This window comes from Pseudomonas parasichuanensis (assembly GCF_021601385.1).
In the GTDB taxonomy this organism is placed as follows: Bacteria; Pseudomonadota; Gammaproteobacteria; order Pseudomonadales; family Pseudomonadaceae; genus Aquipseudomonas; species Aquipseudomonas parasichuanensis.
Window position 1 is genome coordinate 1 of record NZ_BQHO01000006.1, and the last position, 221,076, is coordinate 221,076.

Annotated in this window: 187 protein-coding genes, 2 tRNA genes, 4 pseudogenes and 2 riboswitches; of the genes and pseudogenes, 89 read left to right on the forward strand and 104 right to left on the reverse strand. The window is 64.7% G+C overall.

Translation table 11 applies throughout. From position 1 onward, the window contains the following. The 4 genes and pseudogenes from L6D77_RS06780 to cycA form a co-directional block, all read left to right on the forward strand. A pseudogene (locus tag L6D77_RS06780) lies at positions 1 to 91 on the forward strand (DUF2946 domain-containing protein); the annotation flags it as partial. 67 nt (positions 92 to 158) lie between these two features. Continuing rightward, positions 159 to 2,225 (forward strand): TonB-dependent copper receptor, encoded by a 2,067-nt coding sequence (locus tag L6D77_RS06785; protein WP_232884679.1) that lies wholly within the window; start codon positions 159 to 161, stop codon positions 2,223 to 2,225. A 58-nt stretch (positions 2,226 to 2,283) separates the two neighbouring features. Further along, complete coding sequence (locus tag L6D77_RS06790) at positions 2,284 to 3,651, forward strand: PepSY-associated TM helix domain-containing protein (RefSeq protein WP_232884680.1); 1,368 nt, start codon at positions 2,284 to 2,286, stop codon at positions 3,649 to 3,651. Positions 3,652 to 3,884: 233 nt separating this feature from the next. Then, positions 3,885 to 5,300, forward strand: a complete 1,416-nt coding sequence (gene cycA / locus L6D77_RS06795) for a D-serine/D-alanine/glycine transporter (protein ID WP_232884681.1) — start codon at positions 3,885 to 3,887, stop codon at positions 5,298 to 5,300. A gap of 386 nt (positions 5,301 to 5,686) precedes the next feature. On the opposite strand, the gene L6D77_RS06800 is transcribed toward cycA, so the two are convergent. After that, on the reverse strand, positions 5,687 to 5,986 hold the full coding sequence (locus L6D77_RS06800; RefSeq protein WP_232882479.1) for a hypothetical protein: 300 nt from the start codon (positions 5,984 to 5,986) through the stop codon (positions 5,687 to 5,689). Positions 5,987 to 6,505: 519 nt separating this feature from the next. Here L6D77_RS06800 and L6D77_RS06805 point away from each other — a divergent pair. From L6D77_RS06805 to L6D77_RS06840, 8 genes are all read left to right on the forward strand, one after another. Next, positions 6,506 to 13,426, forward strand: a complete 6,921-nt coding sequence (locus L6D77_RS06805) for a Tc toxin subunit A-related protein (protein ID WP_232882480.1) — start codon at positions 6,506 to 6,508, stop codon at positions 13,424 to 13,426. 247 nt (positions 13,427 to 13,673) lie between these two features. Next, entirely contained in the window at positions 13,674 to 14,939 is a 1,266-nt protein-coding gene (gene urtA / locus L6D77_RS06810; protein ID WP_153785548.1) for an urea ABC transporter substrate-binding protein, read from the forward strand. Between the two features lie 140 nt (positions 14,940 to 15,079). After that, entirely contained in the window at positions 15,080 to 16,567 is a 1,488-nt protein-coding gene (gene urtB, locus L6D77_RS06815; RefSeq protein ID WP_232882481.1) for an urea ABC transporter permease subunit UrtB, read from the forward strand. Continuing rightward, the gene (gene urtC / locus L6D77_RS06820) at positions 16,567 to 17,646 is read left to right on the forward strand and encodes an urea ABC transporter permease subunit UrtC (RefSeq protein ID WP_232882482.1); all 1,080 of its coding nucleotides are present in this window, start codon (positions 16,567 to 16,569) and stop codon (positions 17,644 to 17,646) included. Before urtB ends, urtC begins: the two co-directional genes overlap by 1 nt. Continuing rightward, on the forward strand, positions 17,643 to 18,500 hold the full coding sequence (gene urtD / locus L6D77_RS06825; RefSeq protein WP_232882483.1) for an urea ABC transporter ATP-binding protein UrtD: 858 nt from the start codon (positions 17,643 to 17,645) through the stop codon (positions 18,498 to 18,500). Before urtC ends, urtD begins: the two co-directional genes overlap by 4 nt. A 134-nt stretch (positions 18,501 to 18,634) precedes the next feature. Further along, on the forward strand, positions 18,635 to 19,333 hold the full coding sequence (gene urtE, locus L6D77_RS06830) for an urea ABC transporter ATP-binding subunit UrtE (protein ID WP_232882484.1): 699 nt from the start codon (positions 18,635 to 18,637) through the stop codon (positions 19,331 to 19,333). Positions 19,334 to 19,364: 31 nt separating this feature from the next. After that, entirely contained in the window at positions 19,365 to 19,889 is a 525-nt protein-coding gene (locus L6D77_RS06835; RefSeq protein ID WP_232882485.1) for a GNAT family N-acetyltransferase, read from the forward strand. 5 nt (positions 19,890 to 19,894) lie between these two features. After that, on the forward strand, positions 19,895 to 20,425 hold the full coding sequence (locus L6D77_RS06840) for a GNAT family N-acetyltransferase (RefSeq protein ID WP_232882486.1): 531 nt from the start codon (positions 19,895 to 19,897) through the stop codon (positions 20,423 to 20,425). Between the two features lie 132 nt (positions 20,426 to 20,557). On the opposite strand, the gene L6D77_RS06845 is transcribed toward L6D77_RS06840, so the two are convergent. Continuing rightward, positions 20,558 to 20,863 carry a chaperone modulator CbpM gene (locus L6D77_RS06845; RefSeq protein WP_110992969.1) on the reverse strand — a complete coding sequence of 102 codons (306 nt, stop codon included), beginning with the start codon at positions 20,861 to 20,863 and terminating at the stop codon, positions 20,558 to 20,560. Between the two features lie 2 nt (positions 20,864 to 20,865). After that, a complete protein-coding gene (gene cbpA / locus L6D77_RS06850) occupies positions 20,866 to 21,825 on the reverse strand; it encodes a curved DNA-binding protein (RefSeq protein WP_153785555.1) in 960 nt (319 codons plus the stop codon). Positions 21,826 to 21,989: 164 nt separating this feature from the next. On the opposite strand from cbpA, the gene L6D77_RS06855 reads away from it, so the two are divergent. Continuing rightward, positions 21,990 to 23,261 carry an Hsp70 family protein gene (locus L6D77_RS06855; protein WP_232882487.1) on the forward strand — a complete coding sequence of 424 codons (1,272 nt, stop codon included), beginning with the start codon at positions 21,990 to 21,992 and terminating at the stop codon, positions 23,259 to 23,261. A gap of 74 nt (positions 23,262 to 23,335) precedes the next feature. On the opposite strand, the gene L6D77_RS06860 is transcribed toward L6D77_RS06855, so the two are convergent. The 3 genes from L6D77_RS06860 to L6D77_RS06870 all read right to left on the reverse strand — a co-directional run bounded on the left by L6D77_RS06860 (position 23,336) and on the right by L6D77_RS06870 (position 25,550). Further along, complete coding sequence (locus tag L6D77_RS06860; RefSeq protein WP_125465731.1) at positions 23,336 to 24,343, reverse strand: AI-2E family transporter; 1,008 nt, start codon at positions 24,341 to 24,343, stop codon at positions 23,336 to 23,338. 70 nt (positions 24,344 to 24,413) lie between these two features. Beyond that, positions 24,414 to 24,698: a PsiF family protein gene (locus tag L6D77_RS06865; RefSeq protein WP_232882488.1), complete on the reverse strand. Its 285-nt coding sequence runs from the start codon at positions 24,696 to 24,698 to the stop codon at positions 24,414 to 24,416. Between the two features lie 63 nt (positions 24,699 to 24,761). Then, positions 24,762 to 25,550, reverse strand: a complete 789-nt coding sequence (locus L6D77_RS06870; RefSeq protein ID WP_232882489.1) for an AraC family transcriptional regulator — start codon at positions 25,548 to 25,550, stop codon at positions 24,762 to 24,764. Positions 25,551 to 25,754: 204 nt separating this feature from the next. On the opposite strand from L6D77_RS06870, the gene L6D77_RS06875 reads away from it, so the two are divergent. Beyond that, on the forward strand, positions 25,755 to 26,627 hold the full coding sequence (locus L6D77_RS06875) for a DMT family transporter (protein WP_232882490.1): 873 nt from the start codon (positions 25,755 to 25,757) through the stop codon (positions 26,625 to 26,627). 123 nt (positions 26,628 to 26,750) lie between these two features. Here L6D77_RS06875 and L6D77_RS06880 read toward each other — a convergent pair whose 3' ends face one another. Continuing rightward, positions 26,751 to 27,641, reverse strand: a complete 891-nt coding sequence (locus tag L6D77_RS06880) for an esterase/lipase family protein (protein WP_232882491.1) — start codon at positions 27,639 to 27,641, stop codon at positions 26,751 to 26,753. A gap of 123 nt (positions 27,642 to 27,764) precedes the next feature. Here L6D77_RS06880 and osmE point away from each other — a divergent pair, with 123 nt between their 5' ends. Together osmE and L6D77_RS06890 are read left to right on the forward strand one after the other, a co-directional pair. Next, entirely contained in the window at positions 27,765 to 28,106 is a 342-nt protein-coding gene (osmE, locus tag L6D77_RS06885) for an osmotically-inducible lipoprotein OsmE (protein ID WP_232882492.1), read from the forward strand. A gap of 27 nt (positions 28,107 to 28,133) precedes the next feature. Further along, positions 28,134 to 28,661, forward strand: a complete 528-nt coding sequence (locus L6D77_RS06890) for a ferritin-like domain-containing protein (protein WP_232882493.1) — start codon at positions 28,134 to 28,136, stop codon at positions 28,659 to 28,661. A gap of 114 nt (positions 28,662 to 28,775) precedes the next feature. Here L6D77_RS06890 and L6D77_RS06895 read toward each other — a convergent pair whose 3' ends face one another. After that, a complete protein-coding gene (locus L6D77_RS06895) occupies positions 28,776 to 30,842 on the reverse strand; it encodes an AsmA family protein (RefSeq protein WP_232882494.1) in 2,067 nt (688 codons plus the stop codon). 339 nt (positions 30,843 to 31,181) lie between these two features. Here L6D77_RS06895 and L6D77_RS06900 point away from each other — a divergent pair, with 339 nt between their 5' ends. From L6D77_RS06900 to L6D77_RS06910, 3 genes are all read left to right on the forward strand, one after another. Beyond that, entirely contained in the window at positions 31,182 to 31,637 is a 456-nt protein-coding gene (locus L6D77_RS06900; RefSeq protein ID WP_232882495.1) for a phage infection protein, read from the forward strand. A gap of 122 nt (positions 31,638 to 31,759) precedes the next feature. Next, positions 31,760 to 32,392 (forward strand): TetR family transcriptional regulator, encoded by a 633-nt coding sequence (locus L6D77_RS06905; protein WP_232882496.1) that lies wholly within the window; start codon positions 31,760 to 31,762, stop codon positions 32,390 to 32,392. 166 nt (positions 32,393 to 32,558) lie between these two features. Further along, positions 32,559 to 33,647, forward strand: coding sequence for an AGE family epimerase/isomerase (locus L6D77_RS06910; RefSeq protein ID WP_232882497.1), 1,089 nt, complete (start codon positions 32,559 to 32,561; stop codon positions 33,645 to 33,647). A gap of 59 nt (positions 33,648 to 33,706) precedes the next feature. Here L6D77_RS06910 and L6D77_RS06915 read toward each other — a convergent pair whose 3' ends face one another. From L6D77_RS06915 to L6D77_RS06940, 6 genes are all read right to left on the reverse strand, one after another. Then, complete coding sequence (locus tag L6D77_RS06915) at positions 33,707 to 34,474, reverse strand: SDR family oxidoreductase (RefSeq protein WP_232882498.1); 768 nt, start codon at positions 34,472 to 34,474, stop codon at positions 33,707 to 33,709. Between the two features lie 615 nt (positions 34,475 to 35,089). Then, on the reverse strand, positions 35,090 to 35,806 hold the full coding sequence (locus L6D77_RS06920) for an ABC transporter ATP-binding protein (protein ID WP_232882499.1): 717 nt from the start codon (positions 35,804 to 35,806) through the stop codon (positions 35,090 to 35,092). Next, on the reverse strand, positions 35,803 to 36,678 hold the full coding sequence (locus L6D77_RS06925; RefSeq protein WP_232882500.1) for an ABC transporter ATP-binding protein: 876 nt from the start codon (positions 36,676 to 36,678) through the stop codon (positions 35,803 to 35,805). Before L6D77_RS06925 ends, L6D77_RS06920 begins: the two co-directional genes overlap by 4 nt. After that, positions 36,675 to 37,976 (reverse strand): high-affinity branched-chain amino acid ABC transporter permease LivM, encoded by a 1,302-nt coding sequence (livM, locus tag L6D77_RS06930; protein WP_232882501.1) that lies wholly within the window; start codon positions 37,974 to 37,976, stop codon positions 36,675 to 36,677. The genes L6D77_RS06925 and livM overlap by 4 nt, the downstream gene beginning before the upstream one ends. Before the next feature lie 2 nt (positions 37,977 to 37,978). Beyond that, complete coding sequence (locus tag L6D77_RS06935; RefSeq protein WP_110992987.1) at positions 37,979 to 38,893, reverse strand: ABC transporter permease subunit; 915 nt, start codon at positions 38,891 to 38,893, stop codon at positions 37,979 to 37,981. Positions 38,894 to 39,045: 152 nt separating this feature from the next. Further along, positions 39,046 to 40,182 carry a branched-chain amino acid ABC transporter substrate-binding protein gene (locus L6D77_RS06940; RefSeq protein WP_110992988.1) on the reverse strand — a complete coding sequence of 379 codons (1,137 nt, stop codon included), beginning with the start codon at positions 40,180 to 40,182 and terminating at the stop codon, positions 39,046 to 39,048. 467 nt (positions 40,183 to 40,649) lie between these two features. Here L6D77_RS06940 and pncB point away from each other — a divergent pair, with 467 nt between their 5' ends. Both pncB and nadE read left to right on the forward strand, forming a co-directional pair. Continuing rightward, entirely contained in the window at positions 40,650 to 41,855 is a 1,206-nt protein-coding gene (gene pncB / locus L6D77_RS06945) for a nicotinate phosphoribosyltransferase (protein WP_232882502.1), read from the forward strand. Between the two features lie 3 nt (positions 41,856 to 41,858). Continuing rightward, a complete protein-coding gene (gene nadE / locus L6D77_RS06950; RefSeq protein ID WP_232882503.1) occupies positions 41,859 to 42,686 on the forward strand; it encodes an ammonia-dependent NAD(+) synthetase in 828 nt (275 codons plus the stop codon). Between the two features lie 127 nt (positions 42,687 to 42,813). Here the strand turns inward: nadE and azu are convergent, their stop codons facing one another. Then, positions 42,814 to 43,263 (reverse strand): azurin, encoded by a 450-nt coding sequence (azu, locus tag L6D77_RS06955; protein WP_110992991.1) that lies wholly within the window; start codon positions 43,261 to 43,263, stop codon positions 42,814 to 42,816. A gap of 344 nt (positions 43,264 to 43,607) precedes the next feature. On the opposite strand from azu, the gene L6D77_RS06960 reads away from it, so the two are divergent. Further along, a complete protein-coding gene (locus L6D77_RS06960; RefSeq protein ID WP_232882504.1) occupies positions 43,608 to 44,195 on the forward strand; it encodes an LOG family protein in 588 nt (195 codons plus the stop codon). Positions 44,196 to 44,316: 121 nt separating this feature from the next. On the opposite strand, the gene L6D77_RS06965 is transcribed toward L6D77_RS06960, so the two are convergent. Beyond that, the gene (locus tag L6D77_RS06965; protein ID WP_232882505.1) at positions 44,317 to 46,617 is read right to left on the reverse strand and encodes a YgiQ family radical SAM protein; all 2,301 of its coding nucleotides are present in this window, start codon (positions 46,615 to 46,617) and stop codon (positions 44,317 to 44,319) included. Positions 46,618 to 46,883: 266 nt separating this feature from the next. Here L6D77_RS06965 and L6D77_RS06970 point away from each other — a divergent pair, with 266 nt between their 5' ends. Further along, entirely contained in the window at positions 46,884 to 48,461 is a 1,578-nt protein-coding gene (locus L6D77_RS06970) for an ATP-binding cassette domain-containing protein (RefSeq protein ID WP_232882619.1), read from the forward strand. 91 nt (positions 48,462 to 48,552) lie between these two features. On the opposite strand, the gene dnaB is transcribed toward L6D77_RS06970, so the two are convergent. From dnaB to rnr, 7 genes are all read right to left on the reverse strand, one after another. Next, complete coding sequence (gene dnaB, locus L6D77_RS06975) at positions 48,553 to 49,950, reverse strand: replicative DNA helicase (RefSeq protein WP_232882506.1); 1,398 nt, start codon at positions 49,948 to 49,950, stop codon at positions 48,553 to 48,555. A 112-nt stretch (positions 49,951 to 50,062) separates the two neighbouring features. Continuing rightward, positions 50,063 to 50,509 (reverse strand): 50S ribosomal protein L9, encoded by a 447-nt coding sequence (gene rplI / locus L6D77_RS06980; RefSeq protein WP_011535934.1) that lies wholly within the window; start codon positions 50,507 to 50,509, stop codon positions 50,063 to 50,065. Between the two features lie 20 nt (positions 50,510 to 50,529). Then, positions 50,530 to 51,396, reverse strand: coding sequence for a hypothetical protein (locus L6D77_RS06985; RefSeq protein ID WP_232882507.1), 867 nt, complete (start codon positions 51,394 to 51,396; stop codon positions 50,530 to 50,532). A gap of 35 nt (positions 51,397 to 51,431) precedes the next feature. Then, positions 51,432 to 51,662 (reverse strand): 30S ribosomal protein S18, encoded by a 231-nt coding sequence (rpsR, locus tag L6D77_RS06990; protein ID WP_003249563.1) that lies wholly within the window; start codon positions 51,660 to 51,662, stop codon positions 51,432 to 51,434. Between the two features lie 28 nt (positions 51,663 to 51,690). Further along, positions 51,691 to 52,116, reverse strand: coding sequence for a 30S ribosomal protein S6 (gene rpsF, locus L6D77_RS06995; RefSeq protein ID WP_110996123.1), 426 nt, complete (start codon positions 52,114 to 52,116; stop codon positions 51,691 to 51,693). A gap of 241 nt (positions 52,117 to 52,357) precedes the next feature. Continuing rightward, positions 52,358 to 53,104, reverse strand: coding sequence for a 23S rRNA (guanosine(2251)-2'-O)-methyltransferase RlmB (rlmB, locus tag L6D77_RS07000; protein WP_232882508.1), 747 nt, complete (start codon positions 53,102 to 53,104; stop codon positions 52,358 to 52,360). After that, a complete protein-coding gene (rnr, locus tag L6D77_RS07005) occupies positions 53,101 to 55,677 on the reverse strand; it encodes a ribonuclease R (protein ID WP_232882509.1) in 2,577 nt (858 codons plus the stop codon). Before rnr ends, rlmB begins: the two co-directional genes overlap by 4 nt. A 271-nt stretch (positions 55,678 to 55,948) precedes the next feature. Between rnr and L6D77_RS07010 the strand changes: the two genes are divergently transcribed. The 4 genes from L6D77_RS07010 to L6D77_RS07025 all read left to right on the forward strand — a co-directional run bounded on the left by L6D77_RS07010 (position 55,949) and on the right by L6D77_RS07025 (position 58,987). Next, positions 55,949 to 56,035: transfer RNA gene (locus L6D77_RS07010), tRNA-Leu, on the forward strand. 86 nt (positions 56,036 to 56,121) lie between these two features. Continuing rightward, positions 56,122 to 56,208 (forward strand) — tRNA-Leu (locus tag L6D77_RS07015). Between the two features lie 200 nt (positions 56,209 to 56,408). Continuing rightward, positions 56,409 to 57,422, forward strand: a complete 1,014-nt coding sequence (locus L6D77_RS07020) for an extracellular solute-binding protein (RefSeq protein ID WP_232882510.1) — start codon at positions 56,409 to 56,411, stop codon at positions 57,420 to 57,422. Then, the gene (locus L6D77_RS07025) at positions 57,422 to 58,987 is read left to right on the forward strand and encodes an ABC transporter permease (protein WP_232882511.1); all 1,566 of its coding nucleotides are present in this window, start codon (positions 57,422 to 57,424) and stop codon (positions 58,985 to 58,987) included. The genes L6D77_RS07020 and L6D77_RS07025 overlap by 1 nt, the downstream gene beginning before the upstream one ends. A gap of 169 nt (positions 58,988 to 59,156) precedes the next feature. On the opposite strand, the gene L6D77_RS27485 is transcribed toward L6D77_RS07025, so the two are convergent. The 13 genes and pseudogenes from L6D77_RS27485 to L6D77_RS07085 all read right to left on the reverse strand — a co-directional run bounded on the left by L6D77_RS27485 (position 59,157) and on the right by L6D77_RS07085 (position 73,576). Further along, positions 59,157 to 60,041: a methyl-accepting chemotaxis protein gene (locus L6D77_RS27485; protein WP_373870576.1), complete on the reverse strand. Its 885-nt coding sequence runs from the start codon at positions 60,039 to 60,041 to the stop codon at positions 59,157 to 59,159. 21 nt (positions 60,042 to 60,062) lie between these two features. Beyond that, positions 60,063 to 60,755, reverse strand: a pseudogene (locus tag L6D77_RS27490) (methyl-accepting chemotaxis protein); the annotation flags it as partial. Positions 60,756 to 61,294: 539 nt separating this feature from the next. After that, positions 61,295 to 62,587: an adenylosuccinate synthase gene (locus L6D77_RS07035; RefSeq protein ID WP_016712316.1), complete on the reverse strand. Its 1,293-nt coding sequence runs from the start codon at positions 62,585 to 62,587 to the stop codon at positions 61,295 to 61,297. Between the two features lie 56 nt (positions 62,588 to 62,643). Beyond that, on the reverse strand, positions 62,644 to 63,831 hold the full coding sequence (locus tag L6D77_RS07040; RefSeq protein ID WP_110996129.1) for an ATP phosphoribosyltransferase regulatory subunit: 1,188 nt from the start codon (positions 63,829 to 63,831) through the stop codon (positions 62,644 to 62,646). Between the two features lie 279 nt (positions 63,832 to 64,110). Further along, complete coding sequence (gene hflC / locus L6D77_RS07045; RefSeq protein WP_194790226.1) at positions 64,111 to 64,980, reverse strand: protease modulator HflC; 870 nt, start codon at positions 64,978 to 64,980, stop codon at positions 64,111 to 64,113. Beyond that, positions 64,980 to 66,164 (reverse strand): FtsH protease activity modulator HflK, encoded by a 1,185-nt coding sequence (hflK, locus tag L6D77_RS07050; protein WP_232882513.1) that lies wholly within the window; start codon positions 66,162 to 66,164, stop codon positions 64,980 to 64,982. Before hflK ends, hflC begins: the two co-directional genes overlap by 1 nt. Before the next feature lie 96 nt (positions 66,165 to 66,260). Continuing rightward, positions 66,261 to 67,562 carry a ribosome rescue GTPase HflX gene (gene hflX / locus L6D77_RS07055; RefSeq protein ID WP_110996132.1) on the reverse strand — a complete coding sequence of 434 codons (1,302 nt, stop codon included), beginning with the start codon at positions 67,560 to 67,562 and terminating at the stop codon, positions 66,261 to 66,263. An 18-nt stretch (positions 67,563 to 67,580) separates the two neighbouring features. After that, positions 67,581 to 67,841, reverse strand: coding sequence for an RNA chaperone Hfq (gene hfq / locus L6D77_RS07060; RefSeq protein ID WP_110996133.1), 261 nt, complete (start codon positions 67,839 to 67,841; stop codon positions 67,581 to 67,583). A 93-nt stretch (positions 67,842 to 67,934) separates the two neighbouring features. After that, positions 67,935 to 68,909, reverse strand: coding sequence for a tRNA (adenosine(37)-N6)-dimethylallyltransferase MiaA (gene miaA, locus L6D77_RS07065; protein ID WP_232882514.1), 975 nt, complete (start codon positions 68,907 to 68,909; stop codon positions 67,935 to 67,937). A gap of 1 nt (position 68,910) precedes the next feature. Beyond that, positions 68,911 to 70,812 (reverse strand): DNA mismatch repair endonuclease MutL, encoded by a 1,902-nt coding sequence (gene mutL, locus L6D77_RS07070; protein ID WP_232882515.1) that lies wholly within the window; start codon positions 70,810 to 70,812, stop codon positions 68,911 to 68,913. After that, on the reverse strand, positions 70,809 to 72,242 hold the full coding sequence (locus L6D77_RS07075; protein WP_232882516.1) for an N-acetylmuramoyl-L-alanine amidase: 1,434 nt from the start codon (positions 72,240 to 72,242) through the stop codon (positions 70,809 to 70,811). Before L6D77_RS07075 ends, mutL begins: the two co-directional genes overlap by 4 nt. 12 nt (positions 72,243 to 72,254) lie before the next feature. Further along, positions 72,255 to 72,719, reverse strand: coding sequence for a tRNA (adenosine(37)-N6)-threonylcarbamoyltransferase complex ATPase subunit type 1 TsaE (tsaE, locus tag L6D77_RS07080; protein WP_373870577.1), 465 nt, complete (start codon positions 72,717 to 72,719; stop codon positions 72,255 to 72,257). Next, on the reverse strand, positions 72,716 to 73,576 hold the full coding sequence (locus L6D77_RS07085) for an NAD(P)H-hydrate dehydratase (RefSeq protein WP_232882518.1): 861 nt from the start codon (positions 73,574 to 73,576) through the stop codon (positions 72,716 to 72,718). Before L6D77_RS07085 ends, tsaE begins: the two co-directional genes overlap by 4 nt. Before the next feature lie 65 nt (positions 73,577 to 73,641). Between L6D77_RS07085 and queG the strand changes: the two genes are divergently transcribed. After that, positions 73,642 to 74,709 carry a tRNA epoxyqueuosine(34) reductase QueG gene (gene queG, locus L6D77_RS07090; RefSeq protein ID WP_232882519.1) on the forward strand — a complete coding sequence of 356 codons (1,068 nt, stop codon included), beginning with the start codon at positions 73,642 to 73,644 and terminating at the stop codon, positions 74,707 to 74,709. Positions 74,710 to 74,775: 66 nt separating this feature from the next. Here the strand turns inward: queG and L6D77_RS07095 are convergent, their stop codons facing one another. Both L6D77_RS07095 and orn read right to left on the reverse strand, forming a co-directional pair. Next, entirely contained in the window at positions 74,776 to 75,387 is a 612-nt protein-coding gene (locus L6D77_RS07095) for a trimeric intracellular cation channel family protein (RefSeq protein WP_110996140.1), read from the reverse strand. A 92-nt stretch (positions 75,388 to 75,479) separates the two neighbouring features. Continuing rightward, positions 75,480 to 76,022 (reverse strand): oligoribonuclease, encoded by a 543-nt coding sequence (orn, locus tag L6D77_RS07100; RefSeq protein ID WP_232882520.1) that lies wholly within the window; start codon positions 76,020 to 76,022, stop codon positions 75,480 to 75,482. Positions 76,023 to 76,130: 108 nt separating this feature from the next. Here orn and rsgA point away from each other — a divergent pair, with 108 nt between their 5' ends. Next, positions 76,131 to 77,162, forward strand: a complete 1,032-nt coding sequence (gene rsgA, locus L6D77_RS07105; protein WP_232882521.1) for a small ribosomal subunit biogenesis GTPase RsgA — start codon at positions 76,131 to 76,133, stop codon at positions 77,160 to 77,162. Between the two features lie 287 nt (positions 77,163 to 77,449). Here rsgA and motB read toward each other — a convergent pair whose 3' ends face one another. Next, positions 77,450 to 78,460, reverse strand: a complete 1,011-nt coding sequence (gene motB / locus L6D77_RS07110; protein WP_232882522.1) for a flagellar motor protein MotB — start codon at positions 78,458 to 78,460, stop codon at positions 77,450 to 77,452. 3 nt (positions 78,461 to 78,463) lie between these two features. Next, a complete protein-coding gene (gene motA, locus L6D77_RS07115; RefSeq protein WP_110996144.1) occupies positions 78,464 to 79,315 on the reverse strand; it encodes a flagellar motor stator protein MotA in 852 nt (283 codons plus the stop codon). A gap of 130 nt (positions 79,316 to 79,445) precedes the next feature. Between motA and L6D77_RS07120 the strand changes: the two genes are divergently transcribed. Genes L6D77_RS07120 through asd form a run of 3 tightly spaced genes read left to right on the forward strand, consistent with a single transcriptional unit; the run spans position 79,446 to position 82,708 of the window. After that, positions 79,446 to 80,981, forward strand: a complete 1,536-nt coding sequence (locus L6D77_RS07120) for an HDOD domain-containing protein (protein WP_232882523.1) — start codon at positions 79,446 to 79,448, stop codon at positions 80,979 to 80,981. 44 nt (positions 80,982 to 81,025) lie between these two features. After that, positions 81,026 to 81,835, forward strand: coding sequence for a rhodanese-like domain-containing protein (locus L6D77_RS07125; RefSeq protein ID WP_232882524.1), 810 nt, complete (start codon positions 81,026 to 81,028; stop codon positions 81,833 to 81,835). A 9-nt stretch (positions 81,836 to 81,844) separates the two neighbouring features. Beyond that, positions 81,845 to 82,708 carry an archaetidylserine decarboxylase gene (asd, locus tag L6D77_RS07130; protein WP_232882525.1) on the forward strand — a complete coding sequence of 288 codons (864 nt, stop codon included), beginning with the start codon at positions 81,845 to 81,847 and terminating at the stop codon, positions 82,706 to 82,708. Positions 82,709 to 82,770: 62 nt separating this feature from the next. Here asd and L6D77_RS07135 read toward each other — a convergent pair whose 3' ends face one another. Further along, positions 82,771 to 84,216: a histidine kinase gene (locus tag L6D77_RS07135; RefSeq protein WP_232882526.1), complete on the reverse strand. Its 1,446-nt coding sequence runs from the start codon at positions 84,214 to 84,216 to the stop codon at positions 82,771 to 82,773. Positions 84,217 to 84,351: 135 nt separating this feature from the next. Here L6D77_RS07135 and serB point away from each other — a divergent pair, with 135 nt between their 5' ends. Then, positions 84,352 to 85,566 (forward strand): phosphoserine phosphatase SerB, encoded by a 1,215-nt coding sequence (serB, locus tag L6D77_RS07140; protein ID WP_232882527.1) that lies wholly within the window; start codon positions 84,352 to 84,354, stop codon positions 85,564 to 85,566. Positions 85,567 to 85,656: 90 nt separating this feature from the next. On the opposite strand, the gene L6D77_RS07145 is transcribed toward serB, so the two are convergent. From L6D77_RS07145 to L6D77_RS07185, 9 genes are all read right to left on the reverse strand, one after another. After that, positions 85,657 to 86,367: a PqiC family protein gene (locus tag L6D77_RS07145; protein ID WP_232882528.1), complete on the reverse strand. Its 711-nt coding sequence runs from the start codon at positions 86,365 to 86,367 to the stop codon at positions 85,657 to 85,659. A 175-nt stretch (positions 86,368 to 86,542) separates the two neighbouring features. After that, positions 86,543 to 88,801 (reverse strand): DNA topoisomerase IV subunit A, encoded by a 2,259-nt coding sequence (parC, locus tag L6D77_RS07150; protein WP_232882529.1) that lies wholly within the window; start codon positions 88,799 to 88,801, stop codon positions 86,543 to 86,545. Positions 88,802 to 88,811: 10 nt separating this feature from the next. Then, a complete protein-coding gene (locus L6D77_RS07155) occupies positions 88,812 to 89,330 on the reverse strand; it encodes a retropepsin-like aspartic protease family protein (RefSeq protein WP_110996464.1) in 519 nt (172 codons plus the stop codon). Continuing rightward, the gene (locus tag L6D77_RS07160) at positions 89,327 to 90,313 is read right to left on the reverse strand and encodes an esterase-like activity of phytase family protein (protein WP_232882530.1); all 987 of its coding nucleotides are present in this window, start codon (positions 90,311 to 90,313) and stop codon (positions 89,327 to 89,329) included. The genes L6D77_RS07155 and L6D77_RS07160 overlap by 4 nt, the downstream gene beginning before the upstream one ends. Further along, on the reverse strand, positions 90,310 to 92,214 hold the full coding sequence (gene parE / locus L6D77_RS07165) for a DNA topoisomerase IV subunit B (RefSeq protein WP_232882531.1): 1,905 nt from the start codon (positions 92,212 to 92,214) through the stop codon (positions 90,310 to 90,312). The genes L6D77_RS07160 and parE overlap by 4 nt, the downstream gene beginning before the upstream one ends. A gap of 35 nt (positions 92,215 to 92,249) precedes the next feature. After that, complete coding sequence (locus L6D77_RS07170) at positions 92,250 to 92,858, reverse strand: YqiA/YcfP family alpha/beta fold hydrolase (RefSeq protein ID WP_232882532.1); 609 nt, start codon at positions 92,856 to 92,858, stop codon at positions 92,250 to 92,252. 248 nt (positions 92,859 to 93,106) lie between these two features. Then, a complete protein-coding gene (cpdA, locus tag L6D77_RS07175) occupies positions 93,107 to 93,910 on the reverse strand; it encodes a 3',5'-cyclic-AMP phosphodiesterase (protein ID WP_232882533.1) in 804 nt (267 codons plus the stop codon). An 85-nt stretch (positions 93,911 to 93,995) separates the two neighbouring features. Next, positions 93,996 to 94,448 (reverse strand): DUF1249 domain-containing protein, encoded by a 453-nt coding sequence (locus L6D77_RS07180; RefSeq protein ID WP_232882534.1) that lies wholly within the window; start codon positions 94,446 to 94,448, stop codon positions 93,996 to 93,998. Next, positions 94,439 to 95,056: an NUDIX domain-containing protein gene (locus L6D77_RS07185; protein WP_232882535.1), complete on the reverse strand. Its 618-nt coding sequence runs from the start codon at positions 95,054 to 95,056 to the stop codon at positions 94,439 to 94,441. The genes L6D77_RS07180 and L6D77_RS07185 overlap by 10 nt, the downstream gene beginning before the upstream one ends. A gap of 185 nt (positions 95,057 to 95,241) precedes the next feature. On the opposite strand from L6D77_RS07185, the gene L6D77_RS07190 reads away from it, so the two are divergent. Further along, positions 95,242 to 95,988 carry an RsiV family protein gene (locus tag L6D77_RS07190; protein ID WP_232882536.1) on the forward strand — a complete coding sequence of 249 codons (747 nt, stop codon included), beginning with the start codon at positions 95,242 to 95,244 and terminating at the stop codon, positions 95,986 to 95,988. Here the strand turns inward: L6D77_RS07190 and cytX are convergent. After that, positions 95,957 to 97,240: a putative hydroxymethylpyrimidine transporter CytX gene (gene cytX / locus L6D77_RS07195; protein ID WP_232882537.1), complete on the reverse strand. Its 1,284-nt coding sequence runs from the start codon at positions 97,238 to 97,240 to the stop codon at positions 95,957 to 95,959. The two genes, L6D77_RS07190 and cytX, sit on opposite strands and share 32 nt — an antisense overlap. Positions 97,241 to 97,406: 166 nt before the next feature. Beyond that, entirely contained in the window at positions 97,407 to 99,287 is a 1,881-nt protein-coding gene (gene thiC, locus L6D77_RS07200; RefSeq protein ID WP_232882538.1) for a phosphomethylpyrimidine synthase ThiC, read from the reverse strand. Between the two features lie 157 nt (positions 99,288 to 99,444). Next, a riboswitch (TPP riboswitch) is annotated at positions 99,445 to 99,551 on the reverse strand. 160 nt (positions 99,552 to 99,711) lie between these two features. On the opposite strand from thiC, the pseudogene L6D77_RS07205 reads away from it, so the two are divergent. Next, a pseudogene (locus tag L6D77_RS07205) lies at positions 99,712 to 101,124 on the forward strand (TolC family outer membrane protein); the annotation flags it as partial. Positions 101,125 to 101,139: 15 nt separating this feature from the next. On the opposite strand, the gene waaA reads toward L6D77_RS07205, so the two are convergent. Beyond that, complete coding sequence (waaA, locus tag L6D77_RS07210; RefSeq protein WP_232882540.1) at positions 101,140 to 102,411, reverse strand: lipid IV(A) 3-deoxy-D-manno-octulosonic acid transferase; 1,272 nt, start codon at positions 102,409 to 102,411, stop codon at positions 101,140 to 101,142. An 11-nt stretch (positions 102,412 to 102,422) separates the two neighbouring features. Continuing rightward, on the reverse strand, positions 102,423 to 103,313 hold the full coding sequence (locus L6D77_RS07215) for a LysR family transcriptional regulator (protein WP_232882541.1): 891 nt from the start codon (positions 103,311 to 103,313) through the stop codon (positions 102,423 to 102,425). Between the two features lie 90 nt (positions 103,314 to 103,403). Between L6D77_RS07215 and L6D77_RS07220 the strand changes: the two genes are divergently transcribed. The 4 genes from L6D77_RS07220 to L6D77_RS07235 all read left to right on the forward strand — a co-directional run bounded on the left by L6D77_RS07220 (position 103,404) and on the right by L6D77_RS07235 (position 106,793). Further along, positions 103,404 to 103,736: a DMT family transporter gene (locus L6D77_RS07220; protein WP_011535981.1), complete on the forward strand. Its 333-nt coding sequence runs from the start codon at positions 103,404 to 103,406 to the stop codon at positions 103,734 to 103,736. A gap of 69 nt (positions 103,737 to 103,805) precedes the next feature. Next, positions 103,806 to 104,981 (forward strand): NAD(P)/FAD-dependent oxidoreductase, encoded by a 1,176-nt coding sequence (locus L6D77_RS07225; RefSeq protein ID WP_232882542.1) that lies wholly within the window; start codon positions 103,806 to 103,808, stop codon positions 104,979 to 104,981. Beyond that, complete coding sequence (locus L6D77_RS07230; RefSeq protein WP_232882543.1) at positions 104,978 to 105,790, forward strand: aldo/keto reductase; 813 nt, start codon at positions 104,978 to 104,980, stop codon at positions 105,788 to 105,790. Before L6D77_RS07225 ends, L6D77_RS07230 begins: the two co-directional genes overlap by 4 nt. A 37-nt stretch (positions 105,791 to 105,827) precedes the next feature. Continuing rightward, a complete protein-coding gene (locus L6D77_RS07235) occupies positions 105,828 to 106,793 on the forward strand; it encodes a metal ABC transporter ATPase (RefSeq protein WP_232882544.1) in 966 nt (321 codons plus the stop codon). Positions 106,794 to 106,903: 110 nt separating this feature from the next. On the opposite strand, the gene hldE is transcribed toward L6D77_RS07235, so the two are convergent. The 3 genes from hldE to L6D77_RS07250 form a co-directional block, all read right to left on the reverse strand. After that, positions 106,904 to 108,325: a bifunctional D-glycero-beta-D-manno-heptose-7-phosphate kinase/D-glycero-beta-D-manno-heptose 1-phosphate adenylyltransferase HldE gene (gene hldE / locus L6D77_RS07240; RefSeq protein WP_232882545.1), complete on the reverse strand. Its 1,422-nt coding sequence runs from the start codon at positions 108,323 to 108,325 to the stop codon at positions 106,904 to 106,906. A 129-nt stretch (positions 108,326 to 108,454) separates the two neighbouring features. Beyond that, complete coding sequence (gene msbA / locus L6D77_RS07245; RefSeq protein WP_232882546.1) at positions 108,455 to 110,263, reverse strand: lipid A export permease/ATP-binding protein MsbA; 1,809 nt, start codon at positions 110,261 to 110,263, stop codon at positions 108,455 to 108,457. Positions 110,264 to 110,278: 15 nt separating this feature from the next. Next, positions 110,279 to 111,454, reverse strand: a complete 1,176-nt coding sequence (locus tag L6D77_RS07250; RefSeq protein WP_232882547.1) for an O-antigen ligase family protein — start codon at positions 111,452 to 111,454, stop codon at positions 110,279 to 110,281. A 106-nt stretch (positions 111,455 to 111,560) separates the two neighbouring features. Between L6D77_RS07250 and L6D77_RS07255 the strand changes: the two genes are divergently transcribed. Beyond that, positions 111,561 to 112,166, forward strand: coding sequence for a BUD32 family EKC/KEOPS complex subunit (locus L6D77_RS07255; RefSeq protein ID WP_232882548.1), 606 nt, complete (start codon positions 111,561 to 111,563; stop codon positions 112,164 to 112,166). A gap of 3 nt (positions 112,167 to 112,169) precedes the next feature. On the opposite strand, the gene L6D77_RS07260 is transcribed toward L6D77_RS07255, so the two are convergent. The 8 genes from L6D77_RS07260 to putP form a co-directional block, all read right to left on the reverse strand. Beyond that, a complete protein-coding gene (locus L6D77_RS07260; protein ID WP_232882549.1) occupies positions 112,170 to 113,258 on the reverse strand; it encodes a glycosyltransferase in 1,089 nt (362 codons plus the stop codon). A 48-nt stretch (positions 113,259 to 113,306) separates the two neighbouring features. Next, on the reverse strand, positions 113,307 to 114,260 hold the full coding sequence (locus L6D77_RS07265; protein ID WP_232882550.1) for a glycosyltransferase family protein: 954 nt from the start codon (positions 114,258 to 114,260) through the stop codon (positions 113,307 to 113,309). Between the two features lie 47 nt (positions 114,261 to 114,307). After that, the gene (locus L6D77_RS07270) at positions 114,308 to 115,711 is read right to left on the reverse strand and encodes a PIG-L family deacetylase (protein WP_232882551.1); all 1,404 of its coding nucleotides are present in this window, start codon (positions 115,709 to 115,711) and stop codon (positions 114,308 to 114,310) included. Further along, complete coding sequence (locus L6D77_RS07275) at positions 115,708 to 116,604, reverse strand: antimicrobial resistance protein Mig-14 (protein ID WP_232882552.1); 897 nt, start codon at positions 116,602 to 116,604, stop codon at positions 115,708 to 115,710. The genes L6D77_RS07270 and L6D77_RS07275 overlap by 4 nt, the downstream gene beginning before the upstream one ends. Then, complete coding sequence (locus L6D77_RS07280) at positions 116,604 to 117,734, reverse strand: glycosyltransferase (protein WP_232882553.1); 1,131 nt, start codon at positions 117,732 to 117,734, stop codon at positions 116,604 to 116,606. Before L6D77_RS07280 ends, L6D77_RS07275 begins: the two co-directional genes overlap by 1 nt. Next, positions 117,718 to 119,475: a carbamoyltransferase family protein gene (locus tag L6D77_RS07285; RefSeq protein WP_232882554.1), complete on the reverse strand. Its 1,758-nt coding sequence runs from the start codon at positions 119,473 to 119,475 to the stop codon at positions 117,718 to 117,720. Before L6D77_RS07285 ends, L6D77_RS07280 begins: the two co-directional genes overlap by 17 nt. Positions 119,476 to 119,712: 237 nt before the next feature. Further along, on the reverse strand, positions 119,713 to 120,549 hold the full coding sequence (locus tag L6D77_RS07290) for a 23S rRNA (adenine(2030)-N(6))-methyltransferase RlmJ (protein ID WP_232882555.1): 837 nt from the start codon (positions 120,547 to 120,549) through the stop codon (positions 119,713 to 119,715). Positions 120,550 to 120,716: 167 nt separating this feature from the next. Continuing rightward, the gene (gene putP / locus L6D77_RS07295) at positions 120,717 to 122,192 is read right to left on the reverse strand and encodes a sodium/proline symporter PutP (RefSeq protein ID WP_232882556.1); all 1,476 of its coding nucleotides are present in this window, start codon (positions 122,190 to 122,192) and stop codon (positions 120,717 to 120,719) included. Between the two features lie 361 nt (positions 122,193 to 122,553). On the opposite strand from putP, the gene putA reads away from it, so the two are divergent. Further along, complete coding sequence (gene putA, locus L6D77_RS07300; RefSeq protein ID WP_232882557.1) at positions 122,554 to 126,507, forward strand: trifunctional transcriptional regulator/proline dehydrogenase/L-glutamate gamma-semialdehyde dehydrogenase; 3,954 nt, start codon at positions 122,554 to 122,556, stop codon at positions 126,505 to 126,507. A gap of 60 nt (positions 126,508 to 126,567) precedes the next feature. On the opposite strand, the gene L6D77_RS07305 is transcribed toward putA, so the two are convergent. From L6D77_RS07305 to L6D77_RS07320, 4 genes are all read right to left on the reverse strand, one after another. Next, positions 126,568 to 126,876: a Txe/YoeB family addiction module toxin gene (locus tag L6D77_RS07305; protein WP_232882558.1), complete on the reverse strand. Its 309-nt coding sequence runs from the start codon at positions 126,874 to 126,876 to the stop codon at positions 126,568 to 126,570. Continuing rightward, positions 126,842 to 127,126 (reverse strand): type II toxin-antitoxin system Phd/YefM family antitoxin, encoded by a 285-nt coding sequence (locus L6D77_RS07310; protein ID WP_232882559.1) that lies wholly within the window; start codon positions 127,124 to 127,126, stop codon positions 126,842 to 126,844. The genes L6D77_RS07305 and L6D77_RS07310 overlap by 35 nt, the downstream gene beginning before the upstream one ends. A gap of 331 nt (positions 127,127 to 127,457) precedes the next feature. Further along, positions 127,458 to 127,727, reverse strand: a complete 270-nt coding sequence (locus L6D77_RS07315) for a DUF3077 domain-containing protein (RefSeq protein ID WP_232882560.1) — start codon at positions 127,725 to 127,727, stop codon at positions 127,458 to 127,460. Positions 127,728 to 127,870: 143 nt separating this feature from the next. Beyond that, the gene (locus L6D77_RS07320; RefSeq protein ID WP_232882561.1) at positions 127,871 to 128,113 is read right to left on the reverse strand and encodes a hypothetical protein; all 243 of its coding nucleotides are present in this window, start codon (positions 128,111 to 128,113) and stop codon (positions 127,871 to 127,873) included. Between the two features lie 601 nt (positions 128,114 to 128,714). Here L6D77_RS07320 and L6D77_RS07325 point away from each other — a divergent pair. The 8 genes from L6D77_RS07325 (at position 128,715) to yccS (ending at position 140,817) form a co-directional block, all read left to right on the forward strand. Then, the gene (locus L6D77_RS07325) at positions 128,715 to 129,317 is read left to right on the forward strand and encodes a hypothetical protein (protein ID WP_232882562.1); all 603 of its coding nucleotides are present in this window, start codon (positions 128,715 to 128,717) and stop codon (positions 129,315 to 129,317) included. A gap of 191 nt (positions 129,318 to 129,508) precedes the next feature. After that, the gene (locus L6D77_RS07330) at positions 129,509 to 131,305 is read left to right on the forward strand and encodes an acyl-CoA dehydrogenase (RefSeq protein WP_232882563.1); all 1,797 of its coding nucleotides are present in this window, start codon (positions 129,509 to 129,511) and stop codon (positions 131,303 to 131,305) included. Between the two features lie 30 nt (positions 131,306 to 131,335). Continuing rightward, positions 131,336 to 132,778, forward strand: a complete 1,443-nt coding sequence (locus L6D77_RS07335) for a TldD/PmbA family protein (RefSeq protein ID WP_232882564.1) — start codon at positions 131,336 to 131,338, stop codon at positions 132,776 to 132,778. Then, positions 132,778 to 134,106 (forward strand): TldD/PmbA family protein, encoded by a 1,329-nt coding sequence (locus tag L6D77_RS07340; protein ID WP_232882565.1) that lies wholly within the window; start codon positions 132,778 to 132,780, stop codon positions 134,104 to 134,106. The genes L6D77_RS07335 and L6D77_RS07340 overlap by 1 nt, the downstream gene beginning before the upstream one ends. A 123-nt stretch (positions 134,107 to 134,229) precedes the next feature. Further along, positions 134,230 to 135,657 (forward strand): multidrug transporter subunit MdtD, encoded by a 1,428-nt coding sequence (gene mdtD / locus L6D77_RS07345; protein WP_232882566.1) that lies wholly within the window; start codon positions 134,230 to 134,232, stop codon positions 135,655 to 135,657. 112 nt (positions 135,658 to 135,769) lie between these two features. Beyond that, entirely contained in the window at positions 135,770 to 137,107 is a 1,338-nt protein-coding gene (gene dbpA / locus L6D77_RS07350) for an ATP-dependent RNA helicase DbpA (protein WP_232882620.1), read from the forward strand. A gap of 131 nt (positions 137,108 to 137,238) precedes the next feature. Further along, the gene (locus L6D77_RS07355) at positions 137,239 to 138,420 is read left to right on the forward strand and encodes a BaiN/RdsA family NAD(P)/FAD-dependent oxidoreductase (RefSeq protein ID WP_232882567.1); all 1,182 of its coding nucleotides are present in this window, start codon (positions 137,239 to 137,241) and stop codon (positions 138,418 to 138,420) included. A 213-nt stretch (positions 138,421 to 138,633) separates the two neighbouring features. Continuing rightward, positions 138,634 to 140,817, forward strand: coding sequence for a YccS family putative transporter (gene yccS, locus L6D77_RS07360; RefSeq protein WP_232882568.1), 2,184 nt, complete (start codon positions 138,634 to 138,636; stop codon positions 140,815 to 140,817). Between the two features lie 125 nt (positions 140,818 to 140,942). Here the strand turns inward: yccS and L6D77_RS07365 are convergent, their stop codons facing one another. Next, entirely contained in the window at positions 140,943 to 141,680 is a 738-nt protein-coding gene (locus L6D77_RS07365; RefSeq protein WP_232882569.1) for a substrate-binding periplasmic protein, read from the reverse strand. 225 nt (positions 141,681 to 141,905) lie between these two features. Between L6D77_RS07365 and L6D77_RS07370 the strand changes: the two genes are divergently transcribed. Then, complete coding sequence (locus L6D77_RS07370; RefSeq protein WP_232882570.1) at positions 141,906 to 142,358, forward strand: GNAT family N-acetyltransferase; 453 nt, start codon at positions 141,906 to 141,908, stop codon at positions 142,356 to 142,358. A 265-nt stretch (positions 142,359 to 142,623) separates the two neighbouring features. Here L6D77_RS07370 and L6D77_RS07375 read toward each other — a convergent pair whose 3' ends face one another. The 9 genes from L6D77_RS07375 to tkt form a co-directional block, all read right to left on the reverse strand. After that, on the reverse strand, positions 142,624 to 142,926 hold the full coding sequence (locus L6D77_RS07375) for a winged helix-turn-helix domain-containing protein (RefSeq protein ID WP_110994181.1): 303 nt from the start codon (positions 142,924 to 142,926) through the stop codon (positions 142,624 to 142,626). Between the two features lie 14 nt (positions 142,927 to 142,940). Then, positions 142,941 to 143,441, reverse strand: a complete 501-nt coding sequence (locus tag L6D77_RS07380) for a M48 metallopeptidase family protein (protein ID WP_232882571.1) — start codon at positions 143,439 to 143,441, stop codon at positions 142,941 to 142,943. A 39-nt stretch (positions 143,442 to 143,480) separates the two neighbouring features. Next, the gene (locus L6D77_RS07385; RefSeq protein ID WP_232882572.1) at positions 143,481 to 145,598 is read right to left on the reverse strand and encodes a putative bifunctional diguanylate cyclase/phosphodiesterase; all 2,118 of its coding nucleotides are present in this window, start codon (positions 145,596 to 145,598) and stop codon (positions 143,481 to 143,483) included. Positions 145,599 to 145,831: 233 nt separating this feature from the next. Next, the gene (gene fba / locus L6D77_RS07390) at positions 145,832 to 146,896 is read right to left on the reverse strand and encodes a class II fructose-bisphosphate aldolase (RefSeq protein ID WP_008093958.1); all 1,065 of its coding nucleotides are present in this window, start codon (positions 146,894 to 146,896) and stop codon (positions 145,832 to 145,834) included. Positions 146,897 to 146,996: 100 nt separating this feature from the next. Beyond that, positions 146,997 to 147,326 (reverse strand): MliC family protein, encoded by a 330-nt coding sequence (locus L6D77_RS07395; RefSeq protein WP_232882573.1) that lies wholly within the window; start codon positions 147,324 to 147,326, stop codon positions 146,997 to 146,999. A gap of 79 nt (positions 147,327 to 147,405) precedes the next feature. Then, entirely contained in the window at positions 147,406 to 147,624 is a 219-nt protein-coding gene (locus L6D77_RS07400; protein ID WP_232882574.1) for a hypothetical protein, read from the reverse strand. Positions 147,625 to 147,656: 32 nt separating this feature from the next. Beyond that, positions 147,657 to 148,820, reverse strand: coding sequence for a phosphoglycerate kinase (locus L6D77_RS07405; protein WP_232882575.1), 1,164 nt, complete (start codon positions 148,818 to 148,820; stop codon positions 147,657 to 147,659). Positions 148,821 to 148,832: 12 nt separating this feature from the next. Next, positions 148,833 to 149,894, reverse strand: a complete 1,062-nt coding sequence (gene epd, locus L6D77_RS07410; protein WP_232882576.1) for an erythrose-4-phosphate dehydrogenase — start codon at positions 149,892 to 149,894, stop codon at positions 148,833 to 148,835. Positions 149,895 to 150,043: 149 nt separating this feature from the next. Further along, positions 150,044 to 152,041 (reverse strand): transketolase, encoded by a 1,998-nt coding sequence (gene tkt, locus L6D77_RS07415; protein WP_232882577.1) that lies wholly within the window; start codon positions 152,039 to 152,041, stop codon positions 150,044 to 150,046. Between the two features lie 249 nt (positions 152,042 to 152,290). Here tkt and L6D77_RS07420 point away from each other — a divergent pair, with 249 nt between their 5' ends. The 4 genes from L6D77_RS07420 to L6D77_RS07435 all read left to right on the forward strand — a co-directional run bounded on the left by L6D77_RS07420 (position 152,291) and on the right by L6D77_RS07435 (position 156,763). After that, complete coding sequence (locus L6D77_RS07420; protein WP_232882578.1) at positions 152,291 to 153,289, forward strand: metalloregulator ArsR/SmtB family transcription factor; 999 nt, start codon at positions 152,291 to 152,293, stop codon at positions 153,287 to 153,289. Between the two features lie 12 nt (positions 153,290 to 153,301). Beyond that, positions 153,302 to 154,492 carry a methionine adenosyltransferase gene (metK, locus tag L6D77_RS07425; protein ID WP_110994171.1) on the forward strand — a complete coding sequence of 397 codons (1,191 nt, stop codon included), beginning with the start codon at positions 153,302 to 153,304 and terminating at the stop codon, positions 154,490 to 154,492. A 145-nt stretch (positions 154,493 to 154,637) separates the two neighbouring features. Next, positions 154,638 to 156,308: an NAD-dependent DNA ligase LigB gene (gene ligB, locus L6D77_RS07430; RefSeq protein ID WP_232882579.1), complete on the forward strand. Its 1,671-nt coding sequence runs from the start codon at positions 154,638 to 154,640 to the stop codon at positions 156,306 to 156,308. Positions 156,309 to 156,367: 59 nt separating this feature from the next. Further along, the gene (locus L6D77_RS07435; RefSeq protein WP_232882580.1) at positions 156,368 to 156,763 is read left to right on the forward strand and encodes a DUF1090 domain-containing protein; all 396 of its coding nucleotides are present in this window, start codon (positions 156,368 to 156,370) and stop codon (positions 156,761 to 156,763) included. 104 nt (positions 156,764 to 156,867) lie between these two features. Here the strand turns inward: L6D77_RS07435 and L6D77_RS07440 are convergent, their stop codons facing one another. Then, a complete protein-coding gene (locus L6D77_RS07440) occupies positions 156,868 to 157,314 on the reverse strand; it encodes a c-type cytochrome (protein WP_232882581.1) in 447 nt (148 codons plus the stop codon). A gap of 119 nt (positions 157,315 to 157,433) precedes the next feature. Here L6D77_RS07440 and mltA point away from each other — a divergent pair, with 119 nt between their 5' ends. Next, on the forward strand, positions 157,434 to 158,585 hold the full coding sequence (mltA, locus tag L6D77_RS07445; RefSeq protein WP_232882582.1) for a murein transglycosylase A: 1,152 nt from the start codon (positions 157,434 to 157,436) through the stop codon (positions 158,583 to 158,585). 141 nt (positions 158,586 to 158,726) lie between these two features. Here the strand turns inward: mltA and L6D77_RS07450 are convergent, their stop codons facing one another. Both L6D77_RS07450 and L6D77_RS07455 read right to left on the reverse strand, forming a co-directional pair. Further along, the gene (locus L6D77_RS07450) at positions 158,727 to 159,113 is read right to left on the reverse strand and encodes an MAPEG family protein (protein WP_125860750.1); all 387 of its coding nucleotides are present in this window, start codon (positions 159,111 to 159,113) and stop codon (positions 158,727 to 158,729) included. A 30-nt stretch (positions 159,114 to 159,143) separates the two neighbouring features. Further along, entirely contained in the window at positions 159,144 to 159,977 is an 834-nt protein-coding gene (locus tag L6D77_RS07455) for a DMT family transporter (protein WP_232882583.1), read from the reverse strand. 303 nt (positions 159,978 to 160,280) lie between these two features. Between L6D77_RS07455 and L6D77_RS07460 the strand changes: the two genes are divergently transcribed. Continuing rightward, positions 160,281 to 161,516, forward strand: coding sequence for a cation:proton antiporter (locus L6D77_RS07460; protein ID WP_232882584.1), 1,236 nt, complete (start codon positions 160,281 to 160,283; stop codon positions 161,514 to 161,516). A 133-nt stretch (positions 161,517 to 161,649) separates the two neighbouring features. Here the strand turns inward: L6D77_RS07460 and L6D77_RS07465 are convergent, their stop codons facing one another. After that, positions 161,650 to 162,051 (reverse strand): acyl-CoA thioesterase, encoded by a 402-nt coding sequence (locus L6D77_RS07465; protein ID WP_139673986.1) that lies wholly within the window; start codon positions 162,049 to 162,051, stop codon positions 161,650 to 161,652. A gap of 180 nt (positions 162,052 to 162,231) precedes the next feature. Next, positions 162,232 to 162,327, forward strand: a riboswitch (S-adenosyl-L-homocysteine riboswitch). A gap of 21 nt (positions 162,328 to 162,348) precedes the next feature. Here L6D77_RS07465 and ahcY point away from each other — a divergent pair. From ahcY to L6D77_RS07490, 5 genes are all read left to right on the forward strand, one after another. Next, complete coding sequence (ahcY, locus tag L6D77_RS07470) at positions 162,349 to 163,758, forward strand: adenosylhomocysteinase (protein WP_232882585.1); 1,410 nt, start codon at positions 162,349 to 162,351, stop codon at positions 163,756 to 163,758. Between the two features lie 141 nt (positions 163,759 to 163,899). Continuing rightward, entirely contained in the window at positions 163,900 to 164,745 is an 846-nt protein-coding gene (metF, locus tag L6D77_RS07475; RefSeq protein ID WP_110994161.1) for a methylenetetrahydrofolate reductase [NAD(P)H], read from the forward strand. A gap of 78 nt (positions 164,746 to 164,823) precedes the next feature. Then, positions 164,824 to 165,900, forward strand: coding sequence for a hypothetical protein (locus tag L6D77_RS07480; RefSeq protein WP_232882586.1), 1,077 nt, complete (start codon positions 164,824 to 164,826; stop codon positions 165,898 to 165,900). A 37-nt stretch (positions 165,901 to 165,937) separates the two neighbouring features. Then, positions 165,938 to 166,738 carry a substrate-binding periplasmic protein gene (locus L6D77_RS07485; RefSeq protein ID WP_309295650.1) on the forward strand — a complete coding sequence of 267 codons (801 nt, stop codon included), beginning with the start codon at positions 165,938 to 165,940 and terminating at the stop codon, positions 166,736 to 166,738. A 222-nt stretch (positions 166,739 to 166,960) separates the two neighbouring features. Beyond that, positions 166,961 to 168,871, forward strand: a complete 1,911-nt coding sequence (locus L6D77_RS07490; protein ID WP_232882587.1) for an RNA helicase RhlE2 — start codon at positions 166,961 to 166,963, stop codon at positions 168,869 to 168,871. Between the two features lie 118 nt (positions 168,872 to 168,989). Here L6D77_RS07490 and L6D77_RS07495 read toward each other — a convergent pair whose 3' ends face one another. The 3 genes from L6D77_RS07495 to L6D77_RS07505 all read right to left on the reverse strand — a co-directional run bounded on the left by L6D77_RS07495 (position 168,990) and on the right by L6D77_RS07505 (position 172,307). After that, a complete protein-coding gene (locus L6D77_RS07495; RefSeq protein ID WP_232882588.1) occupies positions 168,990 to 169,568 on the reverse strand; it encodes a YceI family protein in 579 nt (192 codons plus the stop codon). Between the two features lie 34 nt (positions 169,569 to 169,602). Next, entirely contained in the window at positions 169,603 to 170,154 is a 552-nt protein-coding gene (locus L6D77_RS07500) for a cytochrome b (protein WP_232882589.1), read from the reverse strand. Between the two features lie 293 nt (positions 170,155 to 170,447). After that, positions 170,448 to 172,307 (reverse strand): flavin monoamine oxidase family protein, encoded by a 1,860-nt coding sequence (locus L6D77_RS07505; RefSeq protein WP_232882590.1) that lies wholly within the window; start codon positions 172,305 to 172,307, stop codon positions 170,448 to 170,450. A 238-nt stretch (positions 172,308 to 172,545) separates the two neighbouring features. Here L6D77_RS07505 and L6D77_RS07510 point away from each other — a divergent pair, with 238 nt between their 5' ends. Together L6D77_RS07510 and L6D77_RS07515 are read left to right on the forward strand one after the other, a co-directional pair. Then, on the forward strand, positions 172,546 to 173,952 hold the full coding sequence (locus tag L6D77_RS07510) for an adenosylmethionine--8-amino-7-oxononanoate transaminase (RefSeq protein ID WP_232882591.1): 1,407 nt from the start codon (positions 172,546 to 172,548) through the stop codon (positions 173,950 to 173,952). Positions 173,953 to 174,125: 173 nt separating this feature from the next. Beyond that, on the forward strand, positions 174,126 to 174,845 hold the full coding sequence (locus L6D77_RS07515; RefSeq protein WP_232882592.1) for a 16S rRNA (uracil(1498)-N(3))-methyltransferase: 720 nt from the start codon (positions 174,126 to 174,128) through the stop codon (positions 174,843 to 174,845). Here L6D77_RS07515 and trhA read toward each other — a convergent pair. From trhA to pilG, 7 genes are all read right to left on the reverse strand, one after another. Beyond that, positions 174,842 to 175,459: a PAQR family membrane homeostasis protein TrhA gene (gene trhA / locus L6D77_RS07520; protein WP_232882593.1), complete on the reverse strand. Its 618-nt coding sequence runs from the start codon at positions 175,457 to 175,459 to the stop codon at positions 174,842 to 174,844. The two genes, L6D77_RS07515 and trhA, sit on opposite strands and share 4 nt — an antisense overlap. Positions 175,460 to 175,662: 203 nt before the next feature. Further along, positions 175,663 to 176,121, reverse strand: coding sequence for a chemotaxis protein CheW (locus L6D77_RS07525; RefSeq protein WP_232882594.1), 459 nt, complete (start codon positions 176,119 to 176,121; stop codon positions 175,663 to 175,665). Further along, complete coding sequence (locus L6D77_RS07530; RefSeq protein WP_232882595.1) at positions 176,114 to 181,396, reverse strand: hybrid sensor histidine kinase/response regulator; 5,283 nt, start codon at positions 181,394 to 181,396, stop codon at positions 176,114 to 176,116. Before L6D77_RS07530 ends, L6D77_RS07525 begins: the two co-directional genes overlap by 8 nt. 11 nt (positions 181,397 to 181,407) lie before the next feature. Beyond that, entirely contained in the window at positions 181,408 to 183,432 is a 2,025-nt protein-coding gene (locus tag L6D77_RS07535) for a methyl-accepting chemotaxis protein (RefSeq protein ID WP_373870578.1), read from the reverse strand. 48 nt (positions 183,433 to 183,480) lie between these two features. Further along, complete coding sequence (locus L6D77_RS07540; RefSeq protein WP_232882597.1) at positions 183,481 to 184,035, reverse strand: chemotaxis protein CheW; 555 nt, start codon at positions 184,033 to 184,035, stop codon at positions 183,481 to 183,483. Continuing rightward, a complete protein-coding gene (gene pilH, locus L6D77_RS07545; RefSeq protein ID WP_110994150.1) occupies positions 184,032 to 184,397 on the reverse strand; it encodes a twitching motility response regulator PilH in 366 nt (121 codons plus the stop codon). Before pilH ends, L6D77_RS07540 begins: the two co-directional genes overlap by 4 nt. A 49-nt stretch (positions 184,398 to 184,446) precedes the next feature. After that, on the reverse strand, positions 184,447 to 184,848 hold the full coding sequence (pilG, locus tag L6D77_RS07550; RefSeq protein WP_232882598.1) for a twitching motility response regulator PilG: 402 nt from the start codon (positions 184,846 to 184,848) through the stop codon (positions 184,447 to 184,449). Positions 184,849 to 185,030: 182 nt separating this feature from the next. Here pilG and gshB point away from each other — a divergent pair, with 182 nt between their 5' ends. The 14 genes from gshB to L6D77_RS07620 all read left to right on the forward strand — a co-directional run bounded on the left by gshB (position 185,031) and on the right by L6D77_RS07620 (position 199,023). Next, entirely contained in the window at positions 185,031 to 185,984 is a 954-nt protein-coding gene (gshB, locus tag L6D77_RS07555) for a glutathione synthase (protein WP_125465835.1), read from the forward strand. Between the two features lie 102 nt (positions 185,985 to 186,086). Beyond that, positions 186,087 to 186,986: an energy transducer TonB gene (locus L6D77_RS07560; protein WP_232882599.1), complete on the forward strand. Its 900-nt coding sequence runs from the start codon at positions 186,087 to 186,089 to the stop codon at positions 186,984 to 186,986. 175 nt (positions 186,987 to 187,161) lie between these two features. Next, positions 187,162 to 187,731 carry a YqgE/AlgH family protein gene (locus L6D77_RS07565; RefSeq protein ID WP_110994145.1) on the forward strand — a complete coding sequence of 190 codons (570 nt, stop codon included), beginning with the start codon at positions 187,162 to 187,164 and terminating at the stop codon, positions 187,729 to 187,731. After that, positions 187,731 to 188,156: a Holliday junction resolvase RuvX gene (gene ruvX, locus L6D77_RS07570; RefSeq protein ID WP_232882600.1), complete on the forward strand. Its 426-nt coding sequence runs from the start codon at positions 187,731 to 187,733 to the stop codon at positions 188,154 to 188,156. Before L6D77_RS07565 ends, ruvX begins: the two co-directional genes overlap by 1 nt. 51 nt (positions 188,157 to 188,207) lie before the next feature. Then, on the forward strand, positions 188,208 to 188,726 hold the full coding sequence (gene pyrR / locus L6D77_RS07575; protein ID WP_232882601.1) for a bifunctional pyr operon transcriptional regulator/uracil phosphoribosyltransferase PyrR: 519 nt from the start codon (positions 188,208 to 188,210) through the stop codon (positions 188,724 to 188,726). A 12-nt stretch (positions 188,727 to 188,738) separates the two neighbouring features. Next, on the forward strand, positions 188,739 to 189,743 hold the full coding sequence (locus L6D77_RS07580; RefSeq protein WP_153788390.1) for an aspartate carbamoyltransferase catalytic subunit: 1,005 nt from the start codon (positions 188,739 to 188,741) through the stop codon (positions 189,741 to 189,743). After that, positions 189,740 to 191,011 carry a dihydroorotase gene (locus L6D77_RS07585; protein ID WP_232882602.1) on the forward strand — a complete coding sequence of 424 codons (1,272 nt, stop codon included), beginning with the start codon at positions 189,740 to 189,742 and terminating at the stop codon, positions 191,009 to 191,011. Before L6D77_RS07580 ends, L6D77_RS07585 begins: the two co-directional genes overlap by 4 nt. Before the next feature lie 243 nt (positions 191,012 to 191,254). Then, entirely contained in the window at positions 191,255 to 191,785 is a 531-nt protein-coding gene (gene hslV, locus L6D77_RS07590; RefSeq protein WP_011536056.1) for an ATP-dependent protease subunit HslV, read from the forward strand. Positions 191,786 to 191,858: 73 nt separating this feature from the next. After that, positions 191,859 to 193,202: an ATP-dependent protease ATPase subunit HslU gene (hslU, locus tag L6D77_RS07595; protein ID WP_232882603.1), complete on the forward strand. Its 1,344-nt coding sequence runs from the start codon at positions 191,859 to 191,861 to the stop codon at positions 193,200 to 193,202. Between the two features lie 145 nt (positions 193,203 to 193,347). After that, positions 193,348 to 193,725: a gamma-butyrobetaine hydroxylase family protein gene (locus L6D77_RS07600; protein WP_186656421.1), complete on the forward strand. Its 378-nt coding sequence runs from the start codon at positions 193,348 to 193,350 to the stop codon at positions 193,723 to 193,725. A 336-nt stretch (positions 193,726 to 194,061) separates the two neighbouring features. Beyond that, positions 194,062 to 195,741 carry a class II poly(R)-hydroxyalkanoic acid synthase gene (phaC, locus tag L6D77_RS07605; protein WP_232882604.1) on the forward strand — a complete coding sequence of 560 codons (1,680 nt, stop codon included), beginning with the start codon at positions 194,062 to 194,064 and terminating at the stop codon, positions 195,739 to 195,741. Positions 195,742 to 195,805: 64 nt separating this feature from the next. Then, the gene (gene phaZ / locus L6D77_RS07610; protein WP_125465843.1) at positions 195,806 to 196,657 is read left to right on the forward strand and encodes a poly(3-hydroxyalkanoate) depolymerase; all 852 of its coding nucleotides are present in this window, start codon (positions 195,806 to 195,808) and stop codon (positions 196,655 to 196,657) included. Between the two features lie 64 nt (positions 196,658 to 196,721). Continuing rightward, positions 196,722 to 198,404: a class II poly(R)-hydroxyalkanoic acid synthase gene (gene phaC / locus L6D77_RS07615; protein WP_232882605.1), complete on the forward strand. Its 1,683-nt coding sequence runs from the start codon at positions 196,722 to 196,724 to the stop codon at positions 198,402 to 198,404. A gap of 4 nt (positions 198,405 to 198,408) precedes the next feature. Then, complete coding sequence (locus tag L6D77_RS07620) at positions 198,409 to 199,023, forward strand: TetR/AcrR family transcriptional regulator (protein WP_232882606.1); 615 nt, start codon at positions 198,409 to 198,411, stop codon at positions 199,021 to 199,023. Between the two features lie 183 nt (positions 199,024 to 199,206). Here L6D77_RS07620 and L6D77_RS07625 read toward each other — a convergent pair whose 3' ends face one another. The 3 genes from L6D77_RS07625 to L6D77_RS07635 form a co-directional block, all read right to left on the reverse strand. Continuing rightward, the gene (locus L6D77_RS07625) at positions 199,207 to 199,938 is read right to left on the reverse strand and encodes a phasin family protein (protein WP_232882607.1); all 732 of its coding nucleotides are present in this window, start codon (positions 199,936 to 199,938) and stop codon (positions 199,207 to 199,209) included. A 10-nt stretch (positions 199,939 to 199,948) separates the two neighbouring features. Then, positions 199,949 to 200,365: a phasin family protein gene (locus L6D77_RS07630; protein WP_232882608.1), complete on the reverse strand. Its 417-nt coding sequence runs from the start codon at positions 200,363 to 200,365 to the stop codon at positions 199,949 to 199,951. A 104-nt stretch (positions 200,366 to 200,469) separates the two neighbouring features. Beyond that, positions 200,470 to 200,745, reverse strand: coding sequence for a polyhydroxyalkanoic acid system family protein (locus L6D77_RS07635; protein WP_232882609.1), 276 nt, complete (start codon positions 200,743 to 200,745; stop codon positions 200,470 to 200,472). 125 nt (positions 200,746 to 200,870) lie between these two features. Between L6D77_RS07635 and ubiE the strand changes: the two genes are divergently transcribed. The 12 genes and pseudogenes from ubiE to L6D77_RS07690 all read left to right on the forward strand — a co-directional run bounded on the left by ubiE (position 200,871) and on the right by L6D77_RS07690 (position 211,108). Continuing rightward, the gene (gene ubiE, locus L6D77_RS07640) at positions 200,871 to 201,641 is read left to right on the forward strand and encodes a bifunctional demethylmenaquinone methyltransferase/2-methoxy-6-polyprenyl-1,4-benzoquinol methylase UbiE (RefSeq protein WP_232882610.1); all 771 of its coding nucleotides are present in this window, start codon (positions 200,871 to 200,873) and stop codon (positions 201,639 to 201,641) included. Further along, the gene (locus tag L6D77_RS07645; RefSeq protein ID WP_232882611.1) at positions 201,641 to 202,264 is read left to right on the forward strand and encodes a ubiquinone biosynthesis accessory factor UbiJ; all 624 of its coding nucleotides are present in this window, start codon (positions 201,641 to 201,643) and stop codon (positions 202,262 to 202,264) included. The genes ubiE and L6D77_RS07645 overlap by 1 nt, the downstream gene beginning before the upstream one ends. Continuing rightward, on the forward strand, positions 202,261 to 203,874 hold the full coding sequence (gene ubiB / locus L6D77_RS07650) for a ubiquinone biosynthesis regulatory protein kinase UbiB (RefSeq protein ID WP_110994130.1): 1,614 nt from the start codon (positions 202,261 to 202,263) through the stop codon (positions 203,872 to 203,874). The genes L6D77_RS07645 and ubiB overlap by 4 nt, the downstream gene beginning before the upstream one ends. 73 nt (positions 203,875 to 203,947) lie before the next feature. Further along, positions 203,948 to 204,340, forward strand: a complete 393-nt coding sequence (gene hisI, locus L6D77_RS07655) for a phosphoribosyl-AMP cyclohydrolase (protein WP_110994129.1) — start codon at positions 203,948 to 203,950, stop codon at positions 204,338 to 204,340. A gap of 2 nt (positions 204,341 to 204,342) precedes the next feature. Then, positions 204,343 to 204,678 (forward strand): phosphoribosyl-ATP diphosphatase, encoded by a 336-nt coding sequence (locus tag L6D77_RS07660; RefSeq protein ID WP_050707262.1) that lies wholly within the window; start codon positions 204,343 to 204,345, stop codon positions 204,676 to 204,678. Between the two features lie 173 nt (positions 204,679 to 204,851). Then, positions 204,852 to 205,124: a twin-arginine translocase TatA/TatE family subunit gene (locus tag L6D77_RS07665; protein ID WP_028688374.1), complete on the forward strand. Its 273-nt coding sequence runs from the start codon at positions 204,852 to 204,854 to the stop codon at positions 205,122 to 205,124. Between the two features lie 3 nt (positions 205,125 to 205,127). After that, positions 205,128 to 205,505 (forward strand): Sec-independent protein translocase protein TatB, encoded by a 378-nt coding sequence (gene tatB / locus L6D77_RS07670; protein WP_232882612.1) that lies wholly within the window; start codon positions 205,128 to 205,130, stop codon positions 205,503 to 205,505. Then, complete coding sequence (tatC, locus tag L6D77_RS07675) at positions 205,502 to 206,293, forward strand: twin-arginine translocase subunit TatC (protein ID WP_153787262.1); 792 nt, start codon at positions 205,502 to 205,504, stop codon at positions 206,291 to 206,293. The genes tatB and tatC overlap by 4 nt, the downstream gene beginning before the upstream one ends. Further along, positions 206,290 to 206,997, forward strand: a complete 708-nt coding sequence (locus L6D77_RS07680) for a 16S rRNA (uracil(1498)-N(3))-methyltransferase (RefSeq protein ID WP_232882613.1) — start codon at positions 206,290 to 206,292, stop codon at positions 206,995 to 206,997. Before tatC ends, L6D77_RS07680 begins: the two co-directional genes overlap by 4 nt. A gap of 210 nt (positions 206,998 to 207,207) precedes the next feature. Next, positions 207,208 to 208,158, forward strand: a pseudogene (locus L6D77_RS27660) (methyl-accepting chemotaxis protein); the annotation flags it as partial. Positions 208,159 to 208,299: 141 nt separating this feature from the next. Beyond that, a complete protein-coding gene (locus L6D77_RS27665) occupies positions 208,300 to 209,013 on the forward strand; it encodes a methyl-accepting chemotaxis protein (RefSeq protein WP_445009158.1) in 714 nt (237 codons plus the stop codon). A gap of 142 nt (positions 209,014 to 209,155) precedes the next feature. Beyond that, entirely contained in the window at positions 209,156 to 211,108 is a 1,953-nt protein-coding gene (locus L6D77_RS07690) for a methyl-accepting chemotaxis protein (RefSeq protein ID WP_232882615.1), read from the forward strand. A gap of 175 nt (positions 211,109 to 211,283) precedes the next feature. Here L6D77_RS07690 and L6D77_RS07695 read toward each other — a convergent pair whose 3' ends face one another. From L6D77_RS07695 to L6D77_RS07730, 8 genes are all read right to left on the reverse strand, one after another. Then, positions 211,284 to 212,018: an amino acid ABC transporter ATP-binding protein gene (locus L6D77_RS07695; protein WP_232882622.1), complete on the reverse strand. Its 735-nt coding sequence runs from the start codon at positions 212,016 to 212,018 to the stop codon at positions 211,284 to 211,286. Further along, positions 212,011 to 212,973, reverse strand: coding sequence for an amino acid ABC transporter permease (locus tag L6D77_RS07700; protein WP_194789841.1), 963 nt, complete (start codon positions 212,971 to 212,973; stop codon positions 212,011 to 212,013). Before L6D77_RS07700 ends, L6D77_RS07695 begins: the two co-directional genes overlap by 8 nt. A 225-nt stretch (positions 212,974 to 213,198) precedes the next feature. Continuing rightward, positions 213,199 to 213,996: a transporter substrate-binding domain-containing protein gene (locus L6D77_RS07705; protein WP_167409836.1), complete on the reverse strand. Its 798-nt coding sequence runs from the start codon at positions 213,994 to 213,996 to the stop codon at positions 213,199 to 213,201. Positions 213,997 to 214,259: 263 nt separating this feature from the next. After that, the gene (gene mdoH, locus L6D77_RS07710) at positions 214,260 to 216,827 is read right to left on the reverse strand and encodes a glucans biosynthesis glucosyltransferase MdoH (protein WP_232882616.1); all 2,568 of its coding nucleotides are present in this window, start codon (positions 216,825 to 216,827) and stop codon (positions 214,260 to 214,262) included. Then, entirely contained in the window at positions 216,820 to 218,499 is a 1,680-nt protein-coding gene (locus L6D77_RS07715; protein ID WP_232882623.1) for a glucan biosynthesis protein G, read from the reverse strand. The genes mdoH and L6D77_RS07715 overlap by 8 nt, the downstream gene beginning before the upstream one ends. A gap of 320 nt (positions 218,500 to 218,819) precedes the next feature. Then, positions 218,820 to 219,257: a D-aminoacyl-tRNA deacylase gene (gene dtd / locus L6D77_RS07720; RefSeq protein WP_232882617.1), complete on the reverse strand. Its 438-nt coding sequence runs from the start codon at positions 219,255 to 219,257 to the stop codon at positions 218,820 to 218,822. Beyond that, entirely contained in the window at positions 219,254 to 220,225 is a 972-nt protein-coding gene (gene pip / locus L6D77_RS07725; protein WP_232882618.1) for a prolyl aminopeptidase, read from the reverse strand. The genes dtd and pip overlap by 4 nt, the downstream gene beginning before the upstream one ends. Positions 220,226 to 220,723: 498 nt before the next feature. Continuing rightward, positions 220,724 to 221,076: transposase (locus L6D77_RS07730; protein ID WP_236170032.1), on the reverse strand; the 353-nt coding region annotated here is incomplete at its 5' end.

The following is a 221,076-nucleotide window of genomic DNA, read 5'->3' on the forward strand; positions in this document are numbered from 1 at the left end:
CCTCCCCGTCGCCACGCGCCAGGGCCATGCCCGGCAGGCTGTATTCCCCGGCGCGCGCAGCCGCGCGCCACCCAACTCGATCGTCGCCTGAACCCACTTCTTAACGCCCGAAGCCAGGAGGCTTCGCGCTGACTCACGACTGATCGACTGGAATCACTATGTCCGGCTGTACCCCTGTTTTTGCCCTTTCCCTGCGCGGGACCGTCGCCCTGCTGTGCGGCTCGCTGCTGGCACCGCTGGCCGTGGCCGCCGAAACCGGCCACGAAGGCCACACCCACGACGCTGCCGAGCTGAGCCCGACGGTGATCACCGCCATCGCCCCCAGCTCGCCACTGACCGTGGTCACCAACCCCAAGGACCCACGCCAGCCGGTGCCGGCCAGCGACGGCGCCGACTACCTCAAGACCATCCCCGGGTTCTCGGCCATCCGCTCTGGCGGCACCAACGGTGACCCGGTGCTGCGCGGCATGTTCGGCTCGCGCCTGAACATCCTCACCAACGGCGGCATGATGCTCGGCGCCTGCCCCAACCGCATGGACGCCCCCACCTCGTACATTTCGCCGGAAACCTATGACCGCCTGACCGTGATCAAAGGCCCGCAAAGCGTGATCTGGGGCCCGGGCGGCTCGGCCGGGACCATCCTGTTCGACCGTGAACCGGAAAAATTCGGCGAGCTCGGCAGCCGCGTCAACGCCAGCCTCTTGGCCGGCTCCAACGGCCGCTTCGACAAGGTGCTCGACGCCGCCGCCGGCAACCGCCTGGGCTACGTGCGCTTCGTCGGCAACCAGTCGCGTTCGGACGACTATGACGACGGCAACGGCGACACCGTGCCGTCGCGCTGGGACAAGTGGAACGGTGACGTCGCCCTGGGCTGGACCCCGGACGCCGACACCCTGCTCGAACTCACCGCCGGCAAGGGCGACGGCGAGGCCCGCTATGCCGGGCGCGGCATGGACGGTTCACAGTTCAAGCGCGAAAGCCTGGGCCTGCGCTTCGAAAAATCCAACCTCGGCGAGGTGCTCGACAAGGTCGAGGCCCAGGTCTACTACAACTACGCCGACCACGTGATGGACAACTACAGCCTGCGCACGCCGTCGGGCACCGGCATGATGGGCATGCCCATGGTCAGCAACGTCGACCGCCGCACCCTGGGCGCACGCATCAAGGCCACCTGGCGCTGGGCCGACGTGCAACTGATCAGCGGCCTCGACGCGCAAACCAACGAACACCGCAAGCGTGGCGGCATGGGCATCAACGCCCACACCGGCCAGCCCTGGACCAAGGACGCCGACTTCCACAACTATGGCGCCTTCGGCGAACTGACCTGGTACGCCACCGGCGAAGACCGGTTGATCACCGGTGCCCGCCTGGACCGCGCCTCGGCCCGCGACTTCCGCAAGGGCAGCCCGACCCAGGGCGACACCCGCGCCGACACCCTGCCCAGCGGCTTCGTGCGCTACGAGCGCGACCTGGCAGCGATCCCCGCCACCACCTACATCGGCCTCGGCCATGCCCAGCGCTTCCCCGACTACTGGGAGCTGTTCTCGCCCAGCCGCGCCCCGGCCGGCGCGCCCAACGCCTTCGACGGCATCAAGCCGGAGAAGACCACCCAGCTCGACTTCGGCATCCAGTACCGCACCGAGCGCCTGGAGGCCTGGGCCTCGGGCTATGTCGGGCAGGTGCGCGACTACATCCTGTTCGACTACCGCCCGAACATGATGGGCATGCTCAGCTCCCAGGCGCAGAACATCGACGCCCGCATCATGGGCGGCGAACTGGGTGCGGCCTACAAGCTCACCGAAAACTGGAAGGCCGACGCCACCCTGGCCTACGCCTGGGGCAAGAACAGCAGCGACGGCAAGGCACTGCCACAGATGCCACCACTGGAAAGCCGCCTGGGCCTGACCTACAGCCGCGACGCCTGGAGCGTCGGCACGCTGTGGCGGCTGGTGGCCGAACAGAACCGCATCGCCCAGAACCAGGGCAACGTGGTCGGCAAGGACTACGAGAAGAGCGCTGGCTTCGGCGTGTTCTCGCTCAATGGCGCCTACAAGGTGAACCACAACCTCAAGCTCAGCGCGGGCGTCGACAACCTGTTCGACAAGGCCTACGCAGAACACCTGAACCTGGCCGGGAACGCCGGGTTCGGCTACCCGGCGGCAGACCCGCAGCCGGTGAACGAGCCAGGCAGGACCTTCTGGACCAAGGTCGACTTCAGCTTCTGATAACAACAAACGGGCGCGGGGCCTGACCGCGCCCAACTCAGGTCTACGGGAGGCTCCCATGAGCAAACCAAACGTATCGTTCTACAACCTGGCCTGGCGCTGGCATTTCTATGCCGGGCTGTTCGTCGCGCCGTTCATGATCCTGCTGGCGATCACCGGGATCATCTACCTGTTCAAGCCTCAGCTCGACCCGCTGATGTACCGCGACCTGATGGTGGTCAAGGCCGGCCACCACCGGCAGGACGCCGACACCCTGCTGGCCAACGTGCGCCAGGCTTATCCACAGGGGCACGTGGGCCAGTACCTGCCGCCGCTGGACGCCGAGCGCAGCGCGCAGTTCGTGGTGCATGACGGCGGGCGCGAGCTCAATGTGTTCGTCGACCCGTACAGCGGCAAGGTGCTGGGCGAGCAGGACGGCAAGCAGAACCTGCAAGCCATCGCCCGCGCCCTGCATGGCGAGCTGATGGTCGGCACGGTTGGCGACCGGCTGGTGGAATTGGCCGCAGGCTGGGGCATCGTGCTGGTCGTCTCCGGTCTGTATCTGTGGTGGCCACGCGGGCGCAACAGCGCTGGCGTTTTGTGGCCGCGCTTGAGCGCCCGTGGCCGGGTGCTGTGGCGCGACCTGCACGCGGTCACCGGGTTCTGGGGCTCGGCCCTGTTGCTGCTGATGCTGATCAGCGGCATGACCTGGACCGGCCTGTGGGGCAAGCAGTACGCCGACCTGTGGAACCGCTTCCCGGCGGCCATGTGGAACGACGTGCCGAAATCGGACAAACAGGCCGGTGAGCTGAACGACGCCCACCGCCAGACCGTGCCCTGGGCGCTGGAGAACACGCCGATGCCGGTGTCCGGCGCGCATGCCGAGCACGCCGGCCATCACATGGCCGACCAGGCGCCTGCCGCGCCACAGGTCAGCCTGCAGCAGGTCGAGAACGTCGCCACCCTGCGCCAGGTCGCGCCGGGCTACAGCATCACCTTGCCGTCCAGCGCCGACGGTGTGTTCACCATCGCGGTGTTCGCCGACGACCCGCGCAACGACGCCACCCTGCATGTGGACCAGTACACCGGCAAGGTGCTGGCCGACGTGCGCTGGCAGGACTACAGCCCGGTGGCCCGCGCCACCGAGCTTGGCGTGATGCTGCATGAAGGCAAGATGTTCGGGCCGCTGAACCAGATCGTCATCCTGCTGGTGTGCCTGATGATCCTGCTGGGCTCGGTGAGCGGGCTGGTGATGTGGTGGAAGCGCAAGCCCGCGAGCGGCCTGGGCGTGCCGCCGCTGCGCCATGACCTGCCGCGCTGGAAGACCGCCGTGGCGGTGATGCTGGTGTTGGGCGTGGCGTTCCCACTGGTGGGGGTGTCGATGGTGGTGATGTGGGTGGTGGATAGCCTGGTGGTGCGCCAGCGCAGGGTCGTGGCTCAGGCCTGATTCCGCGCCGGCCTCTTCGCGGGCAAGCCCGCTCCCACAGGATTCGCGTCGCCTGTGGGAGCGGGCTTGCCCGCGAAGAGGCCGGCACATACAACCATTGATGCCCGTCATGTCGAGCACCACGCTGCACCGCCAAGATCGTGTCGATCTGCCACGCCCGCGATCGGAACGCGACGTGATAGCCTGTTCGGCTTTCGCTCACAAAAAGACTGACCCTCAATGGAATGCAGCCTATGACCCGGACCTCCCAGACACCCGCTGAAGACCAGCACCTGCAACGCAACCTGACCAACCGCCACATCCAGCTCATCGCCATTGGCGGCGCCATCGGCACCGGCCTGTTCATGGGCTCGGGCAAGACCATCAGCCTGGCCGGCCCGTCGATCATCTTCGTCTACATGATCATCGGCTTCATGCTGTTCTTCGTCATGCGCGCCATGGGCGAGCTGCTGCTGTCGAACCTCAACTACAAGTCGTTCATCGACTTCTCCGCCGACCTGCTCGGCCCCTGGGCCGGCTACTTCACCGGCTGGACCTACTGGTTCTGCTGGGTGGTCACCGGCATCGCCGACGTGGTGGCGATCGCCGCCTATACCCAGTTCTGGTTCCCCGACATGCCCCAGTGGATCCCCGCACTGAGCTGCGTGGCGCTGCTGCTGTCGCTGAACCTGGTGACCGTGAAACTGTTCGGCGAGATGGAATTCTGGTTCGCCCTGATCAAGATCGTCGCCATCCTCGGCCTGGTGGTCACCGGCCTGTACATGGTCATCACCGGCTTCCAGTCGCCGGGCGGCGACACCGCGAGCCTGGCCAACCTGTGGAACGACGGCGGCATGTTCCCTCATGGCTTGATGGGCTTTTTCGCCGGCTTCCAGATTGCCGTGTTCGCCTTCGTCGGTATCGAACTGGTGGGCACCACTGCCGCTGAAGCCAAGAACCCCGAGCGCACCCTGCCCCGGGCGATCAACTCGATCCCGATCCGCATCATCGTGTTCTACGTGCTGGCGCTGGTGGCGATCATGGCCGTGACCCCATGGCGCGACGTGGTGCCGGGCAAGAGCCCGTTCGTCGAGCTGTTCATGCTGGCCGGCCTGCCGGCGGCGGCGAGCATCATCAACTTCGTGGTGCTCACCTCGGCGGCCTCGTCGGCCAACAGCGGGGTGTTCTCCACCAGCCGCATGCTGTTCGGCCTGGCCCAGGAAGGCGATGCGCCCAAGGCCTTCGAGAAACTGTCGCGCCGCGCGGTACCGGCCAACGGCCTGTACTTCTCCTGCGCCTGCCTGCTGCTGGGCGCGGTGCTGATCTACCTGGTGCCCGACGTGGTCGAGGCGTTCACCCTGGTGACCACGGTGTCGGCGGTGCTGTTCATGTTCGTCTGGACGCTGATTTTGCTGTCGTACCTGAGCTACCGCAAACACCGCGCGGCGCTGCATGAAGCGTCGAGCTACAAGATGCCCGGCGGGCGCTTCATGTGCTACGTGTGCCTGGTGTTCTTCGCCGGCATCCTGGTGCTGCTGAGCCTGCGTGACGACACCCGCCAGGCGCTGGTGGTGACGCCGATCTGGTTTGTGCTGTTGGCGGTGACTTATCAGTTTGTGCGTAGCAAGCGCCAGCCGCGGGCGGTGGTGCGTGACGCTCGGAGCAACTGATTCTGAGCCTTGCCCTTGAGGGTGGGGCTTTTGATCGCGTGCTGGCGGGCAGGTGCCTGACGATAGCTTTGCAGCGCCCTCAAGATCGAGCGCCGCCCGCGCGGCGCATCGCTGGCAAGCCAGCTCCCACATCTGTTTCGGGCCAATTATGTCTGTGAGGGTACCGCTGCCCGCCTTGGTGCATGCCTCAAGTCTTGTGAGGGGCCGGCAGCGCCCGCCTCGATACCGCGTCATGCCAACAAGGCGGACAGTGGAGATGGACCAGGAGTAACTGGCCCGAAACAGATGTGGGAGCTGGCTTGCCAGCGATGCGCCGCGCGGGCGGCGCTCGATTTCATAGGCGCTGCAACTCTCCCGTCGAGCAGCTCGAAAAGCTGCCCCTGTGCTCAGCCTTGCTCCAACCCTTCAAGCACAGCCTCAGCCAACGCCAACCCCTTCTCCAATGAATTCTCGGTAGCCGTCAGCAAACTGCGCAACGGCTCATCCGCCTTTTCCAACGCCGCGGCATTGGTCTCATACGCCGCCTTCAACGCCGCCACCGCGCACACCAGCGCATCCTCGCTATCGACACCGGCATGCACCGAAAGCATCGGGGCATGGGCGTGATTGCAGGTGCCGAACTGTGAACAGCCGGTAACGGGGCGGGGTTTGCAAAGGGCGGGACTGACTTGCGATTCCAAGTTCATGGGTGCACCTCTCGGCTTCGGGCATTGATGAGAGGTGCGCCAGCGACAGGCGCGAACGGGGGATCTGGAACGATCTTCTTGAGCATGGTGCATCTCCTTGCAGCTCTTCTGAAGTGATTCTCCGAGCCCATACGCCAGGATGGGTGGACGGAGCCGTGCGGGTTGGCGTGCCGGACAGAAGAGAACCGGTGAGCCCGAAGGCTCCCACACACGGCTCCGCCCATAACGGGTGCAGCCATGCAGAACACAGCGTTGGTCACGCGAATGCTCTTTCTCTTCTGTATCCGGGACGCCAATCCCGAACCGCAGAAACTACTGCGGTGCGGCACGGTACTCAAGTATCAATGATGTGTCAAAATGTTCGACCGCGCTGCACCCCTTGCCGCACCTGGCCTGCAGCTCCCAAGCAGGTGCCGGCCTGGCATTTTTGTCAGTTGTAGCGCCCCCCGCCCCGCCGTCAAATGCTTCCAGACCGCCACGTCATGCCAATGACGCCTACTCGTCTGGGAGCACATTCGTATGAGCGAACAATCCGCCAACGCCCACACCTACGCCAAACTGTTCCCGGAGCAGCTGGCCAACCCCTGTGACCCCGACGCGCCCGAGTCGAACACCGGGCCGATCGCCTACCTGCATGCCTTGTACCAACAGGCGCTCGAACTGGAGCAGACCAGCACCTCCAGCGCCCGCCAGCTACTGGCACAACGCCGCCCGGACATAGGCGAACTGCTGCTCGACCCCGCGCAGCTGGAGCATCCGGTCAGCGCATTGTCCTTGGCCATCCGCAGCCTCGCGCATAATGCCCAGGCACGCGCAGGCGCCACGGCATATCTGCCCGAGGTACTGGCGAACGCCGGGCAGCATGTCGACCTGCCGTATCACCATGCCCACGAACAGATCAAGGCGCTGCTCAGGTACAGGAAGATCCCGCACTTCGAACTGCTGCAACAGGCGACCTACAGCTACGCCAGTTTCTGTTACCAGAGCCTGCGAACCGATGAGCTGCGTCAAGTAATGCGCAACGCCAGCGGCTTCAGCCCGGCGCTGCAGGCACTGCTGCTGGAGGAAAAAGCACTGCGCCAAACCGGCGACCACTGGCGCAGATGGTATGGCATGGACGACCTCGATGCCAAAAGCGCAAGTGCCGCGCTCGTGGATGTCGAAACCTTCTGCCAGCGGACCGGCCTGAGCTTTGAACAGGTGCTGGAGATGCTTGCAGTGGCGGGCGTCGACGACGATGCGAAGGCCGCTAACACCCTCGTGCATGAGTCCCGCGCCTACCGCCCTGCAAAACAACCGAACGTCAGCAATTTCCACAACGGTGCGGCGTACATCAATGCGCGGAGAAAGACACGCCTGACGATCAAGGATGCAATGACCGGGGCTGGTATCAAGGCGCAGTTCGACTGGATCGATTACGACTGTTTGTCGCGCATGTACCAGATGATCCACCTGCAACGGGAACTTGGGTTGCCCTTCAGCCAGGTGGACCACTTGCTGATGTCGATCCTGAGTGCCATGGGACAAGTCAGGCAGTTCAAGGACTGGTACCTGACGCCCGCCGTCCTGCGCGCCCTGGGTGTGTTTCGCTACCTGAACGACGCCTATGGGATCAGCGCCGAACAGTTCAGCGCCTTGGTGTGCGAAGTCTGCCCGTATGGCATTGGCGATCAGGTCGCCATGCTGGACCGGGTACTGGATGGCCCTGGTGCCGGCCGGCCCGACACCCTCGACACGTTGATACTCGATGGCCGAGCGTTCGACCCGGCCGATGGCGCCGACGGCCAGTTCAAGGTACTACCGACGTTTGCAAAGGCCGTGGGCGCGGACGAGCAGACAACCTTGGCGTATCTGGCACATGCCAAGCAGGCGCTGGGGGCAAATGCTCTCACAGTGTCGCTGCCGCTGCTGTCCTCGTTGTATCGCCAGAGCCGTCTGCATCGGCTGTTCAAACGCTCCCCACAGGAAGCCAGCGCCTTGGCCGCATTGCTGGCCACCACGGGCTGCGACGTGATGGCCCGGCTGGCCGGAATACCCGTGATCGACGATAACGCAGCGACGGATGTACTGGATACCTTGGTCGCCTTGAGCAACCTCGACCAATGGCTGCGCCAGCAGCGCATCGCACCGAGCGTGTTGCTGGAAGCGCTGGCACCCATCCCGACTACGGCAGTAGACCTGGACCGCAAGCTGCTGGGCACCCTCAAAGAACGTTATGGCGCCATCGAGGAAGTGCTGTTGCACTGGAGCACGCCTACCCGGCAACAGGAACTGGTTGCTCAACTGCTGGTAAGTGTCTTTGCCGCTCACCCAAAGAACCCTGGGCTCACCATACAGCATGCCCTGCCGCTATTGCGTTGGTCCGACACCTCGGCAAAGAAGGTTCTGGAGGCCGCCCGCACACTCACCCATGTGAGCAGCACGCCCGAAGAAAAGCGCACCGCGAGCCAACTGTGGTTCAAGTTGGAACGCCGTTGTGCGTTGAGCACACTGTTGCGCCTGAGCCCTGGCGCAATCCAGGCACTCTGTGACCATCCGGAATGGTTCGACCTGGAGCAGCCCACCCTCGAAGGCGTGAACCTGGACCTGTGCTATCAGCTCAGCCGCTTCGGCGAGTGGGTTGAGTGGTGCAGAGCAAAAGGCGCCGATGAACCCGATGCCATCGACTTTCTGACAAGGCATCGCCCCAGCACAGGGCAGACGAAAGTGGCAGAAGCGGCAAAAGCACTAGCGGCTTTGATTGGCTGGGACGAAAACGAAGTCTTGGATGCCTGCCCCTGCGTCCCGGCCGAACAATTGGTCGAGGATAACAGGCCGACATTTGATGACTTTCTTGGCACATTAACTGAAGATGAATTTGCAAAGTACAGTACGTATGATATCGGCACCTTTCTTAAGTACGTCATTATTCATCCAGCTGGCGTCATCACTTACTCTGACAAATTACTTTCTCTCCTTCGCGACAAATTAATCGATTTCACACGCCAACACCCCGGACCTTTATTGCTCACCCAAGATCAATACGAGAAAGCCTTTCTCCCCGCACAATGGGAAGAACGACGTAAGGCATACCCTAATTATGGCTATTTCCCACTTACCCTTGAAGCGCTGGCTGAGCGCCCTCATACGGTCAAGCGCGAGGTCGGCATCTCTTGCGTACCGTCCACGATTAGCGACATCGACTTCATCCTGCGCCTGAAAACACTCTGCACCCGAACCGGCCTGACATGCTCATCATTACTGGGCCTAACCGAACTGGACGAAACAGCCCCCTACCTTGAATACGAAAGTATCAGCCAACTGCTGCAGGCCGGCGCCGATGACGGCTTGCGCGAATGTGTCGACACGACGACCCGCGAACACTGGCGCGATGCCCTGGCCGGCTACCTCCTTGCATACTGGCCCACCTCCCCTTCCGCCACCGAGGCCACGTTCAGTTCCGTGGACGACCTGTCGAGCTATTGCCTGTGCGATATCCGCGTCAGCAGCGCGGTCAGCACCACCCTGCTCAACCAGGCCATCGGCAGCCTGCAGCATTACCTTTCACGATTGTATGCACACCTGGAGCCCGGATATGGCCAAACCTCGCCGTCAGGTGACAGCCAGATGCAGTGGCAAGGCAAGCTTGGGCTATACGGCACCTGGAAGCGCGACAGGGAACAGCGCAACCACCCCGCCAACCTCATCTACTACGCCAACCGGACCAACAAGAGCATGGCGTTTCAAGAGCTCGAAGTTGAACTCAACCAGGGCAGGATGGACACCACATTGCTGCAAACGGCCATTTTCAACTACCTGGCCAAGTTCGAGCGGGTCAGCAACCTACAAGTGATCTGTGGCTACCTGGATGGCCTTGACCCCGAGCGCGACACCTATCATCTGGTCGCCAAAACCAACACCACGCCCTACGAATACTACTGGCGCACCCTCGACATGAGTATGCGTGACGATCAGGAACGGCTGAGCCCCCTGGCGTGGAGCGAATGGCAGAAAATCGGGCTGGCGGCAACGGACGAAATCGCACAAAACGCAGACAACGCCGACGCCGTACGCCCGGTGGTCATTGCCGGGCGCCGCTACATCTTCTGGGTGGAGCGCAGCAGCACGGACTTGCCGGACGGCAAGAGTGCCAACAAGACCTTGGACAAAAAACGCAAAATCTCCGTGAACTATGCGTTTCAGCAAAGCGATGGCGCATGGAGCACGGGCAATGAACTAATGCGTCTTGACGGTTTCGACGAGAAAGGCAATTGGGCCCCTGATAACTATGCGAAAGGCATGGATTTCAAGCCCGGTCTGATTGTGGCAGTCAACGTTGAAAGTGATCGTGAACACGACCCTTGGTTGGTTGCATTCCTATACGACACCGGCAAGTCAGCAGAATCGGATCTAAAAAGGGACAAAGACTTCTACGTTGAGGCTCGCGACCTACTTTTGGTAGAAAAAAAACCAATCAGCGAAGCTTACTCGAATGCAATTATTACGAGCCTGCTAGGGGACCGCAAAAGTAAACTCATTCTTCAGCGCCCCTATAGCGGCAGCCCCTTACAATTGGACTGCGAGGAATACCCTGCCACAGAAATCAAAAACGCAAACAACACTTTTGAAATAAAGCTTGCCTCCCAGACCGACACTAAAATAATAGCGACATACAAATACAGAAACACAGACCAAGGGGACTTCGCACCCATAGAACCCGCAGTGATAAGCATACGCAAAAGTGAAAACAACGAAACAACCGACAATGACATTACTTACACCCTACTAGACGAAGACAACAAAAAAAACATAATCTTTTCATTCGACCTCACCCCAGACACTCGCTACAAAATTACTCTTCTCATTAACGCTCTTAATCAAGATAGCAAGTTCCACGCATGCACGTATATCGTATCTGTTAAAACATCCAAATTCGATGTGCCTTGGAGTGCGTCCCTAGCCAACAACATTGCTCAGGCCCAATACCTGGATCTGACAAAAGCAACGAGCCCCTTAGCCACTCTGAAGACCGATAAAATCCGCCTTAATACCCTGTTCGGCAAAAACCTGGTCGCCCGCGCCAGCCAAGGTGTAGATCGGGTGCTGGCCTGGGATACCCAGATACTTCAAGAACCTGACTTGGACAATGCAGAGAACACGGTCGAGATGGACTTCCATGGCGCCAACGCCCTCTACTTTCGCGAACTGTTCCTGCACGTGCCGGCGATGATTGCCATGCGCCTGACCGAGCAACAACAATTCGAAGAGGCGGAAGACTGGTACCTGCGTTACTTGTTCAACCCCTACCGAACCGAACCCGACGAAGCGGGGCGCCCTGCACCATGGTGCACCCGCCCCCTCTCGCAGGTGGGCACCTTGAGCTCGATATTGCGCAAGGATGTAGACCCCATCAGCCGCGTCTTCGTGCTTGCCCGGCATTACCAGCAAGCCATCTACCTCGCCTTCCTGGAAAACTGGCTCGCCCAGGGCGACCACTACTACCGCCAGCTCACCCTCAGTGCGCTCAACCAAGCCTGGTTGTGCTACCAGCAAGCGCTCAAGCTGCTCGGCCCGTTACCCGAGGGACACAACGCATCACGCTGGGCTGCCACCACCTTGGGCGCACTCGGCTCGGGCGCGTTCCGCAGGCCCATCAACCGCCGGGTACTCGACCTGAACAAGACACTCCAGAGTCGGCTATACAACCTGCGCCATGGGCTCACCCTGGATGGCAAGCTCCTACCGCCCCTGGACTGGAGCAACGAAAACCGGGAGGCGTTCGGCAATTCACTGGGCGGTGTGAGCAACCTGCCCATCCCTTACCGCGATGGCCAACTGGCGATTCCTCACTACCGTTTCCGCCAGTTGCTGCCCATCGCCAAGGCCGCTGCCCAGCAACTGTCCGACTTCGGGCGGCACTACATGAAGCTGATGGAGGATGAGTTCAACACCAGCTTTTCAGTGCAGCAAAAGGCGCAGGAAATCACGATGGTCGACTTCGCCATCCGTATCCAGAAAGAAGCCATCAGCGGCGTCCAGGCCAAGAAGAAAGTGCTGCTGCTCAGCCGAAACAAGGCCGCCGCACAAAACGAATACCTCAGCCACCTCATCGATGTCGGTCGCTCGCCTGAAGAGGAAGCCGCCACAGGATTCACCTGGCTGGCAAACAGTGCCTTGCTGATGAGCATACCGTTCGAGCTCGCATCGGGCGCAACGAAGGCCGCCGTTCCCACCATTTACGGCATGGCCGTGGGCGGTAACGATGTGTCGGCCCCTATGGCCAGAACCGCCCAGGCGCTCCATGCCTCGGCTGACGTTTCGACCATGATCGCCGGTGAGCTTCTGACCCAGGCCGCCTACAACCGCCGCGCCGCCGAATGGGCATTCGACAAGCGCCAGGTCGAATGGGACCTCAGGATCCTCGACCAACAGATCGACGAAACCAATATCGAACTCAATGCCAGCACCATTGCCCTGGCCCAAGTCGAACAGGACCGAGTCAACCTGAAAGAAGACTATCTGGCCATGACCACCGGCTTCACCATCATCCCCATCTACAACTGGCTGGTGGCCCGTCAGGAGCATCTATACGGTGCGGCCTACGATGCCGTCCGTTCGTTGTGCCTGGCGGTGGAAGCCGCGTGGCGCTACGAGATTGGCGACTATCGGCGCCCCAGTTTCATCGACACCACTGCATGGCGCGAGAACTACAAAGGCATGCTGGTGGGCGAGTCCCTGCTGGTGAACCTACAGCAGATGGAGAATGAATACCTGCTGAACAACGAACGCCGGCTAACCATCAGGAAATCGTTCAGCCTGAAGGATAGGCTGGGCGAACCGGCTTGGGACGCAGTGTTCAGGAAGCCGACCTCTCCCGCTGCACCACTGAGCTACCGTTTTGCGTTGTCCGCAAGCGATTTCGACAGGAGCTACCCGGGCCACTACCTGCGCCAGATCAAGCACGTGTCGGTGACCCTCGTGCTCAAGGGCGATGCAAGCCTGGACGAACTCTGCGCCACCCTGAGCCAGACAGGCAGTACGACCTTGCTCGAAGCCGATCAGGACGCCGCCAGCTCGCTATATCCCGCCTTGGCCGACTTATCGCCAGACGACCAGAAAAAACTCGATGAAGCAGGCAAGGACCCCAGGCGCGTACTGCGCAACCCGAGCGTGAACCAGCAGATCGCCCTGTCATCGACGCTCGCCGAAGATGGCTTGGGGTATGACCCCGGCACCTGGGTCTACGAGCTGATGTTCCACGACGGCCGTTACCTGCCATTCGAAGGCACGGGCGCCATTTCGCAATGGACGCTGGAGATTCTAGGTAGCGAGCAACTGCTTGCGGACCCTTCAGTGATCGCCGATATCCGGTTGAACCTGGTCTATACGGCCAAGGCGGGCGATGACGATTTCAGGGCGCATGCCAGCAAACTGTGCAAGCAAATGCCCTGCAAGCAGTAGCAGCGCCGCAACCCACAGGTACAGCACAGCCCTGGTAATCCGTGCTGCACCTGTGGAAGCGGTTCAAAGCAACGCCGAACCATCGCGACCCCAATGTTGTGCATGCAAAACGCCCAGGCACCAACTTGGCCCGTCGCAACGCGCAATAACCTCGCATAACCCTTCTACTGCGCCCCTCCCAGCCCCTCGGCATATCCCTTGCAATCTCCGACCTGCCAGCACCACAACCTCACATCGGAGTGACCAAATGAAGCGACGCAGTCTGATCAAGGCCTTCACCCTCAGTGCATCGATCGCGGCAATGGGCCTGAGCTGGAGCATCCAGGCCGCCGAGACCATCAAGGTCGGCATCCTGCATTCGCTGTCGGGCACCATGGCGATTTCCGAGACCTCGCTCAAGGACATGGCGCTGATGACCATCGACGAGATCAACGCCAAGGGCGGGGTCAACGGCAAGCAGCTCGAAGCCGTGGTGGTGGACCCGGCGTCCAACTGGCCGCTGTTCGCCGAGAAGAGCCGCCAGCTGCTCACCCAGGACAAGGTGGCGGTGGTGTTCGGCTGCTGGACCTCGGTGTCGCGCAAGTCGGTGCTGCCGGTGTTCGAGGAGCTCAACGGCCTGCTGTTCTACCCGGTGCAGTACGAGGGTGAAGAGATGTCGCCGAACGTGTTCTACACCGGCGCTGCCCCCAACCAGCAGGCGATCCCGGCGGTGGAATACCTGATGAGCGAAGACGGCGGCGGCGCCAAGCGCTTCTTCCTGCTGGGCACCGACTACGTGTACCCGCGCACCACCAACAAGATCCTGCGCGCCTACCTGCACAGCAAGGGCGTGGCCGACAAGGATATCGAAGAGGTGTACACGCCGTTTGGCCACGCCGATTACCAGACCATCGTCGCCAACATCAAGAAGTTCTCCGCCGGCGGCAAGACGGCGGTCATTTCCACGGTCAACGGCGACTCCAACGTGCCGTTCTACAAGGAGCTGGCCAACCAGGGCCTGAAAGCTACCGAGGTGCCGGTGGTGGCGTTCTCGGTGGGTGAAGAAGAGTTGCGCGGCATCGACACCAAGCCATTGGTGGGCCACCTGGCGGCGTGGAACTACTTCGAGTCGGTGGATAACCCGGTCAACCAGAAGTTCGTCGCCGACTGGAAGGCCTACGCCAAGGCCAAGAACCTGCCGGGCGCCGACAAGGCGGTGACCAACGACCCGATGGAGGCCACCTACGTGGGCATCCACATGTGGGCGCAGGCCGCCGAAAAGGCCAAGTCCACGGATGTGGACAAGGTGCGCGAGGCGCTGGCCGGGCAGAGCTTCAAGGCGCCGTCCGGGTTCACCCTGACCATGGACAAGACCAACCACCACCTGCACAAGCCGGTGATGATCGGCGAGATCCAGGATGACGGGCAGTTCAGCGTGGTGTGGCAGACCGAACAACCGTTGCGGGCACAGCCTTGGAGCCCGTTCATTCCGGGCAATGACAAGCGGCCTGACTATGCGGTGAAAGGGAACTGAGTGCATTGGGGCCGCTTTGCGGCCCTTTCGCCGGCAAGCCGGCTCCCACAGGGATCGCGCCAGCCCTGAGAACAGCACTGAACCTGTGGGAGCTGGCTTGCCAGCGATGAATCCACCGCCGATTTTCCAGGACTGCCCTTATGCTCAGATTCCTGCTCACCCTCCTGCTGCTGTTGCCCCTGGCCACCCAAGCCAGCGAGGGCGAATTCTTCCTCAGCGCCAAGCCCGCCGAGCAAGCCAACCTGCTCGAAACCTGGGCCGCCCAACCCGATGCCGCGCGCCTGCCTTTGCTGGAAAACCTGCGCCAAGGCCGTATCGCCGAAGGCGACACCCGCAAGCTGCGCCTGAACAACCGCCTGCGCGGGCTGATCGACAACACCCTGGCCAGCCACCAGCTACTCAGCGACCAGGCCAACGTTCGCCTGGCCGCCGCCCAGCAACTGCAAAAATCCGCGCAACCGGCGCAGATGGCCTTCCTGGACCGCCGCTTCGCCGCCGAGCCGGACGCCGCCGTACAGGCCGCCCTGGGCCTGGCCCTGGCCAACCTGCAACTGGGCGCCAGCGAACCCGCCGTGCGCCTGGCCGCCGTACGCCTGCTCGGCGAAACCGGCGACCCGCTGGCCCGTACCCGCCTCGAAGCGCTGCTGCAACCGGGCGCCGAAACCGATGCCGCCGTGCGTACCGCCGCCGAAACAAGCCTGGCCCAGGTGCAACGCAAATTGCTGGTGGGCGAGCTGCTGGGCCAGGCCTTCAGCGGCCTGTCCCTGGGCTCGATCCTCTTGCTGGCGGCCCTGGGCCTGGCGATAACCTTCGGCCTGCTGGGGGTGATCAACATGGCCCATGGCGAGATGCTGATGCTCGGCGCCTACAGCACCTACATGGTCCAGGTGCTGGTGCAGCGCTACGCACCAGGGGCCATCGAGTTCTACCCGCTGATCGCCCTGCCGGTGGCCTTCGCCGTCAGCGCCGGGGTGGGCATGGCCCTGGAGCGCACGGTGATCCGCCACCTCTACGGTCGCCCGCTGGAAACCCTGCTGGCCACCTGGGGCATCAGCCTGATCCTGATCCAGGCCGTGCGCCTGCTGTTCGGCGCGCAGAACGTCGAGGTGAGCAACCCGGCCTGGCTGTCCGGCGGCATCCAGCTGCTGCCCAACCTGGTGCTGCCGTACAACCGCATCGTCATCATCGTGTTCGCCCTGGCCGTGGTGCTGCTCACCTGGCTGCTGCTCAACCGCACGCGGCTGGGCCTGAACGTGCGCGCGGTCACCCAGAACCGCAACATGGCGGCCTGCTGCGGGGTGTCCACCGGGCGCGTCGACATGCTCGCCTTCGGCCTGGGCTCCGGCATTGCCGGGCTGGGTGGCGTGGCCCTGAGCCAGGTCGGCAACGTGGGGCCGGACCTTGGCCAGAGCTACATCATCGACTCGTTCCTGGTGGTGGTGCTCGGCGGTGTCGGGCAACTGGCCGGCAGCCTCTGGGCGGCCTTTGGCCTGGGTATCGCCAACAAGCTGCTGGAGCCGCAGATCGGTGCGGTGCTCGGCAAGATCCTCATCCTTGCGCTGATCATTCTGTTCATCCAGAAGCGCCCGCAAGGCCTGTTCGCCCTCAAGGGACGGGTAATCGACTGATGAACCAGCCACTGCTTGTCACTGCCGCACAAAAGGCCGGGCCGCGTGTTTCGCTGGCCCTCGGCGCCGCCGGGGTGCTGGTGCTGCTGGCCCTGCCGCTGCTGTCACTGCTGCCCGATGGGCACGCGCTGCAGGTTTCGGCCTACACCCTGACCCTGGTGGGCAAGATCCTCTGCTACGCCATCGTCGCCCTGGCGCTGGACCTGGTGTGGGGCTACGCCGGGCTGCTGTCGCTGGGCCACGGGTTGTTCTTCGCCCTGGGCGGCTACGCCATGGGCATGTACCTGATGCGCCAGGCGGCCGGCGACGGCCTGCCGGGGTTCATGGCCTTCCTGTCGTGGAGCGAGTTGCCCTGGTACTGGGCCGGCACCCAGCATTTCGCCTGGGCGCTGTGCCTGGTGGTGCTGGCGCCGGGGCTGCTGGCGATGGTGTTCGGCTGGTTCGCCTTCCGCTCGCGGATCAAGGGCGTGTACTTCTCGATCATGACCCAGGCATTGACCTTCGCCGGCATGCTGCTGTTCTTTCGCAACGAGACCGGCTTTGGTGGCAACAACGGCTTCACCAACTTCCGCACCATCGTCGGCTTTGACGTGACTGCGCCCGGTACGCGGGCGGTGCTGTTCCTGGTCACCGTGCTGTTGCTGCTGGCCAGCCTGTACCTGTGCTGGCGGCTCACCCGCAGCAAGTTCGGCCGCCTGCTCACCGCCGTGCGCGATGCCGAGAACCGCCTGATGTTCTGCGGCTACGACCCGCGTGGCTTCAAGCTGCTGGTGTGGGTGCTCAGCGCCGTGCTGTGCGGCCTGGCCGGGGCGCTGTATGTGCCGCAGGTAGGCATCATCAACCCCAGCGAGATGTCGCCGACCAACTCCATCGAAGCCGCCGTGTGGGTGGCGCTGGGCGGGCGCGGCACGCTGATCGGGCCGCTGCTCGGCGCAGGCCTGGTCAATGGCATGAAAAGCTGGTTCACCGTGGCGTTCCCCGAGTACTGGCTGTTCTTCCTCGGCGCGCTGTTCATCGTCGTCACCCTGTACCTGCCCAAGGGCGTGGTCGGGCTTGTGAAGAAAAGGAGCCAGCCATGAGAGGCGTGCCCCCGGTGCATCCGGAATTCATGCTGGAACCGGTGTTCGACCAACTGGGCGCCGGCCGTGACGCCATCGGCCTTGGCCAGCCGCGCAAGCCCGGGCTCGACACCCGCCATGGCACGGTGCTGAGCCTTGAGGACATCAGCGTCAGCTTCGACGGCTTCAAGGCGCTCAACGGGCTGAACCTGTACATCGGCGTGGGCGAGCTGCGCTGCATCATCGGCCCCAACGGCGCCGGCAAGACCACGATGATGGACGTGATCACCGGCAAGACCCGCCCCGACAGCGGCAGCGCCTACTTCGGCGACACCCTCGATTTGACCCGCATGAGCGAGTACCAGATCGCCCAGGCCGGGATCGGCCGCAAGTTCCAGAAGCCCACGGTGTTCGAGGCGCTGACGGTGTTCGAGAACCTGGAGCTGGCCTTGAAGGCCGACAAGTCGGTGTGGGCCAGCCTGGCCGCGCGCCTGAGTGGCGAGCAGCGCCAGCGCATTGATGAGGTGCTGACCACCTTGCGCCTGCTGCCACTGGCCCAGCGCCCGGCGGGGCTGCTGTCCCATGGGCAGAAGCAGTTCCTGGAGATCGGCATGCTGCTGGTGCAGGAGCCGCAGTTGTTGCTGCTGGACGAACCGGTGGCGGGGATGACCGATGCCGAGACCGAGTTCACCGCCGAGCTGTTCCGCTCGCTGGCTGGCACCCATTCGTTGATGGTGGTGGAGCATGACATGGGGTTCGTGGGCAGCATTGCCGACCATGTGACGGTGCTGCACCAGGGCAGTGTGCTGGCGCAAGGGTCGCTGGCGCAGGTGCAGGCGGATGAGCGGGTGGTTGAGGTGTATCTGGGCCGCTGAATTCTGGGTGGCTGTACCGGCCTCATCGCCGGCAAGCCGGCTCCCACAGGGGCTGCGGTTGCACAAATCCTGTGGGAGCCGGCTTGCCGGCGATGAGGCCCGAACACACAAAGCCGATTCGACAAGGACAACACATGCTCAAGATCGACACCCTGCACCAGTACTACGGCGGCAGCCACATCCTGCGCGGCCTGTCCTTCGAGGCCAAGGTCGGCGAAGTCACCTGCCTGCTCGGGCGCAACGGCGTGGGCAAGACCACCCTGCTGCGCTGCCTGATGGGCCTGCTGCCGGCCCGCGAGGGCCGCGTGGAATGGGAAGGCAAGCCGATCACCACCCTCAAGCCGCAGCAACGGGTACAGGCCGGCATCGCCTACGTGCCCCAGGGCCGCGAGGTCTTCCCGCGCCTGACGGTGGAGGAGAACCTGCTGATGGGCCTGTCGCGCTTCCCGGCCCGCGAGGCACGGGAGGTTCCAGCGTTCATCTACGAACTGTTCCCGGTGCTGGAGCAGATGAAACAACGCCGTGGCGGCGACCTGTCCGGCGGCCAGCAGCAACAATTGGCCATCGGCCGTGCCCTGGCCAGCCGCCCGCGCCTGCTGATCCTCGACGAGCCGACCGAAGGCATCCAGCCCTCGGTGATCAAGGAGATCGGCGCGGTGATCCGCCAGCTCGCCGACCGTGGCGACATGGCTATCCTGCTGGTCGAGCAGTTCTATGACTTCGCCGAGGAACTGGCCGACCAGTACCTGGTGATGGCCCGTGGCGAGATCGTCCAGCGCGGGCGCGGCGAAAACATGCAGGCCGAGGGTGTACGTGGCCTGGTTACCATTTAATCTGCATGCACTTCCCTTGCGAGATGCCGTCATGAGTCACCCGCTGCGCGATGCCCTGGTAGAAGACCTGCCTGGCATCCTCGACATCTACAACGACGCCGTGCGCAACACCACGGCGATCTGGAACGAAACCCCGGTCGACCTGGCCAACCGCCAGGCCTGGTTCGAGGCCCGCGCGCAGCAGGGTTATCCGATCCTGGTGGCGACGGATGAAACCGGGGTACTGGGCTATGCCTCGTTCGGCGACTGGCGGCCGTTCGAAGGCTTCCGGCATACCGTCGAGCACTCGGTGTACATCCGTGGCGACCAGCGCGGCAAAGGCCTGGGGCCGATCCTGATGGCGGCACTGATCGAACGTGCGCGCATTTGCGACAAACATGTGATGGTCGCGGCCATCGAAAGCGGCAATGCCGCGTCGATCCGCCTGCACGAACGCCTGGGCTTCGCCACCACCGGGCAGATGGCCCAGGTGGGCGTGAAGTTCGGCCGTTGGCTGGACCTGACCTTCATGCAGCTGAATCTGGACGAGAACGCCCTTCCCCCCTCAAGGAGCTGAACCCCATGAACGCCGCCCACTTGCAACGCGTCACCCACGAAGGCCTGGCCTATTACCGCGAGGGCCTGGTGGCCCTGCTGCTGGATGCGGTGCGACAGGGGGCGTCGGTGGGGTTTCTCGGCGATATCGACGAACAGCAGGCCAATGTCTATTTCGATGAGGTGAGGGCGCGCCTGGCCAGTGGTGAGCAGCTGTTGTGGGTGATTGCCCAGGGCCACGAGGTGCTGGCCAGTGTGCAGCTGGGGTTGTGCCTGAAGCCCAACGGGCTGAACCGGGCCGAGGTGCAGAAGCTGCTGGTGCACAGCGATGCGCGGCGGCGTGGGCTGGGGCAGCAGTTGATGAATGCGCTGGAGGCCGATGCCCGGCGGATCAGGCGGGGGATGCTGTATCTGGATACCGAGGCCGGCTCCGGGGCGGAGGCGTTCTATCGGGCGCTGGGGTACAGCAAGGCGGGGGAGATTCCGGACTATGCCTGTGGGCCGGACGGGGTGTATCGGGCGACGGCGTTGTATTTCAAGGTGCTTGAAAAGGCCTGAGAATCTGGGGGCGCTTTGCGCCCCTTTCGCGACACAAGGCCGCTCCCACAGGAGATCGCGTTCCCCTTGTAGGAGCGGCCTTGTGCCGCGAGAGGGCTGCGCAGCAGCCCCGGTATCTGCAGGAAAAGGCGATCACATCTGGGTAAACCTGCCCAACCGCTGGCGCAACATGCTGTTCTCGCTGCGCAACTGCTGCACTTCCTCCAGCAACTCCAGCGCCAGCGCCACCCCTTCCCACTCCAGCTCAAGCTCCTGATGCAGCTTCACCGCGCGCTTCAAGGTCACCGGCGCACGGTCATCGAACAGCCATTCGTCGGGCGTTCGCCCCGACGGTTCAACAATGCCGTGCTCGACGATCTCGATCACCCAGTCGGCCGTGACATCGGCTTCCTGGCACAGGGTACGCATGTCCAGTTGAACGATCAGGGTGCTGCTCATGGTCACTTACTCCATTGAGTCCTCGGGTTGAACGCAGCCTTCTCGGAGAGCTGGGTCCACAACTCGCGTGCAGCGGCGTCGGACTGGGCCGGCATTACCACCTTGAGCTGGGCATAGAGGTCGCCGCGCTCGCCCTGCTTGTTCAACAGGCCCATGCCCTTGACCCGCAGGCGCTGGCCGCTCTGGCTGTCGGGGCGGATGGTCAGGTTGATCTTGCCGGTCAGGGTCGGCACCGCCACCTTGGCCCCCAGCGCGGCCTCCCACGGGGCCAGCGGCACGGTGATGATCAGGTCATGGCCTTCGACATCGAACAGCGGGTGCGGTGCCATGCGCAGGGTCAGGAACAGATCGCCATTGGCGCCTCCGCCCACACCCGGGGCGCCCTGGCCCTTGAGGCGGATGCGCTCGCCGTCGGTCACCCCGGCGGGAATCTTCACGTTCAGGGTCTTGGTGGTGAACCCGGTGCGCTGCCCGGCGCCGTTGGTCTGCGGCACCTGGAAGCTGATCTGCTTGGATTCGTTGTTCAGGGTCTCTTCAAGGAAGACCGCCAGTTCCAGTTCCACGTCCTGCCCTCGTCTGCCGGTACTGCGCTGTTGCCGGCCGCCACCACCGAAGGGGTTGCCACCCCGGGCGCCGAAGATCGAACTGAAGAAGTCGGAGAAGTCGCCGCCCTCGAAGCCGCCACCGCCATTGCCGCCACGGCTCTGCCAGCCGGGCGGGGCCTGGAACGGCCGGCCGTGCTGGCCACCGTACTTGCGAATTTCGTCGAACTCGGCGCGCTTGTCCTTGTCGCCAAGCACTTCGTAGGCCTCGTTGGCCTCCTTGAATTTGTCCTCGGCGTCACGCTCCTTGCTGACGTCGGGGTGATACTTGCGCGCGAGCTTGCGGTACGCGGCCTTGATCGCCTTCTCGTCCGCGCTCGGTTCGACGCCGAGTATCTTGTAATAGTCTTTGAAGTCCATCTGTGGATCACCAATGTGAAAGTGCAGGTTGCAACTGAAGATAGGGGCCAAGCATAGCCTTTCAAGGTGCGCTTGGCTTTGCCTCACGGCAGACGACCGGTCTTGATTCTGTAGCCAACTGGCATACACTGCGCGGCCGTTTTGCCTCCGGAAGCTTTCCTCTCATGTCTGACGTATCCCCGGCCCGCGCCCTCGGCATCGATTTTGGCACCTCCAACTCCACGGTCGGCTGGCACCGCCCGGGCGTCGAGTCGCTGATCGCCCTGGAAGACGGCAAGATCACCCTGCCGTCGGTGGTCTTCTTCAACATCGAGGAACGTCGCCCGGTGTACGGTCGCCTGGCCCTGCACGAGTACCTGGAAGGCTACGAAGGCCGCCTGATGCGCTCGCTCAAGAGCCTGCTGGGCTCCAAGCTGATCAAGCACGACACCAGCGTGCTGGGCAGCGCCCTGCCGTTCAAGGACCTGCTGGGCATGTTCATCGGCGAGCTGAAAAAGCGTGGCGAAGCCGCCGCTGGCCGTGAATTCGACCAGGTGGTGCTGGGCCGCCCGGTGTTCTTCGTCGATGAAGACCCGGCCGCCGACCAGGAGGCCGAGGACACCCTGGCCGAGGTGGCGCGCAAGATCGGTTTCAAGGACGTGTCGTTCCAGTACGAGCCGATCGCCGCGGCGTTCGACTACGAGTCGGGCATCAGCCGTGAAGAGCTGGTGCTGATCGTCGATATCGGCGGCGGTACCTCGGACTTTACCCTGATCCGCCTGTCGCCCGAGCGTCACTTGGTGGACGAGCGCCAGGACGACATCCTCGCCACTGGCGGCGTGCACATCGGCGGTACCGACTTCGACAAGCAGTTGAGCCTGCAGGGCGTCATGCCGCTGTTCGGTTACGGCAGCCGGATGAAGAGCGGTGCGCTGATGCCCACCAGCTACCACCTCAACCTGGCCACCTGGCACACCATCAACGCCCTGTACTCGCAGAAGTCGCAGCTGGCGCTGGGCAACATGCGCTACGACATCGAGGACACCCTGGGCATCGACCGGCTGTTCAAGCTGATCGAAGAGCGCGCCGGGCACTGGCTGGCGATGGAAGTGGAGGCCAGCAAGATCGAGCTGACCGACCGTGACAGCCGCAGCGTCGACTTTGGCCGTATCGAGCCGGGGTTGTCGGCCGAGCTGACCCGTGCGCTGTTCGAGGACGCCATCGACGGGTTGCTGGAGCGGGTGCGTGGCAGCGTGACCGAGCTGCTGGCCAGGGCGGGTGTGAGCGAGAGCCAGGTGGACACGGTGTTCTTCACCGGCGGTTCCAGCGGCATCCCGGCGCTGCGCAACAGCGTGGCGGCGATGCTGCCCAAGGCGCGGCATGTGGAAGGCAATATCTTCGGCAGCATTGGTAGCGGGCTGGCGATTGAGGCGCGCAAGCGGTACGGCGTCGCCTGATCAGGCTCTAGAACCTGCACCGGCCTCTTCGCGGGCAAGCCCGCGAAGAGGCCGGTGCAGGCTGAAACCCACTTTCAGACCAACTCCATCCGTTTCAACTCACTCTTCAGGTACGCGTAGTAGATCGGCCCCGCCACCACCCCCGGCAGCCCGAACGCCGCCTCGAACACCAGCATCGCCAGCAACAGCTCCCAGGCCTTGGCACTGATCTGCCCGCCGACGATCCGTGCGTTGAGGAAGTACTCGACCTTGTGGATCACGATCAGATAGCCCAGCGCCGCCGCCGCCACCCAGATCGACAGCGACATCCCGACGATGGTGATCAGGGTGTTGGACATCAGGTTGCCGATCACTGGCAACAACCCAAGCAGGAAAGTCAGCACGATCAGCGTCTTGGTCAGCGGCAGGTGCACGCCAAACAGCGGCAGCACCACGGCCAGGAAGATGCCGGTGAACGCGGTGTTGAGCAGCGAGATCTTGATCTGCGCGAAGACGATGTTGCGAAACGCCTGTACCAGCAGGCTCAGGCGCTCGAACAGCGCCGCAGCCAGGGGCTTGCGCCGGGAAATGTCGGGGATGCGCTGCAGGGCGACGATGGCGCCGAGGATCATGCCGATCAGCAGCGTCACGAACATGTGCGCCATGCCCTTGCCCACCAGCTGCAGGTCGCTCAGGTGGCTCTTGATCCAGTCACCGATGGCCACCTTGAACTCGGCGGCACTGGCCGGCAGGTAGGCTTCGATGAACGGTGGCAACTGCCCACGGGCGCGCTCGACCAGGGCCATGAACTTGTCCAGCGAGGCACCGGGGTTCTCGGCTTCATGCAACAGGAAACTGAAGGCGCCGGCGAACAGCAGGGTCAGGGTGCTCACCACCAGAGTGCCCAGCAGGGCCACCGCCAGCCAGCGCGCGCGCTGCCCGGCGATCAGCGGTTGCAGGCGTGGGGTGAGCATGTTGACCAGCTCGAACACCAAGAGGCCGGCCAGCAGGCTGGGGAGCAACTTCAGGGGCAGTGCCAGCAACAGGCCGGCAATGACGATGACCAGGCTGGCAAGGGAGATCTGGCGGGGGGTGAAGGTCATACAGCCTCGACGGCAGACAGCGGAAAGTCCCGCAGTCTGCCAGCCTTCAAAGCACAGGCATAGGCGCAGGTCATTTCTTCTTCAGGCAGTCGCTCATGAAGGCTTTGCGCTCATCGCCCTTGAGTGCCTTGGCGCCCGCGTCAGCGTTGCAGGTCTTCATCTTGTCCTGCTGGGTCTGCGGCACATCCTTTTTCAGGCAGGTGCTCATGAACGCCTTGCGTTCATCGCCCTTGAGCGCCTTGGTGGTGGCGTCGGCGTTGCAGGTCTTCATCTTTTCCTGTTGCGCGGTGGCGGCGAATCCTTGCCCTGCGATCAACATGCCCAGCACCAGCAGTGGCACATTCAGCAACTTCATGGAGTGGTCTCCTTGGCGGCGCGCCCGATGCGCGCGTGTCGAGCTGAGTGTAGACAAGAATTCTTACACCTCTGCCCGGGCCCGCCGCCGGTACTGCTCCGGCGTGCAGCTGGCCTGGCGCTGGAACATGGCGATGAAGGCCGAGCCGCTGCTGTAGCCGAGGTCGAAGGCGATGGCCTGGATCGGCGTACCAGCCTCCAGTGCCTCGATAGCCCGCAGAAAACGCAGGCGCAGGCGCCACTCGCCAAAGCTCATGCCCAGCTCGCGCAAAAAATGCCGGGCCAGGGTGCGTTCGCTGACATGCACCTGCGCAGCCCAGTCGGCCAGTGGGCGGTTGTCGCCGGGCTCGGCCTGCAGCCCGGCGAGCACCTGGCCCAGGCTGTCGCTGTGGGCGAACGGCAGGTAGCAGGTTTGCCTCGGTGCCTGGTGCAACTGGTCGAGCAGGACCTGTACCAGGCGCTGGTCGCAGGCGTCCTGGGCCACCTTGAGGTCGCGCCGGGCGAAGTCGCCGAGGATCGCCTTGAGGATGTCGCTGACCACCAGGCTGCAGGGCTGGCCTGGCAGCTCGGCACACAGGCTGCGGTCCAGATACACCGAGCGGTAGACGATGGCCTGGGGGTTGTAACAGCCGTGCTCGGTGCCCGGCGGCACCCACACGGCGTAGTGGGGGGGCGAGATGAAGCGCTGGCCTTCGACATCCAGGTGCATCACGCCGTGGGAGGCGTAGTTGAGCTGGCCCCAGGGGTGGCGATGGGGTGCGCTCTGGCTGTCGGCGCCAAATTCGTCGTAGCGGAAATAGACCGGGGCCGGGAGCTGGTCGAATTGCGGGAGGGTGAGGTACTGGCGGGGCATGTTGGCTGCTTCGCGGGGCGGGTTGTCTGGATGGGAGTATAGGATTTCAAACAGACAATTGATAATGCCGGGCTATCGGGGCCTGCGTCGCAGGCCTTCGCGGGTAAACCCGCTCCCACAAGGATCACGCCAAACCTGTGGGAGCGGGCTTGCCCGCGAAGGGCCGCGCAGCGGCCCCAATCTGCCACTGCGAGTACCCGCTACATGAATTACCTCTTCCCCCTCACCGCCATCCTCATCTGGGCCGGCAACACCGTGGTCACCAAGCTGTCCGCCGGCGCCATCTTCCCGGCCGAGATCGGCTTCTACCGCTGGCTGCTGGCCGGCCTGCTGTTCACCCCGTTCCTGCTGCCCCAGGTGTGGCGCAACCGCGCGGCGATCCGCCCGCACCTGGGCAAGGTCTTCGTGCTGGGCGTGCTGGGCATGGCCATCTACCAGAGCCTGGCCTACTTCGCCGCCGGCATCACCAGCGCCACCAACATGGGCATCATCCTCTCGCTGATGCCGCTGATGTCGCTGGCCCTGTCCATCGCCTGGCTGGGCCAGCGGTTGAGCTACGGCGCGTTGCTCGGCGCGCTGGTGTCGTTCTTCGGCGTGCTCGAGGTGGTCTCGGCGGGCCAGCCTTCGGCGCTGCTGCACCAGGGCCTGAACAGCGGCGACCTGATGATGCTGGTGGCCACCTTCGCCTATGCGCTGTACAGCTTCCTGCTGAAGAAATGGCAACTGCGCCTGCCGCCGATGCAGCTGCTGTACCTGCAAATACTGGTGGCGATCCTGGTGTTGCTGCCGCTGTTCCTGCTGTCGCCCAAGACGGGGCTGAACGGCCACAACATTGGCCTGGTGGTGTATGCCTGCGTGCTGGCCTCGATGGTTGCGCCACGGGTGTGGATGCAGGCGGTGCACCGGCTTGGGCCGAGCCGGACCACGCTGTTTTTCAACTTGCTGCCGGTGGTGACGGCGGTGATTGCTGCTGTGGTGCTGGATGAGCAGCTGGCGAGCTATCACCTGGTTGGCGGGCTGTTGACCTTGGCTGGCGTGTTGCTGGCCGAGCGCTGGACGACGCCGGTGCGTCGGTAGCGTACCCTGTGGGAGCCGGCTTGCCGGCGATGCAGGCGCCGCAGTGTCGGGCACCGGCTTCGCCGGTGATCGCCGGCAAGCCGGCTCCCACAGGATGAAAGACTTCGTTGTCAGAGATTCCCGCTACAACCCTGCAGCCTTCAGCCGCGTCGCATGCTCGGTAAACAGCCGCACCGGCTCGGCGCCCTTGCCCACCGCACCAAGCGACTGGTTGACGATGTCCAGGTGGTCGAGCGGGTAGTCGTCGCCGATCACCTGGCCCAGGTGCGAACTGAAGCGCCCGACCATGCCATCGCACTGGCCTTTCTCCCTGACGAAACTGCGGGCGAACAGGCGGCAGAAGCGGTTGCTGCCATCAAAACGGTTGCGCCCCTGGTCGGTGAGCCCGGGCTGCAAGGTGCCGGACCAGGAGTAGTAGCGCACCCCGTTCACCTCACCCGGCCCCTCCCCGCCCCAGACCTCGGGCAGCCCCTGTGGATAAGCCTGGTTGAACAACGCCACCCCGGCGCTGGTCAACGACTGGTGCGAAGCATGCACATCGATCGGTAGCGGGTCGCGGCGCCAGCCGGTCTCCAGCCACACCAGCAACACCGCCAGGCCATGCAGCACAGCCTTGAGAATACGCCCTTGGGGTGAGTCGCCCGGTGCCGTGCGCTCCAGGTGGTCGGCCAGCTCCGAGCCATGGTTGGGCCCGGCCACCGAGGTCACCGAGGCTACCCGGTCAGGGCGTTTCGCCGCCGCATAGCGGGCACTCAGCGAACCCTGGCTGTGGCCGATCAGGTTGACCTTTTCGGCCCCCGTGCGCAGGCAGATGTCTTCGATGATGGCCAGCAGCTGCTCGCCGCGCACCTCGCTGCCATGCAAGGGCGAGACCTGCACCGGGAACACCTGCGCACCGCCCCGGCGCAGCGCCGGGACGATGCCGAACCAGTAGGGATAGATAAGCAATCGCACGAACCCGAGCATGCCCGGCACCAGCACCAGTGGATAGCGTGTAGCCAACGCCTGCGTCATTGCCCCAGCCCCTTTCCATGGACACCGGCCCACACTACAGCGCTGCCGAAGCCCTGTGCAATCGAACTCCTGGCGCGCCGTGCGGTTCCAAGCAGAACAGACCCTTGAGCAAGGAGCGGGACCATGTACAAGCAGACCCTGGCCATTCTTCTGGCAAGCGCCACCCTCGCCGCCTGCAGCAGCCGCCCGGAAAACCCGGTGGACTACGTGACCTACCGCGACCAGCCGCTGGTCAAGCAGGTGGAGAACGGCATGACCATGCAGAAGGTCATCGCCATCGGTGGCAACCCGTCGAATGTCATCGACTTGCCCCATGGTGGCACCTGCAATGACTACATCCTCAACCGCGACGGCCACCAGCAGCCCTACTACGTGCGCTTTGACGCCACCGGGCACGTCGACGCCAAGGGCTTCAAGACCTGCAAGCAACGCCAGCAAGACAGCGACGCCGCCCACGGCGCATGACCACCCCTGATGCTTTCGGAGATGAACATGAGCGTTGAACTGACCGATGTGAAAACCCTGCGCGAACGTGCGCGCAAGCATGCCGAGAACGGCGCGGTGACCGAGGGTTACCACGCCGACCGCGAGAAAATCCTGCGCCTGCTCAATGAGTCGCTGGCTACCGAGCTGGTGTGCGTGCTGCGTTACAAGCGCCACTACTTCATGGCCAGCGGTATCAAGGCCAGTGTCGCTGCCACAGAGTTTCTTGAACATGCCAACCAGGAGGCGCAGCACGCCGACAAGCTGGCCGAGCGTATCGTGCAACTGGGCGGCGAGCCGGACTTCAACCCGGACCACCTGAGCAAGCATTCACATGCCCAGTACGTGGAGGGCAAGAACCTGAAGGAGATGGTGCTGGAGGACCTGGTGGCCGAGCGCATCGCCATCGACAGCTACCGCGAGATCATCCAGTTCATCGGTGACAGCGACCCGACCACGCGGCGGATCTTCGAGGACATCCTGGCCCAGGAAGAAGAGCACGCGGACGATATGTCGGATCTGTTGCAGGGGTTGTGAATATTGGGGGCGCTGTGCGCCCCTTTCGCTGGCAAGCCAGCTCCCACAGAGATCACGCTGTACCTGTGGGAGCCGGCTTGCCGGCGAAAGGGCCGCGAAGCGGCCCCATTCACCTCATTTCTTGGCCTTCACCGCCGCCGGCGCCTTGCCGGCTTTCATTTGCTGCAACAGCGGCGTGCACTGGTTCGGCGCATCACCACTGCTCGGCGCGATCAGTGCCAACAGCCCCGCCGCCGGCCCCACGACCACCCCCAATGCCACCATCCCCGCGCCACGCAGCGCCAGCGGCACCGCCTGCACACCGGCATTGGGCTTGGCGAACGGCCCACGTACATACAGCGGTGAGCGCAGCGAGAACAGCCGCACACCCTTGGATTCCGGGGTGATCTTCAGGTCCAACTGCTCGCTGGCGAAGTTGGCCGTACCATTGATGTAGATGATCGCGTTCTCGGTATCGAAGACGAACAAACGAGTGGTGGCCAGGCCGTCCTTGATGCCCACGTCGGCCGCCGCACAATTGATCTTCACGTCCTCGTCGCCGAACAGCTTTCCGACCACATAGTTGCCGACGTTGAGCCCGGCGATCTCCATCAGGCTGCGGCTGATGGCGCCATCGTTGATCAGCAGGCGCAGGTCACCGTTGGAGGTGCCGAGCAAGGCCGCCACCGAGTTGCCGCGGCCGCGCAGGTCGGCATCGCCATTGAGTTCACCAAAGCTGGTCTGCATCGGCGCGAAGCTGGGGAACAGCTGCTTGAGCTTGAAACCCTGGGCGGTGAGCCTGGCACGGCCCTGCAGCGGCGAGGTGCGCCCGTCCAGGCTGATGTTGGAATCGAGGTTGCCGCCGGCCACGCCGAAGCGCAGCGGTTCCAGGCGCAACAGGCCATCGTCGAGGATCACATGGGCGGCCAGGTCGTTGAACGGCAGTTGCTCGCTGTGGACGATGCGCTTGCCGGCGAACGTGACGTCGGCGTCCATGGCCCGCCAGCGCTCGGTGCGGAACTCTTCCACCGGCAGCACCTTGCCCGCCGGTTGCTTGCTGGCACCGCCACGGGCTTTCTGCTGGCTGTTGGAGTCGGCGCCAATCAGCGGCGCAAGGTCCTTGAACAGCAGCTGGTTCGACACCAGGTTGCCGGACAGCTTTGGCCGGGGCTGGCTGGCGACGAAGGCCAGGTCGCCATGGATATCACTGGCGCCGATCTTGCCGTTGAAGCCTTCGTAGCGGAACTGCGCGCCGTCCGCGGCATGCAGGTTGGCGTTGAGGTGGCCGTCGGTTTCATAGGCCGGGGTGTCGGGCAAGGTCACGCCGGTGAGCGGGTAGAGGTTGCCCAGGCTGCTGCCGGACAGCTTCAGGCGTAGGTCGAGGGCACCCAGGTTGCGCGGGTCGGTCAGGGTACCGGCCAGCGCCACCTGGGTATCGCCAATGCGGGCATCGGCCTGCAGCGGGAACGGCTGGCTGGCATCCTGCAGCGCCAGCAGGCCGCCGATCTTGCCGGTAGCCGCCACTGCCTGGCCTTTGTAGCGGCCCAGGGCCTTGAGGCCGAAGGCGTAGGCCTGGGCGTTGCCGGCCTTGTCGGCGCGGGCCTTGCCGACGATGTCGCTGAACGGGATCGGTTTGCCCAGCGGGTCGATCTGCACCTTCAGGCTGGTCTTGAGGGTCTGGTCGTCGAAGCTGACATTGCCCTGATCGAAACCAATGGCGCCGATATCCAACACCCATTTCGACGGTGGCTCGTTCTCGTCCTTGGGCCCGAAGTCGAAGGTCCAGTTGGCGCGGCCGTCGGCCAGCCGGGTGAGGCTGGCGCTGGGCTTGACCAGGTCGATGCGCGGAATGCTGATGCGCTGGACGATCAACGGCAGCGGCGCCAGGCGGAACTCGACCCGCTCGAGGCCGACCATGCGTGGTTCCTTCAGCCAGTCCGGGTTACCCAGCGTGAGGTCTTCGGCGGTGAAGTGCGGCCATGGCACGAAAGCACGCCAGCCGCCTTCTTCAGGCGCGGTGCGCCAGTGCACGGCCAGGTTGCCGTTGATCGCGAAGGGCCGATGCAGGGCTTCGGACACTTTCTCGTTGAGCAGCGGCTTGACGCGGTTCCAGTCGAAAGTGGCAATCACCACCACCAGGATCGCCAGCAGCGTGGCCAGGGTGGCGATGGTCCAGACAAGGATTCTGGCGGGGCGCGTCATTGCGGGGTTCTCCTGGCTGCCGGGCACGAGGCGGGCATAACGATGGCACTTAGAATGTCGGACTGACGAAAACCCTCAGGGTTTAGTCCGGGTTGCCATGATAGCGAAGTTTTCCTGGCGCCTTTCTGCGCTATTGGTCGGCCGCGCGCCGTGGTGTTACTGCGAAATCGGTAGCGCACTATGTCGTAGTAACCGCTACAACCCTTGATCCAGAGCCGTCGCACCTGAGTATCAATAGCGTCGATTGTTACCATTACCCTGATGAACTTCTCTCTGGCGTTACGCGGCGTAGCATTGCCTCCGTAGCCACTTTCCAGCCCCCGAGAGGAGCACCGAATCATGAAACGCCATCTGCTGCTGAGCCTGACCCTGTCCGTACTTGCCGCCAACGCTTTCGCCCTGCCTGCTGAAGACCAGCACCTGAGCGCCGAATCGCGCTCCAGCGCAGCCACCGTTGCCCAGCCGCTGAACAGCCTGGCTGAAGGTGGCGCCGAACGCCTGCAGGAACGTGCCGGTCGCGTCGCTGAAGGTGGCTCGGATCGCCTGATCGAACGTAACAACCGCGTTGCCGAAGGTGGTTCGGACCGCGTGATCGAACGTAACAACCGCGTTGCCGAAGGTGGTTCGGACCGCGTGATCGAACGCAACAACCGCGTCGCCGAAGGTGGTTCGGACCGCGTGATCGAACGCAACAACCGCGTCGCCGAAGGTGGCTCGGACCGTCTGCTCGAACGCAACAACCGCGTCGCCGAAGGTGGCTCGGACCGTCTGGTCGAACTCAGCCGTGTGAGCTGATCGCCATGGCCGAAAACCATAAACCGCCCCGCTGCATCTGCTCCCCACCTAGCCCGGTCCATTGACCGGGCTTTGTTTTTTTATCCAGAATGGCCAGCCTCACAGTCACAGAATCCTGCCCCATGCTGCCGCGTGCCGAACAAAAGCTACAAACCCGCCAAGCCTTGCTGGACGCCACCTGCCAGCTCATGGAGAGCGGCCGTGGCTTTGGCAGCATCAGCCTGCGCGAAGTGGCCAAGGCCGCCGGCATCGTGCCCACTGGCTTCTACCGCCACTTCCCCGACATGGACACCCTGGGCCTGGCGCTGGTCGCCGAGATCGACACCACCTTCCGCCAGACCATCCGCCTGGTGCGGCACAACGAATTCGAGCTGGGTGGCATCACCGACGCCTCGGTGCGCATCTTCCTCGACGTGGTCAACGCCCACCGCGCCCAGTTCCTGTTCCTTGCCCGCGAGCAGTACGGCGGTTCGCAAGTGGTGCGCCAGGCCATCGCCCGCCTGCGCCAGGACATCAGCAGCGACCTGGCCACCGACCTTGCGCGCATGCCGCGTTGGCAGCACCTGGACGGCGCCGCCCTGGCGGTAATGGCCGACCTGGTGGTCAAGACCGTGTTCGCCACCCTGCCGGAGCTGATCGACAGCCCTGAGCCGGGTAACCCACAGGCGATGACGGCGCAGGAGAAGATCACTCAGCAGTTGCGCTTTATCTTCGTCGGTGCGCGGCATTGGCAGGGGTTGGGGAACCCGGGCTGAATGCTTGCCTGTGCCGGCCCCATCGCCGGCAAGCCGGCTCCCACAGGGCTGGCGTCGGCCACGATACCTGTGGGAGCTGGCTTGCCAGCGATGAGGCCATCACAGGCAACCCAGCTCAGCACATCTGCTACTATTGCGCCCTGCCCGACCGTCCATGAGCGCCAGCATGTCCGACCCCCGCCCTGCTTTGACCCATTTCCAACAGCACTTCGCCGAACGCATCGTGCCGCTGTGGCAAGGTCCGGGCTGGAACGCCGAGATGGCCCTGCCCTACGAGGCGCTGGACGCCGAGCACCGCCCATTGCCGGTTCAGCGCTACCGCGCCATGGCCTGCGCGCGCCAGCTGTACCTGTTCAGCAGCCGCATCGAGCAACCGGGCGCGGCCGAACGCGCAGCGGCGCTGTTCCGCTCGCTGCAAAAGCATTTCCATGACCCCGAACACGGCGGCTGGTTCTACAGCATCGATGCCCAAGGCAAACCACTGGATCGGCGCAAGGACCTCTACACCCACGCCTTCATCGTCTTCGCCTGTGCCCATTACTGGGGCAAGGTGGGTGAAGGGTTGGTGCAAGCCACGCTCAATGGCGCCCTGGAAGTGGTTACCGAGCAGTTTGCCCGTGACGATGGCCTGTACGAGGCCAGCCTGGCTGAAGATTGGTCTGACGTGGGCAGCGGCCCACTGCAAAATCCACAGATGCACCTGGCCGAAGCCTTCCTGCAAGTGCTGGCCGTGCGTAAGGATGAACAGGTACAGCAAGCGTTGCTGCAACTGTGCGATGCCCTGCAGGCGCAGTTCGTCGAACCGCAACAAGGCCTGATGCTGGAGAAACCGCGCGGGGCTGTGGATAACTGGTTCGAACCCGGCCACCAATTCGAATGGTTCTACCTGCTCGACAGCTCGCCACTGCTGCGCGGCACGCCGCTGCATGCCTCCATCAGCCGAGCATTCGGCTACGCCGAACAGTGCGGGGTGAAGGATTGCGCGGTGCTGGCGATGCTGGACGTGAACGGCAAGGTGCTCGACGCCACCCAACGGATCTGGGCCCAGGTGGAGTATCTGCGGGCGCTGGTACTGCGCCCAGGCAGCGATGAGAAATTGCGGCAGCAGTTGCACGCCCTTGAAGGGCAGTTCCTGCATGCAGGTGGCTGGTATGAATGCCGTGATGGCAGCGGCGCGGTCAGCCGGCATGACATGCCCTCGACCACCCCTTATCACCTGGCGACCTGCCTGGAAGGGTTGCAGCGCCAGGGCTGATGTATTCGCCGCTGCGCTTTACCCGCGAATGGGCCGCGAGGCGGCCCCTGTCACAACGTTCAACCCTTGGCCGAACGATCGATCGAGAACCCGGCCCAATCCTGGCTCACCGGCATCAGCTCGAGGCTGTTGATGTTGATGTGCGCCGGTTGGTTGAGGATCCAGAAGATGGTCTCGGCGATGTCCTGCGGCTGGATCGGCTCGGCGCCCGCGTAGGTGGCGTCGTACTTGGCCTGGTCACCGCCGAAGCGCACCAGCGAGAATTCGCTCTCGCACAGGCCCGGCTCGATGTTGCTCACCCGCACCCCGGTACCGCGCAGGTCGCAGCGCAGGCTCAGCGAGAACTGGCCGACGAACGCCTTGGTGCCGCCGTACACATTGGCGCCCGGGTACGGGTAGTTGCCCGCCACCGAACCGACGTTGAGGATCGACGCACCGCGGCCGTGGGCGATCAGGCGTGGCAGCAGCAGGCGGGTGGTGTACATCAAGCCTTTGATGTTGGTATCGACCATGGTTTCCCAGTCGTCCAGGCTGCAGTTCTGCGCGGCATCGACACCCAGCGCCAGGCCGGCATTGTTGACCAGGCCCTGCAGTTTGTCGAAGGCCGGCGGCAGGCTGGCAATGGCCGCCTCCATGGCTTTGCGGTCACGCACATCGACCACCAGGCCGTGCACTTCGGTCTTGGCCGACAGTTCCTGGCACAGCGCATCCAGGCGCTCCTTGCGCCGACCAGTGAGCACCAGCTTCCAACCCGCATCGGCGAAACGGCGGGCGGTGGCCTCACCGAAACCGGAAGTCGCGCCAGTGATGAATACGGTGGATGTCATGCTCTTCTCCTTAGCTGTGGGTTGCCGTTTACAGGCCTCGCAGCATGCCCGGCGCGAGGCGTGGCGACAACCGTTTCAGCAACTGAACAAAAAACGCTCAATACCAGCAAAGCCCCTAGCTAGAAGGCTTTAATCGAGCTATACGCATCTTATCCACAAGCCTTTCCCCATGGATTGGGGGCAACTCGTCGGTTTCAGGGAACCCTTTGCCCGGGCAATGGCCTGTGGAAATCCTTCAGTGATGGCGCAACGCTTTCAACCATGCCGCTTGCGGCAGTCTGTCCAACGTTTTTACACAGAGTTATCCACAGAAATCCACCCTTTGTGGACACGCCCTTCCTCAGGCAAAAAACGCCGTTGAATCAACCACAAAGCTTACCTGATCAAAAAACGTACAAACCCTTGAAAGCCTTGCAGGCAAAGGCGTGCAGCGAGGTGCCACCATGTTTTCCACAGGTGGTTCCACATAATCCGTGGAAAGTTTTCTACCTGTGGAAACAAGGGTTTGCGAGGGGGTTGTGGAGTGCTTCGAGAAAGATATGCGACAAGTTGTCCACATGCGGTGAAAGCATCGCGGGGCAAGCCGCTTCTGCGACTCGCCCTGCAATTGCCGAATCAGTGCCCGCCCAGATAGGCGTTACGCACCTCCTCGTTCACCAGCAGCTCCTGCCCCGTCCCGGTCATGCGGATCTGCCCGTTGACCATCACATAGGCGCGGTCGGAAAGCTTCAGCGCGTGGTTGGCGTTCTGCTCGACGAGGAAGATGGTCATGCCGCTCTGCGCCAGCTCGCGCAGGGTGGCGAAGATCTGCTTGACCACGATCGGCGCCAGCCCCAGGGACGGCTCATCGAGCAGCAACAGCTTGGGCCGGCTCATCAGCGCCCGGGCGATGGCAAGCATCTGCTGTTCACCGCCGGACATGGTCATCGCCCGCTGGTTACGCCGTTCCTTGAGCCTGGGGAACAGCGAGAACATGTGCTGCATGTCCTCATCGGCGTATTTATCGCCAATGGGGATGGTGCCCATCATCAGGTTCTCCTCGACGGTCATGTCGGGGAACACCCGGCGCCCTTCTGGGGACTGGGCGATGCCGTTGGAGGCGATGTAGTGCGACGACTTGCGGGTGATGTCGGTGCCGCGGTAGATGATCTGCCCGGCCGCCGCCCGCGGCTGGCCGAAGATCGACATCAACAAGGTCGACTTGCCCGCGCCGTTGGCGCCGATCAGGCTCACAGTCTCGCCTTCGTTGATGTGCATCGAGACTTTCTTCAGGGCCTGGATCGGCCCGTAGAACACCTCGAGGTCCTTCAGTTCGAGAATGGGTGCACTCATACCAGCTCCTCTTCGTCGGCACCCAGGTAGGCGGCGATCACCGTCGGGTTGTGGCGGATGTCCTGCGGCGCACCTTCGGCGATCACGTTGCCGTGGTCGAGCACGACGATGTGGTCGGAAATGCTCATGACCATGCCCATGTCGTGCTCGATCAGCACCACGGTGATGTCATGCTCGTCGCGCAGCACGCGGATCATGCGGCTGAGCGCCTCGGTTTCCTGCGGGTTGAGGCCGGCGGCCGGTTCGTCCAGGCAGATGATCTTGGGCCGCGTGCACATGGCCCGGGCGATCTCCAGGCGGCGTTGCTGGCCATAGGAGAGCTCACCGGCCAGGCGGTTGGCGCAGTCGACCAGGTCGACCACCTCCAGCCAGTAGAAGGCATGGTCCAGCGCTTCGCTCTCGGCCTGGCGGTAGCCCTTGGTGTTGAGCACGCCGGCCAGCAGGTTGCGGTTGACCCACATGTGCTGGGCCACCAGCAGGTTCTCCACCACCGACATTTCCTTGAACAGGCGGATGTTCTGGAACGTGCGCGCCAGCCCTGCCCGGTTGACCAGGTGGGTACCGCCGAACATCTTGTAGTACATGCGGTTGGCGAAACGCGCTGGCGAGACGAAGTCGGTGGGCCGGAAACGCTCGCCCAGCAGCTGGATGACGTTGGTGCTGCTGCCGCGCACATTCAATTCAATACGCCCGCCACTGGCCTTGTAGAAGCCGGTCAGGCAGTTGAACACGGTGGTCTTGCCGGCACCGTTGGGGCCGATCAGGGCGAAGATCTGGTTGCGCTTCACTTTCAGGCTGACATCGCTCAGCGCCTTGATCCCGCCGAACTGCATCATCAGGTTGTCGACCGACAGAATGATTTCGTCGCTCATGGCGCCACTCCTTTACGCGGGACTACACCGGTACGGCTGATGCGGATCAGCCCCCGCGGTCGCCAGATCATCATCAGCACCATCAGCACGCCGAACAGCAGCACGCGGTACTCGGAGAAGCTGCGCAGCAGCTCGGGGGCCACGGTCAGCACGAAGGCAGCAATTACCACGCCCACGGTCGAGCCCATGCCGCCGAGTACGACGATGGCGAGGATCAGCGCCGACTCGAAGAAGGTGAACGACGACGGGTTGACGAAGCCCTGGTAGGTGGCGAAGAACACACCGGCAAGGCCCGCGGTAGAAGCGCCGAGGGTGAAGGCGGAGAGTTTGACCAGCACGTGGTTCAGGCCCATCGAGCGGCAGGCGATCTCGTCTTCGCGCAGCGCCTCCCAGGCACGGCCGACCGGCATGCGGGTCAGGCGGTGCTTGATGTACAGCACGGCCAGCACCACCAGGAACAGCACTGCGTAGATGAACACGAACTTGAGGTTGGCGTTGTATTCGAAGCCGAAGAACTCATGGATCGGCACCCCGCCGTCCTTGGCCCGGCGACCGAACTCCAGGCCGAAGATGGTCGGCGACGGCGCCGGCATGCCGTTCGGGCCTCCGGTGAACGACAGCCAGTTGTTCAGCACCAGGCGGATGATTTCACCGAAGCCCAGGGTCACGATCGCCAGGTAGTCACCGTGCATCCGCAACACCGGGAAGCCGAGGATGCACCCCGCCAGCGCGGCGGCGATGGCCGCCAGCGGCAGCACGCTCCAGAAGCCCAGACCCAGGTATTGATAGCCCAGCGCCAGGCCGTAGGCACCAATGGCGTAGAAGGCCACGTAACCCAGGTCGAGCAGGCCGGCCAGGCCGACCACGATGTTCAGGCCCAGGCCCAGCAGCACGTAGATCAGGCCGAGGATGACCACGGTCAGCAGGTACTTGTTGGCGAAGATGGGGAACACGATGGCGATCACGATCAGCGCCGGGATGATGTAGCGCAGGCGCGACTTGTAGTCCGGCGCCAGCACGTGCACGCCCGAACCACCACTGTCGAAGCCCTGGAGCATGCGCAGGCCGGTGGCGGTCTGCAGGAACAGGCTGAGCACGAAGCGCCCGACCATCACCCCGCCGACCAGCCAGGCCACGCGGGACGGCTGGGCGTTGAAGGTGTAGCCGTCGAGCACCACGCCGACGACCGGACCGAACACGATAAGCGCCAGCAGGCCGGCGACGATGGTTTCGATCAGGCTGCGCTTGAGATCGAAACCTTTGTTTGCAACAGCAGGGGCAGTATTGGCAGCGGACATGTTCACACCTTAGCCACGAGCGGGCGACCCAGCAGGCCTTGGGGACGGAAGATGAGGATCATCACCAGCAGCGAGAAGCTGAACACGTCCTTGTAGTCGGAGTTGATCAGGCCGGAGAACAGCGACTCGGAAATCCCCAGGATGATCCCGCCGAGCATGGCGCCGGGAAGTGAGCCGATCCCGCCGAGCACGGCGGCGGTGAACGCCTTGATGCCGATGATGAAGCCGGCATAGAAGTCGAAGGTGCCGTAGTTCATGGTGATCAACACGCCCGCCAACGCGGCCATCACCGCGCCGATGACGAACACGTAGGAGATCACCCGGTCGGTGTTGATGCCAAGAATAGAGGCCATCTTGCGGTCTTGTTGCGTGGCCCGGCACATGCGGCCGAGCTTGGTGTACTTGATCACGTAGGTGAGCAGGCCCATGCCGACGAAAGCGGCGACCAGGATGAAGATCTTGGTATAGGTCAGCTGGACGAAACCGCTGCCGACGTCGATGCGCATGGCACCTTCGAGCAGCGTGGGTACGCCCTGCTGGCGGGCGCCCTGGCTGATCTGCGCGTAGTTCTGCAGGATCAGCGAAATGCCGATGGCGCTGATCAGCGGTGCCAGGCGGGTGGAGTTGCGCAGGGGCTTGTAGGCGATGCGCTCGATGGTGAAGCCGTAGACGCCGGTGACGACCACGGTGAACAACAGCGTGCCGAGCATCAGCAAAGGGAACGACTCGATGCCGAAGTAGGCCAGCAATGCCAGGCTGATCGCCGCGAGGTACGCGGAGATCATGTACACCTCGCCGTGCGCGAAGTTGATCATGCCGATGATGCCATAGACCATTGTGTAGCCGATGGCGATCAGGCCATAGACCGACCCGAGGGTCAGGCCATTGACCAGTTGCTGCAGGAAAATACCATCCATAACGCAATCTCACCTGATTGAGATTGCACGAGCGCCGACCACGGCGGGCCACGGTGAAGTGGCCGTTGCGGCGCAGAACCGTGCAGATCTACGAATAAAGACAGCTGCTGCGGGGCGTTGGCCCGGGCTTGCGCGCCCGGGCCCCACCCTGGTTATTTTTGTTTTTCGAGCTGGTGGTACTTGCCGTCTTTATCCCACTGGTAGACCACGTAGTCGGACACGGTCAGGTCGCCCTTGCTGTCCCACTTCTTCTCGCCCATGACGGTCTTGACCGGGTTGGCCTTGAGCCACTTGGCGGCGTCCTCGCCCTTGTTCGACTTGGCGCCGTTGAAGCCGGCAGCCAGTGCCTGCAGCGAAGCGTAGGCGTACAGGGTGTAGCCTTCCGGCTCGGTACCATTCTTGCGGAACTCCTCGACCACCGCCTTGCTGTCGGGCAGCAGGCGTGGGTCGGCGCCGAAGGTCATGTACACGCCATCGACGTATTGAGCACCGCCTGCGGTGGTGACCAGTTCGTCGGTGACGATGCCGTCGTCGGACATGAACTTGACGTCCTTCAGGCCCTGCTCGCGCAGCTGGCGTACCAGCGGGCCGGCCTCTGGGTGCAGGCCACCGAAGTAGACGACGTCGGCACCGGCGGCGCGGATCTTGGTGACCACGGCGCTGAAGTCCTTCTCGCCGCGGGTCAGGCCTTCGTACAGGACCGGCGTGACCCCGCGCTTGATCAGCTGTGCCTTGGTCGCGTCGGCCAGGCCCTGGCCGTAGGTGTCCTTGTCGTGAAGCACAACTACTTTCTTGCCCTTGAGTACATCGACGATGTAGTCGCCGGCAACGATGCCCTGCTGGTCGTCACGGCCACACATGCGGAACATCGCAGACAAGCCACGCTCGGTGACTTGCGGGTTGGTGGAGCCCGGGGTGATGGCGATCACGCCGGCCTCGTCATACACCTCGGAGGCTGGGATGGTGTTGGAAGAGCAGAAGTGACCGACCACGCCGATCACCTTGTCCTGGTCGACCAGGCGGTTGGCCACGGCCACGGCCTGCTTGGGTTCACAGGCATCGTCACCTTTGACCAGGACGATTTTCTCGCCGTTCACCCCACCGGCGGCGTTGATCTTGTCGGCTGCCGCCTGGGCACCTTTCATGTACTGCTCGCCAAACGCTGCGTTGGCACCGGTCATGGGGCCCGCAACACCGATCTTGACGTCGGCCTGAACATACGAAGAAACACCCAGTGCTGTGGCTACTGCCAGTGCCAGGAAACCTTTCTTGTAAAACGTCTGCGACATGAGGTGGTGCTCCTAGAGTTTTTTTTGGTTGGCACTACAACTTCATCAACCCTGTGCTCCGAGCAAGGGCCGTGCCATTGGTTTTGTGTTCCGGGAAAACTCACTGTGCAGGGGGATACGAGGCGACCGACGGCCTTTTCTTTATTGAGCGTGCAACCGTCTGCCGCAGGGTGAGCGCCACCCAAACGCCTAGACAAGGAGCAACCGTCGAGTGCCATCATTGCAACCCTTGCAAGTGTTAACGTGCAACCGCCCTGTAACAGCCGACGTCACCGAACTGCACACCGCTGGTGCGCGACTGCTACAGGCAGCACCGTTTGAAGGCTAGCCGGTGCACGGAAAACTCGCCTGGGTGGATCGAAAGCCCCGGCCATTTTGCTCATGGCTGGCCCAAACACTGGCACAATGGCCACCATTCACGCGCGCTTGCACCGTTCAAAGCGGGCGCCGCCGACCTGGAGCTTTACATGAGCGAGAGCGCATTCGCCGAGCGCATCGTGCACAACCTGCTCGACACCGACTTCTACAAGCTGACGATGATGCAGGCCGTGCTGCACAACTACCCGGACGCCGACGTCGAATGGGAGTTTCGCTGCCGCAATGGCGAAGACCTGCGCCCCTACCTGGGCGAGATCCGCCACCAGCTGGAACTGCTCAGCGAACTCACCCTGGATGATGGCCAGCTGGCCTTCCTCGAGCGCATCAGCTTCCTCAAGCCCGACTTCCTGCGTTTTCTGCGGCTGTTCCGCTTCAACCTGCGCTATGTGCACCTCGGTATCGAAAATGACCAGCTGAGCCTGCGCCTGCGTGGCCCATGGCTGCACGTGATCCTCTTCGAAATACCGCTGCTGGCGATCATCAGCGAGGTGCGCAACCGCCACCTGCACCCCCACATGCGCCTGGCCGAGGCCCGTGACCAGCTGCACCGCAAGTTCGACTGGCTGCGCGCCCATGCCAGTGATGACGAACTGGCCGAACTGCAGGTGGCCGACTTCGGCACCCGCCGGCGCTTTTCCAGCCGGGTGCAGGAAGAAGTGGTGCGGGTGCTGCGCGATGACTTCCCGGCCCGTTTCGTCGGCACCAGCAACGTCGACCTGGCATGGAAACTGGATATCAAGCCGCTGGGCACCATGGCCCACGAATGGTTCATGGCCCACCAGCAGCTCGGCCCGCGGCTGATCGACAGCCAGATCGCCGCGCTGGACTGCTGGGTGCGCGAGTACCGCGGGCTGCTGGGCATCGCCCTGACCGACTGCATCACCATGGATGCCTTCCTGAAGGATTTCGACCTGTACTTCGCCAAGCTGTTCGACGGCCTGCGCCATGACTCGGGCGAGCCGGTGGCCTGGGCCGAGAAAGCCATCGCCCATTACCAGAAGCTGGGTGTCGACCCGATGACCAAGACCCTGGTGTTCTCCGATGGCCTGAACCCGACCCGTTCGCTGGATATCTTCCGTGCCCTGCGCGGTCGGATCAACGTCAGCTTTGGCATCGGCACCAACCTGACCTGCGATATCCCCGGTGTGGCGCCCATGAACATCGTGCTTAAAATGACCGACTGCAACGGCTCGCCAGTGGCGAAGATCTCCGACGAAGCCGCCAAGACCCAGTGCCGCGACCAGAACTTCGTCGCCTACCTGCGTCACGTATTCAAAATCCCCAGCAAGGAGTAACCCATGCAAGCCGTTCAGCAGGAGATTGCCCAGGCGCTCAAGGTGCAGCCCCCCTTCGCCGATACCGCCGCCCTCGAGCAGGAAGTGGCCCGGCGCGTGGCGTTCATCAAGGATTGCCTGGCCAACGCCCGGCTCAAGACCCTGGTGCTGGGCATCAGCGGCGGCGTCGATTCGCTGACCGCCGCCCTGCTTGCCCAGCGCGCCATCCACGAGCTGCGCAGCGAGACGGGCGACAAGGCCTACACCTTCATTGCCGTGCGCCTGCCGTACCAGGTGCAGCACGATGAGCACGACGCCCAGGCCTGCCTGGACGTGATCAAGGCCGATGAAGTGCACACCGTCGACATCGCCCCGGCGGTACGCGCCCTGGCCATTGAGGTAAAGGCACTGGAAGGTGGCTCGCCGAGCCTGGTGGACTTCGTCGTCGGCAATACCAAGGCGCGCATGCGCATGGTGGCGCAGTACACCATCGCCGGCGCCCGCGCGGGCCTGGTGATCGGTACCGACCACGCTGCCGAGGCGGTGATGGGCTTCTTTACCAAGTTCGGCGATGGTGCCTGTGACCTGGCGCCGCTGAGCGGGCTGGTGAAGAACCAGGTGCGGGCCATTGCGCGCAGCTTTGGCGCGCCAGAGTCGCTGGTGGAGAAAGTGCCGACCGCGGACCTTGAAGACCTGGAGCCGGGCAAGCCGGACGAGGCGTCCCATGGCGTCACTTACCAGCAGATCGATGCCTTCCTGCATGGCCAGCCGGTTGATCAGGCAGCGTTCGACATCATCGTCGGCACCTACCGCAAGACCCAGCACAAGCGCGAACTGCCGTTCGCACCTTGATGGCTAATGGGGCCGCTTTGCGGCCCATCGCGGCACAAGGCCGCTCCTACAGGGATTGCACTAAACCTGTAGGAGCGGCCTTGTGCCGCGAATGGAGGGCAAAGCCCTCCCAGCTCTCAGACTGTCGTTACTTGACGACAACCTTGCCCTTCATCATCGAGATGTGGCCCGGGAAGGTGCAGAAGAAGCTGTAGTCGCCACCGGCTTCGAGCTTCGAGGTGTCGAACTTCACTTCGGTTTCTTTCTCAGGCGCGCCGATCATCGCGGTGTGGGCGATGATGTTGGCGTTGTCGGCTTTCAAGTAACCCTTGTCGATGCCCTGGCTCATGCCTTCGGTGGCGATCGCCTGCATGTCGGCAGTCTTGCTGATCACCAGGTTGTGGCCCATGACGTTCTTCGGCAGGCTGCCCGAGTGGGTCAGCTTGACGGTGAACTCTTTGCAGCTCTTGTCGACGGTGAATTCTTTGCTGGTGTAGGACATCTGGTCAGTCGACTCGACAGTGACCGAGCATTCGGCTGCAAAGACAGAGGCGCTGGCGAGGGTCAGCAGGGATACCGCTACAGCTTTCGCAAACATCATGAATCTCCTTGGCAGGGTTTTATCAATTGCGAGACTGCCTGAAACCATGCAACCCAGCCCTGATGTGGGTCAAGGGGTGTCAAGTGGCCAGCCAGTTGAATTGTTCAATGGATTGTATACAACCAATCAAAGAGCACATCATGCCCTCTTGATAGACGATGGGACAACCTTTCATTTAGGAGTAACTGAAATGTCCCTCTCAAGTTTCATGAACAGCCTGCTCGCCGCCTACGCCCAGGGCGCCACCGGCGCGGCCTGCGAATTCTCCCGCCCTGAGTGAATAGCCTTGGAAGTGCCGGGCTTGAGCTTTACCCTGTGCCCCCTGTGAAGGGAGACAAGCCATGCCTGTACGTTCCGTTTGTGTGTTCTGTGGCGCCAGTATCGGCGCCAACCCCGCCTACCGTGAAGCGGCCATCGCCCTGGGCCAGGCCATCGCCCGCCGGGGCCTGACGCTGGTCTATGGCGGTGGCGCGGTGGGCCTGATGGGCACCGTCGCCGACGCCGCCCTGGCCGCGGGTGGTGAAGTGGTCGGGATCATCCCCGAAAGCCTGATGAACGCCGAAATCGGCCATAAGGGCCTGACCCGCCTGGAAGTGGTGGACGGCATGCACGCGCGCAAGGCGCGCATGGCTGAGCTGAGCGATGCCTTCATCGCCCTGCCGGGCGGGCTGGGGACGCTGGAGGAGCTGTTCGAGGTGTGGACCTGGGGGCAGCTGGGTTATCACGCCAAGCCGCTGGGCTTGCTCGACGTGAATGGCTTCTATGAAAAGCTGGGCGGGTTCCTCGACCATATCGTCGAGGAAGGCTTCGTACGGCCACAGCACCGGGCGATGCTGTTGCTGGGGCAGCAGCCGGATGAGCTGCTGGAGGGGATGGACCGGTTTGAATCACCCGTGTTGCCGAAGTGGGTCGACAAAAAGCCGGATTAATCGAAAAGGGGCTGCGCTGCAGCCCATCGCCGGCAAGCCGGCTCCCACAGGTGCTGCACATGCCTTGCCCTTGTGGGAGCCGGCTTGCCGGCGATGGGCCGCAACGCGGCCCCTTCTACGATCAGCGCGGAATGACTGGCTGACGCGGCTTCTTGCCCTTGCCGCCACCCTTGGCCGCCTCTTTGCGCTCCTTGGCCGCCTGCTGGTTGCGGGCGAACGCTTCGGCCTTGGCCTTCTCGCGCTTGTCCCACGGCTTGCTGCCATCGCTGGCACGCGGCGGCAGGCCAGTGTGCTGGGTGAGGATCTTCTGGTCCTTGCCCACCTTGTGGCTGCCGGCCGGGGTGGAGTTCTTGCGCCGGGCACTCTGGTAGCTGTCGGTCTGCGGCTGGTGCAGCGGGATCAGCTGGTGCTTGCCCGGGCCGATCAGGTCGGCGCGGCCCATGCGCTCCAGCGCTTCACGCAGCATCGGCCAGCCCTTCGGGTCGTGGTAGCGCAGGAACGCCTTGTGCAGGCGGCGCTGCTCCTCGCTCTTGACGATCTCCACCCCTTCGCTCTTGTAGGTGACCTTGCGCAGCGGGTTCTTGCCCGAGTGGTACATGGCCGTGGCCGAGGCCATGGGCGACGGGTAGAACGCCTGCACCTGGTCGGCGCGGAAGCCGTTGCCCTTGAGCCACAGGGCCAGGTTCATCATGTCTTCGTCGGTGGTGCCCGGGTGGGCGGCGATGAAGTACGGGATCAGGTACTGCTCCTTGCCCGCCTCTTTCGAGAACTTCTCGAACATGCGCTTGAAGCGGTCGTAGGTGCCGATGCCCGGCTTCATCATCTTGTCCAGCGGGCCGCGCTCGGTGTGCTCCGGGGCAATCTTCAGGTAGCCACCCACGTGGTGGGTCACCAGCTCGCGCACGTACTCAGGCGATTCCACCGCCAGGTCGTAGCGCAGGCCCGAGGCGATCAGGATCTTCTTCACCCCCGGCAAGGCACGGGCCTTGCGGTACAGCTCGATCAGCGAGCTGTGGTCGGTGTTGAGGTTCTCGCAGATACCGGGGAACACGCACGACGGCTTGCGGCAGTGTTTCTCGATCTCGTGGCTCTTGCAGGCGATGCGGTACATGTTGGCGGTCGGGCCGCCAAGGTCGGAAACCACCCCGGTGAAGCCCGGCACCTTGTCACGCATCTCTTCGATTTCGTGCAGGATCGACTCGTGGGAACGGTTCTGGATGATCCGGCCTTCGTGCTCGGTGATCGAGCAGAAGGTGCAGCCACCGAAGCAGCCACGCATGATGTTCACCGAGAAACGGATCATCTCGTAGGCCGGGATACGCTCCTTGCCGTAGGCCGGATGCGGGATGCGCGCGTAGGGCATGCCGAACACGTAGTCCATTTCTTCGGTGGTCATGGGGATGGGTGGCGGGTTGAACCACACGTCCACCTCGCCGTGCTTCTGCACCAGGGCGCGGGCGTTGCCGGGGTTGGTCTCCAGGTGCAGCACGCGGTTGGCGTGGGCATAGAGCACCGGGTCGTTGCGCACCTTTTCGAACGATGGCAGGCGGATCACCGACTTTTCGCGGGTAATCTGCGGGCTGTCGAGGATCTGCACCACCTTGGCTTCGTTCGGGTCGTCCTGCTCGCCCTTGGCCTGCTCGATGGCACAGGCCTGGGTGTCCTGGGTGTTGACGTAGGGGTTGATGATCTTGTCGACCCGACCTGGGCGGTCGATGCGGGTGGAGTCGATCTCGTACCAGCCCTGTGGCGTGTCGCGGCGGATGAACGCCGTGCCGCGCACGTCGGTGATCTGCTCGATGTGCTCGCCCTGGGACAGGCGCTGGGCGACTTCGACAATGGCCCGCTCGGCGTTGCCGTACAGCAGGATGTCGGCGCTGGCGTCCACCAGGATCGAGTGGCGGACCTTGTCCTGCCAGTAGTCATAGTGCGCGATGCGGCGCAGCGAGGCCTCGATGCCGCCGAGCACGATCGGCACGTGCTTGTAGGCTTCCTTGCAGCGCTGGCTGTACACCAGGCTGGCGCGGTCCGGGCGCTTGCCGGCCAGGCCGCCGGGGGTGTAGGCGTCGTCGGAACGGATCTTCTTGTCCGCGGTGTAGCGATTGATCATCGAGTCCATGTTGCCGGCCGCGACGCCGAAGAACAGGTTCGGCTCGCCGAGCTTCATGAAGTCGTCCTTGGACTGCCAGTTCGGCTGGGCGATGATGCCCACCCGGAAGCCCTGGGCCTCGAGCAGGCGGCCGATGATGGCCATGCCGAACGACGCATGGTCGACGTAGGCGTCCCCGGTCACGATGATGATGTCGCAGGAATCCCAGCCGAGCTGATCCATCTCCTCCCTGCTCATTGGCAGGAACGGCGCTGGCCCGAAGCATTCGGCCCAGTACTTGGGATAGTCGTAGAGTGGTTTGGCTGCTTGCATGTCAGTGACCGGTTCTGGTGTACAGGGAAATCGCGGGCGCGGAATATAGCACAAATTTTGACCAAATCCGACGGTGGTGGTCGGAAACCTTGCTGTGATTCTTCACGACTTCACAAGCCTTACCCTTTAGGCAAATACCTACGAACGCTCTTGCACCATGCCCACATCCACAGCATTGAGCCCGCCAGTTACGCAATGCTAGAAATCGGCCTCTCCAGCCCGCCGAGTAGAACTTCATGCCTACGTACAAGGACGCTAGCGTGGCCATGGCGGCAACACTTGCCCTGAAAGTCGCCACCCTGGTCCCGGCATTGATCCTCGCCGACATCATCGATGATCTCTCTAGAGGAGGATCCTCTGCGGCCGTCATCAATCTGCTTGTGGCATTTCTATGCCTGGTCGGCTTGCAGTCACTGCTTACCCCCTTGCAGGCCTGGTGCCTGGCACGACTTTGCCAAGAGCAGGTCAGGCAAATGTCAGCCAGATGGTGCCGAACATTGCTCGACAAGCGTTTCGAGGCATATGGCCAGTTGCATGGCGGCACTCTGGTAAAGGTTCTGGACAGAGGCATAACCGCACAAGAGCGCTGGTTCGGCTTTTTGATTGGCTCGGCGTGGCCGGTGCTGGCAGAAGCACTGGTACTGACCGGCCTGTTTCTGTATCTGGGCGCCGCGAGCGTGCTTCTTGGCTTGGCGCCCTTGAGTCTGGCCTACCTGTGGTTAAACAATCGCATGGTGCGCTGGCGGCGCCCGCACATCGAAACCGTGAATGAGCGCGAGGATGAACTGGCCGAGCAGTGGGTGGATACGTTTGCCACTGCGGCAACGGTCAAGCTTGAGCGTGCTGAAGAGGCCGCGATGCAACCAGTACTCCAAACGCTCAGCGGGTACGCCGACGCGGCAGTGCGGGTGGCGACCTCTGGCGGCTGGCTGCTCGGCTTACGTATCGCGTTCATTGGCCTGGGCAGCGGAGGGTTGCTTGCGTGGGGAACCTATGACCAGACACACACGACCCCATCACTGAGCCTCGGGGAACTGGTGGCGTTATTCACACTGGTGAGCGGACTGCTGGCGGGCGTCGCGCAACTGGCAGAGGGCTGGCGCATGCTCGATCAATATCGTCTGGACAAGCGCAAGCTGGAACATTGGTTAAGCCTACCGAAGTTCGGGGCGACCGAGTCTGCAACACAGCCCGACATGAATGAGCAATGCGGCTTGTTGCTGACCCCCTGCACATTGCACGAACACGCAGAAGTACGATTGCAATTGGAAAATCCGCTGTTAATCCGCAAAGGTGAACGGGTTGCACTGGCTGGCGCGAGCGGCTCTGGCAAATCGACGCTTCTTCAGGCGTTGGCCGGCACGCTTGGCCCCATACGCCAGCACTTGCAACTGGATGGCAGATGCCTGGCTCAGTTCGAAGCCTCCGAACAGTTCACCCGCTTGCGCCTCTGCCCGCAGGGCCCTCGCTTCATTCCGGGCCAATTGCCACGATCGGTACTGTTCGATCATGCCCATGATCGCGGCCAGGTAGAGTGCTGGCTGGAAGCTCTCGATCTGCGCGATGGCTGGTACGAGCGTGAGCTGGATAGCCGAGGTGAGAGTATTTCCGGGGGCGAGGCTCGGCGACTGACACTGTTGCGCGTGCTCAATCGCCCCGGCGACTACAACCTGTTCGACGAGCCCACCAGCGGCTTGGATGATGACTTGGCAAGACGCACTTGGGACCTGTTGTTCGAGTCGCTTGCCGGTCGCGGGCTTATTTGCGTCACCCATGATCAGGAGGCGCTTCAGCGTTTCGACCGGGTGATTTGGTTGAGGGACGGCAAGATCGTCGAACAGTAGCCGAGGCATCGCTTTGTAGAGGCCGGACCGGCGTCTTCACCGGCAAGCCGGCCCCCACAATGACCGTACCGCCGGTGAAGGGGCGAGCCAGTTACTCGTCGTCGTCGAAGTTGTACATGCCCGGCGCGAGGTTCTCGAAGCGGGTGTACTTGCCGATGAACGCCAGGCGGATGAAGCCGATGGGGCCGTTACGCTGTTTACCGATGATGATCTCGGCCACGCCCTTGTGCTCGGTCTCGGGGTGATACACCTCGTCGCGGTAGACGAACATGATCACGTCGGCGTCCTGCTCGATTGCACCGGATTCACGCAGGTCGGAGTTGACCGGGCGCTTGTTGGGGCGCTGTTCCAGGGAGCGGTTGAGCTGCGACAGGGCGATCACCGGGCAGTTGAATTCCTTGGCCAGGGCTTTCAACGAGCGGGAGATCTCGGAGATCTCGTTGGTACGGTTGTCACCGGCAGAGCCCGGGATCTGCATCAGCTGCAGGTAGTCGACCATGATCATGGCGATCTCGCCGTGCTCACGGGCCAGGCGGCGGGTACGGGCACGCATTTCCGAGGGGCTGATGCCGGCGGTATCGTCGATGAACAGCTTGCGGTCGTTGAGCAGGTTGACCGCGGACGTGAGGCGCGGCCAGTCGTCGTCGTCCAGCTGGCCGGAACGCACCTTGGTCTGGTCGATGCGGCCGAGGGACGAGAGCATACGCATGATCAGCGATTCACCTGGCATCTCGAGGGAGAACACCAGCACCACCTTGTCGCTGCGCAGTACGGCGTTCTCCACCAGGTTCATGGCGAAGGTGGTCTTGCCCATCGACGGACGGCCGGCAACGATGATCAGGTCGGCAGCCTGCAGGCCGCTGGTCTTCTCGTCGAGGTCGGTATAACCGGTGGAGACACCGGTGATGTCGCTGTCGGAGTTGAACAGCGTGTCGATGCGGTCGATGGCCTTGGTCAACAGCTCGTTGACGCCCACCGGGCCGCCGGTCTTCGGCCGCGCTTCGGCGATCTGGAAGATCTGCCGCTCGGCGTCATCGAGGATCTCTTCGGCGTTGCGCCCCTGGGGGTTGAAGGCGTTGTCGGCGATGTCGGTACTGATGCTGATCAGCTGGCGCAGCGTGGCCCGCTCGCGAATGATCGCGGCGTAGGCCTTGATGTTGGCCACCGACGGGGTGTTCTTGGCCAGCTCGGCCAGATAGGCCAGGCCGCCGACCTGGGTGGAAACACCTTCCTTGTCCAGCTGCTCGTGCAGGGTCACCACGTCGAACGGGTGGTTGGCGTCGACCAGCTTGTGGATGGCGCGGAAGATCAGGCGGTGGTCATGCCGATAGAAATCGCCATCCGACACCTGGTCCAGCACCTTCTCCCAGGCGTTGTTGTCCAGCATCAGGCCACCGAGCACGGCCTGTTCGGCCTCGATGGAATGCGGCGGCACCTTCAGGGCAGCGGTTTGCAGGTCGAGCTGTTCGGGATGGGTAATCTCGTTCATGGCCACGAAAGAATTCTGGTAGATGAAAAAGACAAAGGGCACGGCCTGCAAGAAACAGGACCGTGCCCGATGTTAACCGCCTGACCCGCGAGGGACCAGCCGATTGCGCAGCTTAGGCAGCTACGACGACCACACGTACGGTGGCTTCAACGTCGCTGTGCAGGTGCACGGCTACGTCGTATTCGCCAACCTGACGGATGGTGCCGTTCGGCAGACGAACTTCAGCCTTGGCCACTTCAACGCCGGAGGCGGTCAGGGCGTCAGCGATGTCGTGGGTGCCGATCGAACCGAACAGCTTGCCTTCGTCGCCAGCGGTGGCAGTGATGGTCACTTCCAGCTCGGCCAGTTGGGCAGCGCGGCTTTCAGCCGATGCTTTCTTGTCTGCTGCGGCTTTTTCCAGCTCAGCGCGGCGCTCTTCGAACGCGGCCAGGTTGGCGGCGTTGGCAACGGTGGCCTTGCCGAACGGCAGCAGGAAGTTACGGCCGTAACCGGCCTTAACGTTTACTTTGTCGCCCAGGTTGCCCAGGTTGGCGACTTTTTCCAGCAGGATCAGTTCCATTTGGTAAAACCTCTTAACTTTTAACCTTCACCGTTCGCGGAATCGTCACCCTGCGAAGGGGACTTGCGACCGCGAAAATCAATCAGGCTGTCGACAATGGCCAAAACCACGAGCAACGGATACATCAGCTGCATGAGCAGCGGCAGCGTCACGTACATCCCCACCAGCCAGAACCCGGCCAGTCGCCCCTGCGCCACCAACCCATGAATCAGGGCGATGCCAGCCAGAAGCAGTACCAGGCTGGAAGCTGATGCCAGCACGATGAACTGCGACCCGATAAACGGACCCAGCGCCATCAGCGACACCAGTGCCAGCATGGGCACCAGCGGCAGCCTCAGTTCGCGAAACTCGCGCCCGAAACCACCGGGGTTGTACAACGCAGCCTGCCAATAGCGCGCCAGCATCAAAGCCAGCAGGCTGAACAGCTGCAGCATTACCGCACTGGAAGCGACCAGCAAAGGGCCGATCAGCTCACCAGGTAGTACCGGTTTGCCTTCGAACTGTGGCAGGGCTTTTTCAAGCGCCTTGGCCAACACCTCGAAGGTGTCGCGCAGCACCGCATCCAGGATCAGGCTGTACAGCAAGCCTAATACGACACTGGACAACAATACCCGGGTCCAGGAATGCCCGGCACGCAACAGCGCAGCCAGGCCCAGCGTTCCCAAAAACACCAGCAAGGTGCTGGGTTCGCCGAAGTACCACATGACCACCGCTGGCAACAGGCCCCAGGCGATGACCGATGAAGCATCCTTGAAACCGCGCCGCAGGAACACCAGGCTCCCGGCGGCGGCACTCAACCAGAACAGCAGCGGCAGTACCGCACTGATGACCACCACGAAGGTGGCCTGCACACGACCGCGCATGATGAAACTTGCCAACGCTCGCATGCTTATCCCTTGCTACTTAAGTCGACGACCCGGTCTCAGCGGCCGTGGCTGTCGGTGTAGGGCAGCAGGGCCAGGAAGCGGGCGCGCTTGATAGCGGTAGCCAGCTGACGCTGATAACGAGCTTTGGTACCGGTGATGCGGCTTGGAACGATCTTGCCGGTTTCGGATACGTAAGCTTTCAGGGTGTTGAGATCTTTGAAGTCGATCTCTTTCACGTCTTCAGCAGTGAAGCGGCAGAATTTACGACGACGGAAGAAACGTGCCATGTGATTGGCTCCTCAAAAGGTCCGTGGATTACTCGTCAGCGTTATCGCTGTTGTCGCTGTCATTGCTGTCGTCGCCATCGACGCCATCAGCACTGTCAGGACGTTCGCGACGCTCACGGCGCTCGCTGCGGTTCTCTTCTGCCTTGAGCATCTCGGACGGGCCGGTAACGGCTTCGTCACGACGGATGACCAGGTTACGGATCACGGCATCGTTGTAGCGGAAGTTGTCTTCCAGCTCGGCCAGGGCCTTGCCGGTGCACTCAACGTTCAGCATCACGTAGTGAGCCTTGTGAACATTGTTGATTGCGTAGGCCAGTTGACGACGGCCCCAGTCTTCCAGGCGGTGGATCTTGCCACCATCTTCTTCGATCAGCTTGGTGTAACGCTCAACCATGCCGCCGACTTGCTCGCTCTGATCCGGGTGGACCAGGAAGATGATTTCGTAATGACGCATGAATGCTCCTTACGGGTTAGTAGTCTGCCAGCGAATCTGGTCAGACAAGGAGTGAATGACACTGTAAGTCTTGCCCCGGCGTGTAGGCGCATGCGCACCGGCCAGCTGGCAAGGGGCGCAATTGTAGAGAAGGCCGGGGGGACAAGCAAGGAGGGTGAAGCTCCAAGTTACAAGCGGCAAGCTGCAAGTTGAAAGCAGTGAGACCTCGATTCTGCTTTTCTTACAGCTTGCAACTTGAAGCTCAAGGCCGAAGGCCGCGCTGCCTCACTGCCTCGAATAGACATACACCGGTCGCGACCGAAACGTTCAGGCTGCTGACGCTGCCGGCCATCGGCAGCTTGACCAGGAAATCGCAGTGCTCGCGGGTCAGGCGACGCATGCCCTTGCCTTCGGCACCCATGATCATCACCAGTGGACCGGTCAGGTCCTGCTGGTAGATCTCCTGCTCGGCCTCGCCGGCGGTACCGACCACCCACAGCCCGCGCTGCTGGAGCTTTTCCAGGGTGCGGGCAAGGTTGGTCACGGCCACCAGCGGGATCACTTCGGCGGCGCCGCAGGCGACCTTGCGCACCACGGCGGTCAGGCTTGCCGACTTGTCCTTGGGGATCACCACCGCGGTAGCGCCCGCGGCATCGGCGGTGCGCAGGCAGGCGCCGAGGTTGTGCGGGTCGGTGACACCGTCGAGCACCAGGATCAGCGGCGGGGTTTCGGTGCGCTCGAGCAACTCTTCGAGCATCAACTCACCCCACACCTGGCTTGGGCTCACCTCGGCCACTACGCCCTGGTGCACGCCCTCGACCCAGGCATCGAGCTCACGGCGCTCGGCCTGGCCGACCTGGACGCGGTTTTCCGCGGCCAGGGCCAGCAAGGTCTGCAGGCGCGGTTCGCTGCGGCCTTCCGACAGCCAGATCTGCTTGACCCGCTTGGGATGGTGCTGCAGCAGCGCCTGGACGGCGTGCACGCCGTAGATTTTTTCCAGCTGACTCATGACTTGTTCTTGCCTTTACGTGGCGCGCCGGACTTCGACGGCCCCTTGCGATGCTTGGTCGGCTTGCCGGTAGACGACTTGCTGCCTTTTTCCGACTTGCTGGTGGCATGCCCGGTGCGCGCATCGCTCATCAGCGCTTTCTTCATCTCGCGGCTCTTGCGCACTTCGGCGTTACGCTGGACGGCGTCTTTCGGGAAGTAGGCATCGGCGGTTTCGCCCTTGCGGCTGCGCGGCTTGGGCGAGATTTTCGCTTCGGCGGCAGGTGCCTGCTGGGCGGCCGGTTCGGCAGCGCCGGCGCGTGCCTTGCGGCCAACCGGTGCGGTGACGGTCTGCTCGGACATCTCGAAGTCGATCTTGCGCTGCTCGAGGTCGACGCGCATGACCTTGACCTCGACCGTGTCGCCGAGACGGAAGCTACGGCCAGTGCGCTCGCCCGAAAGGCGATGGTGAACCGGGTCGAAGTGGTAGTAGTCGCCCGGCAAGGCGCTGACATGCACCAGGCCTTCGACATAGATGTCGGTGAGTTCGATGAACAGACCGAAACCGGTGACCGCGGTGATCACGCCTGGGAAGATCTCCCCGACACGATCACGCATGTACTCGCACTTGAGCCAGTTGACCACGTCACGGGTGGCTTCGTCGGCACGGCGCTCGGTCATCGAGCACTGCTCGCCCATCTGCTCGAGGGCGTTCTCGTCGTACGGGTAGATACGCGCCTTGGGGATGCTCATGGCGCCGGCACGCTTGACGTGCGGGGTATCGACCTTGGAACGGATCACACTGCGGATTGCCCGGTGCACCAGCAGGTCCGGGTAACGACGGATCGGCGAGGTGAAGTGGGTGTAGGCTTCGTAGTTGAGGCCGAAGTGGCCATTGTTCTCGACGCTGTACACCGCCTGGCTCAGCGAGCGCAGCATGACGGTCTGGATCAGGTGGAAGTCCGGGCGCCCGGCGATGCTCGCCAGCAGGGCCTGGTAATCCTTCGGCGACGGGTCCTTGCCCTTGTGCAGGCTCAGCCCCAGCTCACCGAGGAAGGCGCGCAGTTTTTCCAGGCGCTCCGGCGGCGGGCCGTCGTGCACGCGGTACAGCGCCGGCACGTTGTGTTTTTGCAGGAACGCGGCGGTGGCGACGTTGGCCGCCAGCATGCATTCCTCGATCAGCTTGTGGGCGTCGTTGCGCACGGTCGGGCGAATTTCGTCGATCTTGCGGTCTTCGCCAAAGATGATCCGGGTTTCCTGGGTCTCGAAGTCGATCGCGCCACGGGTGTGACGGGCCGCCAGCAACACCTTGTACAGCGCGTACAGGCTCTTGAGGTCCGGCAGGACCGCGCTGTATTCCTCGCGCAGGGCCTTGCCTTCGCGGGTACGGGAATGCTCGAGCATGCTGCTGACCTTGTTGTAGGTCAGGCGCGCATGGGAGTGGATAACCCCCTCGTAGAACTGGTAGTCGACCATCTGGCCGGCCTTGTTGATGGTCATTTCACAGACCATGGCCAGGCGATCGACGTGCGGGTTCAGCGAGCACAGCCCGTTGGACAGCTCCTCAGGCAGCATCGGGATGACGCGCTCCGGGAAGTACACCGAGTTACCGCGCTGCTGGGCTTCGGTGTCCAGGGCGGAACCCAGGCGCACATAGCTGGACACGTCAGCGATCGCCACATACAGGCGCCAGCCGCCCGAGAACAGGCGCAGCTTGCCCAGCGGCTCGCAATAAACGGCATCGTCGAAGTCACGGGCGTCTTCACCGTCGATGGTGACGAACGGCAGGTGACGCAGGTCGATGCGCTTCTCTTTGTCCTTTTCTTCGACTTCGGAGCGGAACTTGCGCGCTTCCTTGATCACGTCCTGCGGCCAGACGTGGGGAATGTCGTAGCTGCGCAGGGCGATATCGATCTCCATGCCCGGGGCCATGTAGTTGCCGATCACTTCGACAACATCACCTTGCGGCTGGAAACGCGGGGTGGGCCAGTGGGTGATCTTGATCGAAACGAACTGACCGATCTTCGCGCCGCCGTTGCGCCCGGCCGTCACCAGCACTTCCTGCTGGATCTTCGGGTTGTCCGGCGTCACGTAGCCGATGCCGCCTTCTTCGAAGTAGCGGCCGACCACGCTTTCGTGGGCGCGGGAGATGACTTCGACCAGCACACCTTCGCGGCGGCCACGGCGGTCGACACCGGAGACCCGGGCAAGGCCACGGTCACCGTCGAATACCAGGCGCATCTGCGAGGGGCTGAGGAACAGGTCTTCGCTGCCGTCGTCGGGGATCAGGAAGCCGAAGCCGTCGCGGTGGCCGGAGACACGGCCGCAGATCAGGTCGAGCTTGTCTACCGGGGCATAGGTGCCACGCCGGGTATAGATAAGCTGGCCATCACGCTCCATGGCGCGCAGGCGGCGACGCAGGGCTTCGATCTGGTCTTCTTCATACAGACCGAACTCTGCCGCCAGTTCTTCGCGGGCAGCCGGTTCGCCACGGTCGGCGAGACGCTGCAGGATCAGCTCACGGCTGGGGATAGGATTGTCGTATTTTTCCGCTTCGCGAGCGGCCTCGGGATCGAGGGATTGCCAATCGGCCATCAGAAGGGGTTCACCTTGGGGTATATAGATATGAATTCTGGCATAGGCGTATTGAAACCGGAAATGTCAGCCTTGGACAGCCCCAGCACAGCCTCCGCTGGGCAGTAATAGGCCAGCGGAATCAACAAGTTGAATTTTTTGAAATTTTTTTCGCTCGGGGGCTTTACAGCCTCCAGGACCGCCCGTATAGTGCGCACCACAACGACGGACAACCCCGAAGTTGTAGTAGAGATGAACGGCGCTGTAAAGCATCTTGTAATCTCGAATGTGTGCCCAGGTGGCGGAATTGGTAGACGCGCTGGTTTCAGGTATCAGTGACTTAACGGTCGTGGAAGTTCGAGTCTTCTCCTGGGCACCAAGATTTTCAAGTAATAGATGACCAAGGATCTATTACTACTGTGTGAAAGCGGACGATAGTCGCCTCACCAGATGATTCAAAGCTTTGCCCAGGTGGCGGAATTGGTAGACGCGCTGGTTTCAGGTATCAGTGACTTAACGGTCGTGGAAGTTCGAGTCTTCTCCTGGGCACCATATAAAAACCCACTAGCTTGCTAGTGGGTTTTTTCTTGCCTGCGATTTTTGTTTCACCCCCTCTCCCCCGCCGATGCCTCCCGAAAGCGCAGAACGGATCACGGCGAACCCCCATGAATTTCCCGTCATACGCCCATTTGAGAAACGATTTCGTTTACCATTGTTTCCAAATATGTAGCCGTAAGCGAGGAAGTACCCGCATGACGATCCGCCCGCAACCGCTGATGCGCACCCTGGCCGCTGCAGTGCTGAGCCTGGTGATCGGCGCTCCGGCCGCCCTGGCAGACACCCCGACCAGCCTGACCATGTACAACGGTCAGCACAAGGAAATCGGCGAAGCCATTGCCAAGGCCTACGAGGCCAAGACCGGCATCCACATCAATATCCGCAAAGGCAGCAGCAACCAGCTGGCCAGCCAGATCATCGAGGAAGGCGACCGCTCGCCCGCCGACATCATCTACACCGAAGAGTCGCCGCCGCTGAACAACCTGGGCGAACTGGGCCTGCTGGCGAAGATCGACGACGCCACCCTGAACATGCTGCCCAAGGAATACGTAGGCGCCAACGGCACCTGGATGGGCGTCACTGCCCGCACCCGCGTCGTGGTGTACAACCCGAAGAAGATCGACGAAAAAGACCTGCCCACCACGGTAATGGACTTTGCCGGCCCCGAGTGGGAAGGCCGGGTCGGCTACGTGCCCACCAGCGGTGCATTCCAGGAACAGGCCGTGGCCATCCTCAAGATGCACGGGCGCGAAGCCACCGAGGAATGGCTGACCGGCCTGAAAGCCTTCGGCAAGACCTACACCAACAACATGGTCGCCCTGAAGGCCGTGGAAAAAGGCGAAGTCGCCGCCGTACTGGTCAACAACTACTACTGGTACGCCCTTGAGCGCGAACGCGGCAAACTCGACTCCAAGCTGTACTACCTGGCCGATGGCGATGCCGGCAACCTGGTGACCATCTCTGGCGCTGCCGCGGTGAAAGCCAGCAAGCACCCGAAAGAAGCCCAGGCCCTGCTCAACTGGATGGCCAGCGAAGAAGGCCAGCGCGTGATCACCCAGACCACCGCCGAATACCCGCTGCACAAGGGCATGGTCTCGGACCGTGGCCTGAAGCCGTTCGAGGAGCTGCGCCCGCCGAAGATCTCGCCGGCCGACCTGGGCAATGCCGAGGAAGCCATCGAGCTGGAACGCGAGGTTGGTCTGCTCTGATGACCGCCGCCCTGCCCTCGCCCGCCCTCTCCCGTTTCGTCCCCAAGCGCAAGCGCCCGTCTGTGTGGGTGCTGCTGCCGGTATTGTTCCTGGTGGCGATGAGCCTGCTGCCACTGCTGTATGTCGGGCTCAAGGCCTGGGAAGCCGGCTGGCACGAGGCCCTGCGCCTGCTCTGGCGCCCGTTCGTCTGGGGCCTGCTGCGCAACACCCTGCTGCTGATGGCCGGCGTCACCGCGCTGTGCCTGGTGGTGGGGGTGGCCCTGGCCTGGCTGCTGGAGCGCAGCGACCTGCCGGGCCGGCGCTTGTGGGGCGTAGTGCTGTGCCTGCCGTTCGCCGTGCCGTCGTTCGTCAGCAGCTTCACCTGGGTGTCGCTGAGTTCGGACTTCGAAGGACTGGGCGGGGCGATCCTGGTGATGGCGCTGTCCAAGTACCCGCTGGTGTTCCTGCCGGTGGCCGCCACCCTGCGTAACCTCGACACCGCGCTGGAAGAGTCGGCCCGCACCCTGGGTTGCAGCCGCTGGGGCGTGTTCCGCAAGATCACCCTGCCACTGCTGTGGCCGTCGATGCTGGGCGGCGCCCTGCTGATCGCCCTGCACATGCTGGTGGAGTTCGGCGCCCTGTCGATCCTCGGCCTGCAGACCTTCACCACGGCGATCTACCAGCAGTTCGAACTGGAGTTCAGCAACGCCAACGCCGCCATGCTTTCAGCGGTGCTGCTGGCGCTGTGCCTGGTGATGCTCTGGCTCGAGCTGCGGGTACGCGGCAAGGCCCGTCATGTGCGGATCGGTCAGGGCGTGGCGCGTCGTGCCCAACCGGTCAAGCTGCGCGGCTGGATGCCACTGGGGCAACTGCTGTGCCTGGCGCTGGCGGTGCTGGGCAGCGGTATTCCACTGGCCATGCTTGGCTACTGGCTGAGCGTCGGCTCCTCGGCGGCCTTCCCGGTGGCGGCCATCGGCAAGGCCCTGGCCACCTCGCTGTCGGTGTCGCTGGGCGGCGCAGGTTTCTGCGTGCTGCTGGCATTGCCGATCAGCTTCCTGGTGGTGCGCTACAAGGGTCGCCTGGCGATTTGGGCCGAGCGCCTGCCGTACCTGCTGCATGCCCTGCCGGGCCTGGTGATCGCGCTGACCCTGGTGTTCTTCGCCCTGCACTACGTGCCGGCGCTGTACCAGACCACCGCGCTGCTGATCCTGGCCTATGCCCTGCTGTTCCTGCCGCTGGCCCAGTCTCCCGTGCGTACGGCACTGAACAAGGCTTCGCCAACATTGGAGGAGGCGGCGCGCACACTGGGTGCGAGCAGCTTCGCGGCGTTCTGCCGGGTGACCCTGCCGATCATCTTCCCGGCCATGGCGGCGGCGTTTGCCCTGGTGTTCCTCGATGCCATGAAGGAGCTGACCGCCACCTTGCTGCTCAGCCCGACCGGCATGACCACCCTGGCCACCGAAGTGTGGGCGCATACCGCCAACGTCGAGTTTGCCGCGGCGGCGCCTTATGCGGCGCTGTTGATCCTGGTGTCGGGGTTGCCCGTGTATCTGCTGACTACGCGGATGTATCTGAACAAGGCCTGACAAGCCACACCGCACCTGTAGGAGCGGCCTTGTGTCGCGAAAGGGCTGCAGAGCAGCCCCGGCGATATTTGCTTTAACGCTGAAACCCTGGGGCCGCGCTGCGGCCCTTTCGCGGCACAAGGCCGCTCCTACAAGGATCGCGCAGGGCCTGCAGGAGCAGCAGCCACCCTCAAGCCCTGAACTGCCCCAGGCTCGCGCGCAGTTGCGCCGCCAGGTCATCCAACACCTTGCTGCTGGCCGTGGTCTGCATCACCACCTCGGCCGAGCGCTCGGCCTGGGCATGGATGTTCTCCACCCGCCCACGCACCGCCTGTGCGCCATTGGCCTGCTGTTCCGCCGCGCGGGTAGCCAGGCCGATCGCCGCATGCACCTGCTCCACCGCCGCCTGCACCGACTGCTGACGCCGCTCGTTGTCACGCAGCACCAGCAAGCCTTCGCTGGCCTGGCGCCCGGCCTGGCTGATGGTCGCCACCGCCTCCTTGGCGCCCTGCTGCAAGGCGGTGATGTGCGACTGGATATCGCCGGTCGAACTCTGCGTCTTGCTCGCCAACGCCCGCACCTCGTCAGCCACCACGGCAAAGCCACGCCCCGTCTCGCCCGCCCGGGCCGCCTCGATGGCAGCATTGAGCGCCAGCAGGTTGGTCTGCTCGGCGATGCCATGGATGACCGTCAGCACCACTTCGATCTGCTCGCTCTGCTTGGCCAGCCGCTCGATCACCTGGGAGCCGGTCTCCACTTCACCGGCCAGGTTCTCGATCAGCCGTGCCAGCTGGGTGGAGGCGCGGCTGTTCTCATCGGTGGCCTGGCGGATATCCACCACCTGCTGCAAGGCAGCCTGCATGGCATGGCTTTCGGCCTGGGCCTCATCGGCCATGCTCGACAGGTCGCGCAGGCTGGCGGCCACTTCATCGCGCTGCAGCGCCGCCGCCGCATCGGCCCCGGCGTTGCGCTGGGTCATGCTGCCGATCTCCACGCCGGTGCGCTGGGCCACCTCGCCGGCCTCACGAACGATGGGCTGCAGCTTGTCGACGAAGCGGTTGACTGCCGATGCCATGTCGCCGATTTCGTCGCGGCTGTCGAGGGTCACACGCTTGGTGAGGTCGCCCTCACCCGCCGCCAGGTCGTTGAGCGCGGCGATCAACAGGCGCAGCTTGCTGAGCACCCGGCGCCCAAGCACCACGGCGACCACCAGCAGTACCCCCAGCCCGACCAGCACCAGGCCCAGGCCGATGCGCCAGCGCAGCTCGCCGGCGGCCTCCTGCACAGTCTGCGCAGTATTGGCCTGCATTGCCGTGGCGCTGTTCTGGGCAGTTTCCAGTCGCGCGCGCAGGGCCTTGCCGCTGTCGGCGGCGGCAGCCACCAGACTGTCGCCGACCAATTGCTCGCCGCTGCCGATCAACGCGGCAAAACGCTGGTCGAGCGCCTTGAGCTCCTGATCGACGCCCGCCGTGGAGACTCCCATCAGCACCTTGCCGATCTCGGCGCCATTGGGGCTGATGGACGCTTCGACGAAGTACACCGACGGGTCCTTGCGCGCCGCATCCAACACCTTGTCCAGCGCCCGCTCACCCTGCCCCTTGTCCATCAGTGCCTGGTTGATCGGGTTCTGGCGGTTGAGGTAGCGGGTCAGGTGCTGGCCCTGGGCGTCGTCATAGATCACGAACAGGACGTTGGGGTTGCGTTGGGCGCGGCGGGCGAAGTCCGACAGCATCGGCACGTCGTTATCCCAGATGGCGCGCGGCGCCACCGACGCCAAGAGCTCGGCCATGTCGTTGGCCGAGTCCTTGAGGTTCTTTTCCAGGGTCGCGCGCAATTGCTGCTGCTCGCTCTGCAGCCGCTCGGAAAGGCCGGCACTCAGGCGCTGGCGGGTACTGGCCGAGAGGCTGTCGAGCCCGGCGCGCACATCCTGGCCGGCCTGCTCCAGTTCTGCGGCCAGTTTCTGGCTGTCATGGCCCAGGCGCTCCCCCAAATCGGCCTCCAGGGCCGTGACCGTGCTCCGCGTCAGTGCAACGGCAACCAGCACCTGCACCAGAAGAGCGATACCAAGCGCAACAAACACAGGCCGCAACAGGCGGCTTCGTAACAGTGAAAGGATGGCAGACACGTTGTAACCCTCGTGTTTCTGGCGCCATTACTTTGATGGCATCTACAGAGACTTCTTACAGCAAGGGTTGTGCCTGGGGCAGGAGGTATAAACGCCAACTTGAAGTGAGACGTAAGACATTTCTGCATCTGAGCCCAGATGCACCAACAAAAACGCCGCGATCCCTTGCGGGAACGCGGCGTTCGATCAGCCGGAAACGCTAATCAGGCAAACGGATGACGCAGCACGATGGTCTCGTTGCGGTCCGGGCCAGTCGAGATGATGTCGATCGGCGCGCCGATCAAATCCTCGATGCGCTTGATGTAGGCACGCGCATTGGCTGGCAGCTCTTCCAGGGTTTTCACGCCCACGGTCGACTCGCTCCAACCCGGCATCTCTTCGTACACCGGCTCCAGGCCGATGTAGCTGTCGGCATCGGAAGGTGCGTCGATGACGGCACCGTTCTCGTTCTTGTAGCCCACGCAGATGTTGATGGTTTCCAGGCCGTCCAGTACGTCCAGCTTGGTCAGGCAGATGCCCGAGATGCTGTTGACGTCGATGGCGCGACGCAGGATGACCGCATCGAACCAGCCGCAACGACGGGCACGGCCGGTGGTGGAACCGAACTCGTGACCACGCTTGGCCAGGGTGGCGCCAGTCTCGTCGAACAGTTCGGTCGGGAACGGGCCGGAACCAACACGGGTGGTGTAGGCCTTGGTGATACCCAGGATGTAGTCCAGGTACATCGGGCCAACGCCGGAACCGGTGGAGATGCCGCCGGCAGTGGTGTTGGAGCTGGTGACGTACGGGTAGGTACCATGGTCGATGTCCAGCAGCGAGCCCTGGGCGCCCTCGAACATGATGTCCTTGCCGGCGCGACGCAGGTTGTGCAGCTCGGCGGTGACGTCGAGCATCATCGGCTTGAGCTGCTCGGCGTAGGCCATGCACTCGTCCAGGGTCTGCTGGAAGTCGATGGCCGGCTCTTTGTAGTAATTCACCAGCTGGAAGTTGTGGTAGTCCAGCAGCTCACCGAGCTTGGCGGCGAAACGCTCGCGGTGGAACAGGTCGCCCACACGCAGGCCGCGGCGCGCGACCTTGTCTTCGTAGGCTGGGCCGATGCCGCGGCCGGTGGTGCCGATCTTGGCTTCGCCACGGGCTTTTTCACGGGCCTGGTCCAGCGCCACGTGGTACGACAGGATCAGCGGGGCAGCCGGGCTGATGCGCAGGCGCTCGCGCACCGGTACGCCCTTCTCTTCCAGCTTGGTGATTTCGCGCATCAGCGCGTCCGGGGCTACAACCACGCCGTTGCCGATCAGGCACTGTACGCCTTCACGCAGGATGCCCGATGGAATCAGGTGCAGAACGGTCTTCTCACCGTTGATCACCAGGGTGTGACCCGCGTTGTGGCCACCTTGGTAGCGCACGACGGCGGCAGCATGTTCGGTCAGCAGATCGACGATCTTGCCTTTGCCCTCATCACCCCACTGGGTGCCCAGGACGACGACATTCTTACCCATAACACTTGTCCTCATTCACGCAAACTTGGTTGCCGGCCCATCGCCGGCGAAGAATCTCAATGGGTCAGCGGCAGAACCTGCCAGCGCCCGTCTTGCTGAATCAATTGCCGATCACAATCCGCCTCAAGGGCAGCACTCAGCGGCTGGCCAGGCAGAGCCTGGACCACACGCTGGCCCTCGTTGCGCAACTGGCAGACTTGCTGCCAGAGGGCCGCATCACCGCTGTCGGGCATCCAGATGCCGCCAGCCGGGAGTACGACCTCCGCTCGCCCCAGTGTGACCAGGGTCTTCAAATCCGTGGAGAAACCGGTGGCCGGGCGTGCCCGGCCGAAGTCGGCGCCGATGTCGTCGTAACGCCCGCCCTGGGCGATCGATTGACCCTCGCCAGGCACGAACACGGCGAACACCACGCCGGTGTGGTAGTGGTAGCCGCGCAGCTCGCCAAGGTCGAAATACAGCGGCAGGTCCGGGTAGCGCGAGGCCAGGCGGTCAGCGATCGCCAGCAGGTCGTCCAGCGCTGCCAGCACGCTGGCCGGGGCACGGCCCAGGCGCACACGGGCTTCGGCCAGCACTTCACGACCACCGCACAGCTCGCACAGGGCACGCAGCATGTTGCCAAGGTCCTGCGGCAGGTTGGCGGTCAGCGCCTGCACTTCATCGACAGCCTTGCGCTGCAGGGCGTCGAACAACTGCTGCTCGACGTCACCCGACAGGTTGGCGGCGCGCGCCAGACCACGGTAGATGCCGACATGGCCGAGGTCCATGTGTACATCCGCCACGTCGGTCAGCTGCAGCGTGGCGAGCATCAGGCTGATGACTTCGACATCGCTGGTGGGGCTGGCATCGCCGTACAGCTCGGCGCCCAACTGGATCGGGCTGCGCGAGGTGGACAGCGCGCGTGGCTGGGCGTGCAGCACGCTACCGGCGTAGCACAGGCGGCTCGGGCCTTCGCGGCGCAGGGTGTGGGCATCGATACGCGCCACCTGTGGGGTGAAGTCGGCACGGAAGCCCATCAGGCGCCCGGACTGCGGGTCGACAACCTTGAAGGTGCGCTCGTCCAGGTCCGCACCGGCACCGGTCAGCAGCGACTCCAGGTATTCGATATGGGGGGTGACCACCAGCTCGTAACCCCAGCTCTGGAACAGGTCCAACACCTGCCGACGCGCGATTTCGATGCGCGCAGCCTCAGGTGGCAGTACTTCCTCGATGCCATCTGGCAAAAGCCAGCGGTCTACCGTTGCCATTACGCCATTTCCCCTTTGGTCCGGGCGGCCACCCTGCGGGCGAGCCTTGAGTGAAACGGGCCTGGCGGACAGCAGCGGGCAGGACCGAACCCAGCGCAGCCACCGTTACCAACACCCTTGAATACCTTGCGCCGGGGCCTGCCATCGGCCAACCAACCTTACAGACGCAAAAAAGCCGGGAATTTCCCGGCTGCCGCATCATACACCCCTTTTCATTCAGGATGCACCCCGCCAGGCATTTTAGCTGCCGGGCGGGGTGCGCCCATCATGAGAGCAACCTCAGGGCTTGCTCTTGTCCAGGTAGCGGAAGAACTCGTTCTTCGGGTCCAGGACCAGCACGTCGCTCTTGCTGGAGAAGCTCTCGCGGTAGGCCTGCAGGCTACGGTAGAACGCGTAGAAATCGGCGTCCTGGGTGTAGGCCTTGGCGTAGATGGCGGCCGACTGGGCGTCGCCATCACCGCGGGTTTCTTCCGCTTCACGATACGCTTCGGCCAGCAGCACGCGGCGCTGACGGTCGGCGTCGGCACGGATGCCTTCGGCCAGCTCGTTACCTTTGGCGCGGTGCTCGCGGGCTTCACGCTCACGCTCGGTGCTCATGCGGTCGAACACGCTGCGGTTGACTTCCTTGGGCAGGTCGATGGCCTTGACGCGAACGTCGACCACTTCAATACCCAACTCCTTGCTGGCCATACGGTTCAGCGAGGCGGTGATGTCAGCCATCAGTGCGTCACGCTCACCCGACACCACTTCGTGCAGGGTGCGCTTACCGAACTGGTCACGCAGGCCGCTTTCCAGACGACGCGACAGGCGCTCGTCGGCGATCTGCTTCATACCCGAGGTAGCGGTATAGAAGCGCTCGGCGTCCTTGACGCGCCACTTGGCGTAGGCGTCGACCATCACGGCTTTCTTCTCCAGCGTCAGGAAACGCTGGGTCGGGGCGTCGAGGGTCATCAGGCGGGCGTCGAACTTGCGCACCTGGTTCACGTACGGCACCTTCACATGCAGGCCAGGCTGGACATCGGCCTTGACCACGCGACCGAACTGCAGCAATACCGCGCGCTCGGTTTGCGAAACGATGTAGAAGCAGTTCCAGGCGACGATCGCCAGCACCACGGCGCCAATCAGGGCGAACAGCGATTTATTGCTCATCAGCGGCTCTCCCTGGAACGCAGCGGCGGTTGTTGTTGCAGGTCCTGGGCGGCACGCGCGGCGGCGTCATTGGCCGACGGCGTTACGCTGCTGGCGGGAACTGCAGTGCTGTTGCGACCGCTTTCGACCATCTTGTCCAGCGGCAGGTAGAGCAGGTTGTTCTGCCCATCCTTGGTTGCCACCAGAACTTTGCTGGAGTTGCTGTAGACCTCCTGCATGGTCTCGAGGTACAGACGCTGGCGGGTAACCTCTGGCGCCTTGCGGTACTCGGCGACCAGCTTGGTGAAGCGGTCGGCCTCACCCTTGGCACGGGCGATGACTTCATCGCGGTAGCCATTGGCGTCCTCGATGATGCGCTGCGCCTGACCACGGGCTTCCGGCACCACGCCATTGGCGTAGGATTCGGCCTGGTTGCGGGCACGCTGCTCGTCTTCACGGGCACGGATCACGTCGTCGAAGGCTTCCTGCACTTCACGCGGGGCTGCCGCGCTCTGCACGTTGACCTGGGTCACGGTGATACCGGTACGGTAGGTGTCGAGGAAACGCTGCAGGCGCTCGCGGATGTCCACGGCCATCTGCTCACGACCTTCGGTCAGCACCTGGTCCATCGAGGTGGAACCCACCACGTGGCGCAGGGCGCTGTCGGTCGCATGCTGCAGGCTGACTTCCGGCTGGTCGACGTTGAGCACGAAGTCCTGCAGGTTGCTGATGCGGTACTGCACGGTCAGCGGCACTTCGACGATGTTCTCGTCTTCGGTGAGCATCTGGCCCTGCTTGGTGTAGGCCCGCTCGCGGGTCACGTTTTCCATGTACTTGCGGTCGATCGGCGGGAAATAGATATTCAGGCCGGGGCCGACGGTCTCGTAGTACTTGCCGAAGCGCAGCACAACCGCCTGCTCCTGCTCGTCCACCACGTACACGGCGTTGTACAGCCAGATCGCCGCCAGCACCGCCAGGCCTACGCCCAGCAGGCCCAGGCCGCCACCTTTGCCGATATTGCGGTCGCTGTTGCCACCGCGCTTCTTGCCACTGCCGAACATGCCGTTCAGGCTGTCCTGCAGCTTGCGGAAGGCCTCGTCCAGATCCGGTGGACCTTTCTTGTCGCCACCGCCGCCGCCGCCACCGCGACGACCGCCCCAGGGATCCTGATTGTTCGAGTTGCCACCCGGCTCGTTCCAAGCCATAGCGCTCTCCATCTGATAAAGCAAAGACGCGCCCACGGCGCGCCGTCCAATGCTACAGAATGCCTGTCACTGCTGCCCGGCGACCTCGACGAGCATTTATTGCAAAGTGTGTTGCTCGACAAACACTTGCGGCTCCATGCCTTCGCGGCTGACCAGGCGATTCAACTCGACCCTGGGCAGTCGCACGCTCAGCAGGCTGCGCCCTTCTTCATCATGCTCTTCACTCTGCACGGCCCCCAACGCGAAGAATTGCGCGCGCAAGCGGGCAAATCGCTGCTCCAGGCACAGGGTTCCGACATAAAGATCATCCCCCAGCAATTCGGCAACTGCCTGGCCAACCAGCTCCAGGCCTCGTCCGTCACGTGCCGATACCCAGACCCGCTGCGGCTTGCCGTCGGCATCGCGCTGGATCTGCGGCTCGACATCTTCGAGCAGGTCGAGTTTGTTATACACCTCGAGGATCGGCAAGCCTTCAGCGCCAATCTCGCCCAGTACCGCCAGTACCTGTTCGATCTGCTCCATGCGCTCGGGCTCATGGGCATCGATCACGTGCAACAGCAGGTCGGAGTTGCTCGACTCTTCGAGCGTAGCCCGAAATGCCTCGACCAGCTTGTGCGGCAAGTGGCGGATGAAACCCACGGTGTCGGCCAGCACGATCGGCCCCAGGTCGGCCAGTTCAAGCCGGCGCAGCGTAGGGTCGAGGGTGGCGAACAGCTGGTCCGCGGCGTAAACCTCGGATTGCGTGAGGGCGTTGAACAGGGTCGACTTGCCGGCGTTGGTGTAACCCACCAGCGACACCGACGGGATGTCGGCACGCTTGCGCCCACGACGGGCCTGCTCGCGCTGGCTGCGTACCTTCTCAAGGCGGCCCTTGATCTGGCGCAGGCGCACCCGCAACAGGCGGCGGTCGGTTTCCAGCTGGGTTTCACCCGGGCCACGCAGGCCGATACCACCCTTCTGTCGCTCAAGGTGGGTCCAGCCACGCACCAGCCGCGTGCTCATGTGCTCGAGCTGGGCCAGTTCGACCTGCAGCTTGCCTTCGTGAGTACGCGCCCGTTGGGCGAAGATATCGAGAATCAGCCCGGTACGGTCCAGCACGCGACACTCGAAAACACGTTCGAGGTTACGTTCCTGGCTGGGCGTGAGGGTGTGATTGAAAATCACCAGGTCAACGTCTTCGGTTTTGACCAGGTCGCGCAACTCCTCGACCTTGCCGCTGCCGATCAGAAACTTGGCGGTGGGCTGATGCCGTGACACTGTCGCCAGTGTAACGATCTCGGCTCCGGCCGACAGCGCCAGCTCCTGAAACTCCTGCGGGTCTTCGCGCGCCTCAGGGTTCTGACCTTCCAAGTGAACGAGCAGCGCTCGCTCACCACCACCGTGGCGCTCAAAGAACAATGCAGGCTCCTACTGTTTTCAAGCGTTGCCTTGCTCGCTGTCGCCGTGCTCGCCATCGGTCGGGCTTGGCAGACGAACTGGACGGGCAGGTACGACAGTCGAGATCGCGTGCTTGTAGACCATCTGGCTGACGGTGTTCTTCAGCAGCACGACGAACTGGTCGAACGATTCAATCTGGCCCTGCAACTTGATCCCGTTGACCAGATAGATCGAAACCGGGACCTTTTCTTTTCTCAAGGTGTTCAAGTAAGGGTCTTGTAGCGAATGCCCTTTTGACATATGCCGCACTCCTGTAAGGATCAATAGTAAAAAACAAGAAAATTCAGTAATTGCTGCCGCCCTTCGCAAGAATAGACGGCAATAAGCAGGGACTCAGCTCAATATGGAGACGGCCCCAAGGTATTTCAAGGTGCGGGACAGATTGTCGCAGGCCAGGCTATCCAGCCAGTGCACATCATCGGACCAGCCGCGTAGCCAGGTGAATTGGCGCTTGGCCAGCTGACGCGTGGCAATGATACCGCGTTCACGCATCTCATTCTCAGTAAGCTGGCCGTCCAGGTAATCCCAGACCTGCCGATACCCCACTGCCCGTATAGACGGCAGCCCGGCGTGCAAGTCACTTCTGGCTCGCAGCGATCGGACCTCGTCGATGAAGCCCTGTTCCAGCATCTGTGAAAATCGTAACGCAATTCGCTCATGCAAAATGTGACGATCTGTAGGCGCTATGGCCAGGCTGGCGACAGTATAGGGCAAATGCCCGTTCACGCCTGCGTCTGCGCCGCGACTTTGAGCGAATTGACGCTGGCGGTGGGCGGTCATGCTCTCGCCACTCACCCGGTACACTTCAAGCGCGCGAATCAGGCGTTGCGGATCATTCGGATGGATACGCGCAGCCGATTCGGGGTCCACCTCGGCCAGTTGCCGGTGCAACTCCGCCAGGCCCAGCTCGCCGGCTTGGGCCTCAAGCTCGGCACGCACCGCTGCATCGGCCGGCGGCATGTCTGCCAGGCCATCGAGCAAAGCCTTGTAATAAAGCATGGTGCCGCCGACCAGCAGCGGGATCTTGCCGCGCGCGGTGATCTCGGCCATGGCGTCAAGTGCATCGGTACAGAACTGCTTCGCTGAATAGCTCTCGGCCGGGTCGAGGATATCGATCAGCCGATGCGGATGAGCGGCCAGGACTTCTTTCGAAGGCTTGGCGGTACCGATATCCATGCCGCGATACACCAGCGCCGAGTCGACACTGATCAGCTCGCACGGCAACACTTTGGTCAACTCGATGGCCAGGTCGGTCTTGCCGGCCGCCGTCGGGCCCATGAGGAATATCGCCGGGGGTTTCATGCTCATCTCATCGCCCCCGCAGGAACAGCTTGTCCAGATCGTCCAGGCCCATCTGGGTCCAGGTCGGCCGGCCGTGGTTGCACTGGCCGCTGCGCTCGGTGTTCTCCATGTCGCGCAGCAGGGCGTTCATTTCCGGGATCGCCAGGCGCCGGTTGGCGCGCACCGCACCGTGGCAGGCCATGGTCCCGAGCAGTTCGTTCAGGTGCGCCTGGATGCGGTCGCTGCTGCCGTACTCCATCAGGTCGGCGAGTACGTCCTGCACCAGGCGGTTGGCCTCGGCCTGCTTGAGCAGCGCCGGGATCTGCCGGATCGCCAGGGTTTCCGGGCCAAGGCGCTGCAGTTCGAAACCTAAGCGCTGGAACCACTGGGCGTGCTCTTCGGCGCAGTCGGCTTCGCGCTGGCTCAGCGCCAGCGACTCCGGCACCAGCAGCGGCTGGCCGCTCAGGCCTTCGCTGGCCATGGCCACCTTGAGGCGCTCGTACATGATTCGCTCATGGGCGGCATGCATGTCCACCAGCACCAGGCCGATAGCGTTCTCGGCGAGGATGTAGATGCCTTTTAGCTGGGCCAAGGCATAGCCCAGTGGCGGGATGTCACCCTGGCTGTCCGGCAAGGCTCCCGGCGCGACCGTGGCGTTATCCAGTGGCGCATAGAACTCGCGGTAGACAGCCTGCGCCTCACCGGCAGCGACCGGCTGAGACGGGCGCGGGGTGTATTGGTACTGATAACCCGCACCCGCGCCGCCCGAGGAGAACGGCTGACGCACCTCGCCCTGGGGCTGCTCCAGTACCGGCGAAGCCAGGCGCATTTCGCCCTGGGGGCCGAATTCCCCGGCCTGCTGGCCGCTGGGGCGAATGAGCTCGGCGGTTGCCGCGGGGGCCGCGAGCTGGTCCTCGGGCCGCACATCAGCCAGGGCCCGGTGCAGGGTGCCATAGAGGAAATCGTGGACCATCCGCCCTTCACGGAAGCGTACTTCGTGCTTGGTCGGGTGCACGTTGACGTCGACCCCGGTGGGGTCGCACTCGAGGAACAGCACGAAGGTTGGGTGCCGGCCGTTGAACAGCACGTCGCGGTAGGCCTGGCGCACTGCGTGGGCAACCAGCTTGTCGCGCACCGCGCGGCCATTGACGAAGAAGTACTGCAAGTCTGCCTGGCTGCGCGAAAACGTCGGCAAGCCTACCCAGCCCCACAACCTCAGGCCGTTGCGCTCGACGTCGATCGGCAACGCCTGCTCAAGGAAGCCCGGGCCACAGATGGTACCCACACGCCGCGCCCGGGCCATGTCGTCGGCAGCCTCATGCAGGCTGAAGACGGTCTTGCCGTTGTGGCGCAGGTGGAAGCCCACGTCGAAGCGCGCCAGCGCCAGGCGCCGGATGACTTCCTGCAGGTGATCGAATTCGGTTTTCTCGGCCTTGAGGAACTTGCGCCGGGCCGGGGTATTGAAGAACAGGTCACGCACCTCCACCGAGGTACCGACCGGGTGCGCGGCAGGCTGCACACGCGGGAGCATGTCGCGGCCTTCGGTCTCCACCTGCCAGGCTTCGCCGGCGTCGGCGGTGCGCGAGGTCAGGGTCAGGCGGGCCACCGAGCTGATCGAAGCCAGGGCCTCACCGCGAAAGCCCAGGCTGAGCACGCCTTCGAGGTCTTCCAGCTCTCGGATCTTGCTGGTGGCATGGCGCGCCAGGGCCAGCGGCAGGTCGTCCGGGGCAATGCCGCTGCCGTTGTCACGTACCCGCAGCAGCTTCACGCCACCCTGCTCGACCTCGACCTCGATGCGCTTGGCGCCGGAGTCAAGGCTGTTCTCCAGCAGTTCCTTGGCCACCGACGCAGGGCGCTCGACCACCTCGCCCGCGGCGATCTGGTTGGCCAGCCGCGGGCTGAGCAGCTGGATGCGCGATCCGCCGTTCATTGCTGCGACGCCAGGGTAGTGCCCGGAATGTCGAGGTGCTGGCCGACTTTGAGCTCATCGGTCTTCAGGCTGTTGCTGCTGCGCAGGCTGGCAACGCTGACCTGGTAGCGCACGGCGATCATCGCCAGGGTCTCGCCGGGGCGCACGGTGTGATCGCGCGGGCCCTGGGCAATCTTGCCGCTGTCACGCAGCCAGGCGATGTAGGTGCCCGGTGGCGGGTTCTGCTGGAAGAACTGGCGCACGCCGGTATGGATCGACCGGGCCAGCGCCTGCTGGTGGCTGCGCGTGGCCAGCTTGGCCGCCTCGTTGGCATTGGAGATGAACCCGGTTTCCACGAGGATCGATGGAATATCCGGCGACTTCAGCACCATGAACCCGGCCTGTTCGACGCGCTGCTTGTGCAAGGGTGTTACCCGGCCCATGTTGCCCAGCACCTTTTGCCCAACGTTGAGGCTGGAGCTGAGGGTGGCGGTCATCGACAGGTCGAGCAGCACCCCGGCGAGCATGCGGTCCTTGTCGTCGAGGCTGACGTTGCCGGCGCCGCCGATCAGGTCGGAACGGTTTTCCGTGTCGGCCAGCCAGCGCGCGGTCTCGGAGGTGGCACCGCGATCGGACAGGGCGAACACCGAGGCGCCGAAGGCGGCCTTGGATGGCGCAGCGTCGGCGTGAATCGAGACGAACAGGTCAGCGCCCTTCTTGCGGGCGATCTCGGTGCGCTTGCGCAGCGGGATGAAGTAGTCGCCGGTACGGGTCAGCTCGGCGCGGTAACCCTTCTCGCTGTTGATCTGACGCTGCAGTTCCTTGGCGATGTCGAGCACGATGTCTTTCTCGTGCTGGCCGCGCGAGCCCGAGGCCCCCGGGTCTTCGCCGCCGTGGCCGGCGTCGATGGCAACGACGATGTCGCGCTTGCCGGCGGGTGCGGGTGGCAGCTTGATCGCGGGCTGTACCGGGGTTACCGGCACCGCCGGCGTGGTCGCGGGCGGCTGCACCGCAGGGGGCGGCGTCGGGTTGCTGGCGGCGATGGCATCGGCTTCCTGATCGTACAGGTCGACCACCAGGCGGTTGCCATACTGGGCATTCGGCGCCAGGGTGAAGCTCTTGGGCGACACGGCCTTTTTAAGGTCGATCACCACCCGCAGGTCGGTGGGCGTGCGCTGGGCCGAGCGCATGCTGGTGATCGGCGTGTTCGAGGTGGCTACGTTCAGCGGCCCACCCAGGGTGGCGCCATTGATGTCGATGACCAGCCGATCAGGCGCGGTCAGGGTGAAGACGCTGTGCTGCACAGGCCCGGACAGGTCGAAGACCAGCCGCGTGTTATCCGGCGCACGCCACAGGCGCACGCTCTTGACTTGAGTGACAGCCGCCAGAGCGTCAACGGTCACCGTTGTCAGCAGCAGCCCAACGACAGCGACCAGTGCGCGTATGCGCATACCTTTCCCCACTTACTGTTTGATTTTTTCGGCCAGAACGGCACACCAGGCTTCGCCGCGTGCCCCCTGCGGCGACAGGTCAAGCGAGCGCCCGCCCGCTTGCGGGCTTATGGTAATGGTCAGGTCGGGCTTTGGCAAAACGCCCGCACCTTTATCGGGCCACTCGAACAGGCACAGGGCGTCATCCTCGAAGTAATCGCGAATCCCCATGAATTCAAGCTCTTCCGGATCGACCAGGCGATACAGGTCGAAGTGGAAAGCGCGAATGTCGCCGATTTCGTAGGGTTCGACCACGGTGAAGGTCGGGCTCTTGACCGGGCCGGTGTGGCCCAGGCCACGGATCAGCCCGCGGGACAGGGTGGTCTTGCCAGCACCCAGGTCGCCCTCGAGAAAGATCACGCCATGACCGCCGGTCACTTCAGCCAGCTTTGCGCCGAAGTCGACGGTGGCCGCTTCATCGGCCAAATACAGGGTTATGCCAGACACGCTGAATGTTCCTCCAACAATTCTCTAATGACCGCAATCAGATCGCTGGCCGCCAGGCCTCTTCCCTCAACCCCCAGGCGCTCGCCGGCACGGGCATGCAACCACACCCCCAGGCACGCTGCCTGCCAGGCGTCCAATTCTTGGGCCAGCAGCGCGGCCAGTACGCCCGTGAGCACATCACCCAGCCCTGCGCCGGCCATGGCCGGATGACCGTGATCGCACAACGCCAGCCGCCCGACAGGGTCAGCCACCAGGGTACCGGCGCCCTTGAGCACGCAGACACTGGCATATTTGCGCGCCAGCTTGCGCGCGGCACCAGGCCGGTCGGCTTGCACCGCTTCGGTGGAAATCCCCAGCAGGCGCGCCGCCTCCCCCGGGTGCGGGGTCAGCACGCTGCCACTGGGCAACGCCAGCGGCGAGCGCGCCAGCAGGTTGAGCGCATCGGCATCCCAGACTTGCGGCAGGTGCGCGTTGGCCACCGCCGACAACAGGCTGCGGCCCCAGGCCGCCTGCCCAAGCCCCGGCCCGACCACCAGCACCGAGGCACGCTCCAGCGGCCCCATCAGCTGATTGGCCGAGCTCACCCCCAGCCACATGACCTCGGGCAGGCGGGCCAGCCCGGCAGCGACATGTTCGGGGCGGGTGGCCACACTGACCAGGCCGGCACCACAGCGCAACGCCGCTTGCGCACTGAGCATCACCGCACCGCCTGTCCCCAAATCGCCACCGACCACCAGCACATGGCCGAAGTCCCCCTTGTGGGCATCGGCAGCACGCGGCGGCAGGCTGGCCAGGGTCAGTCGATTGAGCGGTTGCGGGGTATTACCGGGGTGTTTGGTCTGAGGCATGGGGTCAAAGGCTCCGATGTCTGGCAGAATTATACGCACCTACACCCGTAATGCCTTGCCCATCCATGCCCGCCACGCTTCCAGACATCAACACATTGGCCCAATCGATCAAGGATTGGGGCCAGGAACTCGGTTTTGCCCACGTCGGCATCGCCGGCGTGGACCTTGGCGAGCACGAACAGCACCTGCAGCGCTGGCTCGCGGCCGGCTACCAGGGCGAAATGGAATACATGGGCGAGCACGGCACCAAGCGTTCGCGCCCCGCCGAGCTGATCCCCGGCACCCTGCGGGTGATCTCGCTGCGTATGGACTACCTGCCGGGCGACACGCAAATGGCCCAACGCCTGGCCCAGCCGGAAAAAGCCTATATCGCCCGCTACGCCCTGGGCCGCGACTACCACAAGCTGGTGCGCAAGCGCGTGCAGCACTTCGCCGACCGCATCCAGGAGGCCATCGGCCCGTTCGGCTACCGCGCCTTCGTCGACAGCGCCCCGGTGCTGGAGAAAGCCCTGGCGCAGGAGGCCGGCCTGGGCTGGATCGGCAAGAACACCTTGCTGCTCAACCGCAAGGCCGGCAGCTACTTCTTCCTCGCCGAGCTGTTCGTCGACCTGCCGCTGCCCATCGACGGCGTGCAGGGCAGCGACCACTGTGGCCGTTGCCAGGCCTGCCTGGACATCTGCCCGACCCAGGCCTTCGTCGGCCCGTACCAGCTCGATGCCCGGCGCTGCATTTCGTACCTGACCATCGAGTTGCGCGACGCCATTCCGGTGGAGCTGCGCCCACTGATCGGCAATCGGGTGTTCGGCTGCGACGACTGCCAGCTGGTCTGCCCTTGGAACCGCTTCGCCAAGACCACCACCGAGGATGACTTCATGCCGCGGCGCGGCCTGGACAACGTCGAGTTGGCCGAGCTGTTCCTGTGGGATGAAAAGCGCTTTCTCGGCAGCACCGAAGGCTCGCCGTTGCGGCGCGCGGGGTATGAGCGGTTTTCGCGCAACCTGGCGGTGGGGTTGGGCAATGCGCCTTCGACCATTGCGGTGCTGGAGGCGCTCAAGGCGCGGCGTAATGACCCATCAGAGCTGGTGCGTGAGCATGTCGAGTGGGCACTGGCGCAACACGCCTCCAGAGCCTGACGCTAGATGGCACGGGCTTCGCCCGTGTTCGCGGGCAAGCCCGCTCCCACAGGGACCGCGTACGACTCACTGCTGGTCGTTGTAGTGGAACTTGGGCATTTCCCAGTGGAAACGGATCGCCAGCAAGCGCACCAAAAACCCGCCAAACAGGGTCAGCAGCATCGCCTGCTCCGCCGGCACCTTGAAGTACACGCAGCCCAGGTAGAACCATGCCGCCGCGAACGACACGCTGGCGTACAGTTCGCGCCGGAACACCAACGGGATGTCGTTGCAGAAGATATCCCGCAGGATGCCGCCGAACACCCCGGTGATTACCCCGCTGATCGAGGCGACCAGGAAGCCCTGCCCCATCTCCAGCGCGGTCATGCAGCCGATCAAGGTGAACGCCACCAGCCCCAGGGCATCGAGCACCAGGAACAACGAGCGCAGATGGCGCATCAAGGGCGCGATGAAGATGGTCACCAGCGCGGCAAAGCTGGTGAGTACCAGGTATTCCGGGTGCTTCACCCAGGTCAGCGGATAGTGCCCAAGCAGCACGTCACGCACCGAACCGCCACCCAGGGCGGTGACACAGGCGATCAGCACCACACCGAACCAGTCCATGCCGCGACGGCCAGCAGACAGGGCGCCAGTCATGGCTTCGGCGGTGATGGCGATGAGGTAGAGCATCAACAACATGGTGCAGGTCCGTGCGGGAAAGGCGCGCAGTCTACCCAGTCGCGCGGGGCACCAAAAGAGGGCGCGCCGACGATTGTCGGCGCGCGGCAAGGTCAGACCTTGATGAAGTGCTCGCGGTAGTGACGCAGCTCGGCGATCGACTCACGAATGTCGTCCAGGGCCAGGTGGGTGCTGCCCTTCTTGAAGCTGTCACGCACGTTCGGCGCCCAGCGCGCGGCCAGCTCCTTGAGCGTCGAGACGTCGAGGTTGCGGTAGTGGAAGTAGTTTTCCAGGCCGCGCATGTGGCGGTACAGGAAGCGGCGATCCTGGCAGATGCTGTTGCCGCAGATCGGCGACTTGCCCTTGGGCACCCACTGCTCGAGGAAGGCGATAGTCTGCGCCTCGGCCTCGGCCATGCTGATCGTGCTCTCGCGCACGCGCTGGGTCAGGCCCGAATTGCCGTGGGTGCGGGTGTTCCACTCGTCCATGCGTGCCAGCACTTCATCGCTGTGATGAATGGCGATCACCGGACCTTCGGCCAGGGTGTTCAGCTCGCTGTCGGTGACGATGGTGGCCATCTCGATGATGACGTCGCTGTCCGGATCCAGGCCGGTCATTTCCAGGTCGATCCAGATCAGGTTCTGTGGGTTCTGCATGAAAGTGCTCCTCGAATAGGCGCTCATATTAGCCCAGCCAGGCGGTGCGTGGGCGGGCCATGCTAAACTGCCGCGGTTTTCTCACTGCCTCGCCGATACGGAACCTTCATGGCCAAACGCCAGCTCAACCGCCGCCAGAACTGGCGCATCGAAAAGATCCAGGGTGAACGCGCCGCCCGCGCCGCCAAACGCGAGCAGCACGTGCTGCAGGAGCTGGAGGGTGGCGACCTGGGGCCGGAGCAGCTGGGCCTGGTGATCGCCCACTTCGGTGTGCAGGTCGAAGTCGAAGCCCAGGACGGCGAGGCCGCCGGGCAGGTATTCCGCTGTCACCTGCGGGCCAACCTGCCGGCGCTGGTCACCGGCGATCGCGTGGTATGGCGCGCCGGCAACCAGGGCATCGGCGTGATCGTCGCCCAGATGCCACGCAGCACCGAGCTGTGCCGACCGAACAATCATGGCCAGCTCAAGCCGGTGGCGGCCAACGTCGACCTGATCGTCATCGTCTTCGCGCCGGCGCCGGAACCGCACCCCAACCTGATCGATCGCTACCTGGTGGCCGCCGAGCATGCCGGCATACGCCCGCTGCTGCTGCTCAACAAGGCCGACCTGATCAACGACGAGAACGCCCCGACGCTCAACGCCATGCTCGAGGTGTATCGCGGGCTCGGCTACCCGTTGCTGGAAGTGTCGGCCCACCAGGGCGATGGCATGCAGCGCCTGCAACAGACGCTGGATGGCCATATCAGTGTGTTCGTCGGCCAGTCGGGGGTGGGCAAGTCGTCGCTGGTCAACAGCCTGCTGCCAGACGCCGGCACCCGCGTTGGCGACCTGTCCGAGTGGTCCGGCCAGGGCACCCACACCACCACCACGGCGCGGCTCTATCACTTCCCCAACGGCGGCGACCTGATCGACTCCCCGGGTATCCGCGAGTTCGGCCTGGGCCATGTCAGCCGTGACGATGTGGAAGATGGCTTCATCGAGTTCCGCGAGCTGTTCGGCCATTGCCGCTTCCGCGACTGCAAGCACGACCGCGAACCGGGCTGTGCATTGCTCAAGGCACTGGACGAGGGCAGCGTGACGCAGCAGCGGATGAACAGCTACCGCTCGATCATCGCCAGCCTGCCGCAAGACAGCTACTGATCTTGCCGGGGCCGCGGTTCGCCGCTGCGACAAGCCTGCCCTCACTAAACAGGCTTGCACGTCCCGTGCAGGAGCGGCCTTGTGCCGCGAAAGGGCCGCAGCGCGGCCCCAGGATTTCAGCGTGAAAGCAGAAATCGCCGGGGCTGCTCTGCAGCCCTTTCGCGGCACAAGGCCGCTCCTACAGGGATCGTGCAAACCAATAGCTGGAAGCCCCAAACCCTATAAAGCAAAACGCCCGTGGCTGCTGATGCAGGCACGGGCGTTGTGTATTGCCAGCCAAAAACCGCTTACTGGTTCTTCTGCTCGTCCATCTTCAGTACACCGTCCTCGAAGATGTTCAGCTTTTGCCGCAACTCGCGAGGCTGCATCGGCTCTTGCGGTGCCGGGGCGGCAGCACCTGGCGCGCCCTGGGCCGGCGGTGTCGCCTGCGGCTGGGCCTCCGGTGCACCCTGCTCACCCTCGATGGTGCGCTGGGCCTTCTTGGTCAGGACGATGATGTCGATACGGCGGTTGACCGGGTTGAACGGGTTCTTGCGGTCGAACAGCGACGACGACGCATACCCCACCACCCGCGCCACCTGCTCATCCGGGTAACCACCCGCGACCAGCGCGCGACGTGCGGCGTTGGCACGGTTGGCCGACAGCTCCCAGTTGCCGTAGTCGCCGGTGCCGGAGTACGGCTTGGCATCGGTGTGGCCGCTGATGCTGATCTTGTTCGGCACCGCCTTGATGGTGTCGGCCATGGCCAGCAGGATGTCTTCGAAGTACGGCTGCAGGCGCGCGCTGCCAATGTCGAACATCGGCCGGTTCTCGGCGTCCATGATCTGGATGCGCAAGCCGTCCTGGGTGATCTCGAACAGGATCTGGTCCTTGAACTTCTGCAGCTGCGGGTTTTCCTCGACCTTGTTCTGCAGCTCCTGCAGCAGCAGCTCCAGGCGCTCGCGCTCGACCTGCTCGGCCATGGTCTCGACCTTGTCCTTGTCCAGCTGGATGCTGGTGTCAGGCGTCGGCTCGGACTTGGTCTCGGGGTTGATGGTCTTCTCGGGGGCCAGCTGTGGCGAGCCCCCCAGGTCGATGATGTAGGGCGTGCCGCTTTCGGAGAAGCCGATCGGGTCCTTGAAGTAGCCAGCAATGGCGATTTTCTGCTCGGGCGTGGCGGTGGACAGCAGCCACAGCACGAGGAAGAACGCCATCATCGCCGTGGCGAAGTCGGCGAAGGCGATCTTCCAGGCGCCGCCATGGTGGCCTCCACCGTAGCGCTTTACGCGCTTTATGATGATGGGCTGATTGTTTTCCATGGCTTAACGACCGCGGACCGCTTGTTCCAGCTCGGCGAAGCTAGGACGGTGCTTGGGATACAGCACCTTGCGCCCGAATTCGACAGCCAGCGAAGGCGGCATGCCCGAGGCGGATGCGACCAGCGAGGCCTTGATCGACTCGTACAGGTTGAGCTCTTCCTTGGCATCGTGCTCCAGGCACTTGGCCAACGGGCCGAAGAAGCCATAGGCGGCCAGAATACCGAAGAAGGTACCCACCAGCGCCGCACCCACGTGCAGGCCGATCGACGCCTGGTCGCCCTCGCCCAGCGACGCCATGGTCACCACGATACCCAGTACTGCCGCGACGATACCGAAGCCGGGCATGCCGTCGGCGATGCCGTTCACCGCGTGGGACGGGTGCTCCAGCTCTTCCTTCATGCTCAGCAGTTCCATGTCGAACAGGCCTTCGAGCTCGTGGGGAGCCATGTTGCCGGTGGACATGATGCGCAGGTAGTCGCAGATGTAGGCGGTCATGCGCTCATCGCCCAGTACGGCAGGGTACTTGGCGAAGATCGGGCTGGCGGCGGCGTCTTCGATGTCGCCTTCGATGGCCATCATGCCTTCGCGACGGCTCTTGTTGAGGATCTCGTATACCAGGCCCAGTACTTCCAGGTAGAACGTATGGGTGAAGCGGCTGCCGAACATCTTCAGCGACTTCTTGACCACATGCATGGTCATGTAGCCAGGGTTCGCCTGAAGGAACGCACCGAACGCGGCGCCGCCGATGATCAGCACTTCGAACGGCTGAATCAGCGCCGCGATCTTGCCGTGGGAAAGCACGTAGCCGCCGAGCACGCTCGCGAATACGACGATGATGCCGATAATTTTAGCCATAGGTTCAAAGCACTTGCTGTCGTGGTCAGGGTCGGGGACGGGAGCTTTAAAACTCTTCTTCTACTTATCGGCAGAACTGCGCCAGACTATAGCCACTCATCGCGAAAAGCCAGTTCGGACTGATGTCAAAATGCCAATTGAAACCAAGGTGCCAAGTAAGGCTCCCGCGACGCTAGAGGCCTGGGTAAAGCTGCTCGAAGGGGTGCGTTTGCCGGTCCCGAAAGAGAGCCACGACCAGGTGGTCAAGGCCATCAACGACAGCCGCCGCTCGTTGCGCGAAATCGCCGAACTGTTGCAGGACAGCCCTGCGTTGGTGCTGTGCGTGATGCGCGAGGCCAACCATCCAACCAGCCTCAGCCAGGCCGAGCCCGCCGAAAGCCTGGAGGTCGCCCTGAATCGCCTGGGCCTTGAACGCACCAGTCAGTTGCTGGCACGCCTGCCCACCCTGCCCGGCGACGACATCCCGCCGGTGCTGCGCCAGTTCCTGCTGATCAGCCAGCATGCTGCGCAACAAGCCAACGGCCTGTTCGCCAGCCGCCTGGCGCGACTTTGGCAGGATATCCACTGGGGCAGCCTGCTGTTCCTCTCGCCCCTGTGGCCGCTGGCCCTGGCCTACCCGAAACTGCTGGACACCTGGGAGCTGCGGGTTATCTACAAGGGCGAGGACGCCGCCGAAGTCGAACAGGAACTGTTCGGCGTGCGCATCATGTCGCTGTGCCGGGCCGTGGCCGAGCACTGGCGCCTGCCTGGCTGGGTTACGCAGGGTTATCGACTGCTGATCGACGAGCGCGAGCAACTGGCCCAGGTGCTGGCCATCGCCCGCGAACCCGAGCCCCTGGCGCAACAGCAGCGCCTGGACGAGGAGCCGGCCTTGCGCCGCTGGTTCAACCAGCCGCCCAACACCGTATTGCTCGCCAATGGCCTGGCACTGGCGGCCCAGGTTGGCTGGGACAACCCGCACCTGCTGCGCTGGCAACTGCTGACCGCACTGTACCTGCAGACCTCGCTGGAAGATGTGCAGCAGCAGGTCCACCAACAGGCTGCGGCCAGCGCTCGACACCATGCGCGCCACGCCCTGTTCCACCCGGCCGAGGCGCTGATCTGGCCCTGGCACCAGCGCCGTCCGCATCCGGATATGCTCACCCCGCCGCCGCCCAGCGCCGAAGCGCTGGGGCACTGGCGCAAGCTGTGCCAGGAACTGCTGGCCCAGCCGAGCCCGTTCTCCAACACCGTGCACCTGGCCACGCAAGCGCGCGAGGCGCTGCTGGCGTGCGGCATGCAGCGTGTCATGCTGCTGAGCCTGGACAAGGCCAGCGACTACCTGCGCGTGCAGCAGACCGCCGGCCTGCCCAGGGAGGCTGATGCCATGGCACTGGCGATCCCACAGAACAAACTGCTGCAAAAGCTGATGAGCAAAGCCGGGCAACTACGCCTGACGCCCGACAACCACGCCCAGTTCGCCGCACTGCTGCCGGCGCCGCTGCGGGCATTCTTCCGCAGCGAGCACCTGCTGCTGCGCTCGCTGGCCGTCGGCGAGCAGGTGCTGATGCTGGCGGTGGTCGACCAGGGCGGCAAGCCGCTGGCCGATGTCAGCGTGCAGGCCTTCGGCAAGACCGCGCAATGCATCGAGCGGGCACTGGCCCTGTTTGCCAACCGCAACGCCTGAGCCTTGCGCTACAATCGCTGCTCTTTCCACCCTGGAGACCGTGGATGACTGATTTTTCCGGCTTGCCCCTGGTGATCGAAGCCGAGGACCTGCTACCGCGCCTGGCTTCGCCACAGCTGATCCTGGTCGACCTGAGCAGTGCCAATCGCTACGTCAGCGGGCACATCCCAGGGGCCCGCTTCGTCGAGGGCAAGCGCACCCAGCTGGGTCAGCCACCCGCCCCCGGGCTGCTGCCCGCACTGGGCGACCTGGAGAAACTGTTCAGCGAGCTCGGCCACCATAAAGATGCCGTCTATGTGGTCTACGACGACGAAGGTGGCGGCTGGGCCGGGCGTTTCATCTGGCTGCTCGACGTGATCGGCCACCCGCACTACCACTACCTCAACGGCGGTATCCAGGCCTGGCCGGCAGACAAACTGTCCACCGAGGTGCCGGCACCTGTCGCCACCCCAGTGCGCCTGCAATTGCACAGCGAGCCGACCGCCACCCGCGAATACCTGCAAAGCCGCCTGGGCGCCGACGACCTGGTGGTCTGGGACGCCCGTGGCCCGCAGGAGTTCAACGGCGAAAAAGTCCTGGCCGCCAAGGGCGGCCACATCCCCGGCGCGATCAACTTCGAGTGGACCGCCGGCATGGACCTGAACGACCACCTGCGCATCCGCAAGGACATCGCGCATGTGCTCGAACAACTGGGCATCACCCCGGACAAGGAAGTGATCACCCACTGCCAGACCCACCGCCGCTCCGGTTTCACCTACCTGGTGGCCAAGGCCCTCGGTTACCCACGCATCAAGGCTTACGCCGGCTCGTGGAGCGAATGGGGCAACCACCCCGACACGCCCGTAGAAGTTTAAGGACGCTCAATGAAATCCCGTTTGTTCATCATCAGCCAGCACCTGCTGCCGCACCACTTGCTGTCGCGACTGGCCGGCTGCATCGCCGAATGCCGCGCGCGCTGGTTCAAGAATGCCTTCACCGCCTGGTTCGCCAAGCGCTACCAGGTGAACATGTCCGAAGCGCTGGTCGAAGACCTGACTGCTTACGAGCACTTCAACGCCTTCTTCACCCGTGCCCTCAAGCCCGGCGCCCGCCCGCTGGACGAAACCCCCGGCGCCATCCTCTGCCCGGCCGACGGCGCGGTCAGCCAGCTCGGCCCGATCGAGCATGGCCGCATCTTCCAGGCCAAGGGCCACAGCTTCAGCGCCCTGGAGCTGCTGGGCGGCGACCCGGCGCTGGCCGCACCGTTCATGGGCGGCGAATTCGCCACCATCTACCTGTCGCCCAAGGACTACCACCGCGTGCACATGCCGCTGGCCGGCACCCTGCGCGAGATGGTCTATGTGCCGGGCCGGCTGTTCTCGGTCAACCAGACCACCGCAGAGAACGTCCCCGAGCTGTTCGCCCGCAACGAGCGCGTGGTCTGCCTGTTCGACACCGAGCGTGGGCCGATGGCGGTAGTGCTGGTCGGCGCGATGATCGTCGCCTCGATCGAGACCGTCTGGGCCGGCCTGGTCACGCCGCCGAAGCGCGAGCTCAAGACCTTCCGCTATGACGAAGCCAGCCGCGCGCCGGTCCACCTGGAGAAAGGCGCTGAACTGGGCCGCTTCAAGCTGGGCTCCACGGCGATCGTGCTTTTCGGGCCGGAGCAGGTGAAGTGGGCTGAAAACCTCGGCGCAGCGTCTGCCGTGCGCATGGGTGAACTGCTGGCGCAACCCGCCCAGGCCTGATCCGCCGCCGCAATAAAAAAGGCCCTGCATCTGCAGGGCCTTTTCTTTTGGTGCATGGCGAATCAGGCGCGGCGTTCGTGCATCCGGGCCAGCTGGCGCTCCAGCATCGACGGGTACGGCTCCATCAATCGCTCTACGCAGCTCGCGCCCTCAGGGCTGGCGATCGGGCGGATGCGTGCACGCTGGCGTACCAGGGCATCGTCGCTGATACGCCGCTCCACCAGCAGCAGGTTGCGGCTGTGCTGCGACAGCGCCAGGGCATCCTGGGCCTGTTCGGTCATCAGCAGGTCGACCTGGTCCAGGCCCTGCAGGTCATCGGCCAGCACCAGGCCCAGCTGCAGTTGCAGGGTGATGCCGCTGTCGGCCACCTCGATCTGCAGGGCGTGGCCCAGGGCGCGCAGCAGCTCGCCACAGCAGATGGCGTTGGTCAGGTAGTCCTCGCCACAGTCGCGGCTGTGGAACAGCAGCAGGGTGCCGCCGTCGCTCAGGGTGTGCACTTCGCCTTCATACAGCGAGGCGGCCTGGTCGAGGCAGTCGTTGTAGCGCTCCAGCAGCTCGGCAAGGCGGGTGCGCGGCAGGCGGCGCAGTTGCTCCTGGGAGCCCAGCTGGACGGCCAGCACGGCGCTGCTCTGGGGCTCGTTCGACTCGGCGGCGATCGGCTTGGCCGGGGCGGCTTCTTCGTCCATCAGGCCGGCAAAGGCCTCGTCATCGTCGTCAGCCTCCTGCACGGCGACCTTGGCGCGCGGGGCGGCCTTGGGCGCTACCGGAACGTCATCGAAGTCGTCTTCTTCCTCGACCTCTGGCTCCGGCGGCGGTGGCGGCGCAAGGCGGGCGTGCAGCTGGCGGGCCAGGTCGCCGATTTCGTCCTGGCGGTCGATGGCCGGGGTGTAGGGGTGCGGGTCACGCAGCCAGACCCGCAGTTGCAGCAGCGGGGTAGAGATGAAGCGGCCCAGGCGCAGGCTCAGGGTGAGCGCCAGCGCCAGCAGGATGGCGGCAAGGATGCCCATGCTCTGCAGGCTGATCAGCATCGGCTGCTGGAACTGGCTCATGTCCAGGCTGATGCGCAACTGGCCGGCGGTCACGTCCTGGAAGGTGATCTTGGTCTGGTACAGCCCTTCTGCCTCGCCCAGCAGGCTGTTGCGCGGGCGCTGGCCGGCCTCGGCGAGGATGCGGTTGTCCACGCTGTAGATGGCGGCGTGCGCCACCAGCGGGTTCTTCACCAGGTTGCCGAGCAGCACGTTGAGGCTGAGGATGTCGTTGGACACCAGCAGCTCGGTGGCGGACGTGGCGGTCTGCGTGGTCAGACTCTGGCCAACGGCATCGGCCTGCTCGTGCATGGCCTGCTTGAACTGCAAACCCATCACGCAGGCATAGATCACCAGGGCCAAGGCCACCAGGAAGATGTTATGGCTGGCGATACGCAACGCCAGGGGGATTCGGCGCTGGCTGAGGGCTCGGTAGATCATCAGGAAGAAGTTGTCGGTTTTGACGGGCGTGGGCCGGTTCACAGAGCGCGGCTCTTAATGGCGAGAAAGTGCTGCGCAGTATAGCGAGCAGAGTTTTGTCGGCAAAGTATCGTTGGCGCCCGATGGTCACGGAAAATCGGTAGAATGCGCATTTTTCATCGAAGTCGGAGCCAGGTTGTGCGCGAAATCGTTCTGATCAACATCACCGGTGAGGACCGTCCGGGCCTTACCGCTGCCATCACCGGCGTCCTGCTCCAGGGCGGTGTGAACATCCTCGACATCGGTTTGGCGGTGATGCACGGCACGCTGTCGTTCGGCATCCTGGTCGACATTCCCGACAACGAGGTCGCCACTTCGTTGCTGCAGAGCGTGCAATCCAAGGCCCACGAGCTGAACCTGCAAGCCCGCTACACGCCGATCTCCGAAGCCGATTACCAGCACTGGGCCGATAGCCAGGGCGAGGCGCGCCACATCGTCACCCTGCTCAGCCGCCGGGTCACCCCGGAGCAGTTGCAGCGTGTCAGCGCGGTCATCAGCCAATACGGCCTGACCATCGAGCGCATCGAGCGCCTGTCCGCCCGCGTGGCGCTGGATGCCGATGCCGACAACGGCAAGGCCGCGCTGGAGATCTCCGCCCGTGGCGAACCAACGGATGCCCAGTCCCTGCGCGCCGACTTCTTTGCCCTGTGCGAAGAACTGAACATCGACATCGCCTTCCAACGCGACGACCTGTTCCGCCGCAACCGCCGCCTGGCCGTGTTCGACATGGACTCCACGCTGATCGAGGCCGAAGTGATCGACGAGCTGGCCAAGGCCGCTGGCGTGGGTGAGCAGGTGGCGGCGATCACTGAGCGCGCCATGCGTGGCGAACTGGATTTCCGTGCCAGCTTCAAGGAGCGCATGGCGCTGCTCAAAGGCCTGGACGTTGGCGTACTCGACCAGATCGGCGCGTCGCTGCGCCTGACCGAGGGTGCCGAGCACCTGTTCGCCGAACTCAAGCGCCTGGGTTACAAGACCGCCATTCTTTCCGGTGGCTTCACCTACTTCGCCAAGCAGGTGCAGGCGCGCCTGGGTATCGACTATGTGTTTGCCAACGAGCTGGAAGTGGTCGATGGCAAGGTGACCGGCGTGGCCGTCGAGCCGATCGTCGACGCCCAGCGCAAGGCTCAGTTGCTGCAACAGCTGGCCAATCAGGAAGGGCTGCAGCTGGAGCAGACCATCGCCGTGGGCGATGGCGCCAACGACCTGCCAATGTTGTCGCAGGCCGGGCTGGGTGTGGCGTTCCGCGCCAAGCCGCTGGTGCGCCAGTCGGCCAAGCAGGCCATCTCCACGCTGGGGCTGGATGGCGTGTTGTACCTGCTGGGCCTGCGTGATCGTGACGCGCGCAGCTGATGATTGCCTGCCCCCCTTCGCCGGCGTGCCGGCGAAGACCAAGGCAATAAAAAAGCCCGCATCACTGCGGGCTTTTTCATGTCTGGCGGATCAGAACCGATAGACTTCCATATCGGTGCGGATCGGCGAAGCCATCGGGATCTTCGACTTCTCCGGCTCCTTCTTCACCTGTACCGGCGCTGCCTGCTTGCGGGGCGCTTCCTCGGCGATAACCGGCTGGTTGGCCAGCGGCTTGACCGTGTTGCTGAGCTGCTCGGCGAGCTTTTGCAGCAACTGCCCCTGGGCCTGTACCTGGGCCGACTCGCTGCCCTGGTGCGGCTGCTCGAGGTGAACGATGCGGTTGTCACGCACCTGGCCACGACGGTCCAGTACACGCCATTGCGCATCCAGGATCGCCGGCTGGTTCTTGCCCGAGTCCAGGCGGGTGATGGTCAGCAGCACCTGCACGTCGGGGGTAAAGCCCGCACTGGCAGGTGCCAGCACCACGCGTTGGCTGTCCAGGCGCCAGGCCAGCTGGCGCACCAGCAACTGGTCGATGTCCGACGAAAGGCTTCCGGCCCAGCGGCCATCGGTCGCCGCGGTCAGGCTGCCATCGGCCTGGCGCTGCAGGAAGGTTTCGCGTTGCAGGTAGTCGGCCACCGAAACAGGGCCAAGCACCACTGCCATGCCTGCCGCCTGCGAAGGCTGGCCAGGGTCACCGCTGTCGAGCTGATACAAGGCGACCGGCTGATGCATGCTGCACCCGCTCAGGCCCAGCAGCCCAGTCATCAACAGCGCAAATGGAAGGCGCAGAAATTTCATTCATCCCATCCAGGCGGTCGCCTCAAGACTGACCGCAGTGATACTCACGTAAATTCATCCGGGCACTCGGCCACGCCGGCGCCACAAGTGCACTATCATCCGCGAAATAGCGGCCCGACTCCAGCATTTCCGCCTGCAACGGCGCCGAAAGCGCCGCTGCAGACGTGCTCCCGGCTTATGCCGGGGTCTCCACCAACAGCGCATCGACACGCTGGAAGCCGCGTGGCAATTTGCTACCACGGCGACCACGCTCACCTTTGTAATGCTCAAGGTCGTCCGGCTTCAGGGACAGGGTACGCTTGCCAGCCTGCAATACAAGGGTCGAACCCTCGCTGACCACTGCCAGATCGGTGACATATTCTTCACGGCTGGCCACCCGGTCGCCCGGCACGCCGATGATCTTGTTGCCCTTGCCCTTGCCCAGTTGCGGCAGGTCGGCCACCTTGAACACCAGCAGGCGCCCTTCGGTGGTCACCGCCGCCAGCCAATCCTGCTCGCGGTCGGCCACCGGGCGCGGGGTCATGACCTTGGCACCGTTGGGCAGGCTCAGCAGGCCCTTGCCGGCCTTGTTCTTGGCCTGCAGGTCTTCACCCTTGACCACGAAGCCGTAGCCGGCATCGGACGCCACCACGTAGAGGGCATCGTCATCCGGCAGCAGCACGCACTCGAAGGTGGCGCCCGGCGGCGGCGTCAGGCGGCCGGTCAACGGCTCGCCCTGGCCACGGGCCGACGGCAGGCTGTGGGCGGCCAGCGAATAGCTGCGGCCGGTGGAGTCGATCAATACGGCAAACTGGTTGGAGCGGCCCGGCGCGGCAGCCTTGAAGCCGTCACCGGCTTTGTATGACAGCCCCGTGGCATCGATATCGTGGCCCTTGGCGCAACGCACCCAGCCCTTCTCCGACAGCACCACGGTCACAGGCTCAGTCGGCATCAGCTCGTTTTCCGACAGGGCCTTGGCCTCGGCCCGCTCGACGATCGGCGAGCGACGGTCGTCGCCGTAGGTTTCGGCGTCTTCGATCAGCTCACTGCGGACCAGCTTGCGCAGCTTGGCATCGCTGCCCAGCAGCGCGGTCAGGCGCTTTTGTTCCTTGAGCAAGTCGTCGGTTTCGCCGCGGATCTTCATCTCTTCCAGGCGCGCCAACTGGCGCAGGCGCGTTTCGAGGATGTAGTCGGCCTGAATCTCGGTCAGCTCGAAACGCTCGATCAGCGCTTGCTTGGGGTGCTCTTCGGTGCGGATGATGTGGATCACTTCATCCAGGTTGAGGAAGGCCTTGAGCAAGCCTTCCAACAGGTGCAGGCGGCGTTCGACCTTGTCCAGGCGGTGCTGCAGGCGGCGACGAACGGTGCCGATACGGAACTCCAGCCACTCCAGCAACAAGGCCCGCAGGCTCTTGAGCTGCGGACGGCCGTCGAGGCCGATGATGTTGACGTTGACCCGGTAGGTGCTCTCAAGGTCGGTGGTGGCGAACAGGTGCTGCATCAGCTCGGCGGCATCGACGCGGTTGGAGCGCGGGATGATGACGATGCGGCAGGGGTTCTCGTGGTCCGACTCGTCGCGCAGGTCGGCGACCATCGGCAGTTTCTTGGCCTGCATCTGCGCGGCGATCTGCTCCAGCACCTTGGCCCCTGAGACCTGGTGCGGCAGTGCGGTGACGACGATATCGCCGTCTTCGACGCGGTACACCGCACGCATGCGGATCGAACCCTTGCCGCTCTCGTACATCTTCAGGATGTCGGCGCGCGGGGTGACGATCTCGGCCTCGGTCGGGTAGTCCGGCCCCTGGATGTGCTCGCACAGCTGCTCAAGGGTGGCCTTGGGCTCGTCGAGCAGGCGCACGCAGGCGCTGGCCACTTCGCGCAGGTTGTGCGGCGGCACATCGGTGGCCATGCCCACGGCGATGCCGGTGGTGCCGTTGAGCAGGATGTTCGGCAGGCGCGCCGGCAATACCGCCGGCTCCTGCAGGGTGCCGTCGAAGTTCGGCACCCAGTCGGCCGTGCCCTGGCCCAGTTCGCTGAGCAGCACTTCGGAATAGCGCGACAGGCGCGCCTCGGTGTAACGCATGGCGGCGAACGACTTTGGATCGTCCGGCGCACCCCAGTTGCCCTGGCCGTCGACCAGGGTGTAGCGGTAGCTGAACGGCTGGGCCATCAGCACCATGGCTTCGTAGCAGGCCGAATCGCCGTGGGGGTGGAACTTGCCGAGCACGTCACCGACGGTACGCGCCGATTTCTTGTGCTTGGCATCGGCATCGAGCCCCAACTCGCTCATGGCATAGACGATACGGCGCTGTACCGGCTTGAGGCCGTCGCCGATATGCGGCAGCGCGCGGTCCATGATCACGTACATGGAGTAGTTGAGGTAGGCCTGTTCGGTGAAATCAGCCAGGGAACGGCGTTCGACACCGTCCAGGCTGAGTTCGAGTGAGTCGCTCATGCGGGCCTCGTCATTTCAGGTTCTGGCGCAGCAGCATGGTGCCGCCGCGCTGGGTAAATTCAAGTTGTTTGAGGGCACTCATGCCCAGCAGCACGGCCTGGCCGTCAAGGCCGGGCACCACCAGGGCGCGCACGTCGCGCAGGTGGATATCGCCCAGCAGCAGGCTGTCGATACGGGTGCGGTAGCCCTCGGTACGGCCATTGGCGGTGCTCAGCGTCACCGGCGCACCACGGGCAAGGTCGAGGTCGCGGGCCAGCGCCTCGGGGATGGCCACGTCGGTGGCCCCGGTGTCGAGCATGAAATGCACCACCCGGCCATTGATCGCGCCATCGGCGACAAAATGGCCCTGGCCGTTGCTCAACAGACGCACTTCGACGAAACCATCGCCCTGGGTGCTCTGCACCTCGCTGTTGGGGTTTTCCTGGCGCGCTTCCCACTGGCCGAAAAACCGTGTGGCGAGGAACATCGCCGCCGCCCAGGCGAGCACCATCAGCACCCTGCCCGCCCGCTTGCCCGGTGCCTGGCTCATGGTTTGGCGCTCCAGCCGCCCTGTGGCGCGGCGAAGCGCCAGACGATCGGCCGCGCTTCACCATCGGCGCGCACGCCATTGTTGTTGTCCACGCCGATCCAGGCGCCATCCTTGTCGATCACCAGCGCTTCGGCAAGGCCGTAGGGTTGGTCGTACTGGCGAGGCGCCAGCAACGCGTCGGCGGCGAACGACCAGCAGCGCTCGACCGCACCGCTGTCGGCATCACGCCGGCAAATGCGGTAGGCGTTACGCTCCAGGGTGAACAGCTTGCCTTCGAACAGTGCCAGGTCGGCGAAGTCCCGCGACAAGGCGCGCGCCCCCGGGAATTGCGCAGGCTGCATCTCGACGCCGGCCTCGCTGAACATCACGCAACTGCGCCCGCAGGTCCATACCGATTGCTGGCGCCGCACCGACAGCAGGCCACGGCGTTCGCGCTCGGCGGCCAGCCACAGGCGGTCCCCCGCCGGGCTGATCGCGAGGCCCTCGAACAACGCATTGAAGTGCAGCAGCATGCCACTGGCACGGGCTTGGCGAACCATGGACTGGTCGATTTTCAACCAGTCCGGCTCGCCCTCCACAGGCAACTGCAGCACCGCCGCGAGCGCTTCGCTGACGACATAGAAGTTACCGGCCTGATCACAGGCGATCCCTTCGAAGTCCAGGGCACCGCCTCGAATGAACGATGCCGCCCAGTTACGCGACTTCAGCCCCCACGGCAGGCCGGTGTCCGGCGCCGTGGGCGGGGTGAACACCAGCGCTTCGGCGCGCCAGGTGCTATCGCCCCGGTCGAGGCGATAGATACGGTCATCGTCGCGGTCGGACACCGCCCACAGCGCCCCGCGGCACACCGCCAGGCCGGACAGGTTACCGCCACGCATGCCTTCAACCGGGTGCTCGCGGGTGAGCTTGAGCTCCGGCCATTCCTGCGCCAGGGCCGGCAACATCGACAACGCCAGGCAAAGTGCCAGGAGCGGACGAATCAAACCAGGACCTCGGCCAGGTTGCCTTTGGTCTCCAGCCAGTTCTTGCGGTCACCGGCGCGTTTTTTCGCCAGCAGCATGTCCATGATCTCGGTGGTGCCCGCCAGGTCGTCGAGCGTGAGCTGGACCAGGCGCCGTGTGTTCGGGTCCATGGTGGTTTCGCGCAGCTGCGGCGGGTTCATCTCGCCCAGGCCCTTGAATCGAGTGACCTGCGGCTTGCCGCGCTTCTTCTCGGCGACCAGACGGTCGAGAATGCCATCACGCTCGGCTTCGTCCAGGGCGTAGTAGATCTCCTTGCCCAGGTCGATGCGAAACAGCGGCGGCATGGCCACATAGACGTGCCCGGCCTCGACCAGTGGGCGGAAATGCTGGACGAACAGCGCGCACAGCAGTGTGGCGATGTGCAGGCCGTCGGAGTCGGCGTCAGCGAGGATGCAGATCTTGCCGTAGCGCAGTTGGGTCAGGTCGGTGGCACCCGGATCGACGCCAATGGCCACGGCGATGTTGTGCACTTCCTGGCTGGCCAGCACTTCACCGCCATCGACTTCCCAGGTGTTGAGGATCTTGCCGCGCAGCGGCAGGATCGCCTGGAACTCCTTGTCCCGCGCCTGTTTGGCCGAGCCACCGGCGGAGTCACCCTCGACCAGGAACAGTTCGGCGCGCATCGGGTCCTGGCCTGCGCAGTCAGCCAGCTTGCCGGGCAACGCCGGGCCCTGGGTGATGCGCTTGCGCTCGACCTTCTTGCTCGCTTTAAGGCGGCGGCCGGCGTTGCTGATGGCCAGCTCCGCCAGTTGCATGCCCAGCTCTGGGTGAGCGTTGAGCCACAGGCTGAACGCGTCCTTGACCACGCCCGAGACGAACGCCGCCGCCTCGCGGGACGACAGGCGCTCCTTGGTCTGGCCGGAGAACTGCGGCTCCTGCATCTTCATCGACAGCACGAAGCTGATCCGTTCCCAGACGTCTTCAGGTGCCAGCTTCACACCACGGGGCAGCAGGTTGCGGTACTCGCAGAACTCGCGCATGGCATCCAGCAGGCCCTGGCGCAGGCCGTTGACGTGGGTGCCGCCCTGGGCGGTGGGGATCAGGTTGACGTAGCTTTCCTGGATGCTGTCGCCGCCCTCCGGCAACCACAGCAGGGCCCAGTCGACCGCTTCCTTGTTACCGGCCAGGATGCCGCAGAACGGCTCGTCGGGCAGGCGCAGGTAATCGCTGACCGAGTCGACCAGGTACGAACGCAGGCCGTCCTCGTAATGCCACTCGACCTTCTCGCCGGTGCCTTTGTCTTCAAAGCTGATCGACAGCCCCGGGCACAGCACGGCCTTGGCCTTGAGCACATGCTTGAGGCGGCTGATGGAGAACTTGGGCGAGTCGAAGTACTTGGGATCAGGGGTGAAATACACGCTGGTGCCGGTGTTGCGCTTGCCAACGGTGCCGACCACCTCCAGCTCGCTGGCCTTGAAGCCGTCGGCGAAGGTCATCTGGTACTCGTTGCCGTCGCGCTTGACGCGCACCCGCACCTGGGTGGACAGGGCGTTGACCACCGAAATACCAACGCCGTGCAAACCGCCGGAGAACTGGTAGTTCTTGTTGGAGAACTTGCCGCCGGCATGCAGCTTGGTGAGGATCAGTTCGACACCGGACACGCCCTCTTCGGGGTGGATGTCCACCGGCATGCCGCGGCCGTCGTCGCACACTTCCAGCGAGTGGTCGGCGTGCAGGATCACCTGCACCGAACGGGCGTGGCCCGCCAGGGCTTCGTCGACACTGTTGTCGATGACTTCCTGGGCCAGGTGGTTCGGCCGGCTGGTGTCGGTGTACATGCCCGGGCGTTTACGGACCGGGTCAAGGCCCGAGAGGACTTCGATGGCGTCTGCGTTATAGGCGCTAGCGCTGGGATTGGCCATGGGGTCTCGTCGTCAGTCTGGTGAATGCAAAAAGCTCAAAGTACAGAAAAATCCAGCGCCGCATACTGCCCACGGGCAATACCGGCGAAGGCCAGCAGCGCCGGGAGCTGTTCGGCGAAGCCTTGGTAGCTGTGGTCGCCGCCGGCCTGGATGCGCAGGGCACAGGCTCGGTAATAGCCCTCGGCCTGGCGATAGTCCAGTGTTTCATCGGCGGTCTGCAACCACACTTGATAGCGGGCGGCGTCCTTGGGCGGTGGCACTTCGAGGTCGGCCAGGGCCTGCACATGGTCGTGGGTCAGCTCCCAGGCTTCGTCGGTATACAGGTTGCGCTGGGTGCCGAGGTAACCGTCGAACAGCCGGTGCGGGGCGACCGCTGGGTTGATCAGCAGGGCCTTGAGGCCGTGGCGCTCGGCCAGGTGGGTGGCATAGTAGCCGCCCAGCGAGCTGCCGACCAGCAAGGGCGCGCCCAGCTCGGTGATAGCCGCCTCCAGCTGCGCGATGGCCTGGCGCGGATGGTGGTGCAGGGCCGGGACGCGCAGTTGCTCAGCGAGGCCGAGTTGCTGCATGACGGCCTCGAGCTGGCGGGCCTTCTTCGACAGCGGCGAGCTGTTGAAGCCGTGGATATAAAGGATGGAACCCGACATGCTGCCCCCGGACGCAAAGACGCGCAGTGTAGCCTGTTCGAGGGGCATTGGTTCACCGGGGCGATTTTCGCAACACATTCTTCAAAATGCGCGCTGCGGCTTCCATGGAAAATCATCAGCCTGTGATTCAACACGGCCCCTGTGGGAGCGGCTTCAGCCGCGAACACCGGCAGAGCCGGTGCCATCCACCGCGTCGCTTGCTTCGCGGCTAAAGCCGCTCCCACAGGGCCCCCGCCTCCCGCCAGGGTTCAGTAGCCCGGGCTGTTGAAATCCAGCGTCACCACGAAATCCCGAGCCCGCTCCACTCCGGTCTCCAACCGCCCGTCGGCGTGCAGCCGCAACCAGCGATACCCGGGCTGCTCTTCACTGACCTGGAAGTCCTCGCTGCCCGGCGCGAACTGAATGCAGGTCGAGGGCGTGGCCAGCCAGCGCACACCCTCGCGCACCTGGTCCCATTCCTGATGAACATGCCCCCAGAGCACCGCCTTCACCTGTGGATAACTTTTCACCCGCTTCAGCAGCTCATCGGCATTGCGCAAACCGATCGGCGCCATCCACGCACAGCCGATATCCACCGGCTGATGGTGGCAGCACACCAGGCAATGGCGCTCACCGGCAGTGCTCAGTGCCTGATCCAGCACCGCCAGCTGATCGTCGGCCAATAACCCAAAGGTCGCCCCGACCACCGCCGAATCGAGCATCACGATGCGCCAGGCGCCGATATCGGTCACCGCCGTGATCAGCTCCGGCGCCACCTCGGCCATCACCCAGGCTTCGTCATGATTGCCGGGTAACCAGCGTGCCGGTGCACCGAACACGGCGGTCAGCCCGCGGAAGGCTTCATAGGAAGCCACGCTGGCATCCTGGGACAGATCCCCCGTGCACAGCAGCAGGTCGATACGCGGCTGTTCGCGGCGCACCTGCGCCACCACATGCCCGAGGCTGTCGCGGGTATTGAGCCCCAACAGCGTCCCGGCGGGGTCGGCGAACAGATGGGCGTCGGTCAGTTGCACCACGTGGACGGGTGACTGGGGTGAAAGTGCTTGCGGCAACGGCCGTCTCCTCGAACGGATTCAGCACGGATTATGGCGACGCTCGGCTTTCGAGCAAATACTCGAAACCGACGCACGTCACATTTCAGCGCACGGCGGCCAGTTCATGACCACAGGCCAGGCAGTGGCTCAGCCATTCGCCCAGGAACAGGTTGAGCTGGGCCTTCTCGTCAGGCTGGTGCATCGCCGTGTTGGGATAGGGGTAGATGCTGTGCAGGCGGCGGGTATGCTCGGCGCTGACCACTTCGGCCATGCGCGCGTCGTGATACACCTGCACTTCAAGCTCCGGCACCGGCAACCACGGCAGGCTGTGCTCCTGGCGCACCCGCAACGTGGTGGTGTAGGGGCAAGCCAGCAGCACTTCTAGCACCAGCACGCCGAGCATCTGGTCGCCCTGGGTCATGCCGATGCGCCGCGAGCTCTGCGTGGTGCGCATCTCCGGCAGCAGGCGCATCAGGCGGGCATAGTTGGCCTCGCAGGCCGTCTGCAGCCCGACCAGGTCGACTCGATAGCGCTCGCGCAGCAGGTTCACTTCCACATACCTCGTACTTCGTCACGGTTGAGCGCCAGCCATTGCAGGCCGATGATCGCCGCGGCATTGCAGATGCGCCCGTCGCGCACGGCTTGCAACGCATCCTCGAACGACCAGATGCGAACACGGATATCCTCGCCTTCTTCTTCCAGGCCATGCAGACCACCGGCACCCTCACTGCTGCATCGGCCGAGGAACAGATGGACGTATTCGTCACTACCACCTGGCGACGGGAAGTAACGGGTCATCGGCCACAGCGCGGAAAACGTCAGGCCGGCTTCTTCCTCGGCCTCGCGGTGAGCGACCTCCTCGGGCTGCTCATCCTTGTCGATCAGCCCGGCGACCATCTCGATCAACCAGGGATTATCGACCTTGCCCATGGCACCGGCGCGAAACTGCTCGATCAGTACCACCTCATCGCGTTGCGGGTCGTAGGGCAGCACGCAGACTGCGTCATGGCGCACGAACAGTTCGCGACCGATCTCGCGACCCATGCCTCCGGCGAACAGCTCGTGGCGCAAACGCACCTTGTCGAGCTTGTAGAAGCCCTGGAAGCAAGTGGCCCGCTCGATGATCTCCACCGCCCTGGGCACCGAATTCAACGTGTCCGTCATGCAAACTCCTCATTGCCTCGTTTACCGCATCGCGCAATCCTACTCTGCGCGCCGCCCGGTTTCATCCCTTTGTGGCGACCGTTCGGGCACTCGGGACAGGCGCTACGCTCTCTGTTAGCTTAGTGGCGAACTGAAGGCCGCGCAGGCGGTCCAAGGCCGATCATCACCGTTGTGCAAGGATCATCATGACGCTAGTCAAACTGACTTCCGTGGCCGTGCTGGCAGTCGCCCTCAGCGCCTGCCAGAGCCTGTTCACGCCCAACTACCGGGCACCGCTCGAGGTCAAGCGCGACGCCTGGGAGCATGTAAAACCCGGCTGCAGCGAGAGCGACTGCCCACTGGTGAACATCGACACCGTGCACTTCCCGGCGCTGCCCAAGCTCGACGCCATCGTCGAAAAACGCTTGCTGCAACTGACCGAGGACAACCAGCGCGGCACGCCGCCGGCCACGCTGCAGGCCTATGAGCAGCAATACCTGGCCCGCGCCGACAAGCGCAACAGCAGCTACCTGCAAGCCAAGGTACGCGAGCAGCATGACGGGCTGGTGATCGTCGAGCTGTCCAGCTACCTCGACAGCGGCGGCGCCCACGGCATGCCCGGGCGCGGCTTCATCAACTACTCGCGCAAGCTGGACAAGGTGCTGACCCTGGACGACATGCTGGTGCCCGGCCAGAAAGAGACCTTCTGGAAGACCGTCGAGGAGTCCCACCGCGCCTGGCAGATCAGCACCGGCGTGGACAAGGACCCCGAGTTCGTCAAGACCTGGCCGTTCAAGCAGTCGCCGCACATCGCCCTCACTTACGGCGCGGTGATCGTGAAGTACGAGGTCTATGCCATCGCGCCCTACTCCATGGGCCACGTCGAGCTGAAGATCCCCTACCCGCGCCTCAACGGCGTCATCAGGCCCGAGCTGTTTCCCGGCCGCGGCTGATCGATAGCAGCCCGTGCAGTACCCCTGCCAGCAGCAGTGCCGGCAGGGTCGCCCCCAGTTCGGGTGCCTCGTTGGCCATCACGTGATAGGCCACCACGCCCACCGCCCAGGCCAGCAGCGCCTGCCAATGCAGCCCGTCGACCAGCGCCGGCAGGCGCCGACGCCGGACCACGAAGTGGTCCACCAGCACCACGCCGAACAGCGGCGCGAACACCGAGCCGATCAGCAGCAGGAAGTTCTGGTACTGGGCCAGGGGCGCCAGCAGTGCGATCAGGGTGCACAGCACACCGATGGCCAGCGCCAGGTGCTCGACCTTCATTTTCACCAGCAGGCCGGTTGAAACCGCTGCCGAGTGAATATCGGCAAAGGCGTTCTCCGACTCGTCGAGCAGAATCAGCAGCAACGGAATGCCCAGCCCGGCGCCAGCCAGTGCCAGCAGCAGAGCATTCACTTCGCCACTCGGGGCGAAGGCCAGGGTGTAGGCCACGCCCAGGCTCATCAACCAGGCATTGCCAATGAAGAAGCCCAGCGCGGTACCGCCGAACACCCGGCTGGCGCGCTGGCCGAAGCGCGAATAGTCGGCGATCAGCGGCAGCCACGACAGCGGCATGGCAATGACGATATCGAAGCCCAGCGCCAGCGACAGCGAACCGTCACCCGGGCGGCGCCACAGGTCGGCCAGGTCCGCCTTGGCGAACAGGTTCCAGGTCAGCCACAGGCAGGCGCCGAGCAGCAGCCAGATGCCCCACTTGCGCAGCACCTTGCGCACGAACGCCAAGGGCCCGCTGACCGCCAGCAAGGTGGCCAGGGCGCCGAAGCACAAGGTCCACAGCAGCGGGCTGTTCCAGCCACTGTCTTCGCCGAAGGTTCGCGCGCCCAGCAGGCTCGCGGCATCGCGCATGACGATGATCTCGAACGAGCCCCAGCCCACCAGCTGCAGCAGGTTGAGCAGCGCCGGCAGGCGCGCGCCGTGGCGGCCCAGCGACAGGCGCAGGGTGGCCATGGCCGACAGGCCGGTGTCGCTGCCGATCACCCCGGCCGCCGCCAGCAGCAACACGCCCACGGCCGTGCCCAGGGTGATCGCCAGGATCGACCCGGCCAGGCCCAGGCCCGTGGCCAGCAGCCCGCCGACCTGCAGGACCATCAGGCCGATGCCGAGGGAGAACCACAGCGAGAACAGGTCGCGGGCGCCGAACTGGCGGTGATGGATGGGGACCGGGTGGTCGGGGGAGAAATGGCTGGGGGTGGTCATGGTGGCGCTCGCCGGAATTATTGTGGGTGTTGTGGGCGAGGACTGCGTCCTCGTATCGCGGCACAAGGCCGCTCCTACAGGGACCGCGCATGCTCAAGGTCAGCGCGGTGCCTGTAGGAGCGGCCTCGTGCCGCGACAGGGCCGCAAAGCGGCCCCGCTTTTCTTGTTACACCTTCTGGTACAACTGGCTGCCTTCCTGGCGGAACCGCTCGGCCTGCTCGCGCATGCCCTGCTCGGCCGTCACATCGACGGTGTCGATCTTCGCGGCGTACTCACGCACTTCCTGGGTGATCTTCATCGAGCAGAACTTCGGCCCGCACATCGAACAGAAGTGCGCGACCTTGGCCGATTCCTTGGGCAGCGTCTCGTCATGGAACGAGCGCGCGGTGTCCGGGTCCAGGCCGAGGTTGAACTGGTCTTCCCAGCGGAACTCGAAGCGCGCCTTGGACAGCGCGTTGTCGCGGATCTGTGCGCCCGGGTGGCCCTTGGCAAGGTCGGCGGCATGGGCGGCGATCTTGTAGGTGATGATGCCGGTCTTGACGTCATCCTTGTTCGGCAGGCCCAGGTGTTCCTTGGGCGTGACGTAGCAGAGCATGGCGCAACCGAACCAGCCGATCATCGCCGCACCGATACCCGAAGTGATGTGGTCGTAGCCCGGGGCAATGTCGGTGGTCAGCGGGCCGAGGGTGTAGAACGGCGCCTCGTCGCAGCATTCGAGCTGCTTGTCCATGTTCTCCTTGATCAGCTGCATCGGCACGTGGCCGGGGCCTTCGATCATGCACTGCACGTCGTGCTTCCAGGCGATCTTGGTCAGCTCGCCAAGGGTTTCCAGCTCACCGAACTGGGCGGCGTCGTTGGCGTCGGCGATCGAGCCCGGGCGCAGGCCGTCGCCCAGCGAGAAGCTGACGTCGTAGGCCTTCATGATTTCGCAGATCTCGTCGAAGTGCGTGTACAGGAAGTTCTCTTTGTGGTGCGCCAGGCACCACTTGGCCATGATCGAACCGCCACGGCTGACGATGCCGGTGACCCGCTTGGCGGTCAGCGGCACATAGCGCAGCAACACGCCTGCGTGGATGGTGAAGTAGTCCACGCCCTGCTCGGCCTGTTCGATCAGAGTGTCGCGGAACAGCTCCCAGGTCAGGTCTTCGGCAACGCCGTTGACCTTTTCCAGGGCCTGGTAGATCGGCACGGTGCCGATCGGTACCGGCGAGTTGCGGATGATCCACTCGCGGGTTTCGTGGATGTGCTTGCCGGTGGACAGGTCCATGACCGTGTCCGAACCCCAGCGGATGCCCCAGGTCAGCTTGGCCACTTCTTCCTCGATCGAGGAACCCAGGGCGCTGTTGCCGATGTTGCCGTTGATCTTCACCAGGAAGTTGCGGCCGATGATCATCGGCTCGAGCTCGGTGTGGTTGATGTTGGCCGGGATGATCGCGCGGCCGCGGGCGATCTCTTCGCGGACGAACTCGGGGGTGATCTCTTTCGGGATGTTGGCGCCGAAGCTGTGCCCGGCGTGCTGCTGGTCCAGCAGGCCGGCGGCGCGGGCCTCCTGCAGCTTCATGTTCTCGCGGATGGCAACGTATTCCATCTCGGCGGTGATGATGCCCTGGCGGGCATAGTGCATCTGCGAGACGTTGGCGCCGGGCTTGGCGCGGCGCGGGTTGCGCACATGGGCGAAACGCAGCTTGGTCAGCTCGGCATCGTTCAGGCGCTGCTGGCCGAAGTTGGAGCTCAGGCCTTCCAGGCGCTCGGTGTCGCCACGGGCGTCGATCCACGCCGAGCGCACATCGCCCAGGCCCTTGCGCACGTCGATGACGACGTTGGGGTCGGTGTACGGGCCGGAAGTGTCATACACCAGCACCGGGGCGTTCTTTTCGCCGCCGAAGTCGGTGGGGGTGTCGTGCAGGCTGATTTCACGCATCGGCACGCGGATGTCGGGGCGCGAACCTTCGACGTAGACCTTGCGCGAATTGGGCAGGGGTTGTACGGACTGTTGGTCGACTTGGGCCGACTCGCTCAGGCTGATAATTTTTTCTTGTTTGCTCATCACAGGCTCTCCAGACAGCTTCCTAGCGGGCGGAATGTCGGGGTGAACCTGAAAGGCGCGGACGCACCCGTGGTGACGAGTGCAGTGCCGGATATGGGGTGCCATGAGCTGCATGCAGCTGTGACGATCCCGGACCTGGCACAAGAGGCTCCCGGGAAGTGAGAGCAATCTTGTTCCCTACGCAGGCGCTAACCTGATCAGGTTCAACGGGATCCGCAACTTTGCGATCTCAGCCTTTGCATCAAGGCACCCCGACAAGAACGTGCGCAGTCTAAGCTGGAGTGGTCGGCAAAGCCAAGCAAGTAATTCCGGGGGTGATAAATGGCGCAAGCAGCGGATTGTTGATGGACGCGCGCGGCACTACACTGGCCCACCGCTCGATACCCGACAGTACAGTATTTAAAACTCGATCAAGGATTGCCCTATGCTGCGCAAACTCTCACTGGCGATTGCCGTGTCTTGTGCGACCCACGGAGTGGCGTGGGCAGTGGATACGCCCACCACGGTCAAGACCGACCTGGTCAGCGTCTACCAGGAAGCGGTCGACAACAACGCCGACCTGGCCGCCGCCCGCGCCGACTACGGTGCCCGCCGCGAAGTGGTGCCACAGGCCCGCGCCGGCCTGCTGCCCAACCTGTCGGCCGGTGCCGAAATGATGAACACCCGGACCAAGCTCGACGAGCCGTCGATCACCTCCAACCGCAGCGGCAATTCCTGGAGCGCCACCCTCGCCCAGCCGATCTTCCGCGCCGACCGCTGGTTCCAGCTGCAAGCCGCCGAAGCGGTCAACGAGCAGGCCGCGCTGGAGCTGTCGGCCACCGAGCAGAACCTGATCCTGCAAACCGCCGAGAACTACTTCAGCGTGCTGCGCGCCCAGGACAACCTGGCCTCGACCAAGGCCGAGGAAGCCGCGTTCAAGCGCCAGCTGGACCAGTCCAACGAGCGTTTCGACGTCGGCCTCTCGGACAAGACCGACGTGCTGCAATCCCAGGCCAGCTACGACACCGCCCGGGCCAACCGGATCATTGCCGAGCGCCAGGTCCAGGACGCCTTCGAGGCCCTGATCACCCTGACCAACCGCCAGTACAGCTCGATCCAGGGCGTGGTCCACACCCTGCCGATCCAGGTGCCGACCCCCAACGACGCCAAGGCCTGGGTCGAAACCGCCGGGCGCCAGAACCTCAACCTGCTGGCCACCAACCACGCGGTCGATGCCGCCGAAGAAACCCTGCGCCAGCGCAAGGCCGGCCACGCGCCAACCCTCGATGCGGTGGCCAAGTACCAAAAGGGCGACAACGACAGCCTCGGCTTCACCAACCCCTCGCAGAACGGCATCCGTTACGGCGGTGATGTGGAGCAGACCAGTGTCGGCCTGCAGTTGAACATTCCGATCTACAGCGGCGGGCTGACCAGCTCGCAGGTGCGCGAGGCCTACCAACGCCTGAGCCAGAGCGAGCAGCAACGCGAGAGCCTGCGCCGCCAGGTGGTGGAGAACACCCGTAACCTGCACCGCGCGGTCAACACCGACGTGGAACAGGTGCAGGCGCGCAAGCAGTCGATCATCTCCAACCAGAGCGCGCTGGAAGCCACCGAAATCGGCTACCAGGTGGGTACCCGCAACATCGTCGACGTGCTGGATGCCCAGCGCCAGCTGTACACCTCGGTGCGCGACTACAACAACAGCCGCTATGACTACATCCTCGACAACCTGCGCCTGAAGCAGGCGGCGGGGACCTTGAGCCCGCAGGATCTGCAGGACCTGGGGCGGTACTTGAAGGCCGACTACAACCCGGACAAGGACTTCCTGCCACCGGACCTGGCGGCGGCGGCGGCGAAGAAGCCGGTGAAAATTTCAGCCGATGAGCCGCCCCAACCCATCCAGCAACCGCTGCAACGCCCCCTGATTGGCCCGCATCACCGCCCTGCCCGCCTCGCCCATGCGCCGGGCATCCTGCGGCAGCTCGATCAAGCGCCGCACCGCGCCCGCCAACCCTTCGGCATCGTCCACCTGCTGCAACGCCCCCGCCTCACGCAGCATCGCGCTGATCTCGAGGAAGTTGAACACATGCGGCCCCATCAGCACCGGCAGCGCCAGCGCGGCGGGCTCCAGCGGGTTGTGCCCGCCAGTGGCCACCAGGCTGCCGCCGACGAAGGCGATGTCGGCCAGGGCATAGAGGAACAGCAACTCGCCCATGGTGTCGCCCAGCAGCACCTGGGTCTGGGCCTGAACCGCCTCCCCGGTGGAACGGCGCACCGTGGCGAACTGGTCGCTGCACAGCGCATGTACCGCATTGAACCGCTCGGGGTGGCGCGGCACCAGGATCAGCAGCGCATCGCCGTGCACCTGGAGCAGTTGCCGGTGCGCATCGAGGATCAGCGCATCCTCGCCATCATGGGTGCTGGCGGCGATCCACACCGGGCGCTGCGCCGCCCCCCATTGCTCGCGCAACGCCTGGGCGCGGGGCAATAGTTGGTCGTCCACTTTCAGGTCGAACTTGATCGACCCCGTCACCTGCACGCATTCGCTGCGCGCGCCAAGGCTGCGAAAGCGCTCGGCCTCGGTTTCGGTCTGCACGGCGATCAGGCTCATTTCTTCGAGCATCGGCCGAGTCAGCCCGGCAAAACGACCATAGCCCCGGGCCGAACGCGCGGATAGCCGCGCATTGGCCAACGCCACCGGGATGCCGCGCCTGGCGCACTGGTGGATATGGTTCGGCCACAGCTCGGTTTCCATGATGATGCCGAGCTTCGGGCGCACATGGTCGAGGAAACGCCCCGCTGCCCATGGCAGGTCATAGGGCAGGTAGCAGTGCTGCACCCGCGGCTCGCCGTCGAACATCGCGCGGATGCGCTCCGAGCCGGTCGGGGTCATGCAGGTCAGGGTGATCGGCAGGTCCGGATACTGTTTAAGCAGCGCGCGCACCAAGGGCGCGGCGGCGATGCTCTCGCCCACCGACACCGCATGCACCCAGATCCCGCCCTGCTTCAGCGGCGGTAGCTTGCAGGCGAAGCGCTCGTTGATGCGCGCACGGTACGCCGGTGCCTTGCGCCCGCGCAGGAACAGGCGCAGCGCGACCAGCGGCAGGCCCAGGTGAAACAGCAGGGAGTAGAGGGTTCTGTTCATGGCGGCGGAGTTTACCCGATCGCCCGCAGGTGCACCGCAAAACGCTCGGCCAGCCATTGCGCCGCAGGCCCCAGCGGCTCGTCACGGCGCCAGGCCAGCTCGGCCACCAGCGCGGGCGGGCGCCACTCGCTGTCCAGCTCGACCATCTGCGCCTGGTAGGTGGGGTACTGCACCACGTGGCGCGGCAACCAGGCCCAGCCCAGGCCGCGCATCAACAGCTCAGCCATGGCGTAGAAGCTGTCGGCCCGCCACACCTGTGGGCTGATCGCCTCGCCACCCGGGTAGCCGCTCTGCTGCGGGGTGATCAGCAACTGGCGATGACGCGCCAGCTGTTGCCGGCTGACCTTGCCCTGCCCCGCGAGCGGGTGCCCGATGGCGCACACGGTGACCATCTCGACGCTGCCCAGGGCGCGCCGCTCCAGTGAGGCGGGGATGCTTTCGTGGTGGAAGAACAGGCCCAGGTCGGCACGTCGCTCCACCAGCTTGCGCGCCACATCGCCCTGGGCGCCGCTGGCCAGTTGCACCTCCAGATACGGGTAGTGGGCGGCCAGTTCGTCGAGGCTGTCGATCACCGGCTGGTAGGGCATGGCCTCGTCCTGGGCCACCCGCAGCAAGGCTTCCTGCCCGCGCATCAGGGCCAGCGCCCGGCCATCCAGGCGTTCGCACTGGCGCAGCAGTTCACGGGCATCCTCCAACAGTGCCGCGCCGCTTTCGGTCAGGCGCGGCTGGCGGCCACTGCTGCGCTCGAACAGGGTCACGCCCAGGTCCGTCTCAAGCAGGGCGATGGCCGTGCTCACCGCCGATTGCGCCTTGCGTTGCTCGCGCGCCACGGCGGAAAACGAGCGCAGTTCGGCGGTGCGCACAAACAGGCGCAACTGCTCCAGGTTCCAGTGTTCGGTCATGGCCAGCCTATCTCCAGTACAGATAGGTAATGACTTTACCCCATCCCAGCATCCCCTAGAATGCCCGACCAGCAACGGAGGAACCGAACCATGAACGCCTATACCTATCTCGCCATCGCCATCTGCGCCGAAGTCATCGCCACTGCTTCCATGAAAGCGGTCAAGGGCTTGAGCACGCCGTTGCCGCTGCTGCTGATGATCTGTGGCTATGGCGTGGCGTTCTGGATGCTCACCCTGGTGGTGCGCAGCATCCCGGTGGGCATCGCCTACGCCATCTGGTCGGGGCTGGGCATCGTGCTGATCAGCGTCGCCGCGCTGGTGATCTACGGGCAGAAGCTGGATGTGCCAGCCATGCTGGGCATGGCCATGATCGTGGGCGGGGTGGTGGTGATCCAGGTGTTTTCCAACACTGCCGGGCATTGATCCACAGGGCACCTGTGCCCGGCGGGGGCCTGTATACTGCGCCCCTGTCCCAGCTTTTGAGGTGCCCGCATGCCATCCGCCATTTCCACCGACGTGCTGATCGTCGGTGCCGGGGTCGCCGGCCTCTGGCTCAATGCCCGCCTGCGCAAGCAGGGTTATTCGACCGTACTGGTGGAGCGCGCCAGCCTGGGCGGCGAGCAGACCATCAAGTCGCAAGGCATCATCCACGGCGGCACCAAGTACGCCCTGCACGGTGCCCTGACCGGCGCCTCCGAGGCCATCGCCGACATGCCGCGGCGCTGGCGCGAAGCCCTCGCCGGCACCGGCGAGCTGGACCTCACCGGCACCCGCCTGCTGTCCGATGCCCACTACCTCTGGTCCCCCGGCACCCTGGCCGGCAATCTCACCAGCTTCTTCGCCAGCAAGGCCGTGCGTGGCCGGGTCGATCAGGTCAAGGGCGAGCAACTGCCGCCCGCCCTGCAGGACCGCGCCTTCAAGGGCAAGGTGTACCGCCTGGCCGAACTGGTCATCGACGTGCCCAGCCTGCTGGCCAACCTGGCGCAGCTGGCCGGTGACAGCCTGCTGGCCGGCGAGCGCATCGAACCGCTGCGCGAGGGCGACGAGCTGGTCGGGTTGAACGTCGATGGCCGCGAGATCCGCGCCCAGCGCATCGTCCTCAGCGCCGGTGGCGGTACCGAGGACCTGCTGCACGCCCTGGGCCTGAACCAGCCGGCCATGCAGCGCCGCCCCTTGCACATGGTCCTGGCCAAGGGCCCGAACCTCAAGCCGCTGTATGCCCACTGCCTGGGCGGCGGGCCCAAGCCGCGCATCACCGTCACCACCCACCCGGCGGCCGACGGCCAGTGGGTGTGGTACCTCGGTGGCGACCTCGCCGAGGCCGACGGCGTCGCCCGTGACCCGGCCGCGCAGATTGCCGCGGCGCAGAAGGAAGTCGCAGGCCTGTTGCCTTGGGTCGACCAGAGCCTGATCCGCTGGGCCACCCTGCGCATCGACCGGGCCGAACCTGGGCAATCGGGCCTGGTGCGCCCGGATAACGCCTTCCTCGCCGAGCAGCGGCGCCTGCTGGTGGGCTGGCCGACCAAGCTGGCCCTGGCGCCAGACCTTTCCGACCGAGTGCTGGCCAGCCTGGAACGCGACGGCATCCGCCCGGCCGCACGCCCCGACCTCACCGACCTGCCACGCCCGCCACTGGGTGTTCCAGCCTGGGAGCAACTGCTGCCATGAGCCTGCCGACCCTGCACGATCATCACCGCGCACTGGGCAGCACCGGCCTGCGTGTTTCGCCACTGGGCCTGGGCACGGTCAAGCTCGGCCGCGACCAGGGCGTGAAATACCCCAACGGTTTCACCATCCCCGACGACGCCGCCGCCGCCCTGCTGCTCGCCCAAGCCCGCGAGCTGGGCATCAACCTGCTCGATACCGCGCCGGCCTATGGCCGCAGCGAAGAGCGCCTGGGGCCACTGCTGCGCGGCCAGCGCGACGAATGGGTGATCGTCAGCAAGGTCGGTGAAGAATTCGACGACGGCCAGTCGCGCTTCGACTTCAGCGCCGCGCACACCCGCCGTTCGGTGGAGCGCAGCCTCAAGCGCCTGGAAACCGACCGCATCGAACTGGTGCTGGTGCACTCCGACGGCAACGACCTGGCGATCCTCGAACACGAAGCGGTTTATGAAACCCTTGCCGCACTCAAGCAGGAAGGCAAGATTCTCGGCTATGGTTTCTCTGGCAAAACCGTTGCCGGTGGCCTGAAAGCCTTGGAGCAGGGCGATTGCGCCATGGTCACCTACAACCTCAACGAGCAGGCGGAGCGCCCGGTGCTGGACTACGCTGCCGAGCACGGCAAGGCCATCCTGGTGAAGAAAGCCCTGGCCAGTGGGCATGTCTGCCTCGCCCCCGGGGTCGACCCGGTACAGGCCAGCTTCGAGCTGCTGTTTGCCCACCCGGGTGTGAACAGTGCCATCGTCGGCACCATCAACCCGCTGCACCTGGCCCACAACGTGGCCACCGTCGCCCGCATCCTGGCCCGGCCCTGAGCCGCCCGGGCGGGGGCCCAACGCAAGGAGGAGCCTCGTGCCGCGTACGCTGATCCGCAAGAACCCGAGCAACTTCAAGACCCTGCCGCTGCACGTCGAGGCCACCCCCGATGGCCTGACCTACCAGAGCATCGGCATGCCGCTGAACTTCGCCCAGACCCTGCAGCGGCGCAAGGCGATCCAGCTGGGCAACCCTGAGCGCTTCGTGGTCGAGCTGGCCAACCTGGGGGTCTCGGTGCGCCTGACCTTGAACTGGCAGGGCCGCGACTACTGGGTGCTGGTGCGCCAGCGCCGCCAGGACCGTGGCGATGTGGTGCTCAAGCTCATTTCTGGCTATGTGCCCGCCCATGAGCTGAACCTGCCGCTACTCACCGCCATTCAGGAAGTGGCCGAGGAATGCCTGCTGGAAACCCCTGAAGGCTGGCTGGGCGGGCGCTTCAACGACACCTGGCTGCCGGCCCCCTATGCCGCCGCCCTGCATTACCGCGAAGCCCCGCCCTTCGTGCTCTCGCCCGAGTCCGGCGCCGCCCGCCCCGTGCACTGTGCCAACCTGATGCTGCTGGAGCGGCCACGGGCCTACGTGCACCTGCCGACGGCCTCGCTGCAGTTGATCTATGACCTGCGCCTGCAAGTGCCAAGGGACGCCAAGCCGTTGAGCCTGTTCCATGTCGATGAACGGTTGGAGGGCGATCAACTGGTAGCGCGGCTGAACCGCAAGCGCCCGGACCTGTACCTGATGCCCTTGAAGGATGGCCAGCCGCTGCCTGAGCTCTACACCCTGAAAAAGGACCAGCTGCTACCGGCGAGCACGCGTGGGGTGTGGCTGGCAGAAAGCTTCGCCCGCCAGGAGGGTTGGGTGGTGCGCGATGAGCGGGTGCGCTGGCGGGATTGGCTGAAGCAGCAGGGGCTGGCCGAGAAGCCAAAGCCGGAAACGCATCTGCAGCGTTTCAGTGACAAGGCGCGCGAGTTGCTGGAGCGAGCGCGGGGGACGCTGCACAAGTAGTCACGGGAGCAACTGTCTTGCGCAGGTTTCCTGTAGGAGCGGCCTTGTGCCGCTCCTACAGGGGAGGTGCCGGCTTGCCGGCGATGGCCGCGCAGCGGCCCCCAGTGGTTTCAGTGCTTACGGATCTTCTCGACGATGGCGGTGGTCGAGCTGTTCTCGACCAGCCCCAGCACCTGCACCGTACCGCCGTAGGCCTTGACGATATCGGCGCCGACCACCTGGTCGATGCCGTAGTCGCCGCCCTTGACCAGCACGTCCGGCTTCACCTGGCGCAGCAGGTTCTCGGGGGTGTCTTCGGGGAAGCTGATCACCCAGTCCACCGCACCCAGCCCAGCCAGCACGGCCATGCGCCGGTCGACGCTGTTGATCGGCCGGCCCGGGCCTTTCAGACGGCTGACCGAGGCGTCGTCGTTGATCGCGACGATCAACCGGTCGCCCTGGGCGCGCGCCTGCTCCAGGTAGGTCACGTGGCCGGCATGGAGGATGTCGAAGCAGCCATTGGTGAAAACGATCTTCTCGTTGTGCGCACGGGCATCGTCGATCGCCAGCAGCAGCTGCTCCAGGCCCAACACGCCGCGCTCGGAACCTTCTTCGCGCTGGATGGCCCGGCGCAGTTCCGGGGCACTGATGGCCGCAGTACCGAGCTTGCCGACCACGATGCCGGCGGCCAGGTTGGCCAGGGCGACGGCGTGGGGCAGCTCCTCACCGGCGGCGATGGCGGCGGCCAGGGTGGAAATCACGGTATCGCCGGCACCGGTGACATCGAACACTTCACGGGCACGGGCCGGCAGGTGCAGGGCCGGATGGCCGGTGCGCAGCAGGGTCATGCCGTGTTCGCCACGGGTTACCAGCAGCGCGCCCAGGTCGAGCTCGTCGAGCAGCGTGAGGCCCTTGGCGACCAGTTCGGCCTCGTCGGCACACCGGCCGACGATCGCCTCGAACTCGCTCAGGTTAGGCGTGATCAGGCTGGCGCCACGGTAGATGGAGAAATCCTTGCCCTTGGGGTCGGCCAGCACCGGAATGCCTTTGGCCCGCGCGGCCTGGATCAGCGCCTGGTGGTTCTTCAGCGCGCCCTTGCCGTAGTCGGACAGCACCAGCACCTTGACGCCTTCGAGCAGGCCGTCGACCTCGGCGCCCAGCGACAACGCGTCAGTGGCGAAAGGTTCTTCGAAATCGATGCGCAGCAACTGCTGGTGACGGCTCATGACCCGCAGCTTGACGATGGTCGGCTGGTGCGCGATGCGCTGGAAGATCGAGCGCACGCCGGCAGCCTGCAGGCTGTTGGCGAGGCTGTCGGCAGCCTCGTCCTGGCCGGTGACGCCGACCAGCGCGGCGGGCGCGCCCAATGCGGCAATGTTCAACGCGACGTTGGCCGCACCGCCCGGGCGATCCTCGATCTGATCGACCTTGACCACCGGCACCGGCGCTTCAGGCGAAATACGTGAAGTACCGCCATGCCAGTAGCGGTCGAGCATGACATCGCCGACCACCAGTACCGGGGCTTGATCGAAACGCGGCATGGACAACTTCATGGGCAACCCATATGAAAAAGTGAACAGGGGCAGGATATTAGCACAGGGTCGGGGATGGCTTTACGGCCACCTTCACTGTGGACAACTGCAGTGACAATCGGGGCCATGCAGGCCCCGATCTTTGAGGTTTCAGGTGATATCGGCGTTTTCCGGGGCATCCAGGCCCATGGCATGCAGGCGGGCATAATAGCCATTGGCCCCCAGCAGCTCGGCATGGGTACCGCGCTCCACCAGACGGCCCTGGTCCATCACCAGGATCATGTCGGCCTTCTCGATGGTCGACAGGCGGTGGGCGATCACCAGCGTGGTGCGGCCTTGCATCACATGGTCCAGGGCTGCCTGGATATGCCGCTCGGACTCGGTGTCCAGCGCAGAGGTGGCCTCGTCGAGGATCAACAGCGGCGCGTTTTTCAGCAGCGCCCGGGCAATCGCCAGGCGCTGGCGCTGGCCGCCGGAGAGCAGTACGCCGTTCTCGCCGACTTCGGTGTCGAAGCCCTTGGGCAGCTGGTCGACGAACTCCTTGGCATAGGCGTCGGCCGCCGCGGCCTCGATGTCCGCGCGCGGCGCGCCGGCCAGGTCGCCGTAGGCGATGTTGTTGGCCACGGTGTCGTTGAACAGGGTGACGTGCTGGGTGACCTGCGACACGTGCCGGCGCAGGTTGCGCAGCCGGTACTCCTCGATCTCCACACCGTCGAGCAGGATCTGCCCTTCAGTGTGGTGGTAGAAGCGCGGGATCAGCGCCGCCAGCGTCGACTTGCCGCTGCCGGAGCGGCCGACCAGGGCGATCATCTGCCCAGGCTCGGCAGTGAAGCTGATATCGCTGAGCACCTGGCGCTCGGTGCCTGGGTAGGTGAAGCTGAGGTTGCGCACTTCCAGGCGGCCTTCGACCCGCGCTTTCTCGACGGTACCGGTATCGACCTCAGGTTCTTCGTCGAGCTGCTCGAAGATGCTCTCGGCACCCGCAAGGCCCTTCTGGATGGTCGAGCTGACTTCGGAAAGCTGGCGGATCGGCTTGGGCAGCAGGCCCGCGGCAGTGATGTAGGCAACCATGTCACCGGCCGACGCATCGCCGCGCAGGAACAGCACCAGGAACATCAGCGCGGCCATGGCGGTGTAGATCACCAGTTGCAGCATTGGCGTGTACAAGGCGCCGGTCTTGGTCATGCGCAGTTGCTTGTCGGTGTTGCTCTGGCTGGCGTTGTCGAAACGCTGCTGCTCGTAGGCCTCGCCGCCGAAACTGCGCACCACCCGGTAACCCTGGATGGTCTCGGACGCGACGTGGGTCACGTCGCCCATGGCCACCTGAATCTTCTTGCTCTGCTTGCGGAATTTCTTGCTGGCGGTACTTACCATCACCGCGATCACCGGCAGGATGGCGAGCATGACCAGGGTCAGTTGCCAGTTCATCCACAGCAGGTAGACGAACAGGAAGACCACGGTGAGGCCCTCGCGGATCACCACCTTGATCGCATCGGTGGCAGCACCGGTGACCATGGTCACGTTGAAGGTGATGCGCGAGATCAGGTGCCCGGAGTTGTGGTTGTCGAAATAGCGGTTGGGCAGCACCAGCAGCTTGTTGAACAACTCGACCCGCAGGTCGTGCACCAGGCACAGCGACACCTTGGCCAGGAAGTAGTTGCCCAGGAACGAGCCCAGGCCCTGCCAGGCCGCGATCAGGATGATCAGCAGCGGCACGGCCTGCAGCAGTTGCAGGTCGCGCAGGTAGGGCACGCTGGGGAACAGGACGGCCTCAGGGTTGCTCAGGCCGTCGACGAAGTACTTGAGAATGCCGGCCAGCATCGGCTGGGTAGAGGCGAAGATCACGAACCCGACGATACTCAGCAGGAAAATGCCGACGTAGGGTTTCACGTAGCTCAGCAGCCTGAAGTAGATCTTCAGGCTGGAGGAGTTCTCCGCCGGGAGCGGTGTTTCGGCCATCATCGAGCTCGCTGTTCAGGTTGAACCGGCGATTTTACCACAGGGTTGTTGCGGTTCATGTGCCCAGGGCAACAACATCACCAGCGCCACCGGCAGCCAGCTGATGAACCATTCGGCGCGCGGTGTGCCGGTCAGGCTGGCGGCGTCGAACTGCATGGCCAGGGTGGAGAACACCCAGAAGCCGAACAGGACCTTGCCGAACAGCGTGGCGCGGGCCCGCACGATCTCGCCCAGGGTGATCAGCCAGACCGCCGTCCACAGCAGCATGCCGGGCAGGCCCAGCTCCACGGCGACGTGCGTGAACATGTTGTGGGTGTGATCGAACTCCAGGCCCGCCGCCTGCACGCGGTAGAAAGCCCCCATACCAAGGCCGCCCAGCGGATGCTCGCTGATCATCTGTAGTGATGCCTGGAAGATCTCTGGACGGTACGAGGAACCCCGCTGGGCGATCAACTCATACATCAGATAGACGGCCGCGGCGGTCGCGAGAGCCGCCATGAGCGCGAACAGGCTGCTGCTGCGAGTGCGATGCCAGAGCGGCGCCAGGATCACCGTGGCCACCAGCGCAAGGGCGGCACCACGGCTCTGGCTGAGCACCACGAAGGCCCCCAGGCATGCCAGCGCAAGCGCCCACGCCAGTTGCAATCCGCGCTGGCGTGGGTTGCTGTACAACAGCCAGAGCGCCGCCGCTGCGACCACATAGCCACCCAGGATCGGGTGGGAAATTTCACCGATACCCTCGATACGCTCCACCAGTGGCTCATGCTGCACCCCGTAGAAACGCACCGCCGAAATCAGCGCCGCCAGCGCCAGCAACCCGCCGCCCAGCATCATCAGGCGCCAGACGCGCTCAATGCCCGCCTGCGCCAACAGGGGAAAGGCCATCAGGAACAGCAGGATATACAGCAGCCGCTTGACTTCGCGCGAGCCATCCGCAGCGGTGGACCATGCCAGTGTCACGGCACACCAGGCCAGCAAGCCCAGCAGCGCGAGCCACAATGCCGGCTGACGACGCCAGGCCTCGATGAATACCTGCCGGGCCGACCAGGCCAAGCCCAGCGTAGGCAACCACAGGAACAGAATCAGACCCTGTTGGTAAATCTTGTTGCTCGGCGCCAGTGCGATCGCCGCCAGAAACCAGACAAAACCCAACCCCAGCCAGGCCTTGGCCCAGCGCTTTTCGTACAACATCCCTTCCCCTCGTTGGAACCCAGACACACCAGCAATGGTGCTAACAGATAATTTTCGGCATCATTGCCGGTCAATTTGCCTGCCCATGAAGACAAGGCCAGAACTCATGCAATGCTCCCGGCTCTCCCAGACCGACTTTGATCGGCTGACACTCGGCGCCAAGGTGCTAGAGGCAGATAGCCATGGCGCCAAAGTCTACCTGCTTGAGGATGGCAATATCCTCAAGGTTTTTCGCCGCAAGCGTCTGATTTCATCTGCGCTGCTACGCCCCTACTCGCAGCGCTTCATCGACAACGCCCAGCGCCTGGCGCAACTGGGCTTGCCTACCCTGGAAGTGATCAGCCATCACAAGCTGCCACTGCCAGGCCGTACCGCCGTACTGTATCGCCCACTGCCGGGCGATACCCTGCTGGGCCTGTCCCGCCAACCCGGTTTCAGTTGGGACACGCTGTTGCCACGGCTGATCGAGCTGGTCCGGCGCCTGCATCGCTCGGGTATCTACTTCCGCTCGCTGCACCTGGGCAACGTGGTGCAGACCCCCGAAGGGCTGCTCGGGCTGATCGACGTGGCCGACATGCGCTTCCTGCGCGCGCCGCTGTCAGCGCGGATGGTACAACGCAACGTGCAGCACATGGCGCGTTATATCGAGCGCGAACAGCTGGACCAGCAGTTCCCCCTCGCACAGTTCCAGGCGGCCCTGATCGGCCAGTAAACCTCAGCCCCCCAGCAGGCTTGCCGAGCCGGCCTTGAACGCCGCCCAGCCCTGCTCGGGCGCCAGCGCCTGCCATTGCTCCCGCGCCACTGCCACGCCATCGCACGTGGCGCAGCTGGCGATGGCCTCTGCCCAGCTGGGCTGGTCGCCAACCGGCAGATAGCGGCCCGCTTCACCCAACTGCTCTCGAAACACCGGCAGGTCACTGCAGATCACCGGCACCCCGGACAGCACGGCTTCCTGCAGCACCAGCCCGAGGCCTTCCGAGCGCGAGGGCACCAGCAACCAGTCGAAGGCCGGGTACAGCCGCGCCAGATCATCACGGTGGCCGCAGAAACGCACGCTGTCGGCCACCCCCAGCGCCTCGGCGCGGGCCTTGAGCTGCGTACGCAGCTCGCCATCACCCAGGATCACCAGCTGTGCGCCCGGCTGCCGTGCGCGTGCCTCGGCGAAGGCTTCGATCAGCAGCGCAAAGCCTTTGCTCTCGACCAGCCTCCCCACCGCACCCAGCACCGGCCCGCCGTCCGGCAGGCCCAGCGCCTGGCGAGCCTGCTCGCGCCCCAGCAACTGCTGGCCGAACGCCTGGGGGTCGAGGGCGATCCGTACGGTGCGCACCGGCCGCCCAAGCGTCTGCTCAAGCGTGCGCGCCAGGGTGGCCGACACCGCCGCGACCCGTAGCCGCTCGGCCGGGAACTGGCGGAACAGGCGTACATCCCTGGCATTCAAGCGGGTCACACCATGGAACAGCACAGCCACCTGCAAGCCGGGCAGGCGGTGCAGCAGTGGCAGCAGCAAGCGTGCGACACCAACCCCGTCCAGCAGCAGCACATCGGCCGCCGCTTCACGCAGCGCACGCAGCATGCGCCAACGCACCCAGGTCAACGTCAGACGATGGGGCAAGCGCCCCTTGAGTACGCGTGACGGCAGGTGCCAGCTGCGGGTTTCCCCGACACCACTGCACAAGCCATCGCCAAGCAACAGCCAGTTGCAGACCTGCGCCCCCACCGGGGCGTGCGCCAGCACCTGGCGGTGGACAGTGTGTACGGACATGAACGGTGAACCACCCGACCACATCACATTGACGATATTCAACGGTATCGCGCCCCTAGGGTCATACGGATCAGCCAGCCAACCATTCGATCAAGCGATGCGCATCAGCAATCGCTGCCAGAAGGTCAGCGGCGGATGCGGCCGCAGAGGGGGCTCCATATGTTCGACAATGCTTCGCCCGACCTGCGCAAAGCTGAAGCGTGATGTTGCCAACTCGCGCCCATTGTCGGCGATACGCGCCGCTAGCGCTGGATCTTCGCGCAATTGCTGCAACTTGGCCTGCAGTGCCGGGATGCTGTGGTACAGCACCACGTTGTGCATGTCGACCAGGCCCAGGGCTCGATTTTCCTCCTCCCCCTGGTCGTACGCCAGCAGCACGCAACCACAGGCCATGGCCTCGAAGTTCTTGATCATGTATTCGCCCATGCCCACGTCGGCACTGACGAAAAAGCGGATGCGGTTGAGGGTATTGCAGTAGTCCTCACCCGACTTGGTGCGGGTCACCACCAGGTTCTCTACTTGCCCCAACTCGTCCAACAGCGCCTTGCGGCCGCTGTAGGCCACGCTGTTGGTACTGCCGACGAAGGCCAGCTCGATATCGCGCTCACGCCCCTGGTCGGCCAGCAACTGCTCGTCGTAACCCTTGGGCACGAACACCGCGTCGAAGCCTTCCTGGCGCAAGCGTTCACTGACCATGTAACCGGAACTGATCACCCGCGCCCACGGCAGTTGGCGGTAGTGCGCACTGAACTTGCCGGTGTACTTGCAGGGGATGTAGTTCTGGTAGGCGTCGTGCTCGAGAATCACCAGGTTGGGGACACTGCGAATGAACGCTACCTGGCGGATCTCCTGCTTGAATCGCAGGAAGAACACGATGCGGTCATAGCGCGTGACGTCCACTTCGCGCTTGAAGTAGCGGCGCAGGTTGCGTTGGTCTTCGTCGCTCACCCAACGCAGGTCGCAGTCGCAGTGGGCCGCGACGCCGTCATACAGGCGGTCGAGAATTGCCCGTTGTTCCTTCTGCACCAGAAATAGGACTTTCATTGCGTTCCTTGGGCGCTCGGCGCTATCGCGGTCATCATGGGTCATGCTCACAGGTCGCGGCGCCAGAACAACTCGTGCCGGCGCACGGCCTTGCGGAAGAATTCGTTCTCGCCATAAGGCGATGGGTGGCGGCCCGCCAGCCAGCGCTGCAGCACACGGCGCAAGCGGCGCTTGAACGCAGCCGGGGGCTGCAGGTCATGCATCATGCCCAGGGCCATGGCCTTGTCACGCTGGGTTGCGGTGTCCAGTACCAGGCTGCAGGGCGCCCAGGCTTCGCTGCTTTCCAGCTGCGGCGGCAAGGCCACGCCGTCGCCACTGTCGCCCATCGGCCAGCGGTCGTTGTCGTGCAGGTGGTTGGCATAGCACAGCAGTGTCTCGGGCTGCCAGGCCAGGCCTTGCAGCGCTTCGCGCACGGCAGCCTGGGCGCAGATGTGGTCGGGGTGCGGGTCGAGGGTCGGGTGCGGCATCACCAGCACTTGCGGCCTGGCCAGCGCCAGCAAGGCGCGCAGGTCGGCCAGCAGGTTGTTCCAGGTGGGAGCGCCGTCAGCATCGGCGGGCAGCGGGAACGGGTTGAAGCAGCGGAACGGGCGGATATCGGCCATGTCCGCTTCACGCGAACCCTGGGCCTGACCCGGCGCCGCCTGCATGGCGGGCAATTGCAGGCAGAAGTAGCCCAACTGCACGCAACGCGACTCCGGCACCCCTGCCCAGCGTGGCACGGCAATGCTGTCCCATGCCCGCAGCCGGCCCTTGAGCCGCGCAGCCTCGGCCTTTTGCATACCCATCTGCTGGTAGTGCTCGGCTTCGATCTCGCCAGCGGTCAGGGTCACCACCCAGGTTTCCTCGGCCTGACTGTACAGGCCGTAGGCGGCCAGTTCGGCGTCGTCGGCGTGGGGTGCGATCACCATCACCCGCCGCTTGCGCAGCTCGATGGCCGGGGTTATCCACAGGCGCGGTGTACCCTGCAGCCGGCAATGGCGCCCGCGCAGGTGCAACGTGCCCGCCGCCAGCGGCTCGGCCAGGCCGGTGAGGTTGAGATAACGCACGCCGTTGGCGCCGCGCTCGAAGGTCTGCACATCTTGATCCGTGCCACCCAGCAGCTCGACGCGCGGATCGAGGAAGCGCCCCAGCCAGCCACTCTTGATGGCCACTTCCAGGACCAGTGTCTCGTCGCCCTGCAAGACAGCATCGGTGCGCAGCAGATCACCTTGCAGCGTCGCGCCCGCTTCGCGGGTCTGCTCGCCAAAACGGTAGGCGTAGTCTTCACCGGGCGCATAGAACAGGTGGTCAGCGAACCACGCCTCGTGGGCCGCCCACAGCAGCGGCAGCAGCAACAGCGGCAGCCACCACCAGCTGAACACGCCCAGTGCAATCAGCAGCACGAGCGCGGTCAACAGGCCCAGGCGCTTGTTGCGCCGATGGCGCTTGAGCAGTTGCTGCTTGCGGCTCACGACTGGAATACCGGCACAGGGTTGCACCAACGGTCCTTGTACTCACGGTCGGCACGGCCAAAGGAGAACCGCAGCGCCTTGCCACGGGTGTTGGCATCCTCCCAGGCGGCCTGGGTGTTGAGGAAGCTCAGCACGCTGCCGGGGCTGAACGCCTTGGTCTCGGGGTCGACGCCACCGTTGACGTACTCGACGCTGATCCACTGCGGCGCTTCGACGCGATAAATCAGTTGGATGGCGATGGGGGCTTCGTTGAGGAACAGCACCGAACCGACCAGCAGCTCACGCAGGCGCTCGACCACCCCGGCCATGTGCGCCGCACCGGTGGCCGGGAAGCCCCAGCGGCGCTGGAACAAGTCGCAGTACATGGCGGCGATCTGCGCCGAGGTGAACTCACTGATCGGCCGCACCTGCCCGCCCGCCTCTTCCAGCAGGCGCAGTTCGCGGCGCTGGTTGTAGCGGAACTTCTTCGACAGGTCCTCATGCGGGCGGGCCATGGCCAACTGCTCGGGCTGTGCCTTGAGGCCGCTGAAGCGGCCCTGGTTGAGCTCCGACAGATAGCGCCCGGCATGGCGCAGCGGCGCGGCCGCATCGGCGGCGGCCGGCAGGATGATCTCGGCATTGCCCAGGTCGAACAGGCCTTTCTTGCCATGGCGCTTGAGCACGTCCTTGGACAGCGCCAGGTGGCGCCCCCACACCGGCAAGGCGGCCTTGATTTCACCACCCTGTGGATAACCGAGGTAACGCACCGGGATCTGCGCCAGGTCGGCCAGTTGCTCGATCACCCGCGGGTGCGTGGCGACACTGCCGCCAAAACGCTGCCAGGCCTCGCTGTAAGCAGCCGCATCGATGACCTGCCAGCCGCGCTCGCGCCAGCCTTGGATAAAGTTGAGCATCAGGCCTCCGCAACCAGTGCACGGACTTGCGGCAGTTGCCAGAACGTCTCGCGTACCGCCCGATCACTGAACCGCTCACCCAGGCGCTGCAGCATGTGCTGGGCACAGGCCGCCTGCTGCTGCGCATCCAGCCCGGCCAGGTGCTTCAGGCCCTGGGCCAGCTGCGTGGTGTCACCCAGCGCGAACAATACGCCCACCCCTTCGACCACCTCGCGCGCACCGCCGCAGGCCGTAGCCAACAGCGGTACGCCGGCGACCATGGCTTCGAGCAGGACCATGCCGAACGGCTCATGGTCGGAGCTCAACGCGAAGACATCGAACGCCTTGAAATAACGACGGGCATCCGGCACCTGGCCGAGGAAGTCGACCTGGGCGGCAATCCCCAACTCGGCGGCCAGCGCCTTGAGGTTCGACTCCAGGCGGCCCTTGCCCAGGATCGCCAGGCGCGCACCGGCCGGCAGCCCCGGCAGCGCTTCGGCAAAGCCGCGCAACAGCGTGGCCTGATCCTTGTCCGGGTGCAGGCGGCCGACGTTGCCGACCACCCAGGCCTGCTCGTCGAGCCCCAGCGCCCGGCGCGCCTCGCTGCGCGGCACCAGGCTAGCCTGGAGCGCCTCGACATCGATGCGGTTGTAGAGGGTCTGGATACGCTCGGCAGGCCACTGCGCCAGGCAGCGGCGCATGTCGTCGCGCACGGCGTCCGACACGCCGAGCAGGCTCAGGCGCTTGCGGAACAGGTTGGCGAACAGGCGCCGGCCCTTGCGCTCGTAGTCGCCGAAGGCATGGTGCACGCCGATCACCGGCAAGCCGGTGCCCAGCAGCGCGACATAGATCGGTTTGAAGCGGTGGGCAATGCAGAAACTGAAGTTGCGCTGCGCGGCGATCTTGCGCAGCGCAGCGATGGCGCCCAGCTTCAGGCCGCGCACGGCCTTGGAGCTGAACTCCAGGAACAGCACCTCGTCCGAGGCGCAGCCGGCCGCTACTTTCGCATCGGCTGCCCCGGTGAGGAACACGGTGGTGACCTTGTAGCCGCTGCCCTGGAACAGGCTGGCGTACTGACGGGCGCAATCGAGGAACGGCCCGTCATAGCCGTGGCAGAACTGCAGGATCCGCGGTTCAGAGCGGCTGGTCATAAGGCGCAGCGCCGTCCTTGACCACCAGGATGTCTTCCATGATCAGGTACTGCAGGTCCGAGCCGAAGAACATGTTCAGCGCATCGGTCGGCGAGCAGATCATCGGTTCGCCACGGCGGTTGAGCGAGGTGTTCAGCGACACGCCGTTGCCGGTGAGGTTTTCCAGCGCCTTCATCATGTCGTAGTAGCGCGGGTTGTACTCGCGCTTGAGCACCTGGGCACGGGACGTGCCGTCTTCGTGGACCACTTCCGGCACGCGGGTCTTCCACTCTTCAGCCACTTCGAAGGTGAAGGTCATGAACGGTGCCGGGTGGTCGATCTTGATCATCTGCGGCGCGACGGTGTCGAGCATCGACGGGCAGAAAGGCCTCCAGCGCTCGCGGAACTTGATCTGGTGGTTGATGCGGTCGGCCACGCCCGGCACGCTCGGGCAACCGATGATCGAACGACCACCCAGGGCACGCGGGCCGAACTCCATGCGGCCCTGGAACCAGGCCACCGGGTTGCCGTCGACCATGATCTTGGCGATCTGCTCGGGCATGTTCTCAAGCTTGCGCCATACCGGTTTGCTCGGGTGACGGGCGCAGGCGGCGATCACGTCCTCGTTGGAGTACGCAGGGCCGAGGTAGACGTGTTCCATCTTCTCGACCGGCACGCCGCGGGCGTGGGACACATAGGCCGCCGCACCGACCGCGGTACCGGCATCGCCGGAGGCCGGCTGCACGAACAGCTCCTTGACGTCCGGGCGGGCGATGATCTTCTGGTTCAGCTTGACGTTCAGCGCACAGCCGCCGGCGAAGGCCAGCTTGCCGGTTTCTTTCAGCGTGTCGCCCAGGTAGTGGTCGATCATCTGCAGGGCGAGTTTCTCGAACAGCGCCTGCATGCTGGCCGCGTAGTGGATGTACGGCTCGTCGGCGATGTCGCCTTCGCGTTTCGGGCCCAGCCACTCGATCAGCTTGGGCGAGAAGTAGAAGCCCTTGCCCTGCTCTTTATAGCGGCGCAGGCCGATGACGTTGGCGTACTCGGTATTGATCACCAGTTCGCCGTTTTCAAAGCTGGCCAGGCGCGAGAAGTCGTATTTGCTGGCATCGCCGTACGGCGCCATGCCCATGACCTTGAACTCGCCGTCGAGCATTTCGAAGCCGAGGAACTCGGTGATCGCGCCGTACAGGCCACCCAGCGAATCCGGGTCGAAGAACTCTTTGATCTTGTGGATCTTGCCGTTCTCGCCGTAGCCGAAGAAGGTGGTGGCGTATTCGCCCTTGCCGTCGATCCCGAGGATCGCGGTCTTCTCCTTGAAGCCCGAGCAGTGGTAGGCACTGGAAGCGTGGGCCAGGTGGTGCTCGACCGGCTCGATCTTGATCTTCTTCGGGTCGAAGCCCAGTTGCTCCAGGCACCAGACGATCTTCTTGCGGTAGCGCTTGTAGCGGCGGTTGCCCATCAGCAGCGCGTCGAGGGCGCGGTCCGGGGCGTACCAGTAGCGCTTGGCATAGTGCCAGCGGGCCTTGCCGAACAGACTGATCGGGGCGAAGGGAATGGCCACCACGTCGACGTCCGACGGCTTGATGCCGGCCTGTTCCAGGCAGAATTTCGCCGACTCGTAGGGCATGCGGTTCTTCGCATGCTTGTCACGCACGAAGCGCTCTTCTTCGGCGGCGGCAATCAGCTTGCCGTCGATGTACAGGGCCGCGGAAGGGTCATGGCTAAGGGCGCCGGACAGGCCAAGAATCGTCAGTGCCAAGGGGTTAGCCTCTCAAATCGGTAGAAGTGCGCCAGCGACCCGTTGGGCGGATGGCGGCTAAAGGGCGGGATTATAACGCAAACGACATGCACTGCACGGTCGTTGTAGGAGCGGCCTTGTGCCGCGAAAGGGGCGCAAAGCGGCCCCAGGGTTTGAGCTTCTCTGCGAGCATCGCCGGGGCCGCCTTGCGGCCCTTTCGCGGCACGAGGCCGCTCCTGCAAAGGGCGTGGTGCCGGACTATTCGGCGATCAACCAGTCCATGCGGAAGCTACCGGCGGTCTGCGCCAGCTCTTTGGCCAGCCAAGGCAGCAGCTCCTTGAGCTCGTCCTCAAGGCCCCACGGCGGGTTGGCGATGGCCAGGCCCGAGCCGTTCAGGCCCTGCGGGCTGTCCTGGTGGTGCACGTACAGCTCCACCCGCAGCAGCTTGGGCGCGCCGGTGCTGGTCAGGTCCTGGTAGAAGCGGGTCAGTGAGCGCTGGTCCTTGATCGGGTACCAGATCGCCGCGACGGTCTGGCGCATGCGGCCGATCGCCTCTTTCATCGCCACGGTGCAGCGCTTGAGCTCGTCGGCCTGCTCGAACGGCGGGTCGATCAGCATGATCGCGCGCTTTTCCTGCACCGGCAGCAGGGCCCGCGGAATGTGCCAGCCCTCGCCCAGGTGCACGGTAACGCGCGGGTCTTTCTTCATGTTCTCTTTGAGCAGCACGCCGTCTTCAGGGTGCTTTTCGTTGAGCTGCGCACGGTCCTGCTCGCGCATCAGGCGCCGAGCCAGCTCGGGCGAGCCCGGGTAGTAGCGCAGCTCGCCGTTCTTGTTCAGGCGCTTGATGACGCCCATGTAGTCGGCGGTAACAGCCGGCAGGTCATCGCGATTCCACAGGCGGGCAACGCCTTCGAGGTATTCACCGGTGCGGCTTGCCTGGTCGCCCTGCAGGTCGTACAGGCCAAGCCCGGCGTGGGTGTCGATATAGGCGAACGGCTGCTCCTTGCGCGACATCAGGGCGATGAGGCGGGTGAGCACGATGTGTTTGAGGACGTCGGCGTGGTTGCCGGCGTGGAAGGCGTGACGATAGTTCATGGCGGCTCCTGCGGGGGCGGCAAGTTTACCTTGTCGCGAAGGAGACGTCAGGTGCGGCGGTCGAGCGGTTTGAGCCGCATCGCCGGCAAGCCGGCTCCCACAGGTTCAATGTGACCTCTGTGGGAGCCGGCTTGCCGGCGATGAAGGCGACGCCGATTCAGCAGGTATTACTTGTCGGCGTGATACTGCGCGTCAGCGGTTTCAAAACGCGAAACCATGCTGTTCGACGGGCTGCCCAGCTTGCTCACCAGGAAGATGGCGATGCTGGCGAACAGGAAGCCCGGGATGATCTCGTACAGACCGGTACCCAGCTGCTTCCACAGGATCACGGTCAGCGCACCGACCACGATACCTGCCAGCGCGCCATTGCGGGTCATGCCTTTCCACAGCACCGAAAGCAGCACCACCGGGCCGAAGGCGGCACCGAAGCCAGCCCAGGCGTAGGCCACCAGGCCCAGCACGCGGTTCTCAGGGTTGGCGGCCATGGCAATGGCGATCAGCGCAACGGCCAGCACCATCAGGCGGCCGACCCACACCAGCTCCTGCTGCGAAGCGTTCTTGCGCAGGAAGCTCTTGTAGAAGTCTTCGGTCAGGGCACTGGAGCACACCAGCAGCTGGCAGCTCAGGGTGCTCATCACCGCCGCCAGGATGGCCGACAGCAGCACACCGGCGATCCATGGGTTGAACAGGATCTTGGCCAGCTCGATGAACACGCGCTCATGGTTCTCGGTGACTGGACCTGCGAGGTCCGGGTGCGCCGAGAAGTAGGCGATGCCGAAGAAGCCCACGGCACAGGTACCGGCCAGGCACAGGATCATCCAGGTCATGGAGATGCGGCGGGCGTTGGCGATCGACTTCACCGAGTCGGCGGCCATGAAGCGCGCCAGGATGTGCGGCTGGCCGAAGTAGCCCAGGCCCCAACCCATCAGCGAGATGATGCCGATGAAGGTAGCGCCCTTGAACATGTCGAAGTGCGCCGGGTTCACCGCCTCGATGGCGAGGAAGGTGGTGTCGAAGCCACCGGTGGAGATCAGCACGATGATCGGCGTGAGGATCAGCGCGAAGATCATCAGCGAGGCCTGTACGGTGTCGGTCCAGCTGACCGCCAGGAAGCCACCGACGAAGGTGTAGGCGATGGTGGCCGCGGCACCGGCCCACAGGGCGGTTTCGTAGGACATGCCGAAGGTGCTTTCGAACAGGCGTGCGCCGGCGACGATGCCCGAAGCGCAATAGATGGTGAAGAACACCAGGATCACGATGGCGGAGATGATCCGCAGCACACCGCTGTTGTCTTCAAAGCGGCTCGAGAAATAATCCGGAAGGGTCAGCGCATCGCCATTGTGCTCGGTCTGCACGCGCAGACGGCCGGCAACGAACAACCAGTTGAGGTAGGCGCCGACGGTCAGGCCGATGGCGATCCAGGCTTCGGAGAGGCCGGCGAAGTAGATGGCGCCCGGCAGGCCCATCAGCAGCCAGCCGCTCATGTCGGAGGCACCGGCGGAAAGCGCGGTCACCACGCTGCCGAGGCTGCGGCCACCGAGGATGTAGTCGGAAAGGTTGTTGGTGGAGCGATAGGCGGCGAAGCCGATCAGCACCATTGCCGCGATGTACACCACGAAGGTGATGGTTAGAGGATTGCCCATGAGTTGTGCCCTGGCGTTGTTTTTATCTCCAGCGACCGCCGTGCGTGACGACGGTTGCACCCAGGCGGCGCATCCTATGCAACAACATGAACGAGGTGCAACCACTTTTCATTTGCAAGTTGCACCCGTTCCTGCATTTTCCACTAAAACCGTGTTTTTGCTCCATTTCGGAGCAAAAACAGCGTTTTCCATAACAAAAAGCACCGAGAAAGACCTTTTCCGCTGTACGGAAACGCCCTTCAGACGAGTTGCACCTTTGCCGTCAAAATTTCGGGTTGCACCCGGTTGCACCCGAATTGTCCTACAGGCTAATCTTGCCTCCAGCTTAGGTCACACCCGTGGCCAATAACGAGGATAAGAAATGGCGACGACCACCCTTGGGGTCAAACTTGACGACCCAACCCGTGAGCGACTCAAGGCAGCTGCGCAGTCCATCGACCGCACGCCGCACTGGTTGATCAAGCAAGCGATCTTCAACTATCTCGAGAAGCTCGAGGGTGGCGCCACCCTGAACGACCTCAACGGCCACGCCGTCAACCTGGGCGACGAGGCCGGCGAAGCGCCGACCGACCACGCCCACCAGTGCTTCCTGGAGTTCGCCGAAAGCATCCTGCCGCAATCGGTGCTGCGCTCGGCGATCACCGCCGCCTACCGCCGCCCCGAGCCGGAAGTGGTGCCGATGCTGCTGGAGCAGGCGCGCCTGCCGGCCGCCCAGGCCGAAGCCACCAACAAGTTGGCCGCCAGCCTGGCCGACAAGCTGCGCAACCAGAAGAGCGCCGGTGGCCGTGCCGGTATCGTCCAGGGCCTGCTGCAGGAGTTCTCCCTGTCCTCGCAAGAAGGCGTGGCACTGATGTGCCTGGCCGAAGCCCTGCTGCGCATCCCCGACAAAGGCACCCGCGACGCGCTGATCCGCGACAAGATCAGCACCGGCAACTGGCAGCCGCACCTGGGCAACAGCCCGTCGCTGTTCGTCAACGCCGCGACCTGGGGCCTGCTGCTGACCGGCAAGCTGGTCAGCACCCACAACGAATCCGGCCTGACCTCCTCGCTCACCCGCATCATCGGCAAGAGCGGCGAGCCGATGATCCGCAAGGGCGTCGACATGGCCATGCGCCTGATGGGCGAGCAGTTCGTCACCGGCGAAACCATCGCCGAAGCCCTGGCCAACGCCAGCAAGTTCGAAGCCAAGGGCTTCCGCTACAGCTACGACATGCTCGGCGAAGCCGCGCTGACCGAGCACGACGCACAGAAGTACCTGGCCTCCTACGAGCAGGCGATCCACTCGATCGGCAAGGCGTCGCACGGGCGTGGCATCTATGAAGGCCCAGGCATCTCGATCAAGCTCTCGGCCCTGCACCCGCGCTACAGCCGCGCCCAGTACGAGCGCGTGATGAGCGAGCTGTACCCGCGCCTGCTGTCGCTGACCCTGCTGGCCAAGCAATACGACATCGGCCTGAACATCGACGCCGAAGAGGCCGACCGCCTGGAGCTGTCGCTGGACCTGCTCGAGCGCCTGTGCTTCGAGCCGTCGCTGGCTGGCTGGAACGGCATCGGCTTCGTGATCCAGGCCTACCAGAAGCGCTGCCCGTACGTGATCGACTACGTCATCGACCTGGCCAAGCGCAGCCGCCACCGCCTGATGATCCGCCTGGTAAAAGGCGCGTACTGGGACAGCGAGATCAAGCGCGCCCAGGTCGAAGGCCTGGAAGGCTACCCGGTGTACACCCGCAAGGTGTACACCGACGTGTCCTACGTCGCCTGTGCCCGCAAGCTGCTGGCGGTCCCGGAAGCCATCTACCCGCAGTTCGCCACCCACAACGCCCACACCCTGTCGGCCATCTACACCATCGCCGGGCAGAACTACTACCCGGGCCAGTACGAGTTCCAGTGCCTGCACGGCATGGGTGAGCCGCTGTACGAACAAGTTGTAGGCAAGGTCTCCGAAGGCAAGCTGAACCGCCCGTGCCGCGTGTACGCCCCGGTCGGTACCCACGAAACCCTGCTGGCCTACCTGGTACGCCGCCTGCTGGAAAACGGCGCCAACACCTCGTTCGTCAACCGCATCGCCGACCACTCGATCTCGATCCAGGAACTGGTCGCCGACCCGGTCGCCAGCATCGAGCGCATGGGCACCCAGGAAGGCAGCATCGGCCTGCCGCACCCGCGCATCCCGATGCCGCGTGCGCTGTATGGCAGCGAGCGGGCCAACTCGGCCGGTATCGACATGGCCAACGAACACCGCCTGGCGTCGCTGTCCTGCGCCCTGCTGGCCACTGCCCACAACGACTGGAAAGCCGCCCCGCTGCTGGCCTGCGCCGCCAGCGAGCAAGCCGCGGCACCGGTACTCAACCCATCGGACCACCGCGATGTGGTCGGCCACGTGCAGGAAGCCACCGTTGCCGACGTCGACAACGCCATCCAGTGCGCGTTGAACGCCGCGCCGATCTGGCAGGCCACCCCGCCGGCCGAGCGCGCCGCGATCCTGGAACGTGCCGCCGACCTGATGGAAGCCGACATCCAGCCGCTGATGGGCCTGCTGGTACGCGAAGCCGGCAAGACCTTCGCCAACGCCATCGCCGAAGTGCGCGAAGCGGTGGACTTCCTGCGCTACTACGCGGTGCAGGCACGTAACGACCTGCGCAACGACAACTGCCGCCCGCTGGGCCCGGTGGTGTGCATCAGCCCGTGGAACTTCCCGCTGGCGATCTTCTCCGGCCAGGTGGCCGCAGCGCTGGCCGCCGGCAACCCGGTACTGGCCAAGCCCGCCGAACAGACCCCGCTGGTCGCCGCCCAGGCCGTGCGCCTGATGCTCGAAGCCGGTATCCCTGAAGGCGTGCTGCAACTGCTGCCAGGCCAGGGCGAAACCGTCGGCGCCGGCCTGGTCGGTGACGAGCGCGTCAAGGGCGTGATGTTCACCGGTTCCACCGAAGTCGCCCGCCTGCTGCAACGCAACATCGCCGGCCGCCTGGACAACCAGGGCCGCCCAATCCCGCTGATCGCCGAAACCGGCGGCCAGAACGCCATGATCGTCGACTCCTCGGCCCTCACCGAGCAGGTGGTGATCGACGTGGTGTCCTCGGCCTTCGACAGCGCCGGCCAGCGTTGCTCGGCCCTGCGCGTGCTGTGCCTGCAGGAAGACTCCGCCGACCGCGTGATCGAGATGCTCAAGGGCGCCATGGCCGAAAGCCGCCTGGGCAACCCCGAGCGCCTGTCCGTGGACATTGGCCCGGTGATCGACGCCGAAGCCAAGGCCGGCATCGAGAAGCACATCCAGGGCATGCGCGACAAAGGCCGCACCGTGTACCAGGTGGCCATCGCCGAGGGTGAAGAAATCAAGCGCGGCACCTTCGTGATGCCGACCCTGATCGAGCTGGAAAGCTTCGACGAGCTGCAGCGCGAGATCTTCGGCCCAGTCCTGCACGTGGTGCGCTACAACCGCAAAGACCTGGACCAGCTGATCGAGCAGATCAACGCCTCCGGCTACGGCCTGACCCTGGGCGTGCACACCCGCATCGACGAGACCATCGCCAAGGTGGTGGGCAACGTCAACGCCGGCAACATGTACGTCAACCGCAACATCGTCGGCGCCGTGGTCGGTGTGCAGCCATTCGGTGGTGAAGGCCTGTCCGGCACCGGCCCGAAAGCCGGCGGCCCGCTGTACCTGTACCGCCTGCTGTCGACCCGCCCGGCCGACGCCATCGCCCGCCACTTCCAGGCCGACGATGCCCGCAGCCCAGCCGACACCACCCTGCGCGACCAGCAGATCAAGCCGCTGAACACGCTCAAGACCTGGGCAGCCGGCAGCCAGCTGAGCGACCTGGCCGCACTGTGCGAGCAGTTCGCTGAACAATCGCAGAGCGGCATCACCCGCGTATTGCCTGGCCCGACCGGCGAGCGCAACAGCTACAGCGTGCTGCCACGCGAGCACGTGCTGTGCCTGGCCGACAACGAAGCCGACCTGCTGGCGCAGTTCGCGGCGGTGCTGGCGGTGGGTAGCTCGGCGGTGTTCCAGGACGGCGAGCCGGCCAAAGGCCTGCGCGGTCGCCTGCCGAAGGAGCTGCAGGGCAAGATCAAGCTGGTGGCGGACTGGAACCAGGATGACGTGGCGTTCGACGCGGTGATCCACCACGGCCATTCGGACCAGTTGCGCGGCATCTGCGAGCAGGTGGCCAAGCGTGCCGGTGCGATCGTTGGTGTGCATGGGTTGTCGAGCGGCGATCATCAGATCGCCCTGGAGCGCCTGGTGATCGAGCGGGCGGTGAGTGTGAACACCGCTGCTGCCGGCGGTAACGCCAGCCTGATGACCATCGGCTGACGCTGGTTGTCGGTTAACGAAAAAGGAGAGCCTCGGCTCTCCTTTTTCGTTGGTACTGACCTAATCGTCGTAGTGGTAACGGCATTGCAGGATGGTCAGGGTTCCTGCTTCATAGAAGAAGACCAATCGGTGTTCACGAGTAATGCGGCGAGACCAGAAACCTGACAAGTCACCTTTGAGCGGCTCTGGCTTGCCGGTACCTTTGAAAGGGCTACGCAAACACTCGCAGATCATCGCATTGATGCGCTGGAAGATCCCGAAATCACTGACTCGCCAGTAACCGTAATCCTCCCAACCCTCCGTAGTGAAGGCCACACTTGTGGTACTTCGCGCTTCAGTCTTGTTTCGTTGCTTGGCTTTCACGTTCATCGAGTGCCAGTTCCTGGGTAACGGCCTTACCAGCCCGGAGCTGAGCAATGGAAGAACGAAGACGCTTGGCGTTTGCAGACGATTCCAGCAGGTACATGGTCTCGCGCATGCCGTTGTAATCCTCGAGCGAAATCATCACGACCGGCTCACCACGCTGGCGCGTGATGACAGCCGGCTCGTGGTCCCTGCATACGTCGTCCATTGTCTGCTTCAGATCGGCGCGTGCCTGGCTGAAAGTCAGTACATGCATTTTTCTTTCCTTTCCAGGTAGCGCCTGGATCAGTTCCCGGGGGCCAACAAGCCTGATGGCAGGTCTGCGCTGTGCGACTTGACCTGCCAAACATTGTACAAACTTGAGTACAACTCGCAAGGTCGAGTTTTGAAACGATTTAGAGAACTGATCGCCGCCGGGAAAGGCGGATATGGAACCGGATTCTCTCCAGCGGCAGAACAGCGTTAAGTCCTGCCGCCATGTAGGAGCTGTCCCAAACCGGCGCTTGGCGCGATATCAAGGCAGCCCCAATCCCATGGCAGTGCACAACTGGCGTGGCAGCGGGCTTCCTCGCGATGCCCTTTTGGGTTCAACGCCCCATGCCCAGCTCGGCATCGTCCATCAGCGCCCTGGCCAGCGCGCTCAGGTAGTACGACGCCCATAGCAACTGCGGCTTTTCCTCCATGATCCCGGTGATGGTCAGGTCGCGCACACAGCCCATCAACTCCGAAGCCTGGTCACGGGCATGCTGGCAAGGGATGCCGGGCTCGATGCAGAACAGCGGGTCGGTCATGCCCTCGCCTTGGTAGAACTTGGTCTTGCCTGCGGTGGTTTTGGGGTTGGTGTCTTCTATGGTCATTGCTCAATCTCCCAGAGACTCTTCGGTGCCTGGGCCGGCCCTATCGCTGGCAAGCCAGCTCCCACACGGTGACGTGTACGCCGTACCTGTGGGAGCCGGCTTGCCGGCGATGAGGCCCGCCTGAACAACACAGCGCTCGTGGCCTAATGCATCGCCTGCGGCTGACCGAGCATCTGCACCTGAATCAACGCCGATTCGAGCAACACCCGCAGCGACTCGACTTCATGCATCGATGCCAGCATCAGGATCGAAGCCGGCGTCTTGGGCTGCAACAACACCGCCTGATGGGCCACGGTCACCGCACACAAGGCGTACTCAGTGGCCTGGATCAGGGTGTCTTCAAGGGAATGATGGTTGTGGGGCGGATCGGGGACGATCTTTAGCATGGTCATAGTCCTGTTCGTGAATAAGAACCACCACCGCATGCTGTCAAACAAGAAGGTGGCAGCTGTACATGGGTTGACAGACCGGTGAACAGAACCAGAAACCGGCGCACACGAAGGTGCCCCACGCACAGCTGCCGTAAAAGCTAAGCCATGCGGTTTGTTCAGGGCGGCCTGTCAAAGCCGGTCACTGTTTTTTACAGCGACCGCCCGAGACTAGATACCAACCCAGAGCACCGCAATGGCTTGAATGAGGTCAGAAGCCTGCTTGGGAAACGGACTACAAGCAATAGGGAAAAGCTGAGAAAGCGCACACAAATCGCAATCAAATGCCAACCTAATAGATAGCATGACGTCCTGACACCCAGGACCAATCCGCTCTAAACTCGCCCGAGCCACTTCCACCAACACGGAGTCAAGGGAGGTCAACATGAGTACAAAGGCATTGAACAGGTCGAGGGCCGACAACCCACACATCGAGGCAGTCCAGCGCATTCGTCAGCTCGCACAGATTCTGTTACGTAACCCCGACGAAGCCAGGGCGTTCTGGGTAAAAACCGGGGTTTTCACTGAAGAAGGTGAACTTAAGGCTCCTTACCGCTAGATGTATCAATTCCTTCCCTCATTCGTCCTCGGTTTCCATGGCTGTGATCGCGAGGTAGGCGAAGCCATCCTCGCAGGCGAACCCATTTCACCCAGTGTCAATGCTTACGACTGGCTCGGTGAGGGCGCGTATTTCTGGGAAAACAGCCCCGACCGAGCGCTTAGTTATGCCCAACGCCTGAAGGAACATAAGCGCGGCCAAGGAAGTATAAAAAGCCCCTACGTAATTGGGGCTGTCATCAACCTCGGCTTGTGTCTGAACCTCACGGACGAAGGCGCACTACAAGAGCTTGGTGTCGCCTACCATTTGCTGATCGATAAAGGTGGCGTAATTCCTGAAAACGCGCGGGGCTTCCCAGGCGATACGGACAACCTCAAGCGGTACTTGGACTGCGCTGTTTTCCAACTCCTTCACACAGCCCGAGAGCTTGTTGAGTTAGAGCCCTATCAATCCATCCGTTCTCCTTTTCTGGAAGGCCCCGAACTCTACCCCGGCACCTCCTTCCGACAGGAGACGCACATTCAGCTCTGTGTACGTGATGTCAGCTGCATCAAAGGTTTTTTTCGGCCCCTAAAATCAGACGGCATGCTGTTCTTAGCTTAATGTCCACCTGAAAATCGCTGTCAGGCGAGCCAACACGTACCCGGATGCTATTAGCGATAAGTCAGCGCATATCAAATACATGGCACCTTTTTCAGCGCTCCTTCTGGAGCCATATCACCCAGACCAATTAACCTGTTCCCCGCATCAAGCCCCAACCTAGACTCGCAGCACCCCGAACCAGGAATGCCGCCATGTCCGAGCAACTCCTCAGCAGCCGCAACCTCGCCTTCGAACTCTACGAAGTCCTCGATGCCGAGGCCCTGACCCAGCGCCCGCGCTTCGCCGAGCACAGCCGCGAAACCTTCGACGCCGCGCTGACCACCGCCCGCACCATCGCCGAAAAGTACTTCGCCCCGCACAACCGCAAGGGCGATGAAAACGAGCCACGCTACGTGGACGGCCGCGCCGAGCTGATCCCGGAAGTGAAACCGGCCGTAGACGCCTTCCTCGAAGCGGGCTTCCTCAACGCCAACCGCGATTTCGAAGTGGGTGGCATGCAGCTGCCCAGCCTGATATCGCAAGCCTGCTTCGCCCACTTCCAGGCCGCCAACGCCGGCACCACGGCCTACCCGTTCCTGACCATGGGCGCGGCCAACCTGATCGAGAGCTTCGGCAGCGAAGAACAGAAGCGCCTGTTCCTGCAACCGATGATCGAAGGCCGCTACTTCGGCACCATGGCCCTCACCGAGCCCCACGCCGGCTCCTCGCTGGCCGACATCCGCACCCGCGCCGAGCCTGCCAGCGATGGCAGCTACCGGCTCAAGGGCAACAAGATCTTCATCTCCGGCGGTGACCACGAACTGTCCGAGAACATCGTGCACATGGTCCTGGCCAAGCTGCCGGGCGCACCGGCTGGGGTGAAAGGCATCTCGCTGTTCATCGTGCCCAAGTACCTGGTCAACCCCGACGGCAGCCTCGGCCCGCGCAACGACGTGCTGCTGGCCGGGCTGTTCCACAAGATGGGCTGGCGCGGCACTACCTCCACCGCGCTCAACTTCGGCGACAACGGCCAGTGCGTCGGCTACTTGGTCGGCCAGCCGCACCAAGGCCTGGCCTGCATGTTCCAGATGATGAACGAGGCGCGTATCGGCGTCGGCATGGGCGCGGTGATGCTCGGTTACGCCGGCTACCTCTATTCACTGGAGTACGCCCGCCAGCGCCCCCAGGGCCGCCTGCCGGACAACAAAGACCCACAAAGCCCGGCGGTGCCGATCATCGAGCACAGCGACGTCAAGCGCATGCTGCTGGCGCAGAAGGCCTACGTGGAAGGCGCCTTCGACCTGGGCCTGTACGCCGCCCGGCTGTTCGACGACACCCACACGGCGCCGGATGAAAACATCCGCCAGCAAGCCCAGCAACTGCTCGACCTGCTCACCCCCATCGTCAAATCCTGGCCCTCGACCTTCTGCCTCAAGGCCAACGAACTGGCGATCCAGATCCTCGGCGGCCACGGCTACACCCGCGAATACCCGGTCGAGCAGTACTACCGCGACAACCGCCTGAACCCGATCCACGAAGGCACCGAGGGCATCCAGTCCCTCGACCTGCTGGGCCGCAAGCTGGCGCAGAACGGCGGCGCCGGGCTCAAGCAACTGATCCGCCTGATCGCCGGCACCTGCGAGCGCGCCAGCCATCACCCGAACCTGGACAACCTGCGCCAGCCCCTGGAGCAGCTGGTCAATCGCCTGCAAGCGGTCACCCTCGCCCTGCTCGGCGACCTGGCCCAGGGCAAGGTCGCCGGGGCCCTGGCCAACTCGGCGCTGTACCTGAAGGCCTTCGGCCACTGCGTGATCGGCTGGCGTTGGCTGGAGCAGGCCATCCATGCCGAAGTGGGCTTGCTCAAGGGCAACGACCGCGACTTCTACCAGGGCAAGCTGCAGGCCGCGCGTTATTTCCTCACCTGGGAAGTACCGGGCTGCCATAATGACCTCGCCTTGCTCGAGGCCCGCGACGATACGTGCCTGGGCATGCAAGAGGGGTGGTTCTAGGGGGAGCCACCGCGCCAACGGAGGTTTCCCATGTTCGATTCCAGCGCCCTGCTGCGCCAGCGCTTCGCCGCGCTGCGCAGCACGGCCGAAGTGTTCTCGCTTCGCCACGTCAAGCAATCGCACCAGTCCCTTTCAGTTCGCCGCAACGTTACCGAGCCGCCGCACTTCAGCCAGGACGAAGGCGCCATGCTCACCGTGCGGGTCAACGGCGTGGAGGCCTACGCGGCCACCGCCGACCTGTCGCAAAGTGGCCTGCAGCGCGCCCTGGAGCAGGCCGAGGCACTGGCCCGCCGAATCCAGGCCCACAGCCTGCTCGACCTCAGTGGCCAACACGCCCCGAGCGAACGCCACGACCATGTTTCGCCCAACTTCGACCAGCCCTTGCCCAACCTCGCAGATTGCCTGGACCTGCTGGCTGCGGAATCCGCCAGTGTGCCCAAGGACAGCCGCCTGGTGGACTGGCAGGCCAGCCTCGGCATCAGCCTGGTCGAGCAGACCTACCTGAACTCCGCGGGCGCCGAGCTGCGCCATGCCCAGCGCTTCGTCTACCCGGGCCTGGGCGTCACCGCCAGCGACGGCCAGGACAGCCAGAGCCGCACCCTGGGCCGCGACAACTTCGGCCAGCAAGGCAGTTTCGAGGTGATCGAGCGCTGCGGCCTGGTGGGCGCGGCCCGCCGCGTGGCGGATGAGGCGCTGCAACTGCTGCTGGCACCCAATACGCCGAGCGGCACCCGCGACCTGCTGCTGATGCCCGACCAGATGATGCTGCAGATCCACGAATCCATCGGCCACCCGCTGGAGATGGACCGCATCCTCGGCGACGAGCGCAACTACGCCGGCACCAGCTTCGTCAAGGCCGCCGACTTCGGCCACCTGCAATACGGCTCCACGCTGCTCAATGTGACCTTCGACCCCACCATCGGCGAAGAGCTGGCCAGCTACAGCTTCGACGACGACGGCACCCCGGCCAGCAAGCAGTTCCTGATCCGCGATGGCTTGCTGGTGCGCCCGCTGGGCGGCGCGCTGTCGCAACTGCGCTCGGGCCTGGGCGGCGTGGCCAACAGCCGCGCCTGTGGCTGGAACCGCGCGCCGATCGACCGCATGGCCAACCTCAACATCGAGCCCGGCGACCAGTCGCTTGAGCAACTGATCGGCGGCATCGAGCACGGCATCCTGATGCGCACCAACCGCTCATGGTCCATCGATGACGCCCGCAACAAGTTCCAGTTCGGTTGTGAATGGGGCCAGTTGATCGAGAACGGCGAGCTCAAGGGCGTGGTGAAAAACCCGAACTACCGGGGCATCTCCGCCGAGTTCTGGCGCAACCTGTCGGCGGTGGGTGATCGCAGCACCTTCCAGGTGCTTGGCACACCCAACTGCGGCAAGGGCGAGCCCAACCAGGTGGTGCGGGTCGGCCACGCCTCGCCGGCCTGTGTGTTCCGCCAGATCGACGTATTCGGAGGGGACGCCTGATGAGCACCTATCAACAACGTTTCGAAGCCCTGCTCGGCGCCCTGCGCGATGCGCTGCAACCGGGCGAGCAGTTCACCCTGGGCTACAGCGCCGAGCACTCGCAGTTCGTGCGCTTCAACCATGCCAAGGTGCGCCAGGCGGGTGTGGTCAGCCAGGCCAGTGTGCAATTGCGCTTGATCCGTGATGGCCGCCAGGCGGAGCAGCAGATCACCTTGGGCGATGACGCCGAGCTGGATCGCCAGCGCCTGTATGATGGCCTCGGGCAACTGCGCCAGACCCTGCCGCTGCTGCCGGTCGACCCTTACCTGAGCCTCGACGAGAGCGCCTGGCACAGCCACAGCCTGCTGGAGCAGCCGCTGCCCGGGCTGGATGAAGTGCTGGCCTTGGTCGAACGCGAGGCCAACGACCTTGACCTGGTCGGCATCTACGCCGCCGGCCCCATCTGCCGCGGCTTCGCCAGCTCGTTTGGCGCCTTCGGCTGGCACCAGGCCAACAGCTTCAACTTCGACTGGAGCCTGTTCCACGCCAACGGCCAGGCGGTCAAGGCCAACTACGCGGGCCAAGCCTGGAGCGGCGAGGCCTTTGCCGCGCGCCTGCGCCAGGCCCGCGAACAGCTGGAACACCTGGGCCGCCCGGCGATCACCCTCAAGCCCGGCAGCTACCGCGCCTACCTGGCGCCGGCGGCGATGGACGAGATTGCGGGCATGCTCTGCTGGGGTGGTTTCTCCGCCCAGGCACTGGCGACGGGGAACAGCTCGCTGCAACGCCTGTACAACGGCGATGCGCAACTGAGCCCGCTGGTGAGTTTCAGCGAACAGGTCAGTGGCTCGCTGAGCCCGGCGTTTTCCGATGAAGGCTCACCACGCCAGGACCTGCACCTGATCGGTGAAGGGCAGGCGCTGGAACGGCTGGTCAGTGCCCGCAGCGCGGTCGAGTTCGCACAGGCTGCCAATGGCGCCGACAGCTACGAGTCGCCCTGTGCACTGAGCCTGGCGCCGGGCAACCTGCCCAGCGCGCAGATCCTCGAACGTCTGGGCACCGGCCTGTACATCAGCAACCTGTGGTACCTGAACTATTCGGACCTGCCGGCCGCGCGGATGACCGGGCTGACCCGGTTCGCCACGTTCTGGGTGGAAAACGGCCAAATCCAGGGGCCGGTGAGCACCATGCGTTTTGATGACAGTCTCTACAGCTTGCTGGGTAGCCAGCTGGAGGACCTGACCCAGGAGCGCGAGATGATCCTGTCGACCAGCACTTATGGGCAGCGCAGTACCGGGTCGAGTCATTTGCCAGGGGCGCTGGTCAGAGGGTTGACCCTGACATTGTGATCGGCGGGACCGGCCTCATCGCTGGCAAGCCAGCTCCCACACTGAGCGGCGTGCACTGCCCCTGTGGGAGCCGGCTTGCCGGCGATGAGGCCGGCACAGGCAAACAGCAGAATTGAGGTAACCATGTCCGATCGCGCACCACTGGACCCCGTCACCGCCCGCTGGATCCCCTGGGTGGTGGCCATCGCCTTCTTCATGCAGTCGCTGGACGGCACCATCCTCAACACCGCGCTGCCGGCCATGGCCCGCTCGCTGGCCGAGGACCCGCTGCGCATGCAGGGGGTGATCATCGCCTACATGCTCACCGTGGCCCTGCTGATCCCGGCCTCGGGCTGGATCGCCGACCGCTTCGGCACCAAGCGCATCTTCTTCAGTGCCATCCTGCTGTTCAGCTTCGGCTCGTTGCTGTGCGCCATGGCCAACAGCCTGGGTTTCCTGATCTTCGCCCGGGTAGTGCAAGGCCTGGGCGGGGCGCTGATGCTGCCGGTCGGGCGGCTGGTGGTGCTGCGCGCCTACCCGCGCAGCGAGCTGGTGCGGATCATGAGTTTCATCACCATCCCGGGCCTGCTCGGCCCACTGCTCGGCCCGACGCTGGGCGGCTGGCTGGTGGAGATCCTGACCTGGCACTGGATCTTCCTGCTCAACCTGCCGGTAGGCGCGCTGGGCTGCTACGCGGTGTGGAAATTCATCCCCGACCTGCGTGGCGCCGAACGCACCCGCTTCGACGGCCCGGGCTTCGTGCTGTTTGGCGCCGCGATGGTGCTGATCACCATCGCCATGGAAGGCCTGGGCGAGCTGCACCTGCCGCACCTGCGGGTGATGCTGTTGCTGTTCGCCGGCATGGCCTGCCTGGCCGCCTACTGGCTGCGCGCCGGGCGAGACCCGGAGCCCTTGTTCTCGCCCTCGCTGTTTCGCGTGCGCACCTTCGCCATCGGCATCCTCGGCAACCTGTTCGCCCGCCTGGGCAGCGGCGCCCTGCCCTTCCTGGTGCCATTGCTGCTGCAGGTGGCGCTGGGCTACTCGCCGGCCCAGGCCGGGATGAGCATGATCCCGCTGGCAGCCGCGGCGATGCTGGCCAAGTCAGTCGCCCGGCCGCTGATCGAGCGCCTCGGCTACCGCATCGTGCTCACCGGCAACACCCTGCTGCTGGGCCTGCTGCTGGCCAGCCTGGGGCTGGTCGATGAACAGACGCCTTATGCCCTGCTGCTGGTGCAACTGGCGCTGCTGGGGGCGGTGAACTCGATGCAGTTCACGGCGATGAACACCGTGACCCTGATCGACCTCGACGACGCCAGCGCCAGCAGCGGCAACAGCCTGCTGTCGGTGGTCGCGCAACTGTCGCTGAGCCTGGGCGTGGCCTGCGCCGGTGCGCTGCTCGGTGGCTTCACCGCGGCCGGCAGTGCCGAAGGCGTGGAAAGCACCCTCGGCGCGTTCCAGCTGACCTTCGTCACCATCGGCGTGATGGCCATGCTGGCGGCGGCGATCTTCCTGCAACTGGCGCCGACAGACGGAAGGCGCGCTCGTCGTCCGGAAGAGCACGTCGAGTCGTAGGGCGAATGGCCATGAGGCTGGTAGACTGTGCGACATTTTTCGCTTCGCACCGCAGGCCCGCCTCGTGACCGTTGAAACCACCGCCTTTGCCACCCTCCCGCTGTCCGCCGCCATGCTGGCCAACCTGGACGCCCTGGGCTACACCTCGATGACCCCGATCCAGGCCCAGAGCCTGCCGGTGATCCTCAAGGGCCAGGACCTGATCGCCCAGGCCAAGACCGGCAGCGGCAAGACCGCCGCCTTCGGCATCGGCCTGCTCAACCCGATCAACCCACGCTACTTCGGTTGCCAGGCGCTGGTGCTGTGCCCGACCCGCGAGCTGGCCGACCAGGTCGCCAAGGAGCTGCGCCGCCTGGCCCGCGCCGAGGACAACATCAAGATCCTCACCCTGTGCGGCGGCGTGTCGCTGGGCCCGCAGATCGCCTCGCTGGAGCACGGCGCGCACATCATCGTCGGCACCCCGGGGCGCATCCAGCAGCACCTGGACAAGGGCACCCTGGTACTCGACGGGCTGAACACCCTGGTGCTCGACGAAGCCGACCGCATGCTCGACATGGGCTTCTTCGACGCCATCGCCAGCATCATCGGCAAGACCCCGTCGCGCCGCCAGACCCTGCTGTTCTCGGCTACCTACCCGGCCGGCATCGAGCAACTGGCCAAGGACTTCATGCGCCAGCCGCAGCAGGTCAAGGTCGAAGCGCTGCACAGCGACAACCAGATCGAACAGCGCTTCATCGAGATCGACGCGCAGCAGCGCCTGGAAGCCGTGACCCGCGTGCTCGGCCACTACCGCCCGCAGTCCTGCGTGGCGTTCTGCTTCACCAAGCAGCAGTGCGAGGACGTGGTCGCCCACCTGACCGCCAAGGGTATCGTTGCCCAGGCGCTGCACGGCGACCTGGAGCAGCGCGACCGCGACCAGGTGCTGACCATGTTCGCCAACCGCAGCAGCTCGGTGCTGGTGGCCACCGACGTGGCCGCCCGCGGCCTGGACATCGATGGCCTGGACATGGTCATCAACGTCGAGCTGGCGCGTGACGCCGAGATCCACGTACACCGCGTCGGCCGTACCGGCCGTGCCGGTGAAAAAGGCGTGGCGATCAGCCTGGTGGCCCCGGCCGAAGGCCACCGCGCCCAGGCCATCGAAGACCTGCAAAAGCAACCGCTGCGCTGGGAACAGCTGGACAGCCTGAAGAACAAAGGCGGCGAGCCGCTGCTGCCGGCGATGACCACCCTGTGCATCGGCGCCGGGCGCAAGGACAAGCTGCGCCCGGGTGACATCCTCGGTGCGCTGACCGGCGATGCCGGGCTGCCGGGCAAGCAGGTGGGCAAGATCGCCATCTTCGACTTCGTCGCGTTCGTGGCCGTGGAGCGGGCAGTGGCCAAGCAGGCCATGCAGCGCCTGAACAGCGGCAAGATCAAGGGTCGCGCCCTGAAAGTCCGTATCGTCTGAAGCATTTTTGGGGCTGCTGTGCAGCCCATCGCCGGCAAGCCGGCTCCCACAGGATTCGATGAGATCCCTGTGGGAGCCGGCTTGCCGGCGATGGGGCGCACAGCGGCCCCTGCTCTTGAAGAGGTAACACCGTGCACTCCACCGACGTGATCATCCTCGGCGCCGGCGCCGCTGGCCTGATGTGCGCCCAGCTCACCGCCAAGCGCGGGCGCCGGGTGCTGCTGCTCGACCACGCCAACAAACCGGGCAAGAAGATCCTCATGTCCGGCGGCGGGCGCTGCAACTTCACCAACATGTACACCGAGCCGGCCAACTTCCTCTCGCACAACCCGCATTTCTGCAAGTCGGCGCTGGCCCGCTACACCCAGTGGGACTTCATCGAACTGGTGTGCAAGCACGGTGTGCCGTACCACGAGAAGAAGCTCGGCCAGCTGTTCTGCGACAACAAATCCAGCGACATCCTCGACATGCTGCTGGCCGAGTGCGACGAGGCCGGCGCCGAGCTGCGCATGAACACCAGCATCGAACAGATCGAGAAAACCGAAGGCGGCTACCGCCTGCAGACCAGTGCCGGCCCGTTCGCCTGCCAGTCGTTGGTGATCGCCACCGGCGGCCTGTCGATCCCGACCCTGGGCGCCACCGGCTTCGGCTACCAGGTTGCGCGCCAGTTCGGCCACGAACTGCTGCCGACCCGCGCCGGGTTGGTGCCGTTCACCATCACCGAGCCCCAGCTCAAGGCACTGTGCACCGAGCTGTCCGGCACTTCGCTGGACTGCACCGCCAGCTGCAACGGCGTCAGTTTCCGGGAAAACCTGCTGTTCACCCACCGCGGCCTGAGCGGCCCGGCGATCCTGCAGATTTCGTCGTTCTGGGAGGCCGGCGACACCGTCGAGATCAACCTGCTGCCCGACCGTGATGCACTGGAATGGCTGCAGGGCCAGCAGGCCGAGCGCCCCAACAGCGAACTGAAGACCGTGCTGGGCGAGGTGTTCACCCGCAAGCTGGCCAACCTGCTGGCCGAGCAGTGGTTCGAATCCAAGCCGCTCAAGCAATACACCCCGGCTGAGTTGGCCGAGGTCGCCGAGAAACTGGCGGCCTGGCAGGTGGTGCCGGCGGGCACCGAGGGCTACCGCACCGCCGAGGTGACCCTGGGCGGCGTGGACACCCGTGAGGTGTCGTCCAAGACCATGGAGTCGCTGAAGAGCCCTGGGCTGTACTTCATCGGCGAGGTACTGGACGTGAGCGGCCACCTGGGTGGCTTCAACTTCCAGTGGGCCTGGGCTTCGGCCAACGCTGCGGCGCAGTTCGTGTAGAGTAGAATCCATTCAGCAGCACGGAACGCTTCTTGCTGGTCTGTGCTGGAGTGCCGTTTTTTTGGGGGCTGCTGCGCAGCCCTTTCGCGGCACAAGGCCGCTCCTACAGGAGATCGCGTAGCTCTGTAGGAGCGGCCTTGTGTCGCGAAAGGGCCGCAAAGCGGCCCCCGACGGCCTGGAAAGGTATTCATCCGCTCACAGCCCAGGGCCATCATGTCATCGAGCTCGTTCCGCCATTCATTGCGTCGCCTGTGGGGCCAAGACAAGTTCAGCTACGCCATTCGCGTGACCATCGCCCTCACCGGCAGCATGGCCTGGTGTTGGTACCAGAACGAGATGAGCCTGCTCATCCCGCTGTTCCTCGGCATCATCGCCAGCGCCCTGGCCGAGACCGACGATGGTTGGCAGGGCCGCCTCAGTGCCCTGCTGGTGACCCTCGGCTGTTTTGCCATCGCCGCCTTGTCGGTGGAGCTGCTGTTCCCCTACCCCTGGATCTTCGCCATCGCCCTGGCCCTGGCCGCCTTCGGCCTGACCATGCTCGGTGCGCTGGGCGAGCGCTACGGGGCCATCGCCTCGGCGACCCTGATCCTGTCGGTGTACACCATGATTGGTGTGGACCAGCGCGGTGGCGAGGTCAGTGACTTCTGGCATGAGCCGCTGCTGCTGGTGACCGGCGCCGCCTGGTACGGCCTGCTGTCGGTACTCTGGCAGGCGCTGTTTTCCAACCAGCCGGTGCAGCAGAGCCTGGCCAAGCTGTTCTATGAGCTGGGCAGCTACCTCAAGCTCAAAGCCAGCCTGTTCGAACCGATCCGCGGCCTGGACGTCGAGGCCACGCGCCTGGAACTGGCCAAGCAGAACGGCAAGGTGGTGGCCGCGCTCAACGCCGCCAAGGAAATCATCCTGCACCGGGTGGGCAACAGCCAGCCCAACTCCAAGGTCAGCCGCTACCTGAAGCTGTACTTCCTGGCCCAGGACCTGCACGAGCGGGTCAGCGCCTCGCACTACCCGTACAACGCCCTCAACGAGGCGTTCTTCCACAGCGACGTGATGTTCCGCTGCCAACGCCTGCTGCGCAAACAGGGTGCCTCCTGCCAGGAGCTGGCGCGCTCCATCCGCCTGCGCCAGCCGTTTGTGCTCGCCAGCGGCTACCCCGAGGCGCTGGAAGACCTGAATGCTTCACTGGAGCACCTGCGCGAACAGAACAACCCGGCCTGGCGCGGGCTGTTGCGCTCGCTGCGGGCGCTGGCTGCCAACCTGGCCACCCTGGACCGTCTGCTGGGCGCCGCCAGTAACCCCGACAGCCTGGCCGACGCCAGCGACAGCAGCCTGCTCGACCGCTCGCCGCGCAATCTGAAGGATGTGTGGCAGCGGCTGCGCACCCAGCTGACCCCCACTTCGCTGCTGTTCCGCCATGCCCTGCGCCTGTCACTGGCACTGTCGGTGGGCTACGGCATGGTGCACCTGATCCACCCGACGCAAGGCTACTGGATCATCCTCACCACCCTGTTCGTCTGCCAGCCCAACTACGGGGCTACCCGACGCAAGCTGGGCCAGCGGATGCTTGGCACTGCCATCGGCCTGACCGTGGGCTGGGCGCTGTTCGACCTGTTCCCCAACCCGTTGATGCAGTCGGCGTTCGCCGTGGTGGCCGGAGTGGTGTTCTTCGTCAACCGTACCACCCGCTATACCCTGGCCACGGCGGCGATCACCCTGATGGTACTGTTCTGCTTCAACCAGACCGGCGATGGCTACGGGCTGTTCCTGCCACGCCTGTTCGATACCCTGGTCGGCAGCCTGATCGCCATCCTCGCGGTGTTCCTGTTCCTGCCCGACTGGCAGGGCCGGCGGCTGAACAAGGTACTGGGCAATACCCTGGCCTGCGCCAGCCAGTACCTGCGCCAGATCATGCAGCAGTATGCCCACGGCAAACGCGACGACCTGGCCTACCGCCTGGCCCGGCGCAACGCGCACAACGCCGACGCGGCGCTGTCCACCACCCTGGCCAACATGCTCATGGAGCCGGGGCATTTCCGTAAGGAGGCCGATGTCGGCTTCCGCTTCCTGGTGCTGTCGCACACCCTGCTCAGTTACCTCTCGGGGCTTGGGGCACACCGCGACACGGCATTGCCGGCGGAGGTCCATGAGCAGCTGATCGAGGGTGCAGGCCAGACCTTGGCCGCCAGCCTCGACGAAATCGCCAACGGCCTGGCCGCACGCCTGCCGGTGGCGATCCACAGTGACGCGGAAGAAGCCCTGGCCAATGCGCTGGAGCAGATGCCCGAGGAGCTGGACGAGCACCAGCGCCTGGTGCAGACCCAGCTGGCGTTGATTTGCCGGCAGCTGGGGCCGCTGCGTACGCTGGCGGGCCACTTGATCAAGGAAGGTGAACCCGTGTAGGAGCGGCCTTGTGCCGCGAAAGGGCTGCGCAGCAGCCCCAGGATCGGCTACAACGCATAGATTGTTGGGGCCGCTGCGCGGCCCGTTCGCGGCACAAGGCCGCTCCTACAGGGACCGAGCAGCGTTCAGAAGCCGTGCTGGCGCAACAACCGGGCGTAGCTGCCATCGGCTTTCATCGCCGCGATGGCCTTCTCGAACAGTGCCACGACCTGCCGGTGCTCCGGGTGCTTGAGGCTGACCAGGATGTGCAGGCTGTTCTCGCTCAGCGGCGGGTCGACGAAGCTCACCCCATCACGCACCTGCTGCGGCTCGCGCTGCAGGTTGTAACGCGCCACGTACTCGTCTTCCACCGTCAGGTTGACCCGCCCGGCCGCAAGCATGCGCACCGCCGACGAGAAGTTGCGCACAGGCACCTTGTTCAGGCGTTCGTCACTGTCGAAGCCCGGTGAGTAGGCATAGTCGCGCACCACGGCGATGGTGAAGGGGTAGAGGTCGGCCTGACGCTTGAAGACGAAGCCTTTGCCCTGGCGCTGGAGCAGGCGTATGCGGTTGGTGAGGTAAGCGCCGGAGAACGCGCCGATACGCTTGCGATCATCGTTGTACCAGGCGTTCACCAGTACATCGTAACGCCCCTCGCCAATGCCCATGAGCGCCCTGGCCCAGGGCACTTCCTCGAACGAAGTGGCGAAACCGGCACGGTTCAGCGCCGTGGTGACGATGCTGGTGGCCAGGCCGCCACCGGGCATGGTGGCGTCGGTAAAGGGCGGCCAGCTGTCGGCCACCAGTCGCAGTTTTTCCTGGGCGGCTGCCGGCGTCGCGCACAACAATCCCAGTACTCCAAGAACGCAAAGCAGTGGCCGCATGCTCAAATCCTTTCGCAGTTGGGGGCCCCACGCTGAAGATGGCGATCTCTACTCACAACAGATCCTGCAGATTACACAAGCCGCATCCCGGCGACAGCGGACAATAATGTCATTTAGCCTCTATTTTGGCCGAACCCCATCGGAGGTGATTTGCAGCAAGGCCAGGCTCGTGCGCAGCGGCTGGATTTGCGATGATCGAGCGCCAATACAAGGAACTCATACCCCATGTCCATCGAGTGGATTTGCAAGCACCACAGCGACCTCGGCAAGGAACAGCTGTATGCCGTCCTGCAACTGCGCAGCGCAGTGTTCGTGGTCGAGCAGCGCTGTGCCTACCAGGAAGTCGACGGGCAGGACCTGAGCGGCGACACCCTGCACCTGATGGGTTGGCAAGACGACAAGCTGGTGGCCTACCTGCGCCTGCTCGACCCGCAATCACAGGGGGGCGACGTGGTCATCGGCAGAGTGGTAACGGCCGCCGACGCCCGGGGCGGCGGACTTGGGCACCAGTTGCTGCTCAAGGGGCTGGAATGTGCCGAGCATTGCTGGCCGGGGACGCCGGTGTACCTGTCGGCGCAGGCGCATTTGCAGGGGTATTACGCCCGGCATGGTTTCGTGGTGGTGGGCGAGCAATACCTCGAGGACGACATTCCCCATATCGGCATGCGTAAGGGTTGAGATGGCCGGGGGCGCTGCGCGCCCCTTTCGCCGGCAAGCCCCGCCTGACAGGCTTGCACCTCCACTGTAGGAGCGGCCTTGTGCCGCGAAAGGGCCGCAGCGCGGCCCCAGTACCTCAGCGTGAACGCAAAAATCGCTGGGGCTGCTGTGCAGTCCTTTCGCGGCACGAGGCCGCTCCTACAACGGGCGTGCAAGACCGTTAAGTGGAGTTTGCCGGCGATGAGGCCAGCGCAGGCAACACAGCACCCTACCCTGGCACCCCTGATCACGGATAACCCAGCACATCCCTGATCTGGCGCAGATGCTGGATGATCCACTGCTTGTCGATCGCCCCCCAGTCACGGATGCGGTAATGCCCGGCATGGTTGCGGGCGCCGCTCTGCTGCTCGAACTCACAGACGATGTCCAGGTCGGCCAGCGCAGCGATGGTGTCCTGGGCGGTGCGCCGGGGCATGCCGGTGGCCTCCATCAGCGCCGGCACGCTGGTGGCGGTCTGGCTGTCGATCAGCCAGGCCACGTACAGCCGACGGTAGAAACTGCTGCGGGTCTTGCTCACTTCCGTGGTCATCTGTTGCTTGTCCCTCAGGTGTTGCCCGGCAGCTCCCGATAGGTCAGGTAGACGCGCAGGTCGAATTCCAGTTGGTGGTAGTCCGGCTCCATGTGCTGACAGAGCTGGTAGAAGGCCTTGCTGTGGTCGCGCTCCTTCAGGTGCGCCAGTTCGTGCACCACGATCATGCGCAGAAACTGCGGCGCGGCCTCCTTGAACAGCGAGGCGATGCGGATCTCTTTCTTGGCCTTGAGCTTGCCGCCCTGTACCCGTGACACCGCGGTGTTCAGGCCGAGGGCACGATGGGTCAGGTCCAGGCGATTGTCGAACAGCACCTTGTCCAGCGGCGGTGCGCTGCGCAGGAACGCTTGCTTGAGATCTTGTGCGTAGCCGTACAACGCCTTGTCATTCTGTACCGTATGCCGCTCGGCATAGCGTTGGTCCAGGTAGGCGCCCAGGCGGCCGCTGGCGATCAGCTGACGCACCTGATCCTGTAGATGCGGCGGGTAGGCTTGCAGGTAGCGTAAGGCGGTCATCAGGGTGCAGGTCGGGGTAAGGAGCGCCGAGTTTACCAATCACTCGCCCCAAGGGAATACCGCCGGGAAGTCGCCAGCATCGGCGGCGGTCATCGGCCATGCCACCAAAAAGCCCTGCACGTAGGCACAACCCGCGCCCTTGAGCCATTGCGCCTGCGCCTGGGTTTCCACGCCCTCGGCAATCACGGTAATGCCATAGGCCGCGCACAATTCGATGACACTGCGCACCAATGCAATGTCGCCCGCCGAGTCCGGCAACCGCGCCACCAGGTGGCGGTCGAGTTTGAGGGTGTCGATGGGCAGGTCGCGCAGCATGCGCAGCGAACAGTCGCCAGCACCGAAGTCGTCCAGCGCCACGCGGATGCCCATCTCGCGCAGTCGATTCACTTGCTTCACCGCCTCGTCGATGTTGTACCTCAGCGAGGTCTCGGCCACCTCGACCTCCAACTGGGCAGGCAACAGGGCATATTCGTCGATCACCCGCGCCAGCTCGTCGGCAAGGGCCGGCATGGCGAACTGGGCACGGCTCAGGCTGATGCCCAGCACCAGCCGGGGCCCGAAGCGCGCACCCCATTCCTTGCGCTGGGCAGCGCCCTTGCGGTAGATCCAGCTGGCCAGGCGGTTGATCAGGCGTGCTTCTTCCAGCAACGGGATGAACAACCCCGGCGGCACATCGCCGACACTCGGGTGTTTCCAGCGCAGCAAGGCTTCGAAGCCGCGCAAATGGCCATCGCCGAACGCCACCTGCGGTTGATAGACCAGGTTGAAGTCGTTTTGCTCGATGGCCGCGCGCACGCCATCTTCGAGCATCAGCCGCGAGCGCGCCCGGCCATTGAGCTCCTGGTCATAGAAGCGGTACTGCTGGCGCCCGGCCTGCTTGGCGGCGTACATCGCGGCATCCGCCGCGCGCAGCAAGCCCTCGACGCTGGAGCCGCAATCGGGGTAGGTGGCAATGCCGATGCTCACCCCCAGGCTGACTTCCAGCCCATCCACTTCCTGCAGGCCCGACAGGCGTTCGAGCAGTTTCTCGGCAAAGCGCCCGGCCTGCTCCGGGTACGGCAGCCCGTCGAACAGCGCGGTGAACTCATCGCCACCCATGCGCGCCAGCAGCGCTTCGTCACCCAGGCAGTCCTTGAGTTGCTCGCCCACCCAGCGCAGCACCTTGTCGCCGACCTCGTGGCCAAGCAGGTCGTTGATCCGCTTGAAGCCGTCCAGGTCCATGTACATCAGGGCCCGAGCCTTGTCCGCGCGTTCGTTGCGCAGCAACGCAGCTTCGGCGGCCTGGTAGAAGCCACGGCGGTTGAGCAGCCCGGTCAACGGGTCGGTCACCGCCTGGTATTCCAGTTGTTGATGCAGGCTGCGCACCACCGACATGTCCAGCACCGTCACCACCATGGCCCGCTGTTCGACGGGCAACGGCGCACAGGACAGCGCCACCGGCACCAGCTGGCCGGAGACGGTGCGCAGTTGGGCGTCATGCACGCGGAAGATCTGCCGGCCAAGGTAGGCCTGGTAGAAGTCTGACTCACGCCACAGGCTGGCGCATGGCAGCTGGATCAAGTCCAGCACGTGGGCGCCCTGCAAGGTGTCCACCGGTGCATCGAGCAGCCGCGAAATGGCGGGGTTGGCAAACCCGATGGTGCCCGCCTCGTCGACCACCAGGATGCCCTCGGCGGCGTTTTCCAGGATCGAGGCGTTGAAAGCCCGCGCCGCTTCCAGTTCGCGGGTCAGGCGCTGCAGCATGCGCCGGTTGCGCTGCTGCTCCAGCTGGGCCTGCACCTTGGGCTTGAGGATTTGGGGGTCGAACGGTTTGAACAGGTAGTCCACCGCACCACTGGCATAGCCTTTGAGCACGGCCGCTTCGGACTGCTCGTTGGCGGTGAGGAAGATGATCGGGGTCAGCCGCGTGCGCTGGCTGCCGCGCATCAGCCGGGCGACCTCGAAACCGTCCATCTCGGGCATCTGCACGTCGAGCAGGACCAGGTCGACTTCGTGTTCGAGCAGCGCGCTCAGGGCTTCCATCCCGGAACTTGCGGTCAACACCTGCCAATCCTGGCGGGCCAGCAACGCCCGCATGCTGATGAGGTTCTCCGGGTAGTCGTCTACGACCAGTAGCACCGACCGACTGTCCGGAGGTTGTGTGTGAGCGACATCCATGCTGCTTCCCATTTTTAGACCGACCCTGGCCCGCTATTGGATCCGATCTTTACTCTAGTCAGGGCGACCGAAGACGCAACGCGGGTAGATGGCTAAGCGCCATCGAAATTCATGTTAGCCGACTAACGGTATGGCGGTAGGTTGTGTGGGAATAATCCTTAACTGTAGCGCGATTGTTGCAGGCATAAAAAAACCCGCATCTCTGCGGGTTTCTTCAAGCAAGCACCAACGGATCAGTTGACCTTGGCCGCCAGCTCGCCCTTCAGGTAACGCTGGAACATGCCTTCCAGGGAGATCGGCTTGATCTTCGAGGCATTGCCGGCGGTGCCGAAGGCTTCGTAGCGGGCGATGCACACGTCACGCATGGCCTTGACGGTTTCACCGAAGAACTTGCGTGGGTCGAACTCGCTCGGGTTCTGTGCCATCAGGCGACGCATGGCACCGGTGGAGGCCAGGCGCAGGTCGGTGTCGATGTTGACCTTGCGCACGCCGTGCTTGATGCCTTCAACGATTTCTTCGACCGGTACGCCGTAGGTCTCTTTGATGTCGCCGCCGTACTGGTTGATGATCGCCAGCCACTCTTGCGGTACCGAGGAAGAACCGTGCATCACCAGGTGGGTGTTGGGGATGCGCTTGTGGATTTCCTTGATGCGGTCGATCGCCAGCACGTCGCCGGTAGGCGGCTTGGTGAACTTGTAGGCGCCGTGGCTGGTGCCGATGGCGATGGCCAGGGCATCGACCTGGGTCTTCTTGACGAAGTCGGCCGCTTCTTCCGGGTCGGTCAGCATCTGGCTGTGGTCGAGCACGCCTTCGGCGCCGATGCCGTCTTCTTCACCGGCCATGCCGGTTTCCAGCGAACCCAGGCAGCCCAGCTCGCCTTCTACCGAAACACCGCAGGCGTGGGCCATGGCCACGGTCTGCTGGGTCACACGGACGTTGTACTCGTAATCGGTCGGGGTCTTGCCGTCTTCACCGAGCGAGCCGTCCATCATCACCGAGCTGAAGCCCAGCTGGATGGAGCGCTGGCACACGTCAGGGCTGGTGCCGTGGTCCTGGTGCATGCACACCGGGATGTGCGGGAACTCTTCGATGGCCGCCAGGATCAGGTGGCGCAGGAAAGGAGCACCGGCGTATTTGCGGGCACCGGCGGAGGCCTGGACGATGACCGGAGAGTCGGTCTTGTCGGCGGCTTCCATGATGGCGCGCATCTGCTCGAGGTTGTTGACGTTGAAAGCTGGGACGCCGTAACCGAACTCGGCGGCGTGGTCCAGCATCTGGCGCATGCTAATGAGTGCCATGGTGTATCTCTCTCCCGACAAGCGTCGTTTGTTTCGTGCAAGCCTGCCGCAGGGGCGGTTGCTGTTCAAGTAGTGTGGGCCACCGTGGCGGCCCGGCCAGTCACGGTGCCTTGCAGCCCCGCCCAATCAGATCGTTGGTCGCCACCCAGTACACCAGGCCTTCCTGGCCCTTGGTGTGGAAGGCCAGCACGCCATCGCTGTACAGCGCGCCCGAGGCGCCCGGCTCGGACTTGAGCCGGTAGACCTGGTCGCCGCCGCCAAGGCGCACGTCGACCGCATCCTGTTTCGCATCAGTGAAGCGCCACAGCACTTCGGTCTGGCTGTCGCAGACCCAGCGGGTCCAGTTGTCCGCCACCGGGGCGGGGGCGGGCTGCAGCAGCGAGCAGCCTGCCAGGGTCGCCAGGGCCAGTGCGGCCAGAAGCGCTTTCATCCTAAAACCTCGTCATGGGTCCGCTGTGCAGCCCCTCTTCCAAGACCACAAAACCCAGGCTTGGTTGCCAGGCGCCCGATCAAGGGCAGCCTGGCGCCTTGCGCTGGTGCTCGTCGTCGTACTTTTCCAGGCCGTCCGGGCCCAGGCGCTTGTTGATCACCGGCACCGTCTCGGCCTGCCACTGGGACTGATAGCAGCCGCCCTTGTGGGTCTGCGACGGCTCGCCGTCCGCGCCCTTGTCGCTGGCGCAGGCGCCCAGCAACAAGGCCACGATCATCACAGGCAATTGCTTGACCATCAGGTCGCTCCCTTTGCCAGGCGCCTTCGTGCTCAGGCCTTGGCCCGCTCTTCGAGAATCGCCACGGCTGGCAGGACTTTGCCCTCGACGAACTCGAGGAACGCGCCGCCACCGGTAGAAATGTAGGAGATATCCGCGCCAACACCATATTTGTCGATGGCGGCCAGGGTGTCGCCACCACCGGCGATGGAGAACGCGGCGCTGTCGGCGATGGCCTTGGCCAGCACCTTGGTGCCGTTGCCGAACTGGTCGAATTCGAACACGCCGACCGGGCCGTTCCACAGGATGGTCTGCGACGACTTCAGCAGCTCGGCGAAGTTGGCGGCGGTCTGTGGGCCGATGTCGAGGATCATGTCGTCAGCGGCCACGTCGGCGATCGCCTTGACGGTCGCTTCGGCGCTTTCGGCGAATTCCTTGGCAACCACAACGTCGACCGGCAGCGGCACATTGACCTTGGCGGCGATGGCCTTGGCGGTGTCGACCAGGTCGGCCTCGTACAGCGACTTGCCCACCGGGTGACCGGCAGCGGCGAGGAAGGTGTTGGCGATGCCACCGCCGACGATCAGCAGGTCGCACACGGTGCTCAGGCTGTTCAGCACGTCCAGCTTGGTCGATACCTTGGAGCCGGCGACGATGGCGGCCATCGGCTTGGCCGGGGCCTTCAGGGCCTTGCCCAGGGCGTCCAGCTCGGCGGCCAGCAGCGGGCCGGCAGCGGCGACCTTGGCGAACTTGGCCACACCGTGGGTGGAACCTTCGGCGCGGTGAGCGGTGCCGAAGGCGTCCATCACGAACACGTCGCACAGGGCGGCGTATTGCTGGGCCAGCTCGTCGGCGTTCTTCTTCTCGCCCTTGTTGAAGCGCACGTTTTCGAACAGCACCAGGTCACCGGCCTTCACCTCGACACCGCCGAGGTAGTCGGCAACCAGCGGTACCTCGCGGCCCAGGGCCTTGCTCAGGTAGTCGGCGACCGGCTTGAGGCTGTTCTCGGCCGAGAACTCGCCTTCGGTCGGGCGGCCCAGGTGCGAGCAGACCATTACCGCCGCGCCCTTCTCCAGGGCCAGCTTGATGGTCGGCAGCGCGGCCAGGATACGCGCATCGCTGGCAACCACACCGTCCTTCACAGGCACGTTGAGGTCTTCGCGGATCAGTACGCGCTTACCTTGCAGGTCGAGGTCGGTCATCTTCAACACGGTCATGAATGCAGTCCTTCAGGGCTGTTTGCTGCGGGTGGGGTGGACGACGTGCAGATAATGTTCGGCAACGTCGAGCATACGGTTGGCGAACCCCCATTCGTTGTCGAACCAGGCCAGCAGGTTCACCAGGCGGGGGCCGGAAACGCGGGTCTGGCTGGCATCGACGATGGCCGAATGCGGGTCATGGTTGAAATCACAGCTGGCGTGGGGCAGCTCGGTGTAGGCCAGCAAGCCTTTGAGCGGGCCATCCAGGGCGGCCTCGCGCAGCACCCGGTTGACCTCGGCCGCGCTGGTATCGCGGGCGGTCTGCAGGGTGATGTCCAGGCACGACACGTTGACGGTCGGCACGCGTACCGCTTTGGCCTGGATTCGCCCGGCAAGTTCCGGCAGCAGGCGTTCGATGCCGCGCGCAAGCCCGGTGGACACCGGGATCACCGACTGGAACGCCGAACGGGTGCGGCGCAGGTCTTCGTGGTGATAGGCGTCGATCACCGGCTGGTCGTTCATCGCCGAGTGAATCGTGGTGATCTGGACGTACTCGATGCCAAATGCCTGGTCCAGCACCCGCAACAGCGGCACGCCGCAGTTGGTGGTGCAGGAGGCGTTCGACACCAGCAGTTCGCTGCCGGTCAGGCAATCCTGGTTCACGCCGTAAACCACAGTGGCGTCGACGTCGGCCTCGCTGGCCATTGGCTGCGAGAACAGCACGCGCGGCGCGCCGGCATCGAGGAAGCGCTGGCCGTCGGCGCGGGTGTTGTAGGCGCCGGTGCACTCGAGCACCAGGTCGATGCCCAGGGCGCCCCAGTCGATGCCTTCGGGGGTGGCACTGCGCAGCACTTTCACGCAGTCGCCATTGATATGCAGACAGTCGCCATCGACCTTCACCTCACCGGGGAAACGCCCGTGGGTGGAGTCGAAGCGGGTCAGGTATTCCAGGCTGGCCTGGTCGGCCAGGTCGTTCAGCGCGACGATCTCGAAACCGGCCTTCGCCCCACGCTCGAACAGTGCGCGCAGGACACAGCGGCCGATGCGGCCGTAACCGTTGAGTGCAACTTTGTAGGGACGCGGGTGGGACATAGGGGCTCTTGAACTCCGGCGGTTGAACGGGGCCGCTGCGCGGCCCTTTCGCGGCACAAGGCCGCTCCTACAAGGGACTGCGTGCACAATACCCTGTAGGAGCGGCCTTGTGCCGCGAACGAGGGCCAAAGGCCCTCGCCTTGCCTGTATCAGTCTTCCAGCAGCTCTTCAGCGGTACCCAGGATGTTGTCCAGGGTGAAGCCGAATTCTTCGAACAGCGCGGCAGCCGGCGCCGACTCACCGTAGGTGGTCATGCCGATGACGCGGCCTTCGAGGCCGACGTACTTGTACCAGAAGTCCGCGTGGGCGGCTTCGATGGCGATACGCGCGCCCACTTGCAGCGGCAGTACCGACTGTTTGTAGGCTGCGTCCTGGGCGTCGAACACGCTGGTGCTCGGCATCGACACCACTCGCACCTTGCGGCCCTGCTCGCTCAGCTTGTCGAACGCCTGAACAGCCAGGCCCACTTCGGAACCGGTGGCGATCAGGATCAGCTCAGGCTCGCCGGCGCAGTCCTTGAGCACGTAACCGCCACGGGCGATATCGGCGATCTGCTGGGCGTCGCGGTCCTGGTGCTGCAGGTTCTGACGCGAGAAGATCAGCGCCGACGGGCCGTCCTTGCGCTCCAGGGCGCACTTCCAGGACACCGCGGATTCAACCGCGTCGGCCGGGCGCCAGGTGTCCAGGTTCGGCGTGCTGCGCAGGCTGGTCAGTTGCTCGATCGGCTGGTGGGTCGGGCCATCTTCGCCCAAGCCGATGGAGTCGTGGGTGTAGACGTGGATCACACGCTGCTTCATCAGTGCCGACATGCGCACGGCGTTGCGGGCGTACTCCATGAACATCAGGAAGGTGGCGCCGTACGGCACCAGGCCGCCGTGCAGGGCAACACCGTTCATGATCGCGGTCATGCCGAATTCGCGCACGCCGTAGTACATGTAGTTGCCGCTGGCATCTTCAGCGCTGACACCCTTGCAACCCTTCCACAGGGTCAGGTTGGAGCCGGCCAGGTCGGCCGAACCACCGAGGAACTCGGGCAGCAGCGGGCCGAACGCATTCAGGGTGTTCTGGCTGGCTTTACGGCTGGCGATGGTTTCGCCTTTGGCGGCGACTTCGGCGATGTAGGCAGCGGCTTTCTCGGCGAAGTCCGCCGGCAGCTCACCGCTCAGGCGACGCTTGAGCTCGCTGGCCAGCTCAGGGAAGGCGCCGGCGTAGGCAGCGAAGCGCTGGTCCCACTCGGCTTCGACCTTGGCGCCCTTGTCCTTGGCATCCCACTCGGCCTTGATGTCGGCCGGGATCTCGAACGGGCCGTGGTTCCAGTTCAGCTCTTTGCGGGCCAGGGCGATTTCGTCGTTACCCAGCGGTGCGCCGTGGCAGTCTTCCTTGCCCTGCTTGTTCGGCGAGCCAAAGCCGATGATGGTCTTGCAGCAGATCAGGGTCGGCTGCTCGCTCTTGCGGGCAGTGTCGATGGCCATCTTGATTTCGTCGGCATCGTGACCGTTGACGTTGCGGATCACCTGCCAGTTGTACGCCTCGAAGCGTGCCGGGGTGTTGTCGGTGAACCAGCCTTCAACTTCGCCGTCGATGGAGATGCCGTTGTCGTCATAGAACGCAATCAGCTTGCCCAGGCCCAAGGTGCCGGCCAGCGAGGCGACTTCGTGGGAGATGCCTTCCATCATGCAGCCGTCGCCGAGGAACACGTAGGTGTTGTGGTCGACGATGTTGTGGCCTTCACGGTTGAACTGGGCGCCCAGCACTTTTTCCGCCAGGGCGAAGCCCACAGCGTTGGCCAGGCCCTGGCCCAACGGGCCGGTGGTGGTTTCGACGCCTGGGGTGTAACCGAACTCCGGGTGGCCCGGGGTGCGGCTGTGCAGCTGGCGGAAGGCCTTGAGGTCGTCAATGGTGACGTCGTAGCCGGTCAGGTGCAGCAGCGAATAAATGAGCATCGAGCCATGGCCGTTGGACAGCACGAAGCGGTCACGGTCGGCGAAGTTCGGGTTGCTCGGGTTGTGCTTCAGGTAGTCGCGCCAAAGCACTTCGGCGATATCCGCCATGCCCATGGGGGCACCTGGGTGGCCGCTGTTGGCCTTTTGCACGGCATCCATGCTGAGGGCACGAATGGCGTTGGCACGTTCACGACGGCTGGGCATCGCTGAGTCTCCTGGGGCTTGAATAGATAGTGAAACGAAAAAAGGCGGCCATTTTCGCCCACTGCGGGGGCCGGGGGCAATCATTTAAGCGCCAAGTGGCAAGCTTCAAGCGGCAAGAGGACCTGGATCGATACGCGTTCTGCTCTAATCTTGGGGCTTGAAGCTCATGACTTGCAGCTCATCAGCAATATCAAAACTTTTTGATATTGCTATTGCGACGACAGCAGCGCGTGTCTAGACTCCCGCCCCATGAATCTCCATGCGCCCCTTCCCGTTCAACGCAGCGATACCCTGGCCGCCCTGTGCAAGGCCAGCGGTGACCCGTTGCGCCTGAACGTGTTGCGCGCACTGGCCAGCGACTCGTTCGGCGTGCTGGAACTGGCACAGATCTTCGACATCGGCCAGTCGGGCATGAGCCACCACCTCAAGGTGCTGGCCCAGGCCGACCTGGTGGCGACCCGCCGTGAAGGCAACGCGATCTTCTATCGCCGCGCCCTGCCGGACAGCCAGCAACCGGGCGGGCGCCTGCACATGGCGCTGCTCGAAGAGGTCGACGGCCTGACGCTGGCGCAAGACGTGCAGGCGCGCATTGCCCAGGTGCAACAGCGCCGGGCCGCCACCAGCCAGGACTTTTTCCAGCGTGTGGAAGAAAAATTCCGCGCCCAGCAGGACCTGATCGCCGGCTTGCCGCAGTACCGCGAAAGCCTGCTGGCGCTGCTCGACAAGCTGAGCTTCGCCAGCGATGCCAGCGCCCTGGAGGTCGGCCCGGGCGATGGCGGCTTTTTGCCCGACCTGGCCCGCCGCTTCGCCCAGGTCACGGCCATGGACAACAGCCCGACCATGCTCGACCTGGCCCGCCAGGTCTGCGAGCGCGACAAGCTGGATAACGTAAACCTGCAGTTGGCCGATGCACTGGGTGCAACGGAGGTGCAAGCCGACTGCGTGGTGCTGAATATGGTCCTGCACCATTTCAGCGACCCGGCCCTGGCCTTGCGCCTGCTGGCCAAACGGGTGAAGGCGGGCGGCAGCCTGCTGGTCACCGAGCTGTGCAGCCATGACCAGGGGTGGGCGCGCGATGCCTGCGGCGACCTCTGGCTTGGTTTCGAGCAGGACGACCTGGCCCGTTGGGCCAATGCGGCGGGGCTGGCCCACGGGGACAGCCTCTACGTTGGCTTGCGTAACGGTTTCCAGATCCAGGTCCGGCATTTTCAGCGGGCCGCTGGCGACACACACATCGGTAAATTTTAGGAACCCCTCGAGATGAGCGAATACTCCCTTTTCACTTCCGAGTCCGTGTCCGAAGGGCATCCGGACAAGATCGCCGACCAGATCTCCGACGCAGTGCTGGACGCCATCATCACCCAGGACAAGTTCGCCCGCGTCGCGTGTGAAACCCTGGTCAAGACCGGTGTCGCCATCATCGCCGGCGAAGTCACCACCTCGGCCTGGGTCGACCTGGAAGACATCGTGCGCAAGGTCATCGTCGACATCGGCTACAACAGCTCCGACGTCGGCTTCGATGGCGCCACCTGCGCCGTGATGAACATCATCGGCAAGCAGTCGGTGGACATCGCCCAGGGCGTCGACCGCAGCAAGCCGGAAGACCAGGGCGCCGGCGACCAGGGCCTGATGTTCGGCTATGCCAGCAACGAAACCGACGTGCTGATGCCGGCACCGATCTGCTTCTCGCACCGCCTGGTCGAGCGCCAGGCCGAAGCGCGCAAGTCCGGCCTGCTGCCGTGGCTGCGCCCGGATGCCAAGTCGCAGGTCACCTGCCGCTATGAAGACGGCAAGGTGGTCGGCATCGACGCCGTGGTCCTGTCCACCCAGCACAACCCTGAAGTGTCGCAAAAAGACCTGCAGGAAGCGGTGATGGAGCTGATCGTCAAGCACACCCTGCCGGCCGAGCTGCTGCACAAGGGTACCCAGTTCCACATCAACCCGACCGGCCAGTTCATCATCGGTGGCCCGGTGGGCGATTGCGGCCTGACCGGCCGCAAGATCATCGTCGACTCCTACGGCGGCATGGCCCGCCACGGTGGTGGCGCGTTCTCCGGCAAGGACCCGTCCAAGGTCGACCGCTCGGCTGCCTACGCCGGCCGCTACGTGGCCAAGAACATCGTCGCCGCCGGCCTGGCCGAGCGTTGCGAGATCCAGGTGTCCTACGCCATCGGCGTGGCCCAGCCGACCTCGATCTCGCTGAACACCTTCGGTACTGGCAAGATCTCCGACGACAAGATCGTCCAGCTGGTGCGCGAGTGCTTCGACCTGCGCCCGTACGCCATCACCACCATGCTCGACCTGCTGCACCCGATGTACCAGGAAACCGCTGCCTACGGTCACTTCGGCCGTACCCCGCAGCAGAAGACGGTCGGCGACGACACCTTCACCACCTTCACCTGGGAGCGTACCGACCGCGCCGACGCCCTGCGCGCCGCTGCCGGCCTGTAAACCTCCTACGGCGGTACAGGAAGGCCCCTGCCGAGTGATCGGCAGGGGCCTTTTTCATGAAATATCGGCTGACAACCCGGCGCGCCACGGGTGCCCAGCCATGCCTAGGCTGAGCATTCCCTTTCGCCACGCAAGGATGCCGGCCATGTCGTTCAGGTTGTTGTTTGTTCTGCTGTGCGCCTACCTCGCCCCGGCCAATGCCGAGCCCTGCCCCGACTGGAGCACACAGCGCGCCCGTGATGAAGTCACCCACCTGCGCCAGGCCCTGGCCCACTGGGACGACCACTATCACCGCCAGGGCGTTGCCCTGGTAGCGGACGAGCTCTATGACCAGAGCCGCCAGCAGTTGCAGCGCCTGCAAGCCTGTTTCAACCTCCCCGGCCGCGACAAACCGCTGGCCGGCGCACGCGGCCCCATACCCCACCCCATCCCCCACACCGGCGTCGACAAACTGGCCGACGAGCAGGCGGTGCGCAGCTGGCTACAGGGCAAAAAGGCTGTGTGGATACAGCCCAAGGTCGATGGCGTGGCCGTGTCGCTGATCTTTCGTCAGGGCCGCTTGAGCCAGCTGCTCAGCCGTGGCGATGGCACCCACGGGCACGACTGGAGCCGGCACATCCCCCATCTGGGCGGCATTCTGCGTGAGCTGCCCCAGCCACTGGACACGGTGTTTCAGGGCGAGCTGTACTGGCGCCTCGAAGGCCATGTGCAGGCAGAGGCCGGCAGCGCCAACGCACGCGGCATCGTTGCCGGGCTGCTGGCACGCAAGCAACTGAGCGACGCACAGGGCGCCGGCATCGGCCTGTTCGTCTGGGACTGGCCGACAGGCCCGGACACACAGGCCGAACGCCTGGCGCAACTCGAAGCGTTGGGCTTTGCCGACAGCCTGCGCCACAGCGTGGCGATCAGCACCTTTGATGAGGCCGCACACTGGCGCCAGCACTGGTATCGCGCGGCCCTGCCCTTTGCCACCGATGGCGTGATCCTGCGCCAGGACAGCCGGCCACCCGCCGAGCGCTGGCGCGCCCGCACGCCCTACTGGATCGCCGCCTGGAAGTACCCCTTCAGGCAGGCACTGGCGCAGGTACGCGACGTGCAGTTTCGCATCGGCCGCACCGGGCGCATCACCCCGCTGCTGCAGCTCGAATCGCTGCGCCTGGATGACCGCAATATCAACCAGCTCAGCCTGGGCTCGCTGGCCCGCTGGCAGCAACTGGACATCCGCCCAGGCGACCAGGTAGCGGTGAGCCTGGCGGGCCTGACCATTCCACGCCTGGAGCGCGTGGTGCACCGCAGCCCGCAGCGCACGCCGGTCATAGCGCCAGACCCGGCCGATCACCACGCACTGAGCTGCTGGCAGGCCAGCGAGCGTTGCCAGCAACAGTTTCTGGCCCGGCTGGCCTGGCTCAGCGGCAAGCAGGGGCTGAACATGCCAGGCACGGGGCCCGGCACCTGGCAGCGGCTGGTCGACAGTGGGCGGCTCACCACCCTGGGCGACTGGCTGGCCCTCGACCGCGACACCCTGGCAGCCATACCCGGCATTGCCCAGGCCCGTGTCGACCACCTGCAGCACGCCTTCGCCCAAGCCCGCCTGCAACCGTTCGAGCGCTGGCTGCGCGCCCTCGGCGTACCGGCCCCGGCCACCCTGCAGCTTGGGCCCGACTGGCCCACCCTGGCCTCCAGAAACATCGAGCAATGGCTTGCCGAGCCCGGCATCGGCCCTGGCCGGGCCGCGCAATTGCACGGCTTTTTCACGCATGAGCAGGTGCAGGGCCTGGCCCGGCAACTGCGAGAACATGCAATCGAGGGTTTCTAAATTTTGCGGATCAGGGCAGCATTCCGCTTTCTGCTGCCCTGCCCCGAATGGAGCCCTCGATGAAACTGCTTTCGTCCCTCGCCCTGTCCACCCTGCTTGGTTTCGTCGCCAGCCCACTGCTGGCGGCCGAAGAACAGCCGGCGCTGACCGGATGTGCGGCCAAGCGCCAGGCCATCAGCGAACAGATCGAACAAGCCCGCGCCCATGGCAACGGCGACCAGCTGGCCGGGCTGGAAACAGCCTTGGGTGAAGTGACCGAACACTGCACCGATGCCGGCCTGCGCAAGGAGCGCGAGCAGAAGGTGCTCGACGCCCGCCACGAAGTGAACCAGCGCACCAAGGACCTGGACAAAGCCATGAAAAAAGGCGACGCGGAGAAGATCAACAAGCGTAAGGACAAGCTCGCCGAGGCGAAGAAGGAACTGCAGGAAGCGGTGGACGAACTGGAGCGCTGATTCCTCTGTTCGGGCCCTATCGCCGGCAAGCCGGCTCCCACAAATGCCCCGTGGGAACCGCGGTCCGCCGCTGCGACTTGCCGGCGATGGGGCCGGAGCGTCGATCAGTGATTACGAAACTCGGTATGACAGGCCTTGCACGCCGCCTCGACCTTGTCCATCGGCCCCTTGAGCTGCGAGGCATCCAACGGCTGGCTGCGCGTCACGTCCACCAGCTCGCCAGTGACCCCTTCCAACTGCCGGGCCAGGTCATGGAACCGCGCCTGGCGCTCCCAGACGTCCGCCCGGGCACTGCTGTCGCCCTCGTCGCGCACCTGCGGGAAGTGCTGCCAGGGCTGGTGGGAAAGGCCATCGAGCTTGACCGCGCCATCGGCGAACTTCGCCCCGTCGAACGGCAGCCGGCCGCGCAGCATGCCGCCAAGGTCCTCGCTGGTCTTGAGCATCGCCTTGAAGATCGCCTTGCGTTGGCCCAGCGGCGAGTTGGGGTCGACCTGGTTACAGGCGGTCAGGGCCAGGGCGGCCAGCAGTACTACGGACAATCGCTTGAACATCATGGTCTCTTCGGCCGGAAACAACGGGGCGCCAGTATCGCCGCCCATCGGCCAAAGACCAATAGCCACACAGAAAACAAGGGTGAATATTCATGTTCGCCCAACACAGGATCACGCTCATGACATCTGCATTGCGCCACCTTGCCTGGGCGCTTCCGGCCCTGGCCCTGCTGGCCGGCTGCAACGGCGGCGAAAACGCCAAGCCCGAACCCCACGCCATCGCCACTTACGCACCCGCCACCTGGCAGGATCTGCCCGCGGTCAACGACGACGAGCTGCTGGCCGGTTTCAACGCCTGGCGCAACGGCTGCGAGAAACTCAAGCGCGACCCGGTGTGGGCCGCCACCTGTGAAGCAGCCGGTACGGCGACACCAAGCGCCGCCCAAGTGCGCACCTTCCTCGAACAGAACCTGCAGGTCTACGGCCTGCGTTCGGCCGAAAACAACGCCAACGGCCTGATCACCGGTTATTACGAGCCGGTCTACCCGGGCAGCCTCAAACGCACCGAAGCGGCCCAGGTGCCGGTGTATGGCGTGCCGGAGGACATGATCGTGGTGGACCTGGCCAGCGTGTACCCCGAGCTCAAGGGCAAGCGCCTGCGCGGGCGCCTGGAAGGCCGTGTGCTCAAGCCCTACGACACCGCCGAGACCATCAACCGCGATGGCGCCAAGGCGCCGGTACTGGCCTGGCTGACCGACCCGATGGACCTGCAGTTCCTGCAGATCCAGGGCTCCGGTCGGGTGCAACTGGGTGACGGGCGCCAGCTGCGCCTGGGCTATGCCGACCAGAACGGCCACCCCTATCGGCCAATCGGCCGCTGGCTGGTGGAGCAGGGCCAGCTGAAAAAAGAAGAGGTGACCATGGGCGCTATCCACAGCTGGGCCCAGGCCAACCCCCAGCGGGTGCCCGAGCTGCTGGCGAGCAACCCCAGCTACGTGTTCTTCAGCACCCGCCCGGACAGCAACGAAGGCCCGCGCGGCTCGCTCAACGTGCCACTGACCGCAGGCTACAGCGTGGCCATCGACCGCAAGGTGATCCCGCTGGGCAGCCTCTTGTGGCTGTCCACCACCCGCCCTGACGGCAGCCCGGTGGTACGCCCGGTGGGCGCACAGGACACCGGCGGCGCCATCACCGGCGAGGTGCGTGCAGACCTGTTCTGGGGCACCGGGCCTGAAGCCGGAGAGTTGGCGGGCAACATGAAGCAGCAGGGGCAAATCTGGATGTTGTGGCCCAAGGGTGTAGCGCTGCCTGAGGTGCCGAAGGTGCCCTGATGGCACACGCCCCCTGTAGGAGCGGCCTTGTGCCGCGAAAAAGCTGCATGGCAGCCCCGGCCATCTGTGGCGCAACACGGATCCATGGGGCCGCTTCGCGGCACAAGGCCGCTCCTACAGGGGACGGTGTTCGACCCAGTATCAGACCGACACGACAAAGAACGCCACGATCAACGCCAGCCCGGCGAACCACACGATCGAGCGCAGCGCCGCCCAGTCGGCCAGGTAGCAGATGATGTACAGCAGGCGGCTGGTGATATACATCACCCCCAGCACATCCTGGGTCACCTGCTCGGCGTTGCCGACGATATCCGCCACCAGCACCGCCGCGGCAAACGCCGGGAACGCCTCATAACCATTCTGCTGTGCCGCATGGGCACGTCGCGGCAGCCCGGACAGCGTGTCGAGGAAGGCCCGCGGATCATGGTTGTCGCGCAGGCCGAAGCGCCCACTGCTCACTTTGGCGATCAACGCACACAGCGGCGGCAGGACCAGGGCAATCAGGATGCACCACAGGGCTACGGTCATGGACAGGACTCCTTGTTCAAAAATGATCGGTCAGAGCTTCATCACCAGCATGCCCGCCAGCACCAGCCCGCAAGCTAGGAGTCTTGGCCCGCCAAAAGGTTCTTTGAGGTAGCGCATGCCCAGCAGCACCACCAGGATTACGCTGAGTTCACGCAGCGCCGCCGCCTCGGCCACCGACCCCAGGTGCATGGCCCACAGCACCAGGGCATAGCTCAACAGTACGCACACGCCAACCGCCAGGCCCAGGCGCCACTGGGTACGCCAGAACAGCACGAACGGCGCGCGCCGGGCGACGCCGGCCAGCAGCGGAAACGGCCAGGCACTGAGCAGGGTCAGCCATACCAGGTAGTCCAGCGGCTTGCCCCACAGGCGCACGGCCTGGCCGTCGAACCAGGTGTAGCAGCCGATGCACAGGCCGATCAGCGCTACCACCGGCAGCATCGACCAGGGCAACCGATCGCCACCCCCGCCCTGCCACAGCAGGCAGGCCATGCCGCAGGGGATCAACAGGATGCCGATGATCTGCTGCTGGCTGAGCGACTCCCCGGCAAAGGCCAGGGTCAACCCCAGCACCACCAACGGCGACAGCCCGCGCATCAGAGGGTAGACCAGGCCCAGGTCACCGACCCGGTAGGCCTTGATCAGCAGCACCCGATACAGTTGCTCGGCCAGCGCCGAGGCCAGCAGCCAGGGCCAGATCTCGCCCGGCGGGAACTCGACGAAGGCCACGGCCAGCACCGCGAACACCAGCGCCACCAGGTCCATGCTGGCGATCACCAGCAGGCGCTCGGCGCTGAATTTGATGAGGGTGTTCCAGGTGGCGTGCAGCAGGGCTGCGATCAGAACGAGTGAAGTTGCCAGCACGCCTTGGGGTCCTTGTCTTGGTTTTGTGGCGATCACTATATAGCGACACGCCTGCACTGGCCTCATCGCCGGCAAGCTCCACTCAAAGAGGATGCACACATCATTGTAGGAGCGGCCTTGCCGGCGATGAGGCCAGCGCAAGTCTCACAAGACAGGGCCCTGCAGGTAGCACCACAGGGCCATGTCAGGAACCAATTCTGCAAATCCGGTCATAAGGTGTGTCCCGAGCGCCGCGCCAGATCATCCAAGAACTGCCCGAGCCATTCGGGTAACGACTTGGAAGCCACTGTCACAGGATTCGGGATGCTTGAACTAGTTGCCGCGTTTATCTGCCTCACCACCCTCCTCACCTATGTGAATTACCGCTTCATCGGCCTGCCACCTGCCATCGGCGTGATGGTCACGGCGCTGCTGTTCTCCCTGATGCTCCAGGGCCTGAGCCTGATCGGCTTCCCCGGCCTTGAAGAACGCGTCGAAGGGCTGATGAACCAGATCGATTTCAACGACCTGTTGATGCACTGGATGCTGGCGTTCCTGCTGTTTGCCGGCGCCCTGCACGTCAACCTCGCCGACCTGCGCAGCTACCGCTGGCCGATCGGCCTGCTGGCCACGCTCGGGGTGCTGATCGCCACCGTGGTGATCGGCTACCTGGCGCACTGGGTGTTCGGCCTGTTCGGTTGGAATGTGCCACTGATCTACTGCCTGCTGTTCGGCGCGCTGATTTCGCCCACCGACCCGATCGCCGTGCTCGGCGCATTGCGTACCGCCAACGCATCGAAACCACTGAAGACCACCATCGTCGGCGAGTCGCTGTTCAACGACGGCACCGCGGTGGTGGTGTTCACCGTGCTGCTGGGCATCATCCAGTTGGGCGAGACGCCCAGCGTGGCCGACACGGCCCTGCTGTTCGCCCGTGAAGCCATTGGCGGCGTGGTCTTCGGCGGCCTGATCGGCTACGCCACCTACCGCATGATCAAGAGCGTCGAGCAATACCAGGTCGAGGTGATGCTGACCCTGGCGCTGGTGATCGGCGGTTCGGCAATGTGCTACGAGCTGCACGTGTCGGCGCCGATTGCCATGGTGGTGGCCGGCCTGATCATCGGCAACCTGGGGCGTAACCTGGCGATGAACGACATGACCCGCCGCTACATGGACGGGTTCTGGGAACTGATCGACGACATGCTCAACGCCCTGCTGTTCGCCCTGATTGGCCTTGAGCTGTTGCTGCTGCCATTCAACTGGCTGCACCTGGCGGCGGGTGGCGTGCTGGCGGTGGCGGTGCTGGCCTCGCGGCTGCTGACCGTGGCCCCGGCGATCGTGCTGCTGCGCCGTTGGCGCACGGTGCCGCAGGGCACCATTCGCGTGCTGACCTGGGGTGGCTTGCGCGGGGGCGTTTCGGTCGCATTGGCCTTGTCGTTGCCAATCGGTGAAGAGCGCGACCTGCTGCTGTCGATCACCTACATCGTGGTGCTGTCGTCGATCCTGATTCAGGGCCTGACGGTGGGCAAGGTGGTGCGCAGGGTCAGCGCCCAGCCTTGATAGTGCCGGGGCCGCTGTGCGGCCCTATCGCTGGCAAGCCAGCTCCCACAGGCTTGTGCAAGTCAAAGGCATGCGCTGTACCTGTGGGAGCCGGCTTGCCGGCGATAGGGCTGCATGGCAGCCCCAAGACGGTTCACTCGACCGCAGAATCCGGGAACTGGTCCTGGATGTACTTGATCTCGGTACGCCCATGGGCGGCCGGCAAGCCATCTTCACCCAGGTTGACGAACACCATCTTGTCCACCGTGAGGATGGCCCTGCGGGTGATCTTGTTGCGCACTTCGCACTTGAGGGTGATGGAGGTGCGGCCAAACTCGGTGGCAGTGATGCCCAGCTCGATGATGTCGCCCTGGCGCGAGGCGCTGACGAAGTTGATCTCGGAGATGTACTTGGTCACCACACGCTGGTTGCCCAGCTGGACGATGGCGTAGATCGCCGCTTCCTCGTCGATCCAGCGCAGCAGGCTACCGCCGAACAAGGTGCCATTGGGGTTGAGGTCTTCGGGTTTAACCCATTTGCGGGTGTGAAAGTTCATCGTGACTCCTGACCTGCCTGTTTGACGTGCGGTAATGATGGCAGACCGCCCGGTCACGCTCCATTGAACATCGACTATCGTCGCGATTAATCGACAGAAAGTCTTGGGTGTGTCACACGCGCACGGCTATAATCGCTGCCGATCAAAATGGCCCCCCCGCAGCGGTGGCCATCCCGCCACCCGACCGAGGGGCGCTGCAGCAGGTTCGTCCTGTCAGGCTCGGTTGGGGCGTTGTCCGCCAAGCGGACGCTCAACGCACAACGGCGCCCATTCGCACACTACGAATGGAGGCTCTTCATGAGCGCTGTAAACACGCCTGCCGGCTTTGCCGATTTCAAAGTCGCCGACATCTCCCTGGCCGCCTGGGGCCGTCGCGAAACCATCATCGCCGAATCGGAAATGCCAGCCCTGATGGGCCTGCGTCGCAAGTACCTGGCCGAGCAACCGCTCAAGGGTGCGAAGATCCTGGGCTGCATCCACATGACCATCCAGACCGCCGTGCTGATCGAAACCCTGGTTGCCCTGGGTGCCGAAGTGCGCTGGTCGTCCTGCAACATCTTCTCCACCCAGGACCAGGCCGCCGCCTCGATCGCTGCCGCCGGTATCCCGGTATTCGCCTGGAAAGGCGAAACCGAAGAAGAGTACGAGTGGTGCCTGGAGCAGACCATCCTCAAGGATGGCCAGCCATGGGACGCCAACATGATCCTCGACGACGGCGGCGACCTGACCGAACTGCTGCACAAGAAATACCCGGCCGTGCTGGACCGCGTCCACGGCGTGACCGAAGAGACCACCACCGGCGTGCACCGCCTGCTGGACATGCTGGCCAAGGGCGAGCTGAAAGTTCCGGCGATCAACGTCAACGACTCGGTCACCAAGAGCAAGAACGACAACAAGTACGGCTGCCGTCACAGCCTGAACGACGCCATCAAGCGTGGCACCGACCACCTGCTGTCGGGCAAGCAAGCCCTGGTGATCGGTTACGGTGACGTGGGCAAGGGCTCGGCCCAATCCCTGCGCCAGGAAGGCATGATCGTCAAGGTTTCCGAAGTTGACCCGATCTGCGCCATGCAGGCCTGCATGGACGGCTTCGAGCTGGTCTCGCCGTTCATCGACGGTATCAACACCGGTACCGAAGCGAGCATCGACAAAGCGCTGCTGGGCAAGATCGACCTGATCGTCACCACCACCGGTAACGTCAACGTCTGCGACGCCAACATGCTCAAGGCCCTGAAAAAGCGCGCCGTGGTGTGCAACATCGGCCACTTCGACAACGAAATCGACACCGCCTTCATGCGCAAGAACTGGGCCTGGGAAGAGGTCAAGCCGCAGGTGCACAAGATCCACCGCACCGGCGCTGGCGACTTCGACCCGCAGAACGACGACTACCTGATCCTGCTGGCCGAAGGCCGCCTGGTGAACCTGGGCAACGCCACCGGCCACCCAAGCCGCATCATGGACGGTTCGTTCGCCAACCAGGTGCTGGCACAGATCTTCCTGTTCGAGCAGAAGTACGCCGACCTGTCGGCCGAGAAGAAAGCCGAGCGCCTGACCGTCGAAGTGCTGCCGAAGAAACTCGACGAAGAAGTGGCCCTGGAAATGGTCCGCGGCTTCGGCGGCGTGGTCACCCAGCTGACCCCGCAGCAGGCTGAGTACATCGGTGTGACCGTCGAAGGTCCGTTCAAGCCGCACGCCTACCGCTACTAAGTGGCGGGATGCCGGCATCAGGGCACACGCCCGATGCCGGCAGGCAACGTTTCGAACCGATGTCCGAGCCAGGCCGGCCCCCACCGCCCTGGCTTTTATTTGCAGGCAGCAGCCGATGGCCCACTGCCGAAGGAACGAGTGATGTCACAAGAACGCCGCTACAGTTTCGAGTTCTTTCCCACCAAGACCGATGCCGGCCACGAAAAGCTGATGGGCGTCGCCCGCCAGCTGGCCAGCTACAACCCGGACTTCTTCTCCTGCACCTACGGTGCCGGTGGCTCCACCCGCGACCGCACGCTCAACACCGTGCTGCAGCTGGAAAACGAAGTGAAGGTGCCTGCCGCCCCGCACCTGTCCTGCGTGGGCGACAGCAAGGACGACCTGCGGTCGCTGCTGGCCGAGTACCAGGCCGCCGGCATCAAGCGCATCGTGGCCCTGCGTGGCGACCTGCCGTCGGGCATGGGCATGGCCAGCGGCGAGCTGCGCTACGCCAGCGACCTGGTCGAGTTCATCCGCCAGGAAACCGGCGATCACTTCCACCTGGAAGTGGCTGCCTACCCGGAGATGCACCCACAGGCACGCAATTTCGAGAGCGATCTCGCCAATTTCGTGCACAAGGTCAAGGCCGGTGCCGACAGCGCCATCACCCAGTACTTCTTCAACGCCGACAGCTACTTCTACTTCGTCGAGCGCGCACAGAAGCTGGGCGTGGACATCCCGGTGGTGCCCGGCATCATGCCGATCACCAACTACAGCAAGCTGGCGCGCTTCTCCGACGCCTGCGGCGCCGAGATCCCGCGCTGGATCCGCAAGCAGCTGGAAGCCTATGCCGACGACACCGCCAGCATCCAGGCCTTCGGTGAAGAAGTGATCACCCGCATGTGCGAACAACTGCTGCAAGGCGGCGCACCGGGCCTGCACTTCTACACCCTGAACCAGGCCGAGCCGAGCCTGGCAATCTGGAACAACCTCAAGCTGCCGCGCTGAAAATCGTCGCCATGAAGAAGGCTTTGGCTTAGGCTAAAGCCTTCTTCACTTTTGCCGTGCGATAGGTTAATGGCCCGTATGCAGCACCCAGTCTCCGCCAATCCTCAGCTTGTCTACCTGGCATTCGGCCCGGCCACCTATCATCAGGAAGCCTGCTTCAGCATCGTCAGTGCCCTCGCGCACCTGCGCAGCACGCCCGGCGAAGCCCTCGACATCCAGGTCTACACCGACAACCTCGAGCCCTATCGCCAGTTGCCGGTTACCGCCCACCTGCTGGACGAAGCCACCCGCAAGGCCTGGAATCAGCCCCACGGTTATCACTTTCGCAGCAAGCACGTGCTGATCCGCCAGGTCCTCGAACAGCACCCGCTGGCGGTGCTGATCGACACCGACACCTTCTTCCGCGCCTCGCCCATGCAGCTGTTCCGCCGTGTCGTGCCCGGCACGCTGCTGTGCAACGCCATCGGCGGGCGTTTCGGCGACAACCCACACTGCGTGCTGCACCAGACCCTCGCGGGCCTCCTCAAGGAACGCGGCCTGGCCGATGAGCAGATGCCACTGCTCAACTCCGGCGTAATCGGCCTGAACGCCAGCGACGCGGCGTTGCTCGACCAGTCCATCGCCATGATGGACGAGTTCCACCCGCTCGCGCCCAAGGCCTACACCCTCGAGGAGTTCTGCCTGGCGGTGGCGGCCTATCGCAGGCTCAAGGTCGCCGAGTGCACCGACGTCATCCACCACTACTGGAGCCGCAAGGCCCAGTTCCGCGCCAAGATCCAGGCCTGGCTGCGCAAGCACGGCGAAGCCATGCTGAGCGAGGCGGCACTGGCCGATGTGCAGCTGGTCAACGACCGGCTGCCACGGCCACCCGCCCTGCACCGCCTGGGCTACAAGGCGTTGACCTACATGCTGCCCGGCCAGCACCGGCAGTTCGCCCGCGAACTGCTGTACGGCTGCTACCCGTATGCCAATGAATTCGACCGCGCCTGCGCCTCGGCCTGGTGGGACAAGGCCCTGGAGAACCTCAGCCAGCGTCATGGCCGGCCAGACCCGGAGCAGTTGCGGCGCTGCCTGCGCCACCCCGGCCTGCGCCTGTCACTGGGCAGCCGCCACGGCGAGGTCGAGTCCCACCTGCTGAATCAGCACCAGGGCTGATCGACATGCCGGGCACGCCATCGCGGGGTAGCCAGTCTTGACCCTGCCCCGCGCCCTGCTCGGCCTGCTACGCCCCTTGTGCCTGTTGCTGCTGGCCTGCCTGAGCCCGCTGGCTCACAGCGAACGCCTGCGTATCGTCAGTGACGACTGGGCGCCTTATCTCTATCAGGAGAACGGCCAGCCCAAGGGCATCGACTATGAAGTGACCAGCGAAGTGTTCAAGCGCCTGGGTGTCGATGTGCAATGGGAGTTCATGCCCTGGAAACGCTGCCTGGCGATGATCCAGCAAGGCCTGGCCGACGGCGTGATGGACATCTTCCGTGTCGACTCGCGCCAGGCCTACATGGTCTACCCGGACGAGCCGATGTCCGACGTCGAGTTCGTGCTGTACCAGGCCCGTACCCGCCGCCACGCCGTGCAGGCACTCGAGGACCTCGCCGGCCTGACCGTGGGCACCTCGCCAGGTTACGCCTACGGCAATGCCTTCAATGAGTCCACGCTGTTCCGCCGCGAATCGGCCCCCAGCCACGAAGCCAACTTCGGCAAGCTGGCGCTGGGGCGTATCGACCTGCTGATCACCGACCGCAAGGTCGGGCGCTACCTCAGCCGCAGGCTGGGGCTCGAGCAGCAGGTCGAAGCGCTGCCACTGGTGATCGCCCGCCAGACCCAATACCTGGGCCTGGCCCGCAAGCCGGGCCGCGAGGAACTGGCCCAGGCGTTCTCCGATGAGCTGCGACGCTTCAAGCAGGAGCCCGGCTACGCCGCCATCAATGCGCGCTATATCGGCGAAGACGCTATTCCTTTCGCCGTTGAGCAGCAGGAACGCAGCACACGCTGATTGCTCTGTTATACTCGGGCCTTCCCGCCCGGCTCACGCCCGGACGCTCGGCTTGACTGCAGGCATCTCGAGCAGCGGCGCAGCACACACAGTGCCCACCCGCCACCTCCAGGATGCACAGTAAACGCCCAGCTGGACCGGACGCGATCGCATCCCTCCGATGCCCGTCGCGCCAGGCAGAACACCCCATAGGGCCTAGCCCCCACGAGAACAGGATTGCCCATGTCCTTTGCTTCCCTCGGTCTCTCCGAGGCACTTGTCCGCGCTATCGAAGCTGCGGGCTATACCCAGCCCACTCCAGTGCAACAGCGGGCCATTCCCGCCGTGTTGCAAGGCCGCGACCTGATGGTTGCCGCCCAGACAGGTACAGGTAAAACCGGCGGCTTCGCGCTCCCTATTCTCGAGCGCCTGTTCCCGGGTGGCCACCCCGACAAATCGCAACGCCACGGCCCACGCCAGCCACGCGTGCTGGTGCTGACCCCGACCCGTGAGCTGGCCGCGCAAGTGCATGACAGCTTCAAGGTCTATGCCCGCGACCTGAACTTCATCAGCGCCTGCATCTTCGGCGGCGTCGGCATGAACCCGCAGGTCCAGGCCATGGCCAAAGGCGTTGACGTGCTGGTGGCCTGCCCAGGTCGCCTGCTCGACCTGGCCGGCCAGGGCAGCGTCGACCTGTCCCGCGTCGAGATCCTGGTGCTGGACGAAGCCGACCGCATGCTCGACATGGGCTTCATCCACGATGTGAAGAAAGTGCTGGCACGCCTGCCGGCCAAGCGCCAGAACCTGCTGTTCTCGGCCACCTTCTCCAAAGACATCACCGACCTTGCCGACAAGCTGCTGCACAACCCCGAGCGCATCGAGGTCACGCCGCCGAACACCACCGTCGAGCGTATCGAGCAGCGCGTCTACCGCCTGCCCGCCAGCCACAAGCGCGCGCTGCTGGCACACCTGATCACCCTCGGTGCCTGGGAGCAGGTGCTGGTGTTCACCCGCACCAAGCACGGCGCCAACCGCCTGGCCGAGTACCTTGAAAAACACGGCCTGACCGCTGCCGCGATCCATGGCAACAAGAGCCAGAACGCGCGCACCAAGGCACTGGCCGACTTCAAGGCCAACACCGTGCGCGTACTGGTAGCCACCGATATCGCCGCCCGCGGCCTGGACATCGACCAGCTGCCCCATGTGGTCAACTTCGAGCTGCCCAACGTCGAGGAAGACTACGTTCACCGCATCGGCCGTACTGGCCGTGCCGGCCGTTCCGGCGAAGCCATCTCGATGGTCGCCCCGGATGAAGAGAAGCTGCTCAAGAGCATCGAGCGCGTCACCAAGCAGAAGATCCCGGATGGCGACTGGATGGGCTTCGATGCTTCGCAAGTCGAGGCAGAAAAGCCAGAGGTGCGTGAGCGCCAGCCAAACGCCGGGCGCGGTGGCCGTAACCAGCAGGCCCGTGGCGACGCCAAGAAAGAAGGCAGCGGTGGGCGCAAGGACAAAGGCAAGGATCAAGGCAAGAGCAAGTCGACCGCCGAGAAGTCCGCAGACAAGGACAAGGCCGACGACAAGCCACAGCAGGGCCGCCAACGTAAGCCTCGCGATGGCAAACCCCGCCAGCAGCAGGGCGGCCAAGGCCAGAAAGCCGCGCAACCGGCGCCGGCCAACCGTGATCCCGAAGAGTTCCTGGACGACGATATCGACAACTTCGGTAACCGTGCCGACTACGTCAGCCCCTACCAGAACGCCAAGAACCAAGGCCGCAATCGCCGCCCAGGCGGTACGGGGGGCCAGGGTCAAGGCCAAGGTCAGCGTAGTGGTGGTGGCCAGGCTCAGGGCCAAGGCCGAAGCAATGGCCAGCAACGCCAAGGCCAGGGCCAAAACCAGGGCTCGGGCGAAAAACGCGCCCGTAACGGTGGCGGCAGCAATGGCGGCGCCCGTCGCGACAACAACGCTGGCCGTAACCGCCGTGACGATTCGGCCCGCCAAGAGCCGGCCGTGCGCAATCCGCGCGACTCGCAGCCGGCACCGGTCATCATCCGCAAGGAGTCCAAGCTCGATCGTTACCCAACGCCCGAGCAACTGGATGACCTGCCAAGCCGCCCACGCGGTGAGCGCCCGGCGCTGTTGACCCGCAAGGGTTGATCACCCGCCTGCTGGCAAGGTGGCTCTCTGTGGGAGCCGGCTTGCCGGCGATGAAGCAGACGCAGCGCCAACAAAAACGCCGCCCAATGGGCGGCGTTTTTATTTGCGGTGCAACGAATTACTTCTGCTTCACGCCTTCGACGCTGATGTCCAGGTCCAGGGTCTGGGAAGTCGCGCCCGGGCCCTTGATGCCGAAGTCATTCAGGTTGAGGGTGGTGGTGGCGTTGAAGCCGGCACGCTCGCCGCCCCACGGGTCCTTGCCCTCACCGTTGAAGGTGGCCTTGAAGGTCACAGGCTTGGTCACGCCGTGCAGGGTCAGGTCGCCGGTCACGTCGGCGGTCTTTTCACCGGTGGACTTGACGCTGGTGGAGACGAACTTGGCTTCCGGGTATTTCTTCACATCCAGGAAGTCTTTGCTGGCGATGTGCTTGTCACGCTCGGCGTGGTTGGACCACAGGCTGGCGGTTTTCAGGTCGACGTTGATCTTGCTGGCCTCGGGCTTGGCGCTGTCCCAGGTGAAGTTGCCGTCGAAGTCCTTGAAGGTGCCGTGGATGAAGCTGTAGCCCAGGTGGCTGATCTTCCAGTCGACGAACGCGTGCTGGCCTTCCTTGTCGATCTTGTATTCGGCGGCCATGGCCTGGCCGGCGGTGAACAGAGCGGTACCGAGCGCCAGAGCGGCAAAAGTCTTTTTCAACATCCTTACTTCCTTCCTTTGCAATTGAGGTTGAGAGTCAAGCTTTGCGGCCCAGCATGCGGGTCAGGGTCGCGTCACGGTCGATGAAATGGTGCTTGAGTGCCGCCAGCGCGTGGAGCACGGCAAAGATCACCAGGCCCCAGGCCAGCCACAGATGGATGACCCCGGCAGTGTCGGCCTGGTCAGGCAGGTCGCTGATCAATGCCGGCACCTCGAACAGCTCGAATACCGGGATACCGACGCCGTCGGCGGTGGAGATCAGGTAACCGGCAATCATCACCGCGAACAGCCCCAGGTACAGCGCCAGATGCCCAAGCTTGGCGGCCAGGCGCGTCACCTTGCCATGGTTGGCCGGTGCCGGCGGCGGTGGGCTGACGAAACGCCAGAGCACCCGCAGCAGCATCACCCCCAGCAGCACCAGGCCAATGCTCTTGTGCAGGTCCGGCCCGGACTTGCGCCACGGGTCGTAGTAATCCAGACCGACCATCCACAGCCCCAGGCCGAACAACCCGAAGACCGCCAGCGCCACACCCCAGTGCAGGACGATGCTGACCAGGCCATAGCGAGAAGATGAGTTGCGCAGTTGCATGTTGGCGTATTTCCCCGTGAAAGCTGTGCACAAGACTAGCGGGTAACGTATCGAATAAAAGCGGAAAAAATTGCTTCGGATTATCGAGAAATCCGATAGCAATTTTGCAAGCTTGCCATTAAGGAAACGTTAACGATAGCCGTTCGGGGTGAGGATGCCAGGGCAGCGTTGCCTGAACCGCCGCCGTCGCTGGCAAGCCAGCTCCCACAGGGTTACCGCATAGTTTTGGCTAATGCGGTTGGGGTGGGAGCCGGCTTGCCGGCGATGAGGCCCGGGCAGATGACGCAGAGGGCTCAGTCAGCCTTGGCCTGGCTGTTCACCACCGCCTTCTTGGCAGGCTCGGTCTTGGCCGTGGCTTTCTTCACAGGAGCAGGCTTGGCAGCCGGTTTTTGCGCCTGCTTGGCTGCCGGCTTCTGCACAGCTGGCTTGACCGGCGCGGCCTTGGCAGGGGTGGCCTTGACCGGCTCTTCCTTGGCCACCACGGCAGGGGCTGCCGGAGCTGGAGCTGGGGCCGGAGCCGGTGCCACCGCTTCAACCTTGGCGACCGGCGCGGCCTTGACCTCAGGCTTGTCGCTACCCCCGAACAGACGCGAGAAGAACCCCGGTTTGTCCTGCTTGGCCTCTTCGACCTTCACCGGCTCCGGCTTGGCAGGCGCCTTCCCGGCCTTGTCCGACGAGCCGCCGAACAGGTTGGAGAAGAACCCGCCCTTGTCCTTGGCCGCCGCTGCCGCCACGGTACCCGCTGCTGCGGTGGCCGCGACTGCCTTGACCGGGTCGAACGACTTGCCCGCCGCCAGGTCCTGCACCTGGCCAGCAGCGCGCTGGCCACTGCGCAGGGCGCCTTCCAGGGTGCCCGGGTACAGCGCGTCGGTGTGTTCGCCGGCAAAGGTGATGCGTTGCACCGGGCGCTCCCACAGGCGCCAGTACTTGCTGATCTGGCCGGGGCCGAAGGCCAGGTAGGCGCCGCCCATGCCAGCGTCGGTGCTGTAGCGCCGCACTTCGTAACCGGTGAAGGCGCCACGGGCTTGCGGATAGAACGCATGCAGGCGAATCAGCACCTGATCGACCATCTGCTTGTCGCCGAACGCCTGCAGCAAGCGCGCGTTGTCGCCGGACAGGTTGATCACCACATTGGCGCCACCCTTGAGCGCTGGCTCGATCCACAGCATGCCCAGGCCGGTGTTGCTGAAGATTTCACCCGACATGCGCGCGCGGCTTTCCCAGACCGGGCTCTTGAACTTGAGCATCAGCTGGTCGCGCCAGCCGTAGTTGGTGCCCTTGAGCGCGGCCAGGTGCTGGTTGTCCAGGCCCGGGGTCATCTGGATCTTGGCCAGCGCACGCAGCGGCACGGCCATGACCAGGTAATCGGCCTGATAGCCGACAGCGCCGACCTTGACCGTCACACCGTCCTTGTCCTGAACGATCGCGGTGACCGGCGAGCTGGTCTTGATGGTCTTGAGCTGCTTGACGAAGGCCTGGGCCAGCACCGGGCTGCCACCGGGCAGGCGCGCGGCGCGCAGGTCACGGTCGCTGACATTGCGGTACACGCGGCTCTGCTGGGCGAAATACAGCAAGGACAGGCGCGACGGCTCGTCATAGCGCGTGCGGATCTGCTGGTTCACCAGCTGACGCGCGGTCGCCGGCAGCTGCAGCTTGTCCAGCCAAGTGGCGACGTTGATCTGGTCAAGGGCGAACAAGGTGCTGTTGGCCGCCGGGTTCAGCGGATCATCAATCGAGCGTGCCAGGTCATCCAGGGTCTTCTCATAGCGCTTGAGCGCCTCGGCCGTGGCCGGCTGCTTGGTGGCCAGGTCGGTGGCGCTGAAATACTCGCCGTCGATCAGGTAGCCGGGGGTACGGACGAACTCCGGCGCAGGCAAGGTGCCGACCTTGAAGTGATCCAGGTACTGATTGAGCACCGGCTGGGTCTTGTTGTTGCCGATCCACTCGCTGGTGGCCAGGCCCGAGCGCCCGCCCATGCCCGCCTTGGCCTCCAGCAGTGTGACCTGCCAGCCCTTGCTCTGCAGCTCGTAGGCGGCCGTCAGGCCCGCCAGGCCGCCACCGACGACGATCGCCGTCTTGTCCTTGGCCAACGCGCCAGCGCTGGACACACCAATCAATACCAACGCGCACAGGCGCACCCAAGCAGCAGCCATGTCGGCGAACTCCGGTTGAAAAATCACAATGGAAAAGGGGGAGGAAATCCCCAAGGAAAGTAGCGCTAAGAATACGTCAGGTCCGCACACCCTGCCAGTTGGTCACAGCAAGTGCTTTTAAAGGCTGAATTTTTTGTTTGCGGCCATCCTGTAGCGATGCATCCGGCGGTTGTCCCGCCTGCCCGCTTTGCTTAGGCTTACGCGGTCAAGCCACGCCGCCAAGCCAGGAGAAGTGCCCATGGGCCTCAACGATCAGTGGATGCAACGCGACCTCAAGGTCCTGTGGCACCCCTGCACCCAGATGAAAGACCACGAGCAGCTGCCGCTGATCCCGATCAAGCGCGGCGAGGGCGTGTGGCTCGAGGACTTCGAGGGCAAGCGCTACCTGGACGCGGTCAGCTCCTGGTGGGTCAACGTGTTCGGCCACGCCAACCCGCGCATCAACCAGCGCATCAAGGACCAGGTCGATCAGCTCGAACACGTGATCCTGGCGGGCTTCAGCCACCAGCCGGTGATCGAGCTGTCCGAGCGCCTGGTGGCCATGACCCCGGCCGGCCTGGACCGGGTGTTCTACGCCGACAACGGCTCGTCGTGCATCGAAGTGGCGCTGAAGATGAGCTTCCACTACTGGCAGAACACCGGCAAGCCTGCGAAAAAACGCTTCGTCACCCTGACCAACAGCTACCACGGCGAGACCATCGCCGCGATGTCGGTGGGTGACGTGCCACTGTTCACCGAGACCTACAAGGCCCTGCTGCTGGACACCATCAAGGTGCCCAGCCCGGACTGCTACCACCGCCCCGAAGGCATGGGCTGGGAGGAGCACTCCCGAAACATGTTCGCCGCCATGGAGCAAACCCTGGCCGAGCACCACGAAAGCATCGCCGCGGTCATCGTCGAGCCGCTGATCCAGGGCGCCGGCGGCATGCGCATGTACCACCCGGTCTACCTCAAGCTGCTGCGCGAGGCCTGCGACCGCTACGACGTTCACCTGATCCACGACGAAATCGCCGTGGGCTTCGGCCGCACCGGCACGATGTTCGCCTGCGAACAGGCCGGCATCCGCCCGGACTTCCTGTGCCTGTCCAAGGCCCTGACCGGCGGCTACCTGCCGCTGGCCGCCTGCCTGACCACCGACAAGGTGTACCAGGCCTTCTACGACGACTACCCGACCCTGCGCGCGTTCCTCCACTCGCACAGCTACACCGGTAACCCGCTGGCCTGCGCCGCTGCCCTGGCGACCCTGGACATCTTCGAGCAGGACAACGTGATCGAGGCCAACAAGGCCCTGTCGGCACGCATGGCCAGCGCCACCGCGCACCTGGCCGACCATGCCCACGTCGCCGAGATCCGCCAGACCGGCATGGCCCTGGCCATCGAGATGGTCCAGGACAAGGCCAGCAAGGCTGCCTACCCCTGGCAGGAGCGCCGCGGCCTGAAGGTGTTCGAGCACGCCCTGACCCGAGGCGCGCTGTTGCGCCCGCTGGGCAGCGTGGTGTATTTCCTGCCGCCTTACGTGATCACCCCGGAGCAGATCGACTTCCTTGCCGAAGTGGCCGGCGAAGGTATCGACATCGCCACCCGCGATCATGTCAGCGTGGCGGTACCGGCCAACTTCCACCCCGACTTCCGCGATCCGGGCTAACCTGCGGAGCAAAGAACATACCCCTGTAGGAGCGGCCTTGTGCCGCGAAAGGGCTGCGCAGCAGCCCCAGGATTTCAGCGGCAGCGCATCAATTGCTGGGGCCGCTGCGCGGCCCTTTCGCGGCACAAGGCCGCTCCTACAGGGGTCGAGTACACCCTTTCAATGAGCGCCCCATGAGACTCTCCCGCTTCTTCATCGACGCCCCCCTGGCCCTCGGCGAGCATGACCTGCCCGAAGCCCAGGCCCACTACATCGGCCGCGTGCTGCGCATGGCCGCCGGCGACGCCGTGCAGCTGTTCGACGGCAGCGGCCAGGAATACCTTGGCCAACTGCTCGAAGTCGGCAAGAAAAGCGTGCGCGTCAGCCTCGACCAGGCCCTCCCCGGCCAGGCCGAATCGCCACTGCACATCCACCTCGGCCAGGGCCTGTCCCGTGGCGAGCGCATGGACTGGGCGATCCAGAAAGCCACCGAGCTGGGTGCAAACGAAATCACCCCGATCGTCAGCGAACGCTGCGAAGTCCGCCTGAAGGACGAGCGCGCCGACAAGCGCCTGGCCCACTGGCGCCAGGTAGCCATCAGCGCCTGCGAGCAGTGCGGCCGCTCGACCCTGCCGGTCATCCACCCGCCACTCACCCTGGCCGAATGGCTCAAGGCCTGCGAGGCCGACCTCAAGCTGGTGCTGCACCCGGTGGCCGAGCCGTTGACCAGCCACGCCAAGCCCGCACGCCTGGCCTTCCTGATCGGCCCCGAAGGCGGCCTGAGCGACGCCGAGGTCGAACAGGCCAAGGCCGCCGGCTACCACGCCGCCCGCCTCGGCCCGCGGGTGCTGCGCACCGAGACCGCGCCGGTGGTGGCGCTGTCGGTGGCGCAACAGCTGTGGGGCGATTTCTAACTGACGTAGAAGAACACCGCGACGAAGTGCATCAGGCTGCCGACGATCACGAACAGGTGCCAGATGCCGTGGGCATGGCGCAGGCGGCTGTCGAGGGCGAAGAAAATGATGCCGACGGTGTAGAACACACCGCCGGCCGCCAGCCAGGTGAAGCCGGCGGTGCCCAGGCTGTACAGCAACGGCTTGACCGCCACCAGCACGATCCAGCCCATCACCGCGTAGATGACGATCGACAGGATTCGCGCCTCCGAGCGCGGCTTGATCTCCTGCAGCATGCCGATCAGCGCCAACCCCCAGACCACCCCGAACAGGCTCCAGCCCCAGGGCCCGCGCAGGCTGACCAGGCAGAACGGCGTGTAGCTGCCGGCGATCAGCAGGTAGATCGACAGATGGTCGAGCTTGCGCATGACCTGCTTCGCCCTGCCGCGGGTGCTGTGATAGAGGGTGGAGATGCTGTAGAGCAACAGCAGCGTGAAGCCGTAGATGGAGAAGCTGACGATCTTCCAGGGATCGCCCTGCAGGCCCGCGACGACGATCAGCCAGATCGCGCCGATGCAGGCCAGTACCGCGCCGACCAGATGGGTCCAGGCGTTGAAGCGTTCACCGTAGTACATGCAAACAAAGACCTCGTGAAGTGGCCTGGGTTCCTGTTTGGGCCTGTTACGGCCCCTTCGCGGGCAAGTCGCATCGGCGCACCGCCGCCCCCACAGGACCGCGCCATGCTCGAGGGCGGCGGTGTACCTGTGGGGGCGGCGGTGCGCCGATGCGACTTGCCCGCGAAGAGGCCATCAGCCCAATCATCCTACCCAAGGGCTGATTACAGTTGCGCGTCACGCACCATCCGCTCCAGCCCCGCCAGGTCCGGCACCCGCGCCACCTGCTCGCCCACCTGCACCGCCGCCAGTTCCAGCGCGGCCAGCGGCACATCCACGTAGTTGAGCTGGCTGTCGAGCTTGCACGAACGCGGAATCCCCTGCAGCAGCAGCGCCAGGTAACGCAGCCCGGTATCGCCCAGGGCGTTGAGCACGACGATCCGCGCCCGCTCACCACAGGGGGTGTGCCCACCGCAGGCGGCCTCGAAACCGACCAGTGGCAGCCGCTGCTGGCGCCAGTCGACCCAACCCAGGTGCCAACCGGGCTCCCCCGGTTCACAGGCGATGGCACGGTGGCCGATCAGTTCGGCCACCGCCACGTTCGGCAGCACCAGGGCACGGTCGCCCAGCGGCAACAACAACCCGGTCAGGCTGCTGCGCTGCCCGGCGATATGGTCAAGCATGGTGCTGGCTCCAGTGGGCGATGCTCTGCAACAGGACCGACTCCTGGTACGGCTTGCCAAGGTACTCGTTGACGCCGATGGCCATGGCCCGCTCACGGTGCTTCTGCCCGGTGCGCGAGGTGATCATGATGATCGGCAGCTGCTTGAGGCGCTCGTCACGGCGGATGCGCGTGGCCACCTCGAAGCCGTCCATGCGCGGCATCTCGATGTCCAGCAGCAGCACGTCCGGGCGGTGCTCTTCGAGCAGGGCCATGGCATCGACACCGTCCTTGGCGGTCAGCACGCTCATGCCATGGCGCTCCAGCAGGCGGCTGGTGACCTTGCGCACGGTCACCGAGTCATCCACCACCATCACCAGCAACGCCCGGCGTGGCGCAGGCCCGGTCAGCGCGCGCTGGCCGTCGTTGCCCCCCGGCAGGCGCGCCAGGCGCCGCTGCTGGCCACGCAACTGGCCGAGCAGGTCGAGAATCAGCACCACCCGGCCATCGCCCAGCAGCGTCGCACCCGACAGCCCCGGCACGGCCGCGAACTGCGGCCCGAGGCTCTTGACCACGATCTCGCGGCTGGGCGACAGGCTGTCGACCTGGATGGCGAACGACTGCTCCTGGGAATGGGTGAGCAGCACCGGCAGCGGCACGCTCTGGCCCAGCAGCCCGGGCTGACCGCCGCCCTGCACCAGCTCGCCGAGGTAGCGCAGGGCATAGTCGTGGCCGGCATAGGTGTAGCGCGGCGGGTCGAGGCGGTAGCAGGCCTCGAGCTCTGCGGCCGGCACCCGCACGATGCCTTCGATGGTGTTCAGCGGGATGGCGTACTGCTCGTCGCCCAGGTGCACCATCAGCGCCCGGTTCACCGACACGGTGAACGGCAGGCGGATGAGAAAACGCGCGCCCTTGCCCGGGCTGGACTCGATGCTCATCGAGCCGCCCAGCTGCTTGACCTCTTCATGGACCACGTCCATGCCCAGGCCGCGCCCGGAAATCTGGGTGATCTTTTCGGCGGTAGAGAACCCGGGACGCAAGATGAACTGCAGGATCTCGTGGTCGCTCAAGCGCGCCTGGGGGTCGAGCAGGCCGCGCTTGATCGCCTTTTTGCGCACCGCCTCCAGCGGCACCCCGGCGCCGTCATCGCTCATTTCGATGACGATATCGGCGCCTTCATGCAGCAGGTTGAGGTGGATGGTGCCCAGTTCCGGCTTGCCGGCAGCCAGGCGCGCCTCGCGGCCTTCCAGGCCATGGTCGACGGCGTTGCGCAGCATGTGCTCCAGCGGCGCCACCATGCGCTCCAGCACACTGCGGTCGAGCTCGCCCTCGGCGTTGCCGACCACCAGCTCGACTTGCTTGCCCAGCTCGCTGGCCACCTGCCGCACCACGCGCTGCAAGCGCGGCACCAGGCGTTCGAACGGCACCATCAGAGTCGCGGTCAGGCCTTCCTGCAACTGGCTGTTGACCCGCGCCTGCTGCTGCAAAAGGCTGTGGGTTTCCTGCGAGCGCTGCAGCAGGGTCTCTTTCAGGTCGAGCAGGTCCGACGCCGACTCGAACAAGGCTCGCGACAGCTGCTGCAGCTGCGAGTGGCGGTCCATCTCCAGCGGGTCGAAATCGTCGTAGGCGTCGCCCTCGAACTGCTGGCGGCTCAAGATCCGCCCCTGGGTTTCGATGTCCAGGCGCAGCAGCTGGTCGCGCATGCGCTCCAGCGTGGTCTCCATTTCGTTGAGGGCGAACTGCGCATCGTTGACCTGCTGCTCGATGCGCCCGCGGATCACCGTGTGCTCACCGGCCAGGTTGCCCAGGTCGTCGAGCAGCTCGGCATCGACCTTGATCATGTCGCCGGCCCGCTCCGGCGCAGCGGCCGGCAGCTCGACGGGCACGGCTTCGACCTGCGGCGCGGCGGCGGCGCTGTCGGTCAGCGCAGCACTGGAGAAATTGCGGATGTAGTCGATCAGTGCCGTGGCGGCATGCAGCGGCTGGCCCAGGCGCACGGCATCGAGCATGTGCGCCAGGCGGTCATGGCAGTTCTGCAGCAGGCTGAACAAGGCCGGCGTCGACGGCAGCCTGCCGGCGGCCAGCAACTCGTAGAGGAACTCCAGTTCGTGGGCCAGGTCGCCAATGGCGGCGATCTCGACCATTCGCGCGCCGCCCTTGAGGGTGTGCAGGTCACGCAGCAGGTTCTCCACCTCGACCGTGCTGCGCGGGTCGGCCTGCCAGCGGCCCAGGGCATCGGCGGCGCTCTCGACGATGTCGGAGCTCTCTTCGAGAAAGACTTCCAGCAGCTCCTTGTCGCCTGCAGCCTGGGCCTGCTCTTCGAGCGTGCCGGGCGCGTCGGCCTGGCTCGGCGGTGGCGCGCTCTGGCGAAACTCGCGCAGCTCGCCCAGCAATGGCACGGCCGAGGCCGGTACCTGGCCCTGGTGCAGGCTGTGCAGCATCTCGGCCAGTGCCACATGGCTGCGCTGCAGCAAGTCATACAGCGCCGGGCTGGCCCCCAGGCGACGGTCCACCAGCCCTTCGTAAAGCAGCGCCAGTTCCTCGGCGAGCACCTCCACCGCGCCAATCGCGGCCATCTGCGCCCCGCCCTTGAGGGTCAGCGCGTCATGCTGCAGCGAAGACAGGGTCGTGAGGTTGTTCGGGTCGTTTTGCCACTGATGCAGGGCCTGGTCGGCGCTGTCGAGGATATCCCCGGCTTCCTCCAGGAACAGCTCGACCAACGCCGGCGCAGGCAGCGGCGCCACCCCCTCTGCACCGACCACGCCCATCACGGCCGGGTCGAGCGCATCGTCGAGCAACCCGCGCAACGCCGCCAGGCACTCGGGGCGGGCGTTCAGGTCCTGGCCGGCGGCAATCTCATCGAGCATGTCGAGCAGCACTTCATGGGCCTGCCCGGCCACTTCGAAGAACCTCGGCGTGGCCGCCAGGCTGCCCTCCTCCACGGCGCCATACAGGTCGAGCAACCCTTCGCAGATTTCATCCACCTGCCACAACTCGGCCTGGTGGGCCGCGTGGCTGAGGCTGGTCATGGCATCCAGCAAGGGCTCCAGCCCGTGGCGCAGCGCGGGCTGTTGCTGCCAGTGCGCCAGTTGCGCCTCGGCGTCGAGCAGGGTGTCCATGCCCGTGGCCAGGAAACTGGCGATCAGTTGCGGATCACGGCGGCTGCGGCGCACCTGGTGGGGGTCGCTGTGCAGCTGCGCCAGGCGCGCATCGACAGTCTGCCCGACCTGTTCGATCAACCCGGCGGCACCGGGGATCGGCGCCAGCGGCGTGCTGGCCAGTTGCGCCAGCCCCAGGTGGAACAGGGCACGGGCCGCTTCCAGCAGTTCGATTTCCACCAGTAGCAGGGGCAGTTCGTGGCCCTTGTACTCACGCACCAGGCGATCGAGCGCGGTGGCGAGCTCGGCCACCGGCATCACCCCGGCCATGGCCGCACTGCCCTTGAGCGTGTGCAACGCGCGCTGCAGGCCGTCGCTGACCGGCGTGCCCTCGGCGCTGGCCTGGTGCAGGAAAGCATCGAGCCCGGCCAGATGGCCCTGGGCCTCGTTGCGGAAGATCTCCAGCAGCTGCGGGTCGAGCCCGTCGATGCTGGCGCCGGGCGCCGCATCGTTGAGCGCCAGCGCGTGCAGGTGGGCGGCCAGCTGCTCGATCTCGGCGCTGGCCGGCAATTGGCTGGCGGCGAAATCGGCCAGCAGGTCGGGCAGGCGCACGAACACCTGTTGCAGCGCCACCAACCCCTCGGCGCTGAGGGCGATGCGCCCTTCCAGCACCCGGTTGAGCAGGTGCTCGGCGCCCCATGCCAGCTCCGCCAGGGCCTCGGCATGGACCATGCGCCCACTGCCCTTGAGGGTATGCAAGGCACGCCGCACCTCGATCAACGGATCGCGCAGGCTGTTGTCGGCACGCCAGCGTAGCCAGTGGCGTTCGATTTCCGGCAGTAGCTCACCGGCTTCTTCGAGGAACACTTCACGCAGTTCGTCATCAATGCCGTCCACGGCCCGGCCAGTAGCGTTTGCGGCCTCCGGCTGCTGACACTGCACTCCCAGTGCCGCCAGGCTGGCACGGGCCATCTCGATGAAAGGTTGCGCATTGGCCAAGGGGTCGGCCACCCGCCACTGCAGGTACGCCTCGGCGGCGCACAGTGCCTCGGCCAGGTGCGTCAGCTCGTCGGGCAGCGGCTCGTCCTCCAGGTGCACCAGCCAGCCCTGCACGTAGCCGGCGGCACCTGCGAACAGCTCGGCGGCGGCCGGCAGCATCAGCATCGCCAGTGCGCCGCGCACCTGCTGCAGCAGCCCAGGCAGCGCCTGCAGGCGTTGGCGCGACCAGTCCGACTCGAGGCAGTCGCCAATCAGGTCCTTGGCCTGCTGCAAGACATTGAGCGATTCGTGGAGCACCAGCTGGCGGATCTCGGCCAGGTCCGAGCCGGGCAGGCTGCCGGGCTGGCTTTCTTCCAGCGGGCCGACCATGCCGTTGAGCGTCGCTTCCACATAGAGCAACGCCCCGGCCACATCCATCAGTACCGCTTCATTGACGCTGTCGTCCTGCTCCACCAAGGCCTGCAACGCCAGCACCTGGTCGATGATCACCCGCCGTGGCTGCTGGAAACCCAGCACCGCCAGGGTGTCGGCCACATGGCGCAACGGCGCCAGCAGGGCTTGCAGCGGCGCGCGCGGCGGCCGCTCGTCACTGACCAGTGGGTCGAGCTGGTCCTTGATGCGCATCAGGTCGTCGCACAGGGCCGACACCACCGAACGCAGGGCATCGCGCCCGGCGCCGGCCTGCATGTGCTCGCGCCAGTTGCCCAGCGACAGGTCGAGGTTGGCCAGGTCTTCGGCACCGGCCAGGCGCTGGCCGAGCTCACCCAGCAGGCTGCCCTGGGCCAGCGCTTCGGCGCCGCGGCAGGCGCGCAGCTGGTTGAGCAGCGGCATCACCACCAAGGGCAGGTCGTGGCGTGCCCCGCGCAGCCGGTCAAGGTACGGCGGCAGTTGCTCCAGGCCCCGGAACAGCGCGCCCAGGCATTCGCCGCGGGGGCTGACCTGGCCCTCCGCCATGGCCCGCCCGAGCAGCTCCAGCTCTTCGGCCAGGCGCGTGGCGCCGGGCAATTCGAGCATGCGCAGGCAGCCGTGCACCTGGTGCAGGTTGTCGACGAAGAAGGTCAGGTTGGACAGGTCGTCCGGCGCCCCGGTGAAATGCTCCAGGGCCTGGCGCGCCTGGCCCAGGCAGTCGAGGATGGGCGCCTTGGCCCAGGCCAGGGCGACCGTGTCGTGCCGTTCGCTGTGTACCGCCACCGAGGTCATGGGCGCCTCCATCACCGGCGCTCGGCCGCGGTCGGCAGGGTGAAGCCCGACACCGAGCGGCGCATTTCACTGGCCATGCGCGCCAGGTGGCGGATGCTGTCGGCGGTGGCGCCGGAACCGGCGGAGGTCTGCGCGGTGATCTGCTGGATCACCGCCATGGTGTGGGAGATCTGCCCGGCGGACGAGGTTTGCAACTGGGCAGCGTCGGAGATGCTGTGGATAAGTTCGGCCAGGGTCTGCGACACCCCCTCGATTTCGGCCAGCGCCACCCCGGCGTCCTGCGCCAGGCGCGCGCCGCGTACCACTTCGGCGGTGGTCTGCTCCATGGAGGTCACCGCCTCGTGGGTGTCGGCCTGGATGGTGCGCACCAGCGCCTCGATCTGCCGGGTGGCCGACGACGAACGTTCGGCCAGGCGTTGCACTTCGTCGGCGACCACGGCAAAGCCGCGCCCGGCCTCGCCGGCCAGCGAGGCCTGGATCGCCGCGTTGAGGGCGAGGATGTTGGTCTGATCGGCAATGTCGTCGATCAGGCTGACGATGTCGCCGATTTCCTGGGATGACTCACCCAGGCGCTTGATCCGCTTGGCGGTGTCCTGGATCTGCTCGCGGATGTTGTCCATGCCGTTGATGGTGTTGTGCACCACCTCGTTGCCCTTGTTGGCGATGGCCACCGAGCGCTCGGCCACCTTGGCCGACTCGTAGGCGTGGGCCGACACCCGGTCGATCGACTCGACCATGTCGCCCACCGCCTCCGAGGCCTCGCTGATCTGCGCGGCCTGGTGCTCGGAGGCCTTGGCCAGCTGGCGCGCGGTGTTCTGGGTATCCTGCACGGCGGCGGCGACCTGCTCGGCGCTGTGGTTGATGGTGGCGACCAGGTCGCGCAGCTGGTCGACCGAGTAGTTGATCGAGTCGGCGATGGCGCCGGTGAAGTCTTCGGTGACCGCCACGGTGACGGTGAGGTCGCCGTCGGCCAGCTCTTCGATTTCGTCGAGCAGGCGCATGATCGCCTGCTGGTTGCGTTCGTTCTTTTCGGCGGTTTCGCGCAGTTGGCGGTGGGTGGCACGCACCATCACCAGGCCGATGAGGATGATCGAGGCCAGCGCCAGCAGGCCCAGCACGTAGCCGCCGACGGTGTCGAGGGTGCGCCCGCTGGCCAGGTTTTCAAAACCGTTGGCCAGGTGCGAGGCCTCGTCGAGCAGGGTTTGCGAGAGGCTGAAGATGTTGCCGGCGGCTTCGCGCACCCGGAACAGTTCGGGCGAGGTTTCGAGGATTTCGTCCACCGAACCTGCAACGAACTGGAACAGCTCGGCAATTTCGGCCAGGCGCGCGCGGGCATCGGCGTCTTCGACCCGGGTCACCTGGATCGCCGGGTTACCGGCGAGCATGCCTTCGAGCACCTGGCCGAAGCGGCTGGCGTCGCGGCCGAAGGTGTCGGCGGCCTGCACCGAGCTGTCGTCGCCGGCCAGCACGGTGTTGACCGAACCGAGGATGCGCTCGGCCAGCAACAGCTGGCGCTGGGCCACTGCCACCTGGCTGGCCGGGGCGCCGCTTTGCAGCAGGATCTCCACCACCTTTTCATACTCGACCTGCAACTGCGGCACGGTCTCGGCCAGGGTGGCCGCCACCTGGTGCAGCGACAGTACGGTCTGTTCGCTGGCCAGGATGGTGTCGGTGTTCTTGCGCAGGTTTTCCCAGTCCTGGCGCACCGCGTCCATTTCGTCGCGCACGGTGGCCGGGGCGGCCGGCAGGCCGGTGGCCTTGTCGCCCTCGCGCAGGTAGCTCCAGCGCCGCTCGAAGTCGTTGCGGGCATCACTGAGCAGGCGGAAGGCCAAGGCCTTGCCGGCTGCCGCCTCGGTGGCGTTCTTGGCGATGCGTTGCGAGAGCACCCGCAGCTCGCCGGCGTGGCCGATGTACTGCTTGTCGTGGTTGGCCTGGGTGTTGAGGTAGGCGAAGTTGGCGAACAGCAGCACGATCGACAGGATCAGCACCACGAACAGCACGGTGATCTGCGCGCTGCTGCGCGGGCGTTGGGCCACGGCGGCGGGGGAAACGGAGGGGCCTGGCTTGTTCACGTCGAAAGTCCTCTACAACGCCACATCGAGAAAGCCCGGTGCCTGGGCCAGGGCGAACGGGCTGAAGATCGCCCAGTTGCGCTCACGGGGGAAATGCCCCTGCACGAAGGGTGCGGCGGCGCGGATCAACGGCTGCGGCGGCGACAGTTCGAGGCTGCTCAGGGCGAAGTGCTGCAGGCCCACCACTTCGTCCACCAGCAGCCCGGCGAACAGCTCTTCGTGGTCCAGCACCAGCACCCGCCGTTGCTTGCCCGCCGCCGCCGGGCCAAGGCCGAAGAACGCGCTCAGGTCCATCACCGGCAACAGCCGCCCGCGCAGGTTGGCCACCCCGCGCACCCAGGGCTGCACCCCCGGCACCCGGCTGCTGCGCGGTTCACGCAACACCTCGGCGACCTCACCCATGGGCGCGACGAACCATTGCCCGGCAATGCGAAAGCCGATGCCACTCCACTGCTGCAGGCGGGTGTCCTGGGGCGGCTGGTCGGCCACCAGCAGGCGGCAACGCCGGTCGATGTCCAGCAGCAGCTCGAAGGCGGTCAGCGCCGCGCCCTGAGGGCGAGTGGTCAAGCGCCGAGCACCTCGACCAGCTTGGCGATCAACGCGTCCTCTTCCACGGGCTTGGTCAGGAAGTCGCGGGCGCCCTGGCGCGTGGCCCAGATGCGGTCGGTTTCCTGGTCCTTGGTGGTGACCACGATCACCGGGATGGCGCTGGTCTCTGGGTCTTTGCTCAGCTGGCGGGTGGCCTGGAAGCCGTTCATGCCGGGCATGACGATGTCCATCAGCACCGCATCGGGCTTTTCCTGGCGGGCCAGGGCCACGCCGTCGGCGCCGTTGCTGGCCTTGAGCACCTGGTGGCCGTGTTTTTCCAGCCACTCGGTCAAGCGGTACATCTCGGTCGGCGAATCGTCGACAATCAGAACTCGGGCCATGCTGTTTCCCCATGAGGAACGTGAGACGCCGCCTTGTATGCCGGCGGCGTCAGGGTGCGTTTGGGTCCTGCGCGGCGAAACCGGGCACATGGGCGCGGATTGCATCGAGCAGTTCTTCCTTGTTGAACGGTTTGGTCAGGAACTGGTCGGAGCCCACCACCCGGCCGCGGGCCTTGTCGAACAGGCCGTCGCGGGAAGAGAGCAGGATGACCGGGGTGTCCTTGAATTCGCTGTTGTGCTTGATCACCGCGCAGGTCTGGTAGCCGTCCAGGCGCGGCATCAGCACGTCGACGAAAATGATGCGTGGCTTGTGGTCGATGATTTTCGCCAGGGCGTCGAAGCCATCGCTGGCGGTGATCACCTCGCAGCCCGCCTCGCCGAGCAACATCTGGGCAGTGCGGCGGATCGTGCGCGAATCGTCGATCACCATCACCTTCAGGGGTTGTTCCATAGTTGCGCTTCTGCCTGGTCGCGAATTCGCCGAAGGGCCGTGCAGGCCACGTGCCAGGCCTTTTTAGCACACTCCGCAGGGCCATTCCATCTGCCCGCCCCCTTGACCGGGCGCGCGCCCGGCGCCACCCTGAGCCACTTTTTCGTGCCATCGCGGCCACCCGCCGCCAAGAGGAATTACCCATGAGCGTTCGCCTCGGGATTGTCATGGACCCAATCGCGTCCATCTCCTATAAAAAGGACAGCTCGCTGGCCATGCTGCTGGCCGCCCAGGAGCGTGGCTGGAGCCTGTTCTACATGGAACAGCGCGACCTGTACCAGGGCGAAGGCAAGGCTCGCGCGCGGATGCGCCCACTGAAGGTGTTCGCCGACCCGGCGCGCTGGTTCGAGCTGGGCGACGAGCAGGACAGCCTGCTCAGCGAGCTGGACGTGATCCTGATGCGCAAGGACCCGCCCTTCGACATGGAGTTCGTCTACAGCACCTACCTGCTGGAGCAGGCCGAGGCCGACGGCGTGCTGGTGGTCAACCGCCCGCAGAGCCTGCGCGACTGCAACGAGAAACTGTTCGCCACGCTGTTCCCGCAGTGCACGCCGCCGACCCTGGTCAGCCGCCGCCCGGACATCATCCGTGAGTTCGCCGCCAAGCACGGCGACGTGATCCTCAAGCCGCTGGACGGCATGGGCGGCACCTCGATCTTCCGCCACCGGGTCGGCGACCCCAACCTGTCGGTGATCCTCGAGACCCTGACCGCCCTGGGCGCCCAGCAGATCATGGCCCAGGCCTACCTGCCGGCGATCAAGGACGGCGACAAGCGCATCCTGATGATCGACGGCGAGCCGGTGGACTACTGCCTGGCGCGCATCCCGGCCAGCGGCGAGACCCGCGGCAACCTGGCCGCCGGAGGCCGTGGCGAAGCCCGCCCGCTGAGCGACCGCGATCGCTGGATCGCCGCGCAGGTTGGCCCCACCCTGCGCGAGAAGGGCCTGCTGTTCGTCGGCCTGGACGTGATCGGCGAGCACCTCACCGAAATCAACGTGACCAGCCCGACCTGCATCCGCGAGATCGATGCCGCCTTCAATACCAACATCGGCGGCAAGCTGATGGATGCCATTGATCGCAAGCTGCAAGCGCGCTGACCGAGGACAGGTGGCAACACCGTACAGTGGGGTATGATGCCGGTCCTTTTTGACTGAGCTGCTGCCCCGCTTAAGGTTTGCCTAGCGGTTGCTGGATATCCGATGACGCTCCCCGCCGACATCCCTGCTGACCTGCTGCCACCCCGCGTTCGCCCGGTGGACCGGCTCGGCTTTACCCTGTTCCTGGCCGCGCTGGTGCACCTGGCGTTGATCCTGGGCGTTGGTTTCACGGTGATCAAACCCGCTGAAATCCGCCACACCATGGACATCACCCTGGCCACCTTCAAGAGCGAGAAGGCGCCCGAGAAGGCCGATTTCCAGGCCCAGGAAAACCAGCAGGGCAGCGGCACCCTGGACAAGAAAGCGGTACCCAAGACCACCGAGGTGGCGCCGTTCCAGGACAGCAAGATCAACAAGATCACCCCGCCGCCGGCCGCGAAAGTGGAGTCGCCACCCGCCCCGCAGAAGTCAGTGGTCGCCACCCAGGCGCCAAAGCAGCAGAAAGTCGAGCCCAAGCCGAAGGAAAGCAAGCCACAGCCCAAGGCTGAGGCCAAGGCGCCGGACTTCGACAGCTCGCAACTGTCCAGCCAGATCGCCAGCCTTGAGGCCGAGCTGTCCAACGAACAGCAGCTGTACGCCAAACGCCCGCGCATCCACCGCCTGAACGCGGCCTCGACCATGCGCGACAAGGGCGCCTGGTACAAGGAAGAGTGGCGCAAGAAGGTCGAGCGCATCGGCAACCTCAACTACCCAGACGAAGCACGGCGCCAGCAGCTGTACGGCAGCCTGCGGCTGATGGTGTCGATCAACCGCGATGGCTCGCTGTATGAAGTGCTGGTACTGGAATCGTCCGGCCAGCCGGTGCTGGACCAGGCGGCCCAGCGCATCGTGCGCCTGGCGGCGCCGTTCGCGCCGTTTACCGGGGACATGGCGGAGTTCGATCGGCTGGAGATCATCCGCACCTGGCGCTTTGCCCGTGGGGATCGACTTTCGAGCAACTGATTGGGGCCGCTTTGCGCCCCATCGCCGGCAAGCCGGCTCCCACAACGACCGCATAAACCCAAGCCATGCGCTATCCCTGTGGGAGCTGGCTTGCCAGCGATGGGCTGCAAAGCAGCCCCAGGCTGTCCTGCAGAGCACCTTGCCAGCCCCGCCACCTGGCGCCACACTAGCGCTCATGAAAACCTTCGCCCCCAGCTACCTCAAGCACCAGTTCCTGATCGCCATGCCGCACATGGCCGACCCGAACTTTGCCCACACCCTCACCTACATCGTCGAGCACAACGCCAACGGCGCCATGGGGTTGGTGGTCAACCGCCCGCAGGAGCTGAACCTGGGCGATATCCTCGAACAGTTGCGGCCCGACGAAACGCCCCCGGCCAGCACCCTGCAGGTGCCCATCTACCTGGGCGGCCCAGTGCAGACCGACCGCGGTTTCGTGCTGCACAGCGACGAGTGCAGCTTCCAGGCCACCGTGGCCCTGGAAGGCCTGTCGCTGACCACCTCCCAGGACGTGCTGCTGGCCATCGCCGCTGGCGTGGGCCCGAAAAAGAGCCTGATCACCCTCGGCTATGCGGGCTGGGAAGCCGGCCAGCTGGAAGCCGAACTGGCCGACAACGCCTGGCTCAACTGCCCGTTCGACCCCGCGATCCTCTTCGGCATGGACAGCGAGCAGCGCCTGGGCGCGGCCGCCGCCAGCCTCGGCATCAACCTGAGCCTGCTCACCAGCCAGGCGGGGCACGCCTGATGGCCGAGCTGCGCCTGCTGCTGGGCTTCGACTACGGCAGCAAACAGATCGGCGTGGCCGTCGGCCAGGTGATCACCGGCCAGGCCCGCGAGCTCTGCGTGCTCAAGGCACAGAACGGCGTGCCGGACTGGAACCAGGTCGAAAAGCTGATCAAGGAATGGAAACCCGACGCCATCGTCGTCGGCCTGCCGCTGAACATGGACGGCACGCCCAGCGAGATGAGCGAGCGCGCCGAAAAATTCGCCCGTCGCCTCAATGGCCGTTTCAACCTGCCGGTGCACACCCACGACGAACGCCTGACCACCTTTGAAGCCAAAGGCGAGCAAATGGCCCGTGGCGGCCGCCACGGCAGCTACCGCGACAACCCGGTCGACGCCATCGCCGCCGCCCTGCTGCTGCAAGGCTGGCTGGAGGCCAACACTTAATTCCGCTTTGCCGCCGGAGCTACCCGGCGCCCGCCTTCCGAGGAGCACGCAATGAGCCTACCCAATCCCGCCGACCTGATCCGGCAGATGGCCGTCGACCTTCGCGCCCACCTGGCCCGCCGCGCCATCGCCGAGCCACGCTTCATCGGCATTCGCACTGGAGGTGTTTGGGTGGCCGAGGCCCTGCAAACAGAAATGGGCGACAAGAGCCCACTGGGCACCCTGGACGTTTCCTTCTACCGCGACGACTTCAGCCAGAACGGCCTGCACCCGCAAGTGCGCCCCTCGGAGCTGCCGTTCGAGATCGAAGGCCAGCACCTGGTGCTGATCGACGACGTGCTGATGAGCGGCCGCACCATCCGCGCCGCCCTCAACGAACTGTTCGACTATGGCCGCCCGGCCAGCGTGACGCTGGTGTGCCTGCTGGACCTGGATGCCGGCGAACTGCCGATCCGCCCCAATGTGCTCGGTGCCACCCTGTCGCTGGCCGCCCATGAACGGGTAAAATTGACCGGACCCGCACCGCTCGCCCTCGAGCGCCAGGACCTCGCTTCCGCTTCCGCCCTTTAAGAGTCCCCCGCGATGACGCCATTCGACGCCAAGCGCCCGCTGCAGCTCAATGACCAGGGCCAGCTGCGCCACTTCCTCTCGCTCGACGGTTTGCCCCGCGAACTGCTCACCGAGATCCTCGACACCGCCGACTCGTTCCTCGAAGTCGGCGCCCGGGCCGTGAAGAAAGTCCCGTTGCTGCGCGGCAAGACCGTGTGCAACGTGTTCTTCGAGAACTCCACCCGTACCCGCACCACCTTCGAACTGGCCGCCCAGCGCCTGTCGGCCGACGTGATCAGCCTGAACGTGTCGACCTCCTCGACCAGCAAGGGCGAGACCCTGTTCGACACCCTGCGCAACCTCGAAGCCATGGCCGCCGACATGTTCGTCGTGCGCCACTCCGACTCGGGCGCCGCCCACTTCATCGCCGAGCATGTGTGCCCGGACGTGGCGGTGATCAACGGCGGTGACGGCCGCCACGCGCACCCCACCCAGGGCATGCTCGACATGCTGACCATCCGTCGGCACAAGGGCAGCTTCGAGAACCTGTCGGTGGCCATCGTCGGCGACATCCTGCACTCGCGCGTGGCCCGCTCGGACATGCTCGCGCTCAAGGCGCTGGGCTGCCCGGACATCCGCGTGATCGGCCCGAAAACCCTGATCCCGATCGGCATCGAGCAGTACGGGGTGAAGGTCTACACCGACATGGCCGAAGGCCTTAAAGACGTCGACGTGGTGATCATGCTGCGCCTGCAGCGTGAGCGCATGGCCGGCGGCCTGCTGCCCAGCGAGGGCGAGTTCTACCGCCTGTTCGGCCTGACCACCGCGCGCCTGGCCGGGGCCAAGCCCGATGCCATCGTCATGCACCCCGGCCCGATCAACCGGGGCGTGGAGATCGAGTCGGCGGTGGCCGACGGCAAGCACTCGGTGATCCTCAACCAGGTCACCTACGGCATCGCCGTGCGCATGGCCGTGCTGTCCATGGCCATGAGCGGGCAGAACGCGCAACGTCAAATCGAGCAGGAGAACGCCCAGTGACCCTCAGCATTATCGGCGCTCGGGTCATCGACCCCAACAGCGGCCTGGACAGCGTCACCGACCTGCACCTGGAGGGCGGTCGCATTGCCGCCATCGGCGCGGCCCCGGCCGGCTTCAGCGCCAGCCGCACGATCCAGGCCGATGGCCTGGTCGCAGCGCCTGGCCTGGTCGACCTCGGGGTCTCGCTGCGCGAGCCGGGCTACAGCCGCAAGGGCAGCATCGCCAGTGAAACCCGCGCGGCGGTCGCCGGCGGCGTCACCAGCCTGTGCTGCCCGCCGCAGACCAAGCCGGTGCTGGACACCTCGGCCGTGGCCGAACTGATCCTCGACCGCGCCCGCGAAGCGGCCAACAGCAAGGTATACCCGATCGGCGCCCTGACCAAAGGCCTGGAAGGCGAGCAACTGGCCGAGCTGGTGGCCCTGCGCGACACCGGTTGCGTGGCCTTCGGCAACGGCCTCAAAGAGATCCCCAACAACCGTACCCTGGCCCGCGCCCTGGAATACGCGGCGACCTTCGACCTGACCGTGGTGTTCCACTCCCAGGACCGCGACCTGTCCCAGGGCGGCCTGGCCCACGAAGGCCCGATGGCCAGCTTCCTCGGCCTGCCCGGCATCCCCGAGAGCGCCGAGACCGTGGCCCTGGCCCGCAACCTGCTGCTGGTCGAGCAGAGCGGCGTGCGCGCGCACTTCAGCCAGATCACCAGCGCCCGTGGCGCGCGGCTGATCGCCCAGGCCCAGCAACTGGGGCTGCCGGTCACCGCCGACGTGGCGCTGTACCAGCTGATCCTCACCGACGAAGCACTGCGCGATTTCTCCAGCCTGTACCACGTGCAGCCGCCGCTGCGCAGCGCCGCCGACCGTGACGGCCTGCGCGAGGCGGTGAAGTCGGGCGTGATCCAGGCGATCTCCAGCCACCACCAACCCCACGAGCGCGATGCCAAGCTGGCGCCATTCGGTGCCACCGAGCCGGGCATCAGCAGTGTCGAGTTGCTGCTGCCGCTGGCCATGACCCTGGTCGAGGACGGCCTGCTCGACCTGCCGACACTGCTGGCACGCCTGAGCAGCGGCCCGGCCGCGGCCATGCGCCTGCCGGCGGGTGAGCTGAAAGTGGGCGGCGCGGCGGACCTGGTGCTGTTCGATCCCAAGGCTTCGACCGTGGCGGGCGAGCAATGGCTGTCGCGTGGCGAAAACTGCCCGTTCATCGGCCACTGCCTGCCGGGCGCGGTGCGTTATACCTTTGTCGATGGGCACATCTGCCACGAGGCCTGAGTAAACGCCCGCCTCGCTCCTGTAGGAGCGGCCTTGTGTCGCGAAAGGGCCGCAAAGCGGCCCCAGATTTTTGCATTACGTTTAATTCCTGGGGCTGCTGCGCAGCCCTTTCGCGGCACAAGGCCGCTCCTGCAACGATTGCGCCCGCCCCTTGCCATTCATCCGCTGTGGTTGAAATCCTTCCCCCCACCCCCATATGAGTCTGCATCAGGCATTTTCGCCCCGCTGCGTGGAGACTCTCCCTTGACTACCATCGTTTCTGTCCGCCGTAACGGCAAAGTCGTCATGGGCGGCGACGGCCAGGTTTCCCTCGGCAACACCGTGATGAAAGGCAACGCCAAGAAAGTCCGTCGCCTGTACAACGGCCAGGTCATCGCCGGCTTCGCCGGTGCCACCGCCGACGCCTTCACCCTGTTCGAGCGCTTCGAAGCCCAGCTGCAGAAACACTCCGGCCACCTGGTGCGCGCCGCCGTCGAGCTGGCCAAGGAATGGCGTACCGACCGCTCCCTGAGCCGGCTGGAAGCGATGCTGGCGGTAGCCAACAAGGACGCCTCCCTGATCATCACCGGCAACGGCGACGTGGTCGAACCCGAAGACGGCCTGATCGCCATGGGTTCCGGTGGTGGCTACGCCCAGGCCGCGGCCCGCGCGCTGCTGAACAAGACCGACCTGTCGGCCCGGGAAATCACCGAGGCCGCCCTGAACATCGCCGGCGATATCTGCGTGTTCACCAACCACAACCTGACCATCGAGGAGCAGGACCTGGCCGAGTAATCAGTTGTTTTGGCGTCCCGCCCAGCGCGGGACTTTTCCACACTGATGACTGCGCCTTAGGACCCTATTGATCATGTCCATGACCCCCCGCGAAATCGTTCACGAACTGAACCGCCACATCATCGGCCAGGACGACGCCAAGCGCGCCGTCGCCATTGCCCTGCGCAACCGCTGGCGGCGCATGCAGCTGCCGGCCGAGCTGCGTGCCGAGGTCACCCCGAAGAACATCCTGATGATCGGCCCCACCGGCGTGGGCAAGACCGAAATCGCCCGCCGCCTGGCCAAGCTGGCCAACGCGCCGTTCATCAAGGTCGAAGCGACCAAGTTCACCGAAGTCGGCTACGTCGGCCGTGACGTCGAGTCGATCATCCGCGACCTGGCCGATGCCGCACTGAAGATGCTCCGCGAGCAAGAGATCGTGCGCGTGCGCCACCGCGCCGAAGACGCTGCCGAAGACCGTATCCTCGACGCCCTGCTGCCACAGGCGCGCACCAGCAGCTTCGCCGAAGAGGCCGCACCGTCGAGCAGCGATTCCAACACCCGTCAGCTGTTCCGCAAGCGCCTGCGTGAAGGCCAGCTGGACGACAAGGAAATCGAGATCGAAGTGGCCGACGCGGTCGGTGTCGAAATCGCCGCGCCGCCCGGCATGGAAGAGATGACCAACCAGCTGCAGAGCCTGTTCGCCAACATGGGCAAGGGCAAGCGCAAGGCGCGCAAGCTCAAGGTCAAGGACGCGCTGAAGATGGTCCGCGACGAAGAGGCCGGCCGCCTGGTCAATGACGAAGAGCTCAAGGCCAAGGCCCTGGAAGCGGTCGAGCAGCACGGCATCGTGTTCATCGACGAAATCGACAAGGTGGCCAAGCGCGGCAACGTCGGCGGCGCCGATGTGTCCCGTGAAGGCGTGCAGCGCGACCTGCTGCCGCTGATCGAAGGCTGCACCGTCAACACCAAGCTGGGCATGGTCAAGACCGACCACATCCTGTTCATCGCCTCCGGTGCGTTCCACCTGAGCAAGCCGAGCGACCTGGTGCCCGAGCTGCAGGGTCGCCTGCCGATCCGCGTCGAGCTCAAGGCCCTGACCCCGGAAGACTTCGAGCGCATCCTCAAAGAGCCGCACGCCTCGCTGACCGAGCAATACCGCGAGCTGCTCAAGACCGAAGGCCTGAACATCGAGTTCGCCGACGAGGGCCTCAAGCGCCTGGCCGAGATCGCCTTCCAGGTCAACGAGAAGACCGAGAACATCGGTGCCCGCCGCCTGCACACCCTGCTCGAGCGCCTGCTCGAAGAGGTGTCGTTCAGTGCCGGTGACCTGGCCAGTGCCCACGACGAGACGCCGATCCACATCGACGCCGCGTATGTGAACAGCCACCTGGGCGAGCTGGCGCAGAACGAAGACCTGTCGCGCTACATCCTGTAAGACAGCGTCGCCATCTTCGCGGGCAAGCCCGCTCCCACAGGGACTGCACGATCCCTGTGGGAGCGGGCTTGCCCGCGAAAGGGCCCTTGAATCCCAGCCCAAGAAGCTGGAAGCTGACTCCATCAGCTCCCAGAGATTCCAGCCCATGGCCCGCCTGCCCACCGCCATCAACCTGCACAAAGCCTCTAAAACCCTCACGCTCACCTACGCCCCCGGCGAGGTCTACCACCTGCCCGCCGAGTTCCTGCGGGTGCACTCCCCCTCAGCCGAGGTCCAGGGCCACGGCAATCCCATCCTGCAATTTGGCAAGATCAACGTCGGCCTCAGCGGCCTGGAGCCTGCCGGCCAATACGCACTGAAACTGACCTTCGACGACGGCCATGACTCAGGACTGTTCACCTGGGAATACCTCGAGCAGTTGTGCCTGCGCCAGGAACAGCTGTGGGCCGAGTATCTGGATGACCTGCACAAGGCCGGCAAATCCCGCGACCCGTCCGAGTCGGTGGTGAAACTGATGCTCTAGCGCGGGGCCTCCAGGTTTTAGAGCGCATTTTCTAATCTCATCTGCTTGAATGCGTGGACGGCGGCCAAAGACTGGCTGTCTTGCGCATTACATGAAAGTCGGGTAACCAATGGAGCTGGCAAGTTCCCTGCATCGCCTTTTCGGCAGGCAGGGCCAGGCCGGTATGTAGAGGTCGCGAGCGAAAGCAGGTTGTCTTCACACGCAGAAACCCCCGCAGCTCATCATCGACACGCATCCGGTCGCAGCACCGCTGTTCCTTATCACTGGTCACCCGAGTAGCAGTACCGGGCTGTCACAGCACACCGGTACTCGTCTCAGGACAACGGAGCGTCGTAGATGAGTAACAAGAACAACGATGAGTTGCAGCGGCAGGCCTCGGAGAACACCCTGGGGCTGAACCCGGTCATCGGCATTCGCCGTAAGGATTTGCTCACGTCGGCGCGTACGGTATTGCGCCAGGCGGTTCGCCAGCCCCTGCACAGTGCCAAGCACGTGGCGCATTTCGGGCTGGAACTGAAAAACGTGCTGCTGGGCAAATCCAGCCTGCAGCCCGGTGGCGACGACCGTCGGTTCAGTGACCCGGCCTGGGGCCAGAACCCGCTGTACCGTCGCTACCTGCAGACCTACCTGGCCTGGCGCAAGGAGCTCAACGACTGGATCGGCGAAAGCGACCTGTCGCCCCAGGACATCAGCCGTGGCCAGTTCGTCATCAACCTGATGACCGAAGCCATGGCGCCGACCAACACCCTCTCCAACCCCGCGGCGATCAAGCGCTTCTTCGAAACCGGCGGCAAGAGCCTGCTCGACGGGCTGTCCAACCTCGCCAAGGACATGGTCAACAACGGCGGCATGCCCAGCCAGGTGAACATGGAAGCCTTCGAGGTGGGCAAGAACCTGGGCACCAGCGAAGGTGCGGTGGTGTACCGCAACGACGTGCTCGAACTGATCCAGTACAAACCCATCACCGAGCAGGTGCACAGCCGCCCGCTGCTGGTGGTGCCGCCGCAGATCAACAAGTTCTACGTGTTCGACCTGAGCCCGGAGAAGAGCCTGGCGCGCTTCTGCCTGCGCTCGCAGCAGCAAACTTTCATCATCAGTTGGCGCAACCCGACCAAGGCCCAGCGCGAGTGGGGCCTGTCCACCTATATCGACGCCCTCAAGGAAGCGGTCGACGCGGTGCTGGCGATCACCGGCAGCAAGGACCTGAACATGCTCGGCGCCTGCTCCGGCGGCATCACCTGCACCGCGCTGGTGGGCCACTACGCGGCCCTGGGCGAGAAGAAGGTCAACGCCCTCACGCTACTGGTCAGCGTGCTCGACACCACCATCGACACTGAGGTGGCGCTGTTCGTCGACGAGCAGACGCTGGAGGCGGCCAAGCGCCACTCCTACCAGTCGGGGGTGCTCGAGGGCAGCGACATGGCCAAGGTGTTCGCCTGGATGCGCCCCAACGACCTGATCTGGAACTACTGGGTCAACAACTACCTGCTGGGCAATTCACCGCCCGTGTTCGACATCCTGTTCTGGAACAACGACACCACGCGCCTGCCGGCCGCCTTCCACGGCGACCTGATCGAAATGTTCAAGAACAACCCGCTGATCCGCGCCAACGCCCTGGAGGTGTGCGGCACCGCCATCGACCTGAAGCAGGTCGACTGCGACATCTTCAGCGTCGCCGGCACCGCCGACCACATCACCCCGTGGCAGTCGTGCTACCGCTCGGCGCACCTGTTCGGCGGCAAGATCGAATTCGTGCTGTCCAACAGCGGCCATATCCAGAGCATCCTCAACCCGCCGGGCAACCCCAAGGCGCGCTTCATGACCGGTGAAGACCGCCCGGACGACCCGCTGGCCTGGCAGGAGAACGCGGTCAAGCACGCCGACTCCTGGTGGCTGCACTGGCAGACGTGGCTGGGCGAGCGCGCCGGGGACCTGAAGAAGGCGCCAACCCGGCTGGGCAACCGCAGCTACAGCGCAGGCGAGGCCGCACCGGGAACCTACGTGCACGAGCGTTGAGCCCAACCGCCGCGGTGTGCCGGCAGGCGCATCGCGGCGCTACCTTCACCCCAGAGTCACGCGTATGCCGCAACCCTACATCTTCCGCACCGTCGAGCTGGACGACCAGTCCATCCGCACCGCGGTGCGCCCGGGCAAGCCGCACCTGACGCCGCTGCTGATCTTCAACGGCATCGGCGCCAACCTCGAACTGGTGTTCCCGTTCATCGAGGCGCTGGACCCGGACCTGGAGGTCATTGCCTTCGACGTGCCCGGGGTCGGCGGTTCTTCGACGCCACGCCACCCCTACCGCTTCCCAGGCCTGGCCAAGCTGACCGCGCGCATGCTCGACTACCTGGACTACGGCCAGGTCAACGCCATCGGCGTGTCCTGGGGGGGTGCGCTGGCCCAGCAGTTCGCCCACGACTACCCCGAACGCTGCAAGAAGCTGGTGTTGGCCGCCACCGCCGCCGGTGCGGTGATGGTGCCGGGCAAGCCCAAGGTGCTGTGGCTGATGGCCAGCCCCCGGCGTTACATCCAGCCCTCCCACGTGATCCGCATCGCCCCCATGATTTATGGCGGCGCCTTTCGTCGCGACCCGGACCTGGCGCTGCACCACGCCTCGAAGGTGCGCTCCGGCGGCAAGATGGGCTACTACTGGCAGCTGTTCGCCGGGCTCGGCTGGACCAGTATCCACTGGCTGCACAAGATCCAGCAGCCGACCCTGGTACTGGCCGGCGACGACGACCCGCTGATCCCCCTGGTCAACATGCGCCTGCTGGCCTGGCGGATTCCCAACGCCCAGCTACACATAATCGACGATGGCCACCTGTTCCTGATCACCCGGGCCGAGGCCGTCGCCCCGATCATCATGAAATTCCTCCAGCAAGAGCGCCAGCGCGCGGTCATGCACCCCCGGCCCGCCAGCGGCGGCTGATGCCGGCCCCGCGCATGGAGTACGCGCGGACCTTCTTGCTGTGTTCTGACGATGGAGTGTTGGCATGAAAGACAAACCGGCAACAGGGACGACACCGATCCCGGCCACCAGCATGAACGTGCGCAACGCCATCACTGGCCTGCGTGGCCGCGACCTGATTTCGACGCTGCGCCATGTCGGCCGCCATGGCCTGCGCCACCCGTTGCACACGGCAAAACACTTGCTGGAGCTGGGCGGCACCCTGGGCCGGGTGATGCTCGGCGACACCCCGTTCCAACCGCACGCGCGCGACAGCCGCTTCAGCGACCCCACCTGGAGCCAGAACCCGTTCTACCGGCGCAGCCTGCAGGCCTACCTGGCCTGGCAGAAACAGACCCGCCTGTGGGTCGAGGAAAGCTCGCTGTCCCACGATGACCGCGTTCGCGCGCAGTTCCTGTTCAACCTGATCAACGACGCCATCGCCCCCAGCAACTCGCTGCTCAACCCGCTGGCGGTCAAGGAGCTGCTCAACACCGGCGGCCAGAGCCTGCTAAGGGGCGTGAGCCATCTACTGGACGACCTGCGCCACAACGACGGGCTGCCACGCCAGGTGGACGAGCGCGCCTTCGAGGTCGGCGGCAACCTCGCCGCCACGCCTGGCGCGGTGGTGTTTCGCAATGAGCTGCTGGAGCTGATCCAGTACAAGCCGATGAGCGAAAAGCAGTACGCCCGGCCCGTGCTGGTGGTGCCGCCACAGATCAACAAGTTCTACATCTTCGACCTCGGCCCGACCAACAGCTTCGTCCAGTACATGCTCAAGAACGGCCTGCAGGTGTTCATGATCAGCTGGCGCAACCCCGACCCGCGCCACCGCGAGTGGGGCCTGTCGAGCTACGTGCAGGCCCTCGAAGAAGCGCTCAACGCCTGCCGCAGCATCAGCGGTAGCCGCGATCCCAACCTGATGGGCGCCTGTGCCGGCGGCCTGACCATGGCTGCGCTGCAGGGCCACCTGCAAGCCAAGAACCAACTGCGCAAGGTGCGCAGCGCCACCTACCTGGTGAGCCTGCTCGACAGCCAGTTCGACAGCCCGGCCAGCCTGTTCGCCGACGAACAGACCCTCGAGGCGGCCAAGCGCCGCTCGTACCAGCGCGGTGTGCTCGACGGCGGTGAAGTGGCGCGGATCTTCGCCTGGATGCGGCCCAACGACCTGATCTGGAACTACTGGGTCAACAACTACCTGATGGGCAAGACGCCGCCGGCCTTCGACATCCTCTACTGGAACGCCGACAACACCCGCCTGCCGGCCGCCCTGCACGGCGACCTGCTGGACTTCTTCAAGCACAACCCACTGCCCCACGCCGACGGCCTGGAGGTGTGCGGCACCCCCATCGACCTCAAGCAGGTCGACCTCGACAGCTTCACCGTGGCCGGCAGCAACGACCACATCACCCCCTGGGACGCGGTGTACCGCTCGGCGTTGCTGCTGGGGGGCGATCGGCGCTTCGTGCTGTCGCACAGCGGGCATATCCAGAGCATCATCAACCCGCCCGGCAACCCCAAGGCCTACTACCTGGAAAACCCCAAGCTGTCCGGCGACCCGCGCGCCTGGTTCTATGATGCCGAGCGCCGCGACGGCAGCTGGTGGCCGCAGTGGCTGGAGTGGATAAGCCAGCGCTCCGGCACGCTCAAGGCACCGCGCAACGAGCTGGGCAACGCCACCTATCCACCGCTGGGCCCCGCGCCAGGCACCTACGTACTGGCACGCTGACCGGATGAAAACCCGCGACCGCATCCTCGAATGCGCCCTGCTGCTGTTCAACCGCCAGGGCGAACCTAACGTCTCGACCCTGGAGATCGCCAACGAACTGGGGATCAGCCCGGGCAACCTGTACTACCACTTCCACGGCAAGGAGCCATTGGTGATCGGCCTGTTCGAGCGCTTCGAAGAACAGCTGATGCCGCTGCTCGACCCGCCTCTGGACGTGCGCCTGGACGCCGAGGACTACTGGCTGTTCCTGCACCTGATCGTCGAGCGCATGGCCCAGTACCGGTTCTTGTTCCAGGACCTGTCGAACCTCACCGGGCGCCTGCCCAAGCTGGCGCGCGGCGTGCGCAGCCTGATCAACGCGCTCAAGCGCACCCTCGCCGCACTGCTGGCCAGCCTCAAGGGCCAGGGCCTGGTGACCAGCGAAACCCAAGCATTGGGGCAGTTGGTGGAGCAGATAGCCCTGACCCTGATCTGTTCGCTGGATTACCAGCGGGTGATTGGCCGTGAGGGCGATGTAGGGGTGGTGGTGTACCAGGTGATGATGCTGGTGGCGCCGCACTTGCAGGCGCCGGCGCGCACGGCGGCGGAGCAGTTGGCGATGCGCTATCTGGAAGGATGAAATGATCGCGCTGTAGGAGCGGCCTTGTGCCGCGAAAAGGTAGCGGAGCAGTCCTCGGTATTCGGCTCTGGTGCTGCAATCGCCGGGGCCGCTTCGCAGCCCGTTCGCGGCACAAGGCCGCTCCTACAGGGATAGCGTAAACCTGTAGGAGCGGCCTTGTGCCGCGATGAAGGCGACGCGGTATCAGGCCTGGGCGGCCGCGTTTACCGGTGCCGACGGGGTGGCGCTGGCCGGGGCCGCGCTGGGTGCCGGGGCCGCGGTGGCGGCGGGTGCCGCTGCTGCCGGCTTGGCTGGCGCAGGCTTGGCCGCAGCCGGTTTCTTCACCGCAGGCTTCTTCGCCGCTGCCGGTTTGGCCGCAGGCTTGGCCGCAGCCGGCTTGGCCGCAGCGGTTTTAACCGCAGGCTTGGCCGCCGGTTTCGCCGCAGCGGTCTTGGCGGCCGGTTTGGCGGCGGCTTTGGCCAGAGGCTTGGCGGCGGTCTTGCTGGCGGCGGCCTTGGAGATCGGGGTCACCGAAGCACCGGTGAGTTTCTCGATCTGCTTGGTCAGCGTGTCGACCTGCTGGTGCAGGGCCTTGATCTCGTTGCGGCTGGGCACGCCCAGGCGCGAGATGGCGCTGTTCAGGCGCTTGTCGAAGGCTTCTTCGAGTTCGCTCCACTTGCCCAGGGCGCGTTCCTTGACGTCCGATACCCGCGAGGTGGTGGCGGACTTGGCCGAGTCGGCCGCCGAGTCGACGCTTTTCTTCGCCTGCTTCTCGGCCTTCTCGCCATCCTTCACCAGCGAATCGAACAACTTCGGGCCGTCCTGGTCGACCTTGGAATAGATACCCAGGCCAGCCAACCAGATCTTGCGGGAGTACTTCTCGATTCCGCCGATCCAGGAGCTGCCTTCTTTCTCGGTGTTCTTCTTGCCAGCCATCCTGCTCTCCTTATGGTTTGTGCGCGACGCGCTCGAGCAGCTCGTGCAGCTGTTCAAGCTTGATGGACAACGCCTCAACGTCATGTTTAGACGGAATGCCGAGGCGATTCAAGGCGCGGCCGACGCGCTCGTCGAAGGCTTTCTCGATTTTGTCCAGCTGGACCTCGACCTTGCCCCGCACGCGGGTCACTTCCTGGCCGGCTTCTTCGATCTGGTGGTTGGCGGCATCGAGCTCTTTATGGATACGTTTCTTGCCGCGTTTCTCGACGCCTTCACCGGCCTTGACCAGTTCCTTGAAGTAGTCGGAGCCTTCCTGGCCAACACGGGCGTAAGCGCCGATGCCCGCCAGCCAGATCTTGCGCGCGTAGCCGCGCACTTCGCCCAGGGTGCCCTGGGCGTCGTCCTGCTTGAGATTCACTTTGGCCATGCTCTGTACCTCATGCTCGTTTGGGGAGGGAGGATGGGCCCAGGGTGGTAGGGCTTGAGCGTGAAGGTAGGCAAAAAAATTAGAATCCTCACCCTAAGGTGGGATCAGACCAGGGCTTTATCCAGCGCCCGCTCGATCTCGCCCTTGATGGTGCCGCTCATCATCGACAGCATCATGCCCAGCTTGAGCTCCACGCGGATGCTGTCCTCACCGATATGCACGCTGCCATTGGCGCCGCTGCGGGTTACGTCGACGCGATCACCGTTCCAGCTGGCCTTGAGGTCGTATTCGCGGCTCAGCTTGTCCACCAGCGCTTCGGCCTTGGCACGGGCGGCTTCGCGGCCGAGGGAGTGTTTGCGTTCGACGCTGATCTGGGTCATGCGGGTGTTCCTGGATATGAAGACAATGGCCGCATTATGCCCCCGCCCGCCCGGCGACACACCCTGCCAAGACAAAACCGCCCGTAGCCCATAGAATGGCGGTAATTTTTTTCTGGTGAAGCGAAATGACCGACCAGCGCAAAGGCGACCACGCCGAACCCACCACCCACTTCGGCTACCAGGACGTGCCCGAGAGCCAGAAGGCGAAGAAAGTCGCCGAGGTGTTCCACTCCGTCGCCGCCAAGTACGACCTGATGAACGACGTGCTGTCCGGCGGCATGCACCGCCTGTGGAAGCGCTTCACCATCGAGCTGTCGGGCGTGCGCAGCGGCAACCGGGTGCTGGACATCGCCGGCGGTACCGGCGACCTGGCGGCCAAGTTCTCGCGCCTGGTCGGCCCGACCGGCCAGGTGGTACTGGCCGACATCAACGATTCGATGCTCAAGGTCGGCCGTGACCGCCTGCTCGACCGTGGCGTGGCCGGCAACATCGAGTTCGTCCAGGCCGACGCCGAGAAGCTGCCGTTCCCGGACAACCACTTCGACTGCGTGACCATCGCCTTCGGCCTGCGCAACGTGACGCACAAGGACGAAGCCATCCGCTCGATGCTGCGCGTGCTCAAGCCAGGCGGTCGCCTGCTGGTGCTGGAGTTCTCCAAACCCACCAACAAGCTGATGGCCAAGGCCTACGACGCCTACTCGTTCGCCTTCATGCCGCTGGCCGGCAAGCTGATCACCAACGACTCCGAGAGCTACCGTTACCTCGCCGAGTCGATCCGCATGCACCCCGACCAGGAAACGCTGAAAAGCATGATGGTCGAGGCCGGCTTCGACCGCGTCACCTACCACAACATGACCAGCGGCATCGTTGCCGTGCACCGGGGGATCAAACCCTGATGCTCCTGGCCGGCCTCCTCGCCAGCGTCGAACATGGCCTGAACCGGGTCCTGCGCATGGACAGCACGGCCCTGCCGCGGCTGGCCGCGCTGGAGGGCCAGGTGATCGAGATCGATTGCGTGCAGCCGGCCCTCAAGCTGTTCGTGCTGCCCGATGAAGAAGGCCTGATGCTGGCCGCCCACTGGGAGGGCGAGGTCGACTGCACCCTGCGCGCCCCGGCCGGGCGCTTGGCCCAGCTGGCCCTGAGCCAGGACAAGACTGCCGTGCTGCACAGCCCGCAGGTCGAACTGCATGGCGACAGCGCGGTGCTGCTCGACCTGTTCGGTGTGCTGCAGGACCTGGAGCTGGACTGGGAACACGAGCTGCAACGCTGGCTCGGCCCGGTACCGACCGCACTGCTCGCCGGCCATGTGCGCCTGCGCGCACGCTGGACCAAACAGGGCCTGGCCCGTTTCAGCCAGAACCTCTCCGAATACCTGGCCGAAGAGTCCCGCACCCTGGTCGGCAAACGCGAAGCCGAAGCGGCGTTCAGCGAACTCGATGCGCTGAAAGTCGACATCGAACGTCTCGAGGCGCGCCTGCGCCGCCTCGCCCACACTCTTGATACCAGCGATAACGCATGAAGCTGCTCGCCGTCCGCCGTCTGTTGCGCATCCAGCGCGTCGTGATCCGCTACCGCCTCGATGACCTGCTGTTCGAACAGCCCCTGCTGCCCTGGTGGTTGGCCAGCCTGCGCCTGCTGATGCCCTGGCGCTGGCTGCCGCGCAAACCCCTCGAGCTCAGCCGCGGCGCGCGCATGCGCCTGGCGCTGCAGGACCTGGGGCCGATCTTCATCAAGTTCGGCCAGCTGCTGTCTACCCGCCGCGACCTGCTGCCCACCGACATCGCCGACGAGCTGATGCTGCTGCAGGACCGGGTACCGCCGTTCGACCCGCAGCACGCCGTGGCGCTGATCGAAGAACAGCTCGGCGCCAAGGTTGGCGAGGTGTTCAGCCGTTTCGACGTCGAACCGCTGGCCTCTGCCTCGGTGGCCCAGGTGCACGCCGCACGCTTGAAAAGCGGCGAGGAAGTGGTGGTCAAGGTGGTACGCCCGGGCCTGAAGCCGGTGATCGCCCAGGACCTGGCCTGGCTGTTCCTGATCGCCAAGGCCGCCGAGCGCGCCTCGGCCGATGCCCGCCGCCTGCACCCGGTAGAGATCGTCGGCGACTACGAAAAAACCATCTACGACGAGCTCGACCTGCTGCGCGAGGCGGCCAACGCCAGCCAGCTGCGACGCAACTTCGAAGGCTCCGAGCTGATGTACGTGCCCCAGGTGTACTGGGACTTCTGCCGGCCCAAGGTGCTGGTGATGGAGCGCATCTACGGCGTGCCGGTGACCGACATGGCCACCCTGGCCGACCAGCGCACCGACATGAAGCTGCTGGCCGAGCGCGGTGTCGAGGTGTTCTTTACCCAGGTGTTCCGCGACAGCTTCTTCCACGCCGACATGCACCCGGGCAACATCTTCGTCAGCACGGTCAAGCCGTGGAGCCCGCAGTACATCGCCATCGACTGCGGCATCGTCGGCAGCCTCACCGCCGAGGATCAGGACTACCTGGCGCGCAACCTGATCGCCTTCTTCAAGCGCGACTACCGCCGCGTGGCGCAACTGCACATCGACTCGGGCTGGGTGCCGGCGCAGACCAAGGTCAACGAGTTCGAAGCGGCGATCCGCACCGTGTGCGAGCCGATCTTCGAAAAACCGCTCAAGGACATCTCCTTCGGCCAGGTGCTGATGCGCCTGTTCCAGACCGCCCGGCGCTTCAACATGGAAGTCCAGCCGCAACTGGTGCTGCTGCAGAAGACCCTGCTCAACATCGAAGGCCTGGGCCGCCAGCTGTACCCCGACCTGGACCTGTGGAGCACCGCCAAGCCGTTCCTCGAACGCTGGATGCGCGAGCGCATGAGCCCCAAGGCGGTGTTCGGCAACCTGTACAGCCAGGCCGAGCAACTGCCGCACCTGGCCGACATGACCCGCGACCTGCTCGAACGCCTGTCGCAGCCGCACCTGCACGATCCGCAACTGCCCGAGCGCCGTCGCCAGGGCGACAACTGGGCGCTGCGCCTGCTCGGTGCCGGCCTGCTGGCCGGCGGCGCCACGCTCGCCGCCGGCGCCGTGAGCCTGAGCGCCCCGGCGGCGTGGCCGGCCTGGTTGATGCTGGCCGCAGGCTTGTACCTGATCGTGCGCCGATAGCCAGCCGCGCGGCTGGCTGGCACACTAGCGCACAGGGGCCCGGTACGGGAGCGGGCCCGGTTTGGAGTCGACGATGAAAGACTGGCTGGACGAGATCAAGTGGAACAGCGATGGCCTGGTACCGGCCATTGCCCAGGACCACAAGACCGGGCGCGTGCTGATGATGGCCTGGATGAACCGTGAATCCCTCGTGCTGACCGCCGCCGAAAACCGCGCCATCTACTGGTCGCGTTCGCGGGGCAAGCTGTGGCGCAAGGGCGAAGAGTCGGGCCATGTGCAAAAGCTGCATGAAATGCGCCTGGACTGCGACGCCGACGTGATCATCCTGATGGTCGAGCAGCTGGGCCATATCGCCTGTCATACCGGCCGCGAAAGCTGCTTCTACCGCGTTTTCGAAGACGGCCAGTGGAAAATCGTCGATCCGGTCCTCAAGGACCCGGACGCCATCTACAGCGCAGGACACTGAACATGAGCGACACGCTGAACCGCCTCGCCGAAGTGCTGGAAGAACGCAAGCACGCCGCCCCCGACAGCAGCTATGTGGCCAGCCTCTATCACAAGGGCCTGAACAAGATCCTCGAAAAGCTCGGCGAAGAGTCGATCGAGACCATCATCGCCGCCAAGGATGCCGCTGCCAGCAAGGATTACAGCGATGTAATCTATGAGACCGCCGACCTGTGGTTTCATAGCCTGGTCATGCTCAGCGCGCTGGGCCAGCACCCGCAGGCGGTGCTCGATGAGCTGGAGCGCCGTTTCGGGCTATCCGGCCATGATGAGAAGGCGGCGCGACAGCCGTCTGCCTGAATGATTGCCGGGGGCGCTGTGCGCCCCTTTCGCGGCACAAGGCCGCTCCTACACAGGGGGCAGTGTCGCCTGAATGATTCGCTGAACCCTGTAGGAGCGGCCTTGTGCCGCGAAGGGCTGCAAGGCAGCCCCCAGGGCCCGATAGACCGACACACATTTTTCAGGAGTACGAAATGGGTATTTTTGACTGGAAACACTGGATCGTCCTGCTGGTCGTCGTCGTGCTGGTGTTCGGCACCAAGAAGCTGAAAAACTTCGGCAGCGACCTGGGCGAGTCGATCAAGGGCTTTCGCAAGGCCATGAACGAAGAAGAAACCAAGCCGGCCGAACAGACCCCGCCGCCCGCCCAGCCCGTGCCACCGGTGCAGAACACCGCCCAGCAGGCCCAGGGCCACACCATCGAGGGCCAGGCGCAGCCGGTCCAAGAGCCGCAGCGGAAAGACTGACCCATGTTCGGCATCAGTTTCAGCGAGCTGCTGCTCGTCGGCCTGGTCGCCCTGCTGGTGCTCGGCCCCGAGCGCCTGCCGGGCGCCGCGCGCACCGCAGGCCTGTGGATCGGCCGGCTCAAGCGCAGCTTCAACGCGATCAAGATGGAGGTCGAGCGCGAAATCGGCGCCGACGACATCCGCCGCCAGCTGCACAACGAGCACATCCTGCAGATGGAACAGGAAGCCAAGCGCATCCTCAATCCGCTGGCGCCGCCTGTCGCCCAACCCGGCACTGATGCATCCGCAGCCCCCGCAGCACCCGCCGCCGACGCAGCGCCGACAGCTCCTGCCGCTGCGCCGCAACCCTCCGAGCCGCCCCAAACGCCGCGAGCCCCATGAGCGAGAATCCGGAAAACGACCAGCCAATGCCGCTGGTTTCGCACCTGACCGAGCTGCGCACCCGCCTGTTGCGTTGCGTCGCCGCCATCTTCCTGATCTTCGCCGGGCTGTTCTCCTTCGCCCAGCAGATCTACACCCTGGTGTCGGCGCCACTGCGCGCGCACCTGCCGGCCAACGCGACGATGATCGCCACCGACGTGGCCTCGCCGTTCCTCACGCCGTTCAAGCTGACCATGATCGTCTCGCTGTTCCTGGCGATCCCGTTCATCCTCCAGCAGATCTGGGGCTTCATCGCGCCGGGGCTGTACCGCCACGAAAAACGCATCGCCATCCCGCTGCTGGTGTCGAGCATCTTCCTGTTCTACGCCGGCATGGCCTTCGCCTACTTCCTGGTGTTCCCGCTGATCTTCGGCTTCTTCGCCAGCGCCACCCCCGAAGGCGTGTCGATGATGACCGACATCGCCAGCTACCTCGACTTCGTCATGACCTTGTTCTTCGCCTTCGGCGTGGCCTTCGAGATCCCGGTGGCCGTGGTGCTGCTGGTGTGGATCGGTGTGGTCGATGTGCAGTACCTGAAGAAGATCCGCCCGTACGTGATCATCGGCTGCTTCGTGGTCGGCATGGTGCTGACGCCGCCGGACATCTTCTCCCAGACCCTGCTGGCCGTGCCCATGTGGCTGTTGTTCGAGATCGGCGTGCTGTGCGGCAGCCTGATCCGCAAGCGCAGCCACGAACGCGACGAACAAAACCAAGACCACAACGACCAACCGCCTGCGACCCAACCGTGAACCTGTTGCTTCTTGAAGAGGCCGACTTCGTGTCGGCCGACCGCGTCATCCTCGCCGACCGCCGTTTCACCCACATGCAGCAAATCCACGGCGTGGCGGTGGGCGACAGCCTGCGCGTCGGGCGTATCAACGGCTTGATGGGCAAGGCCGAAGTTGTCCGCCTCGCAGGCCATGAAGCCGAGCTTCAGGTAGCTTTCGACCAGCCGCCACCGGCCAAGCTGCCGCTCACCCTGGTGCTGGCCGTGCCCCGGCCGAAAATGCTCCGCCGGCTGTTCCAGACCATCGCCACCCTGGGCGTTCCCCGGCTGATCCTGGTCAACAGCTACAAAGTCGAGAAGAGTTTCTGGCAGACGCCGTTCCTCAACCCCGAAACGATCCGCGAAAACCTCATCCTGGGCCTGGAGCAGGCCCGCGACACGGTCTTGCCTGAGGTCATCATCGAAAAACGCTTCAAACCGTTCGTCGAAGATCGCCTGCCCGCCATCGCTGCCGGCACCCTCGGCCTGGTCGGCCACCCCGGCCCCTACCCGGCCTGCCCGCGCGCAGTGGAAGGCCCGGTAACCCTGGCGATCGGCCCCGAAGGCGGCTGGATCCCGTATGAAGTCGACCTGCTGCACAAGGCCGGCCTGGCCCCCGTGCAATTGGGTGATCGCATCTTGCGGGTCGAGACCGCGGTTACCGCCCTGCTATCGCGAATTTTCTGACAGACGGGTCAGCTTTTGCCCATCAAGTTTCCCCGACGCACGCCGATGGCCTTGGCAACAAAACAATAATCCGCACTGCCACGCGCCGGGGAGTCGTCTATGTACCGTTGGTTTGCCCAGTCACTCGGGAATGTAAGCGTCAATCGCAAATTGGGGATCGGCTTCGGCCTGGTGCTGCTGCTCACCCTGGGTATCACCTTCACCGGGTGGATGGGCATCGACAGCGTGACCAGCCGGGGCGATAAGCTCGGTAATATCTCGGTGATCCACCAGTACACCCAGGACCTGCGCCTTGCTCGCCAGCAGTACGAGCGCAACCGCGACGAGGCCTCGGTGGCCGAGCTGGACAAAGCCCTGGCCAACCTCGAACGCCAGGTACAGCTGATGCTCGGCCAGATCGAGCAGCCCGCCGACCGCCAGCGCCTTGACCAGCAACAGGACGCCATACGCCAATACCAACAGGCCTTTAGCGAGCTCAAGCAGGCCGGCCAGCGCCGCGAAGCCAGCCGTGGCCTGCTGGGCGACAGCGCCGACAAGGCCGCTGCGCTGATCGGCAAAGCCCAGCAGCGCCTGCTGCAGGGCGGCGATATCCAGCAATACCAACAAACGGTGGAAACCAGCGCCTTGCTGCAACAGGCGCGCTTCCAGGTGCGCGGCTACACCTACAGCGGCAAGGCCGAGTTCCAGCAGACCGCGCTCACCGCCATCGACCAGGCCATGGCCGTGCTCAAGGCCTTGCCGGCCAAGCTCCCCGCCGAGTACGCCGCCAGCCTCGACGATGCCAGCGAAGCCCTGGCTGCCTACCGTGACGCGGTGAACCAGTTCGGCAGTGCCCAGTCCGCCAGCGAACAGGCCCTGCAGCGCATGGCCGCCCAAGGCCAGCTGCTGCTCAGCACCAGCCAGGAAATGACCCTGTCGCAGACCCAGGTCCGCGACCTGGGCACCCAACAGGCCAAGACCCTGCTCGCCGGTGCCACCGCCCTGGCCCTGCTGCTGGGTGTGCTGGCCGCATTGGCCATCACCCGGCAGATCATCGTGCCCCTGCGCCAGACCCTGACCGCTGCCGAGCGCGTGGCCAATGGCGACCTCAGCCAGGACCTGCAGGCGGACCGGCGCGACGAGCTGGGCCAGTTGCAAGCCAGCATGCAGCGCATGACCCAGGGCCTGCGCCAGTTGATCAGCGGCATCGGCGATGGCGTGACGCAGATCGCCAGCGCCGCCGAAGAGCTGTCGGCAGTGACCGAGCAGACCAGCGCCGGGGTGAACAACCAGAAAGTCGAGACCGACCAGGTGGCCACGGCCATGAATGAGATGGCCGCCACGGTGCAGGAAGTCGCACGCAACGCCGAGCAGGCCTCGGAAGCGGCGCTGATGGCCGACCAGCAGGCCCGCGAGGGCGACAAGGTCGTCAGCGAGGCGATCACCCAGATCGAACGCCTGGCCCATGAAGTGGAGAACTCCAGCGAGGCAATGAACCAGCTCAAGGCCGAAAGCGACAAGATCGGCAGCGTGCTCGACGTGATCAAGTCGGTCGCACAACAGACCAACCTGCTGGCACTCAATGCCGCCATCGAAGCCGCCCGTGCCGGCGAAGCCGGGCGCGGTTTCGCCGTGGTCGCCGACGAGGTGCGCAGCCTGGCCCAGCGCACCCAGCAGTCGACCGAAGAGATCGAAGCACTGATCGCCGGCCTGCAAAATGGCACCCAGCGCGTGGCCAGCGTGATGGACAGCAGCCGCAGCCTCACCGACAGCAGCGTCGAGCTGACCCGCCGCGCCGGCGGTTCGCTGGATACCATCACCCGCACCGTGTCGTCGATCCAGGCGATGAACCAGCAGATCGCCACCGCTGCCGAGCAGCAGAGTGCGGTGGCCGAGGAGATCAACCGCAGCGTGATGAACGTACGCGATATCTCCGACCAAACCTCCGCCGCCAGTGAAGAGACCGCCAGTTCCAGCGTCGAGTTGGCACGGCTGGGCACCCATCTGCAGGGTCTGGTCGCCAAGTTCCGGTTGTAACAGTGCTCGCGTAAATTTCGCAGGACGCTTCCAAGGTGAAATTTCCTAGCCTCCACTAGGAAATTTCCCGCGCGATTTGCAGGTCCAGTCCGACCCCACTCCGGCCGATGAGCACTCTGTCATCACTCACCGGAGATCCACCATGCTCGGACCGCTCAACCGCCTGCTCGGCCACCTCAGCGTGCGCCTGAAACTGGCCCTCGGCTTTGCCGTGGTACTGCTGCTCACCCTGCTGACCACCCTGACCGGCTGGCAGGCCCTGAGTGATGCCATCGATCGCTCGGAGAAGCTCAGCCAGATCGCCCAGCTCAACGAGCTCAGCAAGGACCTGCGTGCCGAACGCATCACCTTCCGCGTGCTCAACGACGATCAAAGCCGCACGCAGCTTGGCCAGACCATCACGCAGCTCGAAGCCTTGATCGAAACCATGCGCCCACGCTACCTGTCCCCGGAGAACGTGCGCCTGATCGCCGAGAAGCGCGATTACGTCGCACGCTACCGGGCCGACTTCGAAAAATTGCAGCAGGCTGTGGCCACACGCCAGCAGCAAAGCACAGCCCTGCAGCATCAAGAATCCGAGCAGGACAAGCACATCAGCGCCCTGCAAGCTGAACTGGTCAAGCGCTTGAGCCAGCTCGACCAACCGGCCGCCCAGGGCCAGGCACTCACCCTCATCGATACACTCAACCGCCATGTGGAAATGGCCAACCAGCGCGCCGCCATCCCCGCCTACTACAGCGAACCGCTGCAAGCCTTCGAGGATGTCGGCCAACCCGCCATGGATGCAGCGCAAGCCACGCTCGGGCAACTTGACCAGCTGGTACGGCGCCTGGGCCTGGATGAACGCCTGACCGCCCCCGTGACTGACAGCGTGGCCCGGTACCGCGAGCAGCTGCGCCAGTACGCGCGCTCAGCGATCGCCGTGGAGCTGCTGCAAAACGACATGGAGCAGCTGGGCGACCGGATCACCACCAGCAGCCGCGAACTCAGCGACAACCAGATTGCACTGCGCGACGAACAGGCGCTGGCCTCCCGCAGCCTGATGACCAGCGTCGCCCTGCTCGCCCTGCTGATCGGCAGCTTGGCGGCCTGGCTGATCAGCCAACAGATCACCGCACCGCTGAAACAGACACTGCTCCAGGCCGAACGTATCGCCAAGGGCGACTTGAGCCAGGCCGACGACGTCACCCGCAGCGACGACCTTGGGCAACTGCAAGGCAGCATGCGTAGCATGACCCTGAGCCTGCGCGAGTTGCTGGGCGGCATCGACCACGGCGTCAACCGCCTGTCACAAGCGGTGGACGAGCTGGCGACGGTCAGCGAGCAGACCCAGCAGCGGGTCGGCCAGCAGAAGGAAGAGACCGACCAGGTGGCCACGGCCATGAACCAGATGAGCGCCACCGTGCAGGAAGTGGCTCACAACGCCGAGCAAGCCTCCCAGGCCGCGACCACCGCTGATCATCAAGCACAGCTGGGCGACCAGGTGGTTGCCCAGGCCATCGAGCGTATCGAGCAATTGGCCGGGCAGATGGAGCACTGCCAGCAGGCCATGACCCACTTGGCGCAGGAGAGCCAGCGCATCGGCTCGATCCTCGATGTGATCAAGTCGGTGTCCGAGCAGACCAACCTGCTGGCCCTCAACGCGGCCATCGAAGCGGCCCGGGCCGGCGAGGCCGGCCGCGGTTTTGCCGTGGTGGCCGACGAAGTGCGCGGCCTGGCCCAGCGTACCCAGCAGTCGACCGAAGAGATCGAGCAACTGATCGGTAACCTGCACAGCGGCACCGAGCAGGTTATGGGCCTGCTCGACGACAGCAAGCGCCTTACCGGGCAAAGCGTCGAGCTCAGCCGCAAGGCCGGTGAAGCACTCGGGCAGATCACCGCGACGGTCTCGACCATCCAGGGCATGAACCAGCAGATCGCTACCGCCAGCGAAGAGCAGAGTGTGGTGGCTGAGCAGATCAACCGCAGTGTGATGAACGTGCGCGAGGTGTCGGACCAGACCAGCACGGCCAGTGAGCAGACGGCGGCGTCCAGTGTTGAGCTGGGGCAGTTGGGGCGGGAATTGCGGGGGCTGGTGGGGCGGTTCAGCCTTTAGCCTTGTGGCCTGTAGCAGCTAGCACCGTCACCTGTAGGAGCGGCCTTGTGCCGCGAAAGGGCCGCAAAGCGGCCCCGCGATCTATGTGGCGCCGCCAATACCGGGGGGCTGCTGTGCAGCCCTTTCGCGGCGCAAGGCCACTCCTACAGGGTTCGTGCAAGCCTTCAGACTGAGATCACAACACCTGGCGCAGGAAGGCCTGTGCCCGTGGATCCTGGGGCGCGTCGAAGAACTGCCCTGGCGGCGAATCCTCCAGCAGCTTGCCGTGGTCGAAGAACAGCACCCGGTCCGCCACTTCACGGGCGAAGCCCATTTCGTGGGTCACGCAGACCATGGTCATGCCCTCTTGCGCGAGGGTCTTCATCACGTCCAGCACCTCGCCGACCATCTCCGGGTCGAGCGCCGAGGTGGGCTCGTCGAACAGCATCACCTTGGGTTCCATCGCCAGGGCGCGGGCAATCGCCACCCGCTGCTGCTGGCCACCGGACAGGCGCGAGGGGTACTCGTTGGCCTTCTGCGAGATACCGACCTTCTGCAACAACGCCAGGGCCTTGGCTTCACGCTCGGCCTTGCCGCGCTTGCGCACCACCTTCTGTGCCAGGCACAGGTTCTCCAGCACGGTCATGTGCGGGAACAGGTTGAAGTGCTGGAACACCATGCCGACTTCGCGGCGGTAAGCGTTGATGTCGGTTTTCGGGTCGGCCAGCTGCAGGCCGTCGATGGCCACATGGCCCTGGTCGAAATGCTCCAGGCCGTTGAGGCAGCGCAGGAAGGTCGACTTGCCCGAACCGGACGGGCCGAGCACCACCACCACTTCGCCCTTGGCGACCTGGGTGGTGACGTTGTCCACCGCACGCACCACCTGGCCGCGGGTGTCGAAGACTTTCAGCAGGTCACGGACTTCAATCACTTTGCGCAAGCCTCCGCTCGAGCCGGCTGGCGATGTGCGACAGCGGCAGGTTGATCAGCAGGTACAGGCCTGCCACGCAGAACCAGATCTCGAAGGTCGAGAACGAAGTGGTGATGGCTTCGCGGCCGCTCTTGGTCAGCTCGGTGATGGCGATCACCGACACCAGCGAGGTGTCCTTGACCAGGCTGATGAACTGCCCGGCCAGCGGTGGCAGCACGCGCTTGAACGCTTGCGGCAGGATCACGTGGCGCATCGACTGGGCGCCGTTCAGGCCCAGCGAGCGTGCGGCTTCGTTCTGACCTTTGGCAATCGACTGCACGCCAGCGCGGACGATCTCGGCCACGTAAGCGCCAGTAAACAGCGCAAGCGCGGCGACACCAGCGAACTCGCGGCTCAGATTGAGCACGGTGCCGATGAAGAAGTAGAAGATGAAGATCTGCACCAGCAGCGGCGTGCCGCGCACCAGTTCGACGTAGACCGTGGACAGGTCGCGTAGCGTGGGGTTGCTCGACAACCGGCACAACCCGGCAAACAGGCCGATCACCAGGCCCAGGGCACCGGAGACCACCGACAGCCACAGCGTGGTCCACAGGCCCCACGCCAGCGGGCCGGCGGCCCAGTGGCGGGTGACGCCGATGGCATCGCCCTCGGCGACGTCGTCGCCACGGGCCAGCAGCATGCTGTCCTTGGCCACTTCGACCACCTGGGTGTCGCCGCTTTCATCCTTCAGGGTGACCCGGGCGTTGTCGCCGGACACCACGATTTCCTCGACCGTGCCTGGGTTGGCGGCACGCTGGGTTTCCTCGGCCTTGTAGGCGAAGTATTGCGGAACACGGTTCCAGCGCCACTCGTAGGAAATCATCGAGGTGGCCATGTACAGGCTGAACGCCAGGCCCACCAGGACCAGCGCGGTCAGCCCATGCCAGGGCCACTGTGCTTTCTTGTGTTTGATCACGTGGGGTACTTCCGTAAATGCGAAACGCGCTAGGTGAGCTTGGGTGGTGGCCAGTGAGGTTGCGTAAACTTCTTCGCGGGTAAACCCGCTCCCACAGGCATCGCAAAACCCTGTGGGAGCGGGTTTACCCGCGAAGAGGCCGGCGAATACAGCCGCTGTCCTCGACCAACCACCCTCGGCGTCACCTGCGCGTCGGGGTCAAAGCCTGGGCTTGTGGCCTGGGCCTTATTCCATTTCCTTCAGCCAGTCCTTGTTCTTGAACCACTTGTCGTGGATTCGATCGTAGGTCCCGTCATGCTTGATCTGGTGCAGGAAGTTGTTGATGAAGTTGATGCTGTCGTAGTCGCCTTTCTTCAGGCCGAAGGCCAGCGGCTCGTAGGTGAAGGGTTCTTCGAGGAACAGCAGCTTGCCGGCACCGGCCTTCTCCACCGCCACCACGTTGTAAGGGGCGTCGTAGACAAAGGCGTCGGCCTTGCCGTTGACCACGTCCATCACCGCTTCCTGCTCGTTGTCGTAGCCGTGGTACTTGGCTTTGCCGATCAGCTTCTTGGAAACCATCTCGCCGGTGGTGCCAAGCTTGGAGGTGATGCGGTACTTCTCGTTGTTCAGGTCCTTGTACGACTTGATCTCGCCTGCCAGTTCCTTGCGGATCAGCAGGGTCTGGCCGACCACGATGAAGGGTTCGCTGAAGTTCAGGCGCAGGTTGCGCTCTTGGGTCAGGGTCATGCCGCTGCCGATGAAGTCGAACTTGTCGGTGAGCAGGGCCGGGATGATGCCGTCATAGGCGGTGGAGACGGTCTCCAGCTTCACGCCCATGGACTTGGCCATGGCCTTGAGGATGTCGACTTCGAAGCCGATGATCTCGCCGCGCTTGTTGGTCATCTCGAACGGCATGTAGGTCGGGTCCATGCCGACCCGCAGGGTGCCGCGCTTGACCGCGTCGTCGATGGCGCCGGCCTGGGCGGCGGTTACCGCGATGAGCGCGGTCGCACCCACCAGCAGTCGCGACAGGTATTTCTTCATCATCACCAAGTCCCCTAGCAAGAAGTACGCAAATTTTTTTGTAGGCACGGCCTTACAGGCCGATGCGTTATGTCGGGTGGGATGCTAACGCATGCGCGGGCTGGGACCTAGGGCCGGGGGGGACTTTGTTGGCCAAAATCGAGGAGGGGCGAGGGCTTTGCCCTCGTTTCGCCGGCAAGCCGGCTCCCACAGGTATGGCGTTAGCCTTGACTCTGTGGGAGCTGGCTTGCCAGCGAAAGGGCCGCAAAGCGGCCCCAGCAGGCTCAAGCCAGGGCTGGCTGCGCCTCGTTCTCCGGATGCAACGGCAGCAGCGGCGAGTGCGGGTCGTTGTCGATCGACGCACGCCACACATCGATCCACGCCGCGTTGTGCTCGGCCCAGACCTGCCCGTGCAGGCGCGACAGTGCCACTGGGTCGCTCAGCAAGGCCAGGCGGGTGTTGCCGTCCAGGCCTTTGGGGCCCACTTCCAGCGCCTTGGCCACGCGTTCGGCACGCAGGGATTCGATCGCAGTGGACTGACCATGGCGCGCGGTGGCCATGGCGCAGGCCAGGGCGTTCTGGCGCGGGTCGACCACGGCGCGGACGAAACCGTCGTGCAGCGCGTGCCAGCGGTTCTCGTGGGTGTACTGGTCGGTGGCCAGCAGTTCCTGCGGCGTGGCGTACTCCTCGGGGATGAGGAACAGCTTCTCGTCCTTGGCCGCCAGGCCCAGGCGCGTGCGGCTGGAGATCACCGACACCGGGATCGACAGCAGCAGCGAACCAACGATCGGCGCCAGCCACCACAGGAAGCTTGGGTTCAGCCAGGCCACCAGCGCGGCCCAGGCAAAGCCCAGCAGGGTCTGTGGGCCGTGGCGACGCACCGCTTCGCTCCACGGCGTGGAGTCGTCGTCACGCTGCGGCGAGTTCCAGGTCGCGGCCCAGCCGAGGAACGCGGCCAGCACGAAACGGGTGTGGAAGATCATCCGCACCGGCGCCAGCAGCATGGAGAACAGCATCTCCATCAGCATCGACAGGGTGACCTTGATGCGCCCGCCAAACTCGGTGGCGCCCTTGGCCCAGATCAGGATGACGCTGAGCAGCTTGGGCAGGAACAGCAGCACGATGGTGGTGGAGAACAGCGCGATGGCTTTCTCCGGGTGCCACTGCGGCCACAGCGGGTAGAGCTGGAACGGCTCGATGAAGTACTGCGGCTCCATCAGGGTGTTGGTCGCCAGCAGCGCGGTCGACAGCACCAGGAACAGGAACCACAACGGCGCCGACAGGTACGACATCACCCCGGTGAGGAACACCGCACGGTGCACCGGGTGCATGCCCTTGACCAGGAACAGGCGGAAGTTCATCAGGTTGCCGTGGCACCAGCGGCGGTCACGCTTGAGCTCGTCGAGCAGGTTCGGCGGCAACTCTTCGTAGCTGCCCGGCAGGTCGTAGGCGATCCACACGCCCCAGCCGGCACGGCGCATCAGCGCGGCTTCGACGAAGTCGTGGGAGAGGATGGCCCCGGCGAACGCGCCCTTGCCCGGCAACGGCGCCAGGGCGCAGTGCTCGATGAACGGCTTCATGCGGATGATCGCGTTGTGGCCCCAGTAGTGCGACTCGCCCAGCTGCCAGAAGTGCAGGCCGGCGGTGAACAGCGGGCCGTACACGCGGGTGGCGAACTGCTGCATGCGCGCATACAGGGTGTCCATGCCCGAGGCTTTAGGGCCGGTCTGGATGATGCCGGCGTCCGGGTTGGCCTCCATCAGGCGCACCAGGCTGCTCAGGCACTCGCCACTCATGACGCTGTCGGCGTCGAGCACGACCATGTACTTGTACTCGCCACCCCAGCGACGGCAGAAGTCGTCGAGGTTGCCGCTCTTGCGCTTCACGCGGCGGCGGCGGCGGCGGTAGAAGATGCGGCCGAAGCCCTTGGCTTCACGGCACACGTCCAGCCAGGCCTGCTGTTCGGCCACGGCGATGTCGGTGTCGTTGGTGTCGCTGAGCACGAAGAAGTCGAAGCGGTCGAGGTTGCCGCTGGCAGCCACCGACTCGAAGGTGGCGCGCAGGCCGGCGAACACCCGTGGCACGTCTTCGTTGCAGATCGGCATCACCAGCGCGGTGCGCGCCTCGGCGGGGATCGGCTCGTTGCCGGCACTGCTGCCGGAAATACGGTACTTGTCACGCCCGGTGAGCAGCTCGAGGAAGCCCATCAATGCGGTCCAGAAGCCCGCCGAAACCCAGCAGAACAGGATGCCGAACAGAATCAGGATGGAAGTCTGCAGCGCATAGGGCCACACCTGTACCACGGTGTCCCACAGTGGCTGATGGACGACTTCGTCGAGGTCGACGAACGACCAGCCCTGGTACGGCAGGATGCCCTTCATGTACCAGCCGGCGACGATGGTCTGGCCGATCATCAGGGTCAGCAGGATATAGCGGCGGATCGAGCCGACCATGCGCCAGCGCGCCGGCGGCAGCTCGCGCTTGGGCGGCTGCGGGGCGTTGGTGCGGCCGGTCATGCGCCGCCACATGCGGATCAGCACGTTGGTGCGCCAGGGCTCGGGCACGACCTTGGTGCGCTTGATCGGCGGGGCGATCTTCAGGCACAGCCGCCCGCTGCCGTCGACGCCGAGCATTTCGGCCTCTTCCAGCTCGGCGGCGCTGCCTACGGTAAGGCGCGAGCCCACCGAGGCCTGCACGGCCTCGGCGGTGCCGGCGGCCGGGTTGGCCGCCAGACGTTGGTGCAGCTCGCTGAACGAGGTGCAGCGGGCGAGTTCCGCGCGCTGCTCGTCGCTCAGGGGGAGGTGGGCCAGGTATTCGCCAAGCGATTCCGGCCTTGCGCTTGAGTTACTCATCGGCAGGCAACTGATAGCTCCAGGTCTCGGTCAGCACTTTTTCGGTGGTGGCCGGGGTACCGGTGGTGGATGCCGCGTCGGCGGCGGGTTGCTCGGCAGCCTGCTCGGCCTTGGCTTTTTCAGCCTTGGCATGGGCGTGCTTGGCCGCGGCTTTTTCCTGCTTGGTTTCCTTGGCGGGCTTCGGTTGCTCGACCGGTACGTCACGCAGCAGTGCGGCGCGCATCTCGGTGGCCTTTTTCGGGTCCTGCACCTTCAGGCGCAGGGTGAGACGCCAGCCTTTGGTTTCGGGGTTGTAACGCAGGTTGTTCTCGACCACTTCGGCGTTGTCGCCGACGCTGACCTGGCTGCGCACGGCGGTGTCTGCCGGCAGGGCCGCCAGGTTCGGGCCGACGAAATCGACCAGCAGGGCGACGCTGCCGTCGGTCTGGCGGATCAGGTTGGACTGCTTGACGTCACCCGCGGAGCGCAGGGTCTGCTTGACCCAGCCCAGTTCCTGGGAGTGCAGCTGGTCTTCCTTGATGGTCCAGCGCAGGCGGTAGTCGTATTCGAACGGCTTGCCTGGCTCAGGCAGGGTTTCCGGGCTCCAGAACGCAACGATGTTGTCGTTGGTCTCGTCGGCGGTGGGGATTTCCACCAGGTCGACGGTGCCTTTGCCCCAGTCGCCTTTCGGCTCGATCCAGGCGCTTGGGCGCTTTTCGTATTCGTCGTCGAGGTCTTCGTAGTCGCTGAAGTCGCGCTGGCGCTGCAGCAGGCCGAAACCACGCGGGTTCTCGACGCTGAAGTTGCTCACGGCCAGGTGTTTCGGGTTGTTCAGCGGGCGCCACAGCCATTCGCCGTTGCCGGCATGGATCGCCAGGCCTTCGGAGTCGTGCAGGGCCGGGCGGTAGTTCATGATCTTCGACGGCTGGTTGGGGCCGAACAGGTACATGCTGGTCAGCGGGGCAATGCCCAGGCGGCTGACGTGGTCACGCAGGTAAACGCGCGACTTGACGTCGACCAGGGTGTCCTCGCCCGGACGCAGGGTGAGCTTGTAGGCACCGGTGGAGCGCGGCGAGTCGAGCAGCGCGTAGATCACCAGGTGCTTGTCGTTGGGCTTGGGCTTCTCGATCCAGAACTCGCGAAAGCGCGGGAACTCTTCGCCCGACGGCAGCGCTGTGTCGATGGCCAGGCCACGGGCCGACAGGCCGTAGCGATGGCCCTTGCCGACCACGCGGAAATAGCTGGCACCCAGCAGGGTCATGATCTCGTCCTGCTTGTCGGCCTTGTTGATCGGGTAGAGCACCCGGAAGCCGGCGTAGCCGAGGTTCTTGGTGGCCTCGGCGTCATGGGGCACGTCACCGAACTCGAAGCGGCTCGGGTCGTACTTGATCTCTTCGACCTTGTTGGCGGTGATCTCGTTGATGGTCACCGGCGTGTCGAAGTGCATGCCCTGGTGGTAGAACGAGAGCTTGAACGGCGTCTTGTCCTTGGCCCACTCGGCCTTCTCCTGCAGGAAGCGGATCTGCTGGTAGTCGGCGTACTTCATGTCGCGGAACACCGGCGGCAGGTTGCTCTTCGGTGCCTCGTACTTCTGGCCGGCGAGATCCTTTGCCTTGGCTGCAACATCATCCAGATTGAATGCCCACAACTGGCCCGCGCTCATCAGGCCGACCAGCGCGACGCCGGCGAGCATCGCCTTGCGCAGCCGAGTGCTGGGGATTCTTGGTGCAAAACTGGGGCTTACAATCACGAGCAATCCTCGCCGAAAACAGATCATGAAACCAACGGCCAGCGACCAATGCCGGGTTGGCGAGCACTGTTCGGACCCCGTGAGGGCGTAATGATTCCCCAAACGGATCCAGACAATACTCGAGTCAAAGTGAAACGAACCCGCGAACGCAGGTTCAAGCAGCGCGCGATTATCCAGCAGGTCGCGTTACAACGCATCAGGCTTGCGCAACTATTTATCGTACAAAACCCCTTGTTTTCCTACAAACAAGGGGTTTTTTGACCTCATATTTGTAACATAAATGTTACCGGGCCATCATTGACCAGATGCACCTGCATGTCTGCACCGAAGCGACCGCTGGCCACCACAGGGTGCTGGCGCTGTGCCTGCTGCAAAAGATAGTCGAAAAGCTCGGCACCGAGGGCCGGCGGCGCAGCCGTCGAAAAGCTCGGGCGCATGCCATTGCGGGTATCGGCCGCCAGGGTGAACTGCGACACCAGCAGCAGGCCACCGCCAACCTCCTTGAGCGAGCGGTTCATCTTGCCCTGCTCATCGCTGAATACCCGGTAGTTGAGCAGCTTGTGCAACAGTTTGTCGGCCAGCTCCGGCGAATCTTCAGGTTCGACCGCGACCAGCGCCAGCAGCCCCTGGTCGATGGCGCCGACGATCTCGCCGGCCACTTCGACCCGCGCACCGCGTACGCGCTGGATCAAGCCTTTCATGCTTCTTCCAGAGGCAGGTCGAGCAAGCGCCGGGCCATCTGGTCGGCGGCGCGCACCAGGGCGTCGGTGATACCCGGCTCGGAGGCGGCGTGACCGGCATCGCGGATTACCTTCAGCTCACTGTTCGGCCAGGCCTGGTGCAGTTCCCAGGCGTTGTCCAGCGGGCAGATCACGTCGTAGCGGCCATGCACGATCACCGCCGGCAGGTGGGCGATCTTCGGGATGTCGCGGATCAGCTGGTTTTCTTCGAGGAAGGCATTGTTGGTGAAATAGTGACATTCGATACGGGCGATCGACAGCGCACGCTGCGGCTCGGAGAAACGGTCGACCACCAGTGGGTTCGGGCGCAGCGTCGCGGTGCGGCCTTCCCAGGTGGACCAGGCCTTGGCGGCGTGCATCTGGGCAATCTGGTCGTTGCCGATGAGGCGCTTGTGGAAAGCCTTGACCAGGTCGCCGCGCTCTTCCGGCGGGATCGGCGCGATATAGTCCTGCCAGTAGTCGGGGAACAGGCGGCTGGCGCCTTCCTGGTAGAACCAGCTGATTTCCTGCGGGCGGCACAGGAAGATGCCCCGCAGGATCAGGCCGTGCACGCGCTCGGGGTGGGTCTGGGCGTAGGCCAGGGCCAGGGTCGAGCCCCAGGAGCCGCCGAACAGCACCCATTTGTCTATCCCTAAGTGCTCGCGGATGCGCTCCAGGTCTTCGACCAGGTGCCAGGTGGTGTTGTTCTCCAGGCTCGCGTGGGGCGTGGAGCGGCCACAGCCGCGCTGGTCGAAGGTGATGATGCGGTACAGGTTGGGGTCGAAGTAGCAGCGGCTCTGGGCATCGCAACCGGCGCCGGGGCCACCGTGGATGAACACCACCGGCAGACCTTCCGGCGAGCCGCTTTCATCGACATACAGCACATGCGGCGCTTCCACGGCCAGATCGTGCCGGGCGTAGGGTTTGATCTGCGGGTAGAGGGTCTGCATTGCGCACTCCGTGTGAGGAATTATTCTGCCGTTGGGCATCATAAACCTGAATTGCGCGCAGAGCATGTGTCCGTGTGAAAGGTCAGGGTTTTGGGGGGCTGGCGATGGGGGCACTGGGGGAGCGTTATGCCCGGGAGGGTATGGTTTGAGATTGCATCAGGGCTGACAGGTGTTCGACGAGGGCTCTTCAGCGCCCTCAAGATCGAGCGCCGCCCGCGCGGCGCATCGCTGGCAAGCCAGCTCCCACATCTATGGTTACCCCCTTTTCTGCAATACTGTATCGAGATGTGCGTGAGTGTGGTTTGCGTCAATCTATACGGCGTCGTGTGGGAGGTCAGTCCCGCGCCTCGATGAAAGTCGCGCCCGACGAGCCTTGATATTTGTTCGGCTTCTAAAGCCGAGTGGGAGCTCAGGTTGATCGCCAGGCCGGTGTACCGTTCACGTCATCTGTGTGCAGCATCGCAAAACCAGGTGGTTACAACTCGTGTGTCCGCAGGGTCAGGCGTTCATGGCGCTTGCCCCTGCATCAAATTCGCTGTGGTGTGCGGTGATGGCCCAGGCGATGCGGGCCAGCTTGTTGGCGATAGCGCAAACCACCAGGTTGGGGTGATGAGCGCGCAGCAAGTCTTTCACCCAGTCCGCCAGCTTGCCGGTTTGGCGCTGCAGCCCCATCAAATAAACCCTCACGCACTGGATCAGCAGTCGTCGCTGATTACCATCCCCGCGCTTGCTGATTCGCCCCAAGCAAGGTTTGCCGCCCGTTGTATGTTGCCTGGGAACCAGGCCTATGGAGGCTGAGTAATCTCGTCCACAACGGAACTGCTTGCCGTCACCCAGTTCCGCAGCCAGGG

Excerpts from the sequence above, each read along its gene's own strand:
- L6D77_RS06785 (WP_232884679.1), top strand. The coding sequence starts at position 159 with ATGTCCGGCTGTACCCCTGTTTTTGCCCTTTCCCTGCGCGGGACCGTC.
- L6D77_RS06790 (WP_232884680.1), top strand. The coding sequence starts at position 2,284 with ATGAGCAAACCAAACGTATCGTTCTACAACCTGGCCTGGCGCTGGCAT.
- cycA (WP_232884681.1), top strand. The coding sequence starts at position 3,885 with ATGACCCGGACCTCCCAGACACCCGCTGAAGACCAGCACCTGCAACGC.
- L6D77_RS06800 (WP_232882479.1), bottom strand. The coding sequence starts at position 5,986 with ATGAACTTGGAATCGCAAGTCAGTCCCGCCCTTTGCAAACCCCGCCCC.
- L6D77_RS06805 (WP_232882480.1), top strand. The coding sequence starts at position 6,506 with ATGAGCGAACAATCCGCCAACGCCCACACCTACGCCAAACTGTTCCCG.
- urtA (WP_153785548.1), top strand. The coding sequence starts at position 13,674 with ATGAAGCGACGCAGTCTGATCAAGGCCTTCACCCTCAGTGCATCGATC.
- urtB (WP_232882481.1), top strand. The coding sequence starts at position 15,080 with ATGCTCAGATTCCTGCTCACCCTCCTGCTGCTGTTGCCCCTGGCCACC.
- urtC (WP_232882482.1), top strand. The coding sequence starts at position 16,567 with ATGAACCAGCCACTGCTTGTCACTGCCGCACAAAAGGCCGGGCCGCGT.
- urtD (WP_232882483.1), top strand. The coding sequence starts at position 17,643 with ATGAGAGGCGTGCCCCCGGTGCATCCGGAATTCATGCTGGAACCGGTG.
- urtE (WP_232882484.1), top strand. The coding sequence starts at position 18,635 with ATGCTCAAGATCGACACCCTGCACCAGTACTACGGCGGCAGCCACATC.
- L6D77_RS06835 (WP_232882485.1), top strand. The coding sequence starts at position 19,365 with ATGAGTCACCCGCTGCGCGATGCCCTGGTAGAAGACCTGCCTGGCATC.
- L6D77_RS06840 (WP_232882486.1), top strand. The coding sequence starts at position 19,895 with ATGAACGCCGCCCACTTGCAACGCGTCACCCACGAAGGCCTGGCCTAT.
- L6D77_RS06845 (WP_110992969.1), bottom strand. The coding sequence starts at position 20,863 with ATGAGCAGCACCCTGATCGTTCAACTGGACATGCGTACCCTGTGCCAG.
- cbpA (WP_153785555.1), bottom strand. The coding sequence starts at position 21,825 with ATGGACTTCAAAGACTATTACAAGATACTCGGCGTCGAACCGAGCGCG.
- L6D77_RS06855 (WP_232882487.1), top strand. The coding sequence starts at position 21,990 with ATGTCTGACGTATCCCCGGCCCGCGCCCTCGGCATCGATTTTGGCACC.
- L6D77_RS06860 (WP_125465731.1), bottom strand. The coding sequence starts at position 24,343 with ATGACCTTCACCCCCCGCCAGATCTCCCTTGCCAGCCTGGTCATCGTC.
- L6D77_RS06865 (WP_232882488.1), bottom strand. The coding sequence starts at position 24,698 with ATGAAGTTGCTGAATGTGCCACTGCTGGTGCTGGGCATGTTGATCGCA.
- L6D77_RS06870 (WP_232882489.1), bottom strand. The coding sequence starts at position 25,550 with ATGCCCCGCCAGTACCTCACCCTCCCGCAATTCGACCAGCTCCCGGCC.
- L6D77_RS06875 (WP_232882490.1), top strand. The coding sequence starts at position 25,755 with ATGAATTACCTCTTCCCCCTCACCGCCATCCTCATCTGGGCCGGCAAC.
- L6D77_RS06880 (WP_232882491.1), bottom strand. The coding sequence starts at position 27,641 with ATGACGCAGGCGTTGGCTACACGCTATCCACTGGTGCTGGTGCCGGGC.
- osmE (WP_232882492.1), top strand. The coding sequence starts at position 27,765 with ATGTACAAGCAGACCCTGGCCATTCTTCTGGCAAGCGCCACCCTCGCC.
- L6D77_RS06890 (WP_232882493.1), top strand. The coding sequence starts at position 28,134 with ATGAGCGTTGAACTGACCGATGTGAAAACCCTGCGCGAACGTGCGCGC.
- L6D77_RS06895 (WP_232882494.1), bottom strand. The coding sequence starts at position 30,842 with ATGACGCGCCCCGCCAGAATCCTTGTCTGGACCATCGCCACCCTGGCC.
- L6D77_RS06900 (WP_232882495.1), top strand. The coding sequence starts at position 31,182 with ATGAAACGCCATCTGCTGCTGAGCCTGACCCTGTCCGTACTTGCCGCC.
- L6D77_RS06905 (WP_232882496.1), top strand. The coding sequence starts at position 31,760 with ATGCTGCCGCGTGCCGAACAAAAGCTACAAACCCGCCAAGCCTTGCTG.
- L6D77_RS06910 (WP_232882497.1), top strand. The coding sequence starts at position 32,559 with ATGTCCGACCCCCGCCCTGCTTTGACCCATTTCCAACAGCACTTCGCC.
- L6D77_RS06915 (WP_232882498.1), bottom strand. The coding sequence starts at position 34,474 with ATGACATCCACCGTATTCATCACTGGCGCGACTTCCGGTTTCGGTGAG.
- L6D77_RS06920 (WP_232882499.1), bottom strand. The coding sequence starts at position 35,806 with ATGAGTGCACCCATTCTCGAACTGAAGGACCTCGAGGTGTTCTACGGG.
- L6D77_RS06925 (WP_232882500.1), bottom strand. The coding sequence starts at position 36,678 with ATGAGCGACGAAATCATTCTGTCGGTCGACAACCTGATGATGCAGTTC.
- livM (WP_232882501.1), bottom strand. The coding sequence starts at position 37,976 with ATGTCCGCTGCCAATACTGCCCCTGCTGTTGCAAACAAAGGTTTCGAT.
- L6D77_RS06935 (WP_110992987.1), bottom strand. The coding sequence starts at position 38,893 with ATGGATGGTATTTTCCTGCAGCAACTGGTCAATGGCCTGACCCTCGGG.
- L6D77_RS06940 (WP_110992988.1), bottom strand. The coding sequence starts at position 40,182 with ATGTCGCAGACGTTTTACAAGAAAGGTTTCCTGGCACTGGCAGTAGCC.
- pncB (WP_232882502.1), top strand. The coding sequence starts at position 40,650 with ATGAGCGAGAGCGCATTCGCCGAGCGCATCGTGCACAACCTGCTCGAC.
- nadE (WP_232882503.1), top strand. The coding sequence starts at position 41,859 with ATGCAAGCCGTTCAGCAGGAGATTGCCCAGGCGCTCAAGGTGCAGCCC.
- azu (WP_110992991.1), bottom strand. The coding sequence starts at position 43,263 with ATGTTTGCGAAAGCTGTAGCGGTATCCCTGCTGACCCTCGCCAGCGCC.
- L6D77_RS06960 (WP_232882504.1), top strand. The coding sequence starts at position 43,608 with ATGCCTGTACGTTCCGTTTGTGTGTTCTGTGGCGCCAGTATCGGCGCC.
- L6D77_RS06965 (WP_232882505.1), bottom strand. The coding sequence starts at position 46,617 with ATGCAAGCAGCCAAACCACTCTACGACTATCCCAAGTACTGGGCCGAA.
- L6D77_RS06970 (WP_232882619.1), top strand. The coding sequence starts at position 46,884 with ATGGCGGCAACACTTGCCCTGAAAGTCGCCACCCTGGTCCCGGCATTG.
- dnaB (WP_232882506.1), bottom strand. The coding sequence starts at position 49,950 with ATGAACGAGATTACCCATCCCGAACAGCTCGACCTGCAAACCGCTGCC.
- rplI (WP_011535934.1), bottom strand. The coding sequence starts at position 50,509 with ATGGAACTGATCCTGCTGGAAAAAGTCGCCAACCTGGGCAACCTGGGC.
- L6D77_RS06985 (WP_232882507.1), bottom strand. The coding sequence starts at position 51,396 with ATGCGAGCGTTGGCAAGTTTCATCATGCGCGGTCGTGTGCAGGCCACC.
- rpsR (WP_003249563.1), bottom strand. The coding sequence starts at position 51,662 with ATGGCACGTTTCTTCCGTCGTCGTAAATTCTGCCGCTTCACTGCTGAA.
- rpsF (WP_110996123.1), bottom strand. The coding sequence starts at position 52,116 with ATGCGTCATTACGAAATCATCTTCCTGGTCCACCCGGATCAGAGCGAG.
- rlmB (WP_232882508.1), bottom strand. The coding sequence starts at position 53,104 with ATGAGTCAGCTGGAAAAAATCTACGGCGTGCACGCCGTCCAGGCGCTG.
- rnr (WP_232882509.1), bottom strand. The coding sequence starts at position 55,677 with ATGGCCGATTGGCAATCCCTCGATCCCGAGGCCGCTCGCGAAGCGGAA.
- L6D77_RS07020 (WP_232882510.1), top strand. The coding sequence starts at position 56,409 with ATGACGATCCGCCCGCAACCGCTGATGCGCACCCTGGCCGCTGCAGTG.
- L6D77_RS07025 (WP_232882511.1), top strand. The coding sequence starts at position 57,422 with ATGACCGCCGCCCTGCCCTCGCCCGCCCTCTCCCGTTTCGTCCCCAAG.
- L6D77_RS27485 (WP_373870576.1), bottom strand. The coding sequence starts at position 60,041 with ATGGCATCGGCAGTCAACCGCTTCGTCGACAAGCTGCAGCCCATCGTT.
- L6D77_RS07035 (WP_016712316.1), bottom strand. The coding sequence starts at position 62,587 with ATGGGTAAGAATGTCGTCGTCCTGGGCACCCAGTGGGGTGATGAGGGC.
- L6D77_RS07040 (WP_110996129.1), bottom strand. The coding sequence starts at position 63,831 with ATGGCAACGGTAGACCGCTGGCTTTTGCCAGATGGCATCGAGGAAGTA.
- hflC (WP_194790226.1), bottom strand. The coding sequence starts at position 64,980 with ATGAGCAATAAATCGCTGTTCGCCCTGATTGGCGCCGTGGTGCTGGCG.
- hflK (WP_232882513.1), bottom strand. The coding sequence starts at position 66,164 with ATGGCTTGGAACGAGCCGGGTGGCAACTCGAACAATCAGGATCCCTGG.
- hfq (WP_110996133.1), bottom strand. The coding sequence starts at position 67,841 with ATGTCAAAAGGGCATTCGCTACAAGACCCTTACTTGAACACCTTGAGA.
- miaA (WP_232882514.1), bottom strand. The coding sequence starts at position 68,909 with ATGAGCATGAAACCCCCGGCGATATTCCTCATGGGCCCGACGGCGGCC.
- mutL (WP_232882515.1), bottom strand. The coding sequence starts at position 70,812 with ATGAACGGCGGATCGCGCATCCAGCTGCTCAGCCCGCGGCTGGCCAAC.
- L6D77_RS07075 (WP_232882516.1), bottom strand. The coding sequence starts at position 72,242 with ATGCGCATACGCGCACTGGTCGCTGTCGTTGGGCTGCTGCTGACAACG.
- L6D77_RS07085 (WP_232882518.1), bottom strand. The coding sequence starts at position 73,576 with ATGCCTCAGACCAAACACCCCGGTAATACCCCGCAACCGCTCAATCGA.
- queG (WP_232882519.1), top strand. The coding sequence starts at position 73,642 with ATGCCCGCCACGCTTCCAGACATCAACACATTGGCCCAATCGATCAAG.
- L6D77_RS07095 (WP_110996140.1), bottom strand. The coding sequence starts at position 75,387 with ATGTTGTTGATGCTCTACCTCATCGCCATCACCGCCGAAGCCATGACT.
- orn (WP_232882520.1), bottom strand. The coding sequence starts at position 76,022 with ATGCAGAACCCACAGAACCTGATCTGGATCGACCTGGAAATGACCGGC.
- rsgA (WP_232882521.1), top strand. The coding sequence starts at position 76,131 with ATGGCCAAACGCCAGCTCAACCGCCGCCAGAACTGGCGCATCGAAAAG.
- motB (WP_232882522.1), bottom strand. The coding sequence starts at position 78,460 with ATGGAAAACAATCAGCCCATCATCATAAAGCGCGTAAAGCGCTACGGT.
- motA (WP_110996144.1), bottom strand. The coding sequence starts at position 79,315 with ATGGCTAAAATTATCGGCATCATCGTCGTATTCGCGAGCGTGCTCGGC.
- L6D77_RS07120 (WP_232882523.1), top strand. The coding sequence starts at position 79,446 with ATGCCAATTGAAACCAAGGTGCCAAGTAAGGCTCCCGCGACGCTAGAG.
- L6D77_RS07125 (WP_232882524.1), top strand. The coding sequence starts at position 81,026 with ATGACTGATTTTTCCGGCTTGCCCCTGGTGATCGAAGCCGAGGACCTG.
- asd (WP_232882525.1), top strand. The coding sequence starts at position 81,845 with ATGAAATCCCGTTTGTTCATCATCAGCCAGCACCTGCTGCCGCACCAC.
- L6D77_RS07145 (WP_232882528.1), bottom strand. The coding sequence starts at position 86,367 with ATGAAATTTCTGCGCCTTCCATTTGCGCTGTTGATGACTGGGCTGCTG.
- parC (WP_232882529.1), bottom strand. The coding sequence starts at position 88,801 with ATGAGCGACTCACTCGAACTCAGCCTGGACGGTGTCGAACGCCGTTCC.
- L6D77_RS07155 (WP_110996464.1), bottom strand. The coding sequence starts at position 89,330 with ATGAGCCAGGCACCGGGCAAGCGGGCGGGCAGGGTGCTGATGGTGCTC.
- parE (WP_232882531.1), bottom strand. The coding sequence starts at position 92,214 with ATGGCCAATCCCAGCGCTAGCGCCTATAACGCAGACGCCATCGAAGTC.
- L6D77_RS07170 (WP_232882532.1), bottom strand. The coding sequence starts at position 92,858 with ATGTCGGGTTCCATCCTTTATATCCACGGCTTCAACAGCTCGCCGCTG.
- L6D77_RS07185 (WP_232882535.1), bottom strand. The coding sequence starts at position 95,056 with ATGACGGACACGTTGAATTCGGTGCCCAGGGCGGTGGAGATCATCGAG.
- L6D77_RS07190 (WP_232882536.1), top strand. The coding sequence starts at position 95,242 with ATGACGCTAGTCAAACTGACTTCCGTGGCCGTGCTGGCAGTCGCCCTC.
- cytX (WP_232882537.1), bottom strand. The coding sequence starts at position 97,240 with ATGACCACCCCCAGCCATTTCTCCCCCGACCACCCGGTCCCCATCCAT.
- thiC (WP_232882538.1), bottom strand. The coding sequence starts at position 99,287 with ATGAGCAAACAAGAAAAAATTATCAGCCTGAGCGAGTCGGCCCAAGTC.
- waaA (WP_232882540.1), bottom strand. The coding sequence starts at position 102,411 with ATGAACAGAACCCTCTACTCCCTGCTGTTTCACCTGGGCCTGCCGCTG.
- L6D77_RS07215 (WP_232882541.1), bottom strand. The coding sequence starts at position 103,313 with ATGACCGAACACTGGAACCTGGAGCAGTTGCGCCTGTTTGTGCGCACC.
- L6D77_RS07220 (WP_011535981.1), top strand. The coding sequence starts at position 103,404 with ATGAACGCCTATACCTATCTCGCCATCGCCATCTGCGCCGAAGTCATC.
- L6D77_RS07225 (WP_232882542.1), top strand. The coding sequence starts at position 103,806 with ATGCCATCCGCCATTTCCACCGACGTGCTGATCGTCGGTGCCGGGGTC.
- L6D77_RS07230 (WP_232882543.1), top strand. The coding sequence starts at position 104,978 with ATGAGCCTGCCGACCCTGCACGATCATCACCGCGCACTGGGCAGCACC.
- hldE (WP_232882545.1), bottom strand. The coding sequence starts at position 108,325 with ATGAAGTTGTCCATGCCGCGTTTCGATCAAGCCCCGGTACTGGTGGTC.
- msbA (WP_232882546.1), bottom strand. The coding sequence starts at position 110,263 with ATGGCCGAAACACCGCTCCCGGCGGAGAACTCCTCCAGCCTGAAGATC.
- L6D77_RS07250 (WP_232882547.1), bottom strand. The coding sequence starts at position 111,454 with ATGTTGTACGAAAAGCGCTGGGCCAAGGCCTGGCTGGGGTTGGGTTTT.
- L6D77_RS07255 (WP_232882548.1), top strand. The coding sequence starts at position 111,561 with ATGCAATGCTCCCGGCTCTCCCAGACCGACTTTGATCGGCTGACACTC.
- L6D77_RS07265 (WP_232882550.1), bottom strand. The coding sequence starts at position 114,260 with ATGAAAGTCCTATTTCTGGTGCAGAAGGAACAACGGGCAATTCTCGAC.
- L6D77_RS07275 (WP_232882552.1), bottom strand. The coding sequence starts at position 116,604 with ATGCTCAACTTTATCCAAGGCTGGCGCGAGCGCGGCTGGCAGGTCATC.
- L6D77_RS07280 (WP_232882553.1), bottom strand. The coding sequence starts at position 117,734 with ATGACCAGCCGCTCTGAACCGCGGATCCTGCAGTTCTGCCACGGCTAT.
- L6D77_RS07290 (WP_232882555.1), bottom strand. The coding sequence starts at position 120,549 with ATGAACTATCGTCACGCCTTCCACGCCGGCAACCACGCCGACGTCCTC.
- putP (WP_232882556.1), bottom strand. The coding sequence starts at position 122,192 with ATGGGCAATCCTCTAACCATCACCTTCGTGGTGTACATCGCGGCAATG.
- putA (WP_232882557.1), top strand. The coding sequence starts at position 122,554 with ATGGCGACGACCACCCTTGGGGTCAAACTTGACGACCCAACCCGTGAG.
- L6D77_RS07305 (WP_232882558.1), bottom strand. The coding sequence starts at position 126,876 with ATGAACGTGAAAGCCAAGCAACGAAACAAGACTGAAGCGCGAAGTACC.
- L6D77_RS07310 (WP_232882559.1), bottom strand. The coding sequence starts at position 127,126 with ATGCATGTACTGACTTTCAGCCAGGCACGCGCCGATCTGAAGCAGACA.
- L6D77_RS07315 (WP_232882560.1), bottom strand. The coding sequence starts at position 127,727 with ATGACCATAGAAGACACCAACCCCAAAACCACCGCAGGCAAGACCAAG.
- L6D77_RS07320 (WP_232882561.1), bottom strand. The coding sequence starts at position 128,113 with ATGCTAAAGATCGTCCCCGATCCGCCCCACAACCATCATTCCCTTGAA.
- L6D77_RS07325 (WP_232882562.1), top strand. The coding sequence starts at position 128,715 with ATGTATCAATTCCTTCCCTCATTCGTCCTCGGTTTCCATGGCTGTGAT.
- L6D77_RS07330 (WP_232882563.1), top strand. The coding sequence starts at position 129,509 with ATGTCCGAGCAACTCCTCAGCAGCCGCAACCTCGCCTTCGAACTCTAC.
- L6D77_RS07335 (WP_232882564.1), top strand. The coding sequence starts at position 131,336 with ATGTTCGATTCCAGCGCCCTGCTGCGCCAGCGCTTCGCCGCGCTGCGC.
- L6D77_RS07340 (WP_232882565.1), top strand. The coding sequence starts at position 132,778 with ATGAGCACCTATCAACAACGTTTCGAAGCCCTGCTCGGCGCCCTGCGC.
- mdtD (WP_232882566.1), top strand. The coding sequence starts at position 134,230 with ATGTCCGATCGCGCACCACTGGACCCCGTCACCGCCCGCTGGATCCCC.
- dbpA (WP_232882620.1), top strand. The coding sequence starts at position 135,770 with ATGCTGGCCAACCTGGACGCCCTGGGCTACACCTCGATGACCCCGATC.
- yccS (WP_232882568.1), top strand. The coding sequence starts at position 138,634 with ATGTCATCGAGCTCGTTCCGCCATTCATTGCGTCGCCTGTGGGGCCAA.
- L6D77_RS07365 (WP_232882569.1), bottom strand. The coding sequence starts at position 141,680 with ATGCGGCCACTGCTTTGCGTTCTTGGAGTACTGGGATTGTTGTGCGCG.
- L6D77_RS07370 (WP_232882570.1), top strand. The coding sequence starts at position 141,906 with ATGTCCATCGAGTGGATTTGCAAGCACCACAGCGACCTCGGCAAGGAA.
- L6D77_RS07375 (WP_110994181.1), bottom strand. The coding sequence starts at position 142,926 with ATGACCACGGAAGTGAGCAAGACCCGCAGCAGTTTCTACCGTCGGCTG.
- L6D77_RS07380 (WP_232882571.1), bottom strand. The coding sequence starts at position 143,441 with ATGACCGCCTTACGCTACCTGCAAGCCTACCCGCCGCATCTACAGGAT.
- L6D77_RS07385 (WP_232882572.1), bottom strand. The coding sequence starts at position 145,598 with ATGGATGTCGCTCACACACAACCTCCGGACAGTCGGTCGGTGCTACTG.
- fba (WP_008093958.1), bottom strand. The coding sequence starts at position 146,896 with ATGGCACTCATTAGCATGCGCCAGATGCTGGACCACGCCGCCGAGTTC.
- L6D77_RS07395 (WP_232882573.1), bottom strand. The coding sequence starts at position 147,326 with ATGAAAGCGCTTCTGGCCGCACTGGCCCTGGCGACCCTGGCAGGCTGC.
- L6D77_RS07400 (WP_232882574.1), bottom strand. The coding sequence starts at position 147,624 with ATGGTCAAGCAATTGCCTGTGATGATCGTGGCCTTGTTGCTGGGCGCC.
- L6D77_RS07405 (WP_232882575.1), bottom strand. The coding sequence starts at position 148,820 with ATGACCGTGTTGAAGATGACCGACCTCGACCTGCAAGGTAAGCGCGTA.
- epd (WP_232882576.1), bottom strand. The coding sequence starts at position 149,894 with ATGTCCCACCCGCGTCCCTACAAAGTTGCACTCAACGGTTACGGCCGC.
- tkt (WP_232882577.1), bottom strand. The coding sequence starts at position 152,041 with ATGCCCAGCCGTCGTGAACGTGCCAACGCCATTCGTGCCCTCAGCATG.
- L6D77_RS07420 (WP_232882578.1), top strand. The coding sequence starts at position 152,291 with ATGAATCTCCATGCGCCCCTTCCCGTTCAACGCAGCGATACCCTGGCC.
- metK (WP_110994171.1), top strand. The coding sequence starts at position 153,302 with ATGAGCGAATACTCCCTTTTCACTTCCGAGTCCGTGTCCGAAGGGCAT.
- ligB (WP_232882579.1), top strand. The coding sequence starts at position 154,638 with ATGTCGTTCAGGTTGTTGTTTGTTCTGCTGTGCGCCTACCTCGCCCCG.
- L6D77_RS07435 (WP_232882580.1), top strand. The coding sequence starts at position 156,368 with ATGAAACTGCTTTCGTCCCTCGCCCTGTCCACCCTGCTTGGTTTCGTC.
- L6D77_RS07440 (WP_232882581.1), bottom strand. The coding sequence starts at position 157,314 with ATGTTCAAGCGATTGTCCGTAGTACTGCTGGCCGCCCTGGCCCTGACC.
- mltA (WP_232882582.1), top strand. The coding sequence starts at position 157,434 with ATGACATCTGCATTGCGCCACCTTGCCTGGGCGCTTCCGGCCCTGGCC.
- L6D77_RS07450 (WP_125860750.1), bottom strand. The coding sequence starts at position 159,113 with ATGACCGTAGCCCTGTGGTGCATCCTGATTGCCCTGGTCCTGCCGCCG.
- L6D77_RS07460 (WP_232882584.1), top strand. The coding sequence starts at position 160,281 with ATGCTTGAACTAGTTGCCGCGTTTATCTGCCTCACCACCCTCCTCACC.
- L6D77_RS07465 (WP_139673986.1), bottom strand. The coding sequence starts at position 162,051 with ATGAACTTTCACACCCGCAAATGGGTTAAACCCGAAGACCTCAACCCC.
- ahcY (WP_232882585.1), top strand. The coding sequence starts at position 162,349 with ATGAGCGCTGTAAACACGCCTGCCGGCTTTGCCGATTTCAAAGTCGCC.
- metF (WP_110994161.1), top strand. The coding sequence starts at position 163,900 with ATGTCACAAGAACGCCGCTACAGTTTCGAGTTCTTTCCCACCAAGACC.
- L6D77_RS07480 (WP_232882586.1), top strand. The coding sequence starts at position 164,824 with ATGCAGCACCCAGTCTCCGCCAATCCTCAGCTTGTCTACCTGGCATTC.
- L6D77_RS07490 (WP_232882587.1), top strand. The coding sequence starts at position 166,961 with ATGTCCTTTGCTTCCCTCGGTCTCTCCGAGGCACTTGTCCGCGCTATC.
- L6D77_RS07495 (WP_232882588.1), bottom strand. The coding sequence starts at position 169,568 with ATGTTGAAAAAGACTTTTGCCGCTCTGGCGCTCGGTACCGCTCTGTTC.
- L6D77_RS07500 (WP_232882589.1), bottom strand. The coding sequence starts at position 170,154 with ATGCAACTGCGCAACTCATCTTCTCGCTATGGCCTGGTCAGCATCGTC.
- L6D77_RS07505 (WP_232882590.1), bottom strand. The coding sequence starts at position 172,307 with ATGGCTGCTGCTTGGGTGCGCCTGTGCGCGTTGGTATTGATTGGTGTG.
- L6D77_RS07510 (WP_232882591.1), top strand. The coding sequence starts at position 172,546 with ATGGGCCTCAACGATCAGTGGATGCAACGCGACCTCAAGGTCCTGTGG.
- L6D77_RS07515 (WP_232882592.1), top strand. The coding sequence starts at position 174,126 with ATGAGACTCTCCCGCTTCTTCATCGACGCCCCCCTGGCCCTCGGCGAG.
- trhA (WP_232882593.1), bottom strand. The coding sequence starts at position 175,459 with ATGTACTACGGTGAACGCTTCAACGCCTGGACCCATCTGGTCGGCGCG.
- L6D77_RS07525 (WP_232882594.1), bottom strand. The coding sequence starts at position 176,121 with ATGCTTGACCATATCGCCGGGCAGCGCAGCAGCCTGACCGGGTTGTTG.
- L6D77_RS07530 (WP_232882595.1), bottom strand. The coding sequence starts at position 181,396 with ATGACCTCGGTGGCGGTACACAGCGAACGGCACGACACGGTCGCCCTG.
- pilH (WP_110994150.1), bottom strand. The coding sequence starts at position 184,397 with ATGGCCCGAGTTCTGATTGTCGACGATTCGCCGACCGAGATGTACCGC.
- pilG (WP_232882598.1), bottom strand. The coding sequence starts at position 184,848 with ATGGAACAACCCCTGAAGGTGATGGTGATCGACGATTCGCGCACGATC.
- gshB (WP_125465835.1), top strand. The coding sequence starts at position 185,031 with ATGAGCGTTCGCCTCGGGATTGTCATGGACCCAATCGCGTCCATCTCC.
- L6D77_RS07560 (WP_232882599.1), top strand. The coding sequence starts at position 186,087 with ATGACGCTCCCCGCCGACATCCCTGCTGACCTGCTGCCACCCCGCGTT.
- L6D77_RS07565 (WP_110994145.1), top strand. The coding sequence starts at position 187,162 with ATGAAAACCTTCGCCCCCAGCTACCTCAAGCACCAGTTCCTGATCGCC.
- ruvX (WP_232882600.1), top strand. The coding sequence starts at position 187,731 with ATGGCCGAGCTGCGCCTGCTGCTGGGCTTCGACTACGGCAGCAAACAG.
- pyrR (WP_232882601.1), top strand. The coding sequence starts at position 188,208 with ATGAGCCTACCCAATCCCGCCGACCTGATCCGGCAGATGGCCGTCGAC.
- L6D77_RS07580 (WP_153788390.1), top strand. The coding sequence starts at position 188,739 with ATGACGCCATTCGACGCCAAGCGCCCGCTGCAGCTCAATGACCAGGGC.
- hslU (WP_232882603.1), top strand. The coding sequence starts at position 191,859 with ATGTCCATGACCCCCCGCGAAATCGTTCACGAACTGAACCGCCACATC.
- L6D77_RS07600 (WP_186656421.1), top strand. The coding sequence starts at position 193,348 with ATGGCCCGCCTGCCCACCGCCATCAACCTGCACAAAGCCTCTAAAACC.
- phaC (WP_232882604.1), top strand. The coding sequence starts at position 194,062 with ATGAGTAACAAGAACAACGATGAGTTGCAGCGGCAGGCCTCGGAGAAC.
- phaZ (WP_125465843.1), top strand. The coding sequence starts at position 195,806 with ATGCCGCAACCCTACATCTTCCGCACCGTCGAGCTGGACGACCAGTCC.
- phaC (WP_232882605.1), top strand. The coding sequence starts at position 196,722 with ATGAAAGACAAACCGGCAACAGGGACGACACCGATCCCGGCCACCAGC.
- L6D77_RS07620 (WP_232882606.1), top strand. The coding sequence starts at position 198,409 with ATGAAAACCCGCGACCGCATCCTCGAATGCGCCCTGCTGCTGTTCAAC.
- L6D77_RS07625 (WP_232882607.1), bottom strand. The coding sequence starts at position 199,938 with ATGGCTGGCAAGAAGAACACCGAGAAAGAAGGCAGCTCCTGGATCGGC.
- L6D77_RS07630 (WP_232882608.1), bottom strand. The coding sequence starts at position 200,365 with ATGGCCAAAGTGAATCTCAAGCAGGACGACGCCCAGGGCACCCTGGGC.
- L6D77_RS07635 (WP_232882609.1), bottom strand. The coding sequence starts at position 200,745 with ATGACCCAGATCAGCGTCGAACGCAAACACTCCCTCGGCCGCGAAGCC.
- ubiE (WP_232882610.1), top strand. The coding sequence starts at position 200,871 with ATGACCGACCAGCGCAAAGGCGACCACGCCGAACCCACCACCCACTTC.
- L6D77_RS07645 (WP_232882611.1), top strand. The coding sequence starts at position 201,641 with ATGCTCCTGGCCGGCCTCCTCGCCAGCGTCGAACATGGCCTGAACCGG.
- ubiB (WP_110994130.1), top strand. The coding sequence starts at position 202,261 with ATGAAGCTGCTCGCCGTCCGCCGTCTGTTGCGCATCCAGCGCGTCGTG.
- hisI (WP_110994129.1), top strand. The coding sequence starts at position 203,948 with ATGAAAGACTGGCTGGACGAGATCAAGTGGAACAGCGATGGCCTGGTA.
- L6D77_RS07660 (WP_050707262.1), top strand. The coding sequence starts at position 204,343 with ATGAGCGACACGCTGAACCGCCTCGCCGAAGTGCTGGAAGAACGCAAG.
- L6D77_RS07665 (WP_028688374.1), top strand. The coding sequence starts at position 204,852 with ATGGGTATTTTTGACTGGAAACACTGGATCGTCCTGCTGGTCGTCGTC.
- tatB (WP_232882612.1), top strand. The coding sequence starts at position 205,128 with ATGTTCGGCATCAGTTTCAGCGAGCTGCTGCTCGTCGGCCTGGTCGCC.
- tatC (WP_153787262.1), top strand. The coding sequence starts at position 205,502 with ATGAGCGAGAATCCGGAAAACGACCAGCCAATGCCGCTGGTTTCGCAC.
- L6D77_RS27665 (WP_445009158.1), top strand. The coding sequence starts at position 208,300 with ATGAATGAGATGGCCGCCACGGTGCAGGAAGTCGCACGCAACGCCGAG.
- L6D77_RS07690 (WP_232882615.1), top strand. The coding sequence starts at position 209,156 with ATGCTCGGACCGCTCAACCGCCTGCTCGGCCACCTCAGCGTGCGCCTG.
- L6D77_RS07705 (WP_167409836.1), bottom strand. The coding sequence starts at position 213,996 with ATGAAGAAATACCTGTCGCGACTGCTGGTGGGTGCGACCGCGCTCATC.
- mdoH (WP_232882616.1), bottom strand. The coding sequence starts at position 216,827 with ATGAGTAACTCAAGCGCAAGGCCGGAATCGCTTGGCGAATACCTGGCC.
- L6D77_RS07715 (WP_232882623.1), bottom strand. The coding sequence starts at position 218,499 with ATGCTCGCCGGCGTCGCGCTGGTCGGCCTGATGAGCGCGGGCCAGTTG.
- dtd (WP_232882617.1), bottom strand. The coding sequence starts at position 219,257 with ATGAAAGGCTTGATCCAGCGCGTACGCGGTGCGCGGGTCGAAGTGGCC.
- pip (WP_232882618.1), bottom strand. The coding sequence starts at position 220,225 with ATGCAGACCCTCTACCCGCAGATCAAACCCTACGCCCGGCACGATCTG.